General features: G+C 63.1%; 214 protein-coding genes, 1 tRNA gene and 3 pseudogenes (1 of these 218 running past the window's edge). 110 read left to right on the top strand and 108 right to left on the bottom strand.

Features of this window, described 5'->3' with window-relative positions:
- A protein-coding gene (gene phhA / locus NKH23_RS01090; protein ID WP_352911789.1) for a phenylalanine 4-monooxygenase crosses the window boundary here: on the bottom strand, positions 1–493 show its 5' portion. Its footprint begins 350 nt before the window's first position; only the first 493 of its 843 coding nucleotides appear in the window; the start codon lies at positions 491–493; its stop codon lies off the left edge, out of view.
- Between the two features lie 139 nt (positions 494–632).
- On the opposite strand from phhA, the gene NKH23_RS01085 reads away from it, so the two are divergent.
- Together NKH23_RS01085 and bchE are read left to right on the top strand one after the other, a co-directional pair.
- Positions 633–1,109, top strand: coding sequence for an Lrp/AsnC family transcriptional regulator (locus NKH23_RS01085; protein ID WP_352911785.1), 477 nt, complete (start codon positions 633–635; stop codon positions 1,107–1,109).
- A 99-nt stretch (positions 1,110–1,208) separates the two neighbouring features.
- Positions 1,209–2,747, top strand: a complete 1,539-nt coding sequence (bchE, locus tag NKH23_RS01080) for a magnesium-protoporphyrin IX monomethyl ester anaerobic oxidative cyclase (RefSeq protein WP_352911782.1) — start codon at positions 1,209–1,211, stop codon at positions 2,745–2,747.
- A gap of 21 nt (positions 2,748–2,768) precedes the next feature.
- On the opposite strand, the gene argB is transcribed toward bchE, so the two are convergent.
- Positions 2,769–3,662, bottom strand: coding sequence for an acetylglutamate kinase (gene argB / locus NKH23_RS01075; protein WP_023677482.1), 894 nt, complete (start codon positions 3,660–3,662; stop codon positions 2,769–2,771).
- 96 nt (positions 3,663–3,758) lie between these two features.
- Positions 3,759–5,255, bottom strand: a complete 1,497-nt coding sequence (locus tag NKH23_RS01070; protein ID WP_352911779.1) for an amidase — start codon at positions 5,253–5,255, stop codon at positions 3,759–3,761.
- 126 nt (positions 5,256–5,381) lie between these two features.
- Here NKH23_RS01070 and NKH23_RS01065 point away from each other — a divergent pair, with 126 nt between their 5' ends.
- From NKH23_RS01065 to msrB, 4 genes are all read left to right on the top strand, one after another.
- Positions 5,382–5,921: a sigma-70 family RNA polymerase sigma factor gene (locus NKH23_RS01065; protein WP_352911776.1), complete on the top strand. Its 540-nt coding sequence runs from the start codon at positions 5,382–5,384 to the stop codon at positions 5,919–5,921.
- Positions 5,918–6,622 (top strand): anti-sigma factor, encoded by a 705-nt coding sequence (locus tag NKH23_RS01060; RefSeq protein WP_352912209.1) that lies wholly within the window; start codon positions 5,918–5,920, stop codon positions 6,620–6,622. Before NKH23_RS01065 ends, NKH23_RS01060 begins: the two co-directional genes overlap by 4 nt.
- 204 nt (positions 6,623–6,826) lie before the next feature.
- Complete coding sequence (locus NKH23_RS01055; protein ID WP_352717137.1) at positions 6,827–7,384, top strand: fasciclin domain-containing protein; 558 nt, start codon at positions 6,827–6,829, stop codon at positions 7,382–7,384.
- A 174-nt stretch (positions 7,385–7,558) separates the two neighbouring features.
- Entirely contained in the window at positions 7,559–8,059 is a 501-nt protein-coding gene (gene msrB, locus NKH23_RS01050; protein WP_352464747.1) for a peptide-methionine (R)-S-oxide reductase MsrB, read from the top strand.
- 125 nt (positions 8,060–8,184) lie between these two features.
- On the opposite strand, the gene NKH23_RS01045 is transcribed toward msrB, so the two are convergent.
- Positions 8,185–9,738: a DHA2 family efflux MFS transporter permease subunit gene (locus NKH23_RS01045; RefSeq protein ID WP_352912208.1), complete on the bottom strand. Its 1,554-nt coding sequence runs from the start codon at positions 9,736–9,738 to the stop codon at positions 8,185–8,187.
- A 67-nt stretch (positions 9,739–9,805) separates the two neighbouring features.
- Positions 9,806–10,984, bottom strand: a complete 1,179-nt coding sequence (locus NKH23_RS01040; RefSeq protein WP_352911773.1) for an HlyD family secretion protein — start codon at positions 10,982–10,984, stop codon at positions 9,806–9,808.
- Positions 10,985–11,127: 143 nt separating this feature from the next.
- Between NKH23_RS01040 and NKH23_RS01035 the strand changes: the two genes are divergently transcribed.
- Positions 11,128–11,877: a TetR/AcrR family transcriptional regulator gene (locus NKH23_RS01035; RefSeq protein ID WP_352911771.1), complete on the top strand. Its 750-nt coding sequence runs from the start codon at positions 11,128–11,130 to the stop codon at positions 11,875–11,877.
- Positions 11,878–11,898: 21 nt separating this feature from the next.
- On the opposite strand, the gene yihA is transcribed toward NKH23_RS01035, so the two are convergent.
- From yihA to rpmH, 5 genes are all read right to left on the bottom strand, one after another.
- The gene (gene yihA / locus NKH23_RS01030) at positions 11,899–12,558 is read right to left on the bottom strand and encodes a ribosome biogenesis GTP-binding protein YihA/YsxC (RefSeq protein WP_352717141.1); all 660 of its coding nucleotides are present in this window, start codon (positions 12,556–12,558) and stop codon (positions 11,899–11,901) included.
- Positions 12,555–13,193 carry a CatB-related O-acetyltransferase gene (locus NKH23_RS01025; protein ID WP_352717142.1) on the bottom strand — a complete coding sequence of 213 codons (639 nt, stop codon included), beginning with the start codon at positions 13,191–13,193 and terminating at the stop codon, positions 12,555–12,557. The genes yihA and NKH23_RS01025 overlap by 4 nt, the downstream gene beginning before the upstream one ends.
- 144 nt (positions 13,194–13,337) lie before the next feature.
- Positions 13,338–15,161: a membrane protein insertase YidC gene (gene yidC / locus NKH23_RS01020; RefSeq protein ID WP_352717144.1), complete on the bottom strand. Its 1,824-nt coding sequence runs from the start codon at positions 15,159–15,161 to the stop codon at positions 13,338–13,340.
- Between the two features lie 13 nt (positions 15,162–15,174).
- On the bottom strand, positions 15,175–15,528 hold the full coding sequence (gene rnpA / locus NKH23_RS01015; RefSeq protein ID WP_352539960.1) for a ribonuclease P protein component: 354 nt from the start codon (positions 15,526–15,528) through the stop codon (positions 15,175–15,177).
- A 23-nt stretch (positions 15,529–15,551) separates the two neighbouring features.
- Positions 15,552–15,686: a 50S ribosomal protein L34 gene (gene rpmH, locus NKH23_RS01010; RefSeq protein WP_008833937.1), complete on the bottom strand. Its 135-nt coding sequence runs from the start codon at positions 15,684–15,686 to the stop codon at positions 15,552–15,554.
- A 335-nt stretch (positions 15,687–16,021) separates the two neighbouring features.
- On the opposite strand from rpmH, the gene NKH23_RS01005 reads away from it, so the two are divergent.
- The 3 genes from NKH23_RS01005 (at position 16,022) to NKH23_RS00995 (ending at position 18,823) form a co-directional block, all read left to right on the top strand.
- A complete protein-coding gene (locus NKH23_RS01005; protein ID WP_352717145.1) occupies positions 16,022–17,509 on the top strand; it encodes an ATP-binding protein in 1,488 nt (495 codons plus the stop codon).
- 245 nt (positions 17,510–17,754) lie between these two features.
- A tRNA-Arg gene (locus NKH23_RS01000) sits at positions 17,755–17,831 on the top strand.
- 677 nt (positions 17,832–18,508) lie between these two features.
- On the top strand, positions 18,509–18,823 hold the full coding sequence (locus NKH23_RS00995) for an antibiotic biosynthesis monooxygenase family protein (protein WP_352717147.1): 315 nt from the start codon (positions 18,509–18,511) through the stop codon (positions 18,821–18,823).
- A gap of 46 nt (positions 18,824–18,869) precedes the next feature.
- On the opposite strand, the gene NKH23_RS00990 is transcribed toward NKH23_RS00995, so the two are convergent.
- Complete coding sequence (locus tag NKH23_RS00990) at positions 18,870–20,012, bottom strand: alpha-hydroxy acid oxidase (RefSeq protein ID WP_352717149.1); 1,143 nt, start codon at positions 20,010–20,012, stop codon at positions 18,870–18,872.
- A 77-nt stretch (positions 20,013–20,089) separates the two neighbouring features.
- Positions 20,090–21,112, bottom strand: coding sequence for a LacI family DNA-binding transcriptional regulator (locus tag NKH23_RS00985; protein ID WP_352912207.1), 1,023 nt, complete (start codon positions 21,110–21,112; stop codon positions 20,090–20,092).
- Positions 21,113–21,655: 543 nt separating this feature from the next.
- Between NKH23_RS00985 and NKH23_RS00980 the strand changes: the two genes are divergently transcribed.
- From NKH23_RS00980 to NKH23_RS00965, 4 genes are all read left to right on the top strand, one after another.
- Entirely contained in the window at positions 21,656–22,618 is a 963-nt protein-coding gene (locus NKH23_RS00980) for a sugar-binding protein (RefSeq protein ID WP_352911765.1), read from the top strand.
- A gap of 112 nt (positions 22,619–22,730) precedes the next feature.
- A complete protein-coding gene (locus NKH23_RS00975) occupies positions 22,731–24,275 on the top strand; it encodes a sugar ABC transporter ATP-binding protein (protein WP_352717152.1) in 1,545 nt (514 codons plus the stop codon).
- 23 nt (positions 24,276–24,298) lie between these two features.
- Positions 24,299–25,294, top strand: a complete 996-nt coding sequence (locus NKH23_RS00970; protein ID WP_352490501.1) for an ABC transporter permease — start codon at positions 24,299–24,301, stop codon at positions 25,292–25,294.
- A 153-nt stretch (positions 25,295–25,447) separates the two neighbouring features.
- Positions 25,448–25,978, top strand: coding sequence for a DUF2231 domain-containing protein (locus NKH23_RS00965; protein WP_352717362.1), 531 nt, complete (start codon positions 25,448–25,450; stop codon positions 25,976–25,978).
- A gap of 91 nt (positions 25,979–26,069) precedes the next feature.
- Here the strand turns inward: NKH23_RS00965 and phnN are convergent, their stop codons facing one another.
- From phnN to NKH23_RS00920, 9 genes are all read right to left on the bottom strand, one after another.
- Complete coding sequence (gene phnN, locus NKH23_RS00960) at positions 26,070–26,699, bottom strand: phosphonate metabolism protein/1,5-bisphosphokinase (PRPP-forming) PhnN (protein WP_352717153.1); 630 nt, start codon at positions 26,697–26,699, stop codon at positions 26,070–26,072.
- Positions 26,696–27,835: an alpha-D-ribose 1-methylphosphonate 5-triphosphate diphosphatase gene (locus NKH23_RS00955; protein WP_352717155.1), complete on the bottom strand. Its 1,140-nt coding sequence runs from the start codon at positions 27,833–27,835 to the stop codon at positions 26,696–26,698. Before NKH23_RS00955 ends, phnN begins: the two co-directional genes overlap by 4 nt.
- 96 nt (positions 27,836–27,931) lie before the next feature.
- Positions 27,932–28,639: a DUF1045 domain-containing protein gene (locus NKH23_RS00950; protein ID WP_352911759.1), complete on the bottom strand. Its 708-nt coding sequence runs from the start codon at positions 28,637–28,639 to the stop codon at positions 27,932–27,934.
- A gap of 152 nt (positions 28,640–28,791) precedes the next feature.
- Complete coding sequence (gene iolB / locus NKH23_RS00945; RefSeq protein ID WP_352977095.1) at positions 28,792–29,604, bottom strand: 5-deoxy-glucuronate isomerase; 813 nt, start codon at positions 29,602–29,604, stop codon at positions 28,792–28,794.
- A 2-nt stretch (positions 29,605–29,606) separates the two neighbouring features.
- Complete coding sequence (locus NKH23_RS00940) at positions 29,607–29,825, bottom strand: DUF3329 domain-containing protein (RefSeq protein ID WP_254815905.1); 219 nt, start codon at positions 29,823–29,825, stop codon at positions 29,607–29,609.
- Positions 29,826–29,866: 41 nt separating this feature from the next.
- Complete coding sequence (gene iolE, locus NKH23_RS00935) at positions 29,867–30,784, bottom strand: myo-inosose-2 dehydratase (protein ID WP_352911755.1); 918 nt, start codon at positions 30,782–30,784, stop codon at positions 29,867–29,869.
- 41 nt (positions 30,785–30,825) lie between these two features.
- Positions 30,826–32,670, bottom strand: coding sequence for a 3D-(3,5/4)-trihydroxycyclohexane-1,2-dione acylhydrolase (decyclizing) (gene iolD / locus NKH23_RS00930; protein WP_352911753.1), 1,845 nt, complete (start codon positions 32,668–32,670; stop codon positions 30,826–30,828).
- Between the two features lie 35 nt (positions 32,671–32,705).
- Positions 32,706–34,640 carry a bifunctional 5-dehydro-2-deoxygluconokinase/5-dehydro-2-deoxyphosphogluconate aldolase gene (locus tag NKH23_RS00925; protein WP_352977094.1) on the bottom strand — a complete coding sequence of 645 codons (1,935 nt, stop codon included), beginning with the start codon at positions 34,638–34,640 and terminating at the stop codon, positions 32,706–32,708.
- Positions 34,641–34,840: 200 nt separating this feature from the next.
- Positions 34,841–35,569 carry an SDR family NAD(P)-dependent oxidoreductase gene (locus NKH23_RS00920; protein ID WP_353034146.1) on the bottom strand — a complete coding sequence of 243 codons (729 nt, stop codon included), beginning with the start codon at positions 35,567–35,569 and terminating at the stop codon, positions 34,841–34,843.
- A 137-nt stretch (positions 35,570–35,706) separates the two neighbouring features.
- Here NKH23_RS00920 and NKH23_RS00915 point away from each other — a divergent pair, with 137 nt between their 5' ends.
- A complete protein-coding gene (locus NKH23_RS00915) occupies positions 35,707–36,597 on the top strand; it encodes an AraC family transcriptional regulator (RefSeq protein WP_352911746.1) in 891 nt (296 codons plus the stop codon).
- Here NKH23_RS00915 and NKH23_RS00910 read toward each other — a convergent pair.
- Positions 36,594–37,439 (bottom strand): MurR/RpiR family transcriptional regulator, encoded by an 846-nt coding sequence (locus tag NKH23_RS00910; protein ID WP_352912205.1) that lies wholly within the window; start codon positions 37,437–37,439, stop codon positions 36,594–36,596. The genes NKH23_RS00915 and NKH23_RS00910 overlap by 4 nt on opposite strands.
- Before the next feature lie 152 nt (positions 37,440–37,591).
- On the opposite strand from NKH23_RS00910, the gene NKH23_RS00905 reads away from it, so the two are divergent.
- Complete coding sequence (locus NKH23_RS00905) at positions 37,592–38,701, top strand: Gfo/Idh/MocA family protein (RefSeq protein ID WP_352911743.1); 1,110 nt, start codon at positions 37,592–37,594, stop codon at positions 38,699–38,701.
- 57 nt (positions 38,702–38,758) lie between these two features.
- Here NKH23_RS00905 and NKH23_RS00900 read toward each other — a convergent pair whose 3' ends face one another.
- The 9 genes and pseudogenes from NKH23_RS00900 to NKH23_RS00860 all read right to left on the bottom strand — a co-directional run bounded on the left by NKH23_RS00900 (position 38,759) and on the right by NKH23_RS00860 (position 47,084).
- Complete coding sequence (locus NKH23_RS00900) at positions 38,759–39,850, bottom strand: 3-deoxy-7-phosphoheptulonate synthase (RefSeq protein WP_352911740.1); 1,092 nt, start codon at positions 39,848–39,850, stop codon at positions 38,759–38,761.
- 722 nt (positions 39,851–40,572) lie between these two features.
- Complete coding sequence (locus tag NKH23_RS00895; protein WP_352717171.1) at positions 40,573–40,815, bottom strand: hypothetical protein; 243 nt, start codon at positions 40,813–40,815, stop codon at positions 40,573–40,575.
- A gap of 41 nt (positions 40,816–40,856) precedes the next feature.
- Positions 40,857–40,934 (bottom strand): annotated as a pseudogene (locus tag NKH23_RS00890) (VapC toxin family PIN domain ribonuclease); the annotation flags it as partial.
- Between the two features lie 20 nt (positions 40,935–40,954).
- The gene (locus NKH23_RS00885; RefSeq protein WP_352911737.1) at positions 40,955–41,749 is read right to left on the bottom strand and encodes an SDR family oxidoreductase; all 795 of its coding nucleotides are present in this window, start codon (positions 41,747–41,749) and stop codon (positions 40,955–40,957) included.
- Positions 41,750–41,772: 23 nt separating this feature from the next.
- Complete coding sequence (gene iolG, locus NKH23_RS00880) at positions 41,773–42,774, bottom strand: inositol 2-dehydrogenase (RefSeq protein WP_352911735.1); 1,002 nt, start codon at positions 42,772–42,774, stop codon at positions 41,773–41,775.
- Between the two features lie 65 nt (positions 42,775–42,839).
- Positions 42,840–43,607, bottom strand: a complete 768-nt coding sequence (locus tag NKH23_RS00875) for an ATP-binding cassette domain-containing protein (protein WP_352911733.1) — start codon at positions 43,605–43,607, stop codon at positions 42,840–42,842.
- Positions 43,608–43,609: 2 nt separating this feature from the next.
- On the bottom strand, positions 43,610–44,686 hold the full coding sequence (locus NKH23_RS00870; RefSeq protein ID WP_352911732.1) for an ABC transporter permease: 1,077 nt from the start codon (positions 44,684–44,686) through the stop codon (positions 43,610–43,612).
- A gap of 114 nt (positions 44,687–44,800) precedes the next feature.
- Positions 44,801–45,742: a sugar ABC transporter substrate-binding protein gene (locus NKH23_RS00865; RefSeq protein ID WP_352451673.1), complete on the bottom strand. Its 942-nt coding sequence runs from the start codon at positions 45,740–45,742 to the stop codon at positions 44,801–44,803.
- Between the two features lie 310 nt (positions 45,743–46,052).
- Positions 46,053–47,084 (bottom strand): LacI family DNA-binding transcriptional regulator, encoded by a 1,032-nt coding sequence (locus NKH23_RS00860; RefSeq protein ID WP_023677522.1) that lies wholly within the window; start codon positions 47,082–47,084, stop codon positions 46,053–46,055.
- A gap of 135 nt (positions 47,085–47,219) precedes the next feature.
- Here NKH23_RS00860 and NKH23_RS00855 point away from each other — a divergent pair, with 135 nt between their 5' ends.
- From NKH23_RS00855 to NKH23_RS00845, 3 genes are read left to right on the top strand one after another with little or no spacing between them, the layout of a single operon-like run.
- Complete coding sequence (locus NKH23_RS00855) at positions 47,220–48,350, top strand: fatty acid desaturase family protein (RefSeq protein WP_352717365.1); 1,131 nt, start codon at positions 47,220–47,222, stop codon at positions 48,348–48,350.
- Positions 48,351–48,391: 41 nt separating this feature from the next.
- Positions 48,392–48,706: a MocE family 2Fe-2S type ferredoxin gene (locus NKH23_RS00850; RefSeq protein WP_352464700.1), complete on the top strand. Its 315-nt coding sequence runs from the start codon at positions 48,392–48,394 to the stop codon at positions 48,704–48,706.
- Between the two features lie 2 nt (positions 48,707–48,708).
- Positions 48,709–49,938, top strand: a complete 1,230-nt coding sequence (locus NKH23_RS00845) for an NAD(P)/FAD-dependent oxidoreductase (RefSeq protein ID WP_352977134.1) — start codon at positions 48,709–48,711, stop codon at positions 49,936–49,938.
- 34 nt (positions 49,939–49,972) lie between these two features.
- On the opposite strand, the gene NKH23_RS00840 is transcribed toward NKH23_RS00845, so the two are convergent.
- The 5 genes from NKH23_RS00840 to hslV all read right to left on the bottom strand — a co-directional run bounded on the left by NKH23_RS00840 (position 49,973) and on the right by hslV (position 54,133).
- Positions 49,973–50,932: a DUF1402 family protein gene (locus tag NKH23_RS00840; protein WP_352717180.1), complete on the bottom strand. Its 960-nt coding sequence runs from the start codon at positions 50,930–50,932 to the stop codon at positions 49,973–49,975.
- 183 nt (positions 50,933–51,115) lie between these two features.
- A complete protein-coding gene (hslU, locus tag NKH23_RS00835) occupies positions 51,116–52,429 on the bottom strand; it encodes an ATP-dependent protease ATPase subunit HslU (RefSeq protein ID WP_352464697.1) in 1,314 nt (437 codons plus the stop codon).
- Positions 52,430–52,433: 4 nt separating this feature from the next.
- Complete coding sequence (locus tag NKH23_RS00830) at positions 52,434–53,030, bottom strand: DUF2585 domain-containing protein (RefSeq protein ID WP_254815925.1); 597 nt, start codon at positions 53,028–53,030, stop codon at positions 52,434–52,436.
- 4 nt (positions 53,031–53,034) lie between these two features.
- Positions 53,035–53,592: a GNAT family N-acetyltransferase gene (locus NKH23_RS00825; RefSeq protein ID WP_353034144.1), complete on the bottom strand. Its 558-nt coding sequence runs from the start codon at positions 53,590–53,592 to the stop codon at positions 53,035–53,037.
- Positions 53,582–54,133: an ATP-dependent protease subunit HslV gene (gene hslV / locus NKH23_RS00820; protein WP_292660356.1), complete on the bottom strand. Its 552-nt coding sequence runs from the start codon at positions 54,131–54,133 to the stop codon at positions 53,582–53,584. Before hslV ends, NKH23_RS00825 begins: the two co-directional genes overlap by 11 nt.
- Positions 54,134–54,358: 225 nt before the next feature.
- On the opposite strand from hslV, the gene hisB reads away from it, so the two are divergent.
- The 14 genes from hisB (at position 54,359) to NKH23_RS00750 (ending at position 65,625) form a co-directional block, all read left to right on the top strand.
- Positions 54,359–54,958: an imidazoleglycerol-phosphate dehydratase HisB gene (gene hisB, locus NKH23_RS00815; protein WP_352717183.1), complete on the top strand. Its 600-nt coding sequence runs from the start codon at positions 54,359–54,361 to the stop codon at positions 54,956–54,958.
- A 4-nt stretch (positions 54,959–54,962) separates the two neighbouring features.
- Entirely contained in the window at positions 54,963–55,436 is a 474-nt protein-coding gene (locus NKH23_RS00810; RefSeq protein WP_352911724.1) for a DUF2628 domain-containing protein, read from the top strand.
- A gap of 1 nt (position 55,437) precedes the next feature.
- Positions 55,438–56,088: an imidazole glycerol phosphate synthase subunit HisH gene (gene hisH, locus NKH23_RS00805; RefSeq protein ID WP_352717185.1), complete on the top strand. Its 651-nt coding sequence runs from the start codon at positions 55,438–55,440 to the stop codon at positions 56,086–56,088.
- Positions 56,089–56,091: 3 nt separating this feature from the next.
- Positions 56,092–56,382 carry a DUF1330 domain-containing protein gene (locus NKH23_RS00800; protein WP_352717187.1) on the top strand — a complete coding sequence of 97 codons (291 nt, stop codon included), beginning with the start codon at positions 56,092–56,094 and terminating at the stop codon, positions 56,380–56,382.
- A gap of 2 nt (positions 56,383–56,384) precedes the next feature.
- Positions 56,385–57,128, top strand: a complete 744-nt coding sequence (gene hisA / locus NKH23_RS00795; RefSeq protein ID WP_352911719.1) for a 1-(5-phosphoribosyl)-5-[(5-phosphoribosylamino)methylideneamino]imidazole-4-carboxamide isomerase — start codon at positions 56,385–56,387, stop codon at positions 57,126–57,128.
- Between the two features lie 3 nt (positions 57,129–57,131).
- Positions 57,132–57,968, top strand: a complete 837-nt coding sequence (locus NKH23_RS00790; protein WP_353034142.1) for an arginase family protein — start codon at positions 57,132–57,134, stop codon at positions 57,966–57,968.
- The gene (gene hisF, locus NKH23_RS00785; protein WP_352912200.1) at positions 57,965–58,759 is read left to right on the top strand and encodes an imidazole glycerol phosphate synthase subunit HisF; all 795 of its coding nucleotides are present in this window, start codon (positions 57,965–57,967) and stop codon (positions 58,757–58,759) included. The genes NKH23_RS00790 and hisF overlap by 4 nt, the downstream gene beginning before the upstream one ends.
- Before the next feature lie 36 nt (positions 58,760–58,795).
- Entirely contained in the window at positions 58,796–59,122 is a 327-nt protein-coding gene (locus NKH23_RS00780; protein ID WP_292660336.1) for a phosphoribosyl-ATP diphosphatase, read from the top strand.
- Between the two features lie 18 nt (positions 59,123–59,140).
- Complete coding sequence (coaA, locus tag NKH23_RS00775) at positions 59,141–60,100, top strand: type I pantothenate kinase (protein WP_352911713.1); 960 nt, start codon at positions 59,141–59,143, stop codon at positions 60,098–60,100.
- Between the two features lie 76 nt (positions 60,101–60,176).
- A complete protein-coding gene (locus tag NKH23_RS00770; RefSeq protein WP_352911711.1) occupies positions 60,177–61,184 on the top strand; it encodes a glycosyltransferase family 2 protein in 1,008 nt (335 codons plus the stop codon).
- The gene (locus NKH23_RS00765; RefSeq protein ID WP_352717195.1) at positions 61,184–61,954 is read left to right on the top strand and encodes a class I SAM-dependent methyltransferase; all 771 of its coding nucleotides are present in this window, start codon (positions 61,184–61,186) and stop codon (positions 61,952–61,954) included. Before NKH23_RS00770 ends, NKH23_RS00765 begins: the two co-directional genes overlap by 1 nt.
- A 7-nt stretch (positions 61,955–61,961) precedes the next feature.
- Positions 61,962–62,357 carry a GtrA family protein gene (locus NKH23_RS00760; RefSeq protein WP_352717196.1) on the top strand — a complete coding sequence of 132 codons (396 nt, stop codon included), beginning with the start codon at positions 61,962–61,964 and terminating at the stop codon, positions 62,355–62,357.
- Positions 62,347–63,921, top strand: a complete 1,575-nt coding sequence (locus NKH23_RS00755; RefSeq protein ID WP_352911707.1) for a hypothetical protein — start codon at positions 62,347–62,349, stop codon at positions 63,919–63,921. The genes NKH23_RS00760 and NKH23_RS00755 overlap by 11 nt, the downstream gene beginning before the upstream one ends.
- A 90-nt stretch (positions 63,922–64,011) precedes the next feature.
- Positions 64,012–65,625 (top strand): hypothetical protein, encoded by a 1,614-nt coding sequence (locus tag NKH23_RS00750; RefSeq protein WP_352911704.1) that lies wholly within the window; start codon positions 64,012–64,014, stop codon positions 65,623–65,625.
- Here the strand turns inward: NKH23_RS00750 and NKH23_RS00745 are convergent.
- The 3 genes from NKH23_RS00745 to NKH23_RS00735 form a co-directional block, all read right to left on the bottom strand.
- The gene (locus NKH23_RS00745) at positions 65,588–66,205 is read right to left on the bottom strand and encodes an alpha-ketoglutarate-dependent dioxygenase AlkB family protein (RefSeq protein ID WP_352911702.1); all 618 of its coding nucleotides are present in this window, start codon (positions 66,203–66,205) and stop codon (positions 65,588–65,590) included. The two genes, NKH23_RS00750 and NKH23_RS00745, sit on opposite strands and share 38 nt — an antisense overlap.
- Positions 66,206–66,336: 131 nt before the next feature.
- Positions 66,337–66,774, bottom strand: coding sequence for an alternative ribosome rescue aminoacyl-tRNA hydrolase ArfB (gene arfB / locus NKH23_RS00740; protein WP_352911699.1), 438 nt, complete (start codon positions 66,772–66,774; stop codon positions 66,337–66,339).
- A 79-nt stretch (positions 66,775–66,853) separates the two neighbouring features.
- Positions 66,854–68,464, bottom strand: a complete 1,611-nt coding sequence (locus NKH23_RS00735) for a phosphoenolpyruvate carboxykinase (protein WP_352911696.1) — start codon at positions 68,462–68,464, stop codon at positions 66,854–66,856.
- Between the two features lie 342 nt (positions 68,465–68,806).
- Between NKH23_RS00735 and NKH23_RS00730 the strand changes: the two genes are divergently transcribed.
- The 13 genes from NKH23_RS00730 to NKH23_RS00670 all read left to right on the top strand — a co-directional run bounded on the left by NKH23_RS00730 (position 68,807) and on the right by NKH23_RS00670 (position 86,908).
- Positions 68,807–69,508, top strand: coding sequence for a response regulator transcription factor (locus NKH23_RS00730; protein WP_023677547.1), 702 nt, complete (start codon positions 68,807–68,809; stop codon positions 69,506–69,508).
- Between the two features lie 201 nt (positions 69,509–69,709).
- Positions 69,710–71,494: a sensor histidine kinase gene (locus tag NKH23_RS00725; RefSeq protein WP_352464664.1), complete on the top strand. Its 1,785-nt coding sequence runs from the start codon at positions 69,710–69,712 to the stop codon at positions 71,492–71,494.
- A gap of 31 nt (positions 71,495–71,525) precedes the next feature.
- On the top strand, positions 71,526–71,972 hold the full coding sequence (locus NKH23_RS00720; RefSeq protein ID WP_352464662.1) for an HPr kinase/phosphorylase: 447 nt from the start codon (positions 71,526–71,528) through the stop codon (positions 71,970–71,972).
- Positions 71,973–72,136: 164 nt separating this feature from the next.
- Positions 72,137–72,538 (top strand): PTS sugar transporter subunit IIA, encoded by a 402-nt coding sequence (locus NKH23_RS00715; protein WP_254815942.1) that lies wholly within the window; start codon positions 72,137–72,139, stop codon positions 72,536–72,538.
- A complete protein-coding gene (locus NKH23_RS00710; RefSeq protein WP_023677551.1) occupies positions 72,535–72,831 on the top strand; it encodes an HPr family phosphocarrier protein in 297 nt (98 codons plus the stop codon). Before NKH23_RS00715 ends, NKH23_RS00710 begins: the two co-directional genes overlap by 4 nt.
- Before the next feature lie 156 nt (positions 72,832–72,987).
- The gene (gene ahcY, locus NKH23_RS00705; RefSeq protein WP_352911693.1) at positions 72,988–74,388 is read left to right on the top strand and encodes an adenosylhomocysteinase; all 1,401 of its coding nucleotides are present in this window, start codon (positions 72,988–72,990) and stop codon (positions 74,386–74,388) included.
- Positions 74,389–74,576: 188 nt separating this feature from the next.
- A complete protein-coding gene (locus NKH23_RS00700) occupies positions 74,577–77,138 on the top strand; it encodes a sensor histidine kinase (RefSeq protein ID WP_352911690.1) in 2,562 nt (853 codons plus the stop codon).
- A gap of 8 nt (positions 77,139–77,146) precedes the next feature.
- The gene (gene tsaE, locus NKH23_RS00695) at positions 77,147–78,658 is read left to right on the top strand and encodes a tRNA (adenosine(37)-N6)-threonylcarbamoyltransferase complex ATPase subunit type 1 TsaE (protein ID WP_352911688.1); all 1,512 of its coding nucleotides are present in this window, start codon (positions 77,147–77,149) and stop codon (positions 78,656–78,658) included.
- 56 nt (positions 78,659–78,714) lie between these two features.
- Entirely contained in the window at positions 78,715–79,458 is a 744-nt protein-coding gene (locus NKH23_RS00690; RefSeq protein WP_353024822.1) for a nucleotidyltransferase family protein, read from the top strand.
- On the top strand, positions 79,455–82,592 hold the full coding sequence (gene addB, locus NKH23_RS00685) for a double-strand break repair protein AddB (RefSeq protein WP_353034140.1): 3,138 nt from the start codon (positions 79,455–79,457) through the stop codon (positions 82,590–82,592). The genes NKH23_RS00690 and addB overlap by 4 nt, the downstream gene beginning before the upstream one ends.
- The gene (gene addA, locus NKH23_RS00680; RefSeq protein WP_352911681.1) at positions 82,589–86,101 is read left to right on the top strand and encodes a double-strand break repair helicase AddA; all 3,513 of its coding nucleotides are present in this window, start codon (positions 82,589–82,591) and stop codon (positions 86,099–86,101) included. The genes addB and addA overlap by 4 nt, the downstream gene beginning before the upstream one ends.
- Positions 86,102–86,174: 73 nt before the next feature.
- Complete coding sequence (trxA, locus tag NKH23_RS00675) at positions 86,175–86,498, top strand: thioredoxin (protein ID WP_023677558.1); 324 nt, start codon at positions 86,175–86,177, stop codon at positions 86,496–86,498.
- Between the two features lie 128 nt (positions 86,499–86,626).
- Complete coding sequence (locus tag NKH23_RS00670; protein WP_352717209.1) at positions 86,627–86,908, top strand: cupin domain-containing protein; 282 nt, start codon at positions 86,627–86,629, stop codon at positions 86,906–86,908.
- A 47-nt stretch (positions 86,909–86,955) separates the two neighbouring features.
- On the opposite strand, the gene NKH23_RS00665 is transcribed toward NKH23_RS00670, so the two are convergent.
- The 6 genes from NKH23_RS00665 to NKH23_RS00640 form a co-directional block, all read right to left on the bottom strand.
- Entirely contained in the window at positions 86,956–87,375 is a 420-nt protein-coding gene (locus NKH23_RS00665) for a VOC family protein (protein WP_352717210.1), read from the bottom strand.
- A 49-nt stretch (positions 87,376–87,424) separates the two neighbouring features.
- A complete protein-coding gene (locus tag NKH23_RS00660) occupies positions 87,425–88,750 on the bottom strand; it encodes a bifunctional folylpolyglutamate synthase/dihydrofolate synthase (protein ID WP_352717212.1) in 1,326 nt (441 codons plus the stop codon).
- Positions 88,751–88,812: 62 nt separating this feature from the next.
- Entirely contained in the window at positions 88,813–89,739 is a 927-nt protein-coding gene (gene accD / locus NKH23_RS00655) for an acetyl-CoA carboxylase, carboxyltransferase subunit beta (protein ID WP_352717214.1), read from the bottom strand.
- A gap of 93 nt (positions 89,740–89,832) precedes the next feature.
- Positions 89,833–90,672: a tryptophan synthase subunit alpha gene (gene trpA, locus NKH23_RS00650; protein ID WP_352911676.1), complete on the bottom strand. Its 840-nt coding sequence runs from the start codon at positions 90,670–90,672 to the stop codon at positions 89,833–89,835.
- 2 nt (positions 90,673–90,674) lie between these two features.
- On the bottom strand, positions 90,675–91,925 hold the full coding sequence (trpB, locus tag NKH23_RS00645) for a tryptophan synthase subunit beta (protein WP_352911674.1): 1,251 nt from the start codon (positions 91,923–91,925) through the stop codon (positions 90,675–90,677).
- A 33-nt stretch (positions 91,926–91,958) separates the two neighbouring features.
- Positions 91,959–92,618 (bottom strand): phosphoribosylanthranilate isomerase, encoded by a 660-nt coding sequence (locus NKH23_RS00640; protein WP_352717373.1) that lies wholly within the window; start codon positions 92,616–92,618, stop codon positions 91,959–91,961.
- 165 nt (positions 92,619–92,783) lie between these two features.
- Here NKH23_RS00640 and NKH23_RS00635 point away from each other — a divergent pair, with 165 nt between their 5' ends.
- The gene (locus NKH23_RS00635) at positions 92,784–93,002 is read left to right on the top strand and encodes a hypothetical protein (protein WP_352717216.1); all 219 of its coding nucleotides are present in this window, start codon (positions 92,784–92,786) and stop codon (positions 93,000–93,002) included.
- Positions 93,003–93,010: 8 nt separating this feature from the next.
- On the opposite strand, the gene NKH23_RS00630 is transcribed toward NKH23_RS00635, so the two are convergent.
- The 4 genes from NKH23_RS00630 to NKH23_RS00615 all read right to left on the bottom strand — a co-directional run bounded on the left by NKH23_RS00630 (position 93,011) and on the right by NKH23_RS00615 (position 96,368).
- On the bottom strand, positions 93,011–93,769 hold the full coding sequence (locus NKH23_RS00630) for a M48 family metallopeptidase (protein WP_352717218.1): 759 nt from the start codon (positions 93,767–93,769) through the stop codon (positions 93,011–93,013).
- Between the two features lie 97 nt (positions 93,770–93,866).
- The gene (locus tag NKH23_RS00625; protein WP_352911671.1) at positions 93,867–94,337 is read right to left on the bottom strand and encodes a DUF2852 domain-containing protein; all 471 of its coding nucleotides are present in this window, start codon (positions 94,335–94,337) and stop codon (positions 93,867–93,869) included.
- Positions 94,338–94,453: 116 nt separating this feature from the next.
- Positions 94,454–95,596, bottom strand: coding sequence for a benzoate/H(+) symporter BenE family transporter (locus NKH23_RS00620; protein WP_352911668.1), 1,143 nt, complete (start codon positions 95,594–95,596; stop codon positions 94,454–94,456).
- Positions 95,597–95,600: 4 nt separating this feature from the next.
- The gene (locus NKH23_RS00615) at positions 95,601–96,368 is read right to left on the bottom strand and encodes an alpha/beta hydrolase (RefSeq protein ID WP_352911666.1); all 768 of its coding nucleotides are present in this window, start codon (positions 96,366–96,368) and stop codon (positions 95,601–95,603) included.
- Positions 96,369–96,582: 214 nt separating this feature from the next.
- Here NKH23_RS00615 and infC point away from each other — a divergent pair, with 214 nt between their 5' ends.
- The 9 genes from infC (at position 96,583) to NKH23_RS00570 (ending at position 104,231) form a co-directional block, all read left to right on the top strand.
- Positions 96,583–97,119 (top strand): translation initiation factor IF-3, encoded by a 537-nt coding sequence (gene infC, locus NKH23_RS00610; RefSeq protein ID WP_023677573.1) that lies wholly within the window; start codon positions 96,583–96,585, stop codon positions 97,117–97,119.
- Between the two features lie 201 nt (positions 97,120–97,320).
- Positions 97,321–97,962 carry a methyltransferase family protein gene (locus NKH23_RS00605; RefSeq protein ID WP_352717221.1) on the top strand — a complete coding sequence of 214 codons (642 nt, stop codon included), beginning with the start codon at positions 97,321–97,323 and terminating at the stop codon, positions 97,960–97,962.
- Positions 97,963–98,153: 191 nt separating this feature from the next.
- On the top strand, positions 98,154–98,357 hold the full coding sequence (gene rpmI, locus NKH23_RS00600) for a 50S ribosomal protein L35 (RefSeq protein ID WP_006201248.1): 204 nt from the start codon (positions 98,154–98,156) through the stop codon (positions 98,355–98,357).
- 148 nt (positions 98,358–98,505) lie between these two features.
- Entirely contained in the window at positions 98,506–98,907 is a 402-nt protein-coding gene (gene rplT, locus NKH23_RS00595) for a 50S ribosomal protein L20 (protein ID WP_352522431.1), read from the top strand.
- A 96-nt stretch (positions 98,908–99,003) separates the two neighbouring features.
- The gene (gene pheS / locus NKH23_RS00590) at positions 99,004–100,089 is read left to right on the top strand and encodes a phenylalanine--tRNA ligase subunit alpha (RefSeq protein WP_352717222.1); all 1,086 of its coding nucleotides are present in this window, start codon (positions 99,004–99,006) and stop codon (positions 100,087–100,089) included.
- Positions 100,090–100,195: 106 nt separating this feature from the next.
- Positions 100,196–102,604 (top strand): phenylalanine--tRNA ligase subunit beta, encoded by a 2,409-nt coding sequence (gene pheT / locus NKH23_RS00585; protein ID WP_352717223.1) that lies wholly within the window; start codon positions 100,196–100,198, stop codon positions 102,602–102,604.
- A 10-nt stretch (positions 102,605–102,614) separates the two neighbouring features.
- Positions 102,615–103,208, top strand: coding sequence for a prolyl hydroxylase family protein (locus tag NKH23_RS00580; protein WP_352568469.1), 594 nt, complete (start codon positions 102,615–102,617; stop codon positions 103,206–103,208).
- A 28-nt stretch (positions 103,209–103,236) separates the two neighbouring features.
- On the top strand, positions 103,237–103,584 hold the full coding sequence (locus tag NKH23_RS00575; RefSeq protein WP_352911658.1) for a hypothetical protein: 348 nt from the start codon (positions 103,237–103,239) through the stop codon (positions 103,582–103,584).
- 44 nt (positions 103,585–103,628) lie between these two features.
- Positions 103,629–104,231: a nucleotidyltransferase family protein gene (locus tag NKH23_RS00570; protein ID WP_352911655.1), complete on the top strand. Its 603-nt coding sequence runs from the start codon at positions 103,629–103,631 to the stop codon at positions 104,229–104,231.
- A 269-nt stretch (positions 104,232–104,500) separates the two neighbouring features.
- On the opposite strand, the gene NKH23_RS00565 is transcribed toward NKH23_RS00570, so the two are convergent.
- Positions 104,501–105,496 carry an aldo/keto reductase gene (locus tag NKH23_RS00565; RefSeq protein ID WP_352911652.1) on the bottom strand — a complete coding sequence of 332 codons (996 nt, stop codon included), beginning with the start codon at positions 105,494–105,496 and terminating at the stop codon, positions 104,501–104,503.
- Between the two features lie 105 nt (positions 105,497–105,601).
- Between NKH23_RS00565 and NKH23_RS00560 the strand changes: the two genes are divergently transcribed.
- The 5 genes from NKH23_RS00560 (at position 105,602) to NKH23_RS00540 (ending at position 110,787) form a co-directional block, all read left to right on the top strand.
- Entirely contained in the window at positions 105,602–106,492 is an 891-nt protein-coding gene (locus NKH23_RS00560; RefSeq protein WP_352717226.1) for a LysR family transcriptional regulator, read from the top strand.
- 60 nt (positions 106,493–106,552) lie between these two features.
- A complete protein-coding gene (locus NKH23_RS00555) occupies positions 106,553–107,131 on the top strand; it encodes a cytochrome b (RefSeq protein ID WP_352717227.1) in 579 nt (192 codons plus the stop codon).
- Positions 107,132–107,198: 67 nt separating this feature from the next.
- Positions 107,199–107,774, top strand: coding sequence for a YceI family protein (locus NKH23_RS00550; protein WP_352717229.1), 576 nt, complete (start codon positions 107,199–107,201; stop codon positions 107,772–107,774).
- Between the two features lie 308 nt (positions 107,775–108,082).
- Positions 108,083–109,069 carry a Gfo/Idh/MocA family protein gene (locus NKH23_RS00545; RefSeq protein WP_352490432.1) on the top strand — a complete coding sequence of 329 codons (987 nt, stop codon included), beginning with the start codon at positions 108,083–108,085 and terminating at the stop codon, positions 109,067–109,069.
- 59 nt (positions 109,070–109,128) lie between these two features.
- Positions 109,129–110,787 carry an FAD-binding dehydrogenase gene (locus tag NKH23_RS00540; RefSeq protein ID WP_352911649.1) on the top strand — a complete coding sequence of 553 codons (1,659 nt, stop codon included), beginning with the start codon at positions 109,129–109,131 and terminating at the stop codon, positions 110,785–110,787.
- 61 nt (positions 110,788–110,848) lie between these two features.
- On the opposite strand, the gene NKH23_RS00535 is transcribed toward NKH23_RS00540, so the two are convergent.
- Entirely contained in the window at positions 110,849–111,595 is a 747-nt protein-coding gene (locus NKH23_RS00535) for a GntR family transcriptional regulator (RefSeq protein WP_352911647.1), read from the bottom strand.
- Positions 111,596–111,694: 99 nt separating this feature from the next.
- On the opposite strand from NKH23_RS00535, the gene NKH23_RS00530 reads away from it, so the two are divergent.
- The 3 genes from NKH23_RS00530 (at position 111,695) to NKH23_RS00520 (ending at position 113,558) form a co-directional block, all read left to right on the top strand.
- Complete coding sequence (locus tag NKH23_RS00530) at positions 111,695–112,249, top strand: autotransporter (RefSeq protein ID WP_353034137.1); 555 nt, start codon at positions 111,695–111,697, stop codon at positions 112,247–112,249.
- 157 nt (positions 112,250–112,406) lie between these two features.
- Positions 112,407–113,192: a DUF899 domain-containing protein gene (locus tag NKH23_RS00525; protein ID WP_023677589.1), complete on the top strand. Its 786-nt coding sequence runs from the start codon at positions 112,407–112,409 to the stop codon at positions 113,190–113,192.
- 99 nt (positions 113,193–113,291) lie between these two features.
- Positions 113,292–113,558 (top strand): hypothetical protein, encoded by a 267-nt coding sequence (locus NKH23_RS00520; RefSeq protein ID WP_352915079.1) that lies wholly within the window; start codon positions 113,292–113,294, stop codon positions 113,556–113,558.
- A 46-nt stretch (positions 113,559–113,604) separates the two neighbouring features.
- On the opposite strand, the gene NKH23_RS00515 is transcribed toward NKH23_RS00520, so the two are convergent.
- The 7 genes from NKH23_RS00515 to bcoG all read right to left on the bottom strand — a co-directional run bounded on the left by NKH23_RS00515 (position 113,605) and on the right by bcoG (position 121,316).
- A complete protein-coding gene (locus NKH23_RS00515) occupies positions 113,605–114,546 on the bottom strand; it encodes an alpha/beta hydrolase (RefSeq protein ID WP_352717237.1) in 942 nt (313 codons plus the stop codon).
- Positions 114,547–114,648: 102 nt separating this feature from the next.
- Positions 114,649–115,431: a carnitinyl-CoA dehydratase gene (locus NKH23_RS00510; RefSeq protein ID WP_352717239.1), complete on the bottom strand. Its 783-nt coding sequence runs from the start codon at positions 115,429–115,431 to the stop codon at positions 114,649–114,651.
- Positions 115,424–117,502 carry an acetate--CoA ligase family protein gene (locus NKH23_RS00505; RefSeq protein ID WP_352915082.1) on the bottom strand — a complete coding sequence of 693 codons (2,079 nt, stop codon included), beginning with the start codon at positions 117,500–117,502 and terminating at the stop codon, positions 115,424–115,426. The genes NKH23_RS00510 and NKH23_RS00505 overlap by 8 nt, the downstream gene beginning before the upstream one ends.
- 3 nt (positions 117,503–117,505) lie before the next feature.
- Positions 117,506–118,669, bottom strand: coding sequence for an acyl-CoA dehydrogenase family protein (locus NKH23_RS00500; protein WP_352915084.1), 1,164 nt, complete (start codon positions 118,667–118,669; stop codon positions 117,506–117,508).
- A gap of 4 nt (positions 118,670–118,673) precedes the next feature.
- Complete coding sequence (locus NKH23_RS00495) at positions 118,674–119,747, bottom strand: 3-hydroxyacyl-CoA dehydrogenase NAD-binding domain-containing protein (protein WP_352915087.1); 1,074 nt, start codon at positions 119,745–119,747, stop codon at positions 118,674–118,676.
- Positions 119,744–120,373 carry an HD domain-containing protein gene (locus NKH23_RS00490; protein WP_353034134.1) on the bottom strand — a complete coding sequence of 210 codons (630 nt, stop codon included), beginning with the start codon at positions 120,371–120,373 and terminating at the stop codon, positions 119,744–119,746. The genes NKH23_RS00495 and NKH23_RS00490 overlap by 4 nt, the downstream gene beginning before the upstream one ends.
- A 31-nt stretch (positions 120,374–120,404) precedes the next feature.
- Positions 120,405–121,316 (bottom strand): 3-dehydrocarnitine:acetyl-CoA trimethylamine transferase BcoG, encoded by a 912-nt coding sequence (gene bcoG / locus NKH23_RS00485; protein WP_352915093.1) that lies wholly within the window; start codon positions 121,314–121,316, stop codon positions 120,405–120,407.
- 76 nt (positions 121,317–121,392) lie between these two features.
- On the opposite strand from bcoG, the gene NKH23_RS00480 reads away from it, so the two are divergent.
- Positions 121,393–122,373 carry a GlxA family transcriptional regulator gene (locus tag NKH23_RS00480; RefSeq protein WP_352516932.1) on the top strand — a complete coding sequence of 327 codons (981 nt, stop codon included), beginning with the start codon at positions 121,393–121,395 and terminating at the stop codon, positions 122,371–122,373.
- Between the two features lie 6 nt (positions 122,374–122,379).
- Here the strand turns inward: NKH23_RS00480 and NKH23_RS00475 are convergent, their stop codons facing one another.
- Positions 122,380–122,589, bottom strand: a complete 210-nt coding sequence (locus NKH23_RS00475) for a hypothetical protein (RefSeq protein ID WP_352915096.1) — start codon at positions 122,587–122,589, stop codon at positions 122,380–122,382.
- A gap of 163 nt (positions 122,590–122,752) precedes the next feature.
- Positions 122,753–123,409, bottom strand: coding sequence for an O-methyltransferase (locus NKH23_RS00470; RefSeq protein WP_352915099.1), 657 nt, complete (start codon positions 123,407–123,409; stop codon positions 122,753–122,755).
- A gap of 93 nt (positions 123,410–123,502) precedes the next feature.
- On the opposite strand from NKH23_RS00470, the gene NKH23_RS00465 reads away from it, so the two are divergent.
- On the top strand, positions 123,503–124,135 hold the full coding sequence (locus NKH23_RS00465) for a TetR/AcrR family transcriptional regulator (RefSeq protein ID WP_353015918.1): 633 nt from the start codon (positions 123,503–123,505) through the stop codon (positions 124,133–124,135).
- 83 nt (positions 124,136–124,218) lie between these two features.
- Here the strand turns inward: NKH23_RS00465 and xylA are convergent, their stop codons facing one another.
- Complete coding sequence (gene xylA, locus NKH23_RS00460) at positions 124,219–125,544, bottom strand: xylose isomerase (RefSeq protein ID WP_352915104.1); 1,326 nt, start codon at positions 125,542–125,544, stop codon at positions 124,219–124,221.
- Between the two features lie 109 nt (positions 125,545–125,653).
- Here xylA and NKH23_RS00455 point away from each other — a divergent pair, with 109 nt between their 5' ends.
- Positions 125,654–126,016, top strand: coding sequence for a nuclear transport factor 2 family protein (locus tag NKH23_RS00455; protein WP_352915107.1), 363 nt, complete (start codon positions 125,654–125,656; stop codon positions 126,014–126,016).
- A gap of 38 nt (positions 126,017–126,054) precedes the next feature.
- Here NKH23_RS00455 and xylB read toward each other — a convergent pair whose 3' ends face one another.
- The 3 genes from xylB to NKH23_RS00440 form a co-directional block, all read right to left on the bottom strand.
- A complete protein-coding gene (gene xylB / locus NKH23_RS00450) occupies positions 126,055–127,509 on the bottom strand; it encodes a xylulokinase (protein ID WP_352915243.1) in 1,455 nt (484 codons plus the stop codon).
- A gap of 189 nt (positions 127,510–127,698) precedes the next feature.
- Complete coding sequence (locus NKH23_RS00445; protein WP_352915110.1) at positions 127,699–129,024, bottom strand: tetratricopeptide repeat protein; 1,326 nt, start codon at positions 129,022–129,024, stop codon at positions 127,699–127,701.
- Positions 129,025–129,033: 9 nt separating this feature from the next.
- Positions 129,034–129,657: a LysE family translocator gene (locus NKH23_RS00440; RefSeq protein ID WP_352717259.1), complete on the bottom strand. Its 624-nt coding sequence runs from the start codon at positions 129,655–129,657 to the stop codon at positions 129,034–129,036.
- Positions 129,658–129,845: 188 nt separating this feature from the next.
- Between NKH23_RS00440 and NKH23_RS00435 the strand changes: the two genes are divergently transcribed.
- The 9 genes from NKH23_RS00435 to NKH23_RS00395 all read left to right on the top strand — a co-directional run bounded on the left by NKH23_RS00435 (position 129,846) and on the right by NKH23_RS00395 (position 137,239).
- Positions 129,846–130,610: a L,D-transpeptidase gene (locus NKH23_RS00435; RefSeq protein ID WP_353034132.1), complete on the top strand. Its 765-nt coding sequence runs from the start codon at positions 129,846–129,848 to the stop codon at positions 130,608–130,610.
- A 96-nt stretch (positions 130,611–130,706) separates the two neighbouring features.
- Positions 130,707–131,873 (top strand): diphosphate--fructose-6-phosphate 1-phosphotransferase, encoded by a 1,167-nt coding sequence (locus NKH23_RS00430; protein WP_352915116.1) that lies wholly within the window; start codon positions 130,707–130,709, stop codon positions 131,871–131,873.
- A gap of 16 nt (positions 131,874–131,889) precedes the next feature.
- Positions 131,890–132,615 (top strand): MBL fold metallo-hydrolase, encoded by a 726-nt coding sequence (locus NKH23_RS00425; protein ID WP_352717263.1) that lies wholly within the window; start codon positions 131,890–131,892, stop codon positions 132,613–132,615.
- Positions 132,616–132,977: 362 nt separating this feature from the next.
- Positions 132,978–134,516 (top strand): DegQ family serine endoprotease, encoded by a 1,539-nt coding sequence (locus NKH23_RS00420; protein ID WP_352915119.1) that lies wholly within the window; start codon positions 132,978–132,980, stop codon positions 134,514–134,516.
- 133 nt (positions 134,517–134,649) lie between these two features.
- Positions 134,650–135,261 (top strand): molybdopterin-dependent oxidoreductase, encoded by a 612-nt coding sequence (locus NKH23_RS00415; RefSeq protein ID WP_352915121.1) that lies wholly within the window; start codon positions 134,650–134,652, stop codon positions 135,259–135,261.
- Complete coding sequence (locus NKH23_RS00410; protein ID WP_352915124.1) at positions 135,258–136,007, top strand: FAD-binding oxidoreductase; 750 nt, start codon at positions 135,258–135,260, stop codon at positions 136,005–136,007. Before NKH23_RS00415 ends, NKH23_RS00410 begins: the two co-directional genes overlap by 4 nt.
- A 442-nt stretch (positions 136,008–136,449) precedes the next feature.
- On the top strand, positions 136,450–136,653 hold the full coding sequence (locus tag NKH23_RS00405; RefSeq protein WP_352717268.1) for a DUF680 domain-containing protein: 204 nt from the start codon (positions 136,450–136,452) through the stop codon (positions 136,651–136,653).
- Between the two features lie 71 nt (positions 136,654–136,724).
- Positions 136,725–136,931: a DUF680 domain-containing protein gene (locus tag NKH23_RS00400; protein ID WP_352717269.1), complete on the top strand. Its 207-nt coding sequence runs from the start codon at positions 136,725–136,727 to the stop codon at positions 136,929–136,931.
- A 68-nt stretch (positions 136,932–136,999) separates the two neighbouring features.
- Positions 137,000–137,239 (top strand): DUF680 domain-containing protein, encoded by a 240-nt coding sequence (locus NKH23_RS00395; protein ID WP_352915127.1) that lies wholly within the window; start codon positions 137,000–137,002, stop codon positions 137,237–137,239.
- Between the two features lie 80 nt (positions 137,240–137,319).
- On the opposite strand, the gene NKH23_RS00390 is transcribed toward NKH23_RS00395, so the two are convergent.
- The 5 genes from NKH23_RS00390 to NKH23_RS00370 all read right to left on the bottom strand — a co-directional run bounded on the left by NKH23_RS00390 (position 137,320) and on the right by NKH23_RS00370 (position 143,883).
- Positions 137,320–138,432, bottom strand: coding sequence for an ABC transporter ATP-binding protein (locus tag NKH23_RS00390; protein ID WP_352717271.1), 1,113 nt, complete (start codon positions 138,430–138,432; stop codon positions 137,320–137,322).
- 29 nt (positions 138,433–138,461) lie between these two features.
- Complete coding sequence (gene bglA / locus NKH23_RS00385; protein WP_352915130.1) at positions 138,462–140,126, bottom strand: beta-galactosidase BglA; 1,665 nt, start codon at positions 140,124–140,126, stop codon at positions 138,462–138,464.
- Positions 140,127–140,130: 4 nt separating this feature from the next.
- The gene (locus NKH23_RS00380) at positions 140,131–141,285 is read right to left on the bottom strand and encodes a carbohydrate ABC transporter permease (RefSeq protein WP_352717274.1); all 1,155 of its coding nucleotides are present in this window, start codon (positions 141,283–141,285) and stop codon (positions 140,131–140,133) included.
- Between the two features lies 1 nt (position 141,286).
- Positions 141,287–142,300 (bottom strand): carbohydrate ABC transporter permease, encoded by a 1,014-nt coding sequence (locus NKH23_RS00375; RefSeq protein WP_352717276.1) that lies wholly within the window; start codon positions 142,298–142,300, stop codon positions 141,287–141,289.
- 227 nt (positions 142,301–142,527) lie between these two features.
- Positions 142,528–143,883 (bottom strand): ABC transporter substrate-binding protein, encoded by a 1,356-nt coding sequence (locus NKH23_RS00370; protein ID WP_352915135.1) that lies wholly within the window; start codon positions 143,881–143,883, stop codon positions 142,528–142,530.
- A 361-nt stretch (positions 143,884–144,244) separates the two neighbouring features.
- Here NKH23_RS00370 and NKH23_RS00365 point away from each other — a divergent pair, with 361 nt between their 5' ends.
- Positions 144,245–145,267 (top strand): substrate-binding domain-containing protein, encoded by a 1,023-nt coding sequence (locus tag NKH23_RS00365; RefSeq protein WP_352915137.1) that lies wholly within the window; start codon positions 144,245–144,247, stop codon positions 145,265–145,267.
- A gap of 83 nt (positions 145,268–145,350) precedes the next feature.
- Here NKH23_RS00365 and NKH23_RS00360 read toward each other — a convergent pair whose 3' ends face one another.
- A complete protein-coding gene (locus tag NKH23_RS00360) occupies positions 145,351–146,259 on the bottom strand; it encodes a LysR family transcriptional regulator (RefSeq protein WP_352717280.1) in 909 nt (302 codons plus the stop codon).
- 95 nt (positions 146,260–146,354) lie between these two features.
- On the opposite strand from NKH23_RS00360, the gene NKH23_RS00355 reads away from it, so the two are divergent.
- From NKH23_RS00355 to NKH23_RS00345, 3 genes and pseudogenes are all read left to right on the top strand, one after another.
- The gene (locus NKH23_RS00355) at positions 146,355–147,173 is read left to right on the top strand and encodes a class I SAM-dependent methyltransferase (RefSeq protein ID WP_352717281.1); all 819 of its coding nucleotides are present in this window, start codon (positions 146,355–146,357) and stop codon (positions 147,171–147,173) included.
- A gap of 23 nt (positions 147,174–147,196) precedes the next feature.
- A complete protein-coding gene (locus NKH23_RS00350; protein ID WP_352717283.1) occupies positions 147,197–147,691 on the top strand; it encodes a DUF8737 domain-containing protein in 495 nt (164 codons plus the stop codon).
- Positions 147,692–147,756: 65 nt separating this feature from the next.
- Positions 147,757–147,934, top strand: a pseudogene (locus tag NKH23_RS00345) (transcriptional regulator); the annotation flags it as partial.
- Between the two features lie 161 nt (positions 147,935–148,095).
- On the opposite strand, the gene NKH23_RS00340 reads toward NKH23_RS00345, so the two are convergent.
- The 16 genes from NKH23_RS00340 to puuE all read right to left on the bottom strand — a co-directional run bounded on the left by NKH23_RS00340 (position 148,096) and on the right by puuE (position 164,164).
- Positions 148,096–148,533 carry a YybH family protein gene (locus tag NKH23_RS00340; protein ID WP_352717284.1) on the bottom strand — a complete coding sequence of 146 codons (438 nt, stop codon included), beginning with the start codon at positions 148,531–148,533 and terminating at the stop codon, positions 148,096–148,098.
- A gap of 362 nt (positions 148,534–148,895) precedes the next feature.
- Entirely contained in the window at positions 148,896–150,347 is a 1,452-nt protein-coding gene (locus tag NKH23_RS00335; protein WP_352977085.1) for a S8 family serine peptidase, read from the bottom strand.
- Complete coding sequence (locus NKH23_RS00330) at positions 150,337–151,005, bottom strand: anti-sigma factor (protein WP_352915145.1); 669 nt, start codon at positions 151,003–151,005, stop codon at positions 150,337–150,339. The genes NKH23_RS00335 and NKH23_RS00330 overlap by 11 nt, the downstream gene beginning before the upstream one ends.
- On the bottom strand, positions 151,002–151,565 hold the full coding sequence (locus tag NKH23_RS00325) for a sigma-70 family RNA polymerase sigma factor (protein WP_352452243.1): 564 nt from the start codon (positions 151,563–151,565) through the stop codon (positions 151,002–151,004). Before NKH23_RS00325 ends, NKH23_RS00330 begins: the two co-directional genes overlap by 4 nt.
- Positions 151,566–151,701: 136 nt before the next feature.
- Positions 151,702–152,541, bottom strand: a complete 840-nt coding sequence (locus NKH23_RS00320; protein ID WP_352717288.1) for an alkaline phosphatase family protein — start codon at positions 152,539–152,541, stop codon at positions 151,702–151,704.
- A 102-nt stretch (positions 152,542–152,643) separates the two neighbouring features.
- Positions 152,644–154,314, bottom strand: a complete 1,671-nt coding sequence (locus tag NKH23_RS00315) for an ABC transporter ATP-binding protein (protein ID WP_352717290.1) — start codon at positions 154,312–154,314, stop codon at positions 152,644–152,646.
- The gene (locus NKH23_RS00310) at positions 154,314–155,141 is read right to left on the bottom strand and encodes an ABC transporter permease (RefSeq protein ID WP_352717291.1); all 828 of its coding nucleotides are present in this window, start codon (positions 155,139–155,141) and stop codon (positions 154,314–154,316) included. The genes NKH23_RS00315 and NKH23_RS00310 overlap by 1 nt, the downstream gene beginning before the upstream one ends.
- An 11-nt stretch (positions 155,142–155,152) precedes the next feature.
- A complete protein-coding gene (locus NKH23_RS00305) occupies positions 155,153–156,112 on the bottom strand; it encodes an ABC transporter permease (protein WP_352464556.1) in 960 nt (319 codons plus the stop codon).
- A gap of 16 nt (positions 156,113–156,128) precedes the next feature.
- Positions 156,129–157,715: an ABC transporter substrate-binding protein gene (locus NKH23_RS00300; protein ID WP_352464554.1), complete on the bottom strand. Its 1,587-nt coding sequence runs from the start codon at positions 157,713–157,715 to the stop codon at positions 156,129–156,131.
- A 155-nt stretch (positions 157,716–157,870) separates the two neighbouring features.
- The gene (locus NKH23_RS00295; protein ID WP_352915148.1) at positions 157,871–159,853 is read right to left on the bottom strand and encodes a CocE/NonD family hydrolase; all 1,983 of its coding nucleotides are present in this window, start codon (positions 159,851–159,853) and stop codon (positions 157,871–157,873) included.
- Between the two features lie 91 nt (positions 159,854–159,944).
- Positions 159,945–160,364 (bottom strand): type II toxin-antitoxin system MqsA family antitoxin, encoded by a 420-nt coding sequence (locus NKH23_RS00290; RefSeq protein WP_352915151.1) that lies wholly within the window; start codon positions 160,362–160,364, stop codon positions 159,945–159,947.
- Between the two features lie 2 nt (positions 160,365–160,366).
- Positions 160,367–160,567: a type II toxin-antitoxin system MqsR family toxin gene (locus NKH23_RS00285; RefSeq protein WP_352977133.1), complete on the bottom strand. Its 201-nt coding sequence runs from the start codon at positions 160,565–160,567 to the stop codon at positions 160,367–160,369.
- Positions 160,568–160,725: 158 nt separating this feature from the next.
- Positions 160,726–161,319, bottom strand: coding sequence for a nucleoside deaminase (locus NKH23_RS00280; protein ID WP_352915154.1), 594 nt, complete (start codon positions 161,317–161,319; stop codon positions 160,726–160,728).
- Complete coding sequence (locus NKH23_RS00275; RefSeq protein WP_352915156.1) at positions 161,319–161,822, bottom strand: ureidoglycolate lyase; 504 nt, start codon at positions 161,820–161,822, stop codon at positions 161,319–161,321. The genes NKH23_RS00280 and NKH23_RS00275 overlap by 1 nt, the downstream gene beginning before the upstream one ends.
- Positions 161,819–162,682, bottom strand: coding sequence for a bifunctional allantoicase/(S)-ureidoglycine aminohydrolase (locus tag NKH23_RS00270; RefSeq protein ID WP_353034129.1), 864 nt, complete (start codon positions 162,680–162,682; stop codon positions 161,819–161,821). The genes NKH23_RS00275 and NKH23_RS00270 overlap by 4 nt, the downstream gene beginning before the upstream one ends.
- 48 nt (positions 162,683–162,730) lie before the next feature.
- A complete protein-coding gene (puuE, locus tag NKH23_RS00265; RefSeq protein WP_353034127.1) occupies positions 162,731–164,164 on the bottom strand; it encodes an allantoinase PuuE in 1,434 nt (477 codons plus the stop codon).
- A gap of 173 nt (positions 164,165–164,337) precedes the next feature.
- Here puuE and uraH point away from each other — a divergent pair, with 173 nt between their 5' ends.
- The 5 genes from uraH (at position 164,338) to NKH23_RS00240 (ending at position 170,277) form a co-directional block, all read left to right on the top strand.
- Positions 164,338–164,712: a hydroxyisourate hydrolase gene (gene uraH, locus NKH23_RS00260; RefSeq protein WP_352717300.1), complete on the top strand. Its 375-nt coding sequence runs from the start codon at positions 164,338–164,340 to the stop codon at positions 164,710–164,712.
- Position 164,713: 1 nt separating this feature from the next.
- Positions 164,714–166,195 carry a xanthine dehydrogenase small subunit gene (xdhA, locus tag NKH23_RS00255; RefSeq protein ID WP_352977083.1) on the top strand — a complete coding sequence of 494 codons (1,482 nt, stop codon included), beginning with the start codon at positions 164,714–164,716 and terminating at the stop codon, positions 166,193–166,195.
- On the top strand, positions 166,195–168,546 hold the full coding sequence (gene xdhB, locus NKH23_RS00250; RefSeq protein ID WP_352717302.1) for a xanthine dehydrogenase molybdopterin binding subunit: 2,352 nt from the start codon (positions 166,195–166,197) through the stop codon (positions 168,544–168,546). The genes xdhA and xdhB overlap by 1 nt, the downstream gene beginning before the upstream one ends.
- A gap of 62 nt (positions 168,547–168,608) precedes the next feature.
- A complete protein-coding gene (xdhC, locus tag NKH23_RS00245) occupies positions 168,609–169,703 on the top strand; it encodes a xanthine dehydrogenase accessory protein XdhC (protein WP_352915248.1) in 1,095 nt (364 codons plus the stop codon).
- A gap of 70 nt (positions 169,704–169,773) precedes the next feature.
- On the top strand, positions 169,774–170,277 hold the full coding sequence (locus tag NKH23_RS00240; protein ID WP_352915163.1) for a hypothetical protein: 504 nt from the start codon (positions 169,774–169,776) through the stop codon (positions 170,275–170,277).
- A 43-nt stretch (positions 170,278–170,320) separates the two neighbouring features.
- On the opposite strand, the gene dps is transcribed toward NKH23_RS00240, so the two are convergent.
- From dps to NKH23_RS00220, 4 genes are all read right to left on the bottom strand, one after another.
- Complete coding sequence (dps, locus tag NKH23_RS00235; protein WP_352915165.1) at positions 170,321–170,809, bottom strand: DNA starvation/stationary phase protection protein Dps; 489 nt, start codon at positions 170,807–170,809, stop codon at positions 170,321–170,323.
- 148 nt (positions 170,810–170,957) lie between these two features.
- Positions 170,958–172,211, bottom strand: coding sequence for an LLM class flavin-dependent oxidoreductase (locus tag NKH23_RS00230; protein WP_352915168.1), 1,254 nt, complete (start codon positions 172,209–172,211; stop codon positions 170,958–170,960).
- Positions 172,208–173,215, bottom strand: a complete 1,008-nt coding sequence (locus tag NKH23_RS00225; protein WP_352915170.1) for an LLM class flavin-dependent oxidoreductase — start codon at positions 173,213–173,215, stop codon at positions 172,208–172,210. The genes NKH23_RS00230 and NKH23_RS00225 overlap by 4 nt, the downstream gene beginning before the upstream one ends.
- 75 nt (positions 173,216–173,290) lie before the next feature.
- Positions 173,291–174,211, bottom strand: a complete 921-nt coding sequence (locus NKH23_RS00220; protein ID WP_353034124.1) for a LysR family transcriptional regulator — start codon at positions 174,209–174,211, stop codon at positions 173,291–173,293.
- A gap of 139 nt (positions 174,212–174,350) precedes the next feature.
- Between NKH23_RS00220 and NKH23_RS00215 the strand changes: the two genes are divergently transcribed.
- The 4 genes from NKH23_RS00215 to NKH23_RS00200 all read left to right on the top strand — a co-directional run bounded on the left by NKH23_RS00215 (position 174,351) and on the right by NKH23_RS00200 (position 178,723).
- On the top strand, positions 174,351–175,568 hold the full coding sequence (locus tag NKH23_RS00215) for a urate hydroxylase PuuD (RefSeq protein WP_352717309.1): 1,218 nt from the start codon (positions 174,351–174,353) through the stop codon (positions 175,566–175,568).
- A 1-nt stretch (position 175,569) separates the two neighbouring features.
- The gene (gene guaD / locus NKH23_RS00210; RefSeq protein ID WP_352915173.1) at positions 175,570–176,883 is read left to right on the top strand and encodes a guanine deaminase; all 1,314 of its coding nucleotides are present in this window, start codon (positions 175,570–175,572) and stop codon (positions 176,881–176,883) included.
- Between the two features lie 74 nt (positions 176,884–176,957).
- Positions 176,958–177,461, top strand: coding sequence for a heme-degrading domain-containing protein (locus NKH23_RS00205; RefSeq protein ID WP_352717312.1), 504 nt, complete (start codon positions 176,958–176,960; stop codon positions 177,459–177,461).
- Positions 177,458–178,723: a glycerate kinase type-2 family protein gene (locus tag NKH23_RS00200; protein WP_352915177.1), complete on the top strand. Its 1,266-nt coding sequence runs from the start codon at positions 177,458–177,460 to the stop codon at positions 178,721–178,723. The genes NKH23_RS00205 and NKH23_RS00200 overlap by 4 nt, the downstream gene beginning before the upstream one ends.
- A 2-nt stretch (positions 178,724–178,725) precedes the next feature.
- On the opposite strand, the gene NKH23_RS00195 is transcribed toward NKH23_RS00200, so the two are convergent.
- The 5 genes and pseudogenes from NKH23_RS00195 to NKH23_RS00175 form a co-directional block, all read right to left on the bottom strand.
- Positions 178,726–179,448, bottom strand: a complete 723-nt coding sequence (locus tag NKH23_RS00195; RefSeq protein ID WP_352717377.1) for a UdgX family uracil-DNA binding protein — start codon at positions 179,446–179,448, stop codon at positions 178,726–178,728.
- 87 nt (positions 179,449–179,535) lie between these two features.
- Complete coding sequence (locus NKH23_RS00190; protein WP_352915179.1) at positions 179,536–180,957, bottom strand: glutamine synthetase family protein; 1,422 nt, start codon at positions 180,955–180,957, stop codon at positions 179,536–179,538.
- A gap of 14 nt (positions 180,958–180,971) precedes the next feature.
- A pseudogene (locus NKH23_RS00185) lies at positions 180,972–182,355 on the bottom strand (aspartate aminotransferase family protein).
- A 564-nt stretch (positions 182,356–182,919) separates the two neighbouring features.
- Positions 182,920–183,894, bottom strand: a complete 975-nt coding sequence (locus tag NKH23_RS00180; protein ID WP_352915184.1) for a WD40 repeat domain-containing protein — start codon at positions 183,892–183,894, stop codon at positions 182,920–182,922.
- Positions 183,895–184,048: 154 nt separating this feature from the next.
- Positions 184,049–185,104, bottom strand: a complete 1,056-nt coding sequence (locus NKH23_RS00175) for a CobW family GTP-binding protein (RefSeq protein ID WP_352915187.1) — start codon at positions 185,102–185,104, stop codon at positions 184,049–184,051.
- A 201-nt stretch (positions 185,105–185,305) separates the two neighbouring features.
- On the opposite strand from NKH23_RS00175, the gene NKH23_RS00170 reads away from it, so the two are divergent.
- Together NKH23_RS00170 and NKH23_RS00165 are read left to right on the top strand one after the other, a co-directional pair.
- Positions 185,306–186,028, top strand: a complete 723-nt coding sequence (locus NKH23_RS00170) for an intradiol ring-cleavage dioxygenase (RefSeq protein WP_352915190.1) — start codon at positions 185,306–185,308, stop codon at positions 186,026–186,028.
- A gap of 203 nt (positions 186,029–186,231) precedes the next feature.
- Positions 186,232–186,714: a MarR family winged helix-turn-helix transcriptional regulator gene (locus tag NKH23_RS00165; protein ID WP_352915193.1), complete on the top strand. Its 483-nt coding sequence runs from the start codon at positions 186,232–186,234 to the stop codon at positions 186,712–186,714.
- Positions 186,715–186,716: 2 nt separating this feature from the next.
- Here NKH23_RS00165 and NKH23_RS00160 read toward each other — a convergent pair whose 3' ends face one another.
- Positions 186,717–187,589, bottom strand: a complete 873-nt coding sequence (locus NKH23_RS00160) for an AraC family transcriptional regulator (protein WP_352915195.1) — start codon at positions 187,587–187,589, stop codon at positions 186,717–186,719.
- Positions 187,590–187,640: 51 nt separating this feature from the next.
- Between NKH23_RS00160 and NKH23_RS00155 the strand changes: the two genes are divergently transcribed.
- From NKH23_RS00155 to NKH23_RS00135, 5 genes are all read left to right on the top strand, one after another.
- Positions 187,641–188,048 carry a DUF2000 family protein gene (locus NKH23_RS00155; RefSeq protein ID WP_352915198.1) on the top strand — a complete coding sequence of 136 codons (408 nt, stop codon included), beginning with the start codon at positions 187,641–187,643 and terminating at the stop codon, positions 188,046–188,048.
- A gap of 187 nt (positions 188,049–188,235) precedes the next feature.
- Positions 188,236–189,120 (top strand): DMT family transporter, encoded by an 885-nt coding sequence (locus tag NKH23_RS00150; protein ID WP_352915201.1) that lies wholly within the window; start codon positions 188,236–188,238, stop codon positions 189,118–189,120.
- A gap of 68 nt (positions 189,121–189,188) precedes the next feature.
- A complete protein-coding gene (locus tag NKH23_RS00145; RefSeq protein WP_292658373.1) occupies positions 189,189–190,211 on the top strand; it encodes a LacI family DNA-binding transcriptional regulator in 1,023 nt (340 codons plus the stop codon).
- A complete protein-coding gene (locus NKH23_RS00140) occupies positions 190,208–191,188 on the top strand; it encodes a 2-hydroxyacid dehydrogenase (protein ID WP_352915203.1) in 981 nt (326 codons plus the stop codon). The genes NKH23_RS00145 and NKH23_RS00140 overlap by 4 nt, the downstream gene beginning before the upstream one ends.
- 153 nt (positions 191,189–191,341) lie before the next feature.
- Positions 191,342–191,737, top strand: coding sequence for a hypothetical protein (locus NKH23_RS00135; protein WP_352915204.1), 396 nt, complete (start codon positions 191,342–191,344; stop codon positions 191,735–191,737).
- 14 nt (positions 191,738–191,751) lie between these two features.
- On the opposite strand, the gene NKH23_RS00130 is transcribed toward NKH23_RS00135, so the two are convergent.
- The gene (locus NKH23_RS00130; protein WP_352915205.1) at positions 191,752–192,525 is read right to left on the bottom strand and encodes a gamma-glutamyl-gamma-aminobutyrate hydrolase family protein; all 774 of its coding nucleotides are present in this window, start codon (positions 192,523–192,525) and stop codon (positions 191,752–191,754) included.
- A gap of 285 nt (positions 192,526–192,810) precedes the next feature.
- Between NKH23_RS00130 and NKH23_RS00125 the strand changes: the two genes are divergently transcribed.
- A complete protein-coding gene (locus NKH23_RS00125; RefSeq protein ID WP_352492671.1) occupies positions 192,811–193,920 on the top strand; it encodes a TRAP transporter substrate-binding protein in 1,110 nt (369 codons plus the stop codon).
- A gap of 396 nt (positions 193,921–194,316) precedes the next feature.
- Here NKH23_RS00125 and NKH23_RS00120 read toward each other — a convergent pair whose 3' ends face one another.
- The 4 genes from NKH23_RS00120 to NKH23_RS00105 all read right to left on the bottom strand — a co-directional run bounded on the left by NKH23_RS00120 (position 194,317) and on the right by NKH23_RS00105 (position 198,830).
- Positions 194,317–195,342: a zinc-dependent alcohol dehydrogenase family protein gene (locus tag NKH23_RS00120; protein ID WP_352915207.1), complete on the bottom strand. Its 1,026-nt coding sequence runs from the start codon at positions 195,340–195,342 to the stop codon at positions 194,317–194,319.
- Between the two features lie 16 nt (positions 195,343–195,358).
- Positions 195,359–197,137 (bottom strand): TRAP transporter large permease, encoded by a 1,779-nt coding sequence (locus tag NKH23_RS00115; protein ID WP_352915253.1) that lies wholly within the window; start codon positions 197,135–197,137, stop codon positions 195,359–195,361.
- Positions 197,137–197,721 (bottom strand): TRAP transporter small permease subunit, encoded by a 585-nt coding sequence (locus NKH23_RS00110; protein WP_352717329.1) that lies wholly within the window; start codon positions 197,719–197,721, stop codon positions 197,137–197,139. Before NKH23_RS00110 ends, NKH23_RS00115 begins: the two co-directional genes overlap by 1 nt.
- Before the next feature lie 203 nt (positions 197,722–197,924).
- Entirely contained in the window at positions 197,925–198,830 is a 906-nt protein-coding gene (locus NKH23_RS00105) for a branched-chain amino acid ABC transporter permease (protein WP_352915209.1), read from the bottom strand.
- 141 nt (positions 198,831–198,971) lie between these two features.
- Here NKH23_RS00105 and NKH23_RS00100 point away from each other — a divergent pair, with 141 nt between their 5' ends.
- The 11 genes from NKH23_RS00100 (at position 198,972) to NKH23_RS00050 (ending at position 212,670) form a co-directional block, all read left to right on the top strand.
- Positions 198,972–199,580 (top strand): CGNR zinc finger domain-containing protein, encoded by a 609-nt coding sequence (locus NKH23_RS00100; protein ID WP_353015908.1) that lies wholly within the window; start codon positions 198,972–198,974, stop codon positions 199,578–199,580.
- Positions 199,573–200,103 (top strand): hypothetical protein, encoded by a 531-nt coding sequence (locus tag NKH23_RS00095; protein WP_352717333.1) that lies wholly within the window; start codon positions 199,573–199,575, stop codon positions 200,101–200,103. The genes NKH23_RS00100 and NKH23_RS00095 overlap by 8 nt, the downstream gene beginning before the upstream one ends.
- A 224-nt stretch (positions 200,104–200,327) precedes the next feature.
- Positions 200,328–203,807, top strand: coding sequence for an indolepyruvate ferredoxin oxidoreductase family protein (locus NKH23_RS00090; RefSeq protein ID WP_352915214.1), 3,480 nt, complete (start codon positions 200,328–200,330; stop codon positions 203,805–203,807).
- A 152-nt stretch (positions 203,808–203,959) separates the two neighbouring features.
- Positions 203,960–206,281 carry a putative bifunctional diguanylate cyclase/phosphodiesterase gene (locus NKH23_RS00085; RefSeq protein ID WP_352915216.1) on the top strand — a complete coding sequence of 774 codons (2,322 nt, stop codon included), beginning with the start codon at positions 203,960–203,962 and terminating at the stop codon, positions 206,279–206,281.
- A 161-nt stretch (positions 206,282–206,442) separates the two neighbouring features.
- Positions 206,443–207,213 carry an N-acyl amino acid synthase FeeM domain-containing protein gene (locus tag NKH23_RS00080; protein ID WP_502912317.1) on the top strand — a complete coding sequence of 257 codons (771 nt, stop codon included), beginning with the start codon at positions 206,443–206,445 and terminating at the stop codon, positions 207,211–207,213.
- A gap of 119 nt (positions 207,214–207,332) precedes the next feature.
- Positions 207,333–207,482 (top strand): DUF3096 domain-containing protein, encoded by a 150-nt coding sequence (locus NKH23_RS00075; RefSeq protein ID WP_013528205.1) that lies wholly within the window; start codon positions 207,333–207,335, stop codon positions 207,480–207,482.
- A gap of 173 nt (positions 207,483–207,655) precedes the next feature.
- Positions 207,656–207,880 carry an aa3-type cytochrome c oxidase subunit IV gene (locus NKH23_RS00070; RefSeq protein ID WP_292658309.1) on the top strand — a complete coding sequence of 75 codons (225 nt, stop codon included), beginning with the start codon at positions 207,656–207,658 and terminating at the stop codon, positions 207,878–207,880.
- 81 nt (positions 207,881–207,961) lie between these two features.
- Positions 207,962–209,236 carry a Re/Si-specific NAD(P)(+) transhydrogenase subunit alpha gene (locus tag NKH23_RS00065; protein ID WP_352717338.1) on the top strand — a complete coding sequence of 425 codons (1,275 nt, stop codon included), beginning with the start codon at positions 207,962–207,964 and terminating at the stop codon, positions 209,234–209,236.
- Positions 209,236–209,658: an NAD(P) transhydrogenase subunit alpha part 2 gene (locus NKH23_RS00060; RefSeq protein WP_502908312.1), complete on the top strand. Its 423-nt coding sequence runs from the start codon at positions 209,236–209,238 to the stop codon at positions 209,656–209,658. The genes NKH23_RS00065 and NKH23_RS00060 overlap by 1 nt, the downstream gene beginning before the upstream one ends.
- Before the next feature lie 6 nt (positions 209,659–209,664).
- Positions 209,665–211,062, top strand: coding sequence for an NAD(P)(+) transhydrogenase (Re/Si-specific) subunit beta (locus NKH23_RS00055; protein WP_352915219.1), 1,398 nt, complete (start codon positions 209,665–209,667; stop codon positions 211,060–211,062).
- Between the two features lie 138 nt (positions 211,063–211,200).
- Positions 211,201–212,670, top strand: coding sequence for a hypothetical protein (locus NKH23_RS00050; RefSeq protein ID WP_353034119.1), 1,470 nt, complete (start codon positions 211,201–211,203; stop codon positions 212,668–212,670).
- A gap of 109 nt (positions 212,671–212,779) precedes the next feature.
- Here NKH23_RS00050 and NKH23_RS00045 read toward each other — a convergent pair whose 3' ends face one another.
- From NKH23_RS00045 to NKH23_RS00030, 4 genes are all read right to left on the bottom strand, one after another.
- Positions 212,780–213,697 (bottom strand): hypothetical protein, encoded by a 918-nt coding sequence (locus NKH23_RS00045; RefSeq protein WP_352915223.1) that lies wholly within the window; start codon positions 213,695–213,697, stop codon positions 212,780–212,782.
- Between the two features lie 245 nt (positions 213,698–213,942).
- Positions 213,943–216,414 carry a DNA topoisomerase (ATP-hydrolyzing) subunit B gene (gyrB, locus tag NKH23_RS00040; protein ID WP_352915225.1) on the bottom strand — a complete coding sequence of 824 codons (2,472 nt, stop codon included), beginning with the start codon at positions 216,412–216,414 and terminating at the stop codon, positions 213,943–213,945.
- Between the two features lie 146 nt (positions 216,415–216,560).
- A complete protein-coding gene (locus NKH23_RS00035; RefSeq protein ID WP_352977081.1) occupies positions 216,561–219,227 on the bottom strand; it encodes a caspase family protein in 2,667 nt (888 codons plus the stop codon).
- A 58-nt stretch (positions 219,228–219,285) separates the two neighbouring features.
- Positions 219,286–219,855 (bottom strand): NADPH-dependent FMN reductase, encoded by a 570-nt coding sequence (locus NKH23_RS00030; protein WP_352915229.1) that lies wholly within the window; start codon positions 219,853–219,855, stop codon positions 219,286–219,288.
- A 184-nt stretch (positions 219,856–220,039) separates the two neighbouring features.
- On the opposite strand from NKH23_RS00030, the gene NKH23_RS00025 reads away from it, so the two are divergent.
- On the top strand, positions 220,040–221,413 hold the full coding sequence (locus tag NKH23_RS00025; RefSeq protein WP_352915231.1) for a cytochrome P450: 1,374 nt from the start codon (positions 220,040–220,042) through the stop codon (positions 221,411–221,413).
- Between the two features lie 21 nt (positions 221,414–221,434).
- Here the strand turns inward: NKH23_RS00025 and NKH23_RS00020 are convergent, their stop codons facing one another.
- Positions 221,435–222,409, bottom strand: coding sequence for a complex I NDUFA9 subunit family protein (locus NKH23_RS00020; protein ID WP_352915233.1), 975 nt, complete (start codon positions 222,407–222,409; stop codon positions 221,435–221,437).
- A gap of 105 nt (positions 222,410–222,514) precedes the next feature.
- On the opposite strand from NKH23_RS00020, the gene NKH23_RS00015 reads away from it, so the two are divergent.
- Complete coding sequence (locus NKH23_RS00015) at positions 222,515–222,925, top strand: hypothetical protein (RefSeq protein WP_352915236.1); 411 nt, start codon at positions 222,515–222,517, stop codon at positions 222,923–222,925.
- A 57-nt stretch (positions 222,926–222,982) separates the two neighbouring features.
- Here the strand turns inward: NKH23_RS00015 and NKH23_RS00010 are convergent, their stop codons facing one another.
- Together NKH23_RS00010 and NKH23_RS00005 are read right to left on the bottom strand one after the other, a co-directional pair.
- Positions 222,983–223,984, bottom strand: a complete 1,002-nt coding sequence (locus tag NKH23_RS00010; protein WP_352915238.1) for an Ldh family oxidoreductase — start codon at positions 223,982–223,984, stop codon at positions 222,983–222,985.
- Positions 223,985–224,110: 126 nt separating this feature from the next.
- Positions 224,111–224,483 (bottom strand): ABC transporter permease subunit (locus NKH23_RS00005; RefSeq protein ID WP_353015899.1); only part of this gene is annotated, 373 nt, incomplete at its 5' end.

Here is a 224,483-nt window from a genome sequence, read left to right as displayed (position 1 = left end):
CGCTGTCGGCCTTCTTGCCATACATCTGCATGAAGTCGGCAAAGACCGGCTGCGTCAGGATCGGCACGTGACCGAAGAAATCGTGGAACATGTCGGGCTCGACAATGTAGTCGAGCTCCTTTTGGGTTCGCAGCCAGTTGGTGACCGGGAAGCGGCGGTTGGCGAGGTGGTCGAAGAACGGCTGGGCGGGAATGAGCCCCGGCACGGCGACGATCTCCCAGCCGGCGAGCTTGCGCAGCTTCTCGCTGACCTCACCGAAATCCGGGATCTTGTCGAGAAGGCCAAGCGCCGCAACGCCATCGAGATAGGAATGATGGGCGAGCTTCCTGGTCAGCTTCGTCTGGCGGTCGCACAGCGTGCGCCACACCGCCTGTTCTTCGTCGCTATAATTGTAGCCCTGCGCCACGGTGAAATCGGCACGGCAGACCGAATAGTCGCCGCGAAGGCCTCGCGCGGCGCATTCGCGGGCATAGTCGGCAACGTTCATGGTCATGGCTGCTCTCCCTGGAAATCATGATCAGCGGATTGTCGGCAATTCTAGCGGAATGGCGGGAGGCAAATCAGCTTTGATGGTGGCTCAAATGCGGGGTTGGAGGTAAAAGACTCCACGATCGAGCTTTGGGAGAGTGAAAATGCCTCAGTTTGACGAATTCGAGATCAAGATGCTCGACATCCTGCAGCGCGACGGGCGCAAGCCGGTATCCGAACTGGCGCAGCAGATCGGCCTGTCGACGACACCTTGCGCGCGGCGCTTTGAGGTTCTTCAGCAGGCGGGCATCATCAAGCGCTTCGCCGCGGTGCTCAGCCGTCGCGCCGTCGGGCTGATGGTCGAGGTGTTCATCCAGGTGCGCCTGACCAGCCACAGCGACGGCTCGCCCGAAAGCTTCATCGCCGCCGTCCAGCGCATGGACGAGGTGTCCTCATGCTGGACCATGACCGGCGACCATGATTTCTTGCTGCACGTGATGGTGCCGTCGGTCGACGAGCTCAATGCTTTCGTCATGCACCGTCTGATGCGGCTCGAAGGCGTGCGCGACGTCCACACCCAGCTTGTGCTGCAGAACATCAAGGGGCCCGGCCATGTCCCGCTTGCACATCTCAGACGATAGGCATTTCTGCGGAAAGGCTGCACACAAACTGCTGAAGCTGGCCAATCTCCAGAGCTAGATCGCCGACTACGACATGCGGACCGCCATTGAAGGTCCGCCATGAAAATCGTCCTGATCAACCCGCCACATACAGTCATCGGCAGCCGTGTGCCGGACGACCATCTGCCGCCGCTCGGTTTGCTGGCACTGGGCGGTCCGCTGATCGACGCGGGACATCAAGTGCGGCTTGTGGACGCCGAATTCGGGCCGATGGCGCTTGCCACGCTGGTCCGGGACGCCTTGAGCGACCATCCCGACTGCATTCTGATCGGCCATTCCGGCTCGACCTCTGCACATCCGACAGCCCTGCTGATCGCCGGCATGGTCAAGGACATCGAGCCGGCGACAATCCTGATTTATGGCGGCGTGTTTCCGACCTATCATTGGCGCGACATACTGAACGAAACAGATGTCTTCGACTTCATCGTGCGTGGCGAGGGCGAGGCGACAATCGTCGCGCTGGTCGAAGCGCTGGAAAAACGCAAGCCGCTGTCGGATGTGACGGGCATCGCCTTTCCTGATGATTTGCGCCGGCCCTTTGCCACCCGGCCGACAAGGACGATCGCCAATTTCGACGATTACCGCATCGGCTGGGAACTGATCGACTTCAGTCGCTACAGCTATTGGGGAGGCAAGCGCGCGGTGGTCATGCAGTTCTCGCGAGGCTGTCCGCATCTGTGCAACTATTGCGGCCAGCGCGGCTTCTGGACGCGCTGGCGGCACCGCGACCCCGTGAAGTTCGCGCGGGAGATTGCCTGGCTATACCGCGAGCATGGCGTCGAGCTGATCAACCTTGCCGACGAGAACCCGACGTCGTCCAAAAAAGCCTGGCGCGCCTTTCTCGATGCGATGATCGCCGAGAACGTGCCGGTGCTGATCGTCGGCTCCACCCGCGCCGACGACATCGTCCGTGACGCCGACAGCCTGCATCTCTATCGCCAGGCCGGCGTCATCCGCTGGCTGCTTGGCATGGAAAACACCGACGAGCAGACGCTCCAGTTGATCCGCAAGGGCGGCAGCACCTCGTCCGACCGCGAGGCGATACGGCTGTTGCGCCTCAACGGCATCTTGTCGATGGCGACCTGGGTGGCCGGTTTCGAGGACGAAGGCTTTCGCGACCTCTGGCGCGGCTTCCGCCAGCTGATCGCTTATGACCCCGACCAGATCCAGGCGCTCTATGTGACGCCGCATCGCTGGACGCCGTTCTTCAGGATTGCCAGGGACCGCAAGGTGATCCAGCTGGACGCCCGCCTGTGGGACTACAAGCACCAGGTGCTGCGGATGACCCGCCTCAAACCGTGGATGCTGTTCTTCGCCGTCAAGCTGATCGAACTGGCCGTGCAGTTGCGGCCCAAGGCGCTGGTGCGTATCCTGTTCCACAAGGATCCGGAGCAACGGCATTCGATGCGCTGGTACACCAAAATGGGCCGCCGCGTCTGGTTCCGCGAGGTCTGGGGCTTTCTGGTCCGCGACCGCCGCCTCAAAAATGGCCCGACGCTTGCCGAATTCTGGGGCGCGCCGCAAGACGAGGAAGAGGAATCGATGGTTGTCGAACGCCTGTCGCGTAAGTCCGTGACCGCTATTTCGCCAAACGCTTGAGCCCCTCAGGCACCCGGCCAGTCACGGCACGATCAGCGTGCCGGCGCCGTGTTCGGTGAACAGCTCGAGCAGCACCGCATGCGGCGTCTTGCCGTTGAGGATGACGACGCCGGCGACGCCGCGCTCGATTGCCTCGATGCAGGTCTCGACTTTGGGGATCATGCCGCCCGAGACAGTTCCGTCCTTGATCAGGGCCTTGGCCTCGGCCACGGTCAACTCGTCGATCAGCTTCTTGTCCTTGTCGAGCACGCCGGGCACGTCGGTGAGGAACAGCAGGCGCGTCGCCTGGCAGGCCCCGGCGATGGCGCCGGCAAAAGTGTCGGCGTTGATGTTGTAGGTATGGCCGTCGCGGCCGGGCGCCACCGGCGCCAGCACCGGGATCATTTCGGACCGCGCCAGGAGGTCGAGCAATGTGCGGTCGACCTCGACAGGCTCACCAACGAAGCCTAGGTCGAGCACCCGCTCGATGTTGGAATCCGGATCGATCATGGTCTTGCGCGCCTTTTCGGCAAACACCATGTTGCCGTCCTTGCCGCACAGGCCGATCGCCCACTCGCCCTCGGCGTTGATCAGCGCGACGATTTCCTTGTTGATCGACCCGGCCAGCACCATCTCGACAATCTCGACGGTCTTCTGGTCGGTGACGCGCAAGCCGCCCTCGAATTTGGATTCGATGCCCATCTTGCTGAGCATGGCGCCGATCTGCGGCCCACCGCCATGCACGACGATCGGGTTGACGCCGGATTGCTTGAGCAGTGCGATGTCGCGGGCGAAAGCCTTGCCGAGCGCGATGTCGCCCATCGCGTGGCCGCCATATTTCACCACGACCGTCTTGTTCTCGTAGCGCTGCATATAGGGCAGCGCCCTTGAAAGCAGCGCGGCCTGCATTTCGGCGGTGGCGGCGACATCCGTCATCGGCGTGGTTCCCAGCTTGGAATGAACGGCGGCGTCTTAGCGGGAATTGGACGAGGGGGCAAACGGCTTTGCTGTCACGATCGATCAAATCACCGCCTATGCCGGCACCTGCAGCGGCGCCCGCCGGCCCAGCCATCCCGAGATTTTTTCCATCTGCGCGGCGAACGACAAAAGCGTCTCCTCGTCGCCGGGGCGGCCGGCGGCCTGGACGCCGAGCGGCAGGCCGGCATCGGTCACGTAAACCGGAAGCGTGATCGACGGTTGCCCGCTGACGTTCTGGATCGCCGGCCAGTGGGTGAACCACAGGCTCTTGTCCATCAGCTGGCCGAATAGCGGCTTGAACTTCAGCAGGCCGGCGAGGCGCAGTCTGTCCAGGACATTCTCGATGAATTCGTCGGCGCCTTTCGGGTCCATGGTGCCGCAGGCGAGCGGCGGATGCGCGATGACAGGCATCAGCACTGCATCGTAATGCGCGGTTTCGGTGATAAGCCGGCGCGAGGTTGCGTGCAGCCGCTGCAGGCCGGCATAGATTTCGCCGGCCGAGAGGATTTCACCGAACCGGCTCATCACGCGCGTTGCGCGTTCGATGTCGCCTGAGATGGAGCGGCCGACGCGCAGGGCCTCGCCACGCATCGTGCCGGCCACCGCCGCGGCGACGGTTCTGGCGAAATCGGCGATGAAATCGCGATCGATATAGGGCAGGTCGATCTCCTCGACGCTGTGCCCGCCTTCGCGCGCCAACGCAATTGCCGCATCCAGAGCTTTCAAGGTTTCTTCCGAAATCGGCAGGCCGAGCGGCGATTTTCGGTAGAAGGCGAGCTTGAGCTTGCCCGGATCGCGCCCGGCGGCCGCAGTGAAACTGCCGTTCGGCGAGGGTGCCGCGTAGGGCGACAGCGGGTCGGGCCCGTGGGTCAGGTCGAGCAGCAGGGCCGTATCGCGCACCGAGCGGGCCAACGCATGGTCGACGACGAAGCCGTACCAGCTTTCGGTGACGAGCGGCGTCAAGGGCACGCGGCCGCGCGAGGTTTTCAGCCCGACCAGCCCGGTACAAACGGCAGGCACCCTGATCGAGCCGCCGCCATCCGAGGCGTGCGCCACCGGCACGACGCCGGCCGCGACCAGCGCAGCCGCGCCGCCCGAGGAACCGCCGGTCGTGTGGGCGGTGTCCCATGGATTGCGGGTGACGCCGTAAGCCACGGACTCGGTCACCAGCCTCAGCCCGTGTTCGGGTGCGGTGCTGGTGGCGATCGGGACCAGGCCAGCAGCCAGATAGCGTTCCGTCATGACCGAGTTGAAATCGGGGGTGTAGGCTGGGATGCGGCTGCCGCCATGCGTCGGCACGCCCTTCATGGCAATGCCGAGGTCCTTCAGCGCAAAGGGCACTCCGGCAAGCGGCAGCTTGTGGTCGACGGTTTTCGCTCGCGCCCGCGCCGCCTCAAAAAGCGGTTCGGCGATGGCGTTGATCTCCGGCTGGGTGGCCTCGGCCCGGGCGATCGCCGCATCGACGAGATCTTGCGGTGTGATCTCTCCCTTGTGCACGAGTGCGGCCTGGCCGGTTGCGTCATGCTCCCACAGAACCCGCTCGATCGACATGGTCGCCCTCCCGCTCATGGCAAGCTAGCGGGCGGCGATTTCCTTGGCAATCGACGCTGGCGCTGCCAGTGCGCAAGACCATTTCAGTCGTTGCAAATACATTGCAATCGCCTAATTTGGCGGCCGATGACGCCGCAGGACATCAGCAACCTGATTGTCCGGACTTCCATGAAGGACCGGGCTGCGTTCGATCTGCTGTACCGGCAGACCAGCGCGAAACTTTTCGGCGTCTGCCTTCGTGTATTGAAGGATCGGGGAGATGCAGAAGAGGCGCTTCAAGAGGTCTTCGTCAAGATATGGACGAAGTCGGACCGTTTCGCCGTTTCGGATCTGAGCCCGATCTCCTGGCTGGTGGCCATTGCGCGCAATCATGCGATCGATCGGATCAGGGCGCGGCGAGAGCCTGCCGCCTATATCGATGCCGCGCTCGACGTGGCCGATCCGGCGCCGGGGCCGGAGGCCATGGCCGTGGCGGGCGGTGAGTCCGAACGCATCTACCATTGTCTCGAGGAATTGGACAAGGACCGGGCGGCGGCCGTCCGGAGCGCCTATCTGGATGGCAAAAGCTATGCCGAGCTGGCGGAGCGCTATCGCGTGCCGCTGAACACAATGCGGACCTGGCTGCGGCGCAGCCTGTTGAAACTGAGAGAATGCCTGGAAAGATGACGCTGGCTGACGACAACGGACCGGAACGTGGGGGCGACGACCTGTTCGCCGCCGAATACGTTCTTGGCGTGCTGGCCGCCGACGAACGCGAGATCGCGTCGCGCCGCATCGATGCGGACGCCGCCTTCGCGCGCCTTGTCGATAGCTGGGAGGCGCATCTTTCGCCGATGGCCGCCGCCTATCCGGAGACAGAGCCTCCGATCAGGGTCAAGGAAGCATTGGACCGCCGGCTGTTCGCTGCAGAGCCGCGCGCCGGCCTGTGGTCGAGCCTTGGCTTCTGGCGCGGCCTTGCCGCCGCCGCCATTGCGGCGCTGGCGATCTACATCGCCGTGCCTTACTTCCGCCCGCCCACCGAACCGCCGCAGACGCGGCTTGTCGCCTCGCTGGCGGCCGAAGGCAGCGACGTCAAATATCTCGTCGTCTACGATGCCGCCCGTCACGAGATCGGTCTTTCCCACGTTTCCGGCGAGCGGGCCGCCGGCAAGGACTTCGAACTGTGGATGATCGAAGGCAAGAATGCGCCGGTGTCGATGGGTGTCATCCCGGCCGGTGCGAGCGTGCATCTGGCCATCCCGCTCGCCGTCCAGGAAAAGTTGGCGCAAGGCGCCGTGCTTGCGGTCAGCGTCGAGCCTGCCGGCGGTTCACCGACCGGCCAGCCGACTGGACCGGTGGTCGCAGCGGGCGATCTGAAGAGCGTCTGACCGCTTCTTGCCTCTAGAAGCAGACCTGAAATCTATCTCCCGCGATTTAAACGCCTGCAAAGTTTGTTGGCGGCTGCCGATCCGCACTGGGCAAATTGCAGCGACACAATATTTTTTGCGGAGAGGGCGAAACTCCCACATTTCTGTCGCGTATCTCCTTGCGTTCCCGAATGAGGCGAACGATAACCCGAGGAGATTGAAATCATGCGTAAATTCGCCACCCTTTTGCTTGCCGGAACGGTCGCCATTTCTGCGCTCGCCACCATTGCCTATGCCCAAAATCCGATGGTCGGCGGCGCCGCCATGTATGCCCAGAAAAACATCGTCGAAAATGCTGTCAACTCGAAGGACCACACGACGCTGGTCGCTGCCGTCAAGGCAGGCGGCCTGGTCGATACGCTGCAAAGCGCTGGCCCCTTCACCGTGTTCGCGCCGACCAACGAGGCCTTTGCGGCACTTCCAGCCGGCACGATGGGGACGCTGCTCAAGCCTGAAAACAAGGACAAGCTGGTCAAGATCCTGACTTGCCATGTCATCGGCGCCAAGGCGATGGCCGCCGACGTCGCCAAGATGGTCAAGGATGACGGCGGCACCCACAAGGTCAAGACGGTCGGTGGTTGCGAACTGTCGCTCAAGACCGACGGCGGCAAGGTCACCGTGACCGACGAGAACGGCAATGTCGCCAATGTGACGATCGCCGATGTCGAGCAGTCCAACGGCGTCATCCACGTCGTCGACAAGGTTCTCCTGCCGAAGATGTAACAAACGCACGCTGCCGGCGAAGATATCGCTAAGGGCCTCCCTGCGCACACTCCGCGCCGTTCACGCAAGATGTGGATAGGCGCGGAGTCCCGCTTTGAGGACAGCGATCGTCACCGGCTTTTGATTTCCGTGTGGCGGTCGAATTTGGCACAAGCAATGACAGGAGGAATGGCCATGAACCGTCGCGAGCTTCTTTTGAGTGGTGCGGCAGCCCTTGGCGTTGTCGCAGGCGCCACCGCGCTGCGCATGGGCGGAGCCCAGGATGCACGCGCGGCCGAGACTTTCGAGGTCACCAAGACCGAAGCCGAGTGGCGCGCCATCCTGTCCGACGCGGCCTTCAATGTGCTGCGCAAGGAGGGCACGGAATACCCGGGAACCAGTCCGCTGCTCAACGAGCACCGCAAAGGCATCTTCGCTTGCGCCGGCTGCGACCTGCCGGTCTATTCGTCAGAGACCAAGTTCGATTCCGGCACAGGCTGGCCGAGCTTCTGGCAGGAAATCCCGAATTCCGTCGGCAAGACCGTAGACAGGTCGTTGGGCATGACCCGCACCGAGGTCCACTGTCGCCGCTGCGGTGGCCATCTCGGCCACGTCTTCGACGACGGTCCGCCGCCGACCGGGTTGCGGCATTGCATCAACGGCGTCGCCTTGACCTTCAAGCCGGCGACGGCGTGAGGACGGCTGCGCCCTGGCTTTGTCGGAGCGCGCGAGGACTTCGTAATGGTTGATTTTGCGCATGACCCCGAAAATCGCTTTTCGGGGTCATGCGCGAGGGCGCCAGGCGGGGGATCCAGCGCGCCTCAATGGCCTCCGCCACTGCCGCCCTGAGCGGCTGGCTTGCGGATCACCAGGGTGAAGAGCCCAAGCGTCGCGAACAAAACCGTCAGCATGAAGAATACGTCCATGAACGACAGCAGCGATGCCTGCTGCTGGACCATGCCTGACAGTTTGGAGATGGCCGCCTTGGAGGCGTCGAGCCCGGCGGTCTGCTCGAAGTTGAGCGTCATGTTCTGCAGCTTCTGCTGCGCAGCGGCACTTCCCCATTGCACGTGCTCGGAGAGCCTGGCGTAGTGGAAGGCATTGCGGTCGATCAGCACGGTGTTGATGACGGCCAGTCCGACGGCGCCGCCGAGATTGCGGGTCAGGTTGAACAAGCCAGACGCATTCTTCAGCCGCTCCGGCGGCAGGGTTCCGAGCGCAATGTTGTTGATCGGCACCATGCAGAGCATCATCGAGCAACCGCGCAGGATCTGCGGGATCAGCAGTTCATAGAAATCCCAGTCGGCGGTGAGATGCGTCATCCACCAGGTCCCCGTGGCGAAGCCGAAGAAGCCGATCATCATCATGATGCGCGGGTCCATCTTGTTCGACAGGATGCCGGAGATCGGCGCGGTGAAGAACATGGCCAGGCCGCTGACGAACAGCGCCTCGCCGATCATCATCGAATCGTAGCCGCGGATGCGCCCCAGGAACACCGGATAAAGATAGGTCAGACCGTAGAGGCCGATGCCGACGACGAAGGAGAACAGCGAGCCGAAGGCAAAATTGATATTGCTGAAGGCCCTCAGATCGACAATCGGCTCCTCGGCGGTGAACACGCGCCAGAAGAACAGCACCGCGCCGAAGGTCATGATGACGGCGCAGATGAACACCGCCTGATCCTGCAGCCAGTCGTTGTTGGGACCTTCCTCCAGCACATATTCCATGCAGCCCAGGAAGGCGGCCATGCCGGCAAGCCCCCACCAGTCGAACTTGCTGAACAGCTTGAGATTGGGTTTGTCGAAGTCGATCAGCGACCAGGCGGCCGTCGTCACCAGAATGCCGGGCACGACGTTGACCAGGAACAGCCAGTGCCAGGACATGGCATGGCTGATATAGCCGCCGACTGTCGGGCCGATGGTCGGCGCCAGCGTCGCCACCAGGCCGATCATCGGCGAGACGATGGCGCGACGCGACGGTGGGAAGATGGTGAAGGCGGCTGCAAAGACGCTCGGGATCATGCCGCCGCCGATGAAGCCCTGCACGGCGCGGTAGACGATCATCTGGTCGATATTGGTTGCGGTCGCCGCCAGCGCGCTGGCCGCGGTAAAGCCTGCTGCCGAGATCGTGAACAGCACCCGCGTCGACAGCATCCGGCTGAGGAAGCCCGACAGCGGGATCATCACCACCTCGGCAATCAGATAGGCCGTCTGCACCCACGGAATCTCATCCGAACTGGCGCTCAGCCCCGCCTGGATCTCGGCCAGCGAGGCCGAGACGATCTGGATGTCCAGGATGGCCATGAACATGCCGAACACCATCGCCAGGAAGGCGATGACGCGGCGTGTCGAGATGTGGTCGGCCGGCACCGGCATGGCTGGCGCCGGCGCCGATCCTGCAGTTAGGGTTGCGGTCGCCATGACCTTTGCTCCCGGTTCCGCTTTACTTCGATGCCGAAGGCGCCGTACGGCTGTCGACGGCGACGACGACGCTCAGGCCGGCGCGCAGCCTGCCCGTCTTCAGCACATCCGCGGGCACGTCGACACGAACCGGAACGCGCTGCACCACCTTGGTGAAATTGCCTGTGGCGTTTTCCGGCGGCAGCAGCGAGAACACTGCTCCCGAAGCCGGGGCCAGCGACGACACGGTACCCTCGAAGTCCTGGCCGTCGATCGCGTCGACCGACACACTGACCTTTTCACCAGGCACCAGCCGGGCAAGCTGGGTCTCCTTGAAGTTGGCGACGATATAGAGCTTGTCCATTGGCACGATGACGGCGAGCTTCTGTCCGGGGCTGATCAGGTCGCCCTGCTCGACCGAGCGGTTGCCGACCACGCCGTCATAGGGTGCGCGCAACACGGTGAAGGACAGGTCCCGCACCGCCTTGTCGTGGGCAAGCTGCAGCGAGGCCAGCGTGCTGGCCGATTCCGCGCGCTGCGCCTGGAGCACGCCGATATTGGCCTGAGCCGCCGCGATCTGTGCGTCGGCGCCGGCTAGTGCGGCATTGGCTTGCTCGACCGCCGTCTGGGCATCGTCCAACTGGGCCTGGGTGCCGACGCGGGTCTTGAGCAGCTGGGCGGCACGAACCTGAGCCCGCTTCGCATTGTCGGCCGCGGCCTGGTCGGCGGTCTTCTGCGCCTGCGCCTGCTTGAGCGAGGCGCGCGCCGCCTCGGTCTGGGCATCGATGCGGTCGAGCGTCTTGCTCAACGTGGCGATCTGCGCCTCGGCCTGGGCAACGGCTATCTTGTAGTCACCGTCATCGACGATTAGCAGCGGGTCGCCGGCCTTCACCTGCTGGTTCTCGGTCACTTTGACCTGATCGACATAGCCCGAGATTTTTGGCGAGATGAACGCCGTGTCGGCCTGGACATAGGCGTCGTCGGTCGTGATCATGAAGCGCCCGTCGGTCCAATAATCATAGCCATACCAGGCGCCGGCGCCCAGCAGGGCCAGGCCGATGATGGGCAACAACAGGGAGCGCATCGAGCGCTTCTTCTTGGCGGGCGCCAGCGGGGTGACGTCGGCGGGTTTGACGGGGGCTTCCGGCGCTTCGATCGCAGGTTGGACCTTGGCACTGGGGAAAGGGCGGACTTCGGCACTGGTGGGCGCGTTCGAGGACATGATATCTCTCTAAATTAACTGGCGCTGAACTTCATCAGACTGAACCGTTCGGTTCGATCTCGGCGTTGACTTAGCGCTTAAAGAGGCCCATATCAAGAGCAATCGAACCGGATGGTTCGAATTATTTTACGAGGTGTGACATTATGGCCGAAGCCCCCAAGGCCGCTCCTTTGCCTGAGTCAGGCCCATTGTCCAGCGCTGGCAAGGACCAGTGCGATCTGCTGGACAGTCTGCCGCGCGGCCGCCCGGCCGCGGGGCAAGACCCGGTCAAGCGCAGCCAGATCATCGAGGGTGCGCGCCGTGTCTTCATCGACAAGGGCTTCGAAGCCGCGTCGATGAACGACATTACCCGCGAGGCCGGCGTGTCCAAGGGCACCATCTATGTCTACTTCGCCAACAAGGAAGAGCTGTTCGAAGCACTGATCGAGGAAGAACGCGGCACGATCTTCAAGAACATGTACGAAGTGCTGGACCAGATAGGCGACCTTCGCCAGACGCTGGTGAAGTTCGGCATCGTGCTGTCCATGAAGATCACCTCGGCCAGGGTCATCCTGGCGCAGCGGACGGTGATCGGCGCGTCGGAACGCATTCCGGAGCTTGGCGCGCGATTTTACGAACGCGGGCCGAAGCGCGGCCATGACAGGGTTGTCGTTTTCCTCAACATGGCTATCGAACGCGGCCTGCTGAAGATCGACGATGTCGAGCTTGCCGCCTATCAGTTCACCGAGCTGTGCCTGGCCGGTCTTTTCCGCCAGTGCATATTCGCCTATCGCACCAAGGCGCCAAGTGCGGCCGAGATCGAACATATCGTCAGGTCGGGCGTCGACGTGTTCCTGAAGGCCTACGGCACCGAACAGCTTGCAGAGCAGGAACGGGCCTCCAGCCCCGCCTGACCAGCCGTCGGAGTCCGTTGCCTATCCGCCATTGGCGGCGAGCACGATCGCCGCACGCAATTCCTCGAGGCCCTCGCTCTTTTCCGACGACGTGGCGAGCACGAAGGGAAAGGCCGCCGGGCGTTTCTTGATTTTCGCCAGCGTTTCCTCGATCAGCTGCGGTATCCCCGCCGCCTTGATCTTGTCGGTCTTGGTCAGCACGATCTGATACGACACCGCCGCCTTGTCGAGCAGCGACAGCACCTCGTCGTCCTTGGCCTTGATGCCATGACGGGCATCGATCAGCACGTAGACGCGCTTCAGCGTCACCCGGCCCTTGAGATAGTCGAACACGAGCTTCGTCCACTCGTCGACCTTTTCCTTCGGCGCCGTGGCGTAGCCATAGCCCGGCATGTCGACCAGGGCCATCGGCGGCAGATCGGCGCCTTCTCCCGAAAATCCGCCCGGCACGAAATAGTTGAGCTCTTGCGTCCGGCCCGGCGTGTTGGAGGTGCGCGCCAGCCCCTTCTGGTTGACCAGCGCGTTGATCAGCGACGATTTGCCGACATTGGAGCGGCCGGCAAAGGCGATCTCGGGTGGACCCTCCGGCGGCAGGAATTTCATTGCCGGCACGCCGCGGATGAAGATCCAGGCTCGCGTGAACAATTCGATGCCGATCGTGGTCTTGTTCAACGCGTTCAAACCGCTGCCTCCAGAAGAAAAATGTTGCTGCCACGAATGGCATCGAGATTGCGGCTGATCTTTTCCACCGGCCAGTGCCACCACGCCAGCGCCAGCAGCCGCCGGATGGTCCTTTCGTCGAAGCGCATCTTCACCACCTTGGCAGGATTGCCGGCGACGATCGCATAGGCCGGCACATCGTGCGTCACCACCGACTTTGCCGCGACGATGGCGCCGTCGCCGATCTTCACGCCCGGCAGCATCACCGCTTCCATGCCGATCCAGACGTCATTGCCGACGATTGTGTCGCCACGCACCTCTTTAGACGATGTCGCCGGGTCGAAACCTTCCTCCCAGCCGTGGCCAAAGATGTTGAACGGATAGGTCGAAAAGCCGGACATGGCGTGATTGGCGCCGTTCATGATGAAGCGCGCACCCTCGGCAATGGCGCAGAACCTGCCGATGACCAGCCTGTCGCCGATGAACGGATAATGATGCAGCACGCATTTTTCGGCGAATTTGTCGGGTCCGTCAGGGTCGTCATAATAGGTGAAGTCGCCGATCTCGATATTCGGCGCCGTCACCAGCGGTTTCAGAAAGCCGACGCGCGTGTGCAACGGGATCGGATGCTTGATCGATGGATTGGGTCCGGTCATATCGAGCTCCATCGGGCAACTGCCAGCCAGGTCAAAATAGCGCGATCCGTCCGGCAGTACCAATCGCTTAATCCAGGCCGGCAACTTGTGCAAAAAGCCCCGGACGAACCGGGGCTTTTGGGTTTCGCATCATCGGAGCGCCGGCTATTCCGCCGGCGACGGTTTCTTGCGGAACAGCGCGACCAGATTGTCCCACAATTCGATCTTGGCGCCTTGCCGCTTCATGATCACGCCCTGCTGGAGGATCGACAGCGTGTTGTTCCAGGCCCAGTAGATGACGAGGCCGGCCGGAAAACCCGCCATCATGAAGGTGAAGATCACGGGCATCCAGGTGAAGATCGCAGCCTGCGTCGGGTCCGGCGGCGTCGGGTTCATGCGCATCTGCAGGAACATCGTCACGCCCATGATCAGCGGCCAGACGCCGATCATCAGCATGTGCGGCAAGGTGACCGGGATCAGCCCGAAGAGGTTGAAGATCGATGTCGGGTCCGGCGCCGCCAGATCCTGGATCCAGCCGAAGAACGGCGCGTGCCGCATCTCGATGGTGATGTAGAGCACCTTGTAGAGCGAGAAGAACACCGGGATCTGCAACGCCACCGGCCAGCAGCCGGCGAGCGGATTGATCTTCTCGGTCTTGTAGAGCTCCATCATCGCCTGCTGCTGCTTCATCTTGTCGTCCGCGTATTTCTCGCGGATCTCGAGCATCTTGGGCTGCACCTTCTTCATGTTCGCCATCGACGCATAGGACTTGTTGGCGAGCGGGAAGAACAGCGCCTTGACGATGACGGTGGTGGCGAGGATCGCCAGACCGAAATTGCCGAAGAATTTGTAAAGCGTGTCGATCAGCCAGAACATCGGCTTGGTGATGAAATAGAACCAGCCCCAGTCGATCAGAAGATCGAACTGGCGAATATGACGGTCCTTTTCATAAGCGTTGATCGTCGAAACTTCCTTGGCGCCGGCGAATATCTCCGACTCCACGGTCGTCGATTGCCCGGGAGCGACCGTGACAGGATCGGACAGGAAATCGGACTGGTAGCTGTGCGGATGGGGCCCGCTTTTGAACTCGAAATAAGAGAATTTGGGCTGAAATTCGCGGCCGCTAGGCGGCACGAGGGTCACCGCCCAATACTTATCGGTGATGCCCAGCCAGCCGTCGGTCGACTTGCCTGGCTTGTATTCCTTGTCAGATTCGACGCTGGAGTATTTGTATTCCTGCAGGCCCTCGCTTCCGGTAACGCCGATCAGGCCCTCGTGCAGCACATAGGTGCTGGCGATAGCCGGCTTGTCGAAACGCGTAACGCGGCCATAGTTCGACAACGTCGCCGGCGCCGAGCCGCCGTTCTGAACCGTGTCGGACACGGTGAACATATATTGGCTGTCGACGGAGAAGGTGCGCTTGAAGGTCAGGCCCTTGTCGTTGGTGAAGGTCAGCGTGACCGGCGTCGCCGGTGTCAGCGTCGCCTTGCCGTCGGTCTGCCAGACGGTGTCGGGGCCGGGCAGCGTGCCGACATTCGGCGTGCCGGAAAAGCCGATCTCGGCGAAATAGCCGTTCGGCAGAGACGCCGGGTTGAGCAACGCGATCTCGGGCGAGGTCTTGTCGACCGTCTCCCTGTAGTGCTTGAGCCGGAGGTCGTCGAGGCGCGCGCCGGTGAGGTTGATCGAGCCTTCGAGGCTCGGCGTGTCGATCTTGACGCGGCTGGTCGAGGCAATCGCCTGGTCGCGGCCGGCCGGCGTCACCGCGTCGCCGCCAGGCGCGTTCGGAATGGCGCCCGGCTGCACCGGTGTTTCGCTGGCGCCCGGGCTGGTGCCTTGGGCGGCCTTCTTCTGCTCCGCCACGCGCTGCTCTTCGATGCGGGCGGCTTCGCGCTGCATCTCACTGCGCGGCATCACATAGAAATATTGCCAAAGCGCCAGGATCAGCACCGACAGTGCGATGGTGATGAAGAAGTTGCGGTTGTTTTCCATCGAAGCCCTTGGCCTATCGTGTTCCACGCAATCTGCGGGAGAGTTCGGCCTTCAACTGGCCGAACGGAGTGGTAAGCACGTCTTCGCGCCCGACGATGACATAATCATTGCCTGGCGCCATGTCATCCGCGGCATGCGTGCGCACGGCCTCTCTCAGCCGCCGCCGGATGCGGTTGCGAACGACGGCGTTGCCGACCTTCCTGGTGACGGTATAGCCGACGCGCGGCGCTTCGCTGTCGCCGCGGCCCAGAACCTCGACGAGGAAAAGCCGCCCGCGGCGCTTCTCACCACGGCGGACGGCCAGGAATTCCGCGCGCTTCAGAAGCCGCTTGGGATGGGCACCCGTTGGCTTGCCGGTTGCGGGCAACGATCTTGTCTCTCGCTTGGTGCTCAGGCGCTGAGACGCTTGCGGCCGCGGTTGCGGCGGGCTGCGACGACGCCGCGGCCACCTTTGGTGGCCATGCGGGCGCGGAAACCGTGCCTGCGTTTGCGGACGAGTTTGGACGGCTGGTAAGTACGCTTCATTTGTTTAAATACCGCGGGGTGCGGCCCTTCTTGATTCTGTCACTTTGTAACAGGAGCTTTGCCGGGCCGGTTTTGGCGCGATCGAAACCGCGCCGGGACGAATGGCCCGAGCGTGAGCGGGCTTATAGAAAGAAGGGTTTTGGAAGTCAATCCAGCGCGTCGGGCCGGTGTTGCCGGGCTGGCAGGGAAGTCTTGCGGCCCTTTGTCCGGCTTCGACCAAAGGATGAATTTGGCAAAAAAGCCGCAATCGCCTAATCTCACCCGATCAAGCGATCGTGAAGACGAGCAGTCCTTAAGACAAGCAGCCGTGATGACAGGCAGCCGTGACGACGAGCATGAGTGAAGTCCCAGCAACCGACGAGAGCATCGCCCAGGCGAAGGCGGCCACCCGCAGGGTGCCGCTGGCGCGCGGCCTGTCGACCAAGTTGCTGCTGCTCACCATCGTCTTCGTGCTCTTGGCCGAAATCCTCATCTTCGTGCCCTGGATCGCCAGCTACAGGCTGAGCTGGCTGAAGGAAAGGCTGAGCACGGCCGCCGCGGTTTCAATCGTCCTGGTGCAGGGCGAACCTGCCTCGCTGTCGCGTGCCGCCCAGAACGACGTGCTGATGGCGATCGGCGCCAAGGCGATCGCGGTGCGCGACGGCGGCGTCTCGCGGCTTCTGGTCGTGGCCGAAATGCCGCCGCAGGTCGACGATCATATCGATATCGCCAATGTCGGCATGATCAAGGGCATGACCGGCGCGCTGGACACGCTGTTTTTCGGCGGCAAGCGGATGCTGCGCGTCTTCGGGCCGGTCGGCGACAGCGACAAGGAATTCGAGCTGATCATGCCCGACCACCGCCTGCGCAATGCCATGCTGATCTATTCGCGCAACGTCGCCTTCGTCTCGCTGCTGATCTCGCTGTTCACCGCCATGCTGGTCTACGCCGCGATAGACCTGATCATGATCGGCCCGATCAGGACGATGACACGTTCGATGCTGTCCTTTTCCGAGGCGCCCGACGACCCCGGCCGCATCATTCACCCCGCCGCGCGGGGCGACGAGATCGGCGTCGCCGAACGCGAGCTGTCGCAGATGCAGGAGCGGCTGCAAAAGATGCTGACCGAGCAGAAGCACCTGGCCGATCTCGGCCTGGCCGTGTCGAAGATCAACCACGACATGCGCAACATCCTTGCCTCGGCGCAGCTGATGTCGGACCGCCTGCGCCAGGTCAAGGACCCGACTGTGCAGGCCTTCGCGCCAAAACTGCTGCGCGCGCTCGACCGCGCCGTGTCCTATTCGGAGGGCGTGCTTGCCTATGGCCGCACCCAGGAGCCGCCGCCGTCGCGCCGCAGGCTGCGGCTGCGCCAGCTGGTCGAAGACGTCCAAGGCCTGCTCGACATCGAATGCGGCATCGAATTCGTCAACGCCATCGATCCGGTGCTCGAGGTCGACGCCGATTCCGACCAGCTGTTCCGCGTGCTCACCAATCTTAGCCGAAACGCCGTGCAGGCGATGGCGGCGGACACCGAGAGCGCCGTGGTGCGCCGCCTGACCATATCGGCCGAGCGCATCGGCAGCGTCAGCCGCATCGTCGTCACCGACACCGGCCCCGGCCTGCCGCCAAAAGCGCGCGAAAACCTGTTCGCGGCATTTCGCGGCTCGGCCCGCAGCGGCGGCACCGGCCTTGGCCTGGCGATCGCCCATGAATTGATCCGCGCCCATGGCGGCACGGTGGAGCTGGTCGAAAGCATCGGCGGCCGCACCACATTCGCGGTCACCATTCCCGACCAGCCGGTCCGGCTCGACCAGGCCCGCAACGGTCTGCGCCGCCCGGCGTAACGAACCGTTTCGTTACGGGCCGTTTCAATTCGCAAATGGTTGGTCCGAGACTACGAGCCATCGGCTCGGCCGCCGTGTGGCGTGAGCTCGCCTTCGCCGGCGGGCGCGTGACGGCAAAACGTGGCGGCAAAACTTTTGGCCAGGATCGGCTTGCTTTTCGCAAATTCAGTCGCTAGGGAACAGCTCACATTCGCGGCCGGTCGCCAGGATCGGATTGCGGGGCTATGCAAAGCATGGCCTGTTGCGCGCCCGTAGCTCAGCTGGATAGAGCACCAGACTACGAATCTGGGGGTCAGGAGTTCGAATCTCTTCGGGCGCGCCATCAATCCAATGCACGGCCCGCCTCATGGGGCCTCTCGGGCGCGGTGAGCTCATAGCCGTCCGACTATGACCGTGACCGGTAGCCGGAAGGTCGCGAGGGCTGAGCGCCATCCCTGCCAAAAAGGGGATCGTCAGCCGATGCTGCTCAGTCGGCCTGCTTAATCTCCGGACCCGGTTCAGTCGGCGGAGCTGGCGTGCAATTCTGGCCGGTGCATTCCTGCACGGGATCGTTCGCCGGCGGGAGACAATTTTGGCCTTCACAATGAACGGGCGGCTGCGCTGTTGCGGCTTTATTGTTCGGCGGCACAGGCCGATCCTCAGCGCGAACGGCCGGCATTCCAAGGTCGATCATGGCCGTGCACAAGAGCGCAATCCGAAGCAAGTTCATTTTCGCCTCCGCAACTGACAGCGAGACGCAGATTATACCTTCGAACTGCGGCCAACATCCTGTCACCCGCGAACGGCGTTAACAGCGCGTTTCATTGCCGGTCGCAAGGGCGTACCGATTGAGATCGAGCGTCGTCCTCTTCCTGGCAAAATAGCGCCAGAAACGGGGCATTCGGCCGGAGGTGACTGAAGCCAACCTTCCGATTTTCCTGTACACGTGTTCGAAGGGTTTGAGTGCCTTAGGGCTTTCGCATATTCGAGCTTCTTCAGGTCTTTCACGGGGGAACGTACATGACGGCATTCAACAGCGTCCGCTTCCAGGTCAAGCCGGGTAGTGAAGACGAATTCGTCGAACTGTTCAGCAGCGCTCCGCGCAATTTCGAGGGATTGCGAAAAATGGCTCTCATCAAATCGGGAGACGGCGCCTTCTTCTCGATTGGAGAGTGGGACACTTTCCAGCACATGGTCGATGCCAGGCCCAAAATGCTAGGCAATCTTGATCGGTTCCGGCATGCGTTGCAGCGGCTTGAGGGCGGATATACGGATGCTGTTTCCGGCGAGGCCGTCTTCGAAACGGACGGCAGGAGCAGCGGCAGGTCGGTATAGGTTCGCACTTCGAAAAGCTTATGCCGTGCGCCACTTCCCGGCTGCCTCACCTAAACCGCACATTCCCCCTGGAAAGCTCTGCCACCGACCTGCATCCCATCAGCCGCATGTCGCGTTCGATCTCGGTTCGCATCAGGCCGAGTGCCCGTTCGACGCCGGCCTGTCCGGCGGCTGCCAGCGGGAAGAGATAGTAGCGCCCGACACCGACGGCCTTGGCACCCAACGACAGGGCTTTCAGCACATGCGTGCCGCGCTGGACGCCGCTGTCGATGATCACGTCTATCTTGTCGCCCACCGCGTCGACGATCTCCGACAGCTGGTCGAAGGGACTGCGCGAGCCGTCCAGCTGCCTGCCGCCATGATTTGACAGAACGATGCCGGTGCAGCCGATGTCGACGGCCTTTCTGGCATCGGCGACGCTCATGATCCCCTTCAGGCAAAACTGGCCGTTCCAGAAGCGGACCATGTCTTCGACGTCCTTCCAATCCAGCGATGGATCGAGGATCTCGGTGAAATAGCGGCTGATGGAAAGCGCTCCGCCACCGAGATCGATATGGCCGTCCAACTGCGGCAGGCTGAACTTTTCGTGCGTCAAATAGTCGATAGCCCATCTCGGCTTGATCGCGAACTGCATCATCCCGCCGAGCGTAAGCCGAAAGGGGATTGAAAAGCCGGTCCGCAGGTCACGCTCGCGGTTTCCGCCGGTGACGCTGTCGACGGTCAGCATCATCACCTCGACGCCGGACGCCTTGGCGCGCTCCATCATGGCGCGGTTCAGGCCGCGATCCTTATGGAAATAGAACTGATAGACCTGCGGCGTCCTGTGCTTGCGGACTTCCTCCAGGCTGACTGTGCCAAGCGACGAGACGCCGAACATCGTGCCGAACTTCTCCGCCGCCGCGGCGACGGCGCGCTCGCCGCTATGGTGAAACAGCCGCTGGAGAGCCGTCGGCGAACAATAGACCGGCATCGCCAGCTTCTGGCCCATGACGGTGACCGACATGTCGACCTGTCCGACGCCGGCAAGGACGTTGGGGACGAGATCGCAGTCCTCGAACGCCGCCGTGTTGCGCCGCAGCGTCGTCTCGTCGTCCGCGCCGCCATCGATATAGTTGAAGATCGGGCCTGGCAGGCGCTGTTTTGCCAGCCGGCGAAAGTCCTGAAAATTATAGCAGCTTTGCAATCTCATGGATTCAATCGGGCCTATGCCGGGCGCGCTGTCAAGCCAGTGCCATTGCGGCTCGCCAGCTATCCCGCCGCCTCGCGTCAGCCCGCCACAGCGCCAACCGACTCCCGCTCCACCAGCGGACATTCGAGCTTCGTGATGGGATAGCGGCCGCGACCGGGTGGGGCGGGGACTTCCAGCTGCTCGATCGCCCATTGCCCCATCGCCATATGCGGCAGGATCGACGTCGTCAGCGGCGGGAACAGATGCCGCGCGATCTCCTCGTCGTCATAACCGACCACCGAAATATCCTGGGGGATGTGCAGGCCGGCCTCCTTCAGCGCCTCGTAGCAGCCGATCGCGGTGCGATCGTTCTGGCAGAAGATGGCGGTCGGCCGGTCCTTCAGCCCCAAGAGCTTGACGGTCGCGGCATAGCCGGCGCTCGCCGACCAATCGCCTTCGACGACCAGCGCCGGGTCGAACGGGATGTCGGCTGTCGCCAGCGCCCGGCGGTAACCCTTCAACCGGTCCTGCGCCGCCTGCATCCAGGGCTCGCCGGTGATGGTGGCGATACGGCGATGGCCATGGCTGATCAGGTGCCGGGTCGAGCTCTGCCCGCCGGCGATCTCGCTTGGCACCACGGCGGGGAAGGCATAGTCGGCGGTGTAGCAGTTGAGCAGGATGACCGGAATGTCGAGGCCGTAGAGATAATCCGGCGCGACGATCTCGCGGGTGAAGATGGTCATGTAGATCAGCGCCGAAATGCCCCGCTTGGTCAGCGCCGCGATGGCGCGGGGCTCCATCACCTCGTCGCCCATGGTCTGCGCCACCAGCAGCACATTGCCGGCGTTCCACGAGGCTTGCCGCGCCCCTTCAATGGCGACGACCGCCTCCGGGCTGGTCGCCAACTGGTCGACGGCGAAGCCGATCACGCCATCCAGCCCGTCGAATGCGGCAACCGGGGCTCGCAAGGCAGAAAACACCGGCGGCGAATAGCCCAGCGTTCGCGCGGTCTCGATCACCCGCTCTCGGGTTTGCTGCGACAGCCTGATACCCGGCGTGTTGTTGAGCACGAACGAAACCGTCGCCTGCGAACAGCCTGCGGCCCTGGCGATGTCGGTCATGGTAACGCGGCCCTTGGGGTTTTTCCCGGGCAGCTTGCGCCGCCTGGTACCCTCAAGGACGGGATCACGCAGTGGTTCGTTCATATCATTGGTCCCTCGAATCTCGCATTTATAAGGCAAAGCGCTACTAATAGATATAATCGACCCTCTTAGGCGATTTAGTCCCCGATCCGAAACGGTAGCGACTGGGGAGGCCGCTCTCCTTTGTGACGAGAATCCCGACCAAACTAATACTCTTTACTAATATCTGGCATCCCTATAACGTCAATCCATCATGCCCGGACGACATCGGACCGCGCATGTTCGGAACGCAAGCCAGCCTGGTATCGGACGGTTCCCGTCAGCCGGAGCTCGCCTGCCGCTTCGGGGAAATGTCAGACAAATCGGACTATTTACGAACGACGAATGAGTCTCTAAAGTCGACGATCGCGGCTGGAATTGCGTCGTTCTTCGCTGCCGGAAACCCTTGAGGAGGAGGGCGTCCAAGCCGCGCCGGCAAGTTCATCATCAGCGAAAATTACTGAGTCAAATGGGAGGTTGAATATGAAATCTGTGATACGAAATGCGTCCGTCGCCGCTGCGGCCCTGCTGCTCGGCCTGTCCGCCAGCGCAATTGCGCGGGCCGACGACAAGCCGACATTGGCCTTCGTCGTCAACGGCGCGTCCGACTTCTGGAAGGCGGCAGAAGCTGGCGTCAAGAAAGCGCAGGGCGAACTGCCCGACTACAATCTGGAACTGAAATATCCTGAGCAGTCGTCGGTCGCCATCCAGCAGCGGCTGATGGACGATCTTGTGACGGCGGGCGTCAAGGCCATCATGGTCTCCGCGGTCGACCCCAAGACCTCGACCGACGGCCTGAACAAGATCGCTTCGGAAACGGCGCTGTTCACCACCGACAGTGACGCCCCGCAGACCAAGCGCGTCGCCTATATCGGCTCGTCCAACGTCGATGCCGGCAAGCAGGCGGCCGAGATCGCCAAGAAGGCGATGCCCGACGGCGGCAAATGCCTCGGCTTCGTCGGCCTGCTCGGCGCCGACAACGCCAAGGAGCGCATCCAGGGCATGAAGGACGGGCTAGCCGGTACCAAGATCGAGCTGGTCGACGTGCGCGGCGATGACATCGATCAGGCCCGCGCCAAGAAGAATGTCGAGGACGCGCTGGTCGCCAGCCCCGACGTCACCTGCATGGTCGGCTTCTATTCCTACAACACGCCGCGCATCTATGAGGCGCTGCGCGATGCCGGCAAGCTTGGCCAGATCACCGTCGTCGGCTTCGATGACGATCCGATCACGCTGGGTGGCGTCAAGGAAGGCACCGTTGCCGCCACCGTGGTGCAGCAGCCCTTCGAGTGGGCCTATCAGGGCATGAAGCTGATGGCCGCCTATCTCAAGGGCGACAAGTCGGGCGTCCCGGCCGATGGACTGATCATCATCCCGACCAAGATCATCGGCAAGGACGATGTCGACGCCTACGCCGCCAGCCTCAAGGCGATGTCTGGAAACTGAGCGAATTAGGTTGCGCCGGCTCAAGGTTCGCCTTGAGCCGGCGTTCTATTGACGTGCCTCGCGAGGCTCGTCAGTCTGAGGCCAAACGGCTCACCGGCTGCTGTCAGGCGTGATGAATTATTCCGACCCATCCATCGTTGCATCCACGGACGCTCCGTTCCTGAGCCTCGACGGTGTGCGCAAGACCTATCCCGGCGTCGTCGCGCTAGACGGATTCTCGATGGACGTAAGGCCCGGCGAAGTCATCGGCCTGGTCGGCGAAAACGGCGCCGGCAAATCGACGCTGATGAAGATCCTCGGTGGCGTCACCAGGCCAGATACCGGCACCATCACCGTCGATGGCGTCGCCCATGACGGGCTGACCGTCGAGGCCAGCATCGGCTCGGGCATCGCTTTCGTCCACCAGGAACTCAACCTGTTCGAAAACCTCGACGTGGCCGCCAATATCTTCTTCGGCCGCGAACCGCTGCGCGCCGGGCCGCTCAAGCTCGTCGACCGCGCCAGGCTGCGAGCGCAGGCGGCGCCGCTGCTCAAACGCGTGGGCGCCAATTTCTCGGCCGATACGCCGGTGTCGGCGCTGTCGCTGGCGCAGCAGCAAATGGTCGAGATCGCCAAGGCGCTGTCGATCGAGGCAAGACTGGTTATCCTCGACGAACCGACGTCCAGCCTGCCGATCGCCGAAACAGACAAGCTCCTCGGCGTCATCAAGGCGCTGAAGGCAGACGGCATCAGTGTCATTTTCATCTCGCACCGCCTTCACGAGGTCGAGCGCGTTGCCGACCGCGTCGTCGTCCTCAGGGACGGAATGCTCGCCGGAACCTTGCCGAAGAGCGCCATCAATCACGACCAGATGGTCAAGCTGATGATCGGCCGCATGCTGAAGGAGCGCGAGAAGGCCGCAGAATCGGCGCGCCCGCCGGGCTCAGTCGCGCTGTCGGTCAAGGCCATTCGCACCGCCGCCTATCCTGATCGGCCCGTCGACCTCGATGTCAGGCATGGCGAGATCCTTGGCCTGGCCGGCCTCGTCGGCTCCGGCCGGACGGAACTGGCGCGCGTCCTGTTCGGCATCGACAGGAGCTTTGGCGGTTCGTTCCAGCTTGACGGAAAAGATCTGGTTCTTGGTTCGGCCGCGGATGCAGTGGCCAACGGTATTTTCCTCGTCCCCGAGGATCGCAAGCTGACCGGCATCCTCCTCGACCTGTCGATTGCCCAGAACATCTCGCTGCCCAATCTGCCAATGCATTCGCGGCGCTCGCTGGTCTCGGCCAGCGCCGAGGCCGCCACCGCCGAGAAGCAGAAGACCGATCTCGGCATCAGGGCGCCCTCCGTCCAGACGCGTACCGGCACGCTGTCGGGCGGCAACCAGCAAAAGGTCGTGCTGGCCAAATGGCTGGCGATGAAGCCGAAGGTGATGATCCTCGACGAGCCGACGCGCGGTATCGATATCGGCGCCAAGGCCGAGATCTACGGACTGATGCGGGCGCTGGCCGATGCCGGCGTCGCCGTGCTGATGATCTCAAGCGACATGGAGGAGGTGATCGGCGTGTCCGACCGCATCGCCGTCATGCATGAAGGCCAGATCTCCGGCATTCTCGACAAGGACCGGTTCAGCCAGGAAAACGTGCTGCTGCTGGCGGTCGGCAAGCAGCCGAAGTAGTTCGCAGGCATTGGGAGAAGACGATGAGCAAGAAAGATCTCGGCCTGCTGATCCTGATCCTGGTGGTCGGCGCGGTGGTGGCGATCATCAACCCGCGCTTCCTGCTGCCGATCAATCTCGCCAACACCTCGAACCTGATCGGGCTGTTCGGCATCCTGTCGATCGGCCAGGCCTTCGTCATCATCACCGGCGGCATCGAATTGTCAGTCGGCTCGGTGGTTGCGCTACTCGGTACGCTGTTCATCGATTTCATCGCCGTGCGGGAGATGGAGTGGCCGCTGGCCTTCGTGCTGATCATCGCGCTCGGCGCCATCATCGGCCTGATGCATGGCTGGCTGATCACCCGGCTGAAGTTGCAGCCGTTTGTCGTCACCCTCTGCGGCCTGTTGATCTATCGCGGCGTGGCGCGCTTCTACACCGCCGACGGCACCGCCGGCTTTGCCTTCGGACAGAACTTCCCGGAACTCGAGTTCCTGACGGCGGGGCGGTCCTGGGGCGTGCCGAACAGTTTCATCGCGCTGATCGTCATCGCCGTCGTCATGTGGGTGGTGCTGCACCGGTCGGTGTTCGGGCGCTATCTCTATGCCATCGGCAAGAACGAGGAAGCGGCGAAATATTCCGGCATCCGTACCGGCCGCATCGTCATGGCCGCCTATGTCATCTGCGGCGTGCTGACGGCGCTGTCGGCTATCTATTTCGCCATGTACACACGCTCGATCTCGCCGGCGAGCCACGGTCAGTTCTATGAGCTCTACGCCATCGCGGCAGCGGTGCTCGGCGGCTTCTCGCTGCGCGGCGGCGAAGGCTCGCTGATCGGCGTCCTCCTCGGCACGGTGCTGCTGCAGGAGTTGCAGAACCTCGTCAACCTGCTCGGCATCCCGTCCTCGCTCAACTTCGCCGTCATGGGCGGGGTGATCCTCATCGGCGTGCTGGTCGACCAGCAATGGGGCGTGTTCAGGGCGCGGCGGCGGATGCTGGAAGCCACACGCAAGGGCGTGGCGGGTGCTGCCGCGGAATGACGCAAAAATAGCTGGATGAAATACGCCGACTGCCACGGCAGGTGGCGTGAAAAGGTCAGCCTGAGCTTCGCGACAGCAGTTCAGGTCGGTCTCTATTTGGAACGAAACCCGTATCTGAGCGTTTATTTAAGCTTTGCTACGCGGAGGCGTCCCATGCCCACGAATCCAGTAAGTACCGCAAAGGTAGGAACTCACCCTCTCCACCCGATGCTGATACCTTTTCCTGTCGCGTTTCTTGTCGGCGCCTTTGTCTCCGACCTGGTTTTCTGGGGAACTGCCGATGCCTTCTGGGCACGGGCATCGATGTGGCTGATCGGGGCAGCCATCGTAATGGCCCTTCTCGCTGCGACAGCCGGTTTTATCGACTTCCTCAACGAGCCGCGCATTCGCGCCTTGTCCGACGCCTGGTACCACATGCTGGGCAATCTGACCGCGGTTGTTGTGGCACTGATCAATTTCTATCTTCGATATGCCCAAGGCGCCGAAGCCGCGGTCCGGCCATGGGGTGTGCTGTTGTCGTTCATAGTGGTCTGCATACTGCTGTTCACCGGCTGGAAGGGCTGGGAAATGGTGTATCGCCATCACGTTGCAGTTCTGGATACACCAGCGGATGTGCCAGCGAAGCCTTCGACAACCACTGCCACCGATACTCGTCACACTGGTCGGGACCGGCACGCCGCATGAGGCCATAATCCCGAAAAGTGGATACCGGTTTCCAAAAAAATATGGGTTAGACAAGTAGCGCCCATCCAGAATTCATCGGATGGGCGCTACTTTAGATAAGGCCCGACATGTCGGAGAAGGCCATGGCCTTGCGCAGCACCTCGGCGAAGCGCTCGCCGGCGGCTTCACGAGGACCGCTATTGTCGATCGAGGTGACACCCGGTCCGGACAGCGCCACATTGGCGCTGCGCGCCAGCCGTGCCAGCACTTCGCCGCGCGATTCGCGACCGCGCAACGCCAGCCGCTCGGCCAGGATCTGCGGCGTAGCCGTGATCTCGACGACAGCCAGATTGGCGTAGCGCTCCCGCAGCGCCGGGATGATCGCGCGCGAGACGTTGGCGATCGCGACACGGCCGTTTGAGACCGACCAATCGACTTCGGCCGGGATGCCATAGCGCAGGCCATGCGCCTCCCAGGAAATCGCGAAGGCGCCATCCGCTTCGGCCTCGACGAAGGCCGCGTCGGCGAGCGTGTCGTGATCCTCGGTAGCCGCGTCGCTCTGCCGGGTGATGACCCGGCGCACGAACTCCAGCCGGCTCTCGTCGGCAAACACGGCGCGCGCATAGCCGATCACCGTGTCCTTGCCGGCACCGCTCGGCCCGACGACGGCGACGAAGACGCCGTCGCGGATCGGAAACGCCGCGGCTGACAATTCACGCTCGACCGATGCCGACACCATCATGCGACCCGCCGTCCCTGCCGCCAGACCGTGCGGACGACTGGGACATGGTCGTCGACGCGCACGCGAACCAGATCGGCGCGCCGGCCGGGCTCGATGACGCCGCGATCGGTGAGGCCGACCGCCTCGGCCGGGTTCTTCGAGACCATCGCCACCGCCTGTGGCAACGAGATGCCCTCGACCACGTCGCCGAGGAAGAAGGCCGACTGGATCAGGCTGAACGGAATGTAGTCCGATGACAGGATATCGAGCAGGCCGTCGCCGGCCAGCGTGCGGGCCGAGACATTGCCCGAATGCGACGCGCCGCGCATGACGTTCGGCGCGCCCATCAATACGCCGAGCCCTGCCTCTTTTGAAGCCCGTGCCGCCTCCTCAGTGGTCGGGAACTCGGCGACGCGCACACCTTGCTCGATCGCTTCGTCGACATGGCCGACGGTTGCGTCGTCATGGCTGGCCAGCACGATGCCGCGCTCTTGGCAGGCAGCGGCGATGAAGCTGCGGTTCGGGCTCGAGTTCCTCGCTGATTCCGCCATCCGCTTTTCGCAGAATTTCTGGAAATCGCGATCGGTCAGCTTCAGCTTGCGCTGGTAGTAATAGGCATAGGTTTCCAAATTGACGAATTGGCGCTGTCCCGGTGCATGGTCCATCAGTGACGCCAGCCTGACCCGCTCGTCGCCGTCGAAATTGGCGAAGGCTGTGAGGCAGTCCGGCGCCGAAACCTCGCAGCGCAGATGGAGGAAATGGTCGGCCCTGAGCCGGTCCTGCTGCACGCTGTCTTCGATCGCGTCGGCCAGCTTGCGTATGTCGGCGGCCGTCAGGTCGGCATCCTCGTCCATGCCGACACGCAAGGCGTCGAGCACGGTGGTGATGCCGGCGGTCGCCACCTGCGCGTCATGCGCCAGCACAGCTGCGATCGGGTTCCAGCGCACTTTCGGCCGCGGCGCGTAATGGCCTTCGAGATGGTCGGTGTGGAGCTCGACCAGGCCAGGGATGATGAAGTCGCCGCCCATGTCCTCGCCGCTGCGGCCAGCGCCGGGAGCGATGTCGGCGATCACGCCATCGCGCAGCACGATCGACCCTTCGATGATCTGGTCGGCCAGTACGATGCGGGCATTGTCAAGAACGGTCTCGGCGGTCATTTCAGGCAGTCCTCGGAGCATTTTGCAACCAACTGAAAATGAATCGGCGTCGCACAATGCGGTTAAAGCAAATAGTCATTTAGGCAGTTCTTCTGGTCAGGCAGTTCTTCTGGCCGGGCGGCGCCCGAGCGCGTGATGGGACAGCACCATGAATGGTGCGCCGGGTTCAGTTTCCACAAACAGCGTCAGCGCGTCCACCGCCACCGGCCGTTGCAGCACGCCCGCAAACAGGCTGTCGATTGCTAGGCGAAGACGAGGGCTTTCCTGTGACGAGACCCGGCCGGACAGCGTCATATGGAAGCGAAAGGTCTCGAAGACATAGGGGTAGCCCCACTGGCAGAGATTGCGGAACTCGTCGGGCTTCAGCGAATCGGGGCTGCGCCGCTCGATCTCGGCTTCGGTCAACGGCGCGCGAAAGCGGTCGAAGTCGTGCACCACATCATCGGCGAAGCGGTTGAGCGCCGGCAGCGGTGCTTCCGGCACCAGCGCGAAGAAGCCGTCGATCTGGGTGACGATCAGCCGCGGGACCGTCACCACCGACGTCGCCTCGGCAAAATCGTCGAGTGCTGCGCGAAGCGAGGCTTCCGTCTCGGTGGAAGCCAGTCGGAAGGGCGCCTTCAGCGTCGCATGAAAGCCATAGCGGCGCGCCGAGGCGGTATGGAAGGCAACTTCCGCCGCCGACAACTCGCCCACCGCCTCGACCGGCTTTGTGGCGGCGCCGAACGGGTCGCGGCCGAGCCAGTTGGCGGCGATCCGCGCCAGCGGTTCATCCTGCCGGGGGGTGAAATAGATAGCGTAGCGCATCGAAAGTCCTCGTCAGCCCCGCTGCCATAGGCGATTTCCATGACGAATTGACGAAGCTTTGCAGCGTTTTCGGTAACAAAACGACACAGCCTGGTCATTAGCCGACGATTTTTTCGGCTTGGACCAGCGGTTGAGAAGCGAAGGGGAAACGGTCAGGCCTTCATCAGCCATTCGTGCTCGGGCGCGTTGTGGAATTTCCACGTCCGCTTCGGTCCGGCCATGACGTTGAGATAATAGAGATCATAGCCGTGGCAGGCGGCGCAGGGGTGATAACCCCTGGGGACCAGCACGACGTCGCCGTCCTCGATCGCCATCGCTTCGTCGAGCGAACGAGCACCGTTCTCGTCGGCATCGGTGTAGACGCGCTGGAAAGCAAAGCCCTGTGGCGGGTTGAGACGGTGGTAATAGGTTTCCTCCAGATAGGATTCAGCCGGCAGATTGTCCTGGTCGTGCTTGTGCGGCGGATAGCTCGATGTGTGGCCGCCGGGCGTGATGACCTCGACCACCAGCAGGGAATCGGCCGGCTCGCCCTCCGGCAGGATGTTGGTGACGTAGCGCGTGTTGGTGCCTTTGCCGCGAACCTCCTGGCCGAGATCGTCAGGTCCGATGACACGGACCGGCAGACCGCCGCCCAGTCCTGGCGCCGAACAGACGGCAAGTTCGAGATCGGTATCGGCGCTCACCGACCACTCCGACCCCTGCGGCACATAGACCGACCACGGCTTGCCTTCGAAGGGCGACATGCGCTCGCCGAGCAGGCCGAGTTCCTTGCCGCCGGCCTTGGCCTTACCCTTGCCGGTGACGAACACAAGGCAGACCTCACGATCCGCGGTTTGCCCGGAAGCGCTCTCGCCGGGCCGCAGCCGGTGCAGATCGAAGCCGACATAGGTCCAGCCGGCGCTCTGCGGCGTCACATGAGCGACGCGGCCGTGGCCCTTATTGGCTTTGACGAGCAGCTTAGACATGGTCATTCCTTCGGTTTGGCGTCCGCCGATGGCTTGTCCTCGTCAGCTGGCTTGTAGAGATAGAAGAATTGCCAGACGGCATAGCCGGCGAAGCCGAGCGCAATCACGCCCCAGAACGGTGTGCCGGTAGCGAATTCGATCACCGACCAGACCAGGCAGACCGCGACAACGGCAACGCGCCGCCACAGCGGCCGGAAAAACGGGTGCTCGGAGTCTTTCATCGGATCACCCACGGCATCGGATCAGCCCTTCCTCGCGAGCCTCAAGCATTGGGAAAGCCCTGTGTCTCCACCGTGTAGCCCGCCGCCGTCATCACCCGCATCAATTCCTTATAGCCGACCTGCGCCATCTTGAGCGGCGGGTTCTTCTTCGGATCCTGCTCGGCCTCGACCACGAACCAGCCTTCATAGCCATGGTCGGCTAGCCTCTGGACGATGGCGCCAAAATCCAGCGAGCCATCTCCCGGCACCGTGAAGGCGCCGAGCGCCACGGCATCGAGGAAGGATTGCTTCTGGCGGTCGAGTTTCTCGATCACCTCCATGCGCACGTCCTTCACATGCACGTGGTTGATGCGCCGGTGATGATTGTCGATGGCGCGCAGCACGTCACCGCCGGCAAAAGCCAGGTGCCCGGCATCGAGCAGCAAGGGAATGCCTTCACCCGAATAGCGCATGAATACATCGAGTTCGGGCTCGGTCTCGACGACCGCCGCCATATGATGGTGGTAGGAGAGCGGCATGCCTTGCTCGGCACACCATTCGCCGAACTGCGTGAGCCGCTTCGCATAGGCTTTCATCTCCTCGTCCGAAAGCCTGGGCTTGGTGGCGAGCGGTTTGGAGCGGTCGCCCTGGATGGAGCGGCCGACTTCACCATAGACGATGCAGGGCGCATTCACCGCCTTGAACAGATCGATCATCGGCTGGATACGATCCTTGTTTTTCGCCATGTTTTCGTCGACCAGCGTTCCCGAGTACCAACCGCCGCAAAGCGTCACGTCGGCCTGCCTGAGGATCGGCAGCATGATTTTCGGATCGTTAGGAAAGCGGCGGCCCATTTCCATGCCGGTGAAACCAGCCGAACGCGATTGGCGCAGGCACTCCTCCAGCGACACATCATCGCTGAGTTCCGCAAGATCGTCGTTCCACCATGCAATAGGGGACATGCCCAGTTTGGCTTTCAAGTCGTCACTCCAGTTTCTGACATTCGAGGCGTTGGCGGGCGCTAAAATCGCCGCCCGCTCAGCGCTTCCTCATATTTCTTGCGCGCCGCATTCACTTGCGGCCGTGCCGAGACTTCCGGCACTGCGACATCCCACCAGCTTCCACCGGCCTCGGTCGAAACCAGCGGGTCGGTGTCGATGACCAGCACGGTCGTTCGCGTATTCTTCTTCGCTTGCACCAGCGCCGTTTCCAGCCCGGCGATCGACGGCACTTTTTCGGCAATGGCGCCCAGGCTTGCCGCATGTGCGGCGAAGTCGATCTCGGGCAAGGTCTCGTGACGAGCGTCCTTCAGCAGATTGTTGAAGTTGGCGCCGCCGGTCGCCATCTGCAGCCGGTTGATGCAGCCATAGCCGCGGTTGTCGAGCAGCACGATGGTCAGCTTGAGGCCGAGCATCACCGAGGTCGCGATCTCGGAATTGAGCATCAGGTAGGAGCCGTCGCCGATCATCACCACAACCTCCTCGTCGGGCCTGGCCATCTTGACGCCGAGTCCGCCGGCGATTTCGTAGCCCATGGTCGAGAAGCCGTATTCGGCGTGATAGGAGCCGGGCGCACCCGCCTGCCATAGCTTGTGCAATTCGCCGGGCAGGCCGCCCGCGGCATGAAGCAGCGTCACGCCGGAGCCCATGGCCCGCTGTACGGCGCCGATCACCTGCGCGTCGGACGGATGGGCCGCATTGGTTGACCCAGTCGCCTTGCCGGCATCCGCCTGCCACTCCTTCTTGCCCCTGATCGCATTGTCGGTCCAGCCTGAAGGGGCTTTCCAGCCTTTCAGCGCGGCAGCCAATTCGGCGAGCCCTTCCGCCGCATCGGCGACCAGCGGCAGCGCCTGGTGCTTTCCGGCATCGAAAGGCTGCACGTTGAGCCCGATGATTGTCTTGCCGGAATTCTTGAATAGCGCCCAGGAGCCGGTGGTGAAATCCTGCAGTCTGGTGCCGACGGCAAGCACGACGTCGGCCACTTCGGCCAGCCGGTTGGCCGCCGAAGTGCCGGTGACGCCGACCGCGCCCATGTTCAAGGGATGATCGTCCGGGAGCGAGGATTTGCCGCCTTGCGTCTCACAAACCGGAATGCCGGCACCTTGCACCAGCTTCGCCAATTCATCCGACGCCTGCGAATAGAGCACGCCGCCGCCGGCGATCACCAGCGGCTTTTTCGCCGCTTTGAGCGCCGCGACTGCGGCCGCCAGTTCGTTGCGGTCCGGGCGCTGCCGACGCGGCGTCCAGAGCCGCTCGGCAAAGAAGCTCTCGGGGTAGTCATAGGCCTCGGCCTGCACATCCTGGCACAGCGCCAGGGTCACCGGGCCGCATTCGGCCGGGTCGGTCAGCACCTGCATGGCGCGGTTGAGCGCCGGCATAATCTGCTCCGGCCGCGTGATGCGGTCGAAATAGCGCGACACCGGCCGGAGGCAGTCATTGACCGTCGCCGTGCCGTCGGAAAAATCCTCGGCCTGCTGCAGGACGGGATCCGGAATGCGATTGGCGAAGACGTCGCCGGGCAGAAACAGGACAGGCAACCTGTTTACATGTGCAAGTGCCGCAGCGGTCACCATGTTGAGCGCGCCGGGGCCGATCGAACTGGTCGCAGCCATGAAGCGGCGGCGGAAATTGGCCTTGGCGTAGGCAATCGCCGCATGCGCCATCGCCTGCTCGTTATGGGCGCGGAAGGTCGGCAATTCGTCGCGCACCTGGTAGAGCGCCTCGCCGACGCCGGCGACATTGCCGTGGCCGAAGATCGCCCAGACGCCGCCGAAGATCGGCACTTTCTTGCCGCCGATCTCGGTCATCTGCCGGGCAAGAAAGCGGGTCAGCGCCTGCGCCATCGTCAGGCGGATTGTCTTGGTCATGTCGGTTCCTCCGCAGTCCTTATTGCCGCGCCTTCTTATGCTGCTTTGCGGCCGCGCGCGGCAAGCCACGCCTCGGTCAGTCTCTCGAAGCGAGATGCCATGTCGGCAACCGCCTCATCGTCCGACATCTTGCCGGCCAGCCATTGTTCGGCCGCGTTGATGAAGATGGTGCGGCCGACGGCAAAGCCCTTGACGATGGGCGCCTTGGCGGTGGCGGCAAAGGCCGCTTCCAGCTCGTCCTGCGGCGCTTCCAAACCGAGCAGCACAATCCCGCGGCACCAGGGATCGTTCTTCAGGATCACCGCCTCGATCTTTGCCCATGCGCCGGCCGATGCCTGTGGTTCGAGCTTCCACCAGTCGGGCTTGATGCCGAGTGCGTAGAGTTCCTCGAGCGCGCGCGGGATGGTCATGTCGTCGAGCTTGCCGTGCTTGCCGGCGATGATCTCCACCAGAAGTTCTCTGCCCACTTTCCGCGCGGCCTCGAACAAAGCGCGCAGTTTCTGCTGCTGTTCGGTCTTCAGCGCCGCGGGATCGTCGGGATGATAGAAGCACAGGCACTTGATGCAGTGGTCGACCGGCCATTCGGTCAGTTGCGAACCTATGTCCTGCGAGAACTCGAAGCGAAGCGGCCGCGAACCCGGCAGCTCGACCGGCCGGCCGAGCCAGGCGAAGGAATGGTGGGCGAATTCGAACATCGCCTCGCGTCCGTATTTTTCGTCGAGAAGCATGCCGTAGCCGCCGCGGCCGGCCGCGACCTTGGCCGCAGCCTTGACCGTCAGCACCTTGAAAGCTGGTATTCGCGACGGATCGGCGCCGGCTTTTGCCGCGACGTCCTCCAACTGGACGCGGTGGTCGCAGGCGAACGCCATCAGCGAGGGGATGTCGTGCCGGCGCGTGGTCGCCCAATGGATGTGGTTGATCGCCTCGTCCTTGCGCAGCGCCAGATGCTTGCTGCCGTTTTTCAGGAAGAACTGCAATTCCTCGAAAGTCGGGTATTCCGGTGCGCAGAGCAGCCGCGACACGGCAAAGGCGCCGCAGGCATTGGCCCAGGTCGCCGCCGTCGCCAGGCTTTCCTCGCCGAGCCAGCCGCGCAGGAAGCCCGACATGAAGGCGTCGCCGGCGCCGAGCACATTGTAGACCTCGATCGGAAACCCCTTGCCGACGACACCGTCCTCGAGGTCGTCACTGATCGGCCCGTCATAGACGATGCAACCCATGGCGCCGCGCTTCAGCACGATGGTTGCCGCCGACAGCGAGCGGATGGTTTTCAGCGCACTCAGGCAATCGTCTGCGCCCGAGGCGATCATGATCTCCTCTTCGGTGCCGACGATGAGGTCACAGTCGGGCAGCACCGTCTTCAACTGCGCCGAGACGCGGTCGGATTTCACATAGCGCTCAAAGCCTTCGGCGTGGCCGGCGAGGCCCCACAGGTTGGGGCGGTAGTCGATGTCGAACACCACCTTGCCGCCCTTGGCCTTCATGGCACGGATCGCTTTGCGCTGGGCGGCGTCGCTGTTGGGTCGCGAAAAATGCGTGCCGGTGACGACGACCGCGCGTGCCGAAGCGATGAAGGCCTCATCGATGTCGTCTTCCGAAAGCGCCATGTCGGCGCAATCGCTGCGATAGAAGATCATCGGCGAGACGCCTTCATCCTCGACCGACAGCAGCACCAGGGCAGTCAGCCGCTCCGGATCGGTCTTGAGGCCTTGGACCGAAACGCCCTCGCGGGTCAGCTGCTCGCGGATGAAGCGGCCCATCTGCTCATTGCCGACGCGGGTGAGCAGCGCCGAGCGCAGGCCGAGCCTGGCAGTGCCGACTGCGATGTTGGCTGGACAGCCGCCGACCGACTTGGCAAAGGAAGTAATGTCCTCGAGGCGCGAGCCGATCTGCTGACCATAGAGATCGACGGAAGCGCGGCCGATCGTGATGATGTCGAGCGGCGCATGTCTCGCTTCCACGGCTTCGCCCATTCGAACCTCCCATCGGCTTTGTTGTCTTGGGTAACACGCGCGAGCGGCAACGTGGCGCCGGCAATATGAAATAATAATTCCAATCCATAGTCAATATGGAACGAGCATTCCCAAGGCTGAAAAGTGCTGTGCAAAGCTCGCGCGTTCAGAAACTTTGAAGTCAGACGAACGTCAAGGGTCTGCCACTGAAACCAGCTGATTTACCAAGGAAGCGGGCCATCATCGTTGAAGTACCCGGCGGTCGGGCCATCGGCGTCCAAGGTCGCCACGTGAATGACGATCTCGGCCGCCTGCTGCACCGTGCGGTGACCTTTATACCCGTTGAGATCGGTGGCGGTGTAGCCGGGCGCCGCGGCGTTGACCTTGATGCCTTGGGGCGCGAGCTCCCTGGCGAAGGCCACGGTGATGGCGTTCAAGGCTGTCTTGGAGCTGCCGTAACCCATCATATTGACGGCGTGGTTCGCGGTGGCGGGATCCAGCGCCCGGCCGATGGACCCGGTGGAGCTGCTCACCATCACGATCCGGGCAGCAGGTGCTGCCAGCAGCAGCGGCAGGAATGCCTGGGTCACGCGGATGGGGCCGAAGACATTGACGTCGTAAGTGGCCTGGATGTCGGCGATCCGCTGCTGGCTCGGCGGCAGGTCGTAATTGATGGCGACGCCGGCGTTGTTCACCAGCACGTCGAGGCAGGGGCTGGCCTGCCCGAGTGCCTTGGCTGCCGCCGCAACACTGTTATCCTGCGTGACGTCGAGTTCAAGCCACTCTGCGTCGAGGCCTTCCGCGCGCAATGCCTGCGCCGCCGCCATGCCGCGTTCGGCGCTCCTGGCGCCGAGCCAGACCTTGAAGCCCATGGTCGCCAGTCGCCGGGCGATTTCGCGGCCTATACCCTTGTTGGCGCCGGTCACCAGCGCGGTCTTCGAAGTCGTCATTTCGGTGTCTCCATTATTCTTGTGGAAGACCCACAAATGGCGCGAGGCAGCGGGCGCCGCGCGCCGGAAATTCTCAGGCTCTTGCCTAATCCTCTCACGCTGTTGCGCGGCCGGTGCGAATGCGCGATGCTGGCGCAATGAGCGAGGCGCTGCAGGAGTTGATCGAGATCGCCGGCCGCCATGCGCGCGGGCGACGAACAAGCACGGCGGTTCCCCGCGTTTCGATCGGCCGCAGCGAAGTTGCCACGCCGCCATTGCCAGGGGTGTGGGGGTTGGGGATCTTATTCGTATTGCAGGGCGCGAAGACGGTTCTGATCGGCGACCGGGCTCTTCGTTACAAGCCGGCCAGCTATTTCATCTACACTGTCGAGACGCCCACTATCAGCCAGATAATCGAAGCGAGCGCGGCGCGTCCTTATCTGGCCATTGGCTTGACCCTTGACCTGCAAGCCGTCGCCGCCCTCCTCGTCGAGCACGCGCCAGCCCTCGGCGGCGACAGTTTCTCCATCTCTCCCGTTGATGACGACCTGCTCGACGCGCTCCGTCGAATGATGCGGCTGCTTGACCGGCCAGCGGAGATTCCCGTGCTCGCGACCATGCTCAAGCGGGAGATGCTGTTTCGGCTCCTGCAAGGTCCGCAAGGCGGAAAGCTTCGTGAACTTGCGCGCGCCGATGGCCATCTGTCCCGAATTGGCCAGGCGATCGCCTGGATCCGTTCGCATCCCCATCAGCCGGTCCGGGTCGGGGATCTGGCTGAAATCGCCCATATGAGCAGTGCTGCGTTTTATCGTCACTTCAAGGCGGCGACGGCCATGAGCCCAGTCCAGTATCAAAAGCAAATCCGCTTGCTGGAAGCCCGCCATCTGCTGATTGCCCAGCCGGGCAACGTGGCGCGTGTCGCCTTCGCTGTCGGCTATGAGAGTGCTTCCCAGTTCAGCCGGGAATATGCCCGCCAGTTCGGGTCGCCGCCTGCCCGCGACGCAGCGCGGCTTTTGGCAGAAGGCGAAACGGCAATAGAGGTGATCTAGGCCTTGCGCTTCCTGCCGCTATCGCGCCGCTTCTCGCCGACTGCGACGGTCAGCGCCATAGCCAAAGCCATCGTCGCCGACAGCGAGCGGAAGCCGGCGAAATCGGCTTCGGCGACCTCGAACCAGACCCTGGCGAACTGGGCGAGCGGCGAAAAGGAGCTGTCGGTAATCGCCACGATCGGCACGCCTTGCTCCGAAATGACGCGCGCCTCCTCGATGGTGGCCGGGGCATAGGGCGAAAAGCTGATGGCGATGACGGCATCCCTTGGAGAGGCAAAGCCGATCATCTCCGCGTTCAGGCCGGCGGCCGATTCGATCAGCTGGTTGCGGATCTTGAGCTTGCCCAATGCATAGGCAATGTAGGAGGCGACCGGGTAGGAGCGCCGCTTGGCCAGCACATAAATGGTTTCCGCCTTGGCCAGCACGGCGATCGCGTCTTCGAAATGGTCTTCATTCAGCGTGCGCGAAATGTCGTTGAGCGAGGTGCTGGCTGCGGCGACAAAACCGTCGAAAATCGCGCGGTGGCCGGCGCCTTCGTCGGCCTTGGCGCGCAATGCCGCCAGCCTTTCATCGTAGGATGAGTTGCGCTCGCGCAGGCGCTCGCGAAACACCAGCTGCAGGCTGGTGAAACCGTCAAAGCCAAGCTGCTGGGCAAAGCGGATCAGGGTCGAAGGCTGGACACCGGCGGAAGCGGCGATGCTGGCAGCGGTGCCGAAGGCGATATCGTCGGGGTTATCGAGCGCATAGGCGGCGATCTGGGCGATACGTTTCGGCAGGCTCTGACGCCGCTCCAGGATCGTCGCCCGCAGCGTTTCGAAATCGCGAGGCACCCGTTCGTCCATCGTCGCTCCGCCCAGGCTCATCGTCGGTTCCCTCTGTGCCCCATCATAGCGGGCCTGTGCAAGAACACCATAAAAAATGAGGCAAGCGTTCCATTTGCAAACAAAATGGACTAATTCATCCACATAAGTTTGCACACAGGGAGGCAAGGCAGATGGTCAGGGTAGGTCTTATCGGCACGGGCTTCATGGGCAAGTGCCACGCCATTGCCTGGAACGCGGTCGGCACCGTCTTTCCCGATGTCGACAAGCCAAGGCTGGTCCATCTGGGCGAGGTCAACGAGGACCTTGCCAAACGCCGCGCCAGCGAATTCGGCTTCGCCAAGGCATCCGGCGACTGGCGTGCGGTGGTCGATGATCCCGATGTCGATGTCATCTCGCTGACCACGCCAAACCAGTTCCACCCGGAAATGGCCATCGCCATCCTCGAAGCCGGCAAGCATCTGTGGTGCGAGAAGCCGATGGCGCCAAGTTTTGCGGAGGCGCAAGCGATGGCTGCGGCGGCCCAAAAATCCGGCAAGGTGGCCGCGCTTGGCTATAACTACATCCAAAATCCCGCGATCCGCCACATCGGTGCGCTGCTCGACGAGAAGATCATCGGCGAGGTCAACCATCTGCGTATCGAGATGGACGAGGACTTCATGGCCGATCCGGAGGCGCTGTTCTTCTGGAAGCACGAGGCGGCGTCCGGTTACGGCGCGCTCGACGATTTCGCCGTACATCCGCTGTCGCTCATTGCCGTACTGTTCGGCCGTGTCGCCCGCGTCATGTGCGACATGGCCAGACCCTATGCCGACCGCCGCGTCGCCTCGGGCGGGCGCCGCGCCGTCGAGACCTATGACATCGCCAGCATCCTGATGCATCTCGAAAACGGCATTGCCGGCACGTTGCTGGTCAACCGTTCGGCCTGGGGCCGCAAGGGCCGGATCGCCATCCAGATTTTTGGTTCGAAGGGCTCGATCCTGTACGACCAGGAGCGGATGAACGAGTTCCAACTCTATCTGACAGCCGACCGGCCGACCGAGCAAGGCTATCGCACCATCCTGGTGGCGCCGCACCATACGCCTTACGACGCCTTCCTGCCGGCACCCGGCCACGGCCTTGGCTTCAATGATCTCAAGATCATCGAATGCTGGGAACTGTTGACGCGGCTTGCCGGCAAGCCGGCGCGGATCATCGACTTCGACGAAGGCCTGGAGATCGAGCGCACCGTGCACGCGATGGCGCGCTCGTTCGCGGAACAGCGCTGGATCGCAGTGCGGTAATTGCTGGGCGCCGGTTGCCCTTCTCCCACAACAAGGGGAGAAGGGGCATTGGCTGCCTCAGGCGGCTCCCGGACGGCCGGCGATCATGGCGCGGCGCACCGACCGGCGCCGCTCGACGGCGTCGGCAAGGCCGTGAAGCACCGTCTCGGTGGCTGCCCAGTCGATGCAGCCATCGGTGATGCTCTGGCCATAGACGAGCGGCTTGCCGGGCATGACGTCCTGCCGGCCGGCGACAAGGTTGCTCTCGATCATGACGCCGATGATGCGCTCGTCGCCTGCCGCGACCTGGCCAGCCACGTCGGCCGCCACCCCTGGCTGGTTTTCCGGCTTCTTGCTGCTGTTGGCGTGGCTGACATCGATCATCAGCCGCGGCGCCACGCCGATCCGGCCGAGTTCCGCGCAGGCAGCAGCAATGCTGGCCGCGTCATAATTCGGCACAATACCGCCGCGCAGGATGACGTGGCAGTCCTCGTTGCCGGTGGTCGTCGCGATGGCGCTGCGCCCGCCCTTCGTCACCGCCATGAAATGATGCGGCTGGGCGGCGGATTTCACGGCCTCGGCCGCGATCCGCAAATTGCCGTCGGTGCCGTTCTTGAAGCCGACCGGGCAGGACAGGCCCGATGCCAGTTCGCGATGGATCTGGCTCTCGGTCGTGCGCGCGCCGATCGCGCCCCAGGCGACGAGGTCGGCGATATATTGCGGAGTGGCCATGTCGAGGAATTCGGTCGCCGCCGGCAGACCGAGATTGTTGACGGCGGCGAGCACGTTGCGGGCCATCCGCAGCCCCTTGTCGATGTTGAAGCTGCCGTCGAGGTCGGGATCGTTGATCAGGCCCTTCCAGCCGACCGTCGTGCGCGGTTTCTCGAAATAGACGCGCATCACGATCTCCAGCCGATCCGACAGGCTTTCACGCAGCGATGCCAAGCGGCTGGCATAGTCTACGGCAGCGGCCGGATCGTGGATCGAACAAGGGCCGACGACGACCACCAGCCGATCGTCGATGCCGGTCAGCACGGTGTGGATGGCGTTGCGTGACGCGGCAACGGTGCGCGTCGCGGTCAGCGTGCGCGGTATCTCCCGCATCACCTCGTCCGGCGTGCTCAATTCCCTTATTTCTTTGACCCGAAGATCGTCTGTGGTCGTCAACACGGCATTCTGCTCCTGATTGGGAGACCTGCCGGCTGAAACAAAAAAGCCGCCAGGTCTGGCGGCTGTTCGGATGTTGTTGCTGCAATCTTCAGATCGAGCGCAATCCTCCCGCCGCCAGCGAGCTCATAAAGTACCAATATTTGGCGGTCAGGTTGATCATGAGGGCTGATATAGTCGATGCGGAGGCGCTTGTCACGTGCCAGGTGGCTCGGCTTGAAATGTGACATGTCGTCCATCGTCACCTAAGCCAAACCGCTTTATGCTTGACACGAAGCCGCTCCACCGAATGCGGCGCGAAAGCGAAATCAAAGGTTATGCCAGAGCCCCAAGGATACCATCTTCTCATAATCGTGGCGTTCGTATTGGCGATGGCCGGAATCGTCTATGGCTTGAGGTCTCCAAATTTGACTCTTGGCTGGCGCTTTGTGCTGTTCATTGCTGTTTTTGTTTTGAGTGCCCCTGGCCTCTTCCTTCTTTTCGCTTCGCTCGTCGCGCGTGCCGGGTAGACTGACACCCTTTATGGGCTCAGCCGTAGGGGAGCAGCATTCTGCGCCGCTGCAATGCTTTGAAGTCACATATGGATCTCGGGGTCTGCGCCGCGCCGCTTCGCTCCTTGCTTCGCCCCGCGATGAAGAAGCGATGGGCGTTTCCGCTAGTCGCCAAGGCATTCGGGATTTAAGCGCAAGCGCCTCCGATCTGTCACGAGCCGAGAAGGTCGTGTCTCAGTTTGCAATGTGTTCCAAACCTTGAGGATACCAGATGCCGCGACGAAACCAGTTGGCCGCACCCAAATTGGGCACGACATGGTTCTGGTCGAGATCGTTCATGTCCTTGATGATCTCGATACTGATAATTTCTTGGCGGATCCCGTAGGCAAGGGCGAAGAGTTGTAGGGCATCGGCTTCCGACCGGGCGGTAACGCTAACGCCAAGGCTACCGCTTATCCTGATCCAGTATGGATGCATCTCGGGTCACTTTCGAGGCCCAACATGCTGCGCCGAGCGGTTCATGCAGTCCAGGGATCGACGAGTTCAATTCCAAAGCCTTCGAAATCCTTCGTGTTACGCGTTGCCAAGGTGAGCTCCTGCGGCTACTCGGTTGATCCTATTCCGGCGACGACCCTGCGATGTTCTGATCGTAGTCGACCAGCGACCCGGTCATGACGCCGGACTGCGGGCTGATCATGTAGCTGATCAGTCGGGCAAGCTGCGCCGGCTTCACCAATTGGCCCATCGGCTGCGCGGCTTCGGCCTTCTCCAGCCAGTCGTCCGGCGCGTCATGCCATTTCTTCTGCACGATCGCCTCGCCCTCAGTATCCATCCAGCCGGGCAGCACCGCATTGCAGCGGATGCGATTGCCGCGATAGGCATTGGCGACATTCTTGGTCAGTGTCGCCAGCGCTCCCTTGCTCGACGAATAGGGTGCCAGGAACGACTGGCCGCAATGCGCCGACATCGACAGCACGTTGACGATCGAGCCCGGTGCCTGGCGCGCCAGCAAATGCGCCACCACTCCCTGCATCAAGAAAAACGGGCCGCGCACATTGGTCTGGAATATCTGGTCGAACAGATCCTCGGAGGTCTCGACCAGCGAGCCGCGGGCCGAGGTGGCGGCGGCGTTGACCAGCGCGTTGACGGTACCGAAATGGCCAATCGCCGTTTCGACCGCACGCTTGCAGTCGGCCACCTCTGAGACGTCGGCGCTGATAAAGATTGCATCGACGCCTGCCCGCTTGAGGGCGGCGACAGCCTTGTCGCCTTTCTCCTGCGAGCGGCCGATCAGCGCCAGTGCCCGGCAGCCCTCATCGGCCAGCGCTTCGGCGACGGCAAAGCCGATGCCTTGTGCGCCGCCGGTGACGATGGCGCGTGTTTCGGAATTGCGACCGGCTGAACCGTTCATCGCCTTGCTCCTGTGTTTGATAGTCAGATTGTTTTGTCGAGGCGGACGGTCTTGCCTTCCTTGGCCGATTTCAGCGCCGCATCTGCCAGCCTGAGCGCCACCAGCCCATCCTTGCCGCTCGGCGCCGCCTTCTTGCCTGACGTCGCTGCCGCGATGAAGGCGGCGATCTCGTTGGCATAGGCGTCGAGATAACGGGTCATGAAGAAATCGTGCAGCGGCGGCCGCGTATAGCCCTTTTCATTGGCCAGTTCGATCGACACCGGCCGCTGGTTCTCGGCCGCAATCATGCCTTTCGAGCCATGCACCTCGATGCGCTGATCGTAGCCATAGGTGGCGCGGCGCGAGTTGGAGATGACGCATTGCTTGCCGGAGGCAGTTTCGAGGATGACGCTGACGCTGTCGAAGTCGCCGGCCTCGCCGATCTTTTTGTCGACCAGCACCGAAGCGTGCGCGCTGACCGCCACCGGCTCCTCGCCGAGCAGGAAGCGCGCCATGTCGAAATCATGAATGGTCATGTCGCGGAAAATGCCGCCCGAGCGGCCGATATAGTCGAGCGGCGGCGGGCCGGGATCGCGCGAGGTGATGGTCACCATCTCGACCGTGCCGATGGCGCCGTCGTCGATCGCCTTGCGCACGGCGGCAAAGTGCGGATCGAAGCGGCGGTTGAAGCCTACCATCAGGGTGGCGCCAGCCTTGTCGACGACGGCCAGGCATTGTTCCACCCTGGCGGCGTCGAGGTCGATCGGCTTTTCGCAGAAGATCGCTTTACCCGCTTTGGCGAAGCGTTCGATCAGATCGGCATGAGTGTCGGTGGGCGTGCAGATGATGACCGCATCGATATCGCCGGCCTTCTCGATGGCATCGATGCTGCGCACTTCGGCGCCATAGGCAGAGGCCAGATCGGTCGCCGCCTTCTCGAACGCGTCGGCAACCGCAACCAGCCTGGCCTGCGGATTGGAACCAACGGCGCGAGCATGGACCTTGCCGATACGGCCGGCACCGAGAAGAGCAAAGCGAAGAGGCATGAAGAATTTCCTTTGAGGATGGTTTGGAAGGGAAGGCGTCAGCGCCTGTGGCTCAGCGTTGGCCCTTAGGCCGCAAGTTCCGCCTGCCCGGTCTTGGCGCCGGTGATGTAGGAGACGATATCGTTGCCGTCGGTGTCCTGCTTGCGCAAATTGGCGACGATGCGGCCGCGCCGGAAAACGACGATACGGTCGACCAGATCGAACACCTGGCGCATATTGTGAGAGATCAGGATTAGCGGTTCGCCATTCTCCTTCAGCGTGCGTATGATGTTTTCGACCTGCATCGTCTCCTGCACGCCGAGTGCCGCCGTCGGCTCGTCCATGATGATGAGCTTGGAAGCAAAGGTCGCGGTTCTGGCGATTGCCACGCACTGGCGCTGGCCACCCGACATGTGGCGGATGGTGTTGGAAAGATTGGGAATCTTGACCGCGGTGCGGACCAAGGCTGCCTCGGTCGCCTTGCGCATGAATTTGCGATCGAGGATCGAGAAGGGTCCTAGATTGAACAGCACCCGCTCGCGGCCGAGGAACAGGTTCGACGGCACGTCGAGGTCGTCGGCGAGCGCCAGGTTCTGAAACACCGTCTCGATGCCCGCCTCGCGGGCTTCGATGGGGCCGGCGAAATTCACTTCCTTGCCGTCGAACCACATCTTGCCGTTGGTGCGCTGCTCGACACCGGCAATCTGGCGCACGAAGGTCGATTTGCCGGCGCCGTTGTCGCCCATGATGGCGACGTGCTCGCCCTTGCGCAGCTCGAAATTGGCACCCTCCAGCGCATGGACGCCGCCATAATACTTGGTCAGGTTTTCGGTTTTCAGCACGACGTCCGACATGATCAAGCCCTCATTGCCCGCAGGCGTTGGCGCCACTGGTCGAGTACGACTGCGCCGACGATGATAACGCCCTTGACCATCTCCTGATAATAGGCGTCGAGGCGCAGAAAGGTGAAGCCGGAGATGATGACGCCGAAGATCAGCGAGCCGATCACCGTCCCGATAATCGAGCCGCGACCGCCCGACAGCGACACGCCGCCGATAACCGCCATGGCGATCGCGTCGAGCTCGTACATCACACCCATGCCGGCCTGGGCGGTGAGATTTTTCGAGCTCAGCACCACGGCGGCGAGCGCGGCGAGGACGCCGGCAATGACGTAGACGAGGATCTTGTGGTTGGCGATGTTGATGCCGGACATGCGCGCGGCGTCCTCATTGGAGCCGATTGCATAGCAGTGCTTGCCATATTTGGTGTAGCTCAGGATCAGCTGGAACAGCACCGCGAGTGATATGAAAATGATGACCGGCATCAGCCCCTTGCCGATGGAGGCGAAACTCTCGGTCGGAAACGAGATCGGCTGTCCCTTCGACCACCATTTGGCGATGCCGCGCGCGGTGACCATCATGCCGAGCGTGGCGATGAACGGCGGAATGCGCGTGTAGGCGATCAATGCACCGTTGACCAGGCCGGCCAGCAGACCGCAGCCGATCGCGACCAGCACCGGCACGATCACCGGCAGGTCGGTCCAGCCCTGGGCGATGAACATTGCCTTGGGGTTCGGGTTGCCGTTGACCGTCGCCACCTGGGCGAAGCTCATGGCGATCATCGCCGTGGCGCCGACGATCGAACCCGAGGACAGGTCGATGCCGCCGGTAATGATTACCTGCGTCACGCCGATGGCAATGATGCCGACGATCGACACCTGCAGGATGATGATCTGCAGGCGCGCCTCGTTGAAGATCGCATCGATATTGTCGCGGGTATTGAACAGGAAGCTGTCGCCCAGGAAAACCCGGCCGATCAGTTCGAAAGCGCCGACGAGGATGACGAGCGCCAGGAAGACGTTGAATTCGGCTGGCCATGCGCGCCGCTTCGCATCATAGCTGAGCCCGCCGACGCCGTGAGATGTCTGTGCCAATCGTGCTTCCTCCGTCAGCCACGGTCTCCACTCGGCGCTGTTCAGGCCGAGAGGGAAAAAGCGGAGCGGCGCTGTCTTACTTTGGCGCGCCGCTCCGTATCGGACAGGTCCGCCTCAGTTCTTCTTCAGGAACTTGTCGATATTCGCAGGCGTGACCAGCTGGAACGGGATGTAGACCTTGTGCTCGACCTTCTCGCCCTTCGCCAGCTTGAGCGCTGCGTCAAGCGCGCCGGCGCCCTGGCCGGCTGCGTCCTGGAACACCGTCGCATCGAGGTCGCCCGCCTGCATCGCCGCAAGCGCATCCTGGGTAGCGTCGACGCCGCCGACGACAACCGACTTCATGTCGATGTTGGCGGCCTTCATCGCCTGGATGGCGCCGATGGCGCTTTCGTCATTGTTGGCGATGACGCCGTCGAACGGCTTGCCTGTCGACAGCCAGTTGGTCATCAGGTTCTGCGCTTCTTCGCGCTTCCAGTTCGACGTCTGCTTGTCGATGATCTTGATGAAGCTGCACTCCGGCGTGGCGATCACGTCGTCAATGTCCTTGGTGCGCTGCACCGCTGCCTGGTTCGACAGCTCGCCCATGATCACATAGACATTGGCTTCAGTCTTGCCGGCCTCCTTGAACAGGCGGCAGACCTCCTTGGTCTCGAGCGTCCCGGAATCGGCTTCGTTCGAGGCAACGAAGGCCTGGTTTTCGGGCAGCGTGTCGACGTTGACCGGCTCGCGATTGACATAGACCAGCGGAATCTTGGCAGCGGCGGCTGCGTCCGACATCGCCTGGGTGGCCGAGGTGTCGACCGGGTTGACGATGATGGCGTCGACGCCCGAGGCGGCGAAGTTCTTGATCTGGTCGAGTTGCTTGGCGACGTCGTTCTGCGCATCCTCCACCTGCAGCTCGACGCCGTCCATGCCCTTGGCCTGCTCGATCATGCCGTTGCGCAGCACGGTGAGAAAATTGTCGTCGAACAACGCCATCGACACGCCGATCTTGGCTGCAAAGGCGGACGAACTCATCAGCGCCGCGAACGCGACGCCCAAAAGCAGTTTTTTCATTTTATTTCTCCTCCACATTGGTGTCCGGCTGCACCGATTTACCCGGAATCCCCGATCTCGCAGGGAATTCTCTCCCGATTGCCATTTTCAGTTCCGGAAGGCATTTGCCTGAAACAGATCTTCCGGAACGAAAGAACCAAAATGCTCAGTTGGTGAAATATTTATTCCATTTCGCGTGGGCGTCAAGCGAGATTTCGCCAAGAGCAATGGATTTTCGGCATTTCGAGCGCTTTTAGACGAACGCTCAGGCAAGCCAGGCCTGAAAGCGTTCTGATAGATTACATCATGTGTGCCGCCAATGACCGCGACGTCAGATGTTTTCCGGCAGATAAATGTCGAAGGGCAGAAAGGTCTGACCCGGCGCATTCGCAGCGCCGGTCTCGATGGCGTGCGCCATCAGCCCGACAAGCTCGCGGCAAAGCGCCGCCAGTGGCGTCGAGATCACCATCGTCAGGAAATTATCTGCCAGCGCCGCGCGGGAGTCGGGCGTGATCTCGTTGCAGACGACCGCCGGCATCTCAGCCGGCTTTGCCTCCCTCAGCGCCGAGATCGCGCCTTCCATGCCGCCACCGGCGACATAGCAACCGGCGAGATCGGGGTGGCGGGCCAGAAGCTCGATCATTGCATCATGCGTGATCTGGTTCGCTTCCAGATTGACCAACGTCTCGAGGAGAGTGAATTCCGGCGCCTGCTCGCGAAAAAAGGAGCGAAAACCGATCTCGCGAAGCTCATGGCCGTGGAAGCGATGGCTGCCGACGAAGAGGGCGACCTTGCCAGGTCTCTTCGCGGCCTTCGAGATCATCCAGGCAGCGGTGCGGCCAACCTTGCGATTGTCGAGGCCGACATAGCCCTCGCGAATACCGGACGCAAAGTCGGAAAGCAGGGAGAACACCGGTACACCATTGGCTTTGAGAGCCTCGACGGCGACCGTCAGCGTCGGGTGATCAGGCCCGACCAGGGCGACGGCCCTGGATTTGGCGGCCAGCTTGCGCATCCGCTCGACGATCTCGTCCGGCGCCAGCGAAGCGGCGAAGTCGATGGTGGCCACGCCGCGAAAGCGCGGCGACTGCGATACCGCCAGTTCAAGCTCGCGGGCAAATTCACTGTAGAAGACGTCCTCCCGCCTCAACAGCAGGAACCCGAGCCGGTATTCGGGCAATTCATGGCGCATCCGCTGCTTGATCAATCCGGCTGCGTGATAGCCGATGCTGGTCGCCGCTTCATAGACGCGGCGTGCGGTTTCCTCGCGCACTGGCAAGCGGTTGTTCAGCACCCGGTCGACGGTGGCAACGCTGACCCCCGAAATGCGTGCCAGGTCGGTGATCGTCGGCCGTTTCGCCATCGCTGCCTCGCTCTACTGTCCGGCTCCTTTTACACCATTCTGATGGAAAATGATAGAAACTATCTTTGTGATATTGAGCCTATCAGGGCTCGGCGTTATTTTGAACGCTGACCGAATATGATCGAGGCCTCCGCCATGGTGGATATTGGACTCCGAACCGGGAATACGAGCTCCGCAGCAGCGTCCCGACGCGACTACAGCCTGATCGGCCGCGACGCGAAGCTCGCCGTCGAGAGCGGGCTGGCGGCGGCCGAGTGGTATCACACCGACGTGCCGCGCAAGCAGATGAAGGAGCTGATGCAGCGCTCCGACGGCCCGGCAATCCGCGATACCATCATCTGGCTCGGCGCCTTAGTCCTGAGCGGCGCCGGCGCCGTCTGGTTCTGGGGCAGTTGGTGGTGTGTGCCGTTCTTCTTCGTCTACGGCGTCCTCTACGGTTCCTCCACCGATTCACGCTGGCACGAATGCGGCCACGGCACCGCTTTCAGGACGCAGTGGATGAACGACGTGGTCTATCAGGTCGCCTGCTTCATGATCATGCGCAACCCGGTGACCTGGCGCTGGAGCCACACGCGCCATCACACTGATACCATCATCGTCGGCCGCGATCCGGAGATCTCGGTCATGCGGCCGCCCGATCTGCTGCGCGTCGTTCTCAACTTCGTCGGTATTCTCGATGCCTGGCATGCGATGAGCGACATGCTGCGCAATGCAGCCGGCATCATCAGCCCGGCCGAAGGAACATTCATTCCCGACCAGGAGCAGCCGAAGGCAATCCGCATTGCCCGCATCTGGACGACAATCTATGCCGCGACCATTGCGCTGGCGCTCTACACGGGCTCGTTCCTGCCGCTGATGCTGGTCGGTCTGCCCAGGCTTTACGGTGCCTGGCATCATGTCATGGTCGGCCTGCTGCAGCATGGCGGCCTGGCCGAAAACGTCACCGATCACCGGCTCAACAGCCGCACCGTCTACATGAACCCGATAAGCCGCTTCATCTACTGGAACATGAACTACCACGTCGAACATCACATGTTTCCCATGGTGCCCTATCATGCGCTGCCCAGGCTGCATGAACTGATCAAGCACGATCTGCCGGCGCCGACGCCGTCCATCCTGGCCGGCTACCGCGAGATGATACCGGCTTTCCTGCGCCAGCTGCGCAATGAGGATTATTTCATCAAGCGCGAACTGCCGCCGACGGCGAGGCCCTATCGCGAGGACTTCCACAGGGATAACGCTGCCGCTGCTGTGGCTGCCGAATGACAAGCCCATGCCGAGGGCGCCAAGAATTGGGGGAGGCGTAAATGAGCGACTGGGTCGAGGCCTGTGACGCCGGGGACATCGACGAAGAGGACGTGATGCGCTTCGACCATGGCGGCCGCACCTTCGCCGTCTACCGCAGCCCCGACGACGAGTATTTCGCCACCGACGGGCTTTGCACGCATGAGAAGGTGCATCTGGCGGACGGGCTGGTGATGGACGATATCATCGAATGCCCGAAGCATAATGGCCGCTTCAATTACAAGACTGGGGCTGCCAGGGGCGCGCCGGTCTGCGTCGATCTAAGAACCTATCCGGTCAAAGTCGACGCCGGCAAAGTCCTTGTCCGGATCGGTTGATGATGACGAAGGGAATGGTCATCATCGGCGCCGGCGAATGCGGCGGGCGCGCCGCCCTTGCGCTGCGCGAGCTCGGCTATGATGGCCCGGTGACGCTGGTCGGCGACGAGCCGCATCTGCCCTATGAGCGGCCACCGCTGTCGAAAGACGCGATGGTCGCCGACTCGCCCCTGCTCAAGGCGATCGCAAGCGAGGCGGTCCTGGCCGAAAGATCGATCAGGCATATCCATTCGGTCCAGGCGGTGGCGATCGACCGCGCGGCGCATGTCGTGCGCCTCTCGGACGGTTCCGTCCTGGCCTACGAGAAGCTCCTGCTGGCGACCGGTTCGGTGCCGCGCAAGCTGCCGATGCCGGGCCTTGGCGGGCGCTGCGTCTACCTCCGGACCTTCAACGACGCGCTGGCCATTCGCGCCCATCTCAGCGCCGGAAATCGCATCGCCATCATTGGCGGCGGCTTCATCGGGCTTGAGCTTGCCGTGGCGGCACGCAGACTGGGTGCGGCGGTCACAGTTATCGAGGCGCAGCCGCGCATTCTGATGCGCGGCGTGCCGGCCGAGATCGCCGAGATCATCCATCAGGCGCATGAAGCCGAAGGCGTCAAAATCCTGTGCGGCGAGGGCATCGCCGCCATTGCCGATGACGGCGCCGAAGTGCGCATCACGCTTGCCGGTGGACACGACATTGTCGCCGATCTTGCCGTGATCGGCATCGGCGCCGTGCCGGTGACCGGACTTGCCGCGGAAGCAGGGCTGACGATCGACAATGGTATCGCCGTCGACGCCGAGCTTCGCACCAGCGACCCGGACATCTTTGCCGCCGGCGATTGCTGCTCGTTTCCGCTCGCCTTCTATGGTGGCCGGCGCGTGCGGCTCGAAGCTTGGCGCAATGCGCAGGAGCAGGGCGCGCTCGCCGCAAAAAACATGCTTGGCGCCGGCGAGGCCCATGCGGCGGTGCCGTGGTTCTGGTCGGATCAGTACGGCCTGACCTTGCAGATCGCCGGCCTGTCGGACGAAGGCCGCAGCATTGTGCGCCGCGATCTCGGCGCCGGCGCCTTCATCCTGTTCCACCTCGCCGAGGACGGCAGGCTGGTTGCGGCAAGCGGCATTGGCCCCGGCAACGCGATCGCGCGCGACGTAAGGCTGGCCGAGATGCTGATTGCAAAGCAGGCAAAGCCGGCGCCGGAAGCGCTGGGCTCGCAGACCGTGAAGTTAAAGTCGCTGCTGGCGGCTTGATCCGCCGCGTGGATAGTTGGCCGAACGCGTTCGGCTAAAACAGCGCCTTCAGCTCCGGCAGCTTGTCGTTGACCAGCCAGCCATAGTAATTTTCCTCCGGCAGCTTTTCCGGCTCGCCCGCAGCGCGGCGCTTGTCGTTCTCGGCCTTCAGCGCATAGGCACGCTGTTCGGGGTTGCCGACATTGTAGAGCGTCGACGTGATGCCGGGATTGCCTGAGATGTCGAAGCCGGCAATGCTTTCATAGGCGTCGATCGACTTCCTGATCGTCGCCGCGACATAAGGCAGTGTCAGGTCAGGGTCCATGATTGTCTTGTAGACCGCGTTCGGGTCGCCGACGTCGAGCTCCGGCAGGCCGGAAACCTTGTGCACGAGGTCGCTCATCTGCAGTGCCGTCAGCGGATTGAGCTGGCCAAGGCCAAAGGTCTGGCCGGCATAATAAGGCTGGAAGAAAGTGGCGCCGAAGCGGTCGTTGGGAAAGCTCTCGCCGTTGACGGTTTTGCCGCGGAACGACCGGTTCCACACCTGTTCGCGGCACTCCCACAGATCGTAGCTGTCGGACTTCCCTGCGCATTTCGCAAATTGCGGCCGTTGCACGAAATCGGTGATGTCCTCGCCATCATAGGCAAAGGAGAGCTTGCTCGACAGGTACGAGATCGCCTTCACGTAATAGGTCTGCAGCCGGTCATAGGCATCGACATTATAAGTATGCTCGCCGACGACGGCTCCAACGATATGCATTGGGTCGATGCCATAGGCCGCGGCTGCCTGCTTGATCTTGCCGCGCAGTTCGGCATCGTTCTGGAGCAGCGCAAAGACTTTTCGGTATTTCGCCTGGAACGTGGTGTTGGTCGCCTGGGTGCGCCGGCTCGATGCGCCCGGTATGTCGGGTTGCTCGGTGTTGCGGTTGCCCGGCGGCACCATCGTTGCCGCTTGCGCGGCGAACATGGCTGCCGCCAGCGTCAGCCCCAAAATGACGAGGATCAGTTTTTTCATGCGCCGCCGCCCAAATAATCGCCGGCAAACTAGGTAATGCTCCACCGGGAGTCGAGAGACGCCTGCACCGGACGGGACGAAAGCTTGCCGGATGCTTCCATTTGGCCACACATCGGGAATGCCGGGCCGAATTAGGCGGAGACCGGGAGCAATTCCCCGGCCTCTTCGAGAATGAAGCGTCTCCTACAGGATGAAACGCGACAAGTCCGTGTTTCTGGAGAGGTCGCCGACGTGCTTCTCGACATAGGCGGCATCGATGGTCACCGAGGTGCCGTTACGGTCCGGCGCGTCATAGGAGATGTCGTCAAGCACCCGTTCCATCACCGTCTGCAGCCGCCTGGCGCCAATGTTCTCGACGCTTGCGTTGAGGTCCACGGCGATGCCGGCCAACGAATCGATCGCGTCGTCGGTGAAGACCAAGTCGACGCCTTCGGTCTTCATCAGCGCGATATACTGCTTGATCAGGCTGGCTTCGGTCTCTGTGAGGATGCGGACGAAATCGTCCTTCTCCAGCGCCCGCAGCTCGACGCGGATCGGCAGGCGGCCCTGCAATTCCGGCAGCAGGTCGGAGGGCTTGGCGACGTGGAACGCGCCCGAGGCGATGAACAGGATGTGGTCGGTCTTCACCGGTCCGTATTTGGTCGCAACCGTGGTGCCTTCGACCAGCGGCAGCAGGTCGCGCTGCACGCCTTCACGCGAAACGCCGGCACCGATGCCGCCTTCGCGCGAGGCGATTTTGTCGATCTCGTCAAGAAAGACGATGCCGTCGTTCTCGGTCGATTCGAGTGCCCTGCGCACCACTTCGTCCTGATCGAGCAGCTTGTCGGACTCGTCGCCGATCAACAGCCCGTAGGACTCCTTGACCGTCGTCTTGCGCAACTTGGTCTTCTTGCCACCCATCGCCTTCGACAGCATGTCGTTGATATTGAGCACGCCGATATTGGCGCCCGGCATGCCGGGGATCTCGAAGCCGGGCATGCCGCCATTGCCGGTATCGGCCACTTCGATCTCGATCTCCTTGTTGTCGAGCTCGCCGTCGCGCAGCTTCTTGCGGAAACTGTCGCGGGTGGCCGGGCTTGCCGTCTTGCCGACGAGGGCTTCGAGCACCCGTTCCTCGGCGTTGATGTGGGCTCGCGCCTTGACGTCCTCGCGCATCTTCTCGCGCACCAGCCCGATGGCGATCTCGACCAGATCGCGGATGATCTGCTCGACATCGCGGCCGACATAGCCGACCTCCGTAAACTTGGTGGCTTCGACCTTGACGAAAGGCGCACCGGCAAGGCGTGCCAGGCGGCGCGATATCTCGGTCTTGCCGACACCGGTCGGGCCGATCATCAGGATGTTCTTCGGCATCACCTCTTCGCGCATCTGGCCCTCGAGCTGCTGGCGGCGCCAGCGGTTGCGCAAGGCAATCGCCACGGCACGCTTGGCGTCTTTCTGGCCGATGATGAAGCGGTCGAGTTCCGAAACGATTTCGCGGGGAGAGAAGGTGCTCATGTCACTAAATTCCACTTTGCCACTGCCGAATGGACTCGAACGGATGCAGCAGCATGATCACGTTGAGTGTCAGATTGTCCCGGATGAGATAGCCGACACCGAATTCGAAGATGAGGGCGAGGGTTACGATCACCCATATAGGAAGCCTTCGCGCCATGACAAACCCCAGCACCATTGCCAGCGTGTCCGACACCGAATTGATGATGCTGTCGCCATAATAGTCGAGCGAGATCGTGCCGGCGCGATAGCGATCGATGATGAAAGGGCTGTTCTCGAGCAGCTCCCAGCCGCCCTCTATCACCACCGCAAAGGCCAGCCTGAGCCCGATCGGCGAGCGCGGGAAAAGAAACCACGCCAGCGCATAGAACAGGAAGCCGTGAATGATGTGCGAGAAGCTGTACCAGTCGGAAATATGCTGGGAATTCTCGGAGCTCTGCACGATGCCGTGCCACAGCTTGACGTAGCCGCAGGTACAAATCGGCGTCCGCCCCATGCCGTAGAGGACCCCGGCCTGGAAGATGACCAGGCCGAGAACCAGCAGAAGCCCCATTCGCCAGCTGTCTTCGTAGGCCGAGACGGTTTTGTCGCTGGAAACGCTCATGCTGCTATTGCCCCTCTTCTGTGTCACCCTGTTCGGCATCACCCTGTTCGGCGTCACCCTCTGGGGCATCAATCGCCATCAGCACGGCATCGCCATATTCCGACTTCCTGCGATCGATAGCCCTGAAACCGGCCTTTTCATAGGCTCGGATAGCCCGTGCATTGGCTGGGTCCGGATCGATGATGACGCGCGGCGCCCCTTCCTCGAAAAGCTGCTCGACGAACTGCCGGACGATCGCCGAGCCGTGGCCGATCCCGACAAGCTCCGGCACGCCGATCGACAGATCGATGCCGAGCGTGCCGAACGGCTGGTCGCTATAGGGATAGCCATCCTCCAGATGTGGATCGTAGCTCTGCAGATAGCCGATGGGTTTGCCGTCGAGCTCGACAATCAGCGGCTCGACCGAAATGCTGTCGATATGTTCGCGGATCTCCGCGATCTCGGTCTCTGGATCGTTCCACCATTCGGCGACATGCGGCTCGGCAAGCCAGCCGGCGATCATCGGCAGGTCCCTCTGGGTCACAGGCCGAAAACCATAGCGGAGGCTCCGCTCAGGCGGCATCGAGGGTTTCGACGACGAAGCTGTTGTTGGTGTAGACGCAAATGTCTGATGCGATCTGCATCGCCTTGCGGGCGATCTCCTCTGCGCCCTTGTCGCTATCCATCAAGGCGCGTGCCGCTGCCAGCGCGTAATTGCCGCCCGAGCCGATGGCCATGACGCCAAATTCGGGCTCCAGCACGTCGCCGGTGCCGGTCAGTGCCAACGACACCGACTTGTCGGCCACCAGCATCATCGCTTCCAGCCGCCGCAAATAGCGGTCGGTGCGCCAGTCCTTGGCGAGCTCCACGCAGGCGCGTGTCAGCTGGTCGGGATATTGTTCGAGCTTGGCTTCGAGCCGCTCGAGCAGAGTGAAGGCGTCGGCGGTGGCGCCGGCGAAACCAGCGATGACGTTGCCGCCCTTGCCGATGCGGCGCACCTTCTTGGCGTTGCCTTTCATGATGGTCTGGCCGAGGCTGACCTGGCCGTCGCCGGCGATCACCACTTTGCCGCCCTTGCGCACGGTCAGGATGGTCGTGGCATGCATGGTCAGTTCATTCGACATTTTCCGCTCCGATAAGCACCGATCCCATCAAGGCGATCGGCGCGTTACGAGTGACTTGATCGGCCATATGTATGCATAGGCCGGACGATTGCAAACCGACCATCCGCCGGGCCGGACTGTGCTCCGCAGCGGTAACTGGCAATCGCCGGACCATGCTGCTAGAAGGCTTTCGTTTTCAGGCATGTGAACGCCTGAATCATGCAAATCTGAGACAAGGATGAGGTCATGGCGCCCCGTTCCGCCGAGATAAGCCGCAAGACCAAGGAAACCGACATCTCCGTGTCGGTTCAGGTCGACGGCTCGGGCAAATCCGACATTTCGACGGGCGTCGGCTTCTTCGACCATATGCTGGACCAGTTGTCGCGCCATTCGCTGATCGACATGACCGTGAAGGCCAAGGGCGACCTGCACATAGACGACCACCACACGGTCGAGGATACGGGCATCGCGCTCGGCCAGGCGCTGGCCAAGGCATTGGGCGAGCGGCGCGGCATCATGCGCTACGCCTCGATCGATCTCGCCATGGACGAAACGCTGACGCGGGCGGCAATCGATGTCTCCGGCCGGCCTTTTCTGGTCTGGAATGTTTCATTCTCGTCGCCGAAGATCGGTACGTTCGACACCGAGCTGGTGCGCGAATTCTTCCACGCGCTGGCGCAGAATGCCGGCATCACGCTGCATGTCACCAATCATTACGGCGCCAACAACCACCACATCGCCGAGACCTGCTTCAAGGCCGTGGCGCGTGCGTTGCGTTCGGCACTTGAGCGCGACCCGCGCCAGCCGGATGCGGTTCCCTCCACCAAGGGATCCCTGAAAGGATAGCGTCATGGCCATCTATATCGTGATGGAGCCGCCAGGCCGCAGCGAAAGCGTGGACACTACCTTTATCCGTGACGGCTTTGCCTGGCTCGGCTTCCTGGTGCCGCCGCTGTGGCTGGCGTGGCACCGGCTGTGGGTCGAGGCGGCATTGGCCTTTGTCGCCATGGGCCTGCTCTCGATGCTGGGCGAAAGGCTGGGCCTCGAAACAACCGGCTCGCTTTTATCCCTGCTTGTCATGCTCTTTATCGGACTGGAAGGGCAGGGCTTGCGGATCGCAGCCCTGCGCCGTCGCGGCTGGCATGAATGGGGCGTGGTCGAGGCCGACAGGCTCGACGACGCCGACGTCCGCTATGCATTGGAAGCCGAAGCCCAGTCGGATGAACAACCGCCGGTGCAACGCATCGTTCCGGACGCAGCACTTGCCCGGCCGGCGCAGATGGGCATGGCGCTGGGGCTGAACCATATTCCGGGAAAGCCCTGAGATGAGGGTCGCGATCATCGACTACGGGTCGGGCAATCTGCGCTCGGCCACCAAGGCCTTCGAGCGTGCCGCGCATGAAGCCGGCATTGCCGCCGCGATCGAACTCACCGCCGATGCCGAGCGGGTCAGGACCGCCGACCGCATCGTCCTGCCGGGCGTCGGTGCCTATGCCGATTGCGCCGCTGGACTGCGTGCGGTCGCCGGCATGTGGGAAGCGGTGGAGGATGTGGCGATCGCCAAGGCTCGGCCGTTCCTCGGCATCTGCGTCGGCATGCAGCTGATGTCGGAGCGAGGCCTGGAAAAGACCGTCACAAAGGGCTTTGGCTGGATCGCAGGCGACGTCAAGGAGATCACGCCGGCCGATCCGACACTGAAGATCCCGCAGATCGGTTGGAACACGATTGACCTGAAGCGCAAGCATCCGCTGTTTTCCGGCATTGCGACGGGCGGCAAGGGACTGCACGCCTATTTCGTCCACTCCTACCATCTGGACGCACGGAAGGAGGATGAGGTGCTGGCGGTTGCCGACTATGGCGGCCCGGTAACGGCCGCTGTCGCCCGCGACAACCTAGCCGGAACGCAATTCCACCCCGAGAAGAGCCAGGCGCTGGGCCTGGCGCTGATCACCAATTTCCTAGGCTGGAGGCCCTGAACCATGAGCAAGAAGGGCTATTGGATGGCGATGGTCGATGTCCACGATCCTGAGATCTACAAGCAGTACATCGAGGCCAATGCCGCGGCTTTCGCGAAATACGGCGCGAAGTTCCCGGTGCGCGCCGGGCGGTATACCAGCCCGGAAGGGCCGACAGGCAATCGCCACGTGCTGGTGGAATTCGAATCCTATGAAAAGGCGATGGAATGCTACGGCTCGCCTGAATACCAGGAGGCCTTGAAGTACAGGCTCGCCGGCTCGACCGGCCACTTTGTCATCGTCGAAGGCGCCTGAAGGTGTTTCTGTTTCCGGCGATAGACCTCAAGGACGGCAAATGCGTGCGCCTCCGGCATGGCGACATGGCGACGGCGACGATCTACAATGACGATCCCGCGGCTCAGGCGCGCGCCTTCGAAGAGCAGGGCTTCGAATGGCTGCACGTCGTCGACCTCAACGGCGCCTTCAAGGGCCAGAGCGTCAACAGCGCGGCGGTCGGCGCCATCCTCAAGGCGACGAACAATCCGGTGCAGCTCGGCGGCGGCATCCGCACTCTGGCGCAAATCGAGGACTGGCTCGACCGTGGGCTGGCCCGCGTCATTCTTGGCACCGTGGCGGTGCGCGATCCGGATCTGGTCAGGCAGGCGTGCAAGGCGTTCCCGGGCAAGATCGCCGTCGGCATCGACGCCAAGGGCGGCAAGGTCGCGGTCGAAGGCTGGGCCGAGGCATCGAGCCTCGGCGTCATCGAACTGGCGAGGAAATTCGAAGGCGCCGGCGTTGCTGCCATCATCTACACCGACATCGATCGCGACGGTGTGCTGGCAGGCATCAACTGGGACGCAACCATCGACCTCGCCGAGGCGGTTTCGATCCCGGTCATCGCCTCGGGCGGGCTCGCCTCGATCGCCGACATCGTGCGCATGACCATGCCCGATGCGCAGAAGCTCGAAGGCGCGATCTCCGGCCGCGCGCTCTACGACGGCCGCATCGATCCGGCCGAGGCACTGGCGATCCTGCGCGGCAAGCCGATGGCAGGGGTGTGAAACGTGAAGGTCTCGATTATCCTCGCCCCCTATGACAGCGGGCACTATCACGAAGGGTGCGGCCAGGGGCCGGACGCCATTGTCGGCGGTGGGCTGGTCGAAGCCCTGACCGTGGCTGGCCATGACGTCGCCGTCGAAGATATCGGCAAGGTGGGAGACGAGCAGGAGCGCGAAATTGCAACCGGCTTCGCCGTCTGCAACGCTGTCGCGACTAAGGTTAGCCTCGCCCGCGATGGAGAACGCTTCCCCATTATCCTTGCTGGAAATTGCCTGACCGCCGCCGGTGCGGTCACCGGTGAAGTTGCGGATTCGATCATCTGGATCGACCAGCATGGCGATCTCAACACGCCGGAGACGTCGGCCTACGGCTTTCTCGACGGCATGGCGCTGGCGGCGACGCTCGGGCTCTGCTGGCGTCCGATGGCGGCAGCGATTCCGGGGTTCCGGCCGATAGACCCGGCGCGCTGTATGCTGGTCGATGCCCGCGACCTCGATCCCGACGAAAAGCGCCTGCTGGAAACTTTGCCGATCGTGCGCACCGAATGTGCCGGTGCACTCGATAGAGTCGGAAAGCTCACAGCGGCAGGGGCCGTCCAGGCACATCTGCATCTGGACCTGGATGTTCTAGATCCGGATGTGTTGCAGGTGAACCGCTACGCGCATCCGGGCGGCCCGAGCCCGGAACAGCTACGGCAGCTTGCCTGCGGACTGGCCAGGTCAATCCCGATCGTCGGCGTGACGCTCTCGGCCTACGACCCGGCCTTTGATTCCCAGGCCGAGGTTCCGCCCGTCGTCGGCCAGCTGCTTGTCGATTTTCTTGCGGAGATCGAGAGGATCTGATGCTGAAAGCCCGCGTCATCCCCTGTCTCGACGTCAAGAACGGCCGCGTCGTCAAGGGCGTCAATTTCGTCGACCTGGTCGATGCCGGCGATCCCGTCGAAGCGGCAAAAGCCTATGACGCGGCCGGCGCCGACGAGCTCTGCTTTCTCGACATCACCGCCTCGTCGGAAAACCGCGAGACCATTTTCGATGTCATCGCCCGCACCGCCGAACAATGTTTCATGCCGCTGACCGTTGGCGGTGGCGTCCGTCAGGTCGCCGACATCAGGAAGCTGCTTCTGGCCGGCGCCGACAAGGTGTCGATCAACACGGCGGCGGTGAAGACCCCCAATTTTGTCGCCGAAGCAGCCGACAAATTCGGCAACCAGTGCATCGTCGTCGCTATCGATGCCAAGAAAGTGTCCGCTGCGGGCGAGGCCGGTCGCTGGGAGATATTCACCCATGGCGGCCGCGAGAAGACCGGCATCGATGCCGTCGAGTTCGCTCGGCAAGTGGTCGATCTCGGCGCCGGCGAGATCCTGCTGACATCGATGGACCGCGACGGCACCAAGGCCGGCTACGACATAGCCCTAACCCGCGCGGTCGCCGATGCCGTACGCGTGCCGGTTATCGCTTCCGGCGGCGTCGGCACGCTCGACCACCTGGTCGAAGGCATTCGCGATGGCCATGCCGGCGCGGTGCTGGCGGCGTCGATCTTCCATTTCGGCACCTACAGCATCGCCGAGGCCAAGCTGCATATGGCTCAGGCCGGACTGCCGATGCGGCTGGACTCGCCGGGTAATCGGTCCTAGAGCCTTTCCGGCTAAGAAGAGGCTGTAAACGCCGTCATGACTGAGTTCTCACTCTCCGATCTGGAGAAGATCATTGGCGAACGCGCACGCTCCGGCGATCCGGATTCGTGGACGGCCAAGCTCTTTCAGCGCGGCATGAGCAAGGCAGCGCAGAAACTCGGCGAAGAGGCGGTCGAAACGGTGATCGCAGCCGTCAGCGCCGATAGGGCCGCGCTTGTTTCGGAAAGCGCCGATCTCATTTATCATTGGCTTGTCGTTCTTGGCGTAGCGGGCATTCCGCTGAGCGATGTGCTCAACGAGCTTGAACGCCGCACCGGTCGTTCGGGCATCGCCGAAAAGGCGTCTCGGCTGGACCGGGGCTGATCGCTGCGGAGGAACTCGATGGACCAGCTCGCTCCTACCGAGAAGTATTCACCCTATCGTTTCTTCTCGGCCGAGCAATGGTCGCGGTTCCGCGCCGATACGCCGATGACGCTGACCGCAGACGAGATCCATCGTCTGCGGTCGCTGAACGATCCGGTCGATCTCCACGAGGTCGAGCGCATTTACCTTTCGATGTCGCGGCTGTTGTCGGCTCATGTCGAAGCCAGTCAACTCTTGTTCAGGCAACGCCAGGTCTTCTTCAACGCGCTGGACGTGGCCAAGACACCGTTCATCATCGGCATTGCCGGTTCCGTGGCGGTCGGCAAATCGACCACGGCGCGCGTCCTAGAGGAGCTGCTGGCGCGCTGGCCGTCGAGTCCCAAGGTCGACCTGGTCACCACCGACGGTTTCCTGCTGCCGAACGAAGTACTGCGCCGCAACAATCTGATGGAGCGCAAGGGCTTTCCCGACAGCTACGACGTCGGCGCGCTGCTGCGCTTCCTGTCCGGCATCAAATCGGCGCAGCGTAACGTCCTCGCGCCAGTCTATTCGCACCTGACCTATGACGTCATTCCGGGCGAGTTCCAGACCATCGACCGGCCGGACATCCTGATTTTCGAAGGCATCAATGTCCTGCAGCCGGGCAAGTTGCCGAAGGACGGCAAGATCGTGCCTTTCCTGTCGGATTTCTTCGACTTCGCCATCTATATCGATGCCGAGGAGGCGCTGATCCATCACTGGTATATCGCCCGCTTCATGCGGCTGCGCGAAACCGCCTTCCGCGACCCGGCTTCCTTCTTCCATCGCTATTCGCAACTTTCCGAGGATGCGGCCCGCGCCATCGCCGAGGGCCTGTGGACCAACATCAATCTGAAGAATTTGCGCGAGAATATATTGCCGACCCGCGCCCGAGCCGATCTCATCCTGCGCAAGGGCGCCAACCATCTGGTCGAGGAAGTGGCGCTCCGAAAACTTTGAAATCCTGAGGCATTCCTTAAAGTCATCTTAACCCAGTCTTCCTATTGTCGGGCTTGATCTGCGGGCTCGGCAAACAATGAATGCGCCATTCCTAAATATTGATCGGCCGGCAGCTGGCCGCGCGGCACATCCGGGCAGCGGCGCCGCAACGATTGCCCTGATCGTGCCGGTCCACAATGAGGAAGGCGCAATTGCTCCATTCCTGAAGGCCGTGTGTGAAAGCACTGCTCCGCTGAAGGACAAAGGCGTTGCCCTCGAGTTCATCTTCGTCAACGACGGCAGCAGCGATACGACGCTCGAAAAGCTGATCGAAGCTCAACAAACCGATCCACGCATCCACGTAATCGACCTTTCGCGCAATTTCGGCAAGGAAGCTGCGATGACCGCGGGTCTCGACAGCTGCGATGCCGATGCAGCGATTCCGATGGATGTCGATATGCAGGATCCGCCGCATGTCATTCCGCTGCTTGTGGAAAAGTGGCGCGAGGGTTTCGAGGTTGTTCTTGCCAAGCGAGCCAACCGGTCGAGCGACAGCTTTCTCAAGCAGCGCTCCGCCTCGATGTTCTACCGCGTTCACAACTGGATCGCGCAGCAGAAGATCCCGCACGATGTCGGTGACTTCCGTTTGATCGACCGTCAGGTCATCCAGGCGCTGCGGTCTTTGCCCGAACGCCGTCGTTTCATGAAGGGCCTGTTCGCCTGGGTCGGGTTCCGCACCGCAAGCATCGAATATGTCCGCGATCAGCGCATCGCCGGCCAGTCGAAATTCTCCGGCTGGAAGCTGTGGAACTTCGCGCTCGAAGGCATTACCAGCTTCTCCACCGCTCCGCTTGAAATCTGGACCTATGTCGGCGCAACGATTTCCGCACTGTCGTTCCTCTACGGCCTGCTGATCGTCGCCAAGACAATGATCTTTGGCGTTGATGTTCCCGGCTACGCCTCGCTGCTGGTCAGTGTTCTTTTCCTTGGCGGCATCCAGTTACTCGGCATCGGCATCATCGGACAGTACCTCGGCAGGGTCTACGCCGAGATCAAGCAGCGTCCGATCTACATTGTGCGCCGCAAATATGAGGGAATGAGCTGATGGAGCTCGACGCCTACCGACAGATGGCCGCCACCGAAGACGAGCATTGGTGGTTCTGCGGGCGTCGCGCCATCGCAGAGGCGGTCATTCGCAGCATCGACCTGCCCGAAAAGGCGCGCATCGTCGAGATCGGCGCCGGCACCGGCGGCAACATCAGGATGCTGGAGCAGTTCGGCGCCGTGACGGCAGTCGAGATGAGCGATCTCGCGCGCAGGATTGCCTGGGAAAAGACCGGCCGTGACTTCCTTGCCGGATATCTGCCGGACAACATTCCTGTCGCGCCGCAAAGCTGCGACCTGGTTTGCCTGTTCGACGTGCTGGAACATGTCGCCGAAGACGAGGCATCGCTTGCCGCGATCCGCCAAATGCTGAAACCGGGCGGCAGCGTCGTCCTCACGGTGCCCGCACACCAATGGTTGTGGAGCACGCATGATGTGGGGCTGCATCATATGCGGCGCTATTCGCGCAATCTGCTGCGTGAACGAATTGAAAGGGCTGGCTTCAGGATCGACCGGCTGAGCTACACAAATGCCGCACTCTTTCCTGTAGCGGCACTGGCACGGCTGGTGGACAGGTTGCGCACGTCGGCCTTGCCAGCCGGCCATGCAACGCCGCCGAAACCACTGAATGCGGCGATGAAGGCAGTGTTTTCGGCGGAAGGCCGCATCATACCAAATGCAAGCCTGCCCTTCGGTGTTTCGCTGCTGGCGGTATTCCGCAAGGACGACGCCGTCGAAACCGGTCGCCTCGACGAGAAATTGGCTGCTTGACCGCGTAATGGGCAGCGGCTCGTATCGTCGACTATCGCGCTTTGCGCTAATTGGCATCGCGTCGACGCTGATCTATGCCGTTTGTGCTTTCCTACTGTCGCGTGGACAGGCAACGGCGGCCCTGCCGGCGGCGCTCACATCGTTTGCGGCCTACGCCGTCGCCGCGCTGTTCTCCTACACCGGGCATAAATATTTCACCTTTACCTCGGGCGGCAGCCACGCGATGGAATTGCCCCGCTTCCTCCTGCTCACCGCTTCCGGTCTCGCCGTCGCGATCGCCCTGCCGGGCCTTTTGACCCAGATGCTCGGCGTCCCGGCCGCAATCCCGATCCTGCTCACCTGCATTGCCGTGCCGGTCATCAACTATGTCGTCCTCGGGCGGTGGGTGTTTCGTGGTCTCTAGCGCGCGATCCCTCAGTGAACTGCTGCCCGGCGCCAACCGTTTCTCGCCGTTTGCGGGTGTAGCGGGTGCTCCGTTGCTGCTGGCCTGCCTGGTCGTCACATACGCCGTCTGGCTATCCACCGTTGCAATTCCGACCAATGTCGACGTGTCATGGCTTCTGGTCGTCTGTGACCGCCTGCTTGGCGGAGAGCGGCTCAACACGGACATCATGGAGACCAACCCACCGTTCTCGATCTGGCTCTACATGCCGTTCATGCTCCTGGAAAAGCTCACCGGCATACGTGCGGAATTCTGGCTGACGCTTGGCATCGTTTGCCTGAGCCTGGCCAGTCTTTTTATTTCCGTCCGCATTTTCGCGCGCGATGAACCGGTTTACCGGCAGCCCCATGCGCTGTGGGCGGCAGCGGCGGCCCTGTTTTCGATCCTCTGTTTCATGCCGGATCAATTCGGCCAACGCGAGCACTTCGCGATGATTGCCATTTTGCCCTGGGTGGCGTTGCAATGCACACGTCAGCGGACCCCGGATTTCAGCGCGGGCTCGCCCCTGGAGCACATGGTCGCGGGCCTCGGCGCGGCGGTCGGGGTCATGGTCAAGCCGCCCTATTTTGCGCTGGCCTTCATGTTGCCGTCACTCTGTCTTGCGGTTGAAAGGCGGTCGCTGAAACCGCTCTTCGTCGTGGAGAACGTGCTTGGCGCTGCGATCGTGGCCGCCTATGTCGCGTCCATCGCGCTCTTCGACCGCGCTTACGTCAGCGACGTCCTGCCCTTGGTCAGGGAGGTCTATCTTCCGTTGAGGGCCTCTGCCGCCGATATGCTGGCAAACTGGCCGAAAGTGGTGCTGCTTCTGGCCGCCGCCACCGTGCTTGTGGCCGGCGGCCTGAGACAGACGAGCTGGGACGTCAGGATTCCGCTTCTGACCGCACTGGGGTTCATTCCGGCCTTCATCATCATGGGCAAGGGTTGGCCCAATCACGCCCTGCCGATGGTCGTTGTTGCAGCACTTGCATTTGGCATCCAGCTTGTGCGGTTCGGCACATTCCGCAGTGCAGGCTTCGTTCGTAAGGCCGCCCTGATCTTCGGTTGCGTGCTGGTGCTGCAAATAGCGGTCAGGGCACAGTACGCGGCGCTGACGACGGACGACGGACCGATCGCCCGGTCTGTCGCCGCGATCCGCTCGACGGTCGAAGCCCCGACCATCATGTCGATTGCCGACCAGATGCAGGTTGCCCATCCCCTCGCCAGGCTGGTCGACGGCAGGTTCATATCACGCCATCCGAGCGCCTGGGCGGTCTCCAACGCGGACACGCTCGCCCGCGTCACCGGTGATCTCGAACGGAGACGGGACCTTGAAAGCATCCGCGATCGGGTGATCGGCGAATACGCCGCCGAGATATCAGCGAAGAAGCCCGATATCGTGCTGTCAGGCTCGCCGGCGTGGACTGCCCTGATGCTGCAGGACAAGCGGATCGCTGTCGCTTTGGCCGACTATCGTCTGCTGCACGCCGAGCCGGAAATTACTGTCTATCTTCGTTACACGGCGCTCGCGCCGCTCCAAACCGATTGAGCAGAGGCTTCCAGAAACTATGGCACGGCTGGATCCAATCGCTCCGCTGGACGACATATGGCTCGAGCCCGAGAGCCTTGGTGAAACATCATGAGCGTCTCGAACGACATTGGCGGCTTGAGCCACGGGCGCGGCCGGGATATCGCAGCGTCGCTGCTTCCTAGCCGCAATGTCCTGGCCATTGCCGCAGTCACCGTCTTCTCGATCGTCTGGCAGCGGCGTTGGGGGACTGTTCCCGATACTAGCTGGCTGATCACGGTCTGCGAGCGTATGCTGTCCGGTGAGCGGCTTTACTCGCAAATCTACGAGACCAATCCTCCATTCAGCGTCTGGCTCTATCTGCCGCCAGTGGCTGCGGCCAGATTGCTGGGCACCGCCCCGGAAATCCTGGTTGAGGCCTGGACATACCTTGCCGTGCTTATCGGACTTTCGCTCTCGGGCGTGATCGTCAAGCGTGCGGGTTTCACCGAAACTGCATCATTGTTTGCACTGGGGCCAGCGTTTTGCGCAATGTTGGTGGTCTTCCCCGGCAATGCCTTCAGCGAGCGGGAGCATATCGGCATGGCGCTTTTCATGCCGCTGCTTGCGCTTCATGCTTGGCGCGCGCGCAGAGATGCAGCTGCCCAACCAGGCACGGGGCTTGCCGTACTCGCCGGCCTGTCGGGCAGCATTCTGCTGCTGGTCAAGCCCTACTATGCGATCATGGTGTTGGCGCCGGCGTTGGTCGTTGCAGTGCGCCGGCGCAGTCTGAAATCGATCTTCGCCCTGGAACACTGGGTCATTGCCGGCATCTGCATTGTCTATCTCAGCACGGTCACGCTGATCCATCCGGAATTCCTGCGTGACGTCTATCCCCTCTTGGCGGATGTTTATGGAAAGATCGGCATCTTTTGGCCGATTGTGATCGGCTACGGTTTCTCGTGGTGTTTCCTTGTCTTCCTGATCTGGTGGCTGTGGCCTGCCAGGCGGTTTCCAGAGCTGGCGGCGGTAGCGTTGGCGGCATCGATCGCCGGCATGTTTCCCCTATTCTACCAAGCGAAAGGCTGGTCTTATCATGCCTATCCCGCGATCTTTTGCGCTGTGGCAGCCATTTTCTGCCTGCTGGCGGTGCCCAGGATCGTGCAGCAGCCGTCGAAGCTGTTGGCGTTCGTGACGGCTCCTTCGCGAGCTTGGGCACTGGCGGCGGTGGCAATCGCTTTCTTGCCGTACTGGAGCACCCAGAAACCAGGGCCGGCGCTGGTTGCCACCATTCGCGCCGCCACCGATCGGCCGACCGTAGCGTTGGTCAGTTCGGATATTTCCTCGGGACATCCGTTGAACCGTATGATCGATGGGCAGTTCGTTTCGACCCACGTCAGCGATTGGCTTGGAGCGTTCGCACTTTCCCTGTCCCGGCAGGCAGCCCTCTCGGGTGACACCGCCGAAGCCACGCGTTACCAGGCCATCATGGCGCGTTACGTCGAAAGCAAACGCGAAGAATTCGCGCGTCTGCGTCCGGATGTCGTCGTCTTCAAGAAAAACAACACAATGTGGACAAGCCAACTGATGGGGCGTTTTGGCTTTGACGCCATCCTGGCGCACTACCGCATTCTCGTCGAGGACGAGACCGAGCGCATCTATCTGCGCGACGATTATGTCCGCCCCGGCCGCCGGCCGCCCGAGCAGCCTATTTCGGCATCGTCACCCGTCGCAGCGTCAGATTAATGCGGCCGCCGTTCCTGAGCAATGCCGAGGTCGACGGGTAGATACGGTCGACGCCGTGAAAGCAGAGCCGCCCTTCGCCGCCAAGCACCACGACGTCGCCGCTTTTCAACCTGAACGATTTGGTGGCGCCGTCGCGCGTCGTCTGGCCGACCCGGAACAGGCAATCGTCGCCGAGCGACACCGAGACGACGGGCGCGGAGAAATCGCTCTCGTCGCGGTCCTGGTGAAGACCCATCTTGGCATCCTGCGAATAGAAATTGACCAGGCAGGCCTCCGGCGGGTGCGCATAGGCAGATACGTCCCGCCACAGATCTAGTAGTATCTCCGGGATCGGCGGCCAAGGCCTTCCGGTCACCGGGTGGGTCGGCTGGTAGCGATAGCCATGCTCCTTGTCGGTGACCCAGCCCAGCGGGCCGCAATTGGTCATGCGCACGCTCATCTCCTTGCCGGTACGCGGCATCGCCGGCACGAACAGCGGGGCCTCCTGCACGACCTCCCTGATATCTTCCACCAGCACTTCCTGCATGGCGCGCGACAGGTAGCCGGGCATATGGCGGACGCCTTTGGGCAGTACGAGCATCGCGTCGCTTGATCCGTTGGTCTGGAGAAATCAGAATGCCACCGTCAAACGAAAACGGCGACCCGAAAGCCGCCTCCGACGGTGGCTGCGCGCTTTAGCCGGCGATCTGGAATCCGAAGCCGCTTCGGCTGTCAGTCATCCTCGACCCGGCCGCGCATTTTCTTGATCGAGCCCCGCCCGGCCTTGCTTTTGAGCCGTCTTTCGACCGCGCCTTTGGACGGCCTGGTCTTCTTGCGCGGCGGTGGTGGTGGTTCGGCGGCCTTGGCGACCAGTGCCGTCAGCCGCGCCCGGGCGTCCGCCCGGTTCTGCTCCTGGGTGCGGAAGCGTCCGGCTTCGATGACGATGACGCCGTCCTTGGTGGCGCGCTGGCCGGCGAGCTTGATGGTCCGTTCGCGCACACGCTCCGACAGGCCTGGAGCATTGGCAGCATCGAAGCGCAATTGCACCGCCGTCGCCACCTTGTTGACATTCTGGCCGCCCGGGCCCGACGAACGGATGAAGTCCTCGTGCAGGTCGCCCGGATTAATCACCGCATCGTCGGTGATGATGATCTTGTCGTCGGCGTTCATGCCGCAGTCATGGCGCGGCAGGCGAAAAAAGAAAAGGCCCGATCGAAGCCGGGCCTTGAAGCATCACCAGGGGCGACGGCTATTCAGCCGCTACCTGCATGCGTGGTGCAGCGCCGAGCACGGTGGCGTCGACATGGGCCTCGAACTTTTCGAAATTGTCGACGAACATGCCGACCAGCCTTGCCGCCTGCCGGTCATAGGCGGGCTTGTCGATCCAGGTCGATCTCGGGTCGAGAATGGCGCAGTCGACGCCGGCAACCGTCACCGGTACGTCAAAACCGAAATTGGCGTCGGTCCGGAAGTCGGCCGCTTTCAGCGAGCCGTCGAGCGCTGCCGCAAGCAGCGCCCGTGTTGCCTTGATCGGCATCCGCTTGCCGGTGCCGTAGGCGCCGCCGGTCCAGCCGGTATTGACCAGCCAGCAATCGACACCGTGGTGTGCGATGAGCTCGCGCAGCAGATTGCCGTATTCCGATGGATGCCGCGGCATGAACGGTGCGCCGAAGCATGTCGAAAATGTCGCTTCGGGCTCGGTAACGCCCTTCTCGGTCCCCGCCACCTTGGCGGTATAGCCGGAGAGGAAATGGTACATGGCCTGCGCTGGGGTCAGCCGCGCGATCGGCGGCATCACTCCGAATGCGTCGGCGGTCAGCATGATGATGTTTTTCGGGTGGCTGGCGCGCCCCGTCTTGCTGGCGTTGGGGATGAAGTGGAGCGGGTAGGCGCAGCGCGTGTTTTCGGTCAGCCCGCCGTCGTCGAAATCCGGCACGCGACCGGCGTCGAGCGCGACATTCTCCAGCACCGTGCCGAAGCGCTGGGTGGTGGCGAAGATCTCCGGCTCGGCTTCGGCCGAAAGCTTGATCGTCTTGGCATAGCAGCCGCCTTCGAAATTGAAGATGCCGTGCGGTCCCCAGCCATGCTCGTCATCGCCGACCAGCGTGCGCGATGGGTCGGCCGACAACGTCGTCTTGCCGGTCCCGGAAAGGCCGAAGAAAACGGCCGCGTCGCCGGCTGGCCCTTCATTGGCCGAGCAATGCATCGGCATCACGCCTTTTGTCGGCAGCAGATAGTTGAGCACGGTGAACACCGACTTCTTCATCTCGCCGGCATAGGAGGTACCGCCAATCAACACGATCATGCGCGAAAGATCGACGGCAATCACCGTTTCGCCGCGCGTGCCGTGGCGGGCGGGATCGGCGCGGAACGACGGCAGGTCGATGATCGTCAAACCGGGCATGAAATGCTCGAGTTCGGCGGCGGCCGGCCGGATGAGCAGATTGCGGATGAACAGGGAGTGCCAGGCAAGCTCCGTGATCACCCTGGTCGGCAGCTTCAGTTCCTCGTCGGCACCGCCGACCAGGTCCTGCACATAAAGGTCCTTTTCAGCGGCATGGGCGCGAAAATCGGCAAGCAGCGTATCGAATTGCCCCGGCGAAATCGCTTTGTTGTTGTCCCACCATACATGCGGCGCGGTGCTTTCGTCGCGCACCACGAATTTGTCCCTGGGCGAGCGGCCGGTGTGCTGTCCGGTTTCGGCGGCAAGCGCGCCATGCGCGGTGAGTCGGGCCTCGCCACGGCGGATTGCCTCCTCGTAGAGCGCGGCCGCGCCGAAATTATAGCGCACCACGCCCGTGGTTCTCAGGCCGATCCGATCGATTGCACATGCAGGATTGCGTTTGCCGGCTTCCGACATGGGTGTCCCTTCTTCGATTTACCGCGTCTTTACCGGCGAATTCCGGAACCCCCGTTGCAGGAGCTAAAAACGTCAAAACCAGAAAAGGCGAATGATATCAAATCATTAATCGATTTAAATATTTTGAAAGTTGTTTAAATCGTTTATATGTGCAAAAACACTGATGGTTGCCCAAAGGATTGGCGATGTTCATTGGTCCAATCCATGTCGAGGTACAATTGTGGCCGCCGGCATGCCGCGCGTGACAGCGGATAGAGCCTATGCCACATTTTGTACCTAATTTGTCCTGCAAAAGCCCCTTCTCGACGAAAGAAGGGACAGCTCATGAGGGAGCCGCTTGAAATGGCAACAATCGCGCTTGTCGACGACGATCGCAACATTCTGACTTCGGTTTCGATCGCCCTCGAATCCGAGGGTTATCGGGTCGAAACCTACACGGATGGGGCGTCGGCGCTGGAGGGACTGGCGGCGCGCCCGCCGAACCTCGCCATCCTCGACATCAAGATGCCGCGCATGGACGGCATGGAGCTGCTGCGCCGGATGCGTCAGAAATCCGACCTGCCGGTAATCTTCCTGACCTCCAAGGACGATGAGATCGATGAACTGTTCGGCCTCAAGATGGGCGCCGACGACTTCATCCGCAAACCCTTCTCGCAGCGTCTTCTGGTCGAACGCGTCCGCGCCGTGCTGCGCCGCGCCAGCACCCGCGAGGCGGCGGCCAAGGCGCCCAACCAGCAGGCTCGGTCGCTTGAGCGCGGCCAGCTTGTCATGGACCAGGAGCGCCACACGTGCACCTGGAAGGGCGAGCCGGTGACGCTTACCGTCACCGAGTTCCTCATCCTGCATTCGCTGGCCCAGCGCCCGGGCGTCGTAAAAAGCCGTGATGCGCTGATGGATTCGGCTTATGATGAGCAGGTCTATGTCGATGACCGCACCATCGACAGTCACATCAAGCGGCTGCGCAAAAAGTTCAAGGCCGTCGATGATGACTTCGAAATGATCGAAACCCTTTACGGAGTCGGGTATCGGTTCCGCGAAGCATGAGTTAATGCATGTCGCCCAAAAGTGGTCCCGGTTTTTGGGACAACGACATGCATCAAAACGCTAATGCATGTCGCCCAAAAGTGGTCCCGGTTTTGGGGCAGCGACATGCGTCAAAACGCTAATGCATGTCGCCCAAAAGTGGTCCCGGTTTTGGGGCAACGGCATGCATCAAACTAAAGACTGAGCGGGGGCTGCTATTCGATGGCAGTGCAAGTTGAGCGAGTGAGACGGTCGGGCGCCGCCAGGCGCCCGCCGCGGATTCTGCCCGCCTTCGTGTCGAAAATTACGGTGCCGATGCGCCGGTTTCTCGGCCATCACATCTTTTCCAGCCTGACGCGGCGCATCCTCTTTCTCAACCTTGCCGGCCTTGCGGTCCTGGTCACCGGCATTCTCTATCTCAACACCTTTCGCGACGGGCTGATCGACGCCCGTGTCGAGAGCCTGATGACTCAAGGCGAGATCATCGCCGGCGCGATCGCCGCCTCGGCGACGGTCGAGACCGATTCGATCAGCATCGATCCGGAGAAGCTGCTCGAGTTGCAGGCCGGCGAAAGCCTAGGCCCCGGCTCCGACCAGCTCGACAACCTCGATTTCCCGATCAATCCGGAGCGCGTGGCGCCGGTGCTCAGGCGATTGATCTCGCCCACGCGCACACGCGCCCGCATTTACGACCGCGACGCCAACCTGCTGCTCGATTCCCGCCATCTCTATTCGCGCGGCCAGATCCTTCGTTACGATCTGCCGCCGGTCGAAGAGGAACAGCCGGATCTTCTGGAGCGCATCCAGAAATTCGTCTTTGATTTCTTCCGCAACAAGCAGCTGCCGGTCTATCGCGAGCAGCCGGGTGGCAACGGTGCCGCGTTTCCGGAAGTGGTCAAGGCGCTTACCGGCAGTCCGTCAACGATTGTGCGGATCTCGGAGCAGGGCGAGCAGATCGTTTCAGTGGCGGTGCCGATCCAGCGCTTCCGTGCCGTTCTCGGCGTGCTGATGCTGTCGACCGAAGGCGGCGACATCGACAAGATCGTCGCGGCCGAGCGCAAGGCGATCCTGCGCGTGTTCGGCATTGCCGCCCTGGTTACCGCCATCCTGTCGATGCTGCTGGCCTCCACCATCGCCAACCCGCTGCGCCGGCTTTCGGCGGCGGCGGTCAGGGTTCGCCGCGGCGTCAAGAACCGTGAGGAAATCCCCGACTTCTCCGACCGCCAGGACGAGATCGGCAATCTGTCGATCGCCGTGCGCGACATGACCAATGCACTCTACGCCCGCATCGAGGCGATCGAAAGTTTTGCCGCGGATGTCTCGCACGAGTTGAAGAACCCGCTCACCTCGCTGCGCAGCGCGGTGGAAACATTGCCGCTGGCCAGGAACGACAATTCGCGTAGCCGGCTGATGGATATCATCCAGCACGATGTGAGGCGGCTTGACCGCTTGATCACCGATATTTCCGATGCCTCCCGTCTCGATGCCGAACTGGCGCGGGAAGACGCGGGAACCGTCGACCTGAAGAAGTTCATCACCGATCTGGTCGCCGTCTCGCGCGAGGCCACGCGCAACAAGAAGGCGGTCGAGATCGAATTCAAGGTCGCCAAACTGCCGCAGGGCGTGAAAGGCTACTTCGTCGTCGGCCATGATCTGAGGATCGGCCAGGTGATCACCAACCTGATCGAGAATGCCCGCTCGTTCGTCCCCGAAGAACGTGGCCACATCACCATATCGCTGGCGCGCGCCGGCAAGTTCAACATCGTCACCGTCGACGACAATGGGCCCGGCATCCGGGCCGATAACATCGATCGCATTTTCGAGCGGTTCTATACCGATCGGCCGGCCGGCGAGGCGTTCGGCCAGAACTCGGGCCTTGGCCTGTCGATATCCAGGCAGATCGTCGAAGCCCATGGCGGCACGCTGAGCGCCGAGAACATCCCGGGCACCAAGCCCGGCGAGATCAAGGGCGCGCGCTTCGTGGTAACGCTGCCGGCCGAAGGCTGACGGATGAATTCCAATCACGCCTGGTCCTATTGTGCAGCCTGAAAATATTCACGGCACCGCGATCCTGATAGGTGATCGCGGCATTCTCATCACCGGACCGTCCGGCTTGGGCAAGACGACGCTGGCGCTCGCCTTGATCGATCATTGCAGCCAGCGCGGGCTGTTTTCCCGGCTGATCGGCGATGACCAGCTCTATGCCGCCGATTGCGAGGGGCGGCTGGTCTGCCGCGCACCAGCCAGCATAGCCGGCCTCGTCGAGGTGCCGGGATTCGGCCCCAAGCCGATACAGTTCGAGCCAAGCTGCGTGATCGACCTCATTATCCGGCTGGTGCCAGCCGGCAAAATGGCCCGCTTCCAGGAAGACTGGAGCGAACTCGTTTTCGGCGTACCAGTGCCGCGCATCGATCTTGCCGGGCGCAATGTCGCGGCGGCCTTGCCGGCAGTGATGTCGCGCCTGTCGATTGCGCCTTTCCTGTGATCCGATTTCGATTTTTTGCTGCAATGCGTCAAATTGGCCTGGGCCGGCGCAATTTTGGGCTTGTCAACGGGCCTTGCGTCGACAAGATAGCGCTCCCGCCACCTGGAACGGTCGGCGAGCATAAAATGCGCCTGTGAAGCGGCCATGACGGGAGCCACCAAAGAATGATCGGACTCGTGCTTGTAACGCACGGTCAACTGGCCGCCGAGTTCCGCAATGCGGTGGAACATGTCGTTGGGCCACAAGACAATTTCGAGACCGTGGCGATCGGTGCCGACGACGATATGGAACAGCGCCGCCGCGACATTATCGACGCAGTCGGCCGCGTCGATACGGGATCAGGCGTCATCGTTTTGACCGACATGTTCGGCGGCACGCCCTCCAACCTCGCCATTTCAGTGATGGAATCCGGCCGTATCGAGGTCATTGCCGGCATGAACCTGCCGATGCTGATCAAGCTGTCCAGCGTGCGCAAAGGCGACAACATGACGGCCGCGCTGGATGAGGCGCAGGCTGCCGGCCGCAAATACATCAACGTCGCCAGTCAGCTCCTGAGCAGTAAATGAGTGCGCTGTTGCCGGAAAAGGACAAGATCGTTCGCGACTTTCCGATCGTCAACCAGCGCGGCCTGCACGCGCGCGCCTCTGCCAAGTTCGTTCAAATTGCCAGCGGCTTCAACGCCACGGTCCAGGTCGAGAAGGACGGGGTCAAGGTCGGCGGCACCTCGATCATGGGCCTGATGATGCTGGCGGCGAGCCCCGGTTATTCGATCCGCGTCACCGCCACCGGCCCGGAGGCCGAAGAGGTCATCGATGCGCTGGAGCAACTGGTTGCTTCCCGTTTTGGCGAGGAATGCTGACGTGTTGGTCGCCGCTTAAGACATGCACGGATAAAGATTTCTTTATATCCCATTGTCGTCCGACTCTCGATCTGCTAGTCAGGCCGGCAACTCGCGCCCTCCGGCACGCCTTCGGGGCGGGCGCGTCCCGCAATCAATTCGCATCGGAGCACTGCCATGACGGGTAGCAAGGACTATGTGGTCGCAGACATCGCGCTTGCCGGCTGGGGCCGCAAGGAGATCGAGATCGCCGAAACCGAAATGCCGGGCCTGATGGCCTGCCGCGAGGAATTCGGCGACAAGAAGCCGCTCAGGGGCGCGCGTATCACCGGCTCGCTGCACATGACCATCCAGACGGCGGTGCTGATCGAAACGCTTAAGGCGCTCGGCGCCGATATCCGCTGGGCTTCCTGCAACATCTTCTCGACCCAGGACCACGCTGCCGCGGCCATTGCCGAGGCCGGAATTCCGGTGTTTGCCGTCAAGGGCGAGACGCTGGAGGACTATTGGGTCTACACCGACAAGATCTTCCAGTGGGCCGATGGCGGCACCTCCAACATGATCCTCGACGACGGTGGCGATGCCACCATGTACATCCTGATCGGCGCCCGCGCCGAGGCCGGCGAGGATGTGCTGTCCAATCCGGGCAGCGAAGAGGAAGAAATCCTGTTTGCCCAGATCAAGAAGCGCATGCAGGCATCGCCCGGCTTCTTCACCAAGCAGAAGGAAGCGATCCGCGGCGTCACCGAAGAGACGACGACCGGCGTCAACCGGCTCTATCAGTTGCAGAAAAAAGGCCTGCTGCCGTTCCCGGCGATCAACGTCAATGATTCCGTCACCAAGTCGAAATTCGACAACAAATATGGCTGCAAGGAATCGCTTGTCGACGGCATTCGCCGCGGCACCGACACGATGATTGCCGGCAAGGTCGCGGTCGTCTGCGGCTATGGCGACGTCGGCAAGGGCTCGTCGGCTTCGCTCAAGGGCGCCGGCGCCCGCGTCAAGGTCACCGAGGTCGATCCGATCTGCGCGCTGCAGGCGGCGATGGATGGTTTCGAGGTGGTCACGCTCGAAGACGCGGCGCCGACGGCCGACATCGTCATCACCACCACCGGCAACAAGGACGTCGTTACCCTCGACCACATGCGCCTGATGAAGGACATGGTGATCGTCGGCAACATCGGTCACTTCGACAACGAGATCCAGGTGGCGTCGCTGCGCAACCTGAAATGGACCAACATCAAGCCGCAGGTGGATATGATCACCTTCCCGGACGGCAAGCGGATGATCCTTTTGTCGGAAGGCCGTCTGCTCAACCTCGGCAACGCCACCGGCCACCCGAGCTTCGTCATGTCGGCGTCCTTCACCAACCAGGTGTTGGCCCAGATCGAGCTGTACACCAAGCCCGGTCAGTACGAAAACCAGGTCTATGTCCTGCCGAAGCATCTCGACGAAAAGGTCGCGCGCCTGCATCTCGACAAGCTCGGTGCCCGCCTGACCGAACTGTCCGGCGAACAGGCCGCCTATATCGGCGTCACTCCGCAGGGACCGTTCAAGCCGGAACACTACCGCTATTAACCACGGCGAAACTTACCACTAGATATTGAAGCCGGGCGATTGACTTTTCGCCCGGCTTTATTTTTGCGCTGATTGATTCTTCACGCCGATTCGCGCAAGCGCTATGGTGCTGATTCGCGGTCCGGGGACGAGGCCCGGGCGCACGCATCAGGGCGGTCTTGCATTCAGGCGGCGAAGAGGACCAAGACATGCCGGGGGATAACCCGCCTTGCGCGGGACAGGCCGTTTCCGGCGGCCATAACGATTCGATCACGGGCTCCGCTGCCAGAGGCGGCAGCCTTTTATGGCGTGCCGGCAGCCGTGTCGGGGTGCTGCTTGCTTCTTCCGCGCTGGTTGGTCCGCTGCTTGGCTTTACTGCACATGCCCAAACCCGCGTGGCGCAAAAGGCCGGGCTGTCGGTCAGCACGGTCGAGGTCATGCAACTCGCCATGTTCGTCGGCGTCATGGGGGCGGCATTGCTGTCAGCCATCTTTCTGATCCGCGAAAGGGCGCGCACCTCGGCGGAAAATGCCGAGCTCAGGACCCGCATCGCTGACGTTAATGCCGCGCTGCAGCGCTCGGAGGCGCTGCTCCATTCCCGCGATCAGCGCGTGGTCGTATGGGCCGCCGAGAACAAGAAACCAGAGCTTGTCGGGACATTGCCGATCGAGAGCGGCGCGCCGGAGGACCGGGCGGCCTTCCTGGCTTTCGGACGCTGGCTGATGCCGCGTTCGGCGGCCGCACTCGAACATGCCGTCGCAGCGCTGCGGGACAAGGCAAAGCCCTTCGATCTGGTCATCGAATCGCAGGCCGGCCAGCCGCTCGAGGTTCACGGCCGCAAGAGTGCGGCGCATGTATTGGTTCGCTTCGTCTCGCTGTCGGAGACACAGCGAAGCCAGGCCAGGCTGAAGATCGAGAACCAGCGCTTAGCCGCCGACCATGAGACGCTGATCGGCCTTCTGGATGCGCTCAAGATGCCATCATGGCTGCGCACCGTCGACGGGCGGCTGAAATGGGTCAACCGGGCCTATGCCGAAGCGGTCGAGGCGGAGAATGCCGAAGCGGCGGTTCGTGACGGCAAGGAATTCCTCGGCGGCCAGGCGCGCGACACGATTGCTGCGCAGCACAAGTCGCACCCCGTCTTCGAACAGGCGCTCTCCACTGTGATCGAAGGCGACCGCCGTATGTTTGCCGTGACCGACTTTGCCGGGGCGGATGGTTCGGCTGGTCTTGCCTGCGACATCAGTGCCATCGAGGCCATTCGCGGCGAGTATGAGCGGACCGTGCAGAGCCACGCCGATACGCTCGATCAGCTCAACACCGCCGTGGCGATTTTCGATACCGACGAGAAATTGCGGTTTTTCAATCAGGCGTTCCAGAAGCTATGGGGCCTCGACAGTGGCTTCCTGCACAGCGCGCCGGACAACGCCTTGCTGCTCGACCGCCTGCGCAGCGAAGGCAAGATTGCCGAGCAGCCCGAATGGCGGCGCTGGAAAGAGAGCTTGCTCGGCGCTTACCGCGCGGTTGAATCGCAGGAGCATTGGTGGCATCTGCCGGACGGCAAGACCATTCGCGTCATCGCCAATCCGCAGCCCAAGGGCGGCGTCACCTGGGTGTTCGAGAACCTGACCGAGAAGATGGACCTTGAAAGCCGCTACCAGACCGCCGTCCGGGTTCAGGGCGAGACGCTCGACAACCTTGCCGAAGGCGTCGCTGTGTTCGGTCCCGACGGCAGGCTGAGATTGTCCAACCCGGCCTTCGCGGCACTGTGGGGGCTGGATGCCGATGCCTCAAAACCCAACGTCCATGTCTCGACGATCCGCGACCTTTGCGACCGCCGTGCCGTCGACAGTCCTTGGGGCGGGTTCGTTGCCGCCATCACCGGCTTCGACGACGAGCGCCGCGACCGCCACGGCCAGACCGAATTGAACAACGGCACCGTTTTGCGCTACGCCGTCATCCCTTTGCCCAACGGCCAGGTGATGATGACCTTTGTCGACGTTACCGACAGCGTCAATGTCGAGCGGGCACTGAAGGACAAGAATGAGGCGCTGCAAAAGTCCGACCAGATCAAGAACGAATTCGTGCAGCACGTCTCCTATGAGCTGCGCTCGCCGCTCACCAACATCATCGGCTTTACCGAGCTTCTTTCACTGCCGTCGACTGGTCCGTTGAACCAGAAGCAACGCGAATATATCGGGCATGTCGGCTCGTCCTCCTCGGTCCTTCTCACCATCGTCAACGACATCCTCGATCTGGCGACGGTGGATGCCGGCATCATGGAACTCGACATTTCCGAAGTTCACATCGATCGAACCATTACGGCCGCCGCCGAACTGGTCGCCGACCGGCTGGAGGAACATGCGATCAAGCTTAGGATCGACGCGGCTGCCGCGCCGAAAACCTTCCATGGCGACGAGATCCGCGTCCGTCAGATACTCTACAATCTGCTTAGCAATGCGGCCAATTACGCGCCGGAGGCGAGCACCATAACGCTCGCCTGCCGCCAGCTTGCCAACGGCGTGGAATTTTCCGTTCACGATGACGGTCCCGGCATGCCGCCGGACCTGCTTGACTCCGTGTTCCGGCGCTTCGAGCCGCGCACCAATGGCGGCCGCCGCCGTGGCGCCGGGCTCGGCCTGTCGATCGTCAAGAGCTTTGTCGAACTGCATGGCGGCAGCGTCCGCATCGAGACCGGCAGGGATAAGGGCACCACGGTTGTTTGCGCCTTTCCCGACACGCCGTCCGGCATCCGCGCCGCGGCCGAGTAGCGCGTTCGATGGCGGTATTGGTGCTGGACCGTTTTCTCGCCGACGAGGCTGCGACGGCAAGGCTCGGCGAGGATCTCGCCATGTCGCTGCGCATTGGCGACGTGCTCGCTCTCAAGGGCGATCTCGGCGCCGGCAAATCGACCTTGGCACGGGCGCTGATCAGGGCACTGGCCGACGATGCGAGCCTCGACGTGCCGAGCCCGACCTTCACGCTGGTCCAGAGCTACGACACACGCGTGCCGGTCCATCATTTCGATCTCTACCGCTTGGGCACCGCATCCGAGCTGGACGAGCTGGGTTTTGACGAGGCCCTGACGCAAGGCGCTGCGCTGGTCGAATGGCCGGAGCGGGCAGAGGCATATTTGCCGGATACGTCGGTGCTGGTCGAACTTCTCCAGCAGGGCGACGGCCGACTGGTGAGACTATCGGGAGAGGGTGCCGCCTTCGAGCGCGCGGCGCGATCGCTGGCAATGCGCGATTTTCTCGGGCAGGCCGGCTGGGGCGAAGCGCAGCGACGATATTTCATCGGTGATGCCTCGGCTCGCTCCTACGAGATCGTCACGCTCGCCGGCTTTCCGCCGCGCGTGCTGATGAACTCGCCAAGGCTGGTGCTCGGGCCGCCAGTCCGCGACGGCAAACCCTATGCCGAAATCGCCCACACCGCGCAATCCGTTTCGGCTTTCGTGGCCATCGACCGGGCCTTGCGGGCCGGCGGCGTCAGCGTCCCGGAAATCCATGACCAGGACCTCGACCAGGGTTTTCTCCTGCTGGAACATCTCGGTTCCCAAGGGTTTCTGGACAAGCGCGGCCAGGCGGTGGCCGAGCGTTATGCGGCGGCGGCCGAACTGCTTGCCATGATGCACGGCAAAACATGGCCGGCCCGCATGCCGGCCGGCCCCGGCGTCTTCCACGAGGTGCCGCCTTTCGACCGCGACGCCATGATGATCGAGGCCGAATTGCTGGTCGACTGGTATGTCCCGGCGATATCAGGCGCTCCGCCAAGCGAGGCGCTGCGCGCCGGTTACCGCAGCGAATGGAATGCGGTGCTCGATCGGCTCGAAGGGCGCGAATACACGCTTATGTTGCGCGACTTCCATTCGCCCAACCTGATCTGGCGCGCTGACCGTTCCGGTCACGATCGCCTCGGCGTCGTCGATGTCCAGGACGCGCTGATCGGACCGTCCGCCTACGACGTCGCGTCGCTCGCCATGGACGCGCGCGTCACCATTTCACCCGAAATCGAAAAGCACACGCTCGCCGCCTACATCGCCGCGCGCCGCGCCGCCGGCGCCTTCGACGAGAACGAATTCCGCGAAACCTATGCAATCATGGCCGCACAGCGCAATTCCAAGATCCTCGGCATTTTCGTGCGGCTCGAAAAACGTGACGGCAAGCCTTATTATCTGAAGCATCTGCCGCGCATCCGCGATTATCTTCGCCGGGCGCTGGCGCATCCGGCGCTGGCCGGGCTGCAGGATTTCTACATCGCCCACGGCTTGCTGGAGGAACGCTCGATTTGACGGCTAAGGATTTGGGCCTGAAGGCGTCGGATGAGCAGCCGATGCCGACGACCGCCATGGTGCTCGCCGCCGGGCTCGGCAAGCGCATGCGGCCGATCACCGAGACAATGCCGAAGCCGCTGGTCAAGATCGCCGGCAAGACATTGCTCGACTGGGGGCTGGACTGCCTAGCCGAAGCCGGCGTCGCCAAGGCCGTCGTTAACGTCCATTACCTGCCGCAACAGATCGTGGACCATGTAGCCCGCCGCAGTGCGCCGAGAATCGTCATCTCGGATGAGAGCACCGGCCTGCTCGACTCTGCCGGCGGTATCGTCAAGGCATTGCCCAGGTTAGGGGCGCCCTTCTATGTGCTTAACGCGGACACCTTCTGGATCGACAGCGGCGTTTCCAATCTCAGGCGACTTGCCCTTGCATGGGAGGGCGCGACAATGGACATTCTGCTGATGCTTGCGGATCTCCAGTCGGCAACCGGGCATAGCGGCGGCACCGATTTCCTGATGGCGCCGGATGGCGCCTTGCGGCGTGCGAACAACGATCCGGCCGGCCTGATCTATGCCGGCGCAGCAATCGTCCATCCGCGCATCTTCAAGGATGCGCCGGGCGGCCCGCTGTCGCTCAACGCCTATTTCGATGCGGCAATCGCCGCCGGCCGCCTGTTCGGCATGAAGATGCAGGGTCACTGGATCACTGTCGGCACACCGGACGCGATCCCGCGGGCGGAAGCAGCGGTCGCCGCTGCGCTTGCCGGCACGCCCGATGCTGTTGCTGAGGCACCCGGCGCTCTTACCGAGTCGAAATGAGCGGCTCCCGCCGCGTTTTCTCGATCCCGCCCGGAGCGCCGTTCCTGCCGACGCTGGCCGAGGCGCTGCTTGCAGGGCGCCTGGTTCCCGGCTTTGCCTATGATGGCGATCCGCTGGTGCTGGCCGATCTCACCATCTATGTGCCGACGCGCCGTGCGGCGCGGGCGCTTCGCGGCGTCTTCGTCGATGCTCTCTCGCGCTCCGGAAGCCGCTCGGCGATCCTGCCGGTCATCCGCCCGCTTGGTGAGTTCGATGAAGATGAAGCCGCCTTCGAGGCGGGAGCTTCGGCCGCCATCGACCTTGCGCCGCCGATCGCCGCGGTAGAGCGCCTGTTGCTGCTTGCGCCACTGGTGCGGGCGTGGAAACGCCGCCTGCCGGCGCATGTCGCGGCATTGTTCGACGAGGAGATCGTCATCCCGGCCTCCGCCGCCGACGCCATCTGGCTGGCGCGCGACCTTGCACGCCTGATGGATGAGATCGAGACCGAAGGCACGGATTGGGCAAGGCTCGCCGACCTTGTGACCGGCAATCTTGCAGGCTGGTGGCAGGTGACGCTCGATTTCCTGACCATCGTGACCGAGAACTGGCCGAAGCTGCTCGAGGAACGCCATCGCTCCAATCCGGCCGCGCATCGTAATGCCCTGATAAGGCTGGAGGCGGCGCGGCTGAAGCGTAATCCGCCGGCCGGACCGGTGATCGCCGCCGGTTCCACCGGCTCCATTCCCGCCACGGCCGAGCTGCTTGCCGTGATCGCCGGTCTGCCCAATGGCGCCGTTGTGCTGCCCGGGCTCGACCGGGCGCTGGACGAGCCGTCCTTTGCCGCCATCAGTGCACTTGGCGCGCGCCCGGCCCTGCTTGGCCACCCGCAATACGGCCTGGCAAAGTTGATCGGCAAGATCGGCGTGCCGCGCGCCGATGTCGGGGAACTCGCTGTTGCGCCGCGGCCGCTTGCACTGCGCGCCGGACTCGTCGGCGAAGCGCTGCGCCCGGCGGAGACCACCGAGCTGTGGGCCGAGACGCGCGCCCGCTTTACGGCCGGCGATATTGCCGAGGCCTTCGCCGATGTGACGCTTCTCGAAGCCGCCAGCGAACGCGACGAAGCCGTAGCGATCGCCGTCGCGCTCAAACAGGCCGTCGAGCGGCCCGGCCAGCGCGCAGCACTCGTCACCGGCGACCGCGCACTGGCGCGGCGCGTCTCAGTCGAGCTGTTGCGCTTCGGCGTTGCCGCCGACGATTCCGGCGGCACGCTGCTCATCAACACGCCAGCCGCCAGCCTGCTCAGGCTGGCGCTTCAGGCAGCCTTCCGCCCGGGCGACCCGGTCGCCCTACTGTCGCTGCTCAAGCATCCCCTGCTTGGCCTCGGCCTGGAGCGGGCAAGCGTGCGCCATGCGGCCGAGATAGTCGAACTCGTGGCGCTGCGCGGCGGCACCGGTCGTCCGGACGTGGCGTCGCTGCCGCAACTCTTCGATGCCCGGCTCCTCGAATTCGACGGCGGTGGCAATCGCCGCCCGCCTTTCTGGCGATCGCGCCTCTCGGTCAGGCGCATTGAGCAGGCCCGCGACCTGCTGATCCGGCTAACGGCTGCGCTGGCGCCGCTGGTTGCCTTTCGCGGCGAGGAGAATGCCGATCTTGCCACGCTTGTGCGCGCCAGTGTCGGCGTGCTCGAAAGCCTCGGACGCGCCGCCGACGGCAGCCTGAGCGAACTCTATGCCGGCGATGCCGGCGAAAAGCTTGCCGAGCTCTTGCGCGGTCTGGTCGCGGCCTCGGTGTCGTTCTCCTTCGCCGCTGACGAATGGCCTGACGTGATGGAGGCGCTGATCGCGCCCGAGACGGTCAAGCCGGCGCAGGGCACCGACAGGAACATCGCCATCTGGGGTGTGCTGGAAGCGCGGCTTCAGGACGTCGATACGCTGGTCGTCGGCGGGCTCAACGAAGGCGTGTGGCCGCGCAAGCCGGAGAGTGACCGCTTCATGTCGCGGCTGATGAAGACCGGCATCGATCTTGAACCGCCGGAGCGGCGCATCGGCCTTGCCGCCCATGATTTCCAGATGGCCATGGGCGCCAAAAAAGTGGTGCTGGCTCGCTCCGCCCGCTCCGGCGACGCACCGTCGGTACCTTCGCGCTGGCTGCAGCGCATCCTTACCTTCGTCGGCGAGGATCATGCCGCGGCACTTCGCCGGCGCGGCGACGAACTGCTTGCCTGGGCGCGTGCGCTCGATGCCGGCGAAAAGCAGGACTTTGCGCCGCGGCCGCAGCCGAAACCGCCGCTCGCCGCACGGCCGCACCACCTCTCGGTCACCGAGATCGAAACGCTACGTCGCGATCCCTATGCGGTCTATGCCAGAAGGATACTCGGCCTGATGCCGCTCGATCCGGTCATTCGCGATCCGGGCGCCGCCGAGCGCGGCACGCTGTTTCACGCTATTCTGCACTTGTTCTCGCGGACGGTGGCCGATCCGCGCGCGCCGGAGGCGCTGGACGGGCTCATCGCCGCCGGCCGCTCCTGCTTTGCCGAGGCGGCTCTGCCGGCCGATGTCGAGGCGGTGTGGTGGCCACGCTTCGAAAAGCTTGCCGCCGGCATCATCGAATGGGAGCGCGGCCGGGCCGCAGCCGTGGCACGGCGGCACGCCGAGGAACGCGCCGAAAAGACCGGTGTCGGCCGATCCGGCGTGACCCTGTCCGGCTATGCCGATCGCATCGATCTGCTGGCTGGCGGAATGGCCGACATTCTCGATTACAAGACCGGCTCGTCGCCATCCAAAGCACAGGCGCACACGCTGCTCGCGCCGCAACTGGCGCTGGAGGGCGCGCTGCTGCGTCGCGGCGCCTTCAAGGAGCTTGGCGCACGCGAGCCGTCGCAACTGGCCTTCGTGCGGCTGAAGCCGAATGGCGAGGTGTTCGAAGAATCGATCCTCGAATACAACCGCAAGCCGCGAACCGCCGCCGATCTCGCCGAAGAGGCGTGGGCGCGGCTGGAAAAACTGCTGATCCACTACGCCGACCCGGCGACCGGCTATCTGTCGCGGGCGCTGCCGTTCCGCGAGGGCGAGACCGACGGCGACTATGATCATCTCGCCCGCGTGCTCGAGTGGTCGGCCGGCGGCGATGCCGACGACGAGGGAGGGGAGGTATGAAAAAGGCCTACCCCATTCCAAGCGACACCGCCGCCAGCCAGGCAAGCGCCTCCGATCCGCATAATTCCGCCTGGGTGTCGGCCAATGCCGGATCGGGCAAGACCCATGTACTCGCCCAGCGCGTCATCCGGCTTCTGCTGCGCGGCACCCATCCGTCCAAGATCCTGTGCCTGACCTATACGCGTGCCGCCGCCGCCAACATGTCCAACCGGGTGTTTTCGACCCTGTCGCAATGGACGGCCCTGGGCGATGCCGAGCTCTCGACACGGATAGAGGCGCTGGACGGGCGCCAGCCCGACCGCGAAACCATGCGCCGGGCGCGGCGGTTGTTTGCCGAGGCGCTGGAAACCCCGGGCGGGCTGAAGATCCAGACCATCCACGCCTTCTGCGAATCGGTGCTGCATCAGTTCCCGCTGGAAGCCAATATCCCGGCGCATTTCGAAATGCTCGATCCGCAAATGGAGGCTTCGCTGTTTGCCGCCGCCCGCCGCGACATGATTTCGGGCGGCGTTGCAGGCGATGCGGCATTGGCCGAGGCCTTCGCCACCGTGCTGGAGCGCGGTGGCGAACATGGGCTTGACGCACTGCTGGCCGAGATCGTGCGCAAGCGCGATGGTTTGCGCGCCTTCATCGCCGCGGCCGGCGGCGATAGTTTTCAGGCGCTGTTCGATGAGTTTCAGTTTCGCGCCGGCCAGACCGCCGAAGGCATAGCCGCCTCCGTCTGGCCGCTGCCCGGCTTCCTGCCGGATTATCTCGTCACTTTTTCACGGTCGGCTGAGGCCGCCGATGCGCGCATCGTGCTGAACAATCTGCTGCCATACGCCCGTCTTGCCTTCGCCGAGGAGCATCCGGTCCGCCGCCTGAATCTGCTCTCCAAGGCTTTCCTGAGGGCCGACGGCGAGCCTTACGATCCGGCAAAGACGTTTAAAAGGGCATTGCTTGACCGGCTGCCCGATCTTGCCGAACGTTATCTGGCGGCGGTCGACGCCATTCTCGAAATCTCCGACCGGCTGGCCTTGTTCAGAATGCTGGAAGGCACGCGTGCCGCACTGACCATCGCCGACTGGCTGATCGCCCGCTACGAGCAATTGAAGCGCGCCCGCGGCTTCCTCGACTTCAACGACCTGATCACCCGCACGGTCAATTTACTGGCGCGGCCCGACGCCGGCCCATGGGTGCAATACAAGCTCGACCAGGGCATCGACCACATCCTCCTCGACGAGGCGCAGGACACCAGTCCCGACCAGTGGGAGGTGGTCAAGCGGCTGGCGGAGGAGTTCTTTGCCGGGCTCGGCGCACGCGACGCCGTCCACCGCACCATCTTTGCGGTCGGCGACGAAAAGCAGTCGATCTATTCCTTCCAGGGAGCCGCCCCGGATTCCTTTGCCGACAGCCGGCTTTTGTTTGCCGGCAAAGTTAGATCGGCCGATGCGGCCTTCGCCGATCTCAAGCTGACCTGGTCGTTTCGCTCGACCGACGACGTGCTTGCGGCGGTGGATCGTGTCTTTGCCGACCCGAACGTGCGGCGCGGCATCAGCCATGATCCCGATCCGCTCGACCACAAGGCGATCCGTACCGATGCGCCGGGTTATGTCGAGGTCTGGCCGTCGATCGGCGCCGACGTCGTCGACGAACCAGACGATTGGACGCAAGCGGTCGACCATGCCCACGCGCCGGCAGTCCGCGTCGCTGAAAACGTCGCCGCAACCATTGCCGGCTGGATTGGCAGCGGCGAGGTCATCGAAGGCCGCGGCAAGAAACTCCGCCCCGGCGACGTGCTGGTGCTGGTGCGCAAGCGCGATCGCTTCGTCCATGCGCTAACGCGGGCGCTGAAGCGCCGCGACATTCCGGTGGCCGGCGCCGATCGGCTCAGCCTGCCCGGCCACATCGCGGTGAAAGACCTGATCGCACTTGGCCATTTTCTCATCCAGCCCGAGGACGATCTGTCGCTCGCTGCCGTGCTGCGCAGCCCGATCTTCGATGTCTCGGAAGAGCAGCTTTTCGCGCTTGCTGCCGAGAGGCCGTCGGGCGTCTCGCTGATCGCCTCGCTGCGCCGGCATGCCGGCGAAAGCGAGGCGTTGGCCGCCGTCGTCAGCCGGCTCGACACATGGTCGAACGAAGCCGCGTTCAATCAGGTGTTCGAATTCTATGCCGCAGCACTCGCCCGCGACGGCCTGCGCAAGAAGATGATCGCGCGGCTCGGGCCGGAGGCCGGCGATATCCTCGACGAATTCCTGAATTTCTGCCTGGCCGAGGAGCGGACCGGCCTGCCGGGACTGGAATCCTTCCTGTCGACATTGGAAAACGCCGGCCCCGAGATCAAGCGCGAAATGGACCAGACCCGCGACGAGGTTCGCGTCATGACCGTGCATGCCGCCAAAGGCCTGGAAGCGCCGGTGGTGTTCCTCGTCGATGGCGGTTCCGCGCCGTTCAGCGACCAGCATCTGCCGAGATTGATGCCGTTCGAAGGCTCGGGCGACTGCTGGGAGGGCAAGGGCTATCTCTGGCGTTCCGCCAGCGATGTCGCCAATGGGTTTTCACGCGCGGCATCGGCCCGCGCCCGCGAGCTCGCCGACGACGAATACCGCCGGCTGCTCTATGTCGGCATGACCCGCGCCGAGGATCGGCTGATCGTCTGCGGCTACCATGGCAAGCGGGCGCCGAATACCGGCACCTGGCATTCGATCGTCAGCCGCGCACTGGTCGGTGCCGCGGAGAGCGAAGAACGCCGGCATCCCGCCGCTGGCGAGACCGTGCATCGTTTCCAGGTGACGAAGCTGCCGCCCATGCCGTCGGCGGCAGTGGGTGAGGCACGACAGGCGGAACGCTTTGCGCCATTGCCGGAAACCCTGTTCCAGCCTCTGCCGCCCTTCGAGGAATTGCCGCGGCCGCTCTCGCCGTCCGGCGCCTCGGTGCTGATCGACGAGGCGCGGCAAGCGGTGGCCGACACGCGTTCGCCGGTACTGGATGCCGACGCCGAGCCCGGCTTTGCCGTCATGCGCGGGCTGGCGCTGCACAAATTGCTGCAGATGCTACCCGGCATCGCCGAGGGAAAACGCCAGGATGCCGCTGAACGCTATCTGGCAAGAGCCGGCGCGGGATGGCCCGACGACGAGCGCGACAAGGCCTTGGCTGGCGTTTTCAGAATTCTTGCCGACAGCCGCTTCGCGCCGCTGTTTGCGCCAAACTCGCGCGCTGAAGTCGCCATCATGGGCAGCCTGGGAGTGAGGGGCAAACTGCGCTCGATTTCCGGCAAGATCGACCGGCTGGCAGTAACGCCGGACAAGGTTTCGATCGTCGACTACAAGACCAATCGGCCAGCGCCGGCTACGCTCGCCGAAGTGCCGCAAGCCTATGTTTTGCAGCTCGCACTCTATCGCGCGCTGCTTCAGCCGCTCTATCCGGGACGCGAGGTCTCGGCGGCGCTGCTGTTTACCGAGGCGCCGCGGCTGATCGAGCTGCCGGCGGCGGCCATGGACGACGCGCTTGCTAGACTCACGGGAGCGTGACACAAGACTTGCTTGAACACGGACGCGATCACCACCACATTTGGTGCGACGAACAAATCGAAAGGATCTCAGCATGGCTACCGTCAAGGTCGACAAGAGCAATTTCCAGGCCGACGTGCTCAACGCCAAGGAGCCGGTCGTGGTCGATTTCTGGGCGGAATGGTGCGGCCCGTGCAAGATGATCGCCCCGGCGCTTGAGGACATTGCCATCGAACTCGGCAGCAAGATAAAGATCGCCAAGCTCAACATCGACGAGAATCCTGAGCTGGCCGCGCAGTTCGGCGTGCGCTCGATCCCGACGCTGATGATCTTCAAGGGCGGCGAAGTCGCCGACATGAAGGTCGGTGCTGCGCCGAAAACGGCATTGTCGCACTGGATCAACGGCAGCCTCGCCTGATCCGATCAATATTTTGCAGAAAGGCCCGGCCTCGCGCCGGGCTTTCTTGTGGCGTCACCGATCCGCAGATCTGGCACTCGCCACTTGCCGTCTCATGCTCTTGTCTGGCTTAAAGCAGGAGAAGCGATATGACCGGATCCGCCAAGGCCACCGTCTTCATCGATAATGAGCGCGTCATCGTCACCGAATACCGCTTCGCTCCCGGCGACAACACCGGCTGGCACCGCCATGGCCACGACTATGTGATCGTGCCGCTGACCGACGGCAAGGTGAAGCTCCTGACCAAGGATGGCGAATCCTTCGCCGAGATGAAGAAGGGCTCGCCGTATTTCCGCAACGAGGGCGTCGAACATGACGTCATCAGCACAAACGATGGCGAATTCGCCTTCATCGAGGTCGAGCTGAAGTAAGTCCACCGACCATAGGCTGCGCCGCTACAATTGTCCGCGAGGCGCGATCACCAATCCGCGATACGATCGCCACCGACGAATTGTGCGCTTTTCTCAGTGTATTCGAACAGTTCTATCTTCACGCCGTTGGGGTCGCGGATCCAAGCCTGGTAGGTGTCATCGCACGCGCGTTTCTTGGAAGTGATATCAACCCCCTTTGACCTCAGATGGGCGATCGCGGCGTCGATGTTTTCCACTTCGAGGCAGAAGTGGTTGATCTGGTTCAAGTCGCTATAGCTGGCGCCGTCTTTCTGGAACACCTCGACATGGCTACGGCTGCCGCAATTGAGGTAGAAGCCGAAAATCTTCCCGTCGCGCAGAAAATTGAACTGCGTATCCATGCCGAGGACGTCTCGATAGAAGCTTCGCGTCATCTCCAGGTCATTCGCGAAAATGCAAACGTGAGCGAGCTGCTTTACCTTGATCATGATTGCCTCCTCGCGGTGGTCTCGTAAGTGTTCCCGGGTGAAGCACGCCTCAAACCGGCGGCGTGCCGTTTTCGGCCAATACCGCGCCGGCCAGGTAGAGCGATCCGCCGATCAGGATGCGTGGCGGCGGTCCGTCCCATGTGTCGCGCAGCAGCATCAGCGCATTGGCGACGGAACTGACCGGTTCGGCCGACAGGCCGGCCTCGATGGCGCGGGTCGCCAGTTCGTCGTTCGGCACGCCGGCGTCGCTCAGGCTCACCGGCACGGTGTAGACATGCCGGACCAGCCCTTTGAAGGCGCGGAAATAGCCGCTCTGGTCCTTGGTGTTGATCATGCCCGAGATCAGGAACAGGGGCCGCGGGTTCTTTTCCTCCTGCTCGGCCAGCGCCTCGGCGACGACCACGCCGGCGCCGGGATTGTGGCCGCCGTCGAGCCAGATGTCGGCGCCCTTTGGCGCCAGTTCGCTCAGCCGGCCCTGAGGCAGCTTCTGCATCCGGCCCGGCCAGGCAACATTGGCCATCGCCTTCTCGGCGGCGCGGTGGCTGATCTCGAAACCCGCCGCCTTGACCGCCGCGATCGCCGCCGCCGCATTGGCGAATTGGTGGCGTCCCGGCAGGCGCGGCGGCGGCAGGTCCATCAATCCGTCTTCGTCCTGATAGACCATGCGGCCGTTTTCCTCATAGGCCAGGAAGTCCTGGCCATAGAGGAAGGCGGGGCAGTCGAGCCGCTCGGCGGTTTCGATGAGCACCTGCTGCGCCGTCTCGCTTTCCTGCGCGCCGATGACGACCGGGCATCCGCGCTTGATGATGCCGGCCTTTTCGACGGCGATCAGCTCGACGCGGTCGCCGAGATAGGCTTCGTGGTCGAGCGAGACCGGCATGATCACCGACACGGCCGGCTCGGCGATGACATTGGTGGCGTCGAAGCGGCCGCCAAGGCCGACCTCGAGGATGACGGCATCGGCCGGATGTTCGGAAAACAGCAGGAAGGTGACGGCGGTGAGGATTTCGAAGACGGTGATCTTCTGGCCTTGATTGGCTTTGGCGACGCGGGCGATGGCTTCGGCGAAGACCTTGTCGTCCACCAGCTTGCCGCCGCCATCGGCGGCCAGCCGGTAGCGCTCGTGCCAGTTCACCAGATGTGGCGAGGTGTGGACGTGGACGCGGTAGCCGGCGGCTTCGAGCAGCGCCCGTGAAAAAGCAGCACAGGAACCCTTGCCGTTGGTGCCGGCGATGTGGATGACCGGCGGCAGCTGGTCCTGCGGATTGCCGAGCCGCTCGAGCAGCCGCGAAATGCGGTCGAGCGAAAGGTCGAAGCCCTTCGGGTGAAGCGCCATCAGGCTTTCGATTTCGCGGTCGGCGGCAAGCGTGGTCATGGAAGAATCCTAGGCGCGTGCGCAACGGCACACAACAGCCGCTCGCGCCGCGTGATGTCGCGTCAGGCGTGCGGCCGGGCTTCGGCCGGAATCACCGACGGCGGCAGGATTTCCGGCTCCTGCGGTTTTTGCTCTTCCGGCAGCTTGAGCAGCATTCTCAACAGTCGCGCAATCGTCTGACGCATTTCCAGCCGTGACACCACCATGTCGACCATGCCGTGTTCCATCAGATATTCGGCGCGCTGGAAGCCGTCGGGCAGCTTTTCGCGGATGGTCTGCTCGATGACGCGCGGGCCGGCAAAGCCGATCAGCGCGCCGGGCTCGGCAATATGCACGTCACCCAGCATGGCGTAGGAAGCGGTGACGCCGCCGGTCGTCGGGTTGGTCAGGACGACGATGTAGGGCAGGCCGGCCTCCTTCAGCCTGTCGACGCCGACCGTGGTCCGCGGCAACTGCATCAGCGACAGGATGCCTTCCTGCATACGGGCGCCGCCGGAGGCCGCAAACAGAATCAGCGGCCGCTTGCGCTGCAAGGCGACCTCGAAGCCATGCACGATGGCGTCGCCGGCCGCCATGCCGAGTGAGCCGCCCATGAAGGCAAAATCCTGCACCGTCACCACCACCGGCAGACCTTCGACGGTGCCCAGCGCATTGATGATGGCGTCTTCCATGCCGGTCTTGGCCTTGGCATCCTTCAGCCGGTCTAGGTAGCGCTTCTCATCGCGGAACTTGAGCGGATCCTGAACGACCTTGGGGTTTTCCAGCGTCTCGTATTTGCCGTCGTCGAGGAAGAATTTCAGCCGTTCCTTGGCCGATATCTTCATATGGTGGCCGGAGGACGGGATGACGAACTGGTTCTGCTCCAGATCCTTGTGGAACACCATTTCGCCGGTCTCGGGATCCTTGATCCACAGGTTTTCCGGCATGTCGGTGCGGCGGCCGAGCATCGAATTGATCTTCGGGCGGACGTAATTGGTGATCCAGTTCATCGCTTCGCTCCTGTCCTTACGAAGAGTTAGACCATGATCCCGAAAAGTGGAAACCGGTTATCGGCAAGATCATGGCCAACCAGAAGATCAAGATTATTCGGCGGCAGCAAGGCGAGCCGCGCGAACTCCTTGCGAAAGCCCGCTGACCAGCGTGGCGACGGCCTCGGCCGGATCGGCGGTCTTTTCGCCCTTCGGCCCGAGCACGTTGGCGACGGCATTGACAATCGCGGTTCCGACGACGACGCCGTCGGCTGACGCGCCGATGGTGCGCGCCTGCTCGGCGGTCTTGACGCCGAAGCCGACGCAGACCGGCAGGTGGGTATGGCTCTTGATGCGCTTGACCGCCGCCGCCACCTTGCCGGTGTCGGCCAGCGCCGAACCGGTGATACCGGTCATCGACACATAATAGACGAAGCCGGAGGTGTTCTGCAGCACCTTGGGCAGGCGCTTGTCGTCGGTGGTCGGCGTCGCCAGCCGGATGAAATTGATGCCGGCCTTGAGTGCCGGGATGCAAAGCTCCTCGTCCATCTCCGGCGGCAGGTCGACAACGATCAGCCCGTCTATGCCGCTAGCAATCGCGTCCTTCAGGAAGCGGTCGACGCCGTAGATGTAGATCGGATTGTAATAGCCCATCAACACGATCGGCGTTTCATTGTCGCCGGCGCGGAATTCCGAGGCCATCTTCAGCGTTTTGACCAGTGTCTGGCCGCCCTTCAGCGCCCGCAGGCCGGCCGCCTGGATCGCCGGGCCGTCGGCCATTGGATCGGAAAACGGCATGCCGAGCTCGATGATGTCGCTGCCGGCGCCGGGCAGCGCCTTCATGATCGACAGGGACGTGTCGTAGTCAGGGTCGCCGCCCATGAAATAGGTGACGAGTGCCGGTCGACCTTCGGCCTTCAGCTTTGCCATGCGGCGGTCGATACGGGTGGCCATGATCAGATCTCCATGCCCAGCATATTGGCCACTGTGTGCACGTCCTTGTCGCCGCGGCCGGACATGTTGACGATGACGATCTGTTCCTTGTCCATATCAGGCACGATCTTCACCGCCTGCGCGATGGCATGGGCCGATTCCAGCGCCGGAATGATGCCCTCGACGCGCGTCGTCAGCTGAAACGCCTCCAGCGCCTCGTCGTCGAGGATCGGCACATAGTCGACGCGGCCGGAATCGCGCAGCCACGAATGCTCCGGCCCGACGCCCGGATAGTCAAGGCCCGCCGAGATCGAGTGGCCGTCCATGATCTGGCCGTCGGCGTTCTGCAGGAGGTAGGTACGGTTGCCATGCAGCACGCCGGGCGCGCCGGCACTCATCGAGGCGCAATGCTCGATGCCGTCGAGGCCGCGACCGCCGGCTTCGACGCCGATGATGCGCACCTCACTATCGTCGAGGAAGGGATGAAACAGGCCGATGGCGTTGGAACCGCCGCCGACACAAGCGATGATCGTGTCCGGCAGCCGGCCTTCCTGCTCGAGGATCTGGGCGCGCGCCTCGGTGCCGATCACCGACTGGAAGTCGCGCACCAGCTCCGGATAGGGATGTGGGCCGGCGGCGGTGCCGATCAGGTAATAGGTGTCCTCGACATTGGTTACCCAGTCGCGCAGGGCCTCGTTCATGGCGTCCTTCAGCGTGCCGTGGCCGGCGGTCACCGGCCGCACCTCGGCGCCCAGAAGCTTCATGCGAAACACGTTGGGGCTTTGCCGGGCGACGTCGGTCGCGCCCATATAGACGATACAGGGAAGCCCGAAGCGCGCCGCCACTGTAGCGGAAGCGACGCCATGCTGGCCGGCACCGGTCTCGGCGATGATCCTCGTCTTGCCCATGCGCTTGGCGAGCAGGATCTGGCCGAGGCAGTTGTTGATCTTGTGCGAGCCGGTGTGGTTCAGGTCCTCGCGCTTGAAATAGACTTTTGCGCCACCCCCGAGGCCCTTAGCCGCGGAAACCCCGCGAAGATGCCGGGTAAGGCCTTCGGCGAAATAGAGCTTCGATGGCCGCCCGGCATAGTGCGTCGAGAGATCGGTCAGTTCGGCCTTGAAATCCGGGTCGTTCTTGACCTCGTTCCAGTGCCGCTCCAGCTCGAGGATCAGGGGCATCAGCGTTTCGGCAACGAAACGACCGCCAAAAATGCCGAACATGCCCTGCTCGTCGGGGCCGGTGCGGAAGGAATTCGGTATCGCCGGCTTATCCATCGCCGATCTCCTGGTCTGTGGTTTGAAGCGTGGTCAGGCGGCGCGGTTGTCGCGTGCTGCCCCGACGGCCCGGAAAAATTGTTCGATCAGCGCCGGTTCCTTGACGCCCGGTGCGCTCTCCACGCCCGAGGAAACATCTATTCCGGGCGGGTTCGCCAGCCGAAGGGCGTCGCCGATATTGCCGGCGTTGAGCCCACCGGAAAGCATGTAATCAACGCCGGCGTCAAGGCCGGCCAGAACGCGCCAGTCGAAGGCAAGGCCGTTGCCGCCCGGCAATTCCGAACCCTTAGGCGGCTTGGCGTCGAACAGGAAACGGTCGGCAATGCCGATGAAGGGTTTAACCCGCTCGAGATCGGCAGTCTCGCTGACCGGCAGCGCCTTCATCACCGGCAAGCCGTAGCGCGCCTTCACTTCGGCCACCCGCCCGGGGGTTTCGGCGCCGTGAAGCTGCAGCATGTCGGGCTGCATCTTTTCGACGATCTCGTCCAGGAACATATCGCTGGCGTCGACCGTCACCGCAACAGCCTTAGCCTTGCCGCGCGCCGCTTCGCGCAGGCGGCCGGCTTCCGCCGGCCCGACATAGCGCGGGCTTTTGGCAAAGAAAATGAAGCCGACATGGCTGGCGCCGCCGGCCAATGCCGCAGCCAGTGCCTTGTCGGTCTTCAACCCGCATATCTTGATGTCGAGCGCCATGGCGCGGGATTGGCACGAAACGGCAAAAGAGTCGAGAAAAAGCATCCTGTTTGCCGCCAGCCCGGAACGCGCTACCTTGCTAATGTAAGAGCGGAACGCGCTACCTTGCTAATATAAGAGCGCGACGCGCTACTTGCTCAGGCACAAAGGCGGGAGAACAAAGACATGCCGGAAAAGACCGTCGCGGAACTCAGGCAAAAGCTGGCACAGGCCCATGAGGTCATCGCTCATTTGATGGACAAGGCGGCTTTCAACGGCGCCGAGGCGCACCGGGCGCTGGCCTATTTCAGCAACGAGACCTTCGAGCAGGATTTTCTGCCTTGGCCGCGCCATGTCGATGAGGGGTTGCGGCCGGAGGAGTTGAACGCGGCGAATGACGATTGATCGGACAACTACTCGAACGCGATCGCCTGCAGCGCGCCGCCATTGCGCTTGAGCCAGTCCTTGCAGCGGTCAGTGTCCGGGCAAAGCTGCTCGCATAATTTCCAGAATTTCGGGCCGTGGTTCATCTCCTTGAGATGCGCCACCTCATGCGCGACGAGGTAGTTTATCACCGGCCGCGGCGCCATCATGATGCGCCAGGAAAACGACAGATTGCCGTCCGACGTGCACGATCCCCAGCGGCTCGACGTATCCTTGAAGCGGATCGCCTTGGCGCGCTTGCCAACCGCAGCACAGTGCTTGGTCACCAGCGCCTCGATCTCGCGCTTGGCCTCGCGCTTCAGGAAATCGGCGATGCGGCGCGGCAGATGCACGCGTTCGCCATGCACGATCATCAGCGGCCCGCGCTCGTCGTGCGACAGCGTGACGGTGCCGCGTTTCGACGGTTCATGGACGATGCGATGCGGCACGCCGCGCATCGGTATCTTGATGCCGGGCCGCACCTGCGGCCGATTGGGCACTTTGGCCAGCCTTTGCTCCAGCCAGTCCTGATGGCGGTCGAGGAATTTTTCGACCTCGCCGCGGCGCAGCCCCGGCGGCACGGTGATGCGCAGGCCGCGGCCGCCGGAATCGATGCGCAGCGTCAGGCGCCGCGCCCGGTCGTTCTCGACGATCTTGAGCGGCAGAGTGCGGCCGGCAACGCAATGCTCGCGCTCCACGACGGGCGTGGGCTTGGGTTTCGTCGGGGTGCGGAAGAAGCCGAAGGACATTCCGGGACGATACGTGATTCGAGGGAAACGACTAGAACAAAAAAGAAACGGCGCCGCTGACGCGACGCCGTTGGATTATCTATCTGCGCACGGGACCTTACTCGTCGAGCAGGCCTAGCGTGCCGCTGGGTTTGTTGTTCGTCGTCGATCCGGTCGTGGGTGATGTCGACTTGTTGCGGTTGGCCATGAAGCGGTCGAACTCTTCCTGGTCCTTGGCGCGGCGCAATTCGCGGGCATATTCGTCGAACTCGCTCAGCATCTCGTCGAGCTTGCGGCGTTCCTCGGCAAGCCGCTCGAGTTCCTTTTCGCGCCAGTCGTCGAAAGCGACGTTGCCGGTGCGGGCGGAGCCATGACTCCAGCGCGCGGCCTTGTCGGAACCGCGGCGGCAGCCGGCGAAGATGCCGTCGGTGGCGCGGTTGACGTCACGCTTGAAGCCGTCGAGCCTGTCGCCCCAGATGATGTAGGCGAGCATGGCTAAGCCGAGCGGCCAGAACACCATGAACCCGATCACCATCAACGCGATGGTCGCCGGCGTCCAGGCCGGACGGATCAATGCAGATGTGTTCATTTCTCCCAATCCTTCAGTTGGAGACAGCCAAATCCGGCTGCGTGGAATCGAAATGGGATGGAGAAAACGGCGATTCAAGACAGCAACCGCCAAAACCGGACAAGCGGCTGAAATGATTATCGCTTTTTGAGCTTTTCGAGGAAAAGCACGACCAATCCCGCTATCAGCCCCCAGAAAGCCGCACCGACGCCGAATAACGTCAGCCCCGACGCGGTGACCGCGAAGGTGACGGTGGCGGCCATCCGCTCGTCCTCGTCTTTCAGGGCGATCGACAGCGCATTGGCGAGCGGTGCCATTAGCGCCAGGCCGGCGACCAGCGCGATCAGGCTCGGCGGCAATACGGCGAAGATCGCCACCAGCGACGCGCCGAACAGGGCAAAGACGAGATAGGCCAGTGCGTAGAACGGCCCGGTCTTCCAGCGCTCGGCTGGATCGGGATGCACGTCGGGTCCGGTGCAGATCGCCGCCGAGATCGCCGCCAGATTGGTGGTCGAGGCGCCGAACGGCGCCGTCAGCAGCGAAAACAGGCCGGTGACGCCGATCAGCGGCCCGGGTTCGGGATGATAGCCGGCTGCCCTCAGCACGGCGAGGCCGGACAGGTTCTGCGAGGCCATGGTGACGAGGTAGAGCGGCAAAGCGAGGCCGATGATCGCGGTGGCGGTGAACTGCGGCATCACCAGCGTCAAGCTCGAGAGTTCCGGTGCCGGCAGACCGCCGACCCGGCCGGTGAGGAAGGCGGCGAGACCGCCGCCGATCAGCACCAACAGCACCGACAGCGCCGGGTTGAACAGGCGGATGACGAAGAACGCCGCAATCAGCGGCAGGATCAGCCACGGGTCGACGGGAACGGTTTTCACCGCATTGATGGCGAAGGTGACGACGATGCCGGCCAGCATTCCGGACGCGACCGAAGCCGGTATTCTGGCGATCAGCTTGGTCAACGGCCCGAACAGGCCTGTGGTGATTAGCAGGACCGCGGTGACGATGAAGGCGCCAACCGCCTCGCCCATCGAAAAGCCGGTCGATGCGGCGATCAGCGCCACGCCTGGCGTCGACCATGCGGTGATGACCGGCATTTTTGTGCGCCAGGACAGCCACAGGCTCTCGATCGCCATCGCCAGGCAAAGCGCCGCCACCCAGCTTGCGGTCTCAACCTGCGTTGCGCCGACCGCCTTGGCGGCGGCGATGACGATGGCCAGCGTACCGCCGAAGCCGACGATCGCCGCCACAAAGGCAGACATCGGAATGGAAATGCGCATGTCCTTATCCCGCCTGCCGCACCATCGCGCCCACCGCCCGCACCAGCATGTCGAGATCCTGAGGCCGCGACAGGCGGTGGTCGCCGTCGGGGATGAGCGACAGCGTGACGTCGTCGGCCGGCAGCAGGCTGACCAGCTTCAGCGCATGGCTCGACGGCACGTCGGGATCGGCCAGTCCTTGCAGGATGTGGACCGGGCAGTGCGTGTCGATCGGCCCGGTCATCACCCGGTTGCTGCGGCCGTCCTCGATCAGAGCGCGCGTGTAGATGTAAGGCTCGGCTGAATAACCCGACGGCTCTTCGAAAAAACCCTTTTTTCTGAGGTCGCGCTTCTGCGCCCCGGTCAGCACCGGCTCCACCAGTTCGAACGTGAAATCAGGCGCCGGGGCCAGCAGCACAAGGCCGGCGACACTGTTCTCGCCCGCCTTGCGCAATTCCTGCACCATACGCAGCGCGATCCAGGCACCCATCGACGAGCCGACCAGGATTTGCCTGCCCTGGGTGAAGCGACGGTAAACGGCCAGGCTCTCGTCCAGCCATTTCGAGATGGTGCCGTCGGCAAAGGCGCCACTCGATTCGCCATGGCCGGAATAATCGTGGCGCAGGAAGGCGCGGCCTTCCCCGAGCGCCCATTCCGACAGGGCTTCGGCCTTAGTGCCCAGCATGTCGGATCTGTAGCCGCCAAGCCAGACGATGCCGGGCTCGGCAGCTGCCGCATGCCTGACGGCGATGCTCGTCCCGTCGACGTCCAGAAAGATCGGGGTGGTGGTCATGGTGTATTCCCTCACGCCGGTCTTTTGGCACAGCAAGGCATTCAACGAAAAGTGCTCTGCTACTTTCTTCGCTTGGTGCAGAGGAGCATTCATCGAGCAGGTGATTTCCTGAGAATGCTGTGCTATTGACTCCGACCGCGCGCTCACCACATTGCGCGTTCGCAATTCTGAACTGAAGAACCCCTTAACGAAACGGCTCAAGGAGACCACGACCATTCGCAGACCTTTCAAAGCAGCGGCGCCCACCAAGGAAGGCCCGCGCTCCAACCGTGACATCCGGGTTCCCCGGGTCCAGCTAATCGACGCCGAAGGCCAGAACCGCGGCGATGTCTCCATCAACGACGCATTGCTGCTCGCCGAAGAGGCTGGGCTCGATCTGGTCGAGATATCGCCCAATGCAGTGCCGCCCGTCGTAAAGATCCTCGATCTCGGCAAGCTGAAATACGCCAACCAGAAGAAGGCGGCCGAGGCGCGCAAGAACCAGAAGGTCATCGAGATCAAGGAGATCAAGATGCGCCCGAACATCGACAGCCATGATTATGAGACCAAGATGAAGGCCGTCCGGCGCTTTTTCGAGGAGGGCGACAAGGTCAAGCTGACATTGCGCTTCCGCGGTCGCGAGATGGCGCATATGGAACTCGGCATGCAGCTTCTGAACAAGGTTCGCGAGGAAGTGGCGCCCATCGCCAAGGTCGAAGCCGAACCGAAGCTCGAAGGCCGCCAGATGATGATGGTGCTGGCGCCCCGCTAAAGCGCGTTGCGCTTTAGTTCTGTTTTGTGCATGTCGTTGTCCCAAAACCGCGGCGCACTTTTGGGCGACATGCATTAAATCCGCCTGAATCATGTTGCAAGGCGTCCCGGCGATCGGCGGGGCGCCTGTTTCTTGTCCAGACGCTGCGATCGCCGGCGAGCGCAAAGACGCTCTGGTTCCCTCGACGATCGGATTCCCGACATGGTCAATGACGTCAAGCATTCGGAAGCCAAATATGGGCTGGGCAGCTACCAGCACACGCGCAGGATGGTGCTTGCCGTCGTCGTCGTCGTCCTGTTCGCGATGCTTTTGTTCGGGCAGTCGGTTTTTCCGCCCGATACGCCAGTGCATGAAACGATCGAAATGGTTGGCGTCGTGCTGATCTTTCTCGGCATCGTCGGGCGCTTGTGGTCGACGCTCTATATCGGCGGTCGCAAATCCTCCGAAGTGGTGACCGGCGGACCCTATTCGATCACCCGCAACCCGCTCTATGTCTTCTCTACTTTAGCTGCCGCCGGTGTCGGCGCACAGATCGGCTCCTTCACCGCCACGATCGGCTTTGGAGCGCTCTGCGCGGGTGCCTTTTACATCGTTATCCTGCGCGAGGAGAAATTCCTCAAGGAGGTTCTCGGCGCGCCATACCAGGCCTACCTGGCGAAAGTGCCGCGCTTTTTACCGAAGCTGTCGCTGTATCAGGAAGGCGACACCGGCGGCTTCAAGCCGCGCCTGCTGCGAACCACGCTGCTGGACGGTCTGGTCTTCCTGGTTGCCTTGCCGGCTTTCGAACTGATCGACGGCGCCCAGCAGTCCGGCATATTGCCGGTGCTGTTCCGTTTCCCCTGAGTACAGTGTTGCTGAGTACAGCGTTGCTGAGCACGGGGTGTTGCGCGCGCCCCCGCTTTGACGTATAGGACCGCCGTTCCCAAAAAACCGCCCGGCAGGGCATGCCGTGGCGGTTTCATTTGCTTTTCGGGCTTTGGTCGGCCTGAAGCGAACAAAAAGCGCATTGGTGCGCATATAAACGGAGTAGCAAAATGCCCAAGATGAAGACCAAATCGGCCGCCAAGAAGCGGTTCAAGATCACAGGTACGGGTAAAGTTCTGTCGGCTGCGGCCGGCAAGCGTCACGGCATGATCAAGCGTTCCAACAAGTTCATTCGAAATGCCCGCGGCACGATGGTTCTGGCTGAACCGGATGGCAAGAAGGTCATCAAGAATTTTCTGCCGAACGGCCTCTAGGGCATGATGCCAAAAAGTTGCAGACTTTTTGGAAAACATCATGCACCAAAATAAGGGCATTCGGTCTGGACACGCATTTGTTTTACGCAATTCCGAACGGAAAACCGCTAGGCACTTTTCCTGGAATTGCTTTTAAGGAGATCATGACATGGCACGCGTAAAGAGAGGCGTCACCTCGCACGCCAAGCACAAGAAGGTCCTGAAAGCCGCCAAGGGTTTTTACGGCCGTCGCAAGAACACCATCCGCATCGCCAAGCAGGCGGTGGAAAAGTCGATGCAGTATGCGTATCGCGATCGCAAGAACCGCAAGCGCTCGTTCCGCGCGCTGTGGATCCAGCGCATCAATGCGGCGACGCATGAGCATGGCCTGACCTATGGCCGCTTCATCGACGGTCTCAACAAGGCCGGCATCGAGATCGACCGCAAGATCCTGTCGGATATGGCCATCCACGAGCCGCAGGCCTTCGCCGCACTCGTGGCCAAGGCCAAGGTTGCACTCGAATACCTCAAGAACACCACGCCGAATGCTTTTGAAAGCGCTGTCGCTTAAGACCAGCGCTTCCCAAGCTATTCGACACTTGATTTGGGAAACCCGCGCTGGCAGGGCTGGCGCGGGTTTTTCTTTGCTTCCAATCGGATCTGGAACATGAGTGACATGGAAACTCTCGAAAATTCCCTGATGGCCGAGATTGCCTCGGCTGCCGATGAGCAGGCGATCGAGGCGGTGCGTGTCTCTGCTCTCGGCAAGAAGGGCTCGGTTTCCGAGATACTGAAGACACTCGGCTCGATGAGCGCCGAGGAGCGCCAGGTCAAAGGCCCGGCAATCAACGGCCTCAAGAACCGCGTCACCGAGGCACTTTCTGTTCGCCGCGCCGAGCTGAAGGACGCGGCGATTACGGCCCGTCTCGCCGCCGAGAAGGTCGACGTCACCTTGCCGGTCAGGCAATCGCCGGCCGAGCGCGGCCGCATCCATCCGATCAGCCAGGTTATCGACGAGATCGCGGCGATCTTCGGCGATCTCGGCTTTGCCATCGCCGAAGGTCCGGACATCGAGACCGACTATTACAATTTCACCTCGCTGAACTTCCCGGAAGGCCACCCGGCGCGCGAGATGCACGACACCTTCTTCTTCCAGCCGGACGCGCAGGGCGAGCGCAAGCTTTTGCGCACCCACACCTCGCCGGTACAGATCCGCACCATGGAAATGCAGAAGCCGCCGATCCGCATCGTCATTCCCGGCAAGACCTACCGGCAGGATTCCGATGCCACCCACTCACCGATGTTCCATCAGGTCGAGGGGCTGGTGATCGACAAATCGGCCAATGTCGCCAACATGAAGTGGGTGCTGGAGGAGTTCTGCAAAGCCTTCTTCGAGGTGCCGAGCGTCAAGATGCGCTTCCGGCCGTCCTTCTTCCCGTTCACCGAGCCCAGCCTCGAGGTCGACATCCAGTGCGACCGTTCGCGGCCGGGCGAAGTGCGCTTCGGCGAGGGCTCGGACTGGATGGAGATCCTCGGCTGCGGCATGGTCCACCCCAATGTGCTCCGCTACGGCGGCCTCGATCCCGACGAATACCAGGGCTTTGCCTGGGGCATGGGCATCGACCGTATCGCCATGCTGAAATACGGAATGCCAGATCTGCGCGCCTTCTTCGACGCGGATGTGCGCTGGCTGTCGCATTACGGTTTTAGGCCGCTCGACATGCCGACGCTGTTCGGGGGCTTGAGCGCGTGACAACCGGGCCGCAGCAAATCCGCGGGCAGCTCGCCTTCCTGCACATGTCCGACGCGCGGCCGCATAGCTTCAAGTGCAGCGTGCCTAGACCAGACGGAACACAGTCATGAAACTTACCCTCTCCTGGCTCAAGGATCATCTCGAGACCGACGCCTCGCTGGCGGAAATCGTCGAGCGTCTCACCTCGATCGGCCTCGAGGTCGAGCATGTCGACGACCGGGCGAGCCTGGCCCCCTTCGTCATCGCCAAGGTGGTGACGGCGGTCCAGCATCCCGACGCCGACCGGCTTCGCGTGCTGACCGTCGACACCGGCGACGGCAGGGCGCCAGTGCAGGTTGTGTGTGGAGCGCCGAACGCCCGCGCGGGCCTGATCGGCGCCTTTGCAGCACCGGGCACCTATATTCCCGGCATCGACGTGACGCTGACCGTCGGCAAGATCCGCGGCGTTGAAAGCCACGGCATGATGTGCTCCGAGCGCGAGCTCGAATTGTCAGAAGAGCATGACGGCATCATCGACCTGCCGGCCGATGCGCCGGTCGGCACCAGTTTCGCCGCCTATGCCCATCTCGACGATCCGCTGATCGAGATCAATCTGACGCCGAACCGGCCCGATGCAACCAGCGTCCATGGCATCGCCCGCGATCTGGCTGCGAGCGGGCTCGGCACGCTGAAGAGCGCGCCGATAGAGCCGGTCCCCGGCAAGGGCGAGACGCCGGTCAAGGTGACGATCGAAGCGCCGGAGCTCTGTCCCGGTTTTGCGCTGCGCCTGGTGCGCGGCGTCAAGAACGGTCCGTCGCCGAAATGGCTGCAGCAAAGGCTTCTCGCCATCGGCTTGAGGCCGATCAGCGCGCTCGTCGACATCACCAATTACGTCACCTTCGACCGCGGCCGGCCCCTGCATGTCTTCGACGCTGGGAAGGTCACCGGCAATCTCGCCGTGCGCCGGGCGCGTGACGGCGAAAAGGTGCTGGCGCTCGACGGCCGCGAATACACGCTTACGCCGGAGATGTGCGTGATCGCCGACCAGGACGGCATCGAATCGATCGCCGGCATCATGGGCGGCGAGCATTCCGGCTGCGACGAGAACACCACCGACGTGCTGATCGAGTCGGCGCTTTGGGACCCGATCGCGACCGCCCGCACTGGCCGCACGCTCGGCATCATCACCGATGCACGCTATCGGTTCGAGCGCGGCGTCGACCCGGAGATGATGGTTCCCGGCCTGGAGCTGGCAACGAAGCTGGTGCTCGATTTCTGCGGCGGCACGCCGGCGCAAACCGAAGTCGTCGGCTACGCAGGCCATCGGCCGAAGATCGTCTCGTTTCCGTTGTCGGAAGTGAAGCGGCTGACCGGCATCGAAGTGCCGCGCTCGACGAGCCTCGACATTCTTGCCCGCCTCGGCTTCGAGCCGGAGGGCACGGGCGATGTCGTCAATGTGGCGGTCCCGTCCTGGCGGCCGGATGTCGCCGGCAAGGCCGACCTGGTCGAGGAGGTCATGCGCATCCACGGCGTCGACAACATCGCGCCGCAGCCGCTTGGTTCTCATGATGCGGTCAACGCCAAGATCCTGACTGTGCTGCAGATCCGCACCCGCGCCGCCAAGCGGGCACTCGCCGTGCGCGGCATGATGGAGGCCGTCACCTGGTCGTTTATTCCGGCAAAACACGCCGAATTGTTCGGCGGCGGCCAGCAGGCGCTGAAGCTTGCCAACCCGATCGCCGCCGATATGTCGGACATGCGGCCGTCGCTGCTGCCGGGGCTGATTGCGGCCGCGCAGCGTAATGCCGACAAGGGCATCGGCGATGTCGCGCTGTTCGAAGTGTCGGGCACCTACGAGGGCGATGGCGCCGACCAGCAGCGGCGTGTTGCCGCCGGCGTGCGGCGCGGCACCGCCAAGCTCGAGGGCTCCGGCCGCCATTGGGCCGGCAACGCCGGCGCCGTCGGCGTCTTCGACGCCAAGGCCGATGCGATCGCAGCACTCGAAGCCTGCGGCGCGCCGGTCGAGCGGCTGCAGATCGAGGCCGGCGGCCCGGCCTGGTATCATCCCGGCCGCTCCGGCACGATCAAGCTTGGGCCGAAGGTAATCCTTGGCACGTTTGGCGAGTTCCATCCGAAGACGCTGGAGGGGCTGGACGTCTCCGGCCCGCTTTGCGGCTTCGAAGTGTTCATCGATGCGGTGCCTGAGCCGAAGGCCAAGCCGACGCGGACGAAGCCGAGGCTCGATCTGTCCGCCTTCCAGGCGGTCAAGCGCGATTTCGCCTTCGTCGTCGACAAGGCGGTCGATGCCGGCACACTCGTTCGCGCTGCCCTTGCCGCCGACCGGAAGCTGATTTCCGGTGTCTCGGTGTTCGATGTTTTCGAGGGTGCAGCGCTCGGCGCGGCGAAGAAGTCGATCGCCATCGAAGTGTCGATCCAGCCGGTTGAAAAGACGCTGACCGATGAGGATTTCGAGGCGCTTGCCAAGCGCATCGTCGAGAATGTCGGCAAGCAGACCGGCGGCGTGCTCAGAACCTAGAACGGTTGCGATGATGGTTCACACCAGCAAGCTCTCCATCACCTGGCTGGCAACTCACATCGGGACGATCGACGGCTTCCTGGATGACCAGGAATGCGCCGATCTGATCGCTGACAGTGAACGGCGCGGTTTCGAGGCGGCCAAGGTGAACAGCTCCGGCGGCGCCACCGTCCTGAAGGAGCTTCGCAACAACGACCGGGTTGTCTTCGATGACGAGGACCTTGCGGATTTGCTCTTCGCACGGGCGCGGCCTCTGCTCTATCGTGGTCTCGGCGACTGGCGCTTGACCGGGCTGAATGAGCGTTTCCGTTTCTATCGCTATGGGCCGGGCCAGAAGTTCGATTGGCACCATGACGGCTATTTCGAGCGCCACGCCTTGGAGCGCAGTCAGTTCACGTTCATGATTTATCTATCGGATGGATTTGAAGGGGGAGGAACCTCGTTTCGCGGCGAGATGCCGGGCTATGCCGGTAGCAGTCTTCTGGTGAAGCCGAAGAAAGGAATGGCACTGGCGTTCTACCATCCGATCGAGCATCGCGGCGACGAGGTGCTGTCGGGGCGCAAGTACGTCATCCGAACGGACGTGATGTACAAGCGCCAATGAAAGGCTGTCCGTTGTGCCGCTGAGCTAGATGCACCTGACCCCGCTGGAAGTGTTTTTCGTCCAGGAGTTCTGCCGTTCCGCCGGCATTTCTCCTGTCATGATGGGTACCCTGAAAGTCAAAAAACGCAGCCGCGATCCTGTAGGGTTCATGACCACAGTCACTTCCTCATCGGTTGCTCCGGAATTGCGATTTGAGAGTCGGGTGTTCAGTTCGCCCAGGGTAGCGTATGTCGGCCCCGACCGGCTTCCTTGCGGCATGGTTTTGTTCTTCGACGAGGTTACAGGAAGGCTCGACGCGATCGAGGGCTTTGCATATGGCGAGGAGTGGCCTTCAAACGAAGAACCGTTCTTCTGGGCAGAGCCTGACGAACCATGAACTGATGGATTGCGCAGGCATCGCGAATCGCCTTCCAAGAGCCGATGGACCATCTGCGCTATTCCGGGCTCTCCTTCGAAACTCAGCGCACGGCGTTTCTCGACATCGTCTCGAAAGACGCCCTGATCCATGAAGCGCTGGTTCGCGCGCGCGGTCTCGACCTCCCCGACTGGCTGGTCGTGTCCGGCGCGCTTTACAACAGCGTCTGGAACCATCTGACCGGAAAGCCGTCGGGCTATGGCATCCGGGATGTCGACCTGTTTTATTTCGATGAGAGCGATCTGTCTTACGAGGCCGAGGATTTGGTCATTCGTTGTGCAGCGGAGCATTTCGAAGGGTTGACGCTTCTGGTCGAGATCCGCAATCAGGCGCGGGTGCATCTGTGGTTTGAGGCGCGCTTTGGCGGTTCCTATCCCAGACTGTCGTCGTCCGCCGAGGCGCTTTGCTATTTCGCGTCGAAGACGCATGCGGTCGGCGTCCGCTTCGGCAATCACGGCCAGCTGGAGCTCGTCGCGCCGTTCGGGCTCGACGAAATCTTTTCATTTCGAATTACGCCGAACCGGGCACTGGACAATCGGCAGACGCACGAGACGAAGGGCGCTCGCGCAAGGGAGAACTGGCCGGAGATCAGTGTCGTGCCTTGGTAGGAAATGTCGGCGCGAGGCACCCCCCTCTGTCCTGCCGGACATCTCCCCCTCAAGGGGGGAGATCGGATGTCGCCTCGGCTTTCGCCAATCACCGGCGCCGGAAGGGCGGGCAGGGCGCTGGAACTGCCAATCTCCCCCCTTGAGGGGGATATGTCCGGCAGGACAGAGGGGGGTGTTTCGCGCCAATTTCTCGCAATTATTTGCATTGCGCTGCCACCGAAAACGGGGTGCCGAAACGCCCCGTTTTCGATTCCGCCGTCGATCGCCACTCACCCGTTGACCAGGGCCAGCAGCTCCTCGGTATAGCGCTTGCCGACCACCTTCTCCGGCGACAGCGCATCGCCGATGGCCTGCACCTCGGCCGCGCTCAATTCGATATCCGCCGCCGCCGTATTCTGTTCCAGATGGCGGATTTTTCGTGCACCAGGGATCGGTACGATGAAATCGCCCTGATGCAGCACCCAGGCGAGCGCCAGCTGCGCCGGCGTCACGCCCTTCTCGGCGGCCATCTTTTCCAGCACGGCGACGACCGCCGCATTGGCCGCCATGGCGTCGGCCTGGAAGCGCGGCAACCCGCGGCGCCAGTCGTCGGCGCCGAGAACATCGGGCTTGGCGATCGTGCCGGTGAGCAGGCCGCGGCCGAGCGGGCTATAGGGGACAAAGCCGATGCCGAGCTCGCGGCAGACGGCCAAGACCTCTTCCTCCGGATCGCGGGTCCACAGCGAATATTCGCTCTGCACGGCGGCGATCGGATGCACGGCATGCGCCCGGCGGATGGTCGCCGCACTCGCCTCCGACAGGCCGAGCGCCCGCACCTTGCCCTCGCGCACCAGCTCGGCCATGGCGCCGACCGTATCCTCGATCGGCACGTTGGGATCGACGCGGTGCTGGTAGTAGAGGTCGATAACCTCCGTATCCAGCCGCTTCAACGACGCTTCGGCAACCGCCTTGACGTGTTCGGGACGGCTGTCGACGCCGGCCATGCGCTCCATGCCGCTGCCTTCTTCGAGGATCTTGAAGCCGAATTTGGTTGCGATCGTCACCTTGTCACGCACCGGCTTCAGCGCCTTGCCGACCAGGACCTCGTTCTCGTAGGGGCCATAGACTTCGGCCGTGTCGAAGAAATTGACGCCGATCTCGACGGCGTGGCGCAGCGTGGCAATCGCCTCCGCCTCCGGCTGGCCGCCATAGGCAAAGCTCATCCCCATGCAGCCGAGGCCGACCGGGTAGACGTCGAGTTCATTGCCAAGCTTGCGGGTTTGCATCACGTGTCTCCTTGTTGTGATGGTTGTGATGCGGCAGAGATAGCGTCTTGCGCTGCGTTCGATAATCGGCTCTCATCTGCACGGGCTGTTCCAAGAAATAGATCAATGAAGCGAACCCATCTTTCACAGCTCGCTGTGCTGGCAACGGTCGCCCAATGCGGCAGTTTTCGCGGTGCCGCCAAGGAGCTGGCAATCGCGCCATCCGCGGTCAGTCATGCGGTTTCCAGCCTCGAAGCGCGCCTCGGCGTCCGCCTTCTGGCGCGCAGTACGCGCAGCGTCGCGCCGACCGAGGCGGGCGCGCAGCTGCTCGAGCGTCTCAGGCCGGCGCTGTCGGAGATCGACCTGGCGCTGGAATCGGCGATCGAGGCACGCGACCGGCCGGCCGGCAATCTCAGGCTGACCGTGCCGCGCACCGCGGCCCACCTGGCGCTGACGCCAAGGCTCGGCGCCTTTGCCGCTGCCTATCCGGACATCGTGCTGGAAATCGTCATCGAGGACCGCTTCACCGACATGGTCGAGGGCGGCTTCGATGCCGGCGTGCGGCTGGGCGAGAGCCTGCAGCGCGACATGATCGCCGTGTGCATCGGGCCGAACCTCCGCGGCGCCGTGGTCGGCGCGCCGTCCTATTTCAAGACCAGGCCCAGGCCGCTGCATCCGCACGATCTTGCCGCTCACCGCTGCATCCGTTTCCGCTTCTCCAGCGGCATTCTCTACCGATGGGAATTCGAGAAAAACGGCGAGGAGATCGAGATAGCGGTACAGGGGCCGCTGATCCTCGACGAGGACCATCTGATTGCCAACGCCGCGGTAGATGGCGCCGGGCTTGCCTTCGTGTTCGAGGACTATGTCCGCGATGCGCTCACCACCGCCAAGCTCATTCGCGTGCTGGAGGACTGGTGCCCGCCTTTCGACGGCTTCTTCGTCTATTATCCCAGCAGCCGCCAGATGCGGCCGGCGCTCAGGGCCTTTGTCGATTTCTTCAAGGTCGGCGAGTAAGCCAACCCTCCCCACAAGGGAGAGGTGGAAGAAAGCCGACCTGGCATTCGTTCACCGACCATGTCAGCACTGCCCAAAAACCAGGCCACCGGCTACGGCTGGACGGCGATCATCCTTCACTGGCTGATCGCGGCGCTCTTTATCGGCCAGTTCGTGCTCGGCTTCGTCATGGTGAGACTGTCCAGCCAGCGCACCGCCTTCGAACTGATCCAGCTGCATAAATCCTTCGGCTTCCTGCTGCTTGGGCTGGTCATCCTGCGCATCGCCTGGCGCCTAGGCAGACCGACCCCGCCGCTGCCGCGCTCGGTCGGCCCGTTCGAGCGCCGGATGGCGCCGCTGGTCCATCTCGCGCTTTATGCGTTTCAGCTCGCTCTGCCGTTGTCCGGCTGGGCGCTGGTCTCGGTCTCGGTGCTGGAGATCCCGAGCGTGCCGTTCAATCTGTTCGTCATGCCCAATCTGCCGCTTGGCGAATCGGACAAGGCAGAAAGCTTCTGGGCAGCGACGCACTGGTATCTCGCCTATGCCGGCATCGGACTTGTCGCTTTGCATCTCGCCGCGGCGCTGCGCCATCATTTCTGGCTGAGGGATACGGTGCTGACGCGCATGATCACGGCTTCGTCACATCGCGACACGGAATAGAGCGGGCGGCTCATTCGTTGATGGGGCGAGGACGCAAGAAAGCGTTGCCTGCCAAGAGGACCATTCCATGTACGCGCGCATCTTCGGATTTGCGGCAACTGCCGCTTGTTTTGCCATGCCTGTTTTCGCCGCCGTTGCCCTTGGCGACGCGGCCGGCAGCTACACCATCAGTCCGGGGAGTTCCAGCATCCACTTCTCCATCGCCAAGCTCGGCGGCGGCGGGCTCGACGGTGCTTTCTCCCGCTTCAAGGGCAGTATCCTCATCGACAACAGCGATGTCGGCCGGTCCCAGGTCAATTTCACCATCTTCCCCGAAAGCGTCGGTACCGGCCAAGGCCGCATCGATGCCTTTCTCCGCTCGGACGCAGTCTTCGACGCGGCCAACAATCCGGAGATCCAGTTCCGTTCGACCAGCGTCAAACGGACCGGCGACACGTCAGCCCTTGTCACCGGCCGGCTGACGGCGCGCGGCAAGACCTTTCAGGAAAAATTCACGGCCGAGCTTGGCGGCCTCAAGGCGGGCACGATAAAATTCCACGTCACCGGCAAGGTGTTGCGGTCGCGCTATGGCATGGATGTCGGCACGCCGATTTATTCCAACGTCGTCGACTTCGACATGACGCTGACGGGTAGAAGGGGATAGTCTTTGCGGAACCTGGTTCCTCGCCCCCGCAAAGCGGGGGAGAGGTGGCCCGGCGAAGCCGGGACGGAGAGGGGGACGACGGCCGCCAAGCCAGAATCCTGCAGGGGCAGGGCGCGGACTGATTATGATGCGAAGCCCATAACGGGCGCGTGAACAGCCAATTCGGCCGCCGCGAAGGCCCCTCTCCGTCTCGGGCTTCGCCCGAGCCACCTCTCCCCACTTCGTGGGGCGAGGAACCAGTGTCCCGCATTGGCTTTTCTCTTGAATTAGGGCAAACCTCCAGGCCTGCAATCGAGAGGAGAAACCTGATGTTCCGATGGGGTGTTTTGTCGACGGCCAAGATCGGCCGCGAGCAGCTTTTGCCGGCAATCGTCGAGGCGGAGAATGGCGTGCTGTCGGCGATCGCCAGCCGCGACCTGTCGAAAGCCCGGGCACTCGGTGAACGCTTCGGCGCGCGCCACGCTTTCGGCTCCTATGAGGAGCTGCTCGCCTCCAGCGACATCGACGGCGTCTACATTCCGCTGCCGACCTCGCAGCATGTCGAATGGACGGCCAAGGCGATCGAGGCCGGCAAGCATGTTCTGGTCGAAAAGCCGCTGGCGCTCGATGCCAAGGACATTCCGCCGCTGATCAAGCTGCGCGATGCCAGGAAGGTTCTGGTCTGCGAAGCCTTCATGGTCGTCTACCATCCGCAATGGATCAAGGTGCGCGAGCTGATCGCCAACGGCGCCATCGGCCGGCTGCGCCATGTCCAGGGCGCGTTCTCCTATTACAATGTCGACCCCAACAACATGCGCAACAAGCTCGATCTTGGTGGCGGCGCGCTGCCCGACATCGGCGTCTATCCGACGGTGTCGACACGCTTTTCGACGGGCAAGGAGCCGCTGCGCGTCCAGGCGACGATCGAGCGCGACAAGACATTCGGCACCGACATCTATTCCTCGATCCGTGCCGATTTCGGCGACTTCGAGCTGTCCTTCTACCTGTCGACGCAGATGGCGGCACGCCAGGTGATGGTCTTCCACGGCGAGAAGGGCTTCATCGAGGTGTTCTCACCGTTCAACGCCGGGCTCTACGACCATCACCGCGTCGAGCTGCACAACCAGAACCACAGCGAGGCGCAGGTGTTCCGCTTTCCTGGCACGCAACAGTACCGGCTGGAAGTCGAGGCCTTCGCGCGGGCGGCACAGGGCGGCAAGGACCGCGTCTTCACCCTGGAAGAATCCGTGCTCAACCAGAAGGTCATCGATGCCATCTTTCGCGCCGGCGAGAAGGAAGGCTGGGAGGCAGTCTAGGCCGGCCATGATCCCAAAAAGTGGGGGACCGGTTTTTGGACGAGATCATGGTCAAATAGATGCCCGACGACGCGGATGTGATCATTGTCGGCGCCGGCCTTGCCGGCCTTGTCGCGGCGGCCGAACTGACTGCGGCCGGCAAGAAGACCATCATCGTCGAGCAGGAGCCGGAACAGTCGCTTGGCGGTCAGGCATTCTGGTCGCTCGGCGGCATCTTCCTCGTCGATTCGCCCGAACAACGGCGCATGCGCATCCGCGATTCGTATGAGCTGGCGCTCGAGGACTGGCTGGGCACCGCAGCCTTCGACCGTGCGGAAGATCTCTGGCCGCGCCGCTGGGCCGAGGCCTATCTCGGCTTCGCCGCCGGCGAGAAGCGGTCCTGGCTCATGCAGCGCGGCCTGAAATTCTTTCCGGTGGTCGGCTGGGCCGAACGCGGCGGCGGCAATGCCGTCGGCCACGGCAATTCGGTGCCGCGCTTCCACATCACCTGGGGCACCGGCCCTGGCGTGCTCGAACCGTTCGTCCAGCGCGTGCGCGAGGCCGAGAAGCGCGGATTGATCCGCTTCAGGTTCCGTCACCGGGTCAACGAATTGACCCGGACGGGCGGCGTCGTCAACGGCGTGCGTGGCGACCTATTGGCGGCGAGCGATGCCGAGCGCGGCCGCAAGAGCTCGCGCGAGATCGCCGGCGATTTCGAGCTGAAGGCGCAGGCCGTCATCGTCGCCTCCGGCGGCATCGGCGCCAATCACCAGCTGGTTCGGGAGAATTGGCCGCAGCGGCTGGGTGCGCCGCCGAAACGCATGATCACCGGCGTTCCCGATCATGTCGATGGCCGCATGCTGGCGATCGCCGAGGCTGCCGGCGGCAGGCTCATCAACCGCGACCGCATGTGGCACTATGTCGAGGGCGTCAGGAACTGGGCACCACTCTGGACCGATCATGCGATCCGCATCCTGCCCGGCCCGTCATCGCTGTGGCTCGACGCGCGCGGCAAGCGCCTGCCGGTGCCGCTTTATCCCGGTTTCGACACGCTGGCCACGCTCAGCCACATCATGAGCACCGGATACGACTATTCCTGGTTCATCCTGACCAAAAAGATCATCCAGAAGGAGTTCGCGCTGTCGGGTTCCGAACAGAACCCCGATCTGACCGGGAAGAGCTGGCGCCAGGTGCTCGGCCGCGCCACCGGCGGCGTGCCCGCGCCGGTCAATGCGTTCATGGAGAAGGGCGAGGATTTCATCGTCGAGCCTGATTTGCCGGCGCTGGTCGCCCGCATGAACGCACTGACCGGCGGCGAGCCGCTGCTCGAACTGGGGCAGGTCGAGCGCGAAATCCGCGCCCGCGACCGGCAGCTCGACAATCCGTTCTCCAAGGACATGCAGATCACCGCGCTGCGCGGTGCGCGAGCTTATCTCGGCGACCGGCTGATCCGCACCGCAAGGCCGCACAAGCTGCTCGACCCCGCCAATGGCCCGCTGGTTGCCGTCAGGCTCAGCATCCTGACCCGCAAGACGCTCGGCGGGCTTGAGACTGACCTCGACAGCCGGGTGCTGGGCGCCGGCGGCCAACCGGTCGAGGGACTGTACGCGGTGGGCGAGGCCGCCGGTTTCGGCGGCGGCGGCATGCACGGCTATGCAGCGCTCGAAGGCACGTTTCTCGGCGGCTGCATCTTTTCCGGCCGCAGCGCTGGACGGGCGGCGGCACGCGCGGTGGGGTGAAACAAGGCCCGCGGCGGCCGTTTGCGCCAAGGTGGCGGTCGCACCGAATGGCCAACTTCCCTTAGGCGAAGGGCTGCAAATTGACGTCCTGAAGCTTGGAACTTGCAAGCAAAGCCTCGAGCACCTGCTTCTTGAGATACAGGCACTGCGAACGGGCAAGTTTGACGATGCCGGAAACGTCGCCTGCCTCGCAGGCAAGAACCAGTTCCTTTTGCTGGGCGATGATCAACTGGGTGAAGTCGCGCGACTTGAACCCGAGGTGGAGAACCCGCGCCGACTGGTCGAGGATCTGGTCCAGCAGATGCGCCAGCCGCAGATTTCCCGAGAGCTCCGCAAGGGCCAGACGAAAGGCACGATCGGCCGCAAGGAATGCAATTTGACTGCGTAGCGTCTCCGGCTTCAGCACTTTTTTTGCTGCCAGCCTGATGTCCTCCAGCCCGCGCTCGGTCATGTTCGATGCCGCCACCCTGAACACTTCCGGTTCGATCAAGCTACGGACATCGAAGATCTCGTTGACATCGCGCAGGCTGAGCGTCGCGACGACGTAGCCACGGCGCGGCTCGCTCCTGACCAGCCCTTCCTGCATCAGGCGGGCCAGCGCGGCGCGGATCGTCGCCTTTTTGATCAGGTATCGATCGCCGATCTGTTTCTCGGTCAGCGCTTCGCCGGGGCGCAGCACGCAGGCAATGATGTCATTCCTCAGCTGCTCATATGCCTGTTCCCTGCGAAGGACGTCGGCGGCTGACAGTGCTGTCGCCTCGACCGTGGCCGGCCTTGCCGGTTCGGCCCTCAACTTCGTCGTTTTCATATTTTGTCCGTCTGGCTGTCCGGTTGACGCTGGCATCAGCCTTCGCTAGCGTGAGCATCTCAGATTGGAAATCTGAGCATCTCAGGGAGGATAACTGATATGCCTTTACCCGCCAACTCGCCTCTCTACGCCGTTGCCGATGATATCGTCAATGCCGCGAAGGGGCCAGATCCCCTCGAAGCGGTAAGGACGGTCCTGGGCGACTACAGCAACCGTTTTCACGCATCGGCAACACTCGCTCACGAAGAAGACGACGACGAGGTCCTTTTGCATGCGAGCCCGAACCTGACGATCTATCACATCACGCTGTCGCCCGGCCTGCAGTACCCGCCCCACAACCACCGGATGGATGCCTTGATCGGCATCTACAAGGGCAGCGAGACGAACTTCATCTATCCCGTTGCTGGCAGCGAACTCGATGTTCCCGAAAGGCAGGACATCGCAGCGCCTGCCGTGGTGCATCTGGCGTCAAATACCGTGCATTCGGTTGCGAATACAGGCAGCGCGCGATCGGGTGCGCTGCATGTCTACCTCGGCGATCTCACACGAACCCACCGCCAGCTGTGGAGCCCGGACAGCAACCAGGCCGAGCCGTTTGACAATGACCGCTACCTCGCCGGCGCTCGGCCCATTCAGCAGTCCGGGCACGAATGAGCGCGGGGGCGCCACGGGCGGCAAAGTCGGCAGTGATCAGCGAACCCGTCGGAATCGCGTCACACTTGTCACTCTCGCCAATCTGCTATCGCCCCTATCCTATCTCACGACCCAACACGTCGCGCCTGCGGCGACAAACCAGCAAGGGAGATGCACAATGACGGCACATCAGAATGGCACAGGCGAGCAGACGACGCGGCTCGCGATGAAGACACCACCGGTCGTTTCGCCTGACGCGTGGGAAGCCGCGCGCCAGCAACTGCTCGTGAAGGAGAAGACGGTGACCCGGGCTCGCGACGCACTGGCCGCCGAGCGCCGGCGGATGCCGTGGATGGCGGTGGAGAAGACCTATACGTTCGAAGGGCCCGACGGAAAGGTCAGCCTGCTCGACCTGTTCGAGGGCCGCCGTCAGCTGATCGTCTACCGCGCCTTCTTCGAGCCCGGCGTATTCGGCTGGCCCGACCACGCTTGCCGCGGCTGCTCGCTGGGGGCCGATCAGGTCGGCAACCTCGCCCATCTGAACGCCCGCGACACCACGCTTGCCTACGCCTCGCGCGCACCGCAGGCCGACATTGCGCGGCTGAAGGCGCGGATGGACTGGAAGATGCCCTGGTACACCATCACCGACAGCTTCGATGCCGACTTCGGCGTTGACGAGTGGCACGGTCATAACGTGTTCATCCGCGACGGCGATCGCGTGTTTCGCACCTACTTCATCAACAACCGCGGCGACGAGGCGATGGGGACGGTATGGAGCTATCTCGACCTGTCGCCGCTCGGCCGCCAGGAGGTTTGGGAAGATTCGCCCGAGGGCTATCCGCAGACGCCGACGTACAAGTGGTGGAACTGGCACGACAATTACGGCGCCGAAGCCGTTCCCGACAAAAAGTGGGTCGAGGTGTCGGACGCGGGAGAGGCCGCGTTCCGGAACCGCACTGAATAGAACGTCTTTGGCGTCGCGGAAATGCGGCTAGGACAATTGGAGGAGCGGGATGCACGGTTCAATTCGACCGCATCCCGCTCACTGTGCAGGACAACGGACATGAGCGAGATTCATGCAGGCGGATCCGCCGGCGATGCGAGCCCGGCCGGCCATAGTGCAGCCGATTGGCTGTCCTTTGCGGCCGCGCCGACCTTCGCAACCATGGCGCTGCTGACGCTTCTCGGCGGAGCGCCGGATATGATGTGCTCGACCGGCCAAGAGGCGTCACCGCTGGGCGGCATGGTCCCGATGTACCTGCTGATGAGCGCCTTTCATTTGGGACCTTGGCTGAAGCGGGTTTCCGGCCCGCGACGCCGCCGCAAATAGAGCTGTACCGGCCGACAAAGGCCCGTTCTGGTCGGGAAGACATCCCTCACCAGATCCACTCGCCCCTTCCCAAAACCGCTACCGCATCGACAATCCGGGTAAAGCTCGAGCGGGCGCGGCCGGCCGTGTGCCTGGCGCGCAAATAGCCGTGCACCAGTCCCGGCTCCTCGAACCACCAGGCGCGCCCGCCTGCAGCAACGATGCGATCGCGATAGGCTTCGCCGTCCGACGACAGCGGGTCGCATTCGGCGGTGATCACGATGGTGGGCGGCAGATTGGCAAAGTCGGCGTCGGCGAGCGGCGACAAGGTGAGATCGCCGGTGCGGTCCTCGCCACCGGTCCTGATGTCCTTGTAGAAAACGAGGTCGCGCACGTTAAGCATCGGCGCTTCCGCGTGGGTGACATAGGAACCGGCGGAGCTGTCGCCGCCAAGGCCGGGATAGACTAGGATCTGGCCGATCGGCTTGCGCGCATGGCCGCGCGTCGCGTGGCTGACGGACGCGGCGAGATTACCGCCGGCACTGTCGCCGCACAGCAGGATAGGCCGTTCGTAAGTGGTCGACGCCCATTCGAAGGCGCTGATGGCATCGTCGAAGGCGGCCGGATGAAGGTGTTCCGGCGCCAGCCGGTAGTCGACCGAAACCACTTCGTAGCCGGTGCGGCTGCAAAGCTCGGCGCAGAGGTCGTCATGGCTGTCGAGCCCGCCGAGCATAAAACCGCCGCCATGGAAATAAAGCACCATCGCCGCCGTTTCCGGCGCCGGAGCGCGGTAGATGCGGATTGGAACCGGATGCCATGGCGTGGCAATGGCGGTGGTTTCCGCCGTGACGCCTTGGGGATAGCCGGCAAAGAACTCGCGGCACATCCGGTTATAGATCTCGCGCTGCTCGGCGATAGTGTAGTCGATCGTATCGGGCGGATAATAGGAATTGGTCCGCTCGATGAAGGACCAGGTCTCGGCGTCGATGAGCTTTTTGTAGTCGGTCATGGGCGCTGAATGGATCGCAAAGAATCCGCCTGAACACCCTTGCGGGGGAGATGCCCGGCAGGGCAGAGGGGGGTGTGAAGGATCGCCATCATCTCCTCAGCGTCATTTCCCCTTCCACACCGGATCGCGTTTTTCGGCAAAGGCGCGAAAGCCCTCGAGATTGTCCTCCGAGCCGTAGAGCGCGTCAACCGTCGGCAGTTGCCGGCGCGTCACCCGGTTCATGGCGTCCTGGAAGGTCAGCGATTCTGCGACCCGGGCCGTTTCCTTGATCGCAGCGAAGACCAGCGGCGGGCCGCTGGCAAGCAGCCGGGCGATCTCCCAGACGCGGTCCTCCAGCGTGTCCTTGGGCAGCACTTCGTTGACCAGGCCCCAGCGATGCGCCTCGGCGACATCCATCCAGCGGCCGGTGAGCAAAAGGTCCATGGCGACGTGATAAGGGATGCGCTTCGGCAATTTGATCGTCGCCGCATCGGCCAGCGTGCCGGCGCGGATTTCGGGCAGGGCGAAGGAGGAATGATCCGACGCATAGATGAGGTCGCAGGACAGCGCCAGTTCGAAGCCGCCGCCGACCGCCATGCCATTGACGCAGGCAATCACCGGCTTGTTGAGATCGCGCAGTTCCTGCAACCCGCCGAAGCCGCCGACGCCATAATCGCCGTCGACCGCGTCGCCGCCGGCCGCGGCTTTCAGATCCCATCCGGCGCAGAAGAACTTGTCGCCGGCGGTCTTGACGATGGCGACGCGCAGGTCGGGATCGTCGCGAAACGCCTTGAACGTCTCGCCCATCAGCCGCGAGGTCTTCAAGTCGATGGCATTGGCCTTCGGCCGGTCGAGCGTCACTTCGAGGATCGTGCCCTCGCGGCGGGTGGTGATGATTTCAGCCATTCTTCTTGTCTCCCAGCACCAGCAGCGCATCGGCGATCCAGGCGCCCTTGCCCTCGGTGCAGACGATCAGCGGATTGATGTCGAGCTCCTCGATTTCGCCGGCATTTTGCTGCACGAAGCCGGCAATGCCTGATATCGCATCGATTGCCGCCGCGACGTCGGCCTTCGGCCGACCGCGATAACCGTCGAGCAGCGGGAACAATTTCAGCCCGCGCAAAGCGGCCTCGATATCGTCGGGGGTCGCCGGCAGCATCAGCGTGACGCTGTCGCGCAACAGCTCGACCAGCACGCCGCCGGTGCCGAGCGTCATCACCGCGCCGAACATCGGGTCGCGGGTGAAGCCGACCAGCAGCTCGGCGACGCCATCGCGCACCATGCGCTCGACATAAAGCCCGGTGCCGAGCGGGCCGAGGTCATGCGCCGCGGTGCTGACGGATTCGGCATCCCTGAGGTTGAGCCGGACCGCATCGAGCTCGGATTTGTGGATGACGCCAAGGGCCTTCAGCGCCACCGGGAAGCCGAGCGCCATCGAGGAGATCACAGCCTCGACCGCATTGCCGGCGCGCTCGCCCTTCGGCACGGGGAGCCGGGCCTCGATGAGCCGCGCCTTCGCCTCGGCCTCGTCCGGCGTGACATGGTCGCCGGCCGGCGCGCCGGACGCCGAGGTGTCGATCGGCTGCGCCTGCGGCTCGCGCCACGCCCAGCCGATGAAGGCTGCCGCCTGGGCGGCGTCCATGGCCTCGGAAATGCCGAACAGCGGCACCATGCCCCGCGCCATCAGCCCGGCGGTGTATTCCTCGGGGAGGTTCTCCGGCAGCGAGGAGACGATCGCGCCTTGCGCGCGGTTGGTCTTCAGCGCCGCTTCGAAGGCGCGCAGCGTCGCCCACCAGTCGGTGTCCGAGCAGCGGTCGGGGCGCGGGAAATCGAGCACCAGCATGTTGAGGTCGAAGCCGCCAGACACCATGGCGGTGAAGGTGGCGGTCATCGCCGGCTCGTTGTTCCAGATGAAGGTGTGGTAGTCGAGCGGGTTGGCCACCGCGACCAGCGGCCCGAGCGTCGATTTGACATGCGCGCGGTGCTCGGGCGTGAGTGGCGGAAACGTCACCCAGCGGCCTTCGGCGCTGTCAGCCATCACCGACGCCTCGCCGCCCGAACAGCTCATCGACGACAGCCGGTAGCCGGGCAGGGGTCCGGTGACGTGCAGCAGCTTCAGCGCCTCGATGAAGGCCGGGATCGAATCGATACGGGCGATGCCAAGCCGCTTCAGGAACGCGCCGGACGCTGCGTCCGAGCCGGCCAGCGACGCGGTATGCGAGACGGTCGCCTGCCGCGCCTGCTCGGAGCGGCCGACCTTCATGGCGATAACAGGCTTTTTCAGCTCGCGCGCCCGTGCCGCCAGCCTTTCGAAGCCGGCTACCGAATCGAAAGCCTCGATATGCAAGCCGAGCGCGGTGACACGGTCGTCCTCGATCAGGCCGAGCGCCATTTCGGAAAGCCCGGTCTGCGCCTGGTTGCCGGCGGTCATCAGAAAGGCGATCGGCAGGCCGCGCTTCTGCATCGTCATATTGATGGCGATGTTCGACGACTGGGTGATGATGGCAACACCGCGACCGCCTTCTGGCAGCCTGATGCCGCCATGCTGGTCGGGCCACAAAAGCGCGCCGTCGGTGTAATTGATCAGCCCATAGCAGTTCGGCCCGATGATTGGCATCCGGCCCGCCGCCGCGACCAGCTCGGCCTGCAGCCGCTCGCCGTCCTCGTCATAGGCCTCGGTTTCGAGGAAGCCGGCGGCGAAGCAGACCGCACCGCCGGCGCCGCGCTCGGCCAGCGCCTTGACCACTTCGATGGTCAAGTGCCGGTTGACGCCGATGAAGGCGGCATCCGGCGCACCGGGCAACTCGGCCACCGAGCGATAGGCCTTGCGGCCGGCGACTTCGTCCTTGCTCGGATGCACCGGCCAGATCTCGCCGGCAAAGCCCATCTTGATCGATTGTGCGACGACGGCAGCCGCCTGCGCACCGCCGAACACTGCAATGGAGCGTGGACGCAGGAGACGTTCAAGTCTGTGCATCGATCAGCCCCCGAACGGGCGCAGCAGCGCCCGCGAAATAATGTGGCGCTGGATTTCCGACGTGCCTTCCCAGATGCGCTCGACACGGGCGTCGCGCCAAATGCGTTCCAGCGGCAGGTCGTCCATCAGCCCCATGCCACCATGGATCTGGATCGCCTCGTCAGCGACGAAGGCAAGCATTTCGGTGGCCTTCAGCTTGGCCATGGCCATGTCCTGATCGGTGACGGTGCCCTGATCGTACTTCCAGCCGGCTTCGAACACCATCAGGTCGGCGGCTTTCAACTCGGTCGCCATGTCGGCGAGTTTGAACGACACGCCCTGGAACTTGCCGATCGGCTGGCCGAACTGCTGGCGCTGCGCGGCATATTCGATGGCGTGGCCGAGCGCCCGCTCGGCACGGCCAAGGCAGGTGGCGCCGACTTGAAGGCGGGTCGCGCCGAGCCAGGAATTGGCAACGTCGAAACCCTTGTGGACCTCGCCGAGGACCTGGCTTGCGGGCAGCCGGCAATCGTCGAATTCGAGTATGGCGTTGGTGTAGCCGCGATGCGAGACGTTGCGGTAGCCGTCGCGCACGGTGAAACCCTTGGTGCCCTTGTCGACGAAGAAGGCGGTGATCTTCTTGCGTTTTCCACGCGAAGACTCTTCCTCCCCCGAGGCCATGAAGACGATGGCGAAATCGGCAATGTCAGCGTGGCTTATGAAATGCTTGGTGCCGTTCAGCACCCAGTCGTCGCCGTCTTGCACGGCGGTTGCCTTCATGCCGCGCAAATCGGAGCCGGCGCCCGGCTCGGTCATTGCCAGGCAATCCCATTTTTCGCCGCGAATGCACGGGAACAGATACTTCTCGCGCTGCTCCGGCGTGCCGGCAAGAAGGATGTTCGAAGGCCGCGCCACGCAGGTCCAATGCAGCGCGTAATTGGCGCGGCCGAGTTCCTTTTCATAGAGCAGCCAAGTCACCGTATCGAGCCCGGCGCCGCCGACAACGGCCGGCATGTTGGCGGCATAAAGGCCGGCTTCGATCGCCTTGGCCTTGATCTCCTCGATCAGCTCGCGGCGCAGCACGCCGGTGCGCTCGACCTCGCGCTCATGCGGGTAAAGCTCGTTCTCGACGAAGGCCCGCGTCGTCTCGACGATGAGCTTCTGCTCCTCCGAAAGACCAAAATCCATGGTCTCAGCCTTTCTTCCTTTTCTTCGGCTTTTCAGCCTTGGCCTTCTCGGCCGCCTTGGAGGCGGTGGGCTTCTTGGCCGCAAGCTTGGCCAGCTGCCTGGTGTAGTCCTTATGCAAGGCGCCGGCGCCCCAGCCTTTGCCTTTGTTCTGCTTCGACAGTGCCTCCATGATGGAGACCAGATTGTCGTCGCGGATCTTTTCGAGCTCGCGGATCGACAGACCGTGCGCCTGGTCGTCCGACTGGGTCGCGATCAGCTCGACCAACTCGTCGTTGAACTCCGGCACGTCCATCAGCTTGGTCCACGGCCATTTCAGGCACGGGCCGAACTGCGCCATGAAGTGGCGCATGCCGGCCTCGCCTCCGGCGACGCGATAGACCTGGAACATGCCCATCTGCGCCCAGCGCAGGCCGAAGCCATAGCGCATGATGTCGTCAAGCTCCTCGACCGTGCAGATTCCGTCCTTGACCAGCCACAGCGCCTCGCGCCAGGCCGCTTCGAGCAGGCGGTCGCCGACGAAGGCCTCGATCTCCTTGCGGATCACCACCGGCTTCATGCCGATCGAGGCATACATCTCCTTGGCGACTTCGATCGCCTCGGGAAAGGTCTGTTCGCCGCCGACGATCTCGACCAGCGGCAGGAGATAGACGGGGTTGAACGGATGGCCGACGACCAGCCGCTCCGGATGCTTCTTCATCGCCACCTGCATGTCGGTCGGCTTGATGCCGGAGGTGGAGGAGCCGACAATTGTGTTGGCCGGGGCATAGAGGTCGATCTCGGCCAGAACGCGGTGCTTGAGGTCGAGCCGCTCCGGCACGCTTTCCTGGATGAAGTCGGCATCGGCCACCGCCTCGGCGATCGTCTTGGCGAAGGTGAGCTTGCCCTCTTTCGGCAGACCTCCGGGCAGCATCTGCTTGTAGGCGCGTCGCGCTCCCTTCATCACCTCGCCGACCTTGCGTGACGCCTCGGGATCTGGATCGAAGATCGACACGTCGATGCCGTTGAGCAGCAGCCGCGCCACCCAGCCGGCGCCGATGACGCCGCCGCCGATGGCGGCCGCCTTGTTGATGATGCTCATGCGGAGGCTCCGGTTCTTGTCCTGGCTGTTGCGGGGTCGGTGAGGGCGACACGCTCGCCGGCACGGATCACGGACGCGTCATAGGCCTTGCGCGCGAACACTTCGAGCACGAAGGGCCGGAAGAAATCGATCGGCAATGTCTCGTAATCCGGGTCGAAGCTCGACTGATCCCAGCGTTCGCAAAACTCATCGCAATCGTCGAAATACATGTGCCCGGCGAAACGGTCGCGGGCGTGCGGATTGCCGCCGAGGTGGTGGGCGTAATAGAGGCGCTGGAAGTCGCCGTGCTTCTCCACCACCCAGGTGCATTGCTCGCGCACAAAAGGCTTCAGGATGGCGGCTGCATACTCGTCGTGATTATAGGGCGCGTAGATGTCGCCGATATCGTGCAGCAGGGCGCAGGCAAGCCAGTCGGTGTCGGCGCCGTCGCGCCAGGCCCGCGTTGCCGCTTGCAGCGAATGGCCGAGCCGGGTGATCTTGTAGCCGGACAGGCCTTCGTCGAGCTGGATCAGCGCGTCGAGCAGACGCTCACCGGTCTTTGCCGCGTAGTCGATCTCATGCTCGGTGAGGAAGGCATAGTCCTCGCGGTCGCCGTCCTTCATGGCAGTGAATTTCACGGTCTTCATCGGCGGCTCCTCCCAACCGGCTAGCGGCTTTTCAAAGCGGTGCGCGCTTCGTCAGGTTCAGCTTTTTGCGCACCTCATCCGGGCCGATGACCCTGGCGCCCATATTCGACACGATGCTGACCGCCCGCTCGACCAGCTGCGCATTGGTCGCCAGCACCCCCTTGTCGAGCCAGAGGTTGTCCTCCAGCCCGACGCGGACATTGCCGCCGGCCAGCACCGCGGCCGCGACATAGGCCATCTGGTTGCGGCCGATGGCAAAGGCCGACCAGTTCCAGGTTGGCGGCACATTGTTGACCATCGCCATGAAGGTGTTGAGGTCGTCCGGCGCGCCCCACGGCACGCCCATGCACAACTGCACCAAGGCGTCCGGCTTCAGCACTTCTTCCTCGACCAATTGCTTGGCGAACCACAGATGGCCGGTGTCGAAGGCCTCGATCTCCGGCTTGACGCCGAGCGCCGTCATTATGCCGCCCATGGCGCGCAGCATGCCGGGCGTGTTGGTCATGACATAATCGGCCTCGGCGAAATTCATGGTGCCGCAGTCGAGCGTGCAGATTTCCGGCAGGCACTGGCGCACATGCTCCATGCGGTTTGTGGCACCGCCCATGTCGGTGGCTTTTTCGTTCAGCGGCAGCGGGTTCTCCGGCGGGCCGAACACCATGTCGCCGCCCATGCCGGCGGTCAGGTTCAAAACAACGTCGACATCCGCCGCGCGGATGCGCTCCGTTACTTCGCGATAAAGGTGCACGTCGCGTCGCGGCTTGCCGGTCTCGGGATCGCGCACATGGCAGTGCACGATCGCCGCACCTGCCTTTGCTGCCTCGATGGCCGAATCGGCGATCTGCTTGGGCGAACGCGGCACGTGCGGGCTGCGGTCCTGCGAACCGCCGGACCCGGTCACGGCACAGGTAATGAAAACCTCACGGTTCATCGCTAACGGCATCGGACACTCTCCCAATAGAACGTAGGGCAAGAATGCCTGACTTGCCGGAAACTGTTTTGCGTTTTACGAAGATCGTGTGACCAAAACCGAAAAACCGACGATCTTTCGTGCCGAACGTTTGCCGCTCAAGGTGACGCTGCTGGTATTCTCCGGCTCGTCGATCATGTGCGTCGCGTCGGCCGTCGATCCGTTGCGCGCCGCCAACCGTATTGCCGGTGAGACGCTGTTCGATTTCAGGCTGGTCTCGGTCACAGGCGAGGCGCCGGTCACCACATGCGGCCTGCCGGTGGCGGTCAGCGGCCGCTTCGATGCGGCTGACACAACCGACATGCTGGTCGTCGTCGCCGGCTTCGGCACGCAGAACTATGCCACATCGGCTCTGCTGTCCGGACTGCGCCGGGCGGCGCGCGCGGCGCGCGCCTGCGGCGGCGTCGAGGCCGGCACCTGGCTGGTGGCGCGCGCGGGCTTGCTGGAGGGGCGCAGCGCCACCACCCACTGGGAGGACATGGAGGATTTCTCTTCGGCCTTTCCCGGTGTCGACGTGCGCCCCGACCGCTACGTCATCGACGGCCCGGTGTTCACCTCCGGCGGCGCCTCACCGACCTTCGACCTGATGCTGCATCTGATCCGCACGCGGCTCGGCATGGCCGTGGCGCTCGATGTCGCGAGCGTCTTCATCTATGACCAGGCGCGCGCCGCGACGGACGCGCAGCCGCTGGTCTCGCTCGGCCGTCTTGACGGCTACGATCCCAGGCTGGCGCAAGCCATCCGGCTGATGGAAGCGCATGTCGACCAGCCGCTGACCATCGCCGCGGTGGCAAAGCGCGCCGGGGTGACGGCACGGACGCTGGAAAGCATCTTTCGCAAGTCGATCGGCGAAACGCCCGGCGCTTATTACCTCAGGCTGCGCCTCGGCGCCGCGCGCCGCCTGGTGGTCGACACGCGCATCGCCATGGCGGACATTGCCGGGCGAACGGGGTTTTCGTCCGCCGCGGCATTTTCCAGAGCGTTTTCAAGAGCGTTCGGCGAAGCGCCGGTCAGGCTGCGCCAGAGATAGTAGGGGTCAGGCAGCGTCCTGGCGGACGCTGTTGCCGTCGATCTGCGAGCGCATCTGTCTCGCAAGATGGGTCTCGAAGCGGCTGGCGACCGCGCGATCCCATTCGTTTGCACTCAACGCACCTTGCTTCGGGTACGGCAGCGCCATCAGCCGGTCGATGATCGATCCGGCCTCGCCAGATGAGAGCAGGGCGTCGATTTCGCGTTCGTGCTGCATATCGTTTCGCCTCCTTCTTTCTGTTCCCGCCACGAACCACATATACGAGATTCGTGACGGCTGTTTGAAGGCAAGAGCGAGGCGATTGAGGGGCGATGCCGGGCAAAGTTTTGTCCGCCGCCGCCCATCTTGGGCACGATCGTTCCGGCAGTCAGGCAGTGCTTCAGCCAAGCCGCATCGACAGTTCAACATCCTCGCCGAACGGCGTGGACATGTAGCCACTCCCGGTCGAGCGCACCCGCTCGAGGTATTCGGGGCAAAGATCGGCGTTGTCGGCAGCGACGAAGGCGCCCGGCCTGAGGCGGTTTTCAACCAGACTCAAGATCTCGGGATAGAGCGCTTTGGCGCCGTCGAGCAGAAGCAGGTCGACGGTTTCGGGAAGATCGACGCTTAATGTTTGCAGCGCGTCTCCTTCGCGGATTTCCACCATGTCAATGAGACCGCCTGCTGTCAGATTACTCCTGGCGCGCGTCACCTTGGATGGCTCGAACTCGCTGGTGATCAGGCGGCCGCCGCCATTGTCCCGCAAGGCTGCGGCAAGGTGCAGGGTCGAGATGCCGAACGAGGTTCCAAATTCGACGATCGTCCGTGCGCCGCTGCCTCGTGCCAGCATGTAGAGCAGCGTGCCGGTCTCTCGCGAAACGGGAAGCCAGAGGTCCCTTAGCCGCCCATAGAGCTCGACGTATTCGGTCTTGCTTCGAACCAGGCGCATCCGCTCCTCGGCGGAGAATTCTGCCACTGCAGGGCTCGTTGCCGCAGCGGCTTCCTCGAACAGGCGGTCCAGCAGGGGCGCGAGCGGCTTTGTCGTCAGTGTGGTCATAGCGGTCTCCAGTCAAAATTGAATGCGTTCTTGTGCGGCATTCAAAATACGACTAATCATTCGCATTCACTAATCGCATTGGCGCGCCTCGCAATGAGCGATCACCGAAGTCCGCGGATTTCCTCGCGAAAACAGCCCAAGCAGGTCCGCTCGGCGGAGCTCGTCGCTGCGATTTTGCAGGCTGCTGTTCAGGTTTTGGCGAAAGAAGGCGCACAGCGCTTCACCACGGCACGGGTGGCCGAGAAGGCCGGTGTCAGCGTCGGATCGCTGTATCAGTATTTTCCGAACAAGGCGGCGATCCTGTTCCGGCTCCAGAGCGACGAATGGCGGCAGACGACCGATTTGCTGCGCGACATCCTCGAGGATATCAGGAAACCGCCGCTTGAACGGCTGCGCGGCCTGGTCCACGCCTTCCTCCGCTCGGAGTGTGACGAGGCCGCGGTGCGTGTGGCGCTCGACGACGCCGCACCGCTTTACCGCGATGCGCCTGAGGCGCAGGCGGCAAGGGCGTCCGGAGACCGCACCATCCAGATCTTCATGCAGGAGGCGCTGCCCAACGCCGCGCAAGTGACTCGCGAATTGGCCGGCGACTTGATCGTGACGACGCTCAGTACGGTGGGGAAGCAGTTCTCGGAGGCGCCCCGAACTTCCGCGGAGATCGAAGCCTACGCCGACGCCATGGCCGACATGTTTTGCGCCTACCTGAGAGGCCTCGATCACGACTAAGACCTTGTCGTCGGTCTCAGCCCCGCGGAAAGTGCTCTTTATCCCGCGGCCGCTGAACAATGCGGCCGCGAACGGGGTACGCCTCAGACGTACCGGTTGACGATATTTTCGAGCAGTTCCTGGCGGCCGGATCTGGGCTGCGGCTCGATCTTTTCCTTGACGACGCGCTCGGCGATTTCCTCCAGCGTGCGCTTGCCGGCAAGCATCGCCTTGGCCTCGGCCGCATCCCAGCCGGCATAGCGCTTGGCGAGCGGGGCGGACAGCGCCTTGTCCTCGACCATGCGCGCTGCCGCCTTGAGACCGCGTGCGCAGCAATCCATGCCGCCGATATGGCCGATCAGCAGATCCTGCGGATCGAGCGACTGGCGCCTGAGCTTGGCGTCGAAATTGGTGCCGCCGGTCTTGAAGCCGCCGGCCTGCAGCACCTGGTAGTAGGCCAGTGCCATCTCCGGCACATTGTTGGGGAACTGGTCGGTGTCCCAGCCCGACTGGTAGTCGTTGCGGTTCATGTCGATCGAGCCGAAAATGCCGAGCGCATTGGCCAGCGCCAGTTCATGCTCGAACGAATGGCCGGCCAGGATGGCGTGGCCCTGCTCGATGTTGAGCTTGACCTCATTCTCCAGTCCGAAACGCTTGAGGAAGCCATAGACGGTGGCGACGTCATAATCATACTGGTGCTTGGTCGGCTCCTGAGGCTTCGGCTCGATCAGGATGGTGCCTTCGAAGCCGATCCTGTGCTTGTAGTCGACGACCAGATTGAGAAAGCGGCCGGCCTGTTCCTGCTCGCGGCCAAGGTCGGTGTTGAGCAGCGTCTCATAGCCCTCGCGGCCGCCCCACAGCACGTAGTTCTCGCCGTTCAGCCGCTTGGTGACGTCGATGCAGTGTTTCACCGTCGCCGCCGAATAGGCAAAGACGTCCGGATCGGGATTGGTGGCGGCGCCCGACATGAAGCGGCGGTTGGAGAACAGGTTGGCCGTGCCCCACAACAGCTTGACGCCGGTCTGCTTCATTTTTTTAGCAAAATAGTCGGCGATCTCGTCGAGCCGCGCCGCACTTTCGGAAAAGTCCCGGCCCTCCGGCCGCACATCGGCATCGTGGAAGCAGAAATAAGGCGCGCCCAGCAGCGAAAACATCTCGAAGGCGATGTCGGCCTTGAGCTTGGCCAGTTCCATCGTGTCGACACCGCCGGCTTTGGGGAACCATGGCCGGTCAAACGTCTGGCCGCCGAACGGATCGCCGCCCGGCCAGGCAAAGGAATGCCAATAGGCGACGGCAAAGCGCAGATGGTCTTCAAGCCGTTTGCCGGCGACGATCTCGTCGGGATTGTAGAACCGGTAGGCCAGCGGATTGGTCGAATCCGGTCCCTCGTATTTGATCTGCTGGATATCGCCGAAAAAACCGCTGGTCATGTTCTTTTCCTCTCGCATGGTTCGGCCTGATTACCTCAGGCGTAATTGGTTTCGCGTTGGTGCTGGGTGAAAGGCACATGTCAAAGCCACTCAACGAAGGAGACAGACCATGACCGACCTCAACACCATTGCCGAAAACTACATCGCCGCCTGGAACGAGAGCGACGCCGCGCGCAGGAAAGCCTTGCTCGAGGCGACCTTCACCGAGGACGTCGGCTATCGCGATCCGATCATGCAGGGCGACGGCCATGACGGCATCGCGGCGCTGATCGACGGCGTGCAGCAGCGCTTTGCCGGCTTCAGGTTCTCGCTGAAAGGCAAGCCGGACGGCTTCGCCGATACCATCCGCTTCTCCTGGAACCTCGGGCCGGACGGCGTCGAGTCCATCATCGAAGGCACCGATATCGGCGTCATCGAAAATGGCCGGCTGAAAAGCATCACCGGCTTTCTCGACAAGCTGCCGGCGCAGTGAGGCCTTTTCGGCAGGCCGCGGCGAGGGCGGGAATCCGCTCACGCCGTGGCGCTCCTGATCGCCGGATAAAGCGCCCGGTAGCGCTGATAAGCATCCGCGTAGGCATCGCCGAGGGCGGCGACCGGCTCGACCGTGGTGTCCGTCGCCGGCGCCGTGCACACGGCGCGCGGATCGGCACCGGTCGACGCAATCAGGCCAAGCCGGGCCGCGCCGAAGGCGGCGCCGAAATCGCCGTCGGCTGGAATATCGATGGGCAGGCCAAGCGCTGTCGCGATGGCCTTCAGCCAGTAGCGCGAACGCGAGCCGCCGCCGATCGCCGTCACCCGGGTCAGCGTCGTGCCGGCTTTGGCCAGCGCGTCGAGGCTGTCGCGGAAGGCGAAGGCGACGCCTTCGAGCACGGCCTGGGTCAGCGCGGCGCGGCCGGTCTCGTGTGCAAGCCCGGTAAACGCGCCACGAATGGCGGAATCATTGTGCGGCGTCCGTTCGCCCGAGAGATAGGGCAAAAAGGAGACGCCGGTCGGCGCCTGCAGCGCATCGCCAAGTTCGGCGGTCAACTCGCCGGCGCTTTTTCCAGCTATCCCCGACAGCCAGTTGAGTGAATCGGTTGCCGACAGGATGACGCCCATCTGGTGCCAGGTGCCGGGCAGTGCGTGGCAGAATGTGTGCACCGCGCTTTCCGGATTGGGAAGATAGGACGCGTTGGCGGCGAAAAGCACGCCTGACGTGCCGAGCGAGACGAAAGCCTGGCCAGCGCCGACCGTGCCCATGCCGCAGGCCGAGGCCGCGTTGTCGCCGGCGCCGCCGGCGATCGGGATGCCGGCCTGCATGCCCCATTTCGCGGCCAGTTCGCCGCGCAAGGCACCGGCCTTTGCCGTGCCTTCGACCAATGACGGCATCTGCCTTTCGTCGAGCGACGTGGCGGCGAGCAGTTCGGCGGACCAGGCTCGTTTGCCGACATCGAGCCACGACGTGCCGGCCGAATCCGACATTTCCGAAATGTGCTCGCTGGCGAGCCAGAGCCGCAAAAAGTCCTTCGGCAGCAGGACCTTTGCCACCTTGGCGAAAACAGCCGGTTCGTTGTTTTTCACCCAGGCCAGCTTCGGCGCGGTGAAGCCGGGAAAGACGATGTTGCCGGTCAGCTTGCGAAAGCGCGGGTCGGCATCGAGTACAGCCGCCTCGGCGTGGCTGCGTGTGTCGTTCCACAGGATGCAGGGACGCAGCACCTGGTCGGCGGCATCGAGCAGGGTGGCGCCATGCATATGGCCGGAAAGGCCGATGCCTTTGACCGCCGCGAGTTCCTTCGCATGCATGGACCTCAGCTCGGCGATCGCCGCTTCGCAGGCGCGGGTCCAGTCGGCCGGGTTCTGTTCGGACCAGCCGGGATGCGGACGCGACACGTCGAGCGACGCATGGCCGGAACCGACGATGCCCTGCGCCGCATCGATCAGCAGCGCCTTGACGCCCGACGTGCCGAGATCGAGGCCGAGATACATGTTTCCTCCCATGTCCGTCATGCCTGGCGGCGACGGTCTTCCTTGCTTCTCGTCCCGGTCTTGCGACACGGGCGGTGAAGATATCCCGGCAATCGTGCCGCCGGACAAGCTCCGGTCAACACGCGAAGATTTTTTCGACACTCGAAAAAATCTGGCCGGGGCAGTTTTTAAGGCAAGATTTAGTCTTGGTCAATTCGCCGCGAGAGCGGTTGCACGCCGTGAAAACAGTGCTGACAACGGGCTGTCCGGCCGTGCCAGTGCACGTTCCGACGCAAGCGCCCTCGCCAGCGCGCCATCATCGGAACGCAATGCCGCCTCGATCAGGGTCAGGTCGATGACGTCGCGTTGTGCGTGGCTGCCGCCGAAGCGATGGGCGATTGCCCGGATCGGCCGGATCAGGCGTATCGTCTCGGCATAATGGCCCTCGCCGAATGCCTTGATGGCGAGCGTCAGGGGATGGCCGACATCCCGGGTGAAACCGGCGTTGTCGTCTTTGCCCTGCATCGCCTCGCGCTGCGCCTCGAGCAAGCCGCTGGCCGGCGCTTCGAAGCCGGCGCCGACAAACGCCATCATTGCGTGGGCGTCGTTGAAGGCATAATGGCCGGCGCTGGCCTTGGGCGCCCAATTGGCGGCGAGTGTTGTCCAGCGCTCGCCGACATCGACGCCGCCGAGATGCAGCCGCCACAGGATCGCCGAGGCATCGACCATGTTGAGCGCCAGCGTCGAGCGCTCGCCATAGATCGGCCCGTCATAGAGCGCCAGCACCTCGTCGGTCTCGCCGAGATCATAATGGAACAGCGCCAGATGCCACCAATTGTGCACCTGCAGGAAGCTTTCCCGCGTCCACGCCTCGGGATTGGCGCGCATCCACAGAATGCCGTCCTTCTGCCGGCTCTGCATCTCCATGACATGGGCCACCGCATGCTGGGCCCAGCCGTCGCGCGGCTCGATGTCGACCGCCGTGCGGCCAAGCTTTTCGGCGCGCGCGTAGTCGCCCATCTCCTCCAAGCCAAAGGCCTGCATGCCGAGTATGGCGTGGTAGCCCGGCATGCCGCTCTGCCAGAACGGCAGCGCGCGGCCGATGCGGTCGCGCAGCATGCGCGCATTGCCGGTGAAGAAGTCGATCTGGTGGCCGGTCTGCAGCGCCAGCGCATCGAGCGGAAACTCGATGGCGATATCCTCCAGCACGCGGGCGGCCTCGTGCCAGCGTCCCTCCGCAAGGTGGCCAAGGGCGGCGACATGCGCCTGCTCGCGCGTCGTCGCGGCAAGCGGCAGCGCTGCCTCGTGACATGCCTTGGCCAGCGCCGTCGCTTCGCGCTCTGTGGCAAGGCCAAAGAGATAACCTTTGAACACATGCGCCATGACGAAGCCGGGATCGTCGGCGATTGCCCGGTCAACTGTACCGACCGGATCGCCGATGAAGCACTGCAACTCGCGCGCAGCCCGGCTGTAGGACGAGAGCCCGGCCTCCGTCGCGCCGGACAGTGTCAAGCCGAATGCATCGCTGACCGCCATGGTCTGTCCTCAGTTGCCCGATCGCATCGCCACCGTCGCGATCCCGGCGCCGACCAGCAGCGTGCCGCCGGTGCGATTGAAGATGCGGATCGCCTTCGGGTTGCGCACCACGTTGCGCGCCCTTGCCGCGATCAGCGCATAACCGAAGGCATTGGCGAAGGCGAGCGCCAGGAAGGTCATCTCGAAGATCAGCATCTGTGCCCAGAAATCCGCATGCCGGTCGAGGAACTGCGGCAGGAAGGCGACGAAAAACGTGATGCTTTTCGGATTGAGCGCGGTGACCAGCCAGGCATGCGCCGTCATTTTCGCCGACGATACCGCATCGGTGCGCGGTTCGGCCCTGAGCGCACCGCCGGCGCGAAACAACTTTATGCCGAGATAGATCAGATAGCCGGCGCCGATCACCTTCAGCACGGTGAACACGGTGGCCGACGCCGCCAGCAGCGCGCCGATGCCCAGCATCGACAGTGTCATCGCGGTGAAGTCGCCGAGCGCCACGCCGACTGCCATCGGCAGCGCGGTGCGCCAGCCCTGGCCGAGCGCATAGGACACCACCAGCAGGATGGTCGGGCCCGGAATGACCAGAAGGACTGCCGAGGCGGCGGCAAACGCGGCCCAGTTTTCGAAGGACATTTTCTTCTCCTTGAGCTCAAAGAAGAGGATAAATCCTTGGCCTCGCGAAGATGTAAAGAGGCAAAAATCGAAAAAGCCCCTCGTTAACGCGAGGCGGCCGGCCTTCACGCTTTTTCAACCATGATTGGTGAAAATGCCTGCGATCCGGCCGGACCGTGTTTCCCGCCGATAGCGTAGGGTTTGGGTAAATGCGTGAGTTGCCGCACGGTCTGTCGCTGCCGCATAATGGCGACGCAATCGAAACCGAAATACAGCTTTCCCGCCGCACGGTGCTGTCCGGCGCCGGTGCGCTGGCGCTGCTCGGCGTCGCCGGCTGCAGTCAGACGCTGGATCTGCCGTCGCTCCAGCTCGACGACGTGACCACCGGCTCGATCCGGCCGGTCCGTCCGAGCATCAGCGTCGACAAGAACATCACCAGCCCCAACGTGATGTACGCTTCGCTCACCGACGGTGGCTTCAATGTGCCGGAAGTGCCCTATCTCAAGGTCAAGCCGGAGTTCCGCCGCCAGATCGTCGTCGATCCGACCGGCGAGCAGCCCGGCACCATCGTCGTTCACTCGCAGGAGCGGCTGCTCTATCTGGTGCAGCCCGGCGGCGAGGCGATCCGTTACGGCGTCGGCATCGGCAAGGACGGATTCCGCTGGTCCGGCCGCGCCAACGTCCAATACGGCAAGGAATGGCCGGTCTGGACCCCGCCGCCCGAGATGATCGCCCGCAGGCCGGAGCTGGTGAAATGGCAAAGCGGACAGCCGGGCGGCCTCGACAATCCGCTCGGCGCGCGTGCCCTCTACATCTATCAGAACGGCAGCGACACCGGTTATCGCATCCACGGCTCGCCCGAATGGTGGAGCATCGGCCAGGCGATGTCGTCGGGCTGCGTGCGCCTGATCAACCAGGACATCATCGATCTCTACAGCCGCGTCTCCAAGAAAAACCCGGTCGTCGTCTTCTGAACGGCGGCTTCGCTTTCAACGATCACTCTGCCGTTGCGCGATGCCGCAAGACAGGCGAATGTGCCTGCGATTTTCATTGCCCGGGAGACGTGAACAATGGCCGGAACTTTTGTCATCGCGCAAGGCGGCGGCCCGACCGCCGTCATCAACCAGACCGTGGTGGGCGCTGCGCTCGAAATCCGCAAGCGGCATCCCGGCGCCAAGGTCCTTGGTTCCATCCACGGCGTGCGCGGCATTCGTGACGGCAATTACGTCGATCTTTCCGCCATCCCCGAGGACCGCCTGCGGCTGATCGCGGCGACGCCGAGCGCCGCGCTTGGTTCGACGCGCGACAAGCCGGATGCCGCCTATTGCGATCTCATCCTCAATGGCTTGAAGAAAGCCGGCGCCGATGCCTTCATCTATATCGGCGGCAACGACACCTCGGGCACGCAGCAGATCCTGACCGACGCCGCCGGCGGCAAGATCGCCTTCGTGCACGCGCCGAAAACCATCGACAACGATCTCGAGGAGAACGATCACACGCCCGGCTTCATGTCGGCGGCCGAGTTCGTCGCTGGAGCATTCCTTTCGGTCGATCTCGATTTCCGCGCTCTGCCGGGCATCTATGTCGGCATCGTCATGGGGCGGCATGCCGGTTTCCTGACGGCCGCGTCCGCGGCATGGCAGCTCGATCAGGACAGCGGCCCGCATCTCGTCTACGTGCCGGAGCGGCCGTTCTCGGCGGCAGCTTTCATCGACGACGTGCGTGCCACGCTCGACCGCCACAAGCGCTGCATCGTTGCCGTCTCCGAAGGCGTCAGCACCGCCGACGGCAAGGCGCTGGTCGAAAGCCTTGTGCCGCCGGAAAAGCTGGAGCGCGACCAGCACGGCAATGTCAAGCTGTCGGGCAGCGACCTGCCGGCAGCCTTGGAGCGCGCGCTCGCCGAAGGATTGCCGGGCAAGCGGGCGCGCGTCGATGCGCTCGGCTATATGCCGCGCGGCTATGTCGGCGCCATCAGCGCGGTGGACGCGCAGGAGGCCTTCGACGCCGGCGCCTTCGCGGTCACGGTGGCCGACGAGGGCGGCGGTTCGGTGGCGCTGCAATATGACGGCAAGAAAACCGTGCTGAAGAAGGTGCCGCTGAAGAACGTCGCCGGCAAAACGCGCCATATGCCGGATGATTTCATGCTGCCCGATGTCAACCGGCTGTCCGATGCGGGGATGGCCTATCTGAAGCGGCTGGTCCCGCAAAAGTACAAGATCGGCAAGCCGTTCGTCTGATGCCGGCCTTGATCTGATGGACAGCTGGTTCAGCAAAACCATCGTCGATGCCAAGACGACGATGCTGACCGAGCCCTTGGTGCATGAATTCGTGCGCGCCAACATCTGGCATTTGCGCGGCCGCGATGTCGACCTGCTGGTCGACACCGGCATGGGGATCTGCCCGCTGGCGCCGCAGATCGACACGCCGGCCGGCAAGCCGCTGCTGGTCGTCGCCACGCATATCCATCTCGATCATGTCGGCTCGCTGCACGAGTTTCCGTTGCGGGCAGGGCCGAGCCACAGCGCCGCGCAGTTCGACAGCATGGATGAAGCGGTGACCTACGCCTACATGTTCCATGATCTGGAAGGCGCCGTCTCCAGGCTGCCGGCAAAGGGCTGGAAAGCGGCCGATTACAGGATTCAGCCGGCGCCGCTGACTAGGACCCTGGACGAGGGCGATAGGATCGACCTCGGCGGCCGCCAATTCCGCGTCCTGCATCTGCCCGGCCACTCTCCGGATTCGATCGCGCTGTTCGACGAGGCAGACGGCCTCTTCTTCGCCGGCGACGCCATCTACGACGCCATGCTGATCGACGACCTGCCGGATTCGGATCGCGTCGCCTATCGCCGCACCATGCAGCGCCTGCTCGACCTGCCGATCCGCATCGGCCATGGCGGCCATGGACCGAGCTTCGACGGCAGGCGAATGCGCGAGATCGCCACCACCTATCTCAGCCGGACCGACGGGAAAGGCGAATAGGAGGCCTCTGCTGAAGCGGCGCAAATCTGAAGCGATTTGTCTTGGGTAGCTATTTTGTTCTTGCTTTGTGCCGGCAGCTATGCTACTAATTTGGGTATGGTGCTGATTCGCCCCAACGATCCGCCGCAAGGCGGGTTTTTGTTTTCGGGTTTCGGCGCCAGCCCGGCACGGCGGTTGCCAGCCGGAAATTAAATCTTCGTAATATTATCTGGAAACGACGATCGGTGCCCTAAATGCGGGGCTGTCGATCCGGTCGGCTGCCGTGACAGGCGAGACAGGCAAGGCCGACGACCGACGCGCCGGTGAATCGTTCCGGTGACGGAACGTTGTGGCTTCACCAATCTCTCGCCCGGACAACGGCCATGTCACCAATCCAGACCCTTCGCAGACATCGCGTCGCCGCTCTGCTGGGCGCCGCGCTGGTTGTCAGCCCCTTCGCCCTGCCTCTCGCTCCCAGGCTGAATGATGTCCTGGCGGCAACAGTCACCCCTCCCGTCACCGGCATGACGGCGCCGAGCGGCTCGTTCGCGCCGGTCGTGGCGGCGGACAAACCGGCGGTGGTGACCATCACGACGGTCATGAAAGCTCAACAGCCGGACACCATGAGCGACGCCTCGCCGTTTGGCGGAACCTCGCCTTTCGACGACTATTTCCGCCATTTCTTCGATGACCAGGGACAGCCCGCCCCCAAAACACCGCCGGAGCAGGCGCCGCGCACCGAGGCCCTCGGCTCAGGCTTCATCGTCGGCGCCGACGGCACCATCGTCACCAACAATCACGTCGTCGACGGCGCCCAGTCGATCAAGGTGACGCTCGACGACGGCACCGAGCTTCCCGCCAAATTGATCGGCCATGACGCCAAGAACGATCTTGCCGTGCTCAAGGTCGAGGCCGGCAAGCCCTTGCCGACCGTCAAATGGGGCGATTCCGATAAGCTCATGCCGGGCGACCAGGTGCTCGCCTTCGGCAATCCTTTCGGCCTTGGCACCACGGTCACGGCCGGCATCGTCTCGGCGCGCGGCCGCGACCTGCACAGCGGGCCGTTTGACGACTTCATCCAGATCGACGCGCCGATCAACCGGGGCAATTCCGGCGGCCCGCTGACGGATGTGAACGGCAATGTCGTCGGCATCAACACGGCGATCTTTTCGCCGAATGGCGGCAGCGTCGGCGTCGGCTTCGCCATCCCCTCGGACCAGGCGCAAAAGGTCGTCGCCAAGCTGATGAAAGGCGGCTCCATCCAGTACGGTTATCTCGGCGTCCAGATCCAGCCGGTGACGCCTGACATGGCGAGCGCCATCGGCCTCGATCACCCCGCCGGCGTGCTGGTCGCGCAGGTCAGCGACGGATCGCCGGCCGCCAGGGCAGGCATCGAGACCGGCGACGTCATCACCAGCTTCGCTGGCCAGGACATAAAGGATCCAAGGGATCTGTCGCGCGCCGTCGCCGACGTTGCGCCCGGCACGAGGGAAACCCTCAGTGTCTGGCGCAAGGGGCAAAGCCTGCAGATCTCCGTCGAGGTCGGGCGCAACGAAGACGACATGGCAACGGGATCGGTGACAGGCGATCAGGGTCAGCCGTCGACGGAGCAGGGCTTTCGCGCACCGGCGCTCGGTCTCGGCCTGATGGACGTCACCCCGGATGTGCGCCAGGCAATGAACCTGGCAGGCAACCAGCACGGCGCACTGGTCGAGCGCGTCGACCCGAACAAGGCGGCATCGGCTTCCGGCATCCAGCCCGGCGACATCATCGTCACCGTCGACCAGCATCCGGTGAGGAGCGCCAGGCAGGCTAACCAGGCGATTGTGCAGGCTGCCAAATCTGGCAAGAAATCGGTGCTGCTGCTTGTCGAGCGTGGCGACGCCCAGATGTTTGTCGCCGTGCCCTTCGCCAGTGGCTGAAGCAGACGGCGCGCTGCCAAGGTCGATGTAGAGCATTGCCGCCAGGCCGGAGCCAAGATTTCGGTTGCCCGCGGGCGCGTCTTCGAGAAAACTGACAAAGGTCGATTGGACCTTGCGCAAACGGATATTCTCGATGGTTACCCGAGGCTTCTCTTCCGGACGAAAGCCGCCGACGGATACGGATGCACGTATCCCGCCGGGGCAATATCTCGAGCAAGGTTTCCCGGTCCTGTCGGCCGGCCCGACGCCGCATGTGCGCACCGAGGATTGGTCGTTCACGCTTAAGCATGGGCCGCGGCCAATCAAGAAGTGGCACTGGGCCGAGTTCAACGCGCTGCCCTTGACCAAGATGACGCGCGACATCCATTGCGTCACCGCATGGACCAAGTTCGACACGGCGTGGCAGGGCGTGCTGGTCGACGACATCCTTGCCGACGCCGGCATCGAGCCGCCCACTGCCTTCACGCTGGCGCTGGGTTTCGACGGCTATTCCACCAATGTGCCGACGAAGGATCTCACCGGCGGCAAGGCGATGGTGGCGCTGCTTTACGAGGGCAGGCCGATCACCCCCGACCATGGCGGCCCGGCACGGCTGCTCGTTCCGCATCTCTATTTCTGGAAATCGGCCAAATGGCTGAACGGGTTGCAGTTCACCGAGCGTGACGAGCCGGGTTTCTGGGAGTTGCGAGGCTATCATATCTATGGCGACCCGTGGCGCGAGCAGCGCTACACGAACGATCCATGAGCGGCGACGCACCGGCGGCGCAGTCGCCCTGGCAGACGGTCACCATCACCCGCATCCAAAAGCGTACGCCGCGCGTCACCAGCTTTTTCCTGCAGCCCTCGCGGCCCTTCGCTTACCGGGCCGGACAGCATGTCGACGTCAGGCTGACTGCACCTGACGGCTATCAGGCGCGCCGCTCCTACTCCATCGCCTCGGCGCCGGAGACCGGCGAGACCATCGAGCTGGCGATTGAAAAACTCGAGGACGGCGAGGTCTCGCCATTCTTTCACGAGATCGCGGCGGTGGGCGACGAGGTCGAGTTGCGCGGGCCGCTCGGCGGCCATTTCGTCTGGTCCGACGGCGATGGCGGACCGCTCCTGCTCGTCGGCGGTGGGTCGGGCGTGGTGCCGCTGATGTCGATGGTCCGTCACCGGGCGATGCGGGGATCGCTGGTCGCCGCCGCCCTGGTGTTTTCGGCGCGGGTCTGGGACGAGGTGGTCTTTCGCGACGAGTTGATCGACCTCGCCGAGCGCCGGGATGGTTTCGACCTGGTGCTGACGCTGACGCGCGAGCCGGCCCGCCGTCCGGCGGATTATGCGCGGCGGATCGACGCCGCGATGATGGTGCAAGCCATGACGAGGCTGCCCGCGCCGCTGAAGCTCGCCTTCGTCTGCGGCTCGAACGCATTCGTGACGGCCGCCGCCGAGGCACTGATCGATGCCGGCGTGCCGGCGGCACTCATCCGCACCGAACGCTACGGGGTCTGACCCGGTTCTGCTTGCCCGGTTGCTGCCTTCGCCGGCCGGCATAAATGGGCCGAAAACAGGCAGAACGGCGAGGCCGCGTTTGGCTGAAATGGTTAACGATTCCATAAACAACCCCTGCTGCTACTTTTATCGGTTTTAAAAAATCGAACCGAACGGTTCGTTTCTGTTGACAATGCGTGCAGGACGCTGTGAACGCTGCCTCTCCAAGTCACCTTGCAGCCAGACCGATGCTACGGGCTATCCACCTGATATTTATAAATAAAATTGTGGCGAAGGGAATCTCTGGCACAATTTCAAGGTGTAGATTCTTGGTCCACACCAAACAACTTCGTGATTGGAAACTGGCCATTGGCTTTCCCACATCGGGGCTGTCCGAACGACGCGAATTCCTCCCAAGACACGCCGCTAGACGGACCGAAAACTAAGATACTGGAGTACTAAAATGAAAAAGATCGCTCTTGCCGCCGTCGCCGTTTTGGCCATCACCGGCAGCGCCTTCGCTGGCAGTGACAACTTTGGTTCCAATGGTGCGAACCAGCCTGCCGCTTCGGTCGACAGCTCGTACACGGCTTCCATTCAGAAGCCGGTTCATGCTGACAAGCAGCCTGTCCAGGGCGCCGACCGTAACCTCTTCGGCAACAACTAACAGCCGATCCCAGTATCAGGGCGGCGGGCATATCCGCCGCCCGGGATCTGAAAAAATTCAGGAGTATTAAAATGAAAAAGATCGTTCTTGCTGCCGCCGCCGTTCTGGCCATCACCGGCAGCGCTTTCGCCGCTAGCGACAATTATGGTTCCAACGGTGCCAACCAGCCTACCGCTTCTGTCGATAGCTCGTACACGGCTTCCGTCAAGACGTCGGACCAGGCTGAAAAGCAGCCGGTCGTCCAGGGCGCCGACCGCAACCTCTTCGGCAACAACTAACAGCCGATCCCACCATCAAGGCGGCGGCATGCCCGCTGCCGGGACCCGAGAAATTCAGGAGTATTAAAATGAAAAAGATCGTTCTTGCTGCCGCCGCTCTCTTGATTGCCGCCGGCAGCGCCTATGCCCGCAACGACAATGTTGGCGGCACCGACATCAACAAGCAGACGACCGTCAACGTCGACAAGACGCAGACGTATTCGGTGCGTGACAGCAACTCGCCGATCTACAAGCTGCTGAATTCGTCTGGCGATGTGCCTAAGTCCGCGCCTCAGGGCGCCGACCGCAACCTCTTCGGCAACAACTAACAGCCGAACTGGAATTAAAAACAAGAGCGGCGGGCCATGCCCGCCGCTCTTGTCTTTTGCATGGCGGAAAAACGCCTGCTTCAAGCCGCCTTTGCTTCTGCTTCATGGAGCGCGAAAGAGCGCCCGTCCGCGTCGAAAATATGCAGGTCGCCGGCGTCAGCCGTCAGCCGCAGCGTCGCTCCGCGCTTGACCTCGACATTGCCCGGCAGCTTGGTCACCAGCGGCAGGTCGGCGCGGCCGATGTCGACATAGACGAGTTGGACCTCGCCGAGCTGCTCGACATAATCGACCGTGCCTTCGAACAAATAGTCGGCGCCAGTGGCAATCATCAGATCCTCCGGCCGCACGCCGAAGCTCACCGCAGCGCCTTTCGCCGAGACAGGCGTTGCGATCGGCACCGTCGCCTTGCGGCCGCCGACATGGCTGACGACGGTGGGGTTGCCGGTCCTGTCGATCGTTGCCGGCAGGATGTTCATCGCCGGCGAGCCGATGAACTGGGCGACGAACAGATTGCCGGGCCGCTTGTAGAGCTCCATCGGCGTGCCGACCTGTTCGATATGGCCTTCCTTCAGCACTACGATGCGGTCGGCCAGCGTCATCGCCTCGACCTGGTCGTGGGTGACGTAGATCATCGTTGTCGCCGGCATCGATTCCTTGAGCTTGGCGATCTCGATGCGGGTGGCGACACGCAGCGCCGCGTCGAGGTTGGATAGCGGCTCGTCGAACAGGAAGACCTTGGGATTGCGCACGATGGCGCGGCCGATGGCGACGCGCTGGCGCTGGCCGCCCGACATCGCCTTGGGCAGACGGTCGAGATATTTGGTCAGCTGCAGGATCTCGGCCGCCTGGCGCACCCGCTTGTCGATCTCGGCCTTGCTTTCCTTGCCGATCTTCATCGAGAACGCCATGTTGTCGTAGACCGTCATGTGCGGATAGAGCGCATAGGACTGGAACACCATGGCGATGCCGCGTTTCGACGGCGGCACGTCATTGACAATTTCGCGGTCGATCTTGAGCTCGCCCGAGGTGATTTCCTCCAGCCCGGCGATGCAGCGCAGCAAGGTCGACTTGCCGCAACCAGACGGACCGACGAAGACGATGAATTCGCCCGACTTTATGTCGAGGTCGACGCCGTGCAGAATGTTGAGATTGCCGTATGATTTCTTCACTTGCCTTAGCGTGACATCGGCCATGGTACGTACCCTCCAGTTCTTCCTTGAATTCAGTCGATACGCCCGAACCAGGCGCCGTAGCCGCCGAGGCGGATAGTGCCGGCGCCAGTCTGTCCCGAAAACCCGTGTCCCGGCAAGGGCTGCAGTGAGCGGCCGCCAAGATCGACTTCGGCCGGCTTTGCGCCGAGATTGAAGGCGCAGACGATCTGCTCGTTGCCTTCGCGGCGCGTGAAGGCGACGGTGTCACCGTCGCTTTCGATGAACTCGATATCGCCCTTGGCCAGTGCCGGATGAGCGCGGCGGAAAGCCAGGAAGCGCCGGTAGTGCTCGAGCAGCGAGCCGTCGTCGCCTTGCTGCACATTGACCGCTTGCGCAAGGTGCTTGCTGGGCACCGGCAGCCAGGGCTTTGCCGTCGAGAAGCCGCCATTGCGGGCAGCGCCGTCCCAAACCATCGGCGTGCGGCAGCCGTCGCGGCCCTTGAATTCCGGCCAGAAGCGGATGCCGTATGGGTCCTGCAGATCCTCGAAGCTGAGTTCAGCCTCGCTGAGCCCGAGCTCCTCGCCCTGATAGATACAGACCGAGCCGCGCAACGACATCAGCAGCGCCGAGATCACCTTGAGGTAGGCGGTCGGGTCGGGCTCGCCGGCTGCCCAGCGCGAGGCAGGGCGCATCACGTCATGGTTGGAGAAGGCCCAGCACGACCAGCCGTCGCTGGCCACCTTGCCGAAGGTTTCCAGCACCGAGCGTACCTTTGCCGCGCTGATCTTCTCCGGCGCCAGGAAGTCGAAGGAGTAACACATATGCACGCGCTTGCCGCCTGCCGTGTAGGCCGCCACTACTTCCAGCCCACGCTGCGAATCGCCGACCTCGCCAACCGCGGCCGTCGCCGGATATTCGTCGAGCAAGGCGCGGAAGCGTTCAAGGAAGCCGAGGTTTTCAGGCCGGCTCTTGTCGTAGAGATGGTCCTGGTAGTTGTAGGGGTTGACGGCAGGCGCCGTCTGGTCGTTGCGCTGCTCGGGCGGCAGCGGCGGATTGTCTTCCAAGCCTTGGCTGTGGAAATAGAAATTGATGGTATCGAGGCGGAAGCCATCGACGCCGCGCTCCAGCCAGAAGCGGGTGACGTCGAGCAGCGCGTCCTGGACCGCGCGGCTATGGAAATTGAGGTCGGGCTGCTCGGCCAGGAAATTATGCAGATAATATTGCTGGCGGCTGGTGTCCCACTGCCAGGCCGAGCCGCCGAAGATCGACAGCCAGTTGTTGGGCGGCGTGCCGTCCGGCTTGGCATCCGCCCAGACGTACCAGTCGGCTTTTGGATTGCTGCGGCTCGAACGGCTTTCCTTGAACCAGGGATGGATGTCGGCGGTGTGCGAGAGCACCTCGTCGATCATCACCTTGAGACCAAGCCGGTGCGCCTCGGCGGTCAGCGCGTCGAAGTCGGCCAGCGTGCCGAACATCGGATCGACGTCGCAATAATCCGACACGTCGTAGCCAAAATCCTTCATCGGCGATTTGAAGAATGGCGAGATCCAGATCGCGTCGACACCGAGCGAGGCGATGTAGGGCAGCCGGCCGATCATGCCCCTCAGGTCGCCGATGCCGTCGCCGTTCGAATCCTGATAGCTGCGCGGGTAGATCTGGTAGATCACGGCACCTCGCCACCAGTCGCGATCTGTAGCGAGATCGGGCTTCGGGGTGGCCTTCAAAGCGGATTGCATGATCTCAACCTCCTTTCACCGAGCCGGCAAGCAGCCCGCGGACGAAATAGCGCTGCAGCGAGAAGAACACGATCAGCGGCACGATGATGGTGACGAAGGCCGATGTCGTCAGGATCTCCCAGTCGCCGCCGCGCGAACCGAGCAACGCATTGAGCTTGGCGGTCAGCACGATCTGGTCGCCCTCGGTACCAAGGAAAACCATCGCCACCAGCAGATCGTTCCACACCCAGAGAAACTGGAAGATGGCGAACGAGGCCAGCACCGGGAACGACAATGGCAGCACGATCTTGACGAAGATCTCGAAATCGCTGGCGCCGTCGATGCGCGCCGATTCCATGATCTCGCGTGGCAGGCCGGCGATATAGCTCCTCAGGAGATAGATGGCGAAAGGCAGGCCGAAGCCGGTATGCGCCAGCCAGATGCCGAGATAGGTCTTCGACGGCACGCCGAAGAAGCTGCCGACGCCGTTATAGAGCTTCAACAGCGGGATCAGCGACATCTGCAGCGGCACGACCAGGAGGCCGATGATGACGGCGATGAGCAGGGCCCGGCCGGGAAAGCGCATCCAGGCCAGCGCGTAGGCGGCGAACGCGGCGATCAGGATCGGGATGACGGTCGCCGGAATGGTGACGGTCAGCGAGTTCATGAAGGAGCGACCGATGCCTTCCGAAAACAGCACCGTGTCGTAATTGTCGGTGGTGAATTTCGGCGGCGCCGACGAGGCGTAATAGACGCGCTGGCCGCGTTCGCCTTCGAAAGCCTTCGGCGAGGTCATGACGAAACTGCCGTCGGCATTGAGCTGCAAGGTCACGCCGTCGCCGAGATCGGCTGTCGTGCTGGCGGGATATTGCGTCGGCGCTGCCGACTTGACGCCGAAGGCGCTGATGTTGCGGGCCGGGCCGTCGCCGAAGATATTGCCTTGCAGGACGAACTTGCCGTCCTTCTCGACCTGCGCCGAGGCGGGCGGCAGCCGTCCGGCTTCCGTCTGGCTGGAACTGGTGAACGAGTTCCACCAGCCCGAAGCGATGATCTGGTCCTTGTCGCGCAGCGACGAGACCAGAATGCCGAGCGTCGGGATCGTCCAGATCGCGACGAAGATGAAGACGGCGATATGGACGCCGAAACGGCTGAAAAAGGACTTTCCGGTCGACGCGGCCATCTCAATGTCCTTCCGTCTCTTTGTTCGCCTGGCGGATGTTCCAGACCATGATCGGAATGACCGCGATCATGATGATGATGGCGATGGTGGCGCCGCGACCGAAATCGCCGCCGCCGCGGAACATCCAGTCGAACATCAGATTGGCCAGCACCTGGCTGTTCCACTGGCCGTTGGTCATGGTCAGCACAATGTCGAAAACCTTCAGCACCAGGATGGTGATGGTGGTCCAGACGACGGCGATCGTCCCCCAGATCTGCGGCACCATGATCTTCCAGAAGATCTGGAAAGGGTTGGCGCCGTCGATGACGGCGGCTTCCAGCGTCTCTTCCGGAATGCCGCGCAAGGCCGACGACAGGATGACCATGGCAAAGCCGGTCTGGATCCAGATCAGGATGACCATCAGGAAGAAGTTGTTCCAGAACGGCAGCGATATCCAGACCTGCGGCTGGCCGCCGAAATACTGGATGATGGCGTTGAGCAGACCGATCTGCGTCTGCCCGTCGCCGCGATACTCGTAGATGAATTTCCAGATGACGCTGGCGCCGACGAAGGAGATGGCCAGCGGCAGGAAGATCAGGCTCTTGGCGATGGTGCCCCACCAGATCTTGTCGGTGAGCACGGCGATTATCAGCCCGAGGAAGGTGCAGGCGGCCGGCACCACCGCCAGCCAGATGATGTTGTTGAGGATCGAGTTGCGGAACTCGCGGTCGCCGAACGCCCATTGATAGTTGGCCAAGCCGACGAAATGGCCGCCGCCGCGATCGAGGAACGACAGCCTCAGCGTCTCCACCACCGGGTAGATCAGGTAGATGGTGAGGATGATCATCGCCGGCCCGACGAACAGCCAGGGTCGGATCACCCCCTGCCGGCGCAGATTGTTAATCGCCGCCTTGCCGGAAACGCCGCGTGCCGGAAAGATTGTGTCGAGTGCCTTGTTGGCGCCCCAGAAATAGGCGACGCAGCCGCCCACGCCGATGATGATGACGAATATCGCCGAAAAAATCTGAGCCGCCATGGGTCCCTCCCCCTGCGCACGGATCCGCCAGTCGAGAATGGCTTTGGCGACGGGATCATGCGCCGATTCAGTTGTCTGGAGCGCGACCAGCCGAAAAGCAGGTCACTGGGCGCGCGTCATGCCGGAATGCGTTGTGCTCACGACAATCGACGCGACGCCAAGCACCGGATAGGATCCGGGCCGTTTGAGGCCCGGACCGCATCAGATTGGGAACTCAAGCCGGCCGCTTACTTGATCGCGTCCCAGCTTTTCTGGATGTCGGTGGCGACGTCCTGGGCGGACTTGCCGCCGACCAGGTCGATCATGCCGGTCCAGAACGCGCCGGCGCCGATCTTGCCCGGCATCAGGTCGGACCCGTCGAAGCGGAAGGTCGAGGCGTTGGCCAGGATCTCGCCCTGCTTCTTCAGCGCGTCGCTGGCATAGGCGTCCTTGTTGACCGACTTGAACGGCGTCACGAAGCCGCCCTGTGCCATCCAGATCTCATGAGCGAGCGGCAGCTTCAGGAATTCGATGAAGGCGCGCGCTGCCTTGGAGTCCTTGGTGATCATGGCCAGCGTGCCGGCGCCGAGCACCGGAGTGCCGAGCTCGGGCTTGGAGGCGTAGGGCGGGTAATAGAAGAAGTCGGCATCCTCGCCGATCTTGGTGCCTTGCGGGAAGAAGGTCGGGATGAACGATGCCTGGTGGTGCAGATAGCATTTCGGCGGCACCGAGAAGAGGCCCTTCGGGCTGTCGCGGAAATCGGTCGCCGCAACCGCCTTGGCGCCGCCCTCGACCATCTTGTCGTCGGTCGCGATCTTGCCGAAAATGTCGATGGCGTTGACCACGGCCGGATCGTTGAACGGAATTTCGTTCTTCACCCATTTGTCGTAGGTCTCGGGCGTCTGGGTGCGCAGCATGATGTCTTCGACCCAGTCGGTCGCCGGCCAGCCGGTGGCGCCGCCCGAACCAAGCCCGATGCACCATGGCGTGCCGCCGTCGGCGATGATCTTCTTTTCGAGCTCGGCAAGCTCTTCCTGCGTCTTCGGCACCTTGTAGCCGGCTTCCTCGAAATTGTCCGGCGAGTACCAGACCAGCGACTTCACGTCGGCCTTATAAGGAAAGGCGAAGAAGCCGGGCTTGCCGTCCTTGTCCTTGAAGGTGCCGAGGTCGACCCAGGATTGGCCGGCGCCGTAATTGTCCTTGACCCAGTTGGCGGTGTCGTCGCCGAGCGGCGTCAAAAGGCCCTTCGATGCCAGATCCTGGATCAGGCCCGGCTGCGGCAGCACGGCGATGTTGGGCGGGCTGCCGGCCTGCGTGTCGATGACGATCTGCTGCTCGTAATTCTCCGACGAGGAGTACTTGATCTCGGCGCCGGTGGCTTCGGAGAAGTAATCGAGGACGGTGCGGATAAGCCCTTCGTCCTCGCCGCGCCACGGTCCGAAGATCGTCAGCGTCTCGCCCTTGAGGTCGACCTTCTTGAGCTCTTCGTAGTTGGCCCAGTTGAAACGGGGATCTTCGCCCGGCTTGAACTTCAGTTCGGCTTGCGCGGGCATGGCCAGGGCTAGCGTGGCAAACGCGGCGCCCAGCAGAAGCATTTTCTTCATCGGTATTCCCTCCCAGTGGTGACAAACACCGAACGAAACCTCCATTCCGTCCGCCGGCGCTGCAGGACTGTGACTCAGTCGGAAAGGAACTGCAACCTTTCGCAGAGTCTTCCAAAGCGCTTTGGTCATTTTGATCTCGCCACTGAATTGATCGCGAGTCAAGAGGAAGCCGGCTTAATCGATTTAATTTCTGCAGTCGAGTGCCGGCGAAAGTGCGCTGCAGCACAGTTTTCTGGCGGTGCAGCAGCAAATTCGGCTTCAAACCGGTCCGAACCGTGCGTATGGTCATCACGCTCGGCAACTCGGTTCGTAGCGGCCAGATCGATTCAGATTAGAAGCGCTTTGAGGTTGGAGGCCTCCGGTGAACCTCAAGCAGCTCTCCCACATGCTGGCGCTTTCGCAGACCACGGTGAGCCGCGCATTGAACGGCTACCCGGAAGTCAACGAGGAAACGCGCCGGCGGGTGATGGATGCCGCCAAGCGTCACGGCTATCGCCCCAATCCGAGCGCGCGCCGGCTGGCGACCGGCAAGACCGGCATGATCGGCTATGTGCTGCCGACGGGAACGACCGTCGATATCGACCCGCATTTCGTCGAGTTCCTGTCCGGCCTCGGCGACTATGCGCGTTCGCACGAGCTCGACCTGGTGCTGTCACCGGCCGATGCCGACGACCAGGAGACGACCTACCGGCGCATTGTCGCCAACCGGCAGGTCGACGCGGTCTATATCTCCTCGCCGAGGCCGGCCGACCGGCGGGTGGCACTCGTCAATACGCTCGGCATTCCCTTCATCGTCCACGGCCGCAGCGAAGGCTTCGATTTCGACTACCCCTTCACCGACATCGACAATGAGGGCGCCTTCCACGAGGCGGCGCGGCTACTCGTCCAACTCGGTCACAGGCGGCTGGCACTGATCAATGGCGATGATCGCGAGACCTTCGCCATCCATCGCGAGCGCGGCGTGCGGCGCGCGCTTGCGGCAAGCGGCCTTGTGCTTCGTGATCAGCATGTCTGTTCCCTCACCATGACCGAGGAGAACGGCTACCGCGCCGCCAGGCGTCTGCTGGAACAAAGCGACGCGCCGACGGCGATCGCCTGCTCCAGCCTGATCATGGCGCTCGGCGTGGTGCGGGCGGTGCGCGATCTCGGCCTGACCATTCCGGGCGACCTGTCGCTGATCGCCCATGACGACGTCTTTCCCTGGCTGAAGCCGGAAAATTTTTCGGTGCCGCTGTCGACGACACGTTCGTCGATCCGCCTGGCCGGCGCACGCATCGCCGAACGGCTGGCGGCGCGGATTTCCGGTCTGGAGGAGGGCGCTCGCGGCGAGGTCTGGCCGGTCGACCTTGTGGTCAGGGGATCGGTCGCCGGCGCGCCTGCCTAGGGGCATAACTCAATCACTCTGAACGACCAAAGTCGCCGTTGGGTGGCTGTTGGCCAGCACAGGCAATCGCCATGCGTCATGTCTCAGGCCGCGGACTTGAGGTGATCGATAAAGACGCGCAGCTTCGGCAGGACTTGGCGCTTGCCAAGATGGTAGAGAAAGACGCCCGGCGTCGTCGCAGCGATGTCGTCCAGCACCGGTCTGAGTTTTCCTTCGGCTATCGGACCTTCGGCGACGGGTCGAGGCGTCTGCGCCAGCCCAACGCCCTTTGTCGCAGCCCCGAGCAACGTTGGATAGTCGTGCGCGATCAGTGGGCCTGAGACGATCGCCTCGATAGCACCGTTGCCGTCGGCGAAGGTCCAGGGCGCGATGGCGCCGTTCGAGCGGCGCAAGCGTAGGCAGGCGTGGTGGCGCAAGTCGTCGACACGTTCGGGGTAGCCGTGGCGCTCGAGATAGTCAGGGCTGCCGACGACCACGAACGTGAACGGCGGCGTAAGCCGCACTGCAACCATGTCGGGCGCGATGAGCTGGCCGAGGCGGATGCCGGCATCGAACCCCCCGATCGCGAGATCGACCATCTCGTCGCTCGCGGCGATCTCCAGTTCGATCTCAGGATAGGCTTGGCAGAACGACGCGATCATCGGCTCCAGGATCAATGGCACGACGGCGCGGGGCACGGACAGGCGCAGCAGCCCGGTCGGCCGTTGGCCGACGTCGCGCGCAGCCTCGCCGGCCGCGGCGATCTCCTCGAAGGCAGGGCCGGCGCGCTCGAGGAAGCGCTGGCCGGCCTCGGTCAGACCGACGCTCCGCGTCGTGCGGGCGAACAGCGCCGCACCCATGCGGGCTTCCAGCGTGCGCACCGCCTGGCTCACGGCGGACGGCGTCACGCCGAGATCGGCGGCGGCACGGCGGAAATTGCGGTGCCTGGCGACAGCCAGGAACACCTCGACGCCCTCCAGTGCACCACGCCGGATTGTGTAGTCCTGCTTCATAGGTTGTTCTGATTACAGCGGATAGTCGGATTATGGAAGCGGGCTTAGGTAAGAGCTGCAAGCCAGGAGACATCTTGCCCAGGAGATATATTGCAATGACCGATGAACTTGATGGCGTGCGCGACCATTATCGCGCGACCGGCCTGACCGAGCGGCTGAAGATGGTACTGGCTGCCCTCGGCCCGGAGGATCAGCTTCTTACGCCCCAGCAATTGGGCACCCTCGACCAGTTTCACACCCGTGGGCTTGCCTCGACCGCCGAGATTGCCCAATTGGCGGGGATCGCGGCCGGCACGTCGGTTCTGGACGTCGGCTCGGGCGTCGGCGGGCCGGCGCGCTTTCTGGCTGCGACCTATGGCTGCCGGGTTACCGGCGTGGACCTCAGCGAGCCTTTCGTGGATGCTGCGCGCTATCTGACCGAGCGCACGGGACAAAGCGGGCAGCTGTCGTTTCAGACCGCCAGCGCATTGGAGCTTCCATTCGATGATAGCCGTTTCGACGTCGTGCTGCTGCAGCATGTGGCGATGAACATCTCCGACCGGGCGCGGCTCTACGGCGAGATCCGGCGCGTGCTGAAACCAGGCGGCAGGTTTGCCACCTTCGACGTCGTCTCGGCCATTGGCGAGCCGCACTATCCGCTGCCTTGGGCGCGAACGCCGGCGACGAGCTTCCTCCTCACAGCCGAAGCGACGGGCGAGGCGATCGAACCGGCCGGCTTCCGCGTGCTGGCGTGGCAAGACGACACCGAGACCGCCAAGGCCTGGTTCGCGCAACTGCGCGCATCCGGGCCGCCGCCTTCACCAAATCTCGGCGTGGTGATGGGACCGGACTTCGCTCAGCTTTCGACCAACCTGGGACGAAATCTCATGCAAGGCCGGCTCGGCGTCCTGACCGCGGTGTTCGAGGCCGTGTGAACCAACTGTTGGGAGGACGTCAGATGTCCACGGAAGTACTGTTTCAAACCCATCTCGTTCTGGGCTATGTCGCGTGGCTGCTCTGCTTCGGGGCGTATGTCTGGCCGTGGCTCAGGTCGATGGACCGGGTCGCGGCGCAACGCGCTATCGCTACGCTGCACAGCTTCCGCTTCTTCGGGCTCGTCTTCATGGTTCCAGGCGTCGTAAGCCCCAATCTGCCTGCCGATTTCGCCGTGTTCGCCGCCTACGGCGATTTCGCGACTGGCGTGCTGGCCATGCTGGCGCTGCTCACGGTGAGGATACGCCCGCTCTTCTGGTCGTTGGTCGTCGCCTTCAACGTCGTAGGGACGGTCGACCTCATCGTCGACTATTATCACGCCATTCAGATCGGCCTTCCTGCCCGCGCGGGGGAACTGGGCGCAACCTACGCGATCCCGATCATCTACGTACCGCTGCTGATGATCACGCACATCGCCGCGTTCTATTTTCTGGCACGTCCTCGGCAAAACGCGACTTGAGCGGGCTATTCTTTGGCCGCCTCGGCCGCCTTGGTGTCCAGCAGGCCAAAGCCGAAATCATTGTCCTGAAGCCGGAAAATTTTTCGGTGCCGCTGTCGACCACACGTCCGTCGATCCGCCTGGCGGGCGCACGCATCGCCGAACGGCTGGCGGCGCGCATTTCCGGCCTGGAGGAGGGGGCTCGCGGAGGTCTGGCCGGTCGACCTGGTGGTCAGGGGATCGGTCGCCGGCGTGCCTGCCTAAAGGTCAAAACTCGATCACTCCGGGCGACCGAGTTCGACCCAGAGCGGCCGTCCGACCCTGCGAGCCCGATGACGCGGGCCGACCCTTAGCAGGGAACGGACTGAAGAACAGCCGCGCTGCAGCAGCAAAGGAGATCGATCGCTTCCCCCATACCACAACCGCTATCGGCGGAGTACCGAATCGGCCGGCTGAGCCGTCGTTATCGGATCGGCATGACGATGCACAATCTTCCACAGACCATCTTCTGGGCGAAAGACGCTCGTCGCGCGTAACGCAAGAGGCGTGACATCGCTCCGACCGCCAACCTTGGACCTGAGCCGCTCCACTTCGACGATGTATGCCAGCTCAGACGTCACACACTTCGCTATGTTCTCGAAGCCGGTAGCGTCGCCGTCCCTGTAGTTCGATGCCGCTTGCTCCATCGTCTCAATGACCTGTTTCCATCCATGCGCGAAAGGGCCAAACGGATTGCCCAGTGTTACATCGTCTCGTTGGGAAAAGAGCTTCTTCGCTGGCGCGGGGTTTCCTTTCATGAACTCATCCAGAGCCAGGTGGTATTCTTCAACTGCTTGATCGAAGTCACTGGCGTCGAGGGACACGTCATCCTCCCTGTCGTTTCTATTTCTGATCAGGACTGGCGACCACAGGTCTACATTCTGTGTGCCCGCGGTGAAGCATTTTCCCTACTGCGGCGTAGTGCAGGTTGGCTTGGTCATTATAGCACGGCGTGAGACAAGTTTCGCGACAGCGTTGTGAGACGGCTCGGTAAATGGCCGCTCTCCACCGAGGCCGGTGGAAACCCGTCGCGATATCCTGAGCGTAGAATTCTGTCCTCGAATAATGCTGCTGCCCTTGAGAGCGTCGGCCAGAGTCGAGTTTTTACACGGCCTCCACCCTTCTCGGCCATTTGCGACAACCAACTGATTGAGCTTTGATAAGGCAGAAGCTTCAAACACGAGACTTAGTTCTTCGCCGCCTCGGCCGCCTTGGTGTCCAGAAGCCCAAAGCCGAAATCATTGTCGCGCCCCTTGGGCCCGAGATCCTTTGCCGTGGCGGCGAGTGCTTTCTCGACCCAGTCGGCGGAGCGGTCGGGCGCGGCATGCAACAGATTGGCGATCGCGCCGGTCACGATCGCCGCTGCAAAGGAGGTCCCGGTCACCACATCCGAGCCGGCGCCGCTCGGCGCCACCATCTCGACGCCGGGAGCGGAGATGAAGACGTAGGCGCCGCGATTGGCCTGCGGCATCAGCCCGTCCTTGGCATCGGTGGCCGTCACCGCGATCACGCCGTCGAAGGCGGCCGGATAACCATAGGGCGCCTTCGGCCCGTTATTGCCGGCGGCCGCGACCAGCACGATGCCAAGCGCGCGCGCATTGCGGCAGGCGATGCCGAGCAGGTCGTTCTTCGGGCCGACGAAGCTCATATTGATGATGCGGACATCCTGCTCCGCCGCCCAGTCGAGCGCCGAAAGGATCACGTCCATGGTCGACTTGCCGCCCTCGAAGGCGCGGGCGTGATAGATCCTGGCGCCCGGCGCCATGCCTTTGAACGCGCCGGTGCCGGCGATCAGGCCGTCCACCGAAGTGCCGTGGTCGCGGGCCTTGATCGGCACGTCGGGCATGGCATCGAACTGCCCGGCAATAACGCCGGAAAGCGCCGGGTTGCTGTCGTCGATGCCGGTGTCGATGACGCCGACGCGGACATTCTCGCCGCTGGCCGCGTTGGCGTCGAGTGCGATGCGCTCGAACGCATAATTGACGATGCTGGCCGCCTGCTGCAGCGCATAGACATGGTTGGCCTCACGCCGCAAAATGCGGCCGTTGGCGGCAAGTTGCGCCAGCACGACGCCGACCGGGCGGCCATCGGGTATGCCGAAGCGCACCAGCGTGTTGCCGAGCAGCCGCGACTGCCGCTGCGAGCGTATTTCGAGGCCGAACGAGGCGGCGATCTGCTGGACCGCACCGGCATCGCCATTGATCGTGACCAGCACCTCGTCGGGCACGAAATCGCCGATCACGGCGCGCCGCGGCTCGGTTGCGACAAGATCGGTCGGCGCAACCACCGGACCGCCCGGCGCGGCAGCCTGTGTTGCCGGGGCGCCCGAAGGCGGAGCAGACGGCGGGGCCGCAGTATTGCCAGGAGGTATCGGCGCCCCGGTGACTGCGGTAGGATTGGGGAACAGGTCGACAATCAAGCCCGGAAGAAACACCGCGCCCGTCGTTCCAGGAGCCGGCGCTTTGCCGCCATCCTTCACGCCGCCGCCATCCTTGGCGCAGTCGGCGTTGGCAGCACTTCCCCGGTTCAGGCAGTCGATCTCAGCCTGGGTGAGGTTCGGGTCGTTGGTCTGGGCCATTGCGGACGCGGCGAAGATTGTGATCGCCGCCGTCAATCGAATGACCGCCTTAGCCGCCATCAGCCGGTTTCCTTCCCTCCAGGGCAGCTTCGGTGAAAGGCTGGGCGGCAATAAGGCCAAGCAGCTTCTGATAGTCGGCGGCGGTCTTGGCCGGAACGCCAAGGCGGAAGACGCCGTCGGCGGTCGGCCCGCCGGCGATCTTCAACTGGTTCTGGTCGAGAAAAGCGACGATGTCGGACAGCTTCGCATCCGGTTTGAACTTCACCAGTGCAAACGGCATTTTGGCCAGATCGTGCTCCGATCCGGCAATCTCGAAATCGCCACCTCTGTTGCCGGTCTGCACAAAGGATTGCGCGACGACCAGGGCCAGCAGCACCGTGGCCGCCGCCCAGGCGACGCCGGCGGGCACCGCCATGAAGCGGCTCCAGGCCTGCGCCAGCCAGGACGATGCCGCAGGCGCGCGGGCCGGGCCGGCCTCGGCGTCGAGCGCCCTGGCAAAGCGGCTGAGCGCATCGGCCGGCGGGCGGATTGCCTCGTTGGCGGCAGCGGTGCCGGAGAATTCGGCCTCGGCCTCGCCAAGTGCGGCCATCGCCGCCGGATCGCTCGCCAGCCATTCCTCGATGGCTTCGAGCTCGGTGCCCTCCAGCGAGCCGTTCAGATAAAACGGCAGCAGCATTTCCATTTTGTCGCGGCGCGACATTTTTTCAGCGGCGCTCATGGCCACCCCCTGTCGTAACCGGCGGCCTTGAGGGCTTCGCCGAGTTTCTTGCGGGCGTAGAACATCCTGGTCTTGACCGTGGCGACCGGGATGCCGAGTACCTCGCCGATCTCGCTCACCGATTGCCCGTGATAATAGGCAAGGTCGATCACCGTACGGTGCTCTTCCGGCATGGCATCGATGAAGCGTCGCAAGGCAGCGGCCTTGTCTTCCTTCATTGTCACGACTTCCGGCGTGTCGGCGCCGTCGGCGACCTGGGCCGCGTCATCGTCGTCGATCCAGTCTTCCTTCTTCTTGCGTAGCAGGGACAGCGCCTTGAAGCGGGCAATGCCGAGCAGCCATGTCGAGACCTCCGAGCGGCCCTCGAAGGCCGGCGCCTGCCGCCAGAGTTCGAGGAACACCTCGTTCGCGATATCGTCGGCCATCAGTTCCGATCCCGTCTGGCGTGCCACGAAGCGGTAGACCCGCGCGTGGTGGCGCATGAACAGGAGCCGCACGGCGGCACGGTCGCCCTTCGCGACCCGCTCGACGAGCGCGCGATCGGTCTCCGCGGCAGTCATCGCCGGTCGAGCCGCCTGGCTCCTGCCTTCTCTGTCGCTGATCGGCCCAAAAAGGTTCACCGCATCCGCCCGAGGAATTTTGCGGAGGCTAGCCGAAGAGCGGGAACGTTGCCAGAGGGGAGAAGAGGGCGCGCGCTCAGCTCAGAAATGGCTCGGCCTTCATTGTCGCCGGCACCGGCACGCCGAGACGCGCAAGCACCGTCGGCGCGAGTTGCAGCTGATCGAGCAGCGTATTGGCTTCCGGACCCTCGCCGGATCCGAAGTAGTAAAGTGCGAAATCCTGCATCTCCTCGTCGTGGCCGCCATGATGGCCGCGATTGGTCTGGCCATGATCGGCGGTGACGATCACCTCGTAGCCGGCCTCCCGCCAGCGCGGCAGGAAGCCGGCGAGCATGGCGTCCATTGCATAGACGGCATGATCCATCTCGTGGCAGTCATGGCCGAAGCGGTGGCCCATCGAGTCCAGCGTGCAGCTGTGCAGGATGCCGTAGTCGATGCCGTAGCGCCTGGTCAGCATGGTCAACGTCGCGAACAGGTCGACGTCGCTCGGCGTCATCTGGTTGCTGTCATTGTAGCCGGTCATGGTGTGGAACCGGCCATGGCTGATCGGCCCGCCCGGCTCGTCGAACTCCATGTCCTCCACCAGGTCGAACGGATAGCCCCGGAAGAATTCGGACCAGTAGGAATGGGTGACCGCACCCGTCTTGCCGCCGGCCTTCGTGACTTCGGAAAAAACGTCCGGCTGTTCGACGCGAAACCGGTTTTCGTTGGACAGGATGCCGTGCACTTGGGGCGGCACGCCGGTGTGGATTGAGGCATAGCAGGATGCCGAGGTCGACGGCAGCACGGAGCGCATCTTCCACACGCGCGCGTCGCCGGATTGCACCCAGCCTTCGAGATTGCCCATCAGCCGTCGCCAGTTCCGGTAAGGCACGCCGTCGAGAATGATGAGCAACAGTTTTGTGTCGAGCGCCATAGGCGGCTCCATGCGGTTTAGTCGGATAAGTCGGATCGTGCGCCTGGGGCCTGCCGTTCAATCCACGCCCGGACAGGATCGTCACGCGCAATGGCCGGCCCGCTAGTTCCCCGCGCTAGCCATGCGGCGTCCCTTGATCGCCTTTTCCAGCCAGCCGATCTCCATTTCGGGCACCGACGACAGCAAAAGATCGGTATAGGCATCGAAGGGTGGCGTCAGCACGGTGCTCTTGGCGCCGTAGCGCACCACTTCGCCGCGATACATCACGGCGATCGAATCGGCGATCGACTTGACCGTGGCCAGGTCGTGGGTGATGAACAGATAGGCGACGTTTTCCTCTTTCTGCAGCCCGAGCAGCAGCTCCAGTATGCCGTGGGCGACCAGCGGATCGAGCGCCGAGGTCACCTCGTCGCAGATGATCAGCTTCGGCTTGGCGGCGAGCGAGCGGGCGATGCAGACACGCTGTTTCTGGCCGCCGGAAAGCTCGGCCGGGTAGCGGTCGACAAAACCCTTGCCCATCTCGATCTTGTCGAGCAGTTCCGCGACACGGGCGTCACGTTGCCTTCCGCGCAGACCGAAATAGAATTCCAACGGCCGGCCGATGATGGTGCCGACCGTCTGGCGCGGGTTCATCGCCACGTCGGCCATCTGGTAGATCATCTGCAGTTGGCGAAGATCCTCTTTCGGCCGGTCGGCAAGCCGGTTGGCGAGCGGCCGTCCGTCGAAGGTGACGGTGCCTTGTTCGGGCGGCAAGAGGCCGGTGATGGCGCGCGCCAGTGTCGATTTGCCGGAGCCGGACTCGCCGACCACCGCCAGCGTCTGGCCCGGGAAAATATCGACCGAGACGTTCTTCAGCACCTTGATGTGACTGCGGCCATAGGCGGCGGTGATGTTCTTGACCGACAGGAACGGGCTCGTGCCGGGCTTCTGCTCCTGGTGTTCGATCTCATGCACCGAAACCAGCGCGTTGGTGTATTCCTGGCGCGGCTCCTTGATGATCTGGCGGGTGCCGCCCCATTCGACCAGCCGGCCATGGCGCAGCACCATGATCTCGTCCGAGACCTGCGCGACGACAGCAAGGTCATGAGTGATGTAGAGCGCCGCGACATGAGTGTCGCGGATGGCGTCCTTGATCGCCGCCAGCACGTCGATCTGCGTCGTCACGTCGAGCGCCGTGGTCGGCTCGTCGAAGACGATCAGGTCGGGCTCGGAACACAGCGCCATCGCCGTCATCACACGCTGCAGCTGGCCGCCGGACACCTGGTGCGGAAAGCGTTCGCCAATGCTTTCGGGGTTCGGCAGGCTGAGCTTCTTGAACAGCGCGACGGCGCGTTTTTCGGCCGCGGCCCGTGTCGCCCTGCCATGCAGCAGCGTCGCTTCGACCACCTGGTCCATCAGTCTGTGCGCCGGGTTGAAGGCCGCCGCCGCCGATTGCGCGACATAGCAGACCTCGCGACCGCGCAGCTTGCGAAAGCCCTCCTTGCCGCCTTTGAGGATATCCCGGCCGTTGAGGATGACCTCGCCGCCGGTGATGCGCACGCCGCCGCGGCCGTAGCCCATCGACGACAGGCCGATGGTCGATTTGCCGGCGCCGGACTCGCCGATCAATCCGAGCACCTTGCCCTTCTCCAGCGTCAGCGAGACATCGTGCACCAGCACGATGTTCTTCGGCGCCTCGCCCGGCGGATACACGGTGGCCTCGATGCGCAGATTGCGGATGTCGAGCAGCACGCCGGACTTCGGTTGCCCGGGCTTCGGTTGCTTGTCAGCCATTACCCGCGTCCTCCCTTCAGGCTTGTCGTGCGGTTGAGCACCCAGTCGGCGACAAGATTGACGGAAATCGCCAGCGCTGCGATCGCTGCCGCCGGAATGAGGGCGGCGCCTATGCCGAAGACGATGCCATCCTTGTTTTCCTTGACCATGCCGCCCCAATCGGCGTCCGGCGGCTGCACGCCAAGCCCGAGGAAGGACAGCGTCGACAGGAACAGCACGGCATAGATGAAGCGCAGGCCGAGTTCCGAAACCAGCGGCGACAGCGCATTGGGCAGGATTTCGCGGAAGATGATCCAGCCGCTGCCTTCGCCACGCAATTTGGCCGCCTCGACGTAATCCATGACGTTGATGTCGACGGCGACCGCCCTCGACAGGCGGTAGACGCGGGTCGAGTCGAGAATGCCCATGACCAGGATCAGTGTCACCAGATTGGATGGCAGCACCGAAAGCACGACAAGGGCCATGATCAGTGTCGGGATCGACATCAGGAGATCGACAAGCCGTGACAGCAGCGTGTCGAACCAGCCACCGAAAACCGCTGCCGAAAAGCCGAGGATGGCGCCGAGCGAGAACGACAGCGCGGTCGCCAGCACCGCGATGAACAGGGTGATGCGGGCGCCATAGATCATGCGCGACAACAGATCGCGGCCGAGATTGTCGGTGCCCAGCCAATGCGCCGCCGACATCGGTTCCCAAGGGACGTCGCTGACGATCTCTGCATTACCGTGCGGCGCGATCCACGGCGCGAAGATTGCCGCCAAGACGAACAGTGCCGTCAGCACGATGCCGATCAATGCCGGGATGGGGATGCGTTTGATGACGAGCATGCCCGACCCCTTCATTTCGGATGTCTGAGGCGCGGATTGGCGACAATCGCCGCTATGTCCGCGATGATGTTCAGGCTGATGTAGACGGCGGCGAAGATCAGCCCGACCGCCTGCACAACCGGCACGTCACGCTTGGTGACGTGGTCGACGAGGTATTGGCCCATGCCTGGATAGACGAAGATAACTTCGACCACGACGACGCCGACGATCAGGTAAGCGAGATTGAGCATCACGACGTTGATGATCGGCGCAATGGCATTGGGGAAGGCATGCCTGCGGATGACCGCGAAGGCCGAAAGCCCCTTGAGTTCGGCGGTTTCGACATAGGCCGACTGCATGACATTGAGGATCGCGGCGCGCGTCATGCGCATCATATGGGCGAGCACCACCAGGGTCAGCGCCGCCGCCGGCAGTGCGATGGCCTGAATGCGTTCGCCGAAAGGCATCCCGTCATAGACAGTGGAAATGGCGGGAAACCATTGATGTTGCACCGCGAAGAAAAAGACGAGAACATAGCCGACGAAGAATTCCGGGAAGGACGTCGAGGCCAGCGCCAGTCCCGAGATCAGCTTGTCGACCCAGCCATTGCGGTAGCGCACCGCGATCAGCCCGAGGATGATCGCCAGCGGCACCGCGACGACCGCCGCCCAGAAGGCGAGGAACAGCGTGTTCCACAGCCTTCCCTTGATCGAGGTTGCGATATCCTGACCGCTCGACATAGCCGTACCGAGATCACCGGTCAGGATGCCGCCGAGCCAACGAAAATAACGGATGTAAGCCGGATCATTGAGGCCGAGCTGCTCGCGCAGATTGGCGAGCGACTCCGGTGTCGCCGACTGCCCGAGAATGGCTTGTGCGACGTCGCCGGGCAGGATCTGGGTGCCGGCGAAGATCAGGACCGAAACGGCCAACAGAAGGATGATGCCCAGCGCAATGCGCTGGGCCACCAGTTTCAAGATGGGTGAGGACATATCCGCAAGGCCGGGCTCAGGCTTCGAGCCAGCACTTCGCGAGAGCATATCCGTTCATCAACTCCTGATGCGGATCATCCACCCAGCCGGCAACCTTGGCGCCCGTCGCGTCGATGAACTGATTGAACATCGGCAGGATCAGGCCGCCCTCGTCGCGCACCATCACAGCCATGTCGTGGTACATTGCCTTGCGCTTGGCCTCGTCGAGCTCGGCGCGAGCCGCCAGCACCATCTTGTCGAAATCCGGACGCTTGAACCGTGTGTCGTTCCAGTCGGCCGTCGACAGATAGGCGGTAGAGTACATCTGGTCCTGCGTCGACCGGCCGCCCCAGTAGGAGGCGCAGAAGGGCTGCTTGTTCCAGACTTCCGACCAGTAGCCGTCGCCCGGTTCGCGCTTGATCTCCAGCTTGATGCCGGCCTTGGCCGCGCTTTGCTGGAACAGCTGTGCGGCGTCGACGGCACCGGGGAAGGCGACGTCCGACGTCCGGAGCAGGACGGCACCGTCATGGCCCGATTTCTTGTAGTGGAACTTGGCCTTGTCGGGATCGTATTTGCGCTGCTCGATCTCGGTGAATAGCGGGTACGATGCATTGATCGGGAAGTCGTTGCCGAGCGAGCCATAGCCACGCAGCACCTTGTTCAGCATCTCCTCGCGGTCGATCGCCAGCTTCAACGCCATGCGCAAATCGTTGTTGTCGAACGGCGCGGTGTTGCAGTGCATGATGAAGACGTAGTGGCCGGGTCCCGAATGGTTGCGGATGGTGACGCCGGGCACGCGCTTGATCAGATCGACGATCTTCGGCTCGACGCGGTTGATCATGTGGACCTGGCCGCCCTGCAGGGCCGCCGTACGCGCCGTGGCGTCGTTGATGACGATGATCTCGATCTGGTCGGCATGGCCCATCTTGTCGCCCTGCCAGTAGTTGGCGAAGCGCTCGCCGCCATGGCGCACGCCGGGCTCGTTGGTGGTGACCTTGTAAGGACCCGCCGAGATGCCGGCATCGGCCTTGTCCTTGCCGCCATTCGGCTGAATGATCAGGTGATAGTCGCTAAGCAGGTAGGGCAGGTCGGCATTCGGCTCCTTCAGCGTCAGCACCACTTCCTTGCCGCTGGCCTTGATGCTCTCGATGCCTTTCATGTAACCGAGCGCGCCGGACTTCGACTTCTCGTCCGAATGGCGTTCGAGGGTGGCGGCCACGTCCTCTGCAGTCACTTTCTTGCCGTTGTGGAACTCGACGCCATCGCGGATCTTCAGCGTCCAGGTCTTGGCGTCGTCCGACGAGCCGATCTCCTCGGCAATGCGGTTCTCGAGCTTGCCTTCGGGAGACAGCTCGACGATCAGTTCGCCCCACATCTTGCCGAAGGCGAACGGCACCTGCGTCATGAACAGCGCCGGATCGAGGCTGTTGGTGGATTCGCCACCGACCAGGCCGGCCTTGAGCGTGCCGCCCTTGACCGGACCCGCCGCGCGGGAAGCGCTGGAAAGCAGCGAATTGGCGAAGGTTGCGGTGACGCCGAGCGCTGCCGCCCGGCCGAGAAAATCACGACGGCTCAGTTTGCCGGACGCAACGCGCCGGCTCAGATATTCCAGTTCGTTAGACATGTTGAGTTCCTCACTCTGTTGGTCCGACCTTATGGTCGTTTTTCTCATTTTCAATTGGGAGAATAATGACCGTAAGGGAAAGCGGTAAGCAAGACCGAATGCGACATGCCGTGGCGTAAATCGTGCGTCGCAATTGGACCAATCGTTATAAGCGCTCAAAGCAGTGCGCGCGGGATTTTCTCCACGAAGTTGCGCTCGAAGACCAGTTTCTCGCCTTCATACGCTTCAATTCTGGCGCTAACCATGAAGCTTTGCACGTCGGAGCGCATTTCGGCGAAGGTTTCGGTGCGCACCGACCATCCATTTCGCGACAGCGTCTGGGTCCAATGCGTCTTGCCCGACGCTGACAGCGGATTGTCAGGATGGATCGCCCATGTCTCTCTGGCGATGTTGCCATTGGCAAGGCTGTGTTGCAGATCGCGCACTTCGCCGAAATCGTCGACGATGGAAAGCGTGATCATTCCGGTCTTTTCGTCGCGATCGACATGACGCTCGGAATTGGCGGCGCGGACCGTTTCGGTTGCCCAGGGCGTGGCGCCTTCGGGGGCGGGGAAGGTGACCTCGTCGCCTTTCGCCGGCGGGCGCAGCGGCAGCGTCAATGTCGCGGCCGACAATTCCAGCCGGACCGGCTCCGGCGACGGCCAGATCATCGGCCAATAGCTGTTGGAGATGGCAACACGCAAGCGGTGGCCGGCCGGCACGCTATAGGCGCATTGATCGAGCACCACCCGGGCGCTGACGGTTTCGCCGGGCACCAGCGCTTCGGGAAATTCGTGCGAGTTGCGATGCGTCAGGTTGAGCACGCCGTAGGAAATCAGCTCCGACGCTCCGTCCGGATGGACGTCGCACAGCCGAAGCGCGATGTTCGCCTGGCACCGGTCCGACGAAACCCTGACCAGAACTTCGGGAGCACCGACGATGTCGACCGCTTCGGTCAGCACCGGCTGGTCGAAACACACCGACAGCGCGTCGTCGGGGCGCTGGTCACCCGGCAGTTCCGGTCCAAAGGTGAAGGGGAAATATTCGCCACCGGCAAGGCCGCAGCTTTGCGGCGAAGCGACGATAGCGTAGTTGCCTTCAGCGATAAGCTCAACCTCTTGCGTCTTGATGTTGGGTGACGGCCATTCCGATTCAGCGACCCAGCGGCCCGGCCGCTCGGGATGCCAGCGCGCCGGACGCACGCTGTCCATGACATAGGCGCGGTAGGCGGGGTCGGCCTCGACGCCGGTGTCGAGGTCCTTCAGCCAGCGGTCCCACCAGCGCAACGCCTCCTGCAGGAAGCCGATGCGCGGTTCGGGCGCGGCGTAATGCGGGTATTTGTGGATCCACGGGCCGACGATGCCCTTGACCGGCGCCTCGATATTGGCGGCGAGATGGGAAATCGTATTGCGATAGCCATCATGCCAGCCGCCGATCGACAGCACCGCGGCATGGATGGCGGAATAGTCCTCGCAGATCGAGCCGCGCTTCCAATAGGCATCGCGATGCTGGTGCTTCAGCCACAGCGGTGCCAGGAAGGGCTGGTTCTCCAGCCTGGTCAGCCACAGGTCGCGCCATTTGTTGTCGCCGGCCAGCAACGGATCCGGCGGCCGTGACGAATAGGACAGCATGGTCGAGGCCCAGCCGAAATTCTCGATCAGCAAGCAGCCGCCCTTGTAATGGATGTCGTCGGCATAGCGGTCGACCGTCGAACAGAGACTGATGACCGCCTTCAGCGCCCCCGGCTGCTTGGCTGCTACCTGCAGGCAGTTGAAGCCGCCCCACGAAATGCCCATCATGCCGACATTGCCGTTGCACCAGGGCTGCGCCGCCGCCCAGGCTATGACGTCGCAAGCGTCCTGCAATTCCTGCTCGGAATACTCGTCGTCCATCAGCCCTTCGGAATCGCCATTGCCGCGCATGTCGACGCGGATCGAGGCGTAGCCGTGGCCGGCAAAATAGGGATGCGTCAGCTGATCGCGGTAGATCGTGCCGTCGCGCTTTCGGTAGGGCAGGTGCTCGAGGATCGCCGGCACCGGATCGTCGGCAGCATCGGCCGGCATCCATACCCGCGCCGACAGGCGGCAGCCGTCCGGCATGACGATCCCCATGTCCGGAAATTCGACAACCTTGCGGGGAAATTCAGTGACGGTTTTCATGCGGGGCATAACGCCCCGCAGCGAGGCGACTTTCAATCGCTATTCGCGACTGGAGCAGCAAATTATGCGACCTGTCAGAGAGGCCGCGCGGCTACCGCAACTCGTCCACCAACTCCGGGTGTTTTTCCAACAGCGTCATCAGCTGAATGGTTGGGCCACTCGGCTCGATCAGACCCCGTTCGTATTTGTCGAAAGCGTTCTCGCCGACCTTGAACAGGGATCCTGCCTCGCGTTGCGAAAGTTTCAGCTTTGTGCGCACGCGACGGATGGTGGCCGGTGCCGGAACGCCGTCGATCTTTTCTTTGAGGATGCGGAGCGCTGCATCGACGACGGTCATGTCGTCTCCGACATGCACGCCCTCACTTCCCGAAGAGGGATAATAACCCGGCAGGTCGACGATCATGCTCTCGCCCTTGTAAGTCACAGTGAACGGACGCACCCCACGCGTCAGCGTTTCTCCTGTTTTGGGGGAGATCATGCTATTCGTTTCGTTATTTTCTTTCATCGCCATGGTCACTTTTCCTTGAACGACATGACTGTGAATTCGGTCACGACGTCCGCCTGAAATTTCACGTAAAGAACCAGGTCGCGTGCTGGCACGTAATTGACATCTTGCCAGACACGATGGTCGGCGAACGTCGTCATCGACTTTACAAACATCTTCCGCGTGATGCCGCCGATCACCTCGACAATACCGGCGCGATCAAAGCCCAGCCCAATGGCATCCCGCAGGGCGGACGTCGTGATTACCAGCGTGTCGACAGAACCCAGCTCGGCCTGATTGCATCAAGATCGTAAGTGGGTCTGCGTTTCTCCATAACGCAATATGCCACCATAAAGGTGGCAATTCAAGCCATTGAACTTTGCTGCATTCAATTCAACGGGATGTCGTTTTCGTCCTTGCCGGCCTGATAGGCGCCGGACAGTTCGTCATAGCGGGCGGAAATTGTGCCGATCCGTGCTTCCAGCCGCTTGCGTTGGGTCTCGGGCAGCGATCGTACGAGTCTGCGAATCGAAAAGCTCTTCCAGTAGGCATTCTCGGCATTGTAGCCGCCGGGATCGAGGGTGAAGACCTCCTTCAGGATCTTCAGATCGTGCGGAATGTCGAAGTTGTCGCGCGAGTCCTCATGGCTGAACAGATAGTAGAAATTGTCGAAGCCGGTCCAGGTGATCGCCGACAGGCAGAGCGAGCAGGGTTCGTGCGTGGCAAGAAAGATCGCGTCCCTGGTGTCGACGCGCTCGGCTTTCGGCAGTTCGTAGAAGCGCTTCAGGCAATGCACCTCGCCATGCCAGAGCGGGTTTTCCGTCTCGTTGTTGGTTTCGGCAAGCACCAGCGAGCGGTCGTCCTTGCGCAGGATCGCCGCGCCGAACAGCTTGTTGCCATGCGCGACGCCTTCGGCGGTCTTCGGCAAGATGTCGTGCTCGATGACGTCGAGCAGACGGTCGATCAGCGAAATGTCAGCCATCACCGGCTCCCATCGGGAAGATGAATCTCATAGGCGTGCGAGAAGTGGCACTCTTCGAGGTTGGAGCCGTCGCCGCCACGGTCGACGACCAGGAAGTCCTGCGGCTCGCCGATCGGCGTCAGCACGCCGTGCCACAAATTGCGCGGATAGTTGACGCCTTGCCCGGGCGCGGTGATGAACGCATGCGGTTCGCCCGGGCCTTCCTCGCCATCATGGCAGACGACGACCAGGAACGGCCGTGGCGACAGCGGGATGAAGGCTTGGCTGCCAAACGGATGGCGCTCCACCATGGTCAGCTTCAACGGCAGCTCATAGGGCGTGCCGCGCACCATCGAGATCAGCACGCGCGCATTCGGCCCTCGTGCTTCAGCGGTGGCGAGATCGTGATAGCGCTCGGCCTTGCCGCCATTGATCGAATAATGATTGTCGCCGCCCATATCGATGACGTCGCCGAATTCGGCGAAATTCTCGCGGGTCAGCGGCCGCGCGACGATGCGGGTCATGGTGTAGGTCTCGCGACGCCGGCGCTGCCAAGCTTGGCGTGGCGGTTGACGTCCTTGTAGAGGAGATAGCGGAATTTGCCTGGCCCGCCGGCATAACAAGCCTGCGGGCAGAAGGCGCGCAGCCACATATAGTCGCCGGCCTCGACTTCGACCCAGTCCTGGTTGAGACGGTAGACCCCCTTGCCCTCCAGCACATAGAGCCCGTGCTCCATGACATGCGTCTCGGCGAAGGGAATGACCGCGCCAGGCTCGAGCGTGACGATGGTGACATGCATGTCGTGGCGCATGTCGGCCGGATCGACGAAGCGCGTCGTCGCCCATCGGCCTTCGGTACCCGGCATCGGCGTCGGCGCGATGTCCTGTTCGTTGGCGAAGAACACTTGCGGCGTGTCGATGCCGTCAACTGCATCATAAGTCTTGCGGATCCAGTGGAAGCGGACGGCGGCGTCGCTTTCATTGCGCACCGTCCATCCGCTCGCCGGCGGCAGGAAGGCAAAGCCGCCCGGCCTTAGGCTATGTTTCTTGCCGGCAAGCGAAACGCTTAGCTCGCCTTCGACCACGAACAGCGCACCTTCGGCGGCGGCGTCAAGCTCAGGGCGGTCGCTGCCGCCGCCAGGCGCGAGCTCGACGATATATTGCGAAAACGTCTCGGCAAAACCCGACAGCGGCCGCGACAGCACCCAGACGCGTGTCCCGTCCCAGAACGGCAATGCGCTGATGACGATGTCCTGCATCACGCCCTTGGGGATGACGGCATAGGCCTGCGTGAACACGGCGCGGCCGGTCAGCAATTCGCTCTGGCCGGGATGTCCGCCCTGCGGCGCATAATAGGTTCGCTCGGCCATTTTCATCATATCCATAAATTCAAGCCTGTTGCGGAAGCCAGGGCCTATCGCGGCAGCCAAAGCCTATTGCGGAAGCATGTCCTTGAGACGAAGCAGCGCGATGCGCTCGACCTGTCTGCAGGCGGTTTCGAATTCGACATCGCGACTATTGGCGATGCGCGCCTCGAGCTCGGCCAGGATCTCCTCCTTGGCCTTGCCTTTCACCGCGATGATGAAGGGGAAACCGAAACTGGTGACGTAGGCGGCATTGAGTTTTGCGAACAACTCGCGCTCCTTATCGGTCACCGCGTCGAGCCCGGCCGAAGCCTGTTCCCTCGTCGATTCCGCCGTCAGCCGCTTGGCCTGCGCCAGTTTTCCGGCAAGATCGGGGTGGGCATTGAGCACGGAAAGCCGCTCGGTCTCGCTTGCCGCGCGAAACACGCGGCAAAACGCGTTGTGCAGGCCGCCGGCACTGTCATGCGCCGGGCCGAGCTCCAGCTCATAGGCGCGCTCGGCAATCCACGGCGAATGCTCGAACACGCCGCCGAATGCCTGGACGAAGGCCTCGAATTCCATTTTCGACGGGCGTGGCGCCGGCAACCGGAACGGATGCGTCTCCTGCCAATGTTTTGCAATGTCGATGCGCCGTGCCAGCCAGACCTTGTCGTGTGACTTGACGTAGTCGATGAAGCGCTTCAGTGCCGCGACCCGGCCCGGCCGCCCAACCAGGCGGCAGTGCAGGCCGATATTCATCATGCGCGGCCGCCCTGCCTTGCCCTCGGCATAGAGCGTGTCGAAACTATCCCTGAGATAGGCAAAGAACTGGTCGCCCGAGTTGAAGCCCTGCGGCGTGGCAAAGCGCATGTCGTTGGCGTCGAGCGTATAAGGGATGACCAGCTGCGGCTTCGCCGACCCGTCCGGTGCCACATGCTCGAACCAGTAGGGCAGTTCGTCATCATAGGTGTCCGACACATAGTCGAAGCCACCCTCTTCCGCTGCCAGCCGCACCGTGTTGATCGAGGTGCGGCCGGTGTACCACCCGGTCGGCCGCGCACCTGTGACCTCATAATGCAGCCGGATCGCCGCTTCCATGTCGCGGCGCTCGTCTTCCGGGGCGTGGTCGCGGTAGTCGATCCATTTCAGCCCGTGCGAGGCGATCTCCCAGCCGGCCTCCTGCATCGCCGCAACCTGGTCGGGCGAACGCGCCAGGGCCGTGGCGACGCCGTAGCAGGTGACCGGCACTTGCGCCGCGCTGAACAGGCGCAGCAATCGCCAGAAGCCGGCTCGGGCGCCGTATTCGTAGATCGATTCCATGTTCCAGTGGCGCTGGCCGGGCCAGGGCGCGGCGCCGACGATCTCCGACAGGAAAGCCTCCGAAGCCTTGTCGCCGTGCAGGACGCAATTCTCGCCGCCCTCTTCGTAATTGACGACGAACTGCACCGCGACATGCGCCCCGCCGGGCCATTTCGGATCCGGCGGATTGGCTCCGTAGCCGCGCATGTCTCGTTCGTAACGCATTCTCGCTCCTGCCGGAAAGTGTGATCAGGATAGTCGAAAGGAGTGCCTGCGCATTCCCCCGAAATTTTTGAAAGTGTTTTTGTCGCGCTCCGCTCGACCGGGACTTATGCATCGCCTTTAATTGGCGCACAATTCATGAATAGTGTTCGACTGTGCAGGGAATGGAGCAGCCAGTGGCGGAAACGTCGAAAGCCGAAGGCGGGCGCCTGACGACCCATGTCCTCGACACTGCGGCCGGCAAGCCGGCGGCCGGTCTGTCGATCGAGCTCTATCATCTTGACGGCCAGGCCCGAACGCATCTGAAGACGGTCGTCACCAATGATGACGGCCGCTGCGATGCTCCGCTGCTTGCCGGTGCGGAATTCCGTACCGGCGAATACGAGCTGATCTTTGCGGCCGGCGATTATCTGCGCCGGCAAGGGACAAAACTGCCGGAACCGGCCTTCCTCGACCATGTGCCGATCCGCTTCGGCATGGCCGAGCCGGTGCACTATCATGTGCCGCTGCTCCTATCGCCCTACGGCTATTCGACCTACCGGGGAAGCTGAGATGGCCGGGATCAAGACACGCGACGAAATCCGCTTCATCCTCAATGGCGAGGACGTCGCGCTCGGCACGGTTGCACCCGACCAGACCCTGCTCGATTGGCTGCGGCTCGACCGCTCGCTGCGCGGCACCAAGGAAGGTTGCGCCGAGGGCGACTGCGGCGCCTGCACGGTGCTGGTCGGCAGGCTCTCCGGTGGAACACTGGTCTATGAAAGCGTCAATGCCTGCATCCGCTTCCTTGGCTCGCTAGATGGCACGCATGTCGTGACCGTCGAGCATCTGCGCGGCGACGCAGGAAAACTGCACCCCGTGCAGCAGGCGATGATCGATTTCCACGGCTCGCAATGCGGCTTCTGCACACCGGGTTTCGTCATGTCGCTTTATGCTCTGTGGATGCGGTCGCCGGAGCCGTCGGACGCCGCCATCGAAAAGGCGCTGCAAGGCAATCTCTGCCGCTGCACCGGCTATGAGGCGATCATGCGCGCCGCACGTGCCATCTCCAGCTACGGCAAGGCGGCAAAGGATCCGTTGGCGACGGAGCGCAAGGCAGTCACGGCCAAGCTCGAAGCGATGAAGGACGGTTCGCGCATCGAGATCGGCTCCGGCAACAAGCGGCTGATCGTGCCAGCCAATGCCGATGATCTGGCCAGCGTGCTGGTCAAGGAGCCGGGCGCCACTATCGTCGCGGGTTCGACCGATGTCGGCCTTTGGGTGACCAAGCACATGCGCGATATTGCGCCGGCGGTTTTCATCGGCAATCTCGATGGATTGTGCGAAATGTCCGAGGACAAGGGCATCATCTCGATCGGCGCCGGTGTCACCTATAGCGAAGCCTTCGCGACGCTGGCGAAACGCATCCCGACGCTAGGCCCGCTGTTCGATCGCATCGGCGGCGACCAGGTGCGCAACATGGGCACAATCGGCGGCAATATCGCCAACGGTTCGCCGATCGGCGACACGCCGCCGCCGCTGATCGCACTCGGTGCCCGCCTGACACTGCGCCGCGGCGACAAGCGTCGAACGATCCCGCTCGAGGAGTTTTTCATCGCCTATGGCAAGCAGGACCGGCAGCCCGGCGAATTCGTCGAGGCCGTGCATGTTCCGGTGCCGGGCAGCGAGACGAAATTTGCCGTCTACAAGATCACCAAGCGCCGCGACGAAGACATCACAGCAGCCCTAGGCGCGTTTTTCCTGAAGCTCGCCGGTGATGGCACGGTGGCGGATGTGCGCATCGCTTATGGCGGCATGGCGGCAACGCCGAAGCGAGCCTTTGGCGTCGAAAAGGCATTGCTTGGCAAGCCCTGGACGGAAGCGACGGTCGAGGCGGCGATTGCCGCGTACGCCGGCGATTTCACCCCGCTAACCGACATGCGGGCAAGCGCCGAATACCGGGCGCTGGCGGCACGCAACCTGCTGCTGCGCTTCTTTGCCGAAACCACCGGCACCCGGGCGCCGATCCAGGTATCACGGCACGAGGCGGCATGATGAACAAGCACGCCACCCCAAACCTGAAGGCGCAAAAAATCGCCGGCGGCGTCGCCACCGACCAGCGCCATGATTCCGCGCACAAGCATGTCAGTGGCACGGCCGTCTATATCGACGACATGCCGGAACCGGCCGGCACGCTGCACGGCTGCCTTGGGCTTTCGACGGCGACGAGTGCCACCATCACCAGCATGGACCTTTCGGCGGTGCGCGCCGCACCCGGCGTCATCGATGTGCTGACGGCGAGCGACGTGCCAGGCGAGAACGACATTTCGCCGACCGGCCGTCACGACGAGCCGGTGCTGGCTGACGGCAAGGTGCAATTTTTCGGTCAGCCGATCTTCTGCGTCATCGCAGAAACCCGCGAGCAGGCGCGCCGCGCGACGAGGCTGGCCAAGGTCGAATACAAGGAATTGCCGTTCGTCGCCGATATCGGCGAGCTCGATCCCCGGAAAGACAAGCTGGTCACGCCGCCGCTGACGCTGAAGCGCGGTGATGCAGCGGCTGCGATCAACGCGGCGCCGCGCCGGCTGAAGGGAAAAATGCGCATCGGCGGCCAGGAGCATTTCTATCTCGAAGGCCATATCGCCTTGGCCATCCCTGGCGAGGACAACGACGTCACCATCTATTCCTCGACCCAGCACCCGAGCGAAATCCAGCACATGGTCAGCCATGCGCTCGGTGTTCCGAGCCACGCGGTGACGGTGGAAATCCGCCGGATGGGCGGCGCTTTCGGCGGTAAGGAAACGCAAGGCAATCAGTTTGCGGCATTGGCCGCTATCGCCGCGAAGAAACATCATCGGGCCGTGAAAATCCGGCCCGACCGCGACGACGACATGATCGCCACCGGCAAACGCCACGATTTCCTCGTCGACTACGAGGTCGGCTTCGACGACGAGGGCAATATTCTGGGCGTAGATTTCATGTTCGCGGCGCGCTGCGGCTTCTCGGCCGACCTCTCCGGCCCGGTCACTGACCGCGCGCTGTTCCATTGCGACAACACCTATTTCTGGCCGGCGGTGCACGCGCAATCGGCGCCACTCTACACCAACACGGTATCGAACACCGCCTTTCGCGGCTTCGGCGGCCCGCAAGGCATGGTCGGCGCCGAGCGCGTCATCGACGAAGTCGCGTTTGCCGTCGGCAAGGACCCGCTCGAAATCCGCAAGAAGAATTTCTACGGCACCAGCGACCGCAACATCACGCCCTACCACCAGACGGTCGAGGACAACATCATCTACCGCATCGTCGCCGAGCTGGAGGCGAGTTCCGACTATGCGAGGCGCCGCCGCACCATCGATGCTTTCAATGCCAACAGCCGCTTCATCAAGCGCGGACTGGCGCTGACGCCGGTCAAGTTCGGCATCTCGTTCACCGCCACCCATTACAACCAGGCCGGCGCGCTGGTGCATGTCTATACCGATGGTTCGGTTCATCTGAACCACGGCGGCACCGAGATGGGGCAGGGCCTCTACGTCAAGGTGGCGCAGGTTGTGGCGGAAGAGTTCCAGATCGACCTCGATCAGGTCAAGATCACCGCGACGACGACCGGCAAGGTGCCGAACACCTCGGCCACCGCCGCGTCTTCCGGCTCCGATCTCAACGGCATGGCGGCGCAGAACGCCGCCCGCCAGATCAAGGACCGGCTGACCAATTTCGCCGCCGAGAAATACCAGTTGCCGCGCGACCAGGTGCTGTTCTTGCCCAACCGCGTGCGCATCGGCAACCAGGAGATCGCCTTCGCGGATCTCGTCAGGCAGGCCTATATGGCGCGCATCCAGCTTTCGGCGGCGGGTTTCTACAAGACGCCGAAAATCCATTGGGACCGCGACAAGGGCGAGGGCCACCCCTTCTACTATTTCGCCTATGGCGCCGCGTGCTCGGAAGTCTCGGTCGATACGCTGACCGGCGAATATATCGTCGAGCGCACCGACATCCTGCACGAAACCGGCCGCTCGCTGAACCGCGCCATCGATCTCGGCCAGATCGAGGGCGGCTTCATCCAGGGCATGGGCTGGCTGACGACGGAGGAACTGTGGTGGGACGACAAGGGGCGGCTGCGCACCCATGCGCCATCGACCTACAAGATCCCGCTCGCGTCGGACCGGCCGAAGATCTTTAATGTGACTTTGGCCGACTGGGCGCAAGCAGGCGAGCCGACGGTGCACCGCTCCAAGGCGGTCGGCGAGCCGCCCTTTCCGCTCGCAATGTCGGTGCTGCATGCGCTGTCGGACGCAGTGGCGAGCGTTGCCAGCCACAAAATCTGCCCGCGCCTCGACCCGCCGGCCACGCCGGAGCGTGTGCTGATGGCGATCGAACGGCTGAAGCGGGAAGCCAAGACCGGCACTTGAATCCCGGAAAACGTGCAATTCAGGCCGAAAAACTCTATATTTCCCAATAGGGAACGCGAATGATGAACGCGAAAGTGCAGAGCCTGAAAGCCTTTCTTGCCGGTGCCGGCCTGGTCGCCTTGGTTGAGGTGGCCGGGACAAAAGGTTCGACGCCGCGCGAGACGGGTGCCTTCATGCTCGTCTCAGGATCGGCCACTTTTGGCACGATCGGCGGCGGCCAGCTCGAATATATGGCGATCGACAAAGCGCGGCAGATGCTTTTCTCCCCCCTTGAGGGGGGTGAGGAGCGGCCGGCCAATGGCCGAGAAAAAGCCAACGATTTGACTTTTTCAGCGACGAACGCCCGGAGCCATAGCGAAGGGCAGGCCGCGGAGCGGCCAGAGGGGGTCGTATCAGAAGGCACCGCCAGAGCGTCGAGCACTGCCGCGGCGACCCCACCCGGCGGCTTCGCCGCCACCCTCCCCTCAAGGGGGAGGGATATCCGCGCCACCCTCGACATCGCGCTAGGCCCGGAGATCGGGCAGTGCTGCGGCGGCAGGGTCGAGCTGCTGATCCGGCTGGTCGACGCCGCGCTTGAGGCCAAGCTTGTTGCGGAGGCGGAGGCCGAGGAGGCGCAGCTGCCGCATGTTTACATTTTCGGCGGCGGCCATGTCGGCCAGGCGCTGGCCTCGGCGGTGGCCTTGCTGCCGGTGCATGTCGTCGTTGTCGAGACGCGAGCCGAAGCGCTGGAAGGCATGCCGGAAGCGGTCGAAACCAAGCTGACGCCGATGCCTGAGGCGGTGGTTCGCAAGGCGCCGGCCGGCTCCGCCTTTGTCGTCCTCACCCACGACCACGCGCTGGATTTCCTGATCGTCGCCGAGGCGCTGAAACGCCGCGATGCCGCCTATGTCGGCATGATCGGTTCCAAGACCAAGAAGGCGACGTTTCGGAACTGGTTCCTGAAATCGGCGGACGGAAGCGAGGCGGAATTTGACCGCCTCGTCTCGCCGATCGGCGGTTATGCAATCAATGACAAGCGCCCGCAGGTGATCGCCGCGCTCGCCGCAGCCGAGATCATGACGGCGCTGGCGAGGTGTCATTTACCTGTCAACGGACTAACAGAGTACCCCAAAGCACCAAGCGGCGGTCGGTCGACCGCATCCTCGCAGACTTTTTGATGCTTTTGTACGGAAGACCTTGGCTTATGGAGCAGTTGGCGCCGTAAGACCGAGAAAACACGAGCAGCACATGTTGGTGAAACAGCTTGTCGGAGCGCTTCTGGCCGCTTTTGCGGTTTCTCTGGCGTTTGCCATAGGATCGCGCACGCGCGCTACGCGACACGCCGGCGAGCAAACACTCCGCGCCACCTGGTTTTTGCATGTGTTTGCGGTCCTGCTTGCGGGCTTTGTCGCGATAATTTTGGTTGCCGGATATAGCGAAACAAGGAGCGAGCAACTTCCCTGGGTATATGGCCTGCTGGTTGGCTTTGGTCTGACTCTGATCGGGTGGATTTGGTTCTTCTATCTTCGTGTGGTCTTTTGGAACATCGAGGGCGTAGGGATTCGACAGCCATTCGTGCCCCCACGCTTTATTCCGTGGGAAGACATCGAATGGGCTGGTCGCAAATGGACAGGAGATTTCCAGCTTTGTTCCAAGAAAACCAGCATTAGCTACACCGCGTTCCAGGGCGGACACGATGAGCTAAATCGCCGGGTGAAGCTCGAGGTGCCGAAGTTCGAGAGGAATTTCTAATCGAACCTCGGCGCGCCGAGGAAATAGCGCCGTCCAAAAAGAGCTATTCCTTCTCCTGCGTATGTGCCTCCAGGAACCACAGCAATTTGTCGAGGGAGCGTGAATAGGCGGTGAAGATGTCGGCGGTGTCGGCGTCGCCCGCACCTGCCGCTTCGTCGATTGCCGCGCGTGCCCGCTTGGCGGTTGCGGCATAGCGGTCGATCAGCGCCGCCAGATGATCTCGGGTCTTGTGGATGTCGGTCGGATAGGCCTCGAGCATAGTCGCCTTCGACACCTCCTGCGATGTGCCGAGCGCCGTGCCGCCGAGCTGTACGGCGCGCTCCGCAATGGTGTCGACATGGCCGTCGATCTCCTCGCGGAACGTGTCGAGCATCTCATGGATGGCGATGAATTGCGGTCCCTTGACGTTCCAGTGCGCCTGCTTGGTGACCAGCGCCAGATCGATGGCGTCGGCGAGGCGGGCGTTGAGAAGATCGATACACTCTTTCTTGGCGTTGGATTGCAGGTCGTTGCGGGTGGCGATGGCATCCATGGTCGGCTCCTGTGGCGGTTGCGTCCGCCTGGTTTGAAGAGGGTGAAGTTTGTGGAAGGTCAATCGAACATGCGCGCAGACGCCCATCATCGCCGCGCGGCACAGCATCCCAAAACGGCGATCTCCGACTTTCGTTCCGCTCGTCGTTTTACGCCGGCCGTTTCAAGCCCAGGTGGTCGCGCAACGTGCTGCCTTCATAATCCGTACGAAACAGCCCGCGCCGCTGCAACTCCGGCACGACAAGCGTGGCAAAGGCATTGAGTTCGCCGGGAAAATAGGACGGCATGACGTTGAAACCGTCTGCCGCGCCACCCTCGAAGCGTGCCTCGAGCTCGTCGGCGATCTGGGCCGGCGTTCCGACGACGCGCCAATGGCCGCGCGCGCCGGCGAAATGGCGGGCAAGCTGGCGAATGGACAGCTTGTCGCGGCGGGATTGCTCGATGACCAGCGCCTGCCGGCTCTGCATGCCTTCGCTGGCCGGCAGCTCCGGCAGCGGTCCGTCAATGGGATAGCGCGCGAGATCGGATATGCTGAGATAGCTGGAAAGCAGCGCGACACCGACGTCGTCCGGGATCAGTTCCTGCAATTCATCATGTTTTGCCCGGGCTTCCGCTTCGCTTGCCGCGACGACTGGCGCGACGCCGGGCATGATCTTGAGGTCGTCCGGCTTGCGCCCATAGGCAGCCAGCCGTCCCTTGAGGTCGTCGTAGAAGGCCTTCGCTTCCTCGAATGTCTGCGCCGCCGTAAAGACCACGTCGGCGGTCCGGGCGGCGAGGTCACGACCCTCGTCCGACGCTCCCGCCTGTACCATGACCGGTGAACCTTGTGGCGAGCGCGGCAGATCGAGCGGGTCGCGCACCGAAAAACTTCTGCCTTCCTGTCCACCCTGGCCTCGCCAAAGGCCGGCAACCACGGCAGCGAATTCGCGCGCCCGTCCGTAACGGTCCGCATGTGGGCGCAGACCGGTCGAGCCGAAATTGGCGGCCTCGATCTGGCTGGCCGAAGTGACAAGGTTCCAGCCGGCACGCCCGCCGCTCAGATGGTCGAGCGACAGGAAGGTCCGCGCCAGCCCGTAAGGCTCGTTGTAGCTCGTCGACGCCGTGGAGACGAGGCCGATGCGCTCCGTCTGGACGGCGAGCGCGGCAAGCAAGCTGATCGGCTCGAAGCCGATCGAGCGCGACGTTTGGCTGGCGATGTTGACATTGGCCTCGCGCACGCCGGCGGCGTCCTCGCAGAAGATCATGTCGAACTTCGCCGCCTCCGCCGTCCGCGCCAGCTGGATGTAATGGTCGATGTCGATGCCGGCCGTGACATGCGCCTGCGGATGGCGCCAGGCGGCGATGTGGTGGCCTGTCGCCCACAGGAAGGCGCCGAGCTTCATCTGGCCTCGACCGGCGCTCATTGCCGATCCTCCCCGGCAAGCCCGAGGTGGGAGCGCAGTGTCGCCGCGCTGTAGCCGGACCGGACAAGGCCGCGGCGGCGAAGCTCCGGCAGCACGAGGCCGATGAAATCGTCGAGCGCCGACGTGAGCGGCGTGTCGATGCTGAAACCGTCGCAGGCTTTCGAGCGAAAGCACTCTTCGAGCCTGTCCGCAAACATGTCCGGCGCGGCGATTATTTCGGCGCTGACGGTAACATTCATCAGCACTTTCAGCCCCTCCGGCCTGCGCCCGAAGGCAAGCGCACGACGCTTCAGCTCGCCAGCCCAGTCGATCGATCGCTCATCCAGCAGGAGGACATCGGCGGTGCGGGCGGCGATATCCATGTCGGGCTCGGACAGGCCGGACATGACCAGCACCGGCGTGTCCTGCGGCGACCGCGCCACGTTGAGCGGCCCGCGCACGGAAAAATATTCGCCCTTGTGGTCGAGAAGGTGCATCTTCTCGGGATCGAAGAAGCGGCCGCCAACTTTGTCGAACAGCAGCGCGTCTGCGTCCCAACCTTTCCACAAGCCTTGCACGATGCCGATGAATTCCTCGGCGCGCAGGCGGAAATCGTCGCCGGAAAACCCTTCCGGTCGGCTGAAATTGGCCGCCTCGCGCGGTTCGGGCATCATGCTCGCGTTCCAGCCGGCGCGGCCATGGCTGATAATATCGAGCGAAGCGAAACGGCGCGCGAGATTGTAGGGCTGGTGGGCGACCGTCAACGCTGCAGCGACGAGGCCGATCCTGCTTGTCACCGTCGCCAGGGCCGCCACCAAGGTCGTTGCTTCGAAGCGCATTTGCCGGTTCAGCCCGCCTGCAACCGGCGCGGAATCGCCGAGCAACACCATGTCCAGACCGGCCGCTTCGGCTTCTTGCACGAACCGCGTCAGCAGACTGAAGTCCAGGCCGGCGTCGGGCGGATGGGAAGGGGCGGCTTCCGGAGACAGTGAAACGGCGAGACACATGGTGGCGCCGTTGGCCATCGCTTTTCCCTGTTGAGCGAGATTCCTTGGGAATTATCTCGTCGGCTGGACGGAAAGCAACCGGCCAGCCGGCGATCATTTGCCGGCCAGAATATCCCTGATCAGCCGCTGGCAGCGCTCGGCCATGAAGTCGAGCAACAGCCGCACCTTCGGATCCTGCAGCTTTTTGTGCGGGTAGACGGCGGCAAACTGCACCGGCGTCGGCGGCGTATTGCTCAGGATCACCTTCAGCCGCTGGTCGCGGATAAACGGCTCGACCTCGAAGCGCGGCTTGTTGATGATGCCGCGGCCGGACAGCGCCCAGCCGGTCAGCACGTCGCCATCATCGGTATCGTAGGGGCCGTGCACCTCGAACTTTTGTGGCCCCTTCGGCGTCTGCAACGTCCACACATATTCGCGCGCGCCGGAATAGCGCAGCATCAGGCAATCGTGCTTCTTGCCGATCAACTCCTGCGGCTCGGTCGGCTCGCCGCGCACGTCCAGATATTGCGGAGCCGCTACCAGCACGCGCTCGCATTCCATGATGCCGCGCATCCTGAGGCTGGAATCCTCGATAATGCCCAGCCGGAAGGCAACGTCGATGCCTTCTTTCATGATATCGACATTGTGATCGGAAAGCCGGAGCCGCACCTCGATATCTGGATACCTGTCGTGGAAATCCGGGATGCCGGATGCCACCAGCCGCCGCCCGAGGCCGAGCGGCGCTGTCACCTTTATCGTGCCGCGCGGCTGGCCGGATAACGCGCTGACCGCCGCTTCCGCCTCGGTGACCGCCTCCAGCACCTGCTTGGCGCCGGAGTAGAACACCGTGCCGTGCTCGGTCGGCATCAACTGCCGCGTCGTGCGGTTGAACAGCCTGACGCCCAGGTGCTTCTCGAGCTCCTTGATCCGGTTGGAAGCGACCGCCGGCGAAATGCGCATGTCGCGCCCAGCCGCCGACAAATTGCCGAGCTCGACGACGCGGACAAAAACGGCGATGTTGTCGAGATAGGCCATGCGGCTTCCGTGGCTCTCATGTGGCTGCGTATGATCAGCCTAGTATTTTCCAATTTTTTTTGAAAGTCATCGTGCAGCTCGGCCCTTTCCGTTTGCGCTCCAGCCCGTAAAGTCAGCCGATCGGCAGGGACGATTTTTCATGATGGATTTCGCGATATTCTGGGATTGGCTGAGTTTCGCCGTGCGCTGGCTGCACGTCGTTACCGGCATCGCCTGGATTGGATCGTCCTTTTATTTCGTCGCGCTCGACCTCGGGCTGCGCCAGCGTCCGGGCATGCCTGCCGGAGCCTTCGGCGAGGAATGGCAGGTGCATGGTGGCGGCTTCTACCACGTGCAGAAATATCTGGTGGCGCCGGCCGAAATGCCCGAGCACCTGACCTGGTTCAAATGGGAATCCTACGCCACCTGGCTGTCGGGCTTCGCCATGCTGTGCGTCGTCTACTATGCCGGGGCGGACCTGTTCCTGATCGATCCGAATGTCCTTGCCATGTCGGTGCCTACAGGCATCTTGCTGTCGCTGGCGACGATCGGCGTCGGCTGGGTGGTCTACGATCTCTTGTGCCGTTCGCCGCTCGGCAACAGCGACACCGGCCTGATGCTGGTGCTGTATGGGGTGCTGGTATTCATGGCCTGGGGACTGACCCACCTGTTCACCGGTCGCGCCGCCTTCCTGCATCTTGGCGCCATCACCGCGACGATCATGTCGGCCAACGTTTTCATGGTCATCATCCCCAACCAGAAGATCGTCGTCGCCGACCTGATCGCCGGCCGCAAGCCCGATCCGAAATACGGCAAGATCGCCAAGCAGCGCTCGCTGCACAACAATTACCTGACGCTGCCGGTTTTGTTCCTGATGCTGTCGAACCATTATCCGCTGGCGTTCGGGACAGAGTTCAACTGGGTCATCGCCTCGCTGGTGTTCATCATCGGCGTGCTGATCCGGCACTATTTCAACACTAGGCATGCGCGCAAAGGCAATCCGACCTGGACCTGGCTGGCGGCGGCCGTCCTGTTCGTCGTCATCATCTGGCTGTCGACGGTGCCGAAACTGCTGACCGGCGAGGTCAAAACGTCCTCGGCGGCACAGGTCTACGTCGCCTCGGCGCATTTTCCCGCCGTGCGTGATACAGTGCTTGGCCGCTGTTCGATGTGCCACGCGGCCGAGCCGTCCTACGAGGGCATTTACCACGCGCCGAAGGGCGTGATGCTCGATACCGATGCCGGCATCGCCGAGCACGCCGGCGAGATCTACCTGCAGGCCGGGCGCAGCCACGCCATGCCGCCCGCCAACGTCACCCAGATCACCGACAAGGAACGGGCGCTGCTGGTGGCATGGTTCGAAGGCGCGGGGAAATAGCATGACCAGCACGCTGCTGCGCGGCCGCACGCTGTCGTTTTTGCGCTGGCCCGAAACTGTCGACGACCATTCCGCCTGGCGTTACGAGCAAGATGGCGGCCTGCTGCTCCGCGACGGCAGGATCGTTGCCGCGGGCGCCTATGCCGAGGTCGAGAAAAAGGCGGGCGAGGGAACAAGAAAGATCGACCACAGGCCGCATCTGCTGCTGCCCGGGTTCATCGATGCGCACGCGCATTTTCCGCAGATGCAGGTCATCGCTTCCTTCGGCGCCGAGCTGCTCGACTGGCTGAACACCTACACTTTTCCGGAAGAGACCAAATTCCAGAACGCTCAGCATGGCCGCCGTATCGCCAGGCTGTTCCTGGACGAAGTGTTGCGCCACGGCACGACGACGGTCGCGGCCTATTGCTCGGTGCACAAGGAATCGGCCGAAGCGTTCTTTGCCGAGTCGCACGACCGCAACATGCTCAACATCGCCGGCAAGGTGATGATGGACCGCAACGCCCCGGAAGGCGTGCTCGACACGCCGCAATCGGGTTATGACGACAGCAAGGCGTTGATCGAGGAGTGGCACGGCAGGGGGCGCCAGCACTATGCCATCACCCCGCGCTTCGCCATCACTTCGTCGCCCGAGCAATTGGAGATGGCGGGCGCGCTCTGCCGCGAATATCCTGATCTGCACATGCAGACGCATCTGTCGGAAAACCACGCCGAGATCGCCTTCACGCAGCAGCTTCATCCGCAGGCGCGCGACTATACCGATGTCTATGAGCATTACGGGCTGCTCGGGCGCAGAAGCCTGTTCGGCCATTGCATCCATCTGTCGGAACGCGAGGCGGATGCGCTTTCCGATAGCGGCTCGGTGGCGGTGTTCTGCCCGACCTCCAACCTGTTTCTCGGCTCGGGCCTCTTCGATTATCAGCGCTATCGCCGCCGCGAGAAGCCGCTTCGCATCGCCGCCGCCACCGATGTCGGCGGTGGCACCAACTATTCGATGCTGCGCACCATGGACGAGGGCTACAAGGTGATCGCGCTGAACGGTGAGAAGCTCAATCCGTTCCAGTCCTTCTGGCAACTGACCCGCGGCAATGCCGAGGCGCTGTCGCTTGCGGAAAAGATCGGCACCCTGGAGGAAGGCAGCGACGCCGATATCGTTGTGCTTGACGCCCGCGCCACGCCGGCGATGCGACTGCGGGTGGAGACGGCGGACACGCTCGCCGAGGAGTTGTTTCTGCTGCAGACGCTCGGCGACGACCGCGCCGTGCATGAGGTCTATGTCGCCGGCCGCGCGGCCAAGACGGATATGGCGGTTTAGCCGTCGTATGCGGCCGGCTTGACCGGGCGGCAGCCATCCGGCAAAGCGTGCGGCGAAGTTGACAGGGGAACGACATGGCCGTTGCGGACGACATCGCTCTGATTGAGAAACAGGAAGCCACGCTTGTCTTTTCGGCCTTCGATGAAGCCGTCGCTTTCGAGATCGGCTCGGCGATCCGAGATCGGGCTCTCAAGGAAAACCTGCCGATCATCGTCGATATCAGAACCTTCGACCGGCCGCTGTTCTATGCGGCAATGCCCGGCTCGAACGCTTCCAATCCGGACTGGGCGCGGCGCAAGATCAACGTCGTGCGGCGGTTCCTGAAAAGCACCTACCGCATGGTGCTGGAGCAGCAGCGCCCCGACCGCAGCTTCAAGCCCGGCGAGGGGCTGGACGTTGCCGACTACGTGCTGGCCGGTGGCGGCTTTCCCATCACTGTCAAGGGCGCCGGCGTCATCGGCGTGATCGCCGTCTCGGGCCTGCCGGAGCGTGAGGACCATGGTGTGGTCGTCGATACGCTTTGTGAGTATCTCGGCATCAATGCGCGCGAGCTGGCATTGCCGGCGGAAGCAAAATGACAGAGGTAGACCCCAAGCCCTTTCTCATTTCGATCTTCAACGCCGCCGTTGCCGCCGCCGATCCCCAGAGGACAATCAAGGATCATTTGCCGGCAAGGCCGAAGGGCCGCACGATCGTCATCGGTGCAGGAAAAGGCTCGGCGCAGATGGCGGCGGCTTTCGAGAAAGTGTGGGACCGGCCGATCGAGGGGCTGGTCGTCACCCGCTACGGCTATGGCGCGGCCTGCCGGCGCATCGAGATCATCGAGGCGGCGCATCCGGTGCCGGATGCCGCGGGGCTCGAGGCTTCCCGGCGGCTGCTCGAAAAAGTCCAGGGACTGACTGCGGACGACCTCGTCGTGGCGCTCATTTCGGGCGGCGGCTCGGCGCTGCTGCCGTCACCAGCCGAAGGTCTGACGCTGGCCGATGAGATCGCCGTCAACGAGGCGCTGCTCGCCTCCGGCGCGCCGATCGCCGCGATGAACACCATCCGCAAACATCTTTCCTCGATCAAGGGCGGCAGGCTGGCGGCCGCCGCATATCCTGCCAAGGTGGTCTCGCTGGTTGTTTCTGATATTCCGGGCGACGATCCGGCTCTGGTCGCTTCTGGTCCGACCGTGCCGGATATAGGCAGCCGTGAGGACGCATTGGCGTCGATCGCTGCCTATGGCATGAACCTGCCGGCCTCAGTCATGGCGCATATCAATTCGCCGGCGGCCGATGCGCCGCGTCCGGACGACCCGCGTTTTATCCGCAACGAGGTGCATCTGATCGCTTCCGCCGGCGTCTCGCTGGAAGCCGCAGCGACCGAAGCGACGCGCCAAGGCATTCAGGCGGTCATTCTCTCCGATTCCATCGAGGGCGAGGCGCGTGAGGTCGGCGGCGTCCACGCTGCGATCGCGCGCGAAGTGGCGACGCGCAACCGGCCATTCGCAAAGCCGGTGCTGATCCTGTCGGGCGGCGAGACGACGGTGACCTTGCGCGCGAAAGGCAAAGGCGGCCGTAACTCGGAATTCCTGCTCGCCTTCGCCATTGGCATCAGCGGCATGGCCGGCGTGCACGCACTGGCCGCCGACACCGACGGCATAGACGGTTCGGAAGACAATGCCGGCGCCTTCGCCGACGGCTCGACGGTGTCGCGGATGCGCGAGGCGGGCGTCGATGCCAAGGCCATGCTTGCCGGCAACAATGCGTGGACCGCGTTTAACGCCGTCGGCGATCTTTTCGCGCCCGGACCGACTGGGACGAACGTCAATGATTTGAGGGCGATCCTGATCAGATAGGTTCAGGCCGCCATCAGCCTTTTCACCGCTCTCATATCCTGCAGGAACCGCTCGCGTTCGGCCTGCTTGTCCGCCGGCTCGCGAATGCGCAGGATGAAGGACGGGTGGATGGTGACGAAGACACGCAAGCCATCGTCGCGCTCCACGACCGCCCCGCGCATCTTCATGATCGGCACCACCTTGCCGAGCAGCGCCTGCGCCGCCGTTGCGCCGAGCGCTACCGCCAGATTGGGCTTGATCAGATCGATTTCCTTGTCGAGCCACCAGCGGCAAGCCTGCACCTCGCCGGCGTTCGGCTTGGAGTGGATGCGCCGCTTGCCGCGCGGCTCGAACTTGAAATGCTTGACCGCGTTGGTGACGTAGACTTTCAGCCGATCGACGCCGGCATCGTCCAGGATCGCGTCGAACACCTTGCCCGCCGGACCGACGAAGGGCTTGCCCGCCAGGTCCTCCTGGTCGCCCGGCTGTTCGCCGACGAAGATCACCTTAGCTTTATCAGGGCCCTCACCGAACACAGTCTGCGTGGCGTCGTGCCATAGCGGACAGCGGCGGCAGATCTTGGCCGTTTCGCGCAGTTCAGGAATCGTCCTGGCGTCGATTTCTGTCGTTTCCGGGGATTTGCCGGTCGGCAAGCCTCTCGACTCCACCTTGGCATGGTGCGACGTGGGGGTCGTCTGCATCCTGGCGATCATGGCTAAGGCGGCCTTGTCCGCTTCTGTGATCAGAACCGGAATGAGCGAAGCCGCCGGAAGGTTCCTTCAAAACTGGTCCGGTCGGAACTTCGCCGAGCGAAGACTCTGCCGAACAGGGCCCTACACCTCGTGCAGATAGAGGTGATAATCCAGTTCGCTGACCGTGCGCGCCACGCGCAGATATTCCGACTGCTTGATCGCCACGAACGTCCGGTGCAGGTCTTCGCCCAATGCGCCCTTGAGGAAGGTCGACGCCCTTGCTGCCTCGATCGCGGCACGCCAGTCGACCGGCATCGTCGTGCGCGTGACGGCCGATTCGTAGCCATTGCCGGTGGTTTCGGGACCGGGATCGAGGCCCTCGTCAAGGCCTTTGACGATGCCTGCCAGCACCGTTGCTGCCACCAGGTAAGGATTCGCGTCGACGCCCGATGGCCGGTGCTCGATGCGGCGGTTCTTGGCATCGCCGGCCGGCACACGCAGTGCCACCGAACGGTTGTTGACGCCCCAGGTCGGCGCCACCGGCGCATAGGATTGCGAGACGAAGCGCCGCCATGAGTTGGCGTGCGGCGCAAAGACCAGCATCGATTCCGCCATCGTCTGGATCAGTCCGCCGAGCCCGCGCAGCAGCGGCAGCGACCAGCTTTCGCCGCCGGTTTCGGCAAAGACGTTCTTGCCGGCATCGTCCAGCAGCGAGACATGAAAATGCATGCCAGAGCCGGCATACTTCTCGATCGGCTTGGCCATGAAGCAAGCGGTGACACCATGCCGACGTGCCTGCGCCCGCACCAGACGCTTGAGCATGACGAGATCGTCGGCCGCCCGCATCACGTCCTTGCGGTAGTTGAGCGTCAGCTCGTACTGGCCGGGCGCATATTCCGAGATGACCGTCTCGGCCGGGATGCCTTGCACCTTGGCTGCGGCGTAGATGTCGGAAAACAGCGGCTCCATGCCGTGCAGATGGTCGACGGAATAGACCTCCGTCTTGGCCGAGCGGCGTCCGTCGAGCACCGCGTGCGCCGGCTGCACCTTACCTTCGGCATCGCGCTCGTTGGCGAGCAGGAAGAATTCGAGCTCGAAGGCGCCAGCCGGATGCAGGCCCTTGGCCGCGAGGATGTCTACCTGGCGGGCGAGTGCCAGCCGCGGGTCGGACGACATCGGCTGGCCATCGAGATGGTACATCGCCATCAGCACCTGGCCGCGCGGCGGCTGTGTGCCGAACAGCGGCACCAGTGTGCCGGGGATCGGCCACGCCCGCAGGTCGCCGTCGCCGGTCGTCCAGATCAGCCCGGTCTCGTGAACATCCTCGCCGGTGATGTCGAGGCCGAGGATCGAGATCGGCATGTGCCGGCCACCCTCGAAGATGCTCATCAACTCGTGCCGGCGCACGATCTTGCCGCGCCCGACGCCATTGGCGTCGGTCAGCACGATGTCGAACGCTTCGATCTCGGGATGAGCGTCGAGAAAGGCCTGCGCCTCGGCGGGCGTCGAGCCCGAAGGGGATGCCGTGACCAGGTTCAAACTTTGCTTGGGCGCTTGTTTCATGCCGCAAGCTTGTCTCACGCCGTAAGCTTTGCCGCAACCGCGCCGAAGGCAGTGATCAGCCGGTCCACCTGGGCGGCGCTGGTCGCAGGAGAGATCAGCATCATGTTGTGGAAGGGTGCGATCAGCACGCCGCGATTGACCAGCGCAACGTGGACCGCCGCCTCGAGCTCCGGTGCATGCGCAGCTTCCGCCTCGCCGCCATTCCTCAACGGGCCCGGCGCGCAGATGAACTCGACGCGGGCGCCGACGCGAGCAACATGCCAGGGCAGACGATAGCGATCGATGACGGCAGTCAGCCCGGCGTCGAGCCGCCGCGCCAGATGGTCCATATGGCTGTAGTTCTCGTCGGTCATGACGTATTCCAGCGTGGCGCGCATCGCTGCGAATTGCAGCGGATTGGCCGACAGCGTTGTCCCCATGCCCGGAGTAGCCGGGCTCTTTCCGGCTGATATAAGCGGCATAGCGGGCCGCAACGTCTTCGCTCATCCCCCAGACGCTCGCCGGTACGCCGCCGGCAATCGGCTTGCCCAGCACGAACAGGTCCGGTTCCAGCCCGTATTTGCTTGTATAGCCACCGGGACCGGTCGAGATCGTGTGCGTCTCGTCGATTAGAAGCAGCGTGCCGGTCGCACGGGTGAGACGCCGCAAGCTATCATGAAAGCCGGCTTCGGGCAGCACCATGCAGGAATTGGTCAGCACCGGCTCGGCGATGACGCAGGCGACATCGTGGCCCCGGAGTGCCGCGTCGAGCGCCGGCAGATCGTTGAACTCGACGACATCAGTCGCGCGCGTCAGGTCGCGGAACTCGCCGGCCAGTCCCGGTCGATTCACCGCTTTCCCGGCGACCAGCCGCACCATCGTCTCGTCGACCGAGCCATGATAGCAGCCGTTGAAGACCAGTATCTTCTCCCGGCCGGTAACGGCGCGGGCAACGCGCAGCGCGAAGCGGTTGGCATCGGTCGCCGTCGTCGCGATCTGCCACAACGGCAAACCGAAACGCTGCTGCAGCAGCGGCCCGATGGCGAGTGCGTCCTCGGCAGGCAGCATGTAGGTCAGGCCGCGTCCGGCCTGCCAGCGGATGGCGCGTGCGACCGACGGCGGCGAATGACCGAACATCGAACCGGTGTCGCCAAGGCAGAAATCGTCGAGCCGGTTGCCGTCGATATCTCTGATGATGGCGCCCCTGGCACTATCGACGAGGATCGGGAACGGCGTCGGCCAGTCGTTCATCCAATGCATCGGCACGCCGCCGAAGAAGCCGGGCAGGCCATGGCCGATTTTCGCCATCGATTTTGGCCGCGCCCGGCGGAAGACTTCTGCCTTGGTCGCGCGCAACTCGGCGATCCGGGCCGGGCCGATGCCGCCGATGGAAGTCTTTGAATGGTTGATTACGTTCATGGCGGCCCTCTCAGTCGCACTTTAGACAATCGGCATCCGCCACCGCAATTGGCCGGGCGGCTGCCCTGTGTTGGGTCAGCGGTCATTTGAATGAAAACAGGCGCTTGACCGCGAGCCGCCTTCGGGCGCCAATGGCACTTCGGCTGGAGGGGACAGGATGGTGCGGGCGATCGTCTGCGCAGCAACGCTGCTGTCGTCGGTTGGTGCGGCTCTGGCGTCCGGCGGCATCTGGTGTTCCGCCGAGGATGCAGCCGTCAAATTTCAGGTCGGTGCCGGGGTCACCAGAGGCATGGGCGGGCCGACCTTCAATTTTAGCGGCGAGCTCGAAATTCTGGGCAGGCCGGCTGGCGACAGTCTGCGCAAGACGGTGTTCGAGGATCAGAATCTCACGCAATATTGGCTCGACAACAAGGAATTGCGGCTGCTCGTCTACCACGAACGGCAGGTCGAAAACGCCTACGGCTATGTCGAACTGACGATCCTGACCAAAGCCAGCGACGAAGGCGTCTATGACGGCCGCTATTTGCTCTCAATCTATGATGTTACGGCCGATACCGAAGCAGGCTACGCCGAAATATCGATGACGCCGCAATCGCCGGCAGCGCTGCCGAACGCGACGCGGCGCTCTTCCTTGTCCCACATCATGGAGGTGACGGCGCCCTTGCCTGGCCGGCGCAACAGCACTTCCCTGGCGTCGGCGAAGCGCACCGCCATCACCATGCCGTCATCATAGCCGATAGCAACGACGTCCTGGCTCGGGTGACAGGCGACGCAGGTGACCATCGCATTGCCGCGCGTGCCGAGTTCCAGCGGCGCCTTGCCCATCGGCCCGTCCTTGCCAGAAAACGGCCAGACGATCGCTGCCGGCGCGCCGGAACTCGCCAGCCATTTGCCCTTGGCGCTCCACGACAGGCTTTTGACCTTACCTGGGTAGCCGGACATCCGCATGTGCTTGCCGTCGGCGAGCTTCCAGCCATGCAGCGCGTTTTCCTGCATGGTGGTGACGACGAAGCCGCCGTCCGGCGAGAAGGTGATGCCGGTGTGGGCGCCGGCCCATTCGAGTTCGGCCGGCTTGCCGTCGGCGGCCGGGAAATGCAGCGTCGCGCCATTGTAGCGGGCAACGCCGAAGCGCATGCCCTTGGGCGAGAAGGCAAGCCCCTCGACCGAGCGCGGATGCGAGAATTCCCTGGTCTTGCCGTCGGCAAAGCGCACATAGGCAATCTTGCCCGAAGCATAGGCAATAGCGCCTTGCGGCCCGGCGGCGACGCTGGTTATCCATTTCTTGCCTGCGGTCGCCAATTCCGCTGTATTGCCGTCTGCGGTCACGGCAAAGATCTTGCCGTCCTCACCACCGGTGATCAGCCGGTCGTTCGCCGCATCATGGAAGGCGGCGAGCAGCCCGTCATTGGCCTGCACCGTCTTGTGGCCATGGTCGAGCCGATGGATTGTGCCGTCAGCCAGCGCAAAATGCGGCACGTCGCCGAGGAACACGGCGGCGAGGCAGTGGCCTTCGAGATCGAGCGGGGCGACTGTCGGCATGAGAGATCATTCCGTTTGAGATTTCTGCTGCCTCACCCTTAAGGGGTTGAGCTGCGGGTCTCAACCCGTGCTTCGGATCGTCGTGAGGAGAGACCGCCAGCGTTGCGGACTACCCCTTCTCCCACAAGGGGAGAAGGAAGAAAGGGCAGCTAAATCAAGCGGCCTGGCAGGCCTCGAAGCTTGTCTTCAGCCGCTCGGCGTCGAGTTCGCGACCGATGAACACCAGCCGGCTCTCGTGCTTCTCGCCGTCCTTCCAGGCGCGCTGGTGGTCGCCTTCGATGATCATGTGCACGCCCTGGATGACATAGCGCTCGTCATCGCCTTTCAGCGCAATGATCCCTTTCAGCCGCAGGATGTTGGGGCCTTCCATCTGGGTGACCTTCTCGATCCACGGGAAGAACTTTTTCGGGTCCATCTCGCCGCCGCGCAGCGACACCGACTGCACGGTCACGTCATGGATGTCGGAAGGGTGCGCATGATGATGATGCCCGTCATGATCGTGGCCGTCGTGATCATGGTGATTGTGGTCATGATCATGATGGTCGTGATCGTCATGCGCCTCGAGGAAGTGCGGATCATTCTCCAGCGCCCGGGACAGGTCGAACGCACCGCGATCGAGCACCTCGGACAGCGCCACGCCGGCGCGTGTGGTGCGATGGATTCGTGCCGCCGGGTTGATGGCGCGGATCGTCGCCTCCACCTTGCTCAGCTCTTCGGGAGTGACCAGGTCGGTCTTGTTGAGCACGACGACATCGGCAAAGGCGATCTGGTCCTCGGCCTCGCGGGAATCCTTGAGGCGCAGCGGCAGGTGCTTGGCGTCGACCAGTGCCACCACCGCATCGAGCCTGGTCTTGGAACGCACGTCGTCGTCCATGAAGAAGGTTTGTGCTACCGGAACGGGATCGGCGAGGCCTGTGGTCTCGACGACGATGGCGTCGAAGCGGCCGGGTCTGCGCATCAGGCCTTCGACGACGCGGATCAGGTCGCCGCGCACGGTGCAGCAGACGCAGCCATTGTTCATCTCGTAGATTTCCTCGTCGGATTCCACGATCAGCTCGTTGTCGATGCCGATCTCGCCGAATTCATTGACGATGACGGCGTAGCGCTTGCCATGGTTTTCCGAAAGGATGCGGTTGAGCAGTGTCGTCTTGCCGGCGCCGAGATAGCCGGTGAGGACGGTTACGGGGATCTGCGTCTGTGCGTCGCTCATATTGTGCCTCGAATAGGGATTGTCGGCTCCATATAGGATGTGTGCTCGGCTTTTGCACGAGGCAAACCGGTGGGCCAAAGAGAGGCTGGTATTGCCGAACTTTCCTCACATTGCCGAACTTTCATTGGCGCGGGTTGGCGGTGGGGCTTAGATAGGCAAAGGGTCATTCACCGGGGGCTGTTCGCGTTGAAGAGGCGCCAGATGTCGGACAAGTCCTTGCCACTAACCCGTCGGCAGGCGCTCGGTCTCGTTGCGGTTACCGCTGGCGGCATATTCCTGCCCGCCGGTGCAAGGGCCGGGCAGGTTTCGCCATATGCCGGGCTTGCCTTGTTCGAAGCCGGTGCCGGCGTCTGCGCCATCACGCCCGAGGTCGCCGAAGGGCCGTTCTATTTCGACCCGAAGCTCGAACGCGCCAATATCACCGAGGGCAAGAAAGGCATCGCCCTCAATGTGCGGCTGCAAATCGTCGACGCCTCCTGCCGGCCGCTTCCCGGCGCACGCGTCGATATCTGGCATTGCGACGCCCAGGGCGCCTATTCCGGCTATCCCGGACAGGGCGACGGGCAGGATATCGACACGTCTGGCCAGAGCTTTCTCCGGGGCTGGCAGAGAACCGATGAAAGCGGCATTGCTTCTTTCGCCACCATCTATCCCGGCTGGTATCGCGGCCGCACCACCCACATCCATTTCAAGATCTTCCCCGACGACCGCTCGGTGATGACCGGCCAGATGTTCTTCCCCGACAGCCTCAGCGATCAGATATTCGCCACCGTCGCGCCCTATAACGACCGTCCCGGCAAACGCGACACATCGAACGCGCGGGACGGCATTGCGCGGCAGGCCGGGCCGCTGTCTCAGGCAGCGCTGCGGGAAATGGCGGACGCCTTTCAGGCCTTGATGGTGGTCGCGGTGAAGGCCGGTTGAGAACGCCTCGTCACGTCCCCATCCAGCCATTGCGGAAAGTCGTTTGTCATCTAACTGAAATAAACATCTGGCATTAGCCACGGCGAACACCGCGATGCTTGCCGGCAAAGCTATTTTCCGAGCCGGAATGTTTTCGATCGTCATTGCCAATCGGCGGCCTGCTTCTATGCTGCCCGCACCGGTTCGGCCGAGGAGGGATGAGCATGGCCAAGGCGGACAAGACTGCAACAATGAGCCGGCTGCATTCGGCGGCGCGGCTGGCGCGCACGGCGCTCGCCGCCCGGCTTCTGGCGCATGGCTTCTATGCCGGCCAGGACCAGATCATGCTGGCGCTCGACCGCGATGACGGGCAGACGCCCGGCAATCTTGCCGGCCGCCTCGGCGTGCGTCCGCCGACCATCACCAAGACCATCAACCGGCTGCAGGCGCAGGGTTTTCTGGAGAAGCGCGCCTCGTCCGCCGATGCCCGCCAGGCGCATATTTTCCTCACCGACACCGGCCGCGAAATCATCCACGCCATCGAGAAATCGGTGAAGAAGACCGAAAAGCAGGCATTGAAGGGTCTCGACAAGAAGGATCAGAAAGCGCTGTTCAAGCTGCTTGCGCGTGTCGAGGCGAACCTGTCGAACGGCGAAATGGTGCTCCCGGATGACGAACTGGATATCGAGGACAAAATCCTAGAATAAGGTCACGCGTTCGCCGCTGACGGCCGTCGCGTCAGTGCCGACCAGCGTCCCGGCGTGACGCCGAACGCCTTCTTGAAATGCCGATTGAAATGGCTTTGGTCGCTGAAGCCGGCCGCGATGGCGATCTCTGCCAGCGGTTCGTTGGCTTCGATCATACGGCGGGCTCGCTGAAGCCGGCGCATCAACAGGAACCGGTGCGGGCTGGTGGAGAAGGTGGCGCGGAAGTGCCGCGACAGGGCATAACGGTCCAATCCGGTTATCGCCTCCAATTCATCCGAACGTACAATCCGCGCGACATTTTCCTCCAGATAGTCGCGCGCCAGGCTGGCGGCGCGCCACGCGGTTTTCGCTACCGGTTTCGCCGGCTGACCGGCGTGCCCGGCCAGGCTTTGCATAAGCTGCGTCATGAAATCGACGACAAACAGCTCGTCCAGTTCCTGATCCAGCGGCCCGAGCGCCGAAAGCAGCGTCGCGCGGAGATCGCGGTCTGTCACTACGGCATCCCCGACGAAAGGCAGTGACCCGCCGCCGAGGCAATCGAGCATCAGGGACGGCTCCAAATAGAGCATTCTGTAACGCAGGCCGTCTTCGGTGCCGGCACCGCCATCGTGCAGTTCGTCGGGATGAAGGATAATGATCTGGCCAGCCAAGCTCTGATGCGTTTGGCCGCGATAGCGGAAGCGCTGCACGCCATAAAGCGTCACCCCGATCGCATAGGTGTCGTGGCGATGGAGATCGAAGGCGTTGCCGTGGAACCGGGCCTCGATGCGTTCCATGCCGGCAGCACGGGGTGCCGGTACGATGCAGTTCTCGGCTGCTTCCACGCACAAACGTCCAAGACCTTGAAAGGCTTCCCCGTCTAGACCGTGCGGCATCGATTCACTCGCAGCCTCGGATTGGCCCCCTTTCGGATTGGAAACTGTCGCATGTTCGATACGAAATTTGCAATCGTGCTCAAGGATGATCTTCCCGTCTGGCAAAAGCTCAACGTCACCGCCTTTCTGACCAGCGGCATCGTCGCGCAGTTTCCCGACATTATCGGCGACCCCTACCGTGATCGCGCCGGCAATATCTACAACCCGCTGTCGATCCAGCCGGTCATCGTGCTTTCGGCGGACGGCCAGACGCTCGGCGCGATCCACCGGCGGGCGCTGGAGCGTAGTGTGACGGTCTCGCTCTATGTCGAGGAAATGTTTTCGACTGGGTATGATCTGGCCAACCGTGCCGTCTTTGCCGAATTTGCGCCGGAGGATGCCAAGGTGGTCGGCATCGCGCTTCGCGCCGAAAAGAAGCTCGTCGACAAGATCACCAAGGGCGCCCGCATGCACGCCTGAGTCGTCGGCCACCAGGGACAAAAACTGAGCCTGGTCGGCGGCGTTCGTTGTGCCAGCCTGTTTTGGCTTGCCGGCAGGCGACAATTGCCGCATTGGTGAGGGACTGCCTTGCTTCCCGTCCGGCCTGAAATTGAATGCTCCCCCAAGACATGACGAAAGCGCGACGTCGCCGGCGGCGATCCTGTGCATGCTTTCCGTCTACGTGTTTTTCACCTTCCTCGACACCAGCAGCAAATACCTTGTCCTGGCCGGCGTCTCGGCGCTGATCGTCGCTTGGACCCGCTTCGCGGTCCATGTCCTGATCGTCGGCGTCTTTCTGCGCGGATGGCGTGAGCCGCTGCGCTTTCGTCCCGCCAACCTGCCGGCGCACATCACGCGCGGTCTCCTCCTGTTCGGATCGACGATATGCAACATTCTGGCGCTGCGGACGCTGCAACTGGCGGAAACCACCTCGATCTACTTCTTCGGCCCGATGGTGATCACCGCGCTTGCCGGTCCGTTGCTAGGGGAATGGGCCGGCTGGCGGCGTTGGCTGGCGATCATGAGCGGCTTTGTCGGCGTCCTCATCATTACCCGGCCGGGCATCGGGGTTTTTGGCGTCGGCCATCTCTTTGCGCTCGGCTCGATGCTGTCGAACAGTTTTTACGTCATCATGACGCGCCGCATGTCCGCGACGGAAACCTCGGAAAGCCTGATCCTGTTTTCGGCGTTGGCGCCAGCCGTGCTGCTGCTGCCGACACTGCCGTTTTCGCTTTCGCTGCCGCAGGATGGCTGGCACTGGTTCATATTGCTGATGCTCGGCGTTTTCGGCGCCCTTGGCCATTGGCTTCTTGTGCAGGCCTATCGCCTTGCCACCACCACGGCCCTGGCCCCCTATCCATATTCGCAGATGATCTGGATGATCGTCTCCGGCCTGATCGTCTTCAACCAGTTTCCCGATCGCTGGACGCTGGCCGGTGCCACAGTCATCGTCGCCAGCGGCCTCTACATCGTCCACCGCGAGCACCGGCTTCGCTTGCGCAACCGCGCGACGCTGGACGCGGAGGCGGAAGCGCTGGCAAAAAAACTTTGATTTGCTCGGGATCGATGGCATAAGAGCCGGCCTTTAAACAGTTTAAATTGCTTCAGGAGCGCAGGGCGCTGGCACAGAAGATCAAGCTTTCGACCATCGCGGATGCGCTCGGCGTGTCCACGGCCACGGTCTCGCTGGCCTTGCGCGACAGCCCGCTGGTCGCCGGCGGCACCCGCGACCGCATCAAGGAACATGCCCGCGCCATCGGCTATATCTACAACCGCCGCGCCGCCAGCCTGCGCACCTCGCGCTCGGGCATAGTCGGCGTCGTCGTCCACGACATCATGAACCCGTTCTTTGCCGAAATATTGCGTTCGATCGAGAGCGAGCTCGACCGCAGCCGGCAAACGTTCATCCTGTCGAACCACTACGACCAACTCGAGAAACAACGTACCTTCATCGACACGCTTCTGCAGCTGGGCGCTGACGGCGTCATCATGTCGCCGGCCATCGGCACGCCGCCCGAAGACATAATCATGGCCGAGGAGAACGGTCTCCCGGCAGTGCTGATTGCACGCACCGTCGAAGGTGCCGACGTGCCGGTGTTTCGCGGCGACGATGCCTATGGCACCGGGCTTGCCACCAATCATCTGATCTCGCTTGGCCACAAGCGCATTGCCATGATCGGCGGCACCGACCAGACCTCGACCGGCCGCGATCGCTATCAGGGATATGTCAACGCTATGGAGTCGGCAGGGCTTGAGGTCAGGCCGTCCTGGCGCATCGCCGGCCCGCGCACCAAGCAGGCCGGCTTCGAGGCCGCCGGGCAGTTCCTGGCGCTGAAGGACAGGCCGACCGCGGCCTGCTGCTGGAACGACCTCGTCGCCATCGGCCTGATGAACGGCATTGCGCGCGCCGGGCTGGTGCCGGGCATCGACATCTCTGTTACCGGCTATGACGACCTCGAGGAGGCGGCGATCGCGACGCCGGCGCTGACCACCGTCTGGAACGGCCAGCGCGAGGTTGGCCGCCGCGCCGCCAGCGCGCTGCTCGACAAACTCAACGGACAGACGGTGCGGCCGTCGCAGGAACTGATCAAGCCGGAACTGCATGTGCGCCAGTCGACCGGCAAACCGGTGGAACGTGCATGACAAAAACCGAACAGCAAGCTGTCGCCATTCTGGTGCCGGGCCAGTTCAACGATCATGCGGTCGGCCGCATCGACGGGGCGTTCAGCCGCGTTCGGATCGAACGCGCCGATCCCTCGCTGGTCACCGACGAGATGCGCCTTACGGTGCGCGGCATAGCCGCCTTTGGCGGCATAAGCGCCGCGTTGATGGACGCGCTGCCAAAGCTCGAGATCATCGCCAATTTCGGCGTCGGCTATGATTCGGTCGATGTCCGCCACGCCGCACGGCGCGGCATCATGGTCACCAACACACCGGATGTGCTGACCGAAGAGGTCGCCGATACGGCGCTCGGCCTGTTGATCAATACCATCCGCGAACTGCCGCGCGCCGAGGCCTGGCTGCGCGACGGAAGTTGGCTGCGCAACGGCAACTATCCGCTGAGCCGGCTGACCTTGCGCGGTCGCCATGTCGGCATCTTCGGCATGGGCCGCATCGGCCTCGCCATTGCCCGCCGGCTCGACGCTTTCGGGCTGTCCATTGCCTATCACAACCGGCGCCGCGTCGAAGGCCTGTCCTATGACTATCACCCGACGCTGAAAGGTCTCGCCGAGGCGGTCGACACGCTGATCTCGGTGGCGCCCGGCGGGGCCTCGACGGAAAAGGCGGTCAATGCCGAAATCCTCTCGGCCCTTGGGCCGAACGGCGTCTTCGTCAATATCGGCCGGGGCAGCACGGTCGACGAACCAGCCCTTGCCGCCGCACTTGCCAGCGGCAGCATCGCCGCTGCCGGGCTAGACGTCTTTGCCGACGAGCCAAATGTGCCAGCGGCGTTGCTTGCCGCGCCCAACACCTCGCTTTTGCCACATGTCGGCTCAGCCTCGCAGCACACCCGCCGCGCCATGGCGGACCTGTGCGTCGACAATCTGGTCTCGTGGTTTTCGCAGCGCAAGGCGCTGACGCCGGTGCCGGAGACGGCAAATGTCAAGGCAAGGCCGTAAGCGGGTTGCCATATCTATTAACTTCAGCTTAACCCTTCGGAATCATTCTGGTCCTTCCTAGTGTATGTCCGCCTGACAGCACATGACAGCAAGATGAAGCGCGCCTCCTGATCTCTTCGAACGCGGCGCGCTTGAAATGCGCGGAGAAACAGGATGAAAACGGTTCCCGCATTGATGGCGACTGCTGCGCTGTTAGGCAGCGTCCAGCTGTTTTACGCCGGTAGCGGTCAAAGCCGCGCAGCCAGTGAGTCAACACCTTCGTCTGGCAACTACAGGCTGGTAGCCCATGGCGACGAGGCGTCTTGTGCGGTCAGCCGCGGCGCCGAGATTTCGCAAGGGCTGTCGCTGTTGACGGTTGCCCCGAATTGCCGCCGGGTGTTGCCCGGTGTCGAGCAGGCGAAGTTCTGGCGAGAGCAGGATGACGGTACGGTCACCTTCAGCGCTAACGGCACCGATCCGATCGTCATGTTCTCAGTCGCCGACGGCGATGGTTACGAATCCTACGCGCCGGCGCTGCCGCTGCTGACGCTGGCGTCGGCCGGCGACTGACGAGCGCGGCAGGACTATTCCGCCGCGGCGCGCGCGCCCGATTTCGCCGCCTGATGCAGGCGCACCGCATCGCCGAATGCGCGAAATATCTTTACCGAGATGCTGTCCGATTTGACCCAGTATTCGGGATGCCACTGGACGCCGACGGCGAAAGCCCGTGCATCGCGCACCGAAACCGCCTCGACTGTGCCGTCGGCGGCGACCGCTTCGACCTGCAGCTTCGGGCCAAGCCGGTCGACCGCCTGGCGATGCACCGAATTGACCATGATGTCGCCGGCGCCGAAGACCCCGGCCAGGCAGCTGCCGGGTTTTATCGACACGCTCTGACGGATGGCGAAGCGCTCGTCCTGATTGTCGCTCGCCGGCGCACGATGATCGAGCGAACCGGCGCGTTCCTGGATTTCGGTGGCCAGCGTGCCGCCCAGTGCCACATTCATCTCCTGGATGCCGCGGCAGATGGCGAGCAATGGCACCCCGCGCTCCACCGCCCGGCGGATCAGCGGCAGCGTGGTGGCGTCGCGGGCGGGGTCGTAGGGACCATTGGCTTCGCTGGCGTCACCGCCATAGAGCGAGGGATGAACGTTCGACTTGGAACCGGTGACCATGACGCCGTCGACGGAGGAAAGCAGTTCGTCGAAGTCGAGCCGGTCGCCGAAGGACGGCACCAGCAGCGGGAATACGCCTGCCCCCGAAAGCGCCGCTTCAAGATATTGCTGCGGCGCGGCATGCCAGGTGTAATTGTCGAACTGGCGGACGTCTGTCGATATGGCGACGAGCGGCTGGTGCATTTGGTCCGGATCCCATCGGGTGCAGCGAATTATCTGCCTGCAAAATAGGCGATCCGAAGGCGCATTTCCATGGCAAGTTTCGGCGTGTCGCGTAGGCCAGTTAATCGACCTTAGACTATAGTTGCAAGATCTGCCCCAACGCCGTGAATTTCCCCGAAATGCGCCACTCAAACCGGGCTGCCGCGCTGGACTCGACTCCTTGCCTGTGTATTGTCGGGCTCGAAGCCGATCCGGGCGCCGAAGCGTCCCGAATGTCGGTCAGTGGATCCAAAAGGGAGGAACTTCATGGATCGTCGTTCGTTCATCCGCAAGGCCGGCACCGCCGGCGTTGGCGCCGCGGCCGCTGCCGCGACACTTGCCGCGCCGGCCATCGCCCAGTCCAATCCGAAAGTGACCTGGCGGCTGGCGTCGTCCTTCCCGAAGTCGCTCGATACGATCTATGGTGGCGCCGAAGTGTTTTCCAAGATGCTGTCGGAGGCGACCGACGGCAACTTCCAGGTCCAGGTCTTCGCCGCCGGCGAACTCGTTCCCGGCCTGCAGGCCGCCGATGCCACCACTGCCGGCACCGTCGAGGCCTGCCATACGGTGGCATACTATTACTGGGGCAAGGACCCGACCTGGGCGCTGGGAGCGGCGGTTCCGTTTTCGCTCAATGCGCGCGGCATCAACGCCTGGCACTATCATGGCGGCGGCATCGATCTGTTCAACGAGTTCCTGGCGACGCAGGGTCTGTTCGGGCTGCCGGGCGGCAATACCGGCGTGCAGATGGGTGGCTGGTTCCGCAAGGAGATCAAAACGGTCGCCGACCTTTCCGGCCTCAAGATGCGTATCGGTGGTTTTGCCGGCAAAGTGGTGCAAAGGCTCGGCGTGGTTCCGCAGCAGATCGCCGGTGGCGACATTTATCCGGCGCTGGAAAAAGGCACGATCGATGCCGCCGAATGGGTCGGCCCCTACGACGACGAGAAGCTCGGCTTCTACAAGGTTGCGCCCTATTACTACTATCCCGGCTGGTGGGAAGGTGGACCGACTGTCCACCTGATGTTCAACAAGGCGAAATACGACGAACTTTCGCCGGCTTACAAGTCGCTGGTGCATACTGCCGCTCAAGCGGCCGACGCCAACATGCTGCAGAAATACGACTATCTCAATCCGGCGGCGGTTAAGCGGCTGGTTGCCGGCGGGGCCAAGTTGAGCCCGTTCAGCCAGGAGATCATGGCCGCCTGTTTCGAAAAGGCCAACGAAGTCTATGCCGAGATGGAAGCCTCGAACGCGCCGTTCAAGAAGATCTGGGACTCGATCAAGGCGTTCCGCAAGGAGCATTATCTCTGGGCGCAGGTGGCCGAGTACAACTACGACACCTTCATGATGGTCCAGCAGCGCAACAGCAAGCTCTAGAACATTCTGCGACGCCGAGTGGCTCCACTCAGCGTCGCAGAAATGGGCTAAAACAAAGCGGATGCCCGGTTTTATTTGAATGCATTCCGCCCCAGGAAGACGTGGTTCTTGTCAAAAGGACCCTGAGCACGCCTCGCGTTCCTTCCCTGTCAGCCTCGGACGCACTGACTTCCCCCAGTATTCCCACCCGGCGTAAGGCAATAGAACCCAGTCGACTTGATGCGGCCACGCATCAGTTGCTGGACCTCACCCGGTTTGCAGGCCGGCGTCGGCATAGGCAGAGTTGGAGGGGTCGCCTTTCCCCGGCTTCATCAGCCGGGCTTTATCAGATTGAGGATGAAGCCATCGATGCCACGCAGAACCGCGAAGCCTGCCGGTGGCAACTGGCCCGATGGATCAGCCCTGAGGCACAACCAGGACTTTGACCTCGCCTGGCGCCGGCGGGTTGGCAATGATCGCCACCGCCTCGTCGAGGCTGACTTGTCGCGATATCAGCCGGTCTACCTCGATCGCCCCCGAGGCGATAAGATCGGCGGCCCGGCGATGGGTAAAGGGATTGAGGAAGGAGCCCAGGACCTTCAACTCGCGGAACAGCAGGTCGAACGGTTCGAACGCCGCTTTCATGCCTTGCGGCATCACGCCGACGACGACAATTGTGCCGCCCGCTTTGGCCAGCCGCATCGACTGCTCGACGGTGTCTTTCACGCCGGCGCATTCGAACACCACGTCGACGCCGCCCGGCATCAAACCCGACCGGCCGACGATCGCGTCGATGACGTCGGAAGCACCGGGATCGACCGTCGCCGTTGCGCCCAGTTGCTCGGCAAGAGCCCGCCGCGAGGCCTGACGCGTCGACAAGATGATGGTCGTCGCACCGGCGAGCTTTGCCAGCTGAACGGTGAGCAGGCCGATCACGCCGCCGCCGAGCACCGCGACCGACGAGCCCGGTTTGATCGCGGCAAGGTCCACGCCATGCAGGCAGCAGCCGAGCGGCTCGCAGAACGCGCCATGCGTCGGCGCCAGATTGCCTGGCAAAACGAAGGCCTGTTTCTGCGGCAGGACAAGATATTCGGCAAAGCCACCATCGCGATGGATGCCGATGGCGCGCAAATTGCCGCAGAGATTGACCCGGCCGGCCTGGCAATGCGCGCACCGGCCGCAGGCGATGTTAGGATCGCCGGTGACGCGGTCGCCGACGGAAAAGCCGGATACGGCAGGTCCGATCGCCTCGACGATGCCGGAGAATTCATGCCCGAGCGTCACCGGCGGCGTGCACGGGAATTCACCATGGAAAAGATGCCTGTCGGTGCCGCAGACGCCGCACGCCTCAATCCGCACCAGCAGCTCGCCCGGCCCGGCGGTCGGTTTCTCGACCTCGCACACGGCGAGGCCCCCCACTCGCTCCAGTCGCACCGCCTTCATGGCTGCCGGGCCTTCTTCAATTGAAACTCGGTGGCTGCGACAGATCGATTGCCGGGGCCGCCGGTTTCGCGGGCGGTTTTTCGTCGAAGCTCGGCGGCTGCGACAAATCCGGTGTGGAAGGTGAGGCCGGGGCAGTGCCGCCGTTGGCCGGCGGCGTGCCAAGCGGCGACAAGCCGATGCCAGGCGTTTCCGGCACCTGGTAGTTGATGGTGCCCGGATCGACGACGGTGCCTTTATAGTGCATCACCATCTGCGGGAAGGCGATGGTCAGGCCGATCATGATCACCTGGATGCAGACGAACGGCACCGCGCCCCAATAGATCTGCCCTGTGGTGACCGGCGCGATCTGCTTGCCGCTGAGCCGGTCGAGATAGGGCACGCGCGCGGCGACCGAGCGCAGATAAAACAGCGCGAAGCCGAAGGGTGGATGCATGAAGGAGGTCTGCATGTTGACGCCTAAAAGCACGCCGAACCAGATCAGGTCGATGCCGAGCTTGTCAGCCGCTGGCGCCAAAAGCGGCACGATGATGAAGGCAAGCTCGAAAAAGTCGAGGAAGAAGGCGAGCACGAAGACGAGGATGTTGACGCCAATCAGGAAACCGACTTCGCCGCCCGGCAGCGACGTCAATAGGTGCTCGACCCAGATGTGGCCATTGACGCCGTAGAAGGTCAGCGAGAACACCCGCGCGCCGATCAGGATGAACAGAACGAAGGACGACAGCCTGGTCGTCGAGGCCAGCGCCTGCTTGACCACGTCGAGCGACAGCCGCCCCTTCATCGCCGCCATTGCCAGCGCGCCGACGGCGCCCATGGCGCCGCCTTCCGTCGGCGTGGCGATGCCAAGGAAGATGGTGCCCAGCACCAGGAAGATCAGCGCCAGCGGCGGGATCAGCACGATGATCACCTGCTGCGCAAGCCTGGACATCAGGTTGATCTTCAGGCGCTGGTCGATGATCGCCACGACATAGATGAAGATGACGCCAATACTGGCGCCGAGGATATCGGCGTTGCCGCCATGGTTCGGCGCAAGGTAGCGATACGCCGCATAGGAAACCACCACCGCCGCCAGCAGCGCCGCCAGCAGCGACAGCACACCGTGGCCGAGCGTGCGGGCCTCCAGCGGCAGGGCCGGCATCGACTTCGGCCGGAAGATCGACATGAGCAGGATGTAGAGCATGTAGATGCCGGTCAAAATGAGCCCGGGGATCAGCGCTCCCTTGTACATATCGCCGACCGAGCGGCCGAGCTGGTCGGCCAGGACGATCAGCACCAGTGACGGCGGGATGATCTGGGCGAGCGTCCCGGACGCGGCAATGACGCCGGATGCCAGCCGGCGGTCGTAGCCGTAGCGCAGCATGATCGGCAGCGAAATCAGACCCATGGCGATGACGGAAGCTGCCACCACGCCGGTCGTCGCGGCGAGCAGCGCGCCGACGAAAATCACGGCATAGGCCAGGCCACCACGGACCGGTCCGAACAACTGGCCGATCGTGTCGAGCAGGTCTTCAGCCATGCCGGATCGTTCGAGCACGATGCCCATGAAGGTGAAGAACGGGATCGCCAGCAGCGTATCGTTCGACATCACCCGGCTGCCATAGAAATTATCCGGCAACGCGTGCAGCAACGGCCAAGCAAGGTTGATCGAGCCGCCCGAATAGGGCGACAGCAGTACGCCGATGAAGAAGAACATCAGGCCGTTGGCGGCAAGCGAGAAGGCGACGGGATAGCCGATCAGCAGGAAGACGATCAGCGAGGCGAACATGATCGGCGCCATGTTCTGGGCGATGAACTCGATCACGAGCGCACCTCTTCGACGAGCGCCTTTGCTTCGAGTTCAGCCTGTTCATGCACCGATATGAACGGAGTGGGATCGTCCATATGACCGCGCATAATGGCGATTTTCTTGATGATTTCGGAAATGCCCTGCAGCGCGAGCAGGAAAAAGCCGACCAGCAGGATCGCCTTAGCCGGCCAGATGATCAGCCCGCCGGAATTGTTCGACATCTCGCCGCTGCGATACGATAGCGACACATAAGGAACGAAATAGACCACCATCAACGTCACGAACGGCATCAGGAAGAAGACGTGACCGAAAAGGTCAATCCAGTGCTGCACGCGGCGCGAGAACATGCCGTAGACGATATCGATGCGGATATGGTCGTTCTGCTTCAGCGTGTAGGCGGCGGCCAGCATGAAGGCGGCGCCGAACAGATACCATTGCAATTCCAGCCAGGCGTTCGAGGACATGTCGAACATCTTGCGGATGACAGCGTTGGCGGCGCTTACCAGGATTGCCAGCAGGATCAGCCACGAAACCCATTTGCCGATGAATTCGTTCAAACGGTCAATGGTTCTGGAAAGAGCGAGAAGCCCTGCCATGCATTCCTCCCTTGTGTCAGAGCACGCCGGTTCCCTGTCCGTCGCGTCGCTGTGGACCAACGGTATGCAGTGCGTGGTTCGGCGGGTCAACATGGGACAGCCCGCATAAACACAGTTGTGAGGTGACGTTCGGCAAAATGCTGCCGCGTCCTTTGCATGTCCAAGGACATGCGGCTCTTCATCCAACCAAAGTCGGATGCGGCTCAGGCGATCTTCTGTTGGTCGCGGCCGGCGCCGATCAGCACAAGCATGGCGACGAGGAACAGGTACATCCAGCCGTCCCGCCATTCGAGCGGAAAATAGCCGGCCCATAGCGATTCGGCCATGCCGAAGGCGGCTGCGCCCAGTGCCGCCCGCAGCGGCGAGAGATAGCCGCCCACTGCGGTCACGAACAGGATCTTCAACCCGTAGACCAACCCTGTGCCGAAGCTGATGTTTCCGTAGTAGAAGGCGGCGAGCACGCCAGCCAGTGCCGCGCAAAGGCCGCCGAAAAGCACCGCACGCCGAGACACCACGCGGACATCGACACCGCACATCGCAGCGGCCTTTGGATCGTCGGATACGGCACGCCAGCTTCGGCCGAAGCTGGAATGTGTGAACCCCCACGCAGCCAGCGCAATAGCCGCCAGCACGGCGGCGCAATCGAGCAATTGGATCAGCGTCAACGTCGCCTTGAAGCTGGCATTCTGCGCGAAGACGATGGTCTGGGCCAGCATTGGCGGCAACCATAGGTCATGGGTATCGGCGGCGATGCGGCTGGCTTCCGACAAGACCAGCAATATGCCGAGCGTCGTCACCACGATGGCGTTAGGCGAGCGGTCGGCCAGCGGTTCGAAGATGCTTCGCGACAGGACATGGCTGAGCAGCGCCGCATAAAGGAATGCCGCCGCTACGCCGAGCGCGACCGATGCAAACAGCGTCAGCCACAGGGCCTGATAGCCGAACGCCGCGGTGAGGATCATCGTATGCCCGCAAAAGGCGAACAGCGCGCCATAGGCAAGATTGGTGCGGTGCAGGATGCCGTTGGTCAGCACGTAGCCGAAGGCAAGCAATGCATAGAGCGCGCCCGAATGCAGCCCGTTCAGAACCTGCTGGAAGAAATAGAGCATGCAAGACCCTCGATGCATGCCCCGCAATCGGGGCAGAGGTTTGGGACGAACGACATTCTCAATACGGCGATCGCCTCAGTGAGGAGCGTTGCACCCGGAATCTAACTTGTCAAACGCGATTTATCGGTTAGATTTCGCCGTATGACAGTATCCTGGACTCCGCACCGCTTCACCGGTGGCATGCTTGCGCTCGACACGGCGAACACCGTCGTTTTGCGGAACGATCCGGAGAAAACCTTCGACCGTTTCGACGATCCGGCCGAGATCGCCCGCTTTGCAGAAGCGGCGAGCGGCTTTCGCGCCGCCGAGCTCGGCGGCAGGCGGCTCGTTGCGCCGGCGCCTGAAAAAATCGCACCGGTGGTGCTGTCGATTCGCGAGACGACCGATCGGCTGTTTCGCGGCGCGGTGTCGAAAGATGCGATCGCGACCGGCGATATGCCAAAATTCCTGGAAGCCTGCGCCGATGGCCTCGCCCATAGCCGCACCGAAATCGGCACGCCTGGAAAACCGTTCGGTGATCCGGCGACGCCGATTGCCTTCGAGGCGGCGCTCGCGGTCTCGGCGCTGTCGCTGCTGCGCGGCGACACAATCGCCAGGCTGCGGATATGTCCCAACTGCAGCTGGCTGTTTGTCGATAAAAGCCGCAATTCCAGCCGCCTCTGGTGCGACATGGCGGTGTGCGGCAACCGACAGAAGGCAAACCGATACTATCGCCGCCGGACCGCGGCCAGGGAGGTCACCAATGTCTAAAAGATTCTCGCGCGCGATGATTGTCGTCGCGGCGTTGTTCGCGGCGGCCGCGCTCGGCGCCTGCCGTGATTCCGGCAAGGACCAGCTGTTCGCCATTTCCGGGAAGCTGTTCGAGTTCAATTACCGGCTGGGTATCGCCACCTATGTCATCACCCTCAATCCGCTGCGGCCGGTGGGTGAGGGGCAGGTCGCTGTGGTCTCCTTCCAGAACCCGGCCGGTGGTGATCCGATCATCGTCACCCAGAAAATATGGCCGAAGCTGCCGCATGTGACGCTCACCAGTCCGCCACTCACTTGTGTCGTCAAGGACAAGCCCTATGCGGTGTCGATCCGCATCGAGGATTCCAGCGGCAAGTTGCTGCAGAGTTTCGAGACCACTCTGACGTCCTCGCTCGACCAGTCGGTCTTGCCCGACCGGCCTCTGGTGGTCGGGCCAGTCTACGAGCTCAACAAGGACTTGGCCGGCCATGTCGACGGCAAGCTGCCCGGCGAACCGAAGCCCAGTTGCCCAAAGGCTGCATGATGCGACACCAGCGGCACCGACCGCCGCCGGAATTTTCGTGCTCGGCCATCCTGCCCGACAGGCGTTTCGTGGCGCCACACGGCCGCGCACGGATCGTTTGTTGCGGACCGCCTGGCACCTTCGATTTTGTTTGACCTCCCCGGCAAGGGAAGAAAGACTGTGGGCACTCGACTCCGACGTTGGCCGCGCACCTCCAGGCGCGGCCTCCGCACAGGAAATGCCTGATGACGCTGCACAATGTCGCGCTCGACGACAAGTTCGACCTGGCAAAGGAGCGCATCTTCCTGTCGGGTGCCCAGGCAGTCATCCGCATGCTTCTGATGCAGCGCGAGCGCGACCGCCGGGCTGGCCTGAACACCGCCGGTTTCGTCTCCGGTTATCGCGGCTCGCCGCTCGGCGGCCTCGACATGCAGCTGTGGAAGGCCAGGAACCAGCTCGCTCAGTCGGACATCGTCTTCCAGCCCGGTCTCAACGAGGAGCTCGCCGCCACCGCCTGCTGGGGCTCGCAGCAGGCCGAATTGCTGGGCGAGGGCACCCATGACGGCGTTTTTTCGGTCTGGTACGGCAAGGGTCCGGGCGTCGACCGCTCCGGCGACGTGTTCCGCCACGCCAATCTCGCCGGTTCGTCGAAACATGGCGGCGTGTTAGCCCTGATGGGTGACGACCACATGGCCGAATCCTCAACCAACGCGCATGCCACCGAGTTTCTGTTCGTCGACACCATGGTGCCGATCCTCAATCCGGCCGGCGTCCAGGAGATAATCGACTACGGCCTCTACGGCTTTGCCATGTCCCGCTTTGCCGGCACCTGGGCGGCGATCAAATGCGTCAAGGACAACATCGAATCGACGGCCTCGGTCGATGCCGCGCTCGACCGGCTAGATATCGTCATCCCGGACTTCGACATGCCGCCCGGCGGCCTCAACATCCGTAATGAGATCGACATGCTCGGTCAGGAAGAGCGGTTGCATGAATACAAGCGCGCCGCGGCTTCGGGCTTCATCCACGCCAATGGGCTGAACCGGATCGTCTATTCGGGCGGCAGCAGCCCGAAGCTTGGCATCGTCACCATCGGCAAAAGTTATCTCGACGTTCGCCAGGCACTGGAAGACATCGGCATCGATGAAGCGGCCGCCAATCGTATCGGTATCAGGCTGTTCAAGGTCGGCTGTCCGTGGCCGCTCGACCTGCAGCACATCGCCGACTTTGCTCGCGGCCTCGACACCATCGTCGTCGTCGAGGAGAAACGCTCGCTGATCGAGGTGCAACTGCGCGAGAACCTTTACGGCACCGCGACGCAGCCGGTCATCGTCGGCAAGAAGGACGAGCGCGGCGACTGGCTGTTCCCGGCCAAAGGCGCGCTCGACCCCAACGATATTGCCATCGCGCTCGGCGAGAGGATTTTGCGAACGATCGGCCCGTCGGAAGAAATCGCTGCGCGGGTGGCGAAGTTGCGCCAGTTCCAGGCGATGCTGGCCGACACGTCAGACATCGCCTCGCGCACGCCCTTCTTCTGCTCCGGCTGCCCGCATAATTCCTCGACCAAGGTGCCGGACGGCTCGCTCGCAGCCGCCGGAATCGGCTGTCATTTCATGGCGCTGTGGATGGACCGCAATACGGTCGGCTTCACCGCCATGGGCGGCGAGGGCGCGCAGTGGGTCGGCCAGGCGCCGTTCTCGAAGCGCGAGCACATCTTCCAGAATCTGGGCGATGGCACCTACAACCACTCGGGTGTGCTGGCGATCCGTTTCGCGCTGTCGACCGACGCCAACATCACCTACAAGATCCTCTACAATGACGCCGTCGCGATGACCGGCGGTCAGCCGCACGAGGGCGGCCTGACGGTGGACATGATCGCCAGGCAGGTGCGCGCCGAGGGCGTCGAGCGCATCGCCATCGTCACCGACGAGCCGGACAAATATACCGGCAAGGTGGAATTTCCGGCCGGCGCCACCATCCACCACCGCGACGATCTCGATCTCGTCCAGCGCGAGTTGCGTTCGGTCAAAGGCGTCTCGGTGCTGCTCTACGACCAGACCTGCGCCGCCGAGAAGCGTCGCCGCCGCAAGCGCGGCACCTTCCCTGATCCCGACAAGCGCATCTTCATCAACGAACTGGTCTGCGAAGGCTGCGGCGATTGCGGCGTGCAGTCGAATTGCGTCTCGATCCAGCCGGTCGAGACCGAATTCGGCCGCAAGCGCAAGATCGACCAGTCGAGCTGCAACAAGGACTTCTCTTGCGTCAATGGTTTCTGCCCGTCCTTCGTCACCGTCCACGGCGCCAAAATCAGGAAAGCTGAAGGCATAGCCGGCGCGGCCGACCCGCTCGCGGGGGTGCCGGCGCCGGCGCAATTTACGCTCGGTGAACAAGGCTGGGCGGCGATCATAGACGGTGTCGGCGGCACCGGCGTCGTCACCATAGGTGCAGTGCTCGGCATGGCCGCGCACCTGGAAGGCAAGGGCTGCGGCATGATCGACATGGCCGGCCTCGCCCAGAAGGGCGGCTCCGTGTTCACCCATGTCCGCATCGCCCGCACGCCGGACGACATCCACGCCATTCGCGTATCGGCCGGCAAGGCCGACCTCGTGCTTGGCTGCGATCTCGTCGTTTCGGGTGCCAAGAAGGTGCTGGCCGCGGTGCGCGAAGGCCATACCATCTTCCTCGCCAACACCGCCGAGATCATGCCGGGCGAGTTCGCCCGTTCGGCCGATTTCACGCTGCCCGTCGAGCGGCTGAAGAAAGCGATAAGAACTGCCGCGGGCGACGACAGGGCGCATTTCTTCGACGCCACCCGCACCGCCACCGCGCTGTTCGGCAGCTCGCTTGGCGCCAACATGTTCATGCTCGGCTTCGCCTTCCAGCACGGCGGCTTGCCGCTGTCGGCGGAGGCGGTCGAGAAGGCGATCGAGCTCAACGGCGAGGCGGTGGCGATGAATGTCGCGGCATTTCGCTGGGGCCGCCGCGCCGCCCACCAGCCGGATTTCGTCCGCAGCCTTCTCGCCCAGCCGGGCAAGGCCACGCAGCATGCCGCCATTGCCGAGACGCTGGACAATATGATTGCTCGCCGCGTCGCCTTCCTGACCGCCTATCAGAACGCCGCCTATGGCAAGCGCTATGCCGACAGACTGGCGGCGCTGCGCAAGGCCGAAACCAATGCTGTGCCTGGGTCGACCGTGGTGACCGAGGCTGCCGCAAAGAACCTGTTCAAGCTGATGGCGATCAAGGACGAATACGAGGTGGCGCGGCTTTATACGGACAGCTCCTTTGCCGCAGAGCTCGCAAAGCATTTCCAGAGCTACGACAAGCTCGAATTCCATCTCGCACCGCCGATCATGGGCAGGCGCGGCAGTGACGGCAGCCCGAGGAAATCGAGCTTTGGCCCGTGGATGATGAACGGGTTCCGCCTGCTGGCGGCGATGAAGGGCCTGCGCGGCACCGCTTTCGACCTGTTCGGCTACAGCGCCGAGAGGCGTATGGAGCGGCAGCTTCTTGCCCTCTATGAAGCCGACCTGGAGCTTGTCGCCGGCGCGCTGGCGCCGGGCAAGATCGAGGCCGCTGCCGCGCTTGTTTCGGTACCGGCGCTCATCCGCGGCTTTGGCCACGTCAAGCGGGCCAGTGCCGAAAAAGCCGCCGGCGAACGCCAGCGTCTGCTCGACCGCCTTTCGACGGCGCCGCTGCGGCCGCAGCTTCAAGCCGCCGAATGATTCCGCACCGTGATACGCCTTGTTTACCTGAACTGTAGTTTCCCTGTTTCCGCAGCGTCACCAATGGATGCCGGCAGGGCTCGAAACGCCGCTCTAAACCTTTCTTAAGGCCAATGTGACACTGCTGGGTTCCCCAGGGTTGGGATCCAGGCGTGAATCTGAGACGAAAAAACGAGATTCCGGTCGACGTTTACATTCCGTTCGTGGAAACTCTGTTTCGCGACGGGTTCACGCTGTCGATCGGCCTTGTTGCGCAGACACTCCTCGTCATTCTGGTCTATTGGAAGACCATGGACTTGGCGTATCTTCTAGTTGCCGCTGGGCTCATCATTGTCGGTACTCTGCGCCTTCGCAACATCCGGAAATACGGGCGACTTCCTTCCCCCACGACATGGGAGGAAGCGCACAATCGTGAAAACGATTACATAATTTTTGGTTCGATGCATGGTTTCATGCTTGGCGCATTCTGTTTCGTCAGTATCTATCTGGCAAATGACAGCCACGACAACTATGCCGAAATAGCCTCTGTCTGCGTCACGTTGGCATCGGTCACGTCGATTGCCGGCCGCAATTATGGTTCGCCGCGCATGGTTATGATTTTTATCATAACCACCACATGGCCCATATCGCTTGGCTTTATCCTGCGCGGCGATATCTACCACATCATCCTCGGTCTGATGTCGGCCCCCTTTCTGTTTGCGATCAAGCGGTTCGCCGACATCGTCCGCGAGGTCCTGTTTACCGCCTTGTCGGAGGAAAAGAAGGCGAACCGCATCGCGCAGCGTTTCAACCGCGCGCTCAACACCATGTCACATGGCCTTGTCATGCTTGGTCCCGACGGCCGGGTGGCGGTGGCCAATGCCGAAGCCGCGCACCTGATGTCGCTCAAATCGCCCGATGCGCTGCTAGGCCGCTCCATCCACGGTCTGCTGATGCGCGGCGCTGCAGGCGGCATGTTGGCGCCGAAGGATTGCCGTTACATCGAAGCCCAGCTGACGCGTGCGTTGCGCGAGGGCCGCGACCGCAAGGTCCTGGTCTCGCTCGCCAACGGCCAGCACTATGAATTTTCTGCCCGGGAAGGCAGCCAGGAACTGGGCGTCGTCACTTTCGAAGATGTGACCGCCCGGGTCGAGGCGGAAGACAAGATCCGCTTCATGGCGCGCTACGACAGTCTCACCGGCCTGCCCAACCGCGCCTACTTCCACGAGTTGGTGGTGGAAGCCATGGCCTCAGGGGATCCCGACCGTCTCTGCGGGCTGGTGGTGCTCGATCTCGATGATTTCAAGAGCGTCAACGACACGCTCGGCCATCCGGTCGGCGACGGATTGATCTACGCCGTTGCCGAGCGGCTGGCGGCAGTCGCTGGGCCAGGCATCACCGTCAGCCGCTTCGGCGGCGACGAGTTCATGATCTTCTTCGAGCGTGTCGAGGATGAAAGCCACCTGAACGGCCAGGTTGATGAGATCTTTGTCAATCTACAGGGCGAGGTCGATGTCGCCGGCCACGGATTACGCATCCAGGCCAGCGGCGGCGCGGTGCTGTCGCGGGTCAAGGATACCGACGTTGACGCCATGATCGTCAAGGCCGACCTTGCACTCTACAAGGCCAAGGAGCTTGGCAAGAACGGTTGGCGGCTGTTCGAGGCCTCCATGGATGCTGCCTTTCGCAGCCGTCAGCTGATGAAGGCGGATTTGCGCAGCGCCGTGGAAAACAAGGAATTACGGGTGGTCTATCAGCCGATCGTGGCGATGAGCACGATGCGTATCGCCAGTTGCGAGGCGCTGTGCCGCTGGGATCATCCCGATCTCGGGCCGATCTCTCCCGGTATCTTCATTCCTCTGGCGGAGGAAATGGGCATCATTTCCGACATCAGCACTTTCGTCCTGCATGCGGCGTGCACCGAATGCGCCAAATGGCCATCCCAGACCAGCGTATCGGTCAATCTCTCGGCCAAGGATTTTCGTAACCGCGACGTTATCCAGAAGGTTCGCGAGGCGCTTGCCGGTTCCGGTCTGCCGGCCGGCCGCCTCGAGATCGAAGTCACCGAGACGGCGCTGCTCGACGACAAGTCGCTGACACGCCAATATATCGAGGAATTGAAGCGGCTCGGCGTGCGTATTGCACTAGACGATTTCGGTACCGGCTATTCGAGCCTGAGCTATCTCCACAAACTGCCGCTCGACAAGATCAAGATCGATCGCTCGTTCCTGATCGACGTCACCCAGAACAGCCGGTCGCTCGAATTGCTCAAGGGCATCGTCAACCTATCGCGACCGCTGGGACTTTCGGTTACCGTCGAAGGTGTCGAGACCTTCGAACAGCTCAAGATCCTAGCATTGCAGGTCAAGCCGGACCTGGTCCAGGGCTTTCTGTTCGGGTCGGCACTCAGCGCGTCCGGCATCGAGACGATGTCGAGCACCGTCTGGCCCTTCGCCAAGGACATCCAGACCGCAAGGAAGGCGCCGCGGCGCTGACTTGCGCTGAAAAACCGCGTATTTTAGTATAATTTTATTAATTGTTAACCTTAACGAGCGGTAAACGACCTCCTACTTATTTTCATCTTTACATCTCATGACCCGTCCGTAGTGTCGGCTGGTGGCGGTAATCGCGGGGAATAGAGTTCATGTGTGCCCAGTTGAGTTCGCTCGGCCATGCGGCGGGCGCTGGTGGGAAAGATGCGTCCGAGACCATGTCCAGCTTCGCGCAACATGTTTATGCGCTGCTTGACCGGACGGAGTACCGACGCTGTGAAAGCGGCGAGGACTTCGAAAGCATTTACAGGCTGCGCTACAATTCCTATCGGATGAACGATCTGGTGCCCGAGAATGCGTCCCGTCAGGTCCATGACGAGTTTGACGAACTGCCCAATTGCCATACGTTCGGAATCTACATCGATGGGCGGCTGGTCAGCACAATGCGCCTGCATAACGTGTCTGCTGATAACGCGACATCACCAGCGCTCAGCGTCTACGAGGACTTGTTGATGCCGCGTCTGGCGGCCGGCGAAGTCTTTATCGACCCGAGCCGTTTTGCCGTGGACGCCGAATGGTCACGGCTTTACCCGCAGATCCCTTATGTGACGCTGCGCCTTGCCGGCATGGCTTGCTTCCATTTCGGCGCCCCTTATTGCATATCCATGATCCGCGAGGACCATGCGGCTTTCTACAAGCGCATCTATCGGGCGCGACCGATCGGCGATGCGCGGCCCTATGCCGGCGTGATCAACTGTTTCGCGCTGCTTTATCAAGCCGATGTCCTGGCGATCAAGAACGAAACCTACGCCCGCTTTCCGTTCTTCCGCTCGACGCCGATGGAGCAGCGCATGTTGTTCGATACGCCCGGTGCCGGCGAACTCGCCCCGCTGACCATCCTGCCCACCGCCAAGTATTTTCGCGAAGCCGCCTGAACGAGCTCATGGAGCCTTCCGGTCGCTTCGGCGTTCTGGGCAAGGGTGCTGGTGGTAGGTTGGCATGGCCGACATCCGCCACGCATCGCTTCGACTGCGATCCGATCAAAGGAACCGATATGACCATTTCCACGCTCGCCCTTACCCCGCTTATCTCGCTGATTGCAGGCGTGCTGATCCTGGTGATGCCGCGGCTGCTCAATTATATCGTCGCCCTTTATCTGATCGTTGTCGGCCTGCTCGGGCTGTTCCCGCATCTCGCCGGCTAACGACATCGGCAATGGCGGACCTGCCATCCATTGGGATTGGTATCGCCGCGCTCCGCGCAGCGATTTCAAGTTTTGCTTGAGATTGTTGGCTGCGGCGATGCGGCATTAGCGCCATTGCCCTTAACGCGGCTTTTCGCTATGTGCCTGAAAGATGTCTTCGAAGGGGTATTCCTATGGCTGAACACACGCCGACCGGTCCTGTCGAACTGGGCGCGAAGATGGACTATGCCGAGCATGATCGGACCTATGCAGGCTTCCTCAGGCTCGCGAAATACGGATCGCTCTTTTGCCTCGCTGTGCTTCTGGCAATGGCTTTCGGCTTTTTTGCGGGAGGCTTCTTCTCAGGAACTATACTGTTCGTTCTGATCCTGGCCGTCGGCGCCTTTATTCTCCGATAACTCCTCCAACCTTTGTCGAAGGCACCGCCCGGGGTCGGTCGGCGTCTTGCGGTAGCGGGTTCCGGCCGAAAGGATCATGCGGTGGGACAGACGGTTTTCATCCCTCGTGAGCTCGACGCGAACGAGCCGCGTGTCGCGGCCTCGCCCGACACGGTGAAGCGGCTGGCGGCACTGGGTTTCGACGTGATTGTCGAAACCGGCGCCGGCACGGCGTCGCGCATTCCCGACGAGGAGTTCGCCAGGGTCGGTGCCACGATCGGCAAGGCCGGCGATGCAGCCAGGGCTGATGTGGTGCTGAAGGTGCGCCGCCCCACGGACGCCGAGCTGAAGGGCTACAAGTCCGGCGCCGCTGTCATCGCGATCATGGATCCCTACGGCAACGATGCTGCCGTCGCAGCCCTTGCCAGGGCCGGTGTTACTGCCTTCTCCATGGAGTTCATGCCGCGCATCACCCGCGCCCAGTCGATGGACGTTCTATCCAGCCAGGCCAACCTCGCCGGCTATCAGGCGGTGATCGATGCGGCTGCCGAATATGACCGGGCGTTGCCGATGATGATGACGGCGGCGGGCACCGTACCGGCTGCGAAGGCGTTCGTCATGGGCGTCGGGGTCGCCGGTCTGCAGGCCATCGCCACCGCGCGCCGCCTCGGCGCCGTGGTCACCGCCACCGACGTACGTCCCGCCGCGAAGGAGCAGGTCGCCTCGCTCGGCGCAAAATTCCTGGCCGTCGAGGACGAGGAGTTCAAGGCGGCCGAGACGGCCGGCGGCTACGCCAAGGAAATGTCGAAGGAGTACCAGGCCAAGCAGGCGGCGTTGACCGCCGAGCACATCGCCAAGCAGGATATCGTCATCACCACGGCGCTGATCCCCGGCCGTCCGGCGCCGAAGCTGGTTTCGGCGGCGATGGTCGCCTCGATGAAGCCGGGCTCGGTGATCGTCGACCTTGCGGTCGAGCGCGGCGGCAATGTCGAGGGCGCCGAAGCCGGCAAGGTGGTGACCACGGCCAACGGGGTAAAGATCGTCGGCCATCTCAACGTTCCCGGTCGCGTCGCCGCCTCCGCTTCGCTTCTCTATGCCCGGAACCTCTATGCCTTCCTCGAGACGCTGGTCGACAAGGCGGCGAAGACGCTTGCCATCAACCACGACGACGAACTGGTCAAGGCGACGATGCTGACCGATGGCCGCAAGGTCGTGCATCCCGCCTTCGTCAGGGCTGAGCAGGAGCCGCCAAAGGGCCAACATGTCGAACCGCCGGCCATTCCGGCCAAGACGATGGTTGCCGAGGCTTCGGCGAAGCCGGCTGCGAAGAGGCCGGCCGCTTCGAGGAAGCCCAAGACCACCGGAGGGATCGCGTGATGGATCAGACCCTGCAGAAAGCCCTCGACCAGCTCGACCAGGCCACAGCTGCCGTGCGGCTCGCCGTGCAGAACCTTGCCGTCGCTCCCGGCACTGAGGCGGCCGGCGACGCCGCGCACGCGCTGTCTGGTGGCGCCATCGATCCCTTCGTCTTCCGCTTCGCCATCTTCGTGCTGGCGATCTTCGTCGGCTACTACGTCGTCTGGTCGGTGACGCCGGCGCTGCACACGCCGCTGATGGCGGTCACCAACGCCATTTCCTCCGTCATCGTCGTCGGCGCGTTGCTGGCCGTCGGCATCTCGGCCTCAGGGCTTGCCACCGGTTTCGGCTTTGTTGCGCTGATGCTGGTATCGGTCAACATCTTCGGCGGCTTCCTCGTCACCCAGCGCATGCTGGCTATGTACAAGAAGAAGGAAAAGTAGGCCGCTATGAACGCCAACTTCGCCTCCTTCCTCTATTTGGTCTCCGGCATCCTGTTCATCCTGGCATTGCGCGGCCTGTCGCATCCGACCACCAGCCGCCAGGGCAACATGTACGGCATGATCGGCATGGGCATTGCCATCGCCACGACGCTGGCGCTCGCGACCCCTTCGGCCGGGCGCTTCGCGCTGATCGTGGTTGGGCTGCTGATCGGCGGCTCGGTCGGTGCGGTCACGGCACGGCGCATTGCCATGACCTCGATGCCGCAGCTGGTCGCCGCCTTCCACTCGCTGGTTGGTCTTGCCGCGGTCATGGTGGCGGCCGCCGCCATCTATGCGCCGGAAAGCTTCGGCATCGGCACCGTCGCCGATATCCACGCCCAGGCGCTGATCGAGATGAGCCTTGGCGTCGCCATCGGCGCCATCACCTTCACCGGCTCGGTCATCGCCTTCTTGAAGCTCGACGGCCGCATGTCGGGCAAGCCGATCATGATCGGCGGCCGTCACTTCATCAACGCAGCCCTGGGCATTGCGCTGATCGTGCTGATCGTGCTGCTCGTCACCACTGAATCCAAGCTGGTCTTCTGGCTGATCGTTGCCGCCTCGCTGGTGCTGGGCGTCCTTCTCATCATCCCGATCGGCGGCGCCGACATGCCGGTCGTCGTGTCGATGCTGAATTCCTATTCGGGCTGGGCCGCCGCCGCACTCGGTTTCACGCTCGGCAATCTGGCGCTGATCATCACCGGCGCACTGGTCGGCTCGTCGGGTGCCATCCTGTCCTACATCATGTGCAAGGGCATGAACCGGTCGTTCATCTCGGTCATCCTCGGCGGCTTCGGCGGCGAGACATCAGCCGCTGCCGACGACGGCATCGAGCGCACGGTAAAGCAGGGCTCAGCCGAGGATGCCGCCTATCTGATGATGAATGCGCAAAAGGTCATCATCGTGCCGGGCTACGGCATGGCCGTCGCCCAGGCACAGCACGCGCTGCGCGAGATGGCCGACAAGCTCAAGGCCAACGGCGTCGACGTCAAATACGCCATCCACCCCGTCGCCGGCCGTATGCCCGGCCACATGAACGTGCTCTTGGCCGAAGCCAACGTGCCTTATGACGAAGTGTTCGAGCTGGAGGACATCAACTCTGAGTTCGCGCAGGCCGACGTCGCCTATGTCATCGGGGCCAATGACGTCACCAATCCCTCGGCTCGTGACGACAAGTCCTCACCTATCTACGGCATGCCGATCCTCGATGTCGACAAGGCGCGCACCTGCCTGTTCGTCAAGCGCTCGCTCGGCTCCGGCTATGCCGGCATCGACAACACGCTGTTCTACAAGGACGGCACCATGATGCTGCTCGGCGACGCCAAGAAGATGACCGAGGAGATCGTCAAGGCCATGGATCACTGAAAAGGCGTCGTTGCCAACTCACTGCCGGTCGTCGAATACAGCCCGGCTCCGCGCCGGGCTTTTTCTTGGCTGTTACCGGTTCTGAAGCTACGATGCCGACCCCGTCGTGTTGCTAACGGCGTCATCGTGGAGGTGCTGGTGCCCGACCCTGGTCCTGCTGCATCGCCGGCCGCCGATCTGACCGCAGCAGAGAAGGCGCCACGCAAGCGCAGCCAGGCGGTGGTGGTCGTGCACGGAATGGGCGAACAGCGGCCCATGGACACGTTGAGGGGATTTGTCCAGGCCGTATGGAGCCACGATCCGGCCCGTGCTCCGTTCTATGCCCATGTCGCCGATCCGGCCGACCCGATGGGTGCGAAAATCAACCAGAGCTGGATCACGCCCGACAGCCGGACCAATTCGCACGAGCTTCGCCGGATCACCACGCCCTATGATGTCGATGGCCGCCGCACCGATTTCTACGAGCTTTACTGGGCCGACATCACCCAGGGCACGACCCGGAGCCGCCTTGCGGCCTGGGTGACGACCCTGCTCTGGCGCAAGCCCGCCGATATTCCGCACGATGTGCGCAAACTCTATGTCGTCACGCTTTTGGCCACCATCGTCGTCCTCGGCGCGGCGCTGGCGCTCGCAACGTCGACCTGGCAAGGCTACATCTCCTGGACGACCGGCGTGCTTGTCACGGTTCTGGCGTCGTTCGTCATCTGGTCGGTGGACCAGTTTGGCTTGCCTTATTTCGGCGATGTCGCCGCCTATGTCCGGGCCGAAGCGGCAACGGTCGAGAAGCGGGCGCTGGTCCGCGAGCGTGGCCTCAAGCTGCTGAAGCGCCTCATGATCGACGACGCCTATGACCGCGTCGTGCTGGTCTCGCACAGCCTGGGGTCGATCATCGCCTATGATCTGCTGCAGATATTGTGGGCCGATTTCAGGCCTCGAAAGCTGGAAGCCATTCGCGACAGAGCGCGGCTGAAGGCGATCCACGCCGTGGATAAGGCGACGCTGGCCGCCGATGCCTCCGCTTGGCCCGACAGCCTCGACGACCTCCCCGTATTCCGGCGCAACCAATGGGAGCTCTACCGGCAGCTTCGCGTCGGCGACGTCGATCATCCGCTGCCGTGGAAGATCAGCGATTTCGTCACGCTCGGCAGTCCGCTGACCCACAGCGAGTTTCTGATGACCTACAACCTCGCCGAATTCAGGCGCGGCATCGCCGAGCGCCTGTTTTCGGCATGCCCGCCGATCGCCGACAGGGCGGCGGGCGGGACCATGCTCTACCAGGAAGGGCGCAGCCATTCCGGCAAGCCGCAGCGGGCCGTGCATCATGGCGCGGTGTTTGCCGCGACGCGCTGGACCAATATTTTCGACAGGGGCAATGGCTGGCTGACCGGCGACCCGATTTCAGGGCGGATGACGGAGAACTTCGGTCCCGGCGTGGAAAGCGTTCAGGTCGAGCTGCGCGGCTCGCGCGGCCGCGTCTTCACGCACAGGCTCTATTGGTCGCTGGTGGCGAGCGGTGTCGAGATCAACGCGCCGGCCGGCGCACAGCCACGCTCGCACCTAGCCGTGCTGCGCGATGCGGTCGATCTCGGCCGCAAGCTGGGGGACTGAGCTTTCGTCGGCGGCGAGCAGCGCACGACAATGCTGCGCCGGCAGTTCAAAGCAAGGTCCCCTTCGAGGGTAATCTTCCCGACGCGGACCGAGTTCGCTTAGTCACCGATCAACGATTGGTCAGGAAAATCGCTTCCTCGTCGTCGCGCTGCCTGCCGCCAAGTGCTGCAGCCGCGCTGGCAATGAAGGCCCCGACGACCAGCGAAAGCGCGCCAATCAGCGAGAAGGTGGCGCCTGCCTTTCTGGCGGTGTCTGCCGCCTGCTGGGCCTTGACCTTGGCGTCCTGCGCTTTGGCGATTACCGCATCGACGCGAGCGGTGGCATCCGCTTCGGACAGGCCTGTGCGGGCGGCTACTAGCCGCGACAGATAGGTCTTGTCGTCGGCCGATATTTCGCCTGCTGCGCCACTCGCGATCAGAATGCGCGATGCCTGCGCGGTTGCCGCGGCGTCGCTCTCCGGATTGGCGGCAGCGAGCCTTGCCGGATCGGCCGGGCGGAACAGCGTATCGACGAAATACGATGTGGCGTTGTCAGTCGAGGCGCTACCCGCGTTTGCAGCAGCACCTGCCGAAGCACCCAGTGCCGCGCCGGATGCCACAGTCGAAGCGGCCTGGACACCGGTACCTATCGCGGCCGAAAGCGCCGTGCCGAGCACGCCGGCGACGAGCAGCGTCGCCAGCGCCCAGGCCAGGAAGCCGTGAGCGGTATCGCGGAAGAAGACTTCATCGGTGTGGATGCCGACCCATTTGGTGCGCAGGCGTCCGGCGAGGTAGCCGCCCAGGGCCGACGACAGCCACTGCACGACGATCAGCCAGACGGCGGTGGAAACGGCGAAAGTGGTGACTGACGCACCCGAGCCGGACCATGGCGACACCATGCTCAGCCCAAGCCCGGAGCCGAGCAGCATCAAAGTGAAGGTAAGCGTCGACGCAGCAAAGGCGCCGGCGACGATTGGTCCCCAGCTGACGGCGGGGGAAGCGGATTCCGCCGGTGCGGAAACGTCGACAGCTGTTACGGTGGACTGCATCGAAGCCTCCCTACCGTGCGAACAGCATGATCAGAATAATGATCGGAATTGGGACTCCGAGAAGCCAGAGCAAAATGCCACGTCCCATGGATGCCTCCTGCGGCGATTGTGATCGACTACAATGCCTTGAAAGCCTTTCCGTTCCGGCGGTCCTGGTGATCTTTGTTGCTTGCAGCAGTCGGCATTGGTGCGCCGAGGCGCACCAATGCACTTCATGCCTGGCGGCTGGGTATCTGGATCGCGGCTCAGATGTCCAGATTGGCGACCGACAGCGCATTTTCCTGGATGAATTCGCGCCTTGGCTCGACCTCGTCGCCCATCAGCCGCGAAAACAGGGAGTCCGCGTCCGTTGCGTCATTGACCCTTACCTGTAAGAGCGAGCGCACATTCGGGTCGAGCGTCGTTTCCCAGAGCTGCTCGGCGTTCATCTCACCAAGGCCCTTGTAGCGCTGCATGGTCAGGCCCTTGCGGCCGGTGGCAAAAACGGCGTTGAGCAGTGCGAGCGGCCCCGAAATGGTTTCGGAGACGTCCTTGCGGCGCAGCACTGGCGGCTCGCCGTAGATTTCTGCTAGGCGCGGCGCATAGCGGTCGAGCTGGCGTGAGTCGGCGGAATTGATCAGCGCCAGATCGAGATGCGCGAATTCCTTGACGCTGCGCACCGTACGCTCGAAGACGTAGCCGCCGATGCCCTCGTTCGAGGTCGACATGCGGCCTGTCCAGCCACGCTCGGTATCCTCGGCGATAATGTCGAGACGGCGGGCAACACGCTCGGCCATCTCGTTGGCGCGGCCGAGATCGGTGAAGATCTCCGGGTTGAGCGCGCCGGCAATCGCTGCCTGCTCGACCACGCCTCTGTTATAGCGCGTGTGCAATCCGTTGATGAGCTGGCGGACAGCTAGGGCGTCGTCGATGGCGCTGCGCAGGTCCTGCCCGGCCCGCACCTCGCCCGTGCTGAGCGCAAGCGACGCCTCTTCCAGCCCCGAGCCGATCAGGAATTCCTCGAAGGCGGCTTCGTCCTTGATATATTGCGAGCTCTTCCCTCGCGTCACCTTATAGAGCGGCGGCTGCGCGATGTAGAGATGACCGCGTTCGATCAGTTCCGGCATCTGCCGAAAGAAGAAGGTCAGCAGCAAGGTGCGGATGTGGGCGCCGTCGACGTCGGCGTCGGTCATCAGGATGATCTTGTGGTAGCGCAGCTTGTCGGCATTGAACTCGTCCTTGCCGATCGAGGTGCCGAGCGCGGTGATCAGCGTGCCGATCATGTCGGAGCCGAGCATGCGGTCGAAGCGGGCGCGCTCGACATTAAGGATCTTGCCGCGCAGCGGAAGAATGGCCTGGTTCTGGCGCGAACGGCCGCCCTTGGCCGAGCCGCCGGCGCTGTCACCCTCGACGATGAAGATTTCGGATTTCGCCGGATCGCGCTCCTGGCAATCGGCCAGTTTGCCGGGCAGCGAGGTGACGCCGAGCGAACTCTTGCGGGTGATGTCGCGTGCCTTGCGCGCGGCTTCGCGCGCGGCAGCGGCCTGGATAACCTTCTCGATGACCGCCTTGCCCTCGGTCGGGTGCTCCTCGAGCCAGGTGCCGAGCGCTTCGTTGACGAGCCCTTCGACCACCGGGCGAACCTCGGACGACACCAGCTTGTCCTTGGTCTGCGAGGAGAATTTCGGGTCGGGAACCTTGACCGATAGCACTGCCGTCAGCCCTTCGCGGCAATCGTCGCCGATCAGCGCCACCTTTTCCTTCTTGGTCAGGCCTGAGGAATCGCCATAGCCGGTTATCTGCCGCGTCAGCGCACCGCGGAAGCCGGCCAGATGCGTGCCGCCGTCACGTTGCGGGATGTTGTTGGTGAAGGCCAGCACGTTCTCGTGGTAACTGTCGTTCCACCACATAGCGACTTCGACGGTGATCCCATCGCGCTCGGCGCGGATCGCGATCGGCTTGTCGAGCAGCGGCTTCTTCGTCCGGTCGAGATATCTGGCGAACTCTTCCAGCCCGCCATCATAGTGCAGTTCATGGCGCACGATGTCGGCATGGCGGGCATCGGTCAAAACGATGCGCACGCCGGAGTTCAGAAAGGCGAGCTCGCGCAGCCGGTGCTCCAGCGTGCCGTAGTCGAACTCGACCATGGTGAAGGTTTCGGACGACGGCAAAAACGTGATTTCGCTCCCGCTGCGCCCTTCATAGGTGCCGGAGACCTTGTGTTGTTCGTAGGTGCCGGTGACCCGCAGCGGCGCGTCCGCATCGCCATGCGTGAAGCTCATCTCGTAGATCTGGCCGTTGCGGCGGATTTTCAGTTTCAGCCAGGCCGACAGCGCGTTGACGACCGACACGCCAACGCCGTGCAGGCCGCCCGACACCTTGTAGGAGTTCTGATCGAACTTGCCGCCGGCATGCAGCTGCGTCATGATCACTTCGGCCGCCGAAATGCCTTCGCCGGTGTGGATATCGGTCGGAATGCCGCGGCCATTGTCGATGACCGTCACCGAGCCGTCCGGATTGAGCGTCACCGTCACCAGGTCGGCATGGCCGGCCAGTGCTTCGTCGATGGCGTTGTCGACCACCTCATAGACCATGTGGTGCAGGCCCGAGCCGTCGTCGGTGTCTCCGATATACATGCCCGGCCGCTTGCGAACGGCATCCAAGCCCTTCAAAACCTTGATGGAATCGGCGCCGTATTCGGCTTCAACGCCGTTGGCGATGTCGGTCTGTTCGCTCATGAAAACCTGTCTGATTGATGCCGTGTGCAGAGCGCGAAAAATCGGCTTCGAATCGCGCATTCCTAATGTCATAGATATAGGCGCAAAAGGCGGTTTTTCCAAGGTTTGCAGGCATTTCCGAACGGAATGACCGTCGCGTCGGCCGGCTACCGGCGCCTGGCTTCGATCCTGGCCAGCCGCTCCCGCAGGAACTTGACCATGAACTTGTATCGCGGCGCCAGCCGACCGGTCCGGTCGAGCTCGAGCGTCATGTCGAGCGCCTTGGAAAGCACGGCCTTCGGGTCCTTTGCGACTTGCGCGTAGTCGATATAGGCGACCACAAGGTCGCGTTGCCGGGTGGCGTTGTCCGGATCGGACCGGGCAAGTTTCTCGCGAATGGCCAGGCTGTCCTGAAGGGCTTGCCGGGCTCCCCTGACGTCGCGCTGCCTTAGGCGCAGCGTGGCGACTTCGGACAGCGTTATCGATAAGTCCCGCTGCCAGTCGGAATTGGCGGGATCGAGCTTGGCCAGCCGCTGCGCAATCGCGTAACTGTCAAGATAGGCTTTCAGCGCGCCTTTGTGGTCGCCCTGTATCGCCAGGACGCCGGCGACCTTCTCGAGGCAAACGGACAGGTCGCGTTGCCAATCGGTGTTGCTCGGGTCGCCGGCGGCGAGCGCGCTGGCTTGTGAGAGTGCCTCACGATAAGCCGAAAGTGCCGCCGGCCAATTCTCCTGGTCGCTCAGCGCGTTGCCGATCTTGGCGTTGCCGACCGACAGGTCGCGTTTCAGCTCGGTGTCGTCCGGATCGCGTTTCGCCAGTTGCTTGACGATCGCCAGACCTTCCTTGTAGGCCGCCAGCGCCCCGGCGGCGTCACCGCGTTCGCGCAGCAGGTCGCCTATCGTATCGTGGCTGACCGAGACGTCACGCTGCCGGTCGGCGTCTCCCGGTTTGTCCGCCGCCAGCGCCAGCCGCACCTTCAGGCTCTCTTCATAGGCCGCCTGTGCGTTGTCCAGTTGGCCTGCGACATGGGCAAGGTGACCGATCTCGTCGTAGGTGATGGTCAGGTCGCGCTGCAGTTCGGCACGGTCGGGCTCTCCGGCGGCGAGCTGTTTCTTGATCGACAGGCTTTCCTGGTAGACCTCTGCGGCGCCGGCCAGATCGCCTTGCGTCGCCAATACGTTGCCGATCTTGTCGTCGGTCATCGCGAGGTCGCCGAACCACTCCAGATTGTCCGGTTCTGCCTCGGTCAGGCCCTGCAGAATGGTCTTGGCCGTCTCATAGTTTTGCAGAGCTGTCGGCAGATTGCCTTGCGCCATCCGCACGTTGCCGAGCTTGACGTGGCTGACGGCGAAGTCGCGCTTCACGTTGGGATCGGTTTCATGATGCGACCGCCGCTCGAGATCGGCTTGCAGCGCCTCGAAGGCGTGGCCGGCCGCATCGATATTGCCGACCGTGGTATAGAGCTTGCCGAGCTCGTCCAGCGTGCGGATCAAGCGGTCAGCGTCGTCGAGCGACAGCACCACCTGCCCGGCTTCGCCATAAAGCGCGAGCACGGATTCATAATCCTTGATGGCTGTGGGGTAGTCGAGGTCGGCGCGCGCCGCCCCGCCGGACAAATAGCGCGTCGCGGCTTCGGAGAGCGTGCGGCTGACGAAATTGGCCTTCAGCGCGTTGCGCGAGACATTGTCGATCTCGGCTGCCTCGGCGAGCTTTTTGCGCGCCGCATCGAACGCTCCCAGCGAAAGCTGCTCTTCGGCCTGCCGGCGCAAAGCCGACACTCTGAGATCGTCGGATCCAAGCGTCTGCATTTCGCTCCGCACCTTGACGAAGGCGTCGGCTGCCTCACGCAGCCTGGCGTTCAGACTGTCCGCGGAGAGGTGGCCGGAATCGGAACTGATCAACGCGCCATAGAGCGGTGCCAGCGGCATGTCGGCGTCGCTGGCGATCTTCTCCACTTCGCCGCGCATCTCGGGCGTCACCTCGGCCATGGCCAGCAACAGGCGTTCGCGTTCCGGCAGTTTCTCCTTGGCCGAGGCGGCAAAGAACAGCTGCGGCAGGCCGCTCTCGACATAGGGCAATTGCTTTCCGCGCGAGAGATCGTAGACCTCCTGTTGCACGAGCGTCAGCACCGAGCGGATCTCGAGACCTTCGGTGCCGAGATATTTCGTCAGCGCCGCGGTGAACGGCGAATTCTGGCCGGTCCCATCCGCTGCGGTCTCGCCGGGCGCCGCCGAGAAGGCAAACAGGATGTTTTCTGCCCGCCCGATGCGGCCAAGACCCGGCCGGACCTTGTCGCTGACCTCTTTTACCAGCGCCGTTGCGCCGCGACCTTCGCCGCCCGTAGCCGCAAACGGATCGCTGCGGCAGGCATCGAGCACGATCAGCCCGACCTTGCTGGTGGCGGCGACGGCCGCGCGGATCACCTCCAGCGGCAGGCTGGTCCTTTCCAGCGTAGCGAGCGACGACGCGTCTGCATCGACCGGCAGGAGCCGATTCTCGCCGGCGATCTCGACGCCGTGGCCGGAGAAGAACACCAGTGCCACGTCGGCGCCTTTGGCATCCTCGCGGAAATCATCGAGCGCCCGGCGCATGCGCCGCAGGTCGCGGTTGGTTTCGAGGAAGACCTCGAAACCGAGCTTCCTCAGCGCCGTTTCCATGACCTCGCCGTCATTGACGGGATTGGCGAGCGGCCGGATCAGCCGGTAGTCGTTCTCGGCGATGACCAGCGCAACGCGCCGCTCCGCCATGGCAGCGGAGGCCGTCGAGAGGATCAGCAGCAAGGCAAACAGAAAACGCAAATCGAACCGCCCCGGCCCGGTCATTTGCCGGAGCATTCCATCTCTTTATGGCATGAGCAAGTTATGGCATCGGCAAGTTCGGCCGTTCGCGTTGTCAGCCGACCCGCATCGGCCTCAGCGCTTCGCTCCAGCGGAACAGCTCGTCCAGCATGGTCCTGGCCCCGCCGAGCACCTGCTCGCTGGGCAGGAAGGCGCCGGTCTCATCGAGCAGCTTCTGGTACATCGGCAGCGCCACGCCTTCCGGAATCGGCATGACGCCGACGGCGGTCAGCAACGGTTTGACCGCCTGCGCCGCTCGTAAGCCGCCGGAGACACCGCCGTAGCTGAGGATGGCGGCCGGCTTGTATCGCCATTCCCTGAGCAGGTAGTCGACCGCGTTGACGATCGCGGGGGCGGCGAAATAATTGTATTCCGGCGCTACGAAGACGAATGCGTCGGCGGCGTCGATTGCTTTCGACCAGGCTTTCGTGTGGCTGTTTTCGTATTTGCCGAGTCTCGGATGATGCGGTTCGTCCAGCACTGGCAGGTTGAAGGCGGCGATATCGGTGAGCAACGGCTCGAATTTGCCGTGTTCGCGCGCAAAACTTTCCAGCCAGTTTGCGAAAACGGGTCCGGCGCGACCCGGCCGCGTGCTGCCGATGATGACGTTCAACTGGTGCTTCATGGCAGGCTCCCGCCGGTTAGTGGCATCTGTGGTGCTGCCACCTAAGACACGCAGCCGGACACAGCAAGCAGGCACTTTCCGGTGCCCCGGTCACATTCCAGAGAGCGGATGCTTCGCCTTGTCGTCCGGTCACATGGACGCCTGCCTTGCACGCCACTACATTGAGGTGTCAGCGGAGCAAGTCATGGACAGTCAGCCCGTCCCCTTCGTCCCGCCAGCGCCGAAGCCGCGCACCGCGCCGCCCTCGACGTTGGAGATGATCCGCATCGTCTACCGCAATCCGCTCGAATTGTGGGGCGAGGCGACCTACAACGAGCCCTGGATTTCGGTGACCGGCGTCGGCGGGCCGCTGGTCATCGCCAACGATCCCGGCCTCATCCGCCATGTGCTTGTCGACAACGCCAAGAACTACAAGATGGCGACGGTGCGCCAAAAGATCCTGCGGCCGATCCTGCGCGACGGCCTGCTTACCGCCGAAGGCGAAGTGTGGCGGCGTTCGCGCAAGGCGATGGCGCCGGTGTTCACGCCGCGCCACATCTTCGGCTTCGCCGAGCCGATGCTGAAACGCACGCTCGAATTCGTCACCCGTTACGAGCAAGGTGGCACGTCGGATATCGCCCACGACATGACGCTGCTCACCTTCGACATCCTGGCCGAGACACTGTTTTCGGGCGAGATATCGGGCGAACCCGGCAGCTTCGCCAAGGAGATCGACCGCCTGTTCGAGACGATGGGCCGGGTCGATCCGCTCGACCTTTTGCGTGCGCCCGACTGGCTGCCGCGCCTGACCCGCATCCGCGGCCGCAAGACCATGGCCTACTTCCGCAAGATCGTCACCGACACGGTGCAGATGCGCGAGGCGCGGCTGAGGCGCGCTCCGGACACGGTGCCGCAGGATTTTCTCACGCTGCTGTTGAAGGCGGAAGGACCGGGCGGGCTGACCCGGGCCGAGGTCGAGGACAACATCATCACCTTCATCGGCGCCGGCCACGAGACTACAGCCAGGGCGCTCGGCTGGACGCTCTACTGCCTTGCCGAAGCGCCGTGGGAGCGCGAAAAGATCGAGCACGAGATCGATGCGGTGTTGGCGCGTGAGCCCGACCCGACGAAATGGCTCGACGCCATGCCGCTCACCCGTGCCGCCTTCGACGAGGCGCTCAGGCTCTATCCGCCGGCGCCGTCGATCAACCGCGAACCGATCGAGCCCGAAACCTGGAACGGCCTCTACATACCGCGACGTGCCGCGGTGCTGGTGATGCCGTGGGTCGTTCACCGCCATCGGAAATTGTGGGACCGGCCGGACGCTTTCATGCCGGAACGCTTTCATCCGGGGAACCGCGAAAAGATCGACCGTTTCCAGTATTTGCCGTTCGGCGCCGGCCCCCGCGTCTGCATCGGCGCCAGCTTCGCCATGCAGGAGGCAATCATCGCATTGGCGATCATGCTGTCGCGCTATCGTTTCGATACCACCGCACAAACTCGCCCCTGGCCGGTGCAGAAGCTGACGACGCAGCCGCAAGGCGGCCTGCCGATGCAGGTCACCCGGCGCGCGTCGTAGGCAACCGCACGTCCGTTCGTGTTATGCGGCGGACTTGCGTTGGAACTGGCCGGCGGCGCGGTAGCGCCAGAGATAGCTTGGCAGGATGGTTCCGATCGACCGTGGCTGGATACCGAGGCCGGCGAGCGTCCTGTTGTCCTTGACGGCGGCATCCGACACCACATTGTGCTGGCGCAACAGCAGGACCTGGTCCTTGGTCAACAACGGATTGGGCAGCAGCCCGAGAATTGATGCCTGGAGGTTCGCCAGCCACCATGGCACGGGCAGCAAAAACCGCTTGCGTTCGATGATGACAAGCAGCTCTTGCATGCATTCCTTGAAGGTAAGCACCTGCGGCCCACCGAGTTCATAGATCCGGCCGCCCTGGACCTTGCCGTCGACCGAGTGCGCCACCGCTTCGGCGACGTCGCCGACGTAGACCGGCTGGAATTTCGTCTGCCCGCCGCCGATCAGCGGCAGCACCGGGGAAAAGCGGGCCATGTTGGCAAAGCGGTTGAAGAAACCGTCCTCCGGCCCGAAATTGATCGATGGCCGCAAGATCACGGCGTCCTGGACCGTCTCCAGAACCGCCTTTTCGCCGAGCGCCTTGGTACGCGCATAGTCCGATTGCGCGTGGAGATCCGCACCCAGAGCCGAGATATGGGTGAGGCCGGCGCCGACGGCGCGCGCCGCTTCGGCGATAGCGCGCGTGCCGAACTCGTGGACGGCAGTGAATTTCTGCCGGCCGGCTTCATACGGGATTGCCACCAGATTGACGACATGGTCGGCGCCTTGCACGGCGCGGTCGACCGACCAGCGCACCCGGACATTGGCCTGCACCGGCTGGATCTGCCCGACATTGCCGAGCGGCTGCAGGTGGCCGGCGAGATCGGGCCGGCGGCAGGCGACCCGGATGCGGTAGCCGCGCTTGGCCAGCGCCCGCACGACATGACGACCGACAAAGCCGGAGCCGCCGAAAACGACGACGAGCTTTGGGGTCTGAAGGATTTCGGTCATGGCTGGCTCCGGCGGGCTATCCAGATGGCTTGATTGAAGCCGTTTCATAGTCGGTTTCGCGCCAAAGGCAAAGGGCGACGATAGGTCGCCCGGCATTGTTGAAGCATGGTTTTCCGGATCCGTTCGAAACGGCAGAAAATCCTGCCGACGCGCGGCTTTGGGGTGACTCCATTCGGAACAGGAACCTTTGTTCGGTCGGCGATTTTAGATGTATGGTTTGATTCCGAATGGAGGATATTGCCGATGACGACAAAATGCGTTGCGATCTTCGCTCTGGCTTTCGCAACAGGCTGCAGCATTGGCCCTTCGGCGTTCGCCGGAAACCGGCATCACCACCAAGCTCAACCCGAACGTTACGTTCCCGCCAATGGCGACATCATCGACATCCTGTTCGGTGGCCCGCGTTACTATGACAACCACTTGTTCACAACGGCCGCCGAACCCTGCTCCTACAACAGAGTAGGACCGGAAGCGAATGCGCTGAACGTCATCAACGATCATCATTGCGGGAAGTAGGCTCGCGCTGCCGGATCGGCCGGCGTCGTCAGCCACTCATCGGACAAACGATTTTCTTCAGGATGAATAGCGGGCGGCGAACTCGGAAATGCGCTGCACCACGGCTTTCGGCGCGCTTATGCCGCGGGCCGCCGCCTTCTCAGCCGCTTCTGCCCGGGCACGCCCTGGCACATGCACGCCATAGCGCCGCAGCAGCCGGTCGAGTTGGTCCTTCATCCGGTTCTCGAAGTCCGGATCGAGCAGCTTGGGCTCGACGGCGAGCACGAACAGGCCGGTCCCCGGACTGTCCGGCCCGCCGCTGAACCATGGCGCATCGAGCGACCAGTTGGCGCCCGACAGGCCCGCAGCCAGCACTTCGACCATCAGCGCGATGTTGGCGCCGCGCTGGCCGCCAAAGGCAAGCATGGCGCCCTTCATGGCGGCTGCCGGGTCGGTGGTCGGGTTGCCGCTGGCGTCCAGTGCCCAGCCTTCGGGGATCTTCTTGCCGTCCTCGGCCGCCTTGCGGATGTTGACGAAGGCGGTGGCGCTCGACGACTGGTCGATGACCAGCGGTGCCCCGTCCGCAGCGGGTGCGGCAAAGGACATCGGGTTGGTGCAGTAGACCGGTTTGACCGAGCCCGATCCGGCAAGCACGGCCGGGCCGTTGGTGGCGGCGAACGACACCAATCCCTGCACGGCCAGCCTTCCGGTGAAATAGCCGAGCGCGCCGCACGTATAAGCATTCTTCTGCGAAAAGATGGCGACGCCGAACAGCCGCGCCGCCTTGGCGAGGTCATCGATCGTGCGGTCGAAACCGGTATGCGCCAAGCCGCCGCGCGCATCGGAGAGATAGACCGCGAGCGCCGGCCTGGTGATCACCGGATCGGCGTTGCCGTCGATACGGCCGGCCTCCAGTGCTTCAAGATAATCGATGAAGTGCGACAGCCCGACGGTCGACAGTCCTTCCGCCTCGGCCGCGACGATCGAGGCAGCCAGCGACTGCGCCGCCTCTTCGTTGGCGCCAGCGCCAAGTGCGGCCATCCGGCACAGCCCTGTCGCCTGGTCGAGACTGAGTTGCATTGTGATTGCCATGGATATCTGAGCGAATGGGTGAATGGTGAATAGTGAGTGGGATTTAGCCGGTAACACTACGGGCTACTGACTACTGACTATTCACCATTCACCATTCACCATTCACCATTTTACCTAACCCATCTTGTTCGGAATCCGCGCCTCGAGCCGGCGGAAGCCGAAGACCAGGACACCGGTGATGGACATATAGACCAACGCCAGAAGCAGCAAGGGTTCGTAGGTGACGAAGAGATCCTGGCGCACCCGCGAGGCCACGGCATAGATGTCGACCATGGTTATCGTCGCCACCAGCGGTGTTGCTTTCAGTTGGAGAACGGTTTCGCCCGCCAGCGTCGGCAGCGCCCGGTGGATGGCCTGCGGAAGCCATATGCGCCTGAAGATCTTCCAACGGCTCATGCCGAAAGCGCGGGCCGCCTCGAGTTGGCCATGCGGCACCCCGGCGAAGGCGCCACGCATCACTTCGCCTTCATAGCCGGCATACGAGATC

This window comes from Mesorhizobium sp. M1328, from assembly GCF_040318075.1.
Taxonomy (GTDB): domain Bacteria; phylum Pseudomonadota; class Alphaproteobacteria; order Rhizobiales; family Rhizobiaceae; genus Mesorhizobium.
This window is presented reverse-complemented; position numbering and strand designations above follow the sequence as displayed.

What these genes read in the sequence shown, in the direction of transcription:
- rpmH (WP_008833937.1), bottom strand. Translation starts at nt 15,686, where the DNA reads ATGAAGCGTACTTACCAGCCGTCCAAACTCGTCCGCAAACGCAGGCAC.
- NKH23_RS00350 (WP_352717283.1), top strand. Translation starts at nt 147,197, where the DNA reads ATGTCCACGGAAGTACTGTTTCAAACCCATCTCGTTCTGGGCTATGTC.
- gyrB (WP_352915225.1), bottom strand. Translation starts at nt 216,414, where the DNA reads ATGAGCGAACAGACCGACATCGCCAACGGCGTTGAAGCCGAATACGGC.
- xdhC (WP_352915248.1), top strand. Translation starts at nt 168,609, where the DNA reads ATGAACGCGAAAGTGCAGAGCCTGAAAGCCTTTCTTGCCGGTGCCGGC.
- NKH23_RS00425 (WP_352717263.1), top strand. Translation starts at nt 131,890, where the DNA reads ATGGACAGCTGGTTCAGCAAAACCATCGTCGATGCCAAGACGACGATG.
- NKH23_RS00495 (WP_352915087.1), bottom strand. Translation starts at nt 119,747, where the DNA reads ATGAGCATCATCAACAAGGCGGCCGCCATCGGCGGCGGCGTCATCGGC.
- NKH23_RS00090 (WP_352915214.1), top strand. Translation starts at nt 200,328, where the DNA reads ATGACGCTGCACAATGTCGCGCTCGACGACAAGTTCGACCTGGCAAAG.
- NKH23_RS00995 (WP_352717147.1), top strand. Translation starts at nt 18,509, where the DNA reads ATGACGGCATTCAACAGCGTCCGCTTCCAGGTCAAGCCGGGTAGTGAA.
- NKH23_RS00355 (WP_352717281.1), top strand. Translation starts at nt 146,355, where the DNA reads ATGACCGATGAACTTGATGGCGTGCGCGACCATTATCGCGCGACCGGC.
- iolD (WP_352911753.1), bottom strand. Translation starts at nt 32,670, where the DNA reads ATGACCAAGACAATCCGCCTGACGATGGCGCAGGCGCTGACCCGCTTT.
- NKH23_RS00440 (WP_352717259.1), bottom strand. Translation starts at nt 129,657, where the DNA reads ATGTCCTTCGAAAACTGGGCCGCGTTTGCCGCCGCCTCGGCAGTCCTT.
- NKH23_RS00915 (WP_352911746.1), top strand. Translation starts at nt 35,707, where the DNA reads ATGAGCGAGGCGCTGCAGGAGTTGATCGAGATCGCCGGCCGCCATGCG.
- NKH23_RS00190 (WP_352915179.1), bottom strand. Translation starts at nt 180,957, where the DNA reads ATGAAACAAGCGCCCAAGCAAAGTTTGAACCTGGTCACGGCATCCCCT.
- NKH23_RS00620 (WP_352911668.1), bottom strand. Translation starts at nt 95,596, where the DNA reads ATGCGCATTTCCATTCCGATGTCTGCCTTTGTGGCGGCGATCGTCGGC.
- NKH23_RS00860 (WP_023677522.1), bottom strand. Translation starts at nt 47,084, where the DNA reads ATGGCGAAACGGCCGACGATCACCGACCTGGCACGCATTTCGGGGGTC.
- tsaE (WP_352911688.1), top strand. Translation starts at nt 77,147, where the DNA reads ATGGCGGTATTGGTGCTGGACCGTTTTCTCGCCGACGAGGCTGCGACG.
- NKH23_RS00850 (WP_352464700.1), top strand. Translation starts at nt 48,392, where the DNA reads ATGAGCGACTGGGTCGAGGCCTGTGACGCCGGGGACATCGACGAAGAG.
- NKH23_RS00570 (WP_352911655.1), top strand. Translation starts at nt 103,629, where the DNA reads ATGGACCATCTGCGCTATTCCGGGCTCTCCTTCGAAACTCAGCGCACG.
- NKH23_RS00140 (WP_352915203.1), top strand. Translation starts at nt 190,208, where the DNA reads ATGACAAAAACCGAACAGCAAGCTGTCGCCATTCTGGTGCCGGGCCAG.
- NKH23_RS00465 (WP_353015918.1), top strand. Translation starts at nt 123,503, where the DNA reads ATGAGCGATCACCGAAGTCCGCGGATTTCCTCGCGAAAACAGCCCAAG.
- NKH23_RS00360 (WP_352717280.1), bottom strand. Translation starts at nt 146,259, where the DNA reads ATGAAGCAGGACTACACAATCCGGCGTGGTGCACTGGAGGGCGTCGAG.
- NKH23_RS00390 (WP_352717271.1), bottom strand. Translation starts at nt 138,432, where the DNA reads ATGGCCGATGTCACGCTAAGGCAAGTGAAGAAATCATACGGCAATCTC.
- xylB (WP_352915243.1), bottom strand. Translation starts at nt 127,509, where the DNA reads ATGTATCTCGGCCTCGATCTCGGCACGTCGGGCGTCAAGGCGCTGCTG.
- NKH23_RS00320 (WP_352717288.1), bottom strand. Translation starts at nt 152,541, where the DNA reads ATGGCGCTCGACACAAAACTGTTGCTCATCATTCTCGACGGCGTGCCT.
- NKH23_RS01040 (WP_352911773.1), bottom strand. Translation starts at nt 10,984, where the DNA reads ATGTCCTCGAACGCGCCCACCAGTGCCGAAGTCCGCCCTTTCCCCAGT.
- NKH23_RS00710 (WP_023677551.1), top strand. Translation starts at nt 72,535, where the DNA reads ATGAGTGCGCTGTTGCCGGAAAAGGACAAGATCGTTCGCGACTTTCCG.
- NKH23_RS00150 (WP_352915201.1), top strand. Translation starts at nt 188,236, where the DNA reads ATGCTTTCCGTCTACGTGTTTTTCACCTTCCTCGACACCAGCAGCAAA.
- hslU (WP_352464697.1), bottom strand. Translation starts at nt 52,429, where the DNA reads ATGAGCACCTTCTCTCCCCGCGAAATCGTTTCGGAACTCGACCGCTTC.
- NKH23_RS00865 (WP_352451673.1), bottom strand. Translation starts at nt 45,742, where the DNA reads ATGAAAAAACTGCTTTTGGGCGTCGCGTTCGCGGCGCTGATGAGTTCG.
- NKH23_RS00295 (WP_352915148.1), bottom strand. Translation starts at nt 159,853, where the DNA reads ATGAAAACCGTCACTGAATTTCCCCGCAAGGTTGTCGAATTTCCGGAC.
- ahcY (WP_352911693.1), top strand. Translation starts at nt 72,988, where the DNA reads ATGACGGGTAGCAAGGACTATGTGGTCGCAGACATCGCGCTTGCCGGC.
- NKH23_RS00640 (WP_352717373.1), bottom strand. Translation starts at nt 92,618, where the DNA reads ATGGCGCTCGACATCAAGATATGCGGGTTGAAGACCGACAAGGCACTG.
- NKH23_RS00885 (WP_352911737.1), bottom strand. Translation starts at nt 41,749, where the DNA reads ATGAACGGTTCAGCCGGTCGCAATTCCGAAACACGCGCCATCGTCACC.
- NKH23_RS00535 (WP_352911647.1), bottom strand. Translation starts at nt 111,595, where the DNA reads ATGAAAACGACGAAGTTGAGGGCCGAACCGGCAAGGCCGGCCACGGTC.
- NKH23_RS00760 (WP_352717196.1), top strand. Translation starts at nt 61,962, where the DNA reads ATGGGCAGCGGCTCGTATCGTCGACTATCGCGCTTTGCGCTAATTGGC.
- NKH23_RS00615 (WP_352911666.1), bottom strand. Translation starts at nt 96,368, where the DNA reads ATGACCACCACCCCGATCTTTCTGGACGTCGACGGGACGAGCATCGCC.
- NKH23_RS00220 (WP_353034124.1), bottom strand. Translation starts at nt 174,211, where the DNA reads ATGGCCTATCTCGACAACATCGCCGTTTTTGTCCGCGTCGTCGAGCTC.
- NKH23_RS01060 (WP_352912209.1), top strand. Translation starts at nt 5,918, where the DNA reads ATGACGCTGGCTGACGACAACGGACCGGAACGTGGGGGCGACGACCTG.
- NKH23_RS00300 (WP_352464554.1), bottom strand. Translation starts at nt 157,715, where the DNA reads ATGTCTAACGAACTGGAATATCTGAGCCGGCGCGTTGCGTCCGGCAAA.
- NKH23_RS00435 (WP_353034132.1), top strand. Translation starts at nt 129,846, where the DNA reads ATGCGTGAGTTGCCGCACGGTCTGTCGCTGCCGCATAATGGCGACGCA.
- NKH23_RS00380 (WP_352717274.1), bottom strand. Translation starts at nt 141,285, where the DNA reads ATGGCCGCGTCGACCGGAAAGTCCTTTTTCAGCCGTTTCGGCGTCCAT.
- NKH23_RS00490 (WP_353034134.1), bottom strand. Translation starts at nt 120,373, where the DNA reads ATGAAGACCGTGAAATTCACTGCCATGAAGGACGGCGACCGCGAGGAC.
- NKH23_RS00335 (WP_352977085.1), bottom strand. Translation starts at nt 150,347, where the DNA reads ATGGCGGCTAAGGCGGTCATTCGATTGACGGCGGCGATCACAATCTTC.
- bglA (WP_352915130.1), bottom strand. Translation starts at nt 140,126, where the DNA reads ATGCAATCCGCTTTGAAGGCCACCCCGAAGCCCGATCTCGCTACAGAT.
- NKH23_RS00550 (WP_352717229.1), top strand. Translation starts at nt 107,199, where the DNA reads ATGTACGCGCGCATCTTCGGATTTGCGGCAACTGCCGCTTGTTTTGCC.
- NKH23_RS01055 (WP_352717137.1), top strand. Translation starts at nt 6,827, where the DNA reads ATGCGTAAATTCGCCACCCTTTTGCTTGCCGGAACGGTCGCCATTTCT.
- NKH23_RS00400 (WP_352717269.1), top strand. Translation starts at nt 136,725, where the DNA reads ATGAAAAAGATCGTTCTTGCTGCCGCCGCCGTTCTGGCCATCACCGGC.
- NKH23_RS00015 (WP_352915236.1), top strand. Translation starts at nt 222,515, where the DNA reads ATGGTTTTCCGGATCCGTTCGAAACGGCAGAAAATCCTGCCGACGCGC.
- NKH23_RS00475 (WP_352915096.1), bottom strand. Translation starts at nt 122,589, where the DNA reads ATGCAGCACGAACGCGAAATCGACGCCCTGCTCTCATCTGGCGAGGCC.
- NKH23_RS00030 (WP_352915229.1), bottom strand. Translation starts at nt 219,855, where the DNA reads ATGAAGCACCAGTTGAACGTCATCATCGGCAGCACGCGGCCGGGTCGC.
- NKH23_RS00230 (WP_352915168.1), bottom strand. Translation starts at nt 172,211, where the DNA reads ATGAGCGCCGGTCGAGGCCAGATGAAGCTCGGCGCCTTCCTGTGGGCG.
- NKH23_RS00470 (WP_352915099.1), bottom strand. Translation starts at nt 123,409, where the DNA reads ATGACCACACTGACGACAAAGCCGCTCGCGCCCCTGCTGGACCGCCTG.
- NKH23_RS00855 (WP_352717365.1), top strand. Translation starts at nt 47,220, where the DNA reads ATGGTGGATATTGGACTCCGAACCGGGAATACGAGCTCCGCAGCAGCG.
- yidC (WP_352717144.1), bottom strand. Translation starts at nt 15,161, where the DNA reads ATGGAAAACAACCGCAACTTCTTCATCACCATCGCACTGTCGGTGCTG.
- NKH23_RS00200 (WP_352915177.1), top strand. Translation starts at nt 177,458, where the DNA reads ATGACAGAGGTAGACCCCAAGCCCTTTCTCATTTCGATCTTCAACGCC.
- hisH (WP_352717185.1), top strand. Translation starts at nt 55,438, where the DNA reads ATGAGGGTCGCGATCATCGACTACGGGTCGGGCAATCTGCGCTCGGCC.
- rpmI (WP_006201248.1), top strand. Translation starts at nt 98,154, where the DNA reads ATGCCCAAGATGAAGACCAAATCGGCCGCCAAGAAGCGGTTCAAGATC.
- NKH23_RS00240 (WP_352915163.1), top strand. Translation starts at nt 169,774, where the DNA reads ATGTTGGTGAAACAGCTTGTCGGAGCGCTTCTGGCCGCTTTTGCGGTT.
- coaA (WP_352911713.1), top strand. Translation starts at nt 59,141, where the DNA reads ATGGACCAGCTCGCTCCTACCGAGAAGTATTCACCCTATCGTTTCTTC.
- bchE (WP_352911782.1), top strand. Translation starts at nt 1,209, where the DNA reads ATGAAAATCGTCCTGATCAACCCGCCACATACAGTCATCGGCAGCCGT.
- NKH23_RS00125 (WP_352492671.1), top strand. Translation starts at nt 192,811, where the DNA reads ATGGATCGTCGTTCGTTCATCCGCAAGGCCGGCACCGCCGGCGTTGGC.
- NKH23_RS00405 (WP_352717268.1), top strand. Translation starts at nt 136,450, where the DNA reads ATGAAAAAGATCGCTCTTGCCGCCGTCGCCGTTTTGGCCATCACCGGC.
- NKH23_RS00160 (WP_352915195.1), bottom strand. Translation starts at nt 187,589, where the DNA reads ATGCCGCACGGTCTAGACGGGGAAGCCTTTCAAGGTCTTGGACGTTTG.
- NKH23_RS00660 (WP_352717212.1), bottom strand. Translation starts at nt 88,750, where the DNA reads ATGACCACGCTTGCCGCCGACCGCGAAATCGAAAGCCTGATGGCGCTT.
- NKH23_RS00110 (WP_352717329.1), bottom strand. Translation starts at nt 197,721, where the DNA reads ATGGCAGGGCTTCTCGCTCTTTCCAGAACCATTGACCGTTTGAACGAA.
- NKH23_RS00980 (WP_352911765.1), top strand. Translation starts at nt 21,656, where the DNA reads ATGAAATCTGTGATACGAAATGCGTCCGTCGCCGCTGCGGCCCTGCTG.
- NKH23_RS00130 (WP_352915205.1), bottom strand. Translation starts at nt 192,525, where the DNA reads ATGCACCAGCCGCTCGTCGCCATATCGACAGACGTCCGCCAGTTCGAC.
- NKH23_RS00120 (WP_352915207.1), bottom strand. Translation starts at nt 195,342, where the DNA reads ATGAAGGCGGTGCGACTGGAGCGAGTGGGGGGCCTCGCCGTGTGCGAG.
- bcoG (WP_352915093.1), bottom strand. Translation starts at nt 121,316, where the DNA reads ATGCCGTTAGCGATGAACCGTGAGGTTTTCATTACCTGTGCCGTGACC.
- NKH23_RS00725 (WP_352464664.1), top strand. Translation starts at nt 69,710, where the DNA reads ATGGCAGTGCAAGTTGAGCGAGTGAGACGGTCGGGCGCCGCCAGGCGC.
- guaD (WP_352915173.1), top strand. Translation starts at nt 175,570, where the DNA reads ATGACCAGCACGCTGCTGCGCGGCCGCACGCTGTCGTTTTTGCGCTGG.
- NKH23_RS00750 (WP_352911704.1), top strand. Translation starts at nt 64,012, where the DNA reads ATGAGCGTCTCGAACGACATTGGCGGCTTGAGCCACGGGCGCGGCCGG.
- NKH23_RS00730 (WP_023677547.1), top strand. Translation starts at nt 68,807, where the DNA reads ATGGCAACAATCGCGCTTGTCGACGACGATCGCAACATTCTGACTTCG.
- NKH23_RS00765 (WP_352717195.1), top strand. Translation starts at nt 61,184, where the DNA reads ATGGAGCTCGACGCCTACCGACAGATGGCCGCCACCGAAGACGAGCAT.
- hslV (WP_292660356.1), bottom strand. Translation starts at nt 54,133, where the DNA reads ATGTCGAATGAACTGACCATGCATGCCACGACCATCCTGACCGTGCGC.
- NKH23_RS00175 (WP_352915187.1), bottom strand. Translation starts at nt 185,104, where the DNA reads ATGAGCGACGCACAGACGCAGATCCCCGTAACCGTCCTCACCGGCTAT.
- NKH23_RS00905 (WP_352911743.1), top strand. Translation starts at nt 37,592, where the DNA reads ATGGTCAGGGTAGGTCTTATCGGCACGGGCTTCATGGGCAAGTGCCAC.
- NKH23_RS00415 (WP_352915121.1), top strand. Translation starts at nt 134,650, where the DNA reads ATGGTTACCCGAGGCTTCTCTTCCGGACGAAAGCCGCCGACGGATACG.
- msrB (WP_352464747.1), top strand. Translation starts at nt 7,559, where the DNA reads ATGAACCGTCGCGAGCTTCTTTTGAGTGGTGCGGCAGCCCTTGGCGTT.
- NKH23_RS00505 (WP_352915082.1), bottom strand. Translation starts at nt 117,502, where the DNA reads ATGCACAGACTTGAACGTCTCCTGCGTCCACGCTCCATTGCAGTGTTC.
- NKH23_RS00095 (WP_352717333.1), top strand. Translation starts at nt 199,573, where the DNA reads ATGTCTAAAAGATTCTCGCGCGCGATGATTGTCGTCGCGGCGTTGTTC.
- argB (WP_023677482.1), bottom strand. Translation starts at nt 3,662, where the DNA reads ATGACGGATGTCGCCGCCACCGCCGAAATGCAGGCCGCGCTGCTTTCA.
- pheT (WP_352717223.1), top strand. Translation starts at nt 100,196, where the DNA reads ATGAAACTTACCCTCTCCTGGCTCAAGGATCATCTCGAGACCGACGCC.
- NKH23_RS00770 (WP_352911711.1), top strand. Translation starts at nt 60,177, where the DNA reads ATGAATGCGCCATTCCTAAATATTGATCGGCCGGCAGCTGGCCGCGCG.
- NKH23_RS00745 (WP_352911702.1), bottom strand. Translation starts at nt 66,205, where the DNA reads ATGCTCGTACTGCCCAAAGGCGTCCGCCATATGCCCGGCTACCTGTCG.
- NKH23_RS00075 (WP_013528205.1), top strand. Translation starts at nt 207,333, where the DNA reads ATGACCATTTCCACGCTCGCCCTTACCCCGCTTATCTCGCTGATTGCA.
- NKH23_RS00375 (WP_352717276.1), bottom strand. Translation starts at nt 142,300, where the DNA reads ATGGCGGCTCAGATTTTTTCGGCGATATTCGTCATCATCATCGGCGTG.
- NKH23_RS00070 (WP_292658309.1), top strand. Translation starts at nt 207,656, where the DNA reads ATGGCTGAACACACGCCGACCGGTCCTGTCGAACTGGGCGCGAAGATG.
- accD (WP_352717214.1), bottom strand. Translation starts at nt 89,739, where the DNA reads ATGAACTGGATCACCAATTACGTCCGCCCGAAGATCAATTCGATGCTC.
- NKH23_RS00100 (WP_353015908.1), top strand. Translation starts at nt 198,972, where the DNA reads ATGACAGTATCCTGGACTCCGCACCGCTTCACCGGTGGCATGCTTGCG.
- NKH23_RS00830 (WP_254815925.1), bottom strand. Translation starts at nt 53,030, where the DNA reads ATGAGCGTTTCCAGCGACAAAACCGTCTCGGCCTACGAAGACAGCTGG.
- NKH23_RS00540 (WP_352911649.1), top strand. Translation starts at nt 109,129, where the DNA reads ATGCCCGACGACGCGGATGTGATCATTGTCGGCGCCGGCCTTGCCGGC.
- NKH23_RS00825 (WP_353034144.1), bottom strand. Translation starts at nt 53,592, where the DNA reads ATGCCGCCTGAGCGGAGCCTCCGCTATGGTTTTCGGCCTGTGACCCAG.
- NKH23_RS00920 (WP_353034146.1), bottom strand. Translation starts at nt 35,569, where the DNA reads ATGACGACTTCGAAGACCGCGCTGGTGACCGGCGCCAACAAGGGTATA.
- NKH23_RS00370 (WP_352915135.1), bottom strand. Translation starts at nt 143,883, where the DNA reads ATGAAGAAAATGCTTCTGCTGGGCGCCGCGTTTGCCACGCTAGCCCTG.
- NKH23_RS01070 (WP_352911779.1), bottom strand. Translation starts at nt 5,255, where the DNA reads ATGTCGATCGAGCGGGTTCTGTGGGAGCATGACGCAACCGGCCAGGCC.
- NKH23_RS00225 (WP_352915170.1), bottom strand. Translation starts at nt 173,215, where the DNA reads ATGGCCAACGGCGCCACCATGTGTCTCGCCGTTTCACTGTCTCCGGAA.
- trpA (WP_352911676.1), bottom strand. Translation starts at nt 90,672, where the DNA reads ATGGCCACCCGTATCGACCGCCGCATGGCAAAGCTGAAGGCCGAAGGT.
- NKH23_RS00060 (WP_502908312.1), top strand. Translation starts at nt 209,236, where the DNA reads ATGGATCAGACCCTGCAGAAAGCCCTCGACCAGCTCGACCAGGCCACA.
- NKH23_RS00665 (WP_352717210.1), bottom strand. Translation starts at nt 87,375, where the DNA reads ATGATCAAGGTAAAGCAGCTCGCTCACGTTTGCATTTTCGCGAATGAC.
- NKH23_RS00895 (WP_352717171.1), bottom strand. Translation starts at nt 40,815, where the DNA reads ATGCATCCATACTGGATCAGGATAAGCGGTAGCCTTGGCGTTAGCGTT.
- trpB (WP_352911674.1), bottom strand. Translation starts at nt 91,925, where the DNA reads ATGGATAAGCCGGCGATACCGAATTCCTTCCGCACCGGCCCCGACGAG.
- NKH23_RS00625 (WP_352911671.1), bottom strand. Translation starts at nt 94,337, where the DNA reads ATGAACACATCTGCATTGATCCGTCCGGCCTGGACGCCGGCGACCATC.
- NKH23_RS00165 (WP_352915193.1), top strand. Translation starts at nt 186,232, where the DNA reads ATGGCCAAGGCGGACAAGACTGCAACAATGAGCCGGCTGCATTCGGCG.
- NKH23_RS00205 (WP_352717312.1), top strand. Translation starts at nt 176,958, where the DNA reads ATGGCCGTTGCGGACGACATCGCTCTGATTGAGAAACAGGAAGCCACG.
- NKH23_RS00020 (WP_352915233.1), bottom strand. Translation starts at nt 222,409, where the DNA reads ATGACCGAAATCCTTCAGACCCCAAAGCTCGTCGTCGTTTTCGGCGGC.
- addA (WP_352911681.1), top strand. Translation starts at nt 82,589, where the DNA reads ATGAAAAAGGCCTACCCCATTCCAAGCGACACCGCCGCCAGCCAGGCA.
- NKH23_RS00325 (WP_352452243.1), bottom strand. Translation starts at nt 151,565, where the DNA reads ATGACTGCCGCGGAGACCGATCGCGCGCTCGTCGAGCGGGTCGCGAAG.
- NKH23_RS00950 (WP_352911759.1), bottom strand. Translation starts at nt 28,639, where the DNA reads ATGCGCTACGCTATCTATTTCACCCCCCGGCAGGATGAACCGCTGGCG.
- NKH23_RS00180 (WP_352915184.1), bottom strand. Translation starts at nt 183,894, where the DNA reads ATGCCGACAGTCGCCCCGCTCGATCTCGAAGGCCACTGCCTCGCCGCC.
- NKH23_RS00395 (WP_352915127.1), top strand. Translation starts at nt 137,000, where the DNA reads ATGAAAAAGATCGTTCTTGCTGCCGCCGCTCTCTTGATTGCCGCCGGC.
- NKH23_RS00810 (WP_352911724.1), top strand. Translation starts at nt 54,963, where the DNA reads ATGGCCATCTATATCGTGATGGAGCCGCCAGGCCGCAGCGAAAGCGTG.
- NKH23_RS00105 (WP_352915209.1), bottom strand. Translation starts at nt 198,830, where the DNA reads ATGCTCTATTTCTTCCAGCAGGTTCTGAACGGGCTGCATTCGGGCGCG.
- NKH23_RS01005 (WP_352717145.1), top strand. Translation starts at nt 16,022, where the DNA reads ATGAGTGAAGTCCCAGCAACCGACGAGAGCATCGCCCAGGCGAAGGCG.
- NKH23_RS00330 (WP_352915145.1), bottom strand. Translation starts at nt 151,005, where the DNA reads ATGAGCGCCGCTGAAAAAATGTCGCGCCGCGACAAAATGGAAATGCTG.
- arfB (WP_352911699.1), bottom strand. Translation starts at nt 66,774, where the DNA reads ATGAACGCCGACGACAAGATCATCATCACCGACGATGCGGTGATTAAT.
- NKH23_RS00215 (WP_352717309.1), top strand. Translation starts at nt 174,351, where the DNA reads ATGATGGATTTCGCGATATTCTGGGATTGGCTGAGTTTCGCCGTGCGC.
- NKH23_RS00780 (WP_292660336.1), top strand. Translation starts at nt 58,796, where the DNA reads ATGACTGAGTTCTCACTCTCCGATCTGGAGAAGATCATTGGCGAACGC.
- NKH23_RS00800 (WP_352717187.1), top strand. Translation starts at nt 56,092, where the DNA reads ATGAGCAAGAAGGGCTATTGGATGGCGATGGTCGATGTCCACGATCCT.
- NKH23_RS00280 (WP_352915154.1), bottom strand. Translation starts at nt 161,319, where the DNA reads ATGGCTGACATTTCGCTGATCGACCGTCTGCTCGACGTCATCGAGCAC.
- NKH23_RS00045 (WP_352915223.1), bottom strand. Translation starts at nt 213,697, where the DNA reads ATGCAGTCCACCGTAACAGCTGTCGACGTTTCCGCACCGGCGGAATCC.
- NKH23_RS00170 (WP_352915190.1), top strand. Translation starts at nt 185,306, where the DNA reads ATGTCGGACAAGTCCTTGCCACTAACCCGTCGGCAGGCGCTCGGTCTC.
- NKH23_RS00975 (WP_352717152.1), top strand. Translation starts at nt 22,731, where the DNA reads ATGAATTATTCCGACCCATCCATCGTTGCATCCACGGACGCTCCGTTC.
- NKH23_RS01065 (WP_352911776.1), top strand. Translation starts at nt 5,382, where the DNA reads ATGACGCCGCAGGACATCAGCAACCTGATTGTCCGGACTTCCATGAAG.
- NKH23_RS00525 (WP_023677589.1), top strand. Translation starts at nt 112,407, where the DNA reads ATGACGGCACATCAGAATGGCACAGGCGAGCAGACGACGCGGCTCGCG.
- addB (WP_353034140.1), top strand. Translation starts at nt 79,455, where the DNA reads ATGAGCGGCTCCCGCCGCGTTTTCTCGATCCCGCCCGGAGCGCCGTTC.
- NKH23_RS00560 (WP_352717226.1), top strand. Translation starts at nt 105,602, where the DNA reads ATGAAGCGAACCCATCTTTCACAGCTCGCTGTGCTGGCAACGGTCGCC.
- NKH23_RS00910 (WP_352912205.1), bottom strand. Translation starts at nt 37,439, where the DNA reads ATGGACGAACGGGTGCCTCGCGATTTCGAAACGCTGCGGGCGACGATC.
- hisB (WP_352717183.1), top strand. Translation starts at nt 54,359, where the DNA reads ATGGCGCCCCGTTCCGCCGAGATAAGCCGCAAGACCAAGGAAACCGAC.
- NKH23_RS00290 (WP_352915151.1), bottom strand. Translation starts at nt 160,364, where the DNA reads ATGGCGATGAAAGAAAATAACGAAACGAATAGCATGATCTCCCCCAAA.
- NKH23_RS00605 (WP_352717221.1), top strand. Translation starts at nt 97,321, where the DNA reads ATGGTCAATGACGTCAAGCATTCGGAAGCCAAATATGGGCTGGGCAGC.
- NKH23_RS00965 (WP_352717362.1), top strand. Translation starts at nt 25,448, where the DNA reads ATGCCCACGAATCCAGTAAGTACCGCAAAGGTAGGAACTCACCCTCTC.
- NKH23_RS01045 (WP_352912208.1), bottom strand. Translation starts at nt 9,738, where the DNA reads ATGCCGGTGCCGGCCGACCACATCTCGACACGCCGCGTCATCGCCTTC.
- NKH23_RS00565 (WP_352911652.1), bottom strand. Translation starts at nt 105,496, where the DNA reads ATGCAAACCCGCAAGCTTGGCAATGAACTCGACGTCTACCCGGTCGGC.
- NKH23_RS00670 (WP_352717209.1), top strand. Translation starts at nt 86,627, where the DNA reads ATGACCGGATCCGCCAAGGCCACCGTCTTCATCGATAATGAGCGCGTC.
- NKH23_RS00580 (WP_352568469.1), top strand. Translation starts at nt 102,615, where the DNA reads ATGATGGTTCACACCAGCAAGCTCTCCATCACCTGGCTGGCAACTCAC.
- NKH23_RS00310 (WP_352717291.1), bottom strand. Translation starts at nt 155,141, where the DNA reads ATGCTCGTCATCAAACGCATCCCCATCCCGGCATTGATCGGCATCGTG.
- iolG (WP_352911735.1), bottom strand. Translation starts at nt 42,774, where the DNA reads ATGCCTCTTCGCTTTGCTCTTCTCGGTGCCGGCCGTATCGGCAAGGTC.
- NKH23_RS00025 (WP_352915231.1), top strand. Translation starts at nt 220,040, where the DNA reads ATGGACAGTCAGCCCGTCCCCTTCGTCCCGCCAGCGCCGAAGCCGCGC.
- xdhB (WP_352717302.1), top strand. Translation starts at nt 166,195, where the DNA reads ATGAACAAGCACGCCACCCCAAACCTGAAGGCGCAAAAAATCGCCGGC.
- NKH23_RS00690 (WP_353024822.1), top strand. Translation starts at nt 78,715, where the DNA reads ATGGTGCTCGCCGCCGGGCTCGGCAAGCGCATGCGGCCGATCACCGAG.
- NKH23_RS00515 (WP_352717237.1), bottom strand. Translation starts at nt 114,546, where the DNA reads ATGACCGACTACAAAAAGCTCATCGACGCCGAGACCTGGTCCTTCATC.
- dps (WP_352915165.1), bottom strand. Translation starts at nt 170,809, where the DNA reads ATGGATGCCATCGCCACCCGCAACGACCTGCAATCCAACGCCAAGAAA.
- NKH23_RS01025 (WP_352717142.1), bottom strand. Translation starts at nt 13,193, where the DNA reads ATGACCGGACCCAATCCATCGATCAAGCATCCGATCCCGTTGCACACG.
- NKH23_RS00010 (WP_352915238.1), bottom strand. Translation starts at nt 223,984, where the DNA reads ATGCAACTCAGTCTCGACCAGGCGACAGGGCTGTGCCGGATGGCCGCA.
- NKH23_RS00925 (WP_352977094.1), bottom strand. Translation starts at nt 34,640, where the DNA reads ATGGGCGAAGCCGTGGAAGCGAGACATGCGCCGCTCGACATCATCACG.
- pheS (WP_352717222.1), top strand. Translation starts at nt 99,004, where the DNA reads ATGAGTGACATGGAAACTCTCGAAAATTCCCTGATGGCCGAGATTGCC.
- NKH23_RS00985 (WP_352912207.1), bottom strand. Translation starts at nt 21,112, where the DNA reads ATGACCGACATCGCCAGGGCCGCAGGCTGTTCGCAGGCGACGGTTTCG.
- NKH23_RS00630 (WP_352717218.1), bottom strand. Translation starts at nt 93,769, where the DNA reads ATGTCCTTCGGCTTCTTCCGCACCCCGACGAAACCCAAGCCCACGCCC.
- NKH23_RS00305 (WP_352464556.1), bottom strand. Translation starts at nt 156,112, where the DNA reads ATGTCCTCACCCATCTTGAAACTGGTGGCCCAGCGCATTGCGCTGGGC.
- NKH23_RS00155 (WP_352915198.1), top strand. Translation starts at nt 187,641, where the DNA reads ATGTTCGATACGAAATTTGCAATCGTGCTCAAGGATGATCTTCCCGTC.
- NKH23_RS00735 (WP_352911696.1), bottom strand. Translation starts at nt 68,464, where the DNA reads ATGTCGGAAGCCGGCAAACGCAATCCTGCATGTGCAATCGATCGGATC.
- NKH23_RS00510 (WP_352717239.1), bottom strand. Translation starts at nt 115,431, where the DNA reads ATGGCTGAAATCATCACCACCCGCCGCGAGGGCACGATCCTCGAAGTG.
- NKH23_RS00715 (WP_254815942.1), top strand. Translation starts at nt 72,137, where the DNA reads ATGATCGGACTCGTGCTTGTAACGCACGGTCAACTGGCCGCCGAGTTC.
- NKH23_RS00410 (WP_352915124.1), top strand. Translation starts at nt 135,258, where the DNA reads ATGAGCGGCGACGCACCGGCGGCGCAGTCGCCCTGGCAGACGGTCACC.
- NKH23_RS00575 (WP_352911658.1), top strand. Translation starts at nt 103,237, where the DNA reads ATGCACCTGACCCCGCTGGAAGTGTTTTTCGTCCAGGAGTTCTGCCGT.
- NKH23_RS00955 (WP_352717155.1), bottom strand. Translation starts at nt 27,835, where the DNA reads ATGACCGCCGAGACCGTTCTTGACAATGCCCGCATCGTACTGGCCGAC.
- puuE (WP_353034127.1), bottom strand. Translation starts at nt 164,164, where the DNA reads ATGCGTTACGAACGAGACATGCGCGGCTACGGAGCCAATCCGCCGGAT.
- NKH23_RS00445 (WP_352915110.1), bottom strand. Translation starts at nt 129,024, where the DNA reads ATGGCGGTCAGCGATGCATTCGGCTTGACACTGTCCGGCGCGACGGAG.
- xdhA (WP_352977083.1), top strand. Translation starts at nt 164,714, where the DNA reads ATGGCCGGGATCAAGACACGCGACGAAATCCGCTTCATCCTCAATGGC.
- NKH23_RS00500 (WP_352915084.1), bottom strand. Translation starts at nt 118,669, where the DNA reads ATGGATTTTGGTCTTTCGGAGGAGCAGAAGCTCATCGTCGAGACGACG.
- NKH23_RS00875 (WP_352911733.1), bottom strand. Translation starts at nt 43,607, where the DNA reads ATGTCGGACGTCGTGCTGAAAACCGAAAACCTGACCAAGTATTATGGC.
- NKH23_RS00035 (WP_352977081.1), bottom strand. Translation starts at nt 219,227, where the DNA reads ATGCTCCGGCAAATGACCGGGCCGGGGCGGTTCGATTTGCGTTTTCTG.
- NKH23_RS01035 (WP_352911771.1), top strand. Translation starts at nt 11,128, where the DNA reads ATGGCCGAAGCCCCCAAGGCCGCTCCTTTGCCTGAGTCAGGCCCATTG.
- rplT (WP_352522431.1), top strand. Translation starts at nt 98,506, where the DNA reads ATGGCACGCGTAAAGAGAGGCGTCACCTCGCACGCCAAGCACAAGAAG.
- NKH23_RS00700 (WP_352911690.1), top strand. Translation starts at nt 74,577, where the DNA reads ATGCCGGGGGATAACCCGCCTTGCGCGGGACAGGCCGTTTCCGGCGGC.
- NKH23_RS00635 (WP_352717216.1), top strand. Translation starts at nt 92,784, where the DNA reads ATGCCGGAAAAGACCGTCGCGGAACTCAGGCAAAAGCTGGCACAGGCC.
- NKH23_RS00270 (WP_353034129.1), bottom strand. Translation starts at nt 162,682, where the DNA reads ATGGATATGATGAAAATGGCCGAGCGAACCTATTATGCGCCGCAGGGC.
- NKH23_RS00430 (WP_352915116.1), top strand. Translation starts at nt 130,707, where the DNA reads ATGGCCGGAACTTTTGTCATCGCGCAAGGCGGCGGCCCGACCGCCGTC.
- NKH23_RS00315 (WP_352717290.1), bottom strand. Translation starts at nt 154,314, where the DNA reads ATGGCTGACAAGCAACCGAAGCCCGGGCAACCGAAGTCCGGCGTGCTG.
- NKH23_RS00970 (WP_352490501.1), top strand. Translation starts at nt 24,299, where the DNA reads ATGAGCAAGAAAGATCTCGGCCTGCTGATCCTGATCCTGGTGGTCGGC.
- NKH23_RS00520 (WP_352915079.1), top strand. Translation starts at nt 113,292, where the DNA reads ATGAGCGAGATTCATGCAGGCGGATCCGCCGGCGATGCGAGCCCGGCC.
- NKH23_RS00845 (WP_352977134.1), top strand. Translation starts at nt 48,709, where the DNA reads ATGACGAAGGGAATGGTCATCATCGGCGCCGGCGAATGCGGCGGGCGC.
- NKH23_RS00055 (WP_352915219.1), top strand. Translation starts at nt 209,665, where the DNA reads ATGAACGCCAACTTCGCCTCCTTCCTCTATTTGGTCTCCGGCATCCTG.
- xylA (WP_352915104.1), bottom strand. Translation starts at nt 125,544, where the DNA reads ATGACCAGCGGTTTTTTCGGCGATATCCAGCAGATCAAATACGAGGGA.
- NKH23_RS00455 (WP_352915107.1), top strand. Translation starts at nt 125,654, where the DNA reads ATGACCGACCTCAACACCATTGCCGAAAACTACATCGCCGCCTGGAAC.
- NKH23_RS00420 (WP_352915119.1), top strand. Translation starts at nt 132,978, where the DNA reads ATGTCACCAATCCAGACCCTTCGCAGACATCGCGTCGCCGCTCTGCTG.
- NKH23_RS01085 (WP_352911785.1), top strand. Translation starts at nt 633, where the DNA reads ATGCCTCAGTTTGACGAATTCGAGATCAAGATGCTCGACATCCTGCAG.
- NKH23_RS00530 (WP_353034137.1), top strand. Translation starts at nt 111,695, where the DNA reads ATGCCTTTACCCGCCAACTCGCCTCTCTACGCCGTTGCCGATGATATC.
- NKH23_RS00555 (WP_352717227.1), top strand. Translation starts at nt 106,553, where the DNA reads ATGTCAGCACTGCCCAAAAACCAGGCCACCGGCTACGGCTGGACGGCG.
- NKH23_RS00990 (WP_352717149.1), bottom strand. Translation starts at nt 20,012, where the DNA reads ATGAGATTGCAAAGCTGCTATAATTTTCAGGACTTTCGCCGGCTGGCA.
- iolB (WP_352977095.1), bottom strand. Translation starts at nt 29,604, where the DNA reads ATGTCTAAGCTGCTCGTCAAAGCCAATAAGGGCCACGGCCGCGTCGCT.
- phnN (WP_352717153.1), bottom strand. Translation starts at nt 26,699, where the DNA reads ATGATGGTGTCGGCATCGGTCGAGCGTGAATTGTCAGCCGCGGCGTTT.
- NKH23_RS00840 (WP_352717180.1), bottom strand. Translation starts at nt 50,932, where the DNA reads ATGAAAAAACTGATCCTCGTCATTTTGGGGCTGACGCTGGCGGCAGCC.
- NKH23_RS00275 (WP_352915156.1), bottom strand. Translation starts at nt 161,822, where the DNA reads ATGACCCGCATCGTCGCGCGGCCGCTGACCCGCGAGAATTTCGCCGAA.
- NKH23_RS00135 (WP_352915204.1), top strand. Translation starts at nt 191,342, where the DNA reads ATGAAAACGGTTCCCGCATTGATGGCGACTGCTGCGCTGTTAGGCAGC.
- NKH23_RS00940 (WP_254815905.1), bottom strand. Translation starts at nt 29,825, where the DNA reads ATGAAAGACTCCGAGCACCCGTTTTTCCGGCCGCTGTGGCGGCGCGTT.
- trxA (WP_023677558.1), top strand. Translation starts at nt 86,175, where the DNA reads ATGGCTACCGTCAAGGTCGACAAGAGCAATTTCCAGGCCGACGTGCTC.
- NKH23_RS00545 (WP_352490432.1), top strand. Translation starts at nt 108,083, where the DNA reads ATGTTCCGATGGGGTGTTTTGTCGACGGCCAAGATCGGCCGCGAGCAG.